At 55.9% G+C, this 230,686-nt stretch carries 191 protein-coding genes, 3 tRNA genes, 4 pseudogenes and 1 CRISPR repeat array (2 of these 199 cut by a window edge); of the genes and pseudogenes, 109 read left to right on the top strand and 89 right to left on the bottom strand.

What is annotated here, in order from left to right:
* Positions 1 to 10: the final stretch of a hypothetical protein gene (locus METAL_RS11830; RefSeq protein WP_005372620.1), read on the top strand. The gene continues 578 nt to the left of window position 1, outside the view; the window shows 10 of its 588 coding nt (coding positions 579-588); its start codon lies off the left edge, out of view; it ends in the stop codon at positions 8 to 10.
* A 938-nt stretch (positions 11 to 948) separates the two neighbouring features.
* Here METAL_RS11830 and METAL_RS11825 read toward each other — a convergent pair.
* The 6 genes from METAL_RS11825 to fae all read right to left on the bottom strand — a co-directional run bounded on the left by METAL_RS11825 (position 949) and on the right by fae (position 5,780).
* The gene (locus METAL_RS11825; protein ID WP_005372619.1) at positions 949 to 1,416 is read right to left on the bottom strand and encodes a hypothetical protein; all 468 of its coding nucleotides are present in this window, start codon (positions 1,414 to 1,416) and stop codon (positions 949 to 951) included.
* 364 nt (positions 1,417 to 1,780) lie between these two features.
* The gene (locus METAL_RS11820) at positions 1,781 to 2,392 is read right to left on the bottom strand and encodes a PqiC family protein (protein WP_157203501.1); all 612 of its coding nucleotides are present in this window, start codon (positions 2,390 to 2,392) and stop codon (positions 1,781 to 1,783) included.
* 1 nt (position 2,393) lies between these two features.
* Entirely contained in the window at positions 2,394 to 3,977 is a 1,584-nt protein-coding gene (locus METAL_RS11815) for a PqiB family protein (RefSeq protein WP_005372616.1), read from the bottom strand.
* Positions 3,928 to 4,587, bottom strand: coding sequence for a paraquat-inducible protein A (locus METAL_RS11810; protein WP_005372615.1), 660 nt, complete (start codon positions 4,585 to 4,587; stop codon positions 3,928 to 3,930). Before METAL_RS11810 ends, METAL_RS11815 begins: the two co-directional genes overlap by 50 nt.
* Positions 4,584 to 5,213: a paraquat-inducible protein A gene (locus METAL_RS11805; protein ID WP_005372614.1), complete on the bottom strand. Its 630-nt coding sequence runs from the start codon at positions 5,211 to 5,213 to the stop codon at positions 4,584 to 4,586. Before METAL_RS11805 ends, METAL_RS11810 begins: the two co-directional genes overlap by 4 nt.
* 15 nt (positions 5,214 to 5,228) lie before the next feature.
* The gene (gene fae / locus METAL_RS11800) at positions 5,229 to 5,780 is read right to left on the bottom strand and encodes a formaldehyde-activating enzyme (protein ID WP_005372613.1); all 552 of its coding nucleotides are present in this window, start codon (positions 5,778 to 5,780) and stop codon (positions 5,229 to 5,231) included.
* Positions 5,781 to 5,975: 195 nt separating this feature from the next.
* Between fae and METAL_RS11795 the strand changes: the two genes are divergently transcribed.
* The 10 genes from METAL_RS11795 (at position 5,976) to METAL_RS20905 (ending at position 20,728) form a co-directional block, all read left to right on the top strand.
* Complete coding sequence (locus tag METAL_RS11795; RefSeq protein ID WP_005372611.1) at positions 5,976 to 7,811, top strand: LTA synthase family protein; 1,836 nt, start codon at positions 5,976 to 5,978, stop codon at positions 7,809 to 7,811.
* Between the two features lie 369 nt (positions 7,812 to 8,180).
* Positions 8,181 to 10,859 (top strand): pyruvate dehydrogenase (acetyl-transferring), homodimeric type, encoded by a 2,679-nt coding sequence (aceE, locus tag METAL_RS11790; protein WP_005372609.1) that lies wholly within the window; start codon positions 8,181 to 8,183, stop codon positions 10,857 to 10,859.
* 14 nt (positions 10,860 to 10,873) lie between these two features.
* Positions 10,874 to 12,178 (top strand): dihydrolipoyllysine-residue acetyltransferase, encoded by a 1,305-nt coding sequence (gene aceF, locus METAL_RS11785; protein ID WP_005372608.1) that lies wholly within the window; start codon positions 10,874 to 10,876, stop codon positions 12,176 to 12,178.
* Between the two features lie 18 nt (positions 12,179 to 12,196).
* Positions 12,197 to 13,615 carry a dihydrolipoyl dehydrogenase gene (gene lpdA / locus METAL_RS11780; protein WP_005372607.1) on the top strand — a complete coding sequence of 473 codons (1,419 nt, stop codon included), beginning with the start codon at positions 12,197 to 12,199 and terminating at the stop codon, positions 13,613 to 13,615.
* 249 nt (positions 13,616 to 13,864) lie between these two features.
* A complete protein-coding gene (locus METAL_RS11775; protein WP_005372606.1) occupies positions 13,865 to 16,498 on the top strand; it encodes a glycosyltransferase in 2,634 nt (877 codons plus the stop codon).
* 157 nt (positions 16,499 to 16,655) lie between these two features.
* On the top strand, positions 16,656 to 18,167 hold the full coding sequence (locus METAL_RS11770) for a fumarate hydratase (RefSeq protein ID WP_005372605.1): 1,512 nt from the start codon (positions 16,656 to 16,658) through the stop codon (positions 18,165 to 18,167).
* Positions 18,168 to 18,710: 543 nt separating this feature from the next.
* Positions 18,711 to 19,577, top strand: a complete 867-nt coding sequence (locus METAL_RS11765; RefSeq protein ID WP_005372598.1) for a hypothetical protein — start codon at positions 18,711 to 18,713, stop codon at positions 19,575 to 19,577.
* Positions 19,578 to 19,585: 8 nt separating this feature from the next.
* A complete protein-coding gene (locus METAL_RS20910) occupies positions 19,586 to 19,810 on the top strand; it encodes a hypothetical protein (RefSeq protein ID WP_213069379.1) in 225 nt (74 codons plus the stop codon).
* Between the two features lie 133 nt (positions 19,811 to 19,943).
* Complete coding sequence (locus tag METAL_RS11760; RefSeq protein WP_040578344.1) at positions 19,944 to 20,126, top strand: hypothetical protein; 183 nt, start codon at positions 19,944 to 19,946, stop codon at positions 20,124 to 20,126.
* Positions 20,127 to 20,287: 161 nt separating this feature from the next.
* The gene (locus tag METAL_RS20905; protein ID WP_213069378.1) at positions 20,288 to 20,728 is read left to right on the top strand and encodes a hypothetical protein; all 441 of its coding nucleotides are present in this window, start codon (positions 20,288 to 20,290) and stop codon (positions 20,726 to 20,728) included.
* 768 nt (positions 20,729 to 21,496) lie between these two features.
* Here the strand turns inward: METAL_RS20905 and METAL_RS11755 are convergent.
* The 3 genes and pseudogenes from METAL_RS11755 to METAL_RS20900 form a co-directional block, all read right to left on the bottom strand.
* The gene (locus METAL_RS11755) at positions 21,497 to 22,225 is read right to left on the bottom strand and encodes a hypothetical protein (protein WP_005372595.1); all 729 of its coding nucleotides are present in this window, start codon (positions 22,223 to 22,225) and stop codon (positions 21,497 to 21,499) included.
* A 12-nt stretch (positions 22,226 to 22,237) separates the two neighbouring features.
* Entirely contained in the window at positions 22,238 to 27,838 is a 5,601-nt protein-coding gene (locus tag METAL_RS11750; protein WP_005372594.1) for an RHS repeat-associated core domain-containing protein, read from the bottom strand.
* A 79-nt stretch (positions 27,839 to 27,917) separates the two neighbouring features.
* Positions 27,918 to 28,145: pseudogene (locus tag METAL_RS20900) on the bottom strand (transposase); the annotation flags it as partial.
* Positions 28,146 to 28,410: 265 nt separating this feature from the next.
* On the opposite strand from METAL_RS20900, the gene METAL_RS11745 reads away from it, so the two are divergent.
* From METAL_RS11745 to METAL_RS11735, 3 genes are all read left to right on the top strand, one after another.
* Positions 28,411 to 28,827 carry a DUF6567 family protein gene (locus tag METAL_RS11745; protein WP_005372592.1) on the top strand — a complete coding sequence of 139 codons (417 nt, stop codon included), beginning with the start codon at positions 28,411 to 28,413 and terminating at the stop codon, positions 28,825 to 28,827.
* Between the two features lie 90 nt (positions 28,828 to 28,917).
* Positions 28,918 to 30,132, top strand: coding sequence for an argininosuccinate synthase (locus METAL_RS11740; protein ID WP_005372591.1), 1,215 nt, complete (start codon positions 28,918 to 28,920; stop codon positions 30,130 to 30,132).
* Positions 30,133 to 30,276: 144 nt separating this feature from the next.
* The gene (locus tag METAL_RS11735) at positions 30,277 to 30,876 is read left to right on the top strand and encodes a hypothetical protein (protein ID WP_005372584.1); all 600 of its coding nucleotides are present in this window, start codon (positions 30,277 to 30,279) and stop codon (positions 30,874 to 30,876) included.
* 161 nt (positions 30,877 to 31,037) lie between these two features.
* Here the strand turns inward: METAL_RS11735 and METAL_RS11730 are convergent, their stop codons facing one another.
* Positions 31,038 to 31,376, bottom strand: coding sequence for a c-type cytochrome (locus tag METAL_RS11730; RefSeq protein WP_005372583.1), 339 nt, complete (start codon positions 31,374 to 31,376; stop codon positions 31,038 to 31,040).
* A gap of 258 nt (positions 31,377 to 31,634) precedes the next feature.
* Positions 31,635 to 33,020 (bottom strand): siroheme synthase CysG, encoded by a 1,386-nt coding sequence (cysG, locus tag METAL_RS11725; protein WP_040578343.1) that lies wholly within the window; start codon positions 33,018 to 33,020, stop codon positions 31,635 to 31,637.
* A gap of 83 nt (positions 33,021 to 33,103) precedes the next feature.
* Here cysG and METAL_RS11720 point away from each other — a divergent pair, with 83 nt between their 5' ends.
* Positions 33,104 to 33,334 (top strand): sulfurtransferase TusA family protein, encoded by a 231-nt coding sequence (locus METAL_RS11720; RefSeq protein ID WP_005372581.1) that lies wholly within the window; start codon positions 33,104 to 33,106, stop codon positions 33,332 to 33,334.
* Between the two features lie 53 nt (positions 33,335 to 33,387).
* Positions 33,388 to 35,559, top strand: a complete 2,172-nt coding sequence (locus tag METAL_RS11715) for a zeta toxin family protein (protein WP_005372580.1) — start codon at positions 33,388 to 33,390, stop codon at positions 35,557 to 35,559.
* A 69-nt stretch (positions 35,560 to 35,628) separates the two neighbouring features.
* On the opposite strand, the gene METAL_RS11710 is transcribed toward METAL_RS11715, so the two are convergent.
* Positions 35,629 to 36,120 carry a peroxiredoxin gene (locus tag METAL_RS11710; RefSeq protein WP_005372579.1) on the bottom strand — a complete coding sequence of 164 codons (492 nt, stop codon included), beginning with the start codon at positions 36,118 to 36,120 and terminating at the stop codon, positions 35,629 to 35,631.
* Between the two features lie 270 nt (positions 36,121 to 36,390).
* Here METAL_RS11710 and METAL_RS11705 point away from each other — a divergent pair, with 270 nt between their 5' ends.
* The 4 genes from METAL_RS11705 (at position 36,391) to METAL_RS11690 (ending at position 41,308) form a co-directional block, all read left to right on the top strand.
* Positions 36,391 to 36,732, top strand: a complete 342-nt coding sequence (locus tag METAL_RS11705; protein WP_005372578.1) for an STAS domain-containing protein — start codon at positions 36,391 to 36,393, stop codon at positions 36,730 to 36,732.
* A 9-nt stretch (positions 36,733 to 36,741) separates the two neighbouring features.
* Entirely contained in the window at positions 36,742 to 37,167 is a 426-nt protein-coding gene (locus METAL_RS11700; protein ID WP_005372577.1) for an ATP-binding protein, read from the top strand.
* On the top strand, positions 37,164 to 40,541 hold the full coding sequence (locus tag METAL_RS11695) for an NAD-glutamate dehydrogenase domain-containing protein (RefSeq protein WP_005372576.1): 3,378 nt from the start codon (positions 37,164 to 37,166) through the stop codon (positions 40,539 to 40,541). The genes METAL_RS11700 and METAL_RS11695 overlap by 4 nt, the downstream gene beginning before the upstream one ends.
* 371 nt (positions 40,542 to 40,912) lie before the next feature.
* Positions 40,913 to 41,308: a PilZ domain-containing protein gene (locus METAL_RS11690; RefSeq protein WP_005372575.1), complete on the top strand. Its 396-nt coding sequence runs from the start codon at positions 40,913 to 40,915 to the stop codon at positions 41,306 to 41,308.
* 37 nt (positions 41,309 to 41,345) lie between these two features.
* Here the strand turns inward: METAL_RS11690 and glnD are convergent, their stop codons facing one another.
* Positions 41,346 to 43,976: a [protein-PII] uridylyltransferase gene (gene glnD / locus METAL_RS11685; RefSeq protein ID WP_005372574.1), complete on the bottom strand. Its 2,631-nt coding sequence runs from the start codon at positions 43,974 to 43,976 to the stop codon at positions 41,346 to 41,348.
* A gap of 5 nt (positions 43,977 to 43,981) precedes the next feature.
* On the bottom strand, positions 43,982 to 44,746 hold the full coding sequence (map, locus tag METAL_RS11680; protein ID WP_005372572.1) for a type I methionyl aminopeptidase: 765 nt from the start codon (positions 44,744 to 44,746) through the stop codon (positions 43,982 to 43,984).
* Positions 44,747 to 45,087: 341 nt separating this feature from the next.
* Between map and METAL_RS21605 the strand changes: the two genes are divergently transcribed.
* From METAL_RS21605 to METAL_RS11630, 11 genes are all read left to right on the top strand, one after another.
* A complete protein-coding gene (locus METAL_RS21605) occupies positions 45,088 to 45,309 on the top strand; it encodes a DUF4172 domain-containing protein (protein WP_245549356.1) in 222 nt (73 codons plus the stop codon).
* Between the two features lie 842 nt (positions 45,310 to 46,151).
* On the top strand, positions 46,152 to 46,895 hold the full coding sequence (gene rpsB / locus METAL_RS11675; RefSeq protein ID WP_005372570.1) for a 30S ribosomal protein S2: 744 nt from the start codon (positions 46,152 to 46,154) through the stop codon (positions 46,893 to 46,895).
* An 87-nt stretch (positions 46,896 to 46,982) separates the two neighbouring features.
* Complete coding sequence (gene tsf / locus METAL_RS11670) at positions 46,983 to 47,864, top strand: translation elongation factor Ts (protein WP_005372568.1); 882 nt, start codon at positions 46,983 to 46,985, stop codon at positions 47,862 to 47,864.
* A gap of 57 nt (positions 47,865 to 47,921) precedes the next feature.
* A complete protein-coding gene (pyrH, locus tag METAL_RS11665) occupies positions 47,922 to 48,650 on the top strand; it encodes a UMP kinase (RefSeq protein WP_005372567.1) in 729 nt (242 codons plus the stop codon).
* Positions 48,647 to 49,204, top strand: a complete 558-nt coding sequence (gene frr, locus METAL_RS11660; protein WP_005372565.1) for a ribosome recycling factor — start codon at positions 48,647 to 48,649, stop codon at positions 49,202 to 49,204. The genes pyrH and frr overlap by 4 nt, the downstream gene beginning before the upstream one ends.
* A 14-nt stretch (positions 49,205 to 49,218) precedes the next feature.
* Positions 49,219 to 49,986 carry an undecaprenyl pyrophosphate synthase gene (locus METAL_RS11655; protein WP_005372556.1) on the top strand — a complete coding sequence of 256 codons (768 nt, stop codon included), beginning with the start codon at positions 49,219 to 49,221 and terminating at the stop codon, positions 49,984 to 49,986.
* Between the two features lie 20 nt (positions 49,987 to 50,006).
* Positions 50,007 to 50,876, top strand: a complete 870-nt coding sequence (locus tag METAL_RS11650) for a phosphatidate cytidylyltransferase (protein ID WP_005372549.1) — start codon at positions 50,007 to 50,009, stop codon at positions 50,874 to 50,876.
* A complete protein-coding gene (gene ispC, locus METAL_RS11645; RefSeq protein ID WP_005372547.1) occupies positions 50,876 to 52,060 on the top strand; it encodes a 1-deoxy-D-xylulose-5-phosphate reductoisomerase in 1,185 nt (394 codons plus the stop codon). The genes METAL_RS11650 and ispC overlap by 1 nt, the downstream gene beginning before the upstream one ends.
* Positions 52,061 to 52,067: 7 nt before the next feature.
* Entirely contained in the window at positions 52,068 to 53,441 is a 1,374-nt protein-coding gene (gene rseP / locus METAL_RS11640) for an RIP metalloprotease RseP (protein ID WP_005372545.1), read from the top strand.
* Between the two features lie 73 nt (positions 53,442 to 53,514).
* A complete protein-coding gene (locus tag METAL_RS11635; protein ID WP_005372543.1) occupies positions 53,515 to 54,237 on the top strand; it encodes a DsbC family protein in 723 nt (240 codons plus the stop codon).
* Between the two features lie 175 nt (positions 54,238 to 54,412).
* A complete protein-coding gene (locus METAL_RS11630) occupies positions 54,413 to 55,357 on the top strand; it encodes a quinoprotein relay system zinc metallohydrolase 2 (protein WP_005372541.1) in 945 nt (314 codons plus the stop codon).
* A gap of 90 nt (positions 55,358 to 55,447) precedes the next feature.
* Here the strand turns inward: METAL_RS11630 and holA are convergent, their stop codons facing one another.
* Genes holA through leuS form a run of 3 tightly spaced genes read right to left on the bottom strand, consistent with a single transcriptional unit; the run spans position 55,448 to position 59,447 of the window.
* Positions 55,448 to 56,470 carry a DNA polymerase III subunit delta gene (holA, locus tag METAL_RS11625; RefSeq protein ID WP_005372539.1) on the bottom strand — a complete coding sequence of 341 codons (1,023 nt, stop codon included), beginning with the start codon at positions 56,468 to 56,470 and terminating at the stop codon, positions 55,448 to 55,450.
* A 2-nt stretch (positions 56,471 to 56,472) separates the two neighbouring features.
* Entirely contained in the window at positions 56,473 to 56,964 is a 492-nt protein-coding gene (locus METAL_RS11620) for an LPS-assembly lipoprotein LptE (RefSeq protein ID WP_005372537.1), read from the bottom strand.
* A complete protein-coding gene (leuS, locus tag METAL_RS11615) occupies positions 56,964 to 59,447 on the bottom strand; it encodes a leucine--tRNA ligase (protein WP_005372535.1) in 2,484 nt (827 codons plus the stop codon). Before leuS ends, METAL_RS11620 begins: the two co-directional genes overlap by 1 nt.
* An 82-nt stretch (positions 59,448 to 59,529) precedes the next feature.
* Between leuS and METAL_RS11610 the strand changes: the two genes are divergently transcribed.
* On the top strand, positions 59,530 to 60,015 hold the full coding sequence (locus tag METAL_RS11610; protein ID WP_005372534.1) for a zinc ribbon-containing protein: 486 nt from the start codon (positions 59,530 to 59,532) through the stop codon (positions 60,013 to 60,015).
* Between the two features lie 71 nt (positions 60,016 to 60,086).
* A complete protein-coding gene (locus METAL_RS11605) occupies positions 60,087 to 60,869 on the top strand; it encodes a ParA family protein (RefSeq protein ID WP_005372533.1) in 783 nt (260 codons plus the stop codon).
* Between the two features lie 28 nt (positions 60,870 to 60,897).
* Here METAL_RS11605 and METAL_RS11600 read toward each other — a convergent pair whose 3' ends face one another.
* Positions 60,898 to 61,731, bottom strand: a complete 834-nt coding sequence (locus METAL_RS11600; protein ID WP_005372532.1) for a DUF2927 domain-containing protein — start codon at positions 61,729 to 61,731, stop codon at positions 60,898 to 60,900.
* 126 nt (positions 61,732 to 61,857) lie between these two features.
* On the opposite strand from METAL_RS11600, the gene lnt reads away from it, so the two are divergent.
* On the top strand, positions 61,858 to 63,432 hold the full coding sequence (gene lnt, locus METAL_RS11595) for an apolipoprotein N-acyltransferase (RefSeq protein ID WP_005372531.1): 1,575 nt from the start codon (positions 61,858 to 61,860) through the stop codon (positions 63,430 to 63,432).
* Between the two features lie 104 nt (positions 63,433 to 63,536).
* Here lnt and METAL_RS11590 read toward each other — a convergent pair whose 3' ends face one another.
* From METAL_RS11590 to bamJ, 3 genes are all read right to left on the bottom strand, one after another.
* Positions 63,537 to 63,806 carry an acylphosphatase gene (locus METAL_RS11590; protein ID WP_005372530.1) on the bottom strand — a complete coding sequence of 90 codons (270 nt, stop codon included), beginning with the start codon at positions 63,804 to 63,806 and terminating at the stop codon, positions 63,537 to 63,539.
* Positions 63,794 to 66,004 (bottom strand): bifunctional 23S rRNA (guanine(2069)-N(7))-methyltransferase RlmK/23S rRNA (guanine(2445)-N(2))-methyltransferase RlmL, encoded by a 2,211-nt coding sequence (rlmKL, locus tag METAL_RS11585; RefSeq protein ID WP_005372528.1) that lies wholly within the window; start codon positions 66,002 to 66,004, stop codon positions 63,794 to 63,796. Before rlmKL ends, METAL_RS11590 begins: the two co-directional genes overlap by 13 nt.
* A gap of 153 nt (positions 66,005 to 66,157) precedes the next feature.
* Positions 66,158 to 66,637 (bottom strand): BamJ family beta-barrel-assembly machinery protein, encoded by a 480-nt coding sequence (gene bamJ, locus METAL_RS11580; RefSeq protein WP_005372527.1) that lies wholly within the window; start codon positions 66,635 to 66,637, stop codon positions 66,158 to 66,160.
* 231 nt (positions 66,638 to 66,868) lie between these two features.
* On the opposite strand from bamJ, the gene METAL_RS11575 reads away from it, so the two are divergent.
* On the top strand, positions 66,869 to 67,168 hold the full coding sequence (locus METAL_RS11575; protein ID WP_425357655.1) for a DMT family protein: 300 nt from the start codon (positions 66,869 to 66,871) through the stop codon (positions 67,166 to 67,168).
* Between the two features lie 94 nt (positions 67,169 to 67,262).
* On the opposite strand, the gene METAL_RS11570 is transcribed toward METAL_RS11575, so the two are convergent.
* On the bottom strand, positions 67,263 to 69,092 hold the full coding sequence (locus METAL_RS11570; RefSeq protein WP_005372525.1) for a multicopper oxidase family protein: 1,830 nt from the start codon (positions 69,090 to 69,092) through the stop codon (positions 67,263 to 67,265).
* 259 nt (positions 69,093 to 69,351) lie between these two features.
* On the opposite strand from METAL_RS11570, the gene ald reads away from it, so the two are divergent.
* Together ald and METAL_RS11560 are read left to right on the top strand one after the other, a co-directional pair.
* Positions 69,352 to 70,482: an alanine dehydrogenase gene (ald, locus tag METAL_RS11565; RefSeq protein WP_005372524.1), complete on the top strand. Its 1,131-nt coding sequence runs from the start codon at positions 69,352 to 69,354 to the stop codon at positions 70,480 to 70,482.
* A 116-nt stretch (positions 70,483 to 70,598) separates the two neighbouring features.
* Positions 70,599 to 70,674: transfer RNA gene (locus tag METAL_RS11560), tRNA-Lys, on the top strand.
* Positions 70,675 to 70,724: 50 nt separating this feature from the next.
* Here METAL_RS11560 and METAL_RS11555 read toward each other — a convergent pair.
* From METAL_RS11555 to METAL_RS11505, 15 genes are all read right to left on the bottom strand, one after another.
* Entirely contained in the window at positions 70,725 to 71,705 is a 981-nt protein-coding gene (locus tag METAL_RS11555) for a phage integrase (protein WP_005372523.1), read from the bottom strand.
* Positions 71,702 to 73,003, bottom strand: a complete 1,302-nt coding sequence (locus tag METAL_RS11550; protein ID WP_005372522.1) for a hypothetical protein — start codon at positions 73,001 to 73,003, stop codon at positions 71,702 to 71,704. Before METAL_RS11550 ends, METAL_RS11555 begins: the two co-directional genes overlap by 4 nt.
* 53 nt (positions 73,004 to 73,056) lie before the next feature.
* Positions 73,057 to 73,665, bottom strand: coding sequence for a DUF4417 domain-containing protein (locus METAL_RS20890; protein WP_005372521.1), 609 nt, complete (start codon positions 73,663 to 73,665; stop codon positions 73,057 to 73,059).
* Positions 73,666 to 73,687: 22 nt separating this feature from the next.
* Positions 73,688 to 74,797, bottom strand: a complete 1,110-nt coding sequence (locus METAL_RS20885; protein ID WP_005372520.1) for a zonular occludens toxin domain-containing protein — start codon at positions 74,795 to 74,797, stop codon at positions 73,688 to 73,690.
* Complete coding sequence (locus tag METAL_RS11530) at positions 74,794 to 75,066, bottom strand: DUF2523 domain-containing protein (RefSeq protein ID WP_005372519.1); 273 nt, start codon at positions 75,064 to 75,066, stop codon at positions 74,794 to 74,796. Before METAL_RS11530 ends, METAL_RS20885 begins: the two co-directional genes overlap by 4 nt.
* A gap of 2 nt (positions 75,067 to 75,068) precedes the next feature.
* Positions 75,069 to 75,590, bottom strand: coding sequence for a virulence factor TspB C-terminal domain-related protein (locus tag METAL_RS11525; protein WP_040578340.1), 522 nt, complete (start codon positions 75,588 to 75,590; stop codon positions 75,069 to 75,071).
* A gap of 214 nt (positions 75,591 to 75,804) precedes the next feature.
* Positions 75,805 to 77,058, bottom strand: coding sequence for an IS256 family transposase (locus tag METAL_RS11520; RefSeq protein WP_005372517.1), 1,254 nt, complete (start codon positions 77,056 to 77,058; stop codon positions 75,805 to 75,807).
* Between the two features lie 46 nt (positions 77,059 to 77,104).
* Positions 77,105 to 77,938, bottom strand: a complete 834-nt coding sequence (locus METAL_RS20880) for a hypothetical protein (RefSeq protein WP_005372516.1) — start codon at positions 77,936 to 77,938, stop codon at positions 77,105 to 77,107.
* 49 nt (positions 77,939 to 77,987) lie between these two features.
* Complete coding sequence (locus METAL_RS20875) at positions 77,988 to 78,371, bottom strand: hypothetical protein (protein WP_213069376.1); 384 nt, start codon at positions 78,369 to 78,371, stop codon at positions 77,988 to 77,990.
* Positions 78,372 to 78,394: 23 nt separating this feature from the next.
* Positions 78,395 to 78,586, bottom strand: a complete 192-nt coding sequence (locus METAL_RS20870; protein WP_084675394.1) for a major capsid protein — start codon at positions 78,584 to 78,586, stop codon at positions 78,395 to 78,397.
* A gap of 78 nt (positions 78,587 to 78,664) precedes the next feature.
* Positions 78,665 to 78,901 (bottom strand): hypothetical protein, encoded by a 237-nt coding sequence (locus METAL_RS11515; protein ID WP_005372515.1) that lies wholly within the window; start codon positions 78,899 to 78,901, stop codon positions 78,665 to 78,667.
* Positions 78,902 to 78,972: 71 nt separating this feature from the next.
* On the bottom strand, positions 78,973 to 79,314 hold the full coding sequence (locus METAL_RS11510; RefSeq protein WP_005372510.1) for a hypothetical protein: 342 nt from the start codon (positions 79,312 to 79,314) through the stop codon (positions 78,973 to 78,975).
* A gap of 539 nt (positions 79,315 to 79,853) precedes the next feature.
* A complete protein-coding gene (locus METAL_RS20865) occupies positions 79,854 to 80,120 on the bottom strand; it encodes a hypothetical protein (protein ID WP_005372507.1) in 267 nt (88 codons plus the stop codon).
* A gap of 5 nt (positions 80,121 to 80,125) precedes the next feature.
* Positions 80,126 to 80,614, bottom strand: coding sequence for a hypothetical protein (locus METAL_RS20860; RefSeq protein WP_157203479.1), 489 nt, complete (start codon positions 80,612 to 80,614; stop codon positions 80,126 to 80,128).
* An 11-nt stretch (positions 80,615 to 80,625) separates the two neighbouring features.
* The gene (locus METAL_RS11505) at positions 80,626 to 80,841 is read right to left on the bottom strand and encodes a hypothetical protein (protein ID WP_005372503.1); all 216 of its coding nucleotides are present in this window, start codon (positions 80,839 to 80,841) and stop codon (positions 80,626 to 80,628) included.
* Positions 80,842 to 80,945: 104 nt separating this feature from the next.
* On the opposite strand from METAL_RS11505, the gene METAL_RS20855 reads away from it, so the two are divergent.
* From METAL_RS20855 to METAL_RS11490, 4 genes are all read left to right on the top strand, one after another.
* Positions 80,946 to 81,215, top strand: coding sequence for a hypothetical protein (locus METAL_RS20855; RefSeq protein WP_005372501.1), 270 nt, complete (start codon positions 80,946 to 80,948; stop codon positions 81,213 to 81,215).
* 95 nt (positions 81,216 to 81,310) lie between these two features.
* Positions 81,311 to 81,967: a nuclease-related domain-containing protein gene (locus tag METAL_RS11500; RefSeq protein WP_005372499.1), complete on the top strand. Its 657-nt coding sequence runs from the start codon at positions 81,311 to 81,313 to the stop codon at positions 81,965 to 81,967.
* A gap of 133 nt (positions 81,968 to 82,100) precedes the next feature.
* Complete coding sequence (locus tag METAL_RS11495) at positions 82,101 to 82,358, top strand: type II toxin-antitoxin system HicA family toxin (RefSeq protein ID WP_005372497.1); 258 nt, start codon at positions 82,101 to 82,103, stop codon at positions 82,356 to 82,358.
* A complete protein-coding gene (locus METAL_RS11490) occupies positions 82,345 to 82,683 on the top strand; it encodes a type II toxin-antitoxin system HicB family antitoxin (RefSeq protein ID WP_005372495.1) in 339 nt (112 codons plus the stop codon). Before METAL_RS11495 ends, METAL_RS11490 begins: the two co-directional genes overlap by 14 nt.
* Before the next feature lie 250 nt (positions 82,684 to 82,933).
* Here the strand turns inward: METAL_RS11490 and METAL_RS21600 are convergent, their stop codons facing one another.
* The 3 genes from METAL_RS21600 to METAL_RS11475 form a co-directional block, all read right to left on the bottom strand.
* The gene (locus tag METAL_RS21600) at positions 82,934 to 83,374 is read right to left on the bottom strand and encodes a tyrosine-type recombinase/integrase (RefSeq protein WP_051040373.1); all 441 of its coding nucleotides are present in this window, start codon (positions 83,372 to 83,374) and stop codon (positions 82,934 to 82,936) included.
* A gap of 168 nt (positions 83,375 to 83,542) precedes the next feature.
* Positions 83,543 to 83,767, bottom strand: coding sequence for a hypothetical protein (locus tag METAL_RS21595; RefSeq protein ID WP_245549354.1), 225 nt, complete (start codon positions 83,765 to 83,767; stop codon positions 83,543 to 83,545).
* A gap of 703 nt (positions 83,768 to 84,470) precedes the next feature.
* The gene (locus METAL_RS11475) at positions 84,471 to 84,851 is read right to left on the bottom strand and encodes a flagellar transcriptional regulator FlhD (protein WP_245549353.1); all 381 of its coding nucleotides are present in this window, start codon (positions 84,849 to 84,851) and stop codon (positions 84,471 to 84,473) included.
* 88 nt (positions 84,852 to 84,939) lie between these two features.
* Here METAL_RS11475 and METAL_RS11470 point away from each other — a divergent pair, with 88 nt between their 5' ends.
* Together METAL_RS11470 and METAL_RS11465 are read left to right on the top strand one after the other, a co-directional pair.
* Positions 84,940 to 85,986 (top strand): IS701 family transposase, encoded by a 1,047-nt coding sequence (locus METAL_RS11470; RefSeq protein ID WP_005372482.1) that lies wholly within the window; start codon positions 84,940 to 84,942, stop codon positions 85,984 to 85,986.
* 36 nt (positions 85,987 to 86,022) lie between these two features.
* Positions 86,023 to 86,406 carry a pyridoxamine 5'-phosphate oxidase family protein gene (locus tag METAL_RS11465; protein ID WP_005372480.1) on the top strand — a complete coding sequence of 128 codons (384 nt, stop codon included), beginning with the start codon at positions 86,023 to 86,025 and terminating at the stop codon, positions 86,404 to 86,406.
* On the opposite strand, the gene METAL_RS11460 is transcribed toward METAL_RS11465, so the two are convergent.
* The 4 genes and pseudogenes from METAL_RS11460 to METAL_RS11450 all read right to left on the bottom strand — a co-directional run bounded on the left by METAL_RS11460 (position 86,403) and on the right by METAL_RS11450 (position 89,504).
* A complete protein-coding gene (locus METAL_RS11460) occupies positions 86,403 to 87,122 on the bottom strand; it encodes a hypothetical protein (protein ID WP_031431806.1) in 720 nt (239 codons plus the stop codon). The two genes, METAL_RS11465 and METAL_RS11460, sit on opposite strands and share 4 nt — an antisense overlap.
* Before the next feature lie 91 nt (positions 87,123 to 87,213).
* A pseudogene (locus METAL_RS22145) lies at positions 87,214 to 87,357 on the bottom strand (IS701 family transposase); the annotation flags it as partial.
* A gap of 204 nt (positions 87,358 to 87,561) precedes the next feature.
* Complete coding sequence (locus tag METAL_RS11455; protein WP_005372477.1) at positions 87,562 to 88,485, bottom strand: diacylglycerol kinase catalytic domain-containing protein; 924 nt, start codon at positions 88,483 to 88,485, stop codon at positions 87,562 to 87,564.
* Entirely contained in the window at positions 88,482 to 89,504 is a 1,023-nt protein-coding gene (locus tag METAL_RS11450) for an SPFH domain-containing protein (protein WP_005372475.1), read from the bottom strand. The genes METAL_RS11455 and METAL_RS11450 overlap by 4 nt, the downstream gene beginning before the upstream one ends.
* A 159-nt stretch (positions 89,505 to 89,663) precedes the next feature.
* On the opposite strand from METAL_RS11450, the gene METAL_RS11445 reads away from it, so the two are divergent.
* From METAL_RS11445 to METAL_RS11400, 9 genes are all read left to right on the top strand, one after another.
* The gene (locus tag METAL_RS11445; RefSeq protein ID WP_005372468.1) at positions 89,664 to 90,377 is read left to right on the top strand and encodes an NUDIX hydrolase; all 714 of its coding nucleotides are present in this window, start codon (positions 89,664 to 89,666) and stop codon (positions 90,375 to 90,377) included.
* Positions 90,378 to 90,927: 550 nt separating this feature from the next.
* On the top strand, positions 90,928 to 91,215 hold the full coding sequence (gene tnpA / locus METAL_RS11440; RefSeq protein WP_005368392.1) for an IS66 family insertion sequence element accessory protein TnpA: 288 nt from the start codon (positions 90,928 to 90,930) through the stop codon (positions 91,213 to 91,215).
* A complete protein-coding gene (tnpB, locus tag METAL_RS11435; RefSeq protein ID WP_005368390.1) occupies positions 91,203 to 91,553 on the top strand; it encodes an IS66 family insertion sequence element accessory protein TnpB in 351 nt (116 codons plus the stop codon). Before tnpA ends, tnpB begins: the two co-directional genes overlap by 13 nt.
* A 74-nt stretch (positions 91,554 to 91,627) precedes the next feature.
* A complete protein-coding gene (gene tnpC, locus METAL_RS11430) occupies positions 91,628 to 93,262 on the top strand; it encodes an IS66 family transposase (RefSeq protein ID WP_005368386.1) in 1,635 nt (544 codons plus the stop codon).
* A 312-nt stretch (positions 93,263 to 93,574) separates the two neighbouring features.
* Positions 93,575 to 93,799: a hypothetical protein gene (locus METAL_RS11420; protein WP_031431804.1), complete on the top strand. Its 225-nt coding sequence runs from the start codon at positions 93,575 to 93,577 to the stop codon at positions 93,797 to 93,799.
* 553 nt (positions 93,800 to 94,352) lie between these two features.
* Positions 94,353 to 94,793, top strand: coding sequence for a glutathione binding-like protein (locus tag METAL_RS11410; RefSeq protein ID WP_245549352.1), 441 nt, complete (start codon positions 94,353 to 94,355; stop codon positions 94,791 to 94,793).
* A 276-nt stretch (positions 94,794 to 95,069) separates the two neighbouring features.
* Entirely contained in the window at positions 95,070 to 96,470 is a 1,401-nt protein-coding gene (gene zwf, locus METAL_RS11405) for a glucose-6-phosphate dehydrogenase (protein ID WP_005372462.1), read from the top strand.
* Positions 96,470 to 96,856, top strand: coding sequence for a trehalase-like domain-containing protein (locus METAL_RS20845; protein WP_213069374.1), 387 nt, complete (start codon positions 96,470 to 96,472; stop codon positions 96,854 to 96,856). The genes zwf and METAL_RS20845 overlap by 1 nt, the downstream gene beginning before the upstream one ends.
* A 121-nt stretch (positions 96,857 to 96,977) precedes the next feature.
* Positions 96,978 to 98,348, top strand: a complete 1,371-nt coding sequence (locus METAL_RS11400; RefSeq protein WP_213069373.1) for a glycoside hydrolase family 15 protein — start codon at positions 96,978 to 96,980, stop codon at positions 98,346 to 98,348.
* Positions 98,349 to 98,602: 254 nt separating this feature from the next.
* On the opposite strand, the gene METAL_RS11395 is transcribed toward METAL_RS11400, so the two are convergent.
* From METAL_RS11395 to METAL_RS11380, 4 genes are all read right to left on the bottom strand, one after another.
* Positions 98,603 to 100,105, bottom strand: coding sequence for an argonaute/piwi family protein (locus tag METAL_RS11395; protein ID WP_031431803.1), 1,503 nt, complete (start codon positions 100,103 to 100,105; stop codon positions 98,603 to 98,605).
* Complete coding sequence (locus tag METAL_RS11390) at positions 100,095 to 102,851, bottom strand: SIR2 family protein (RefSeq protein WP_005372458.1); 2,757 nt, start codon at positions 102,849 to 102,851, stop codon at positions 100,095 to 100,097. The genes METAL_RS11395 and METAL_RS11390 overlap by 11 nt, the downstream gene beginning before the upstream one ends.
* Before the next feature lie 390 nt (positions 102,852 to 103,241).
* Entirely contained in the window at positions 103,242 to 103,529 is a 288-nt protein-coding gene (locus METAL_RS11385; RefSeq protein ID WP_040578337.1) for a type II toxin-antitoxin system RelE/ParE family toxin, read from the bottom strand.
* Entirely contained in the window at positions 103,516 to 103,767 is a 252-nt protein-coding gene (locus METAL_RS11380) for a ribbon-helix-helix domain-containing protein (protein WP_005372456.1), read from the bottom strand. The genes METAL_RS11385 and METAL_RS11380 overlap by 14 nt, the downstream gene beginning before the upstream one ends.
* A 284-nt stretch (positions 103,768 to 104,051) precedes the next feature.
* On the opposite strand from METAL_RS11380, the gene METAL_RS21590 reads away from it, so the two are divergent.
* Positions 104,052 to 104,561, top strand: a complete 510-nt coding sequence (locus METAL_RS21590) for a recombinase family protein (protein WP_245549528.1) — start codon at positions 104,052 to 104,054, stop codon at positions 104,559 to 104,561.
* Positions 104,562 to 104,771: 210 nt separating this feature from the next.
* Here the strand turns inward: METAL_RS21590 and METAL_RS21580 are convergent.
* From METAL_RS21580 to METAL_RS11360, 4 genes and pseudogenes are all read right to left on the bottom strand, one after another.
* Positions 104,772 to 105,047 (bottom strand): annotated as a pseudogene (locus tag METAL_RS21580) (GNAT family N-acetyltransferase); the annotation flags it as partial.
* A gap of 94 nt (positions 105,048 to 105,141) precedes the next feature.
* On the bottom strand, positions 105,142 to 105,432 hold the full coding sequence (locus METAL_RS11370; protein ID WP_005372452.1) for a type II toxin-antitoxin system TacA family antitoxin: 291 nt from the start codon (positions 105,430 to 105,432) through the stop codon (positions 105,142 to 105,144).
* Positions 105,433 to 105,626: 194 nt separating this feature from the next.
* Complete coding sequence (locus METAL_RS20830; protein WP_005372451.1) at positions 105,627 to 105,929, bottom strand: type II toxin-antitoxin system RelE/ParE family toxin; 303 nt, start codon at positions 105,927 to 105,929, stop codon at positions 105,627 to 105,629.
* Entirely contained in the window at positions 105,916 to 106,197 is a 282-nt protein-coding gene (locus tag METAL_RS11360; protein WP_005372450.1) for a type II toxin-antitoxin system ParD family antitoxin, read from the bottom strand. Before METAL_RS11360 ends, METAL_RS20830 begins: the two co-directional genes overlap by 14 nt.
* A gap of 142 nt (positions 106,198 to 106,339) precedes the next feature.
* Between METAL_RS11360 and METAL_RS20825 the strand changes: the two genes are divergently transcribed.
* Entirely contained in the window at positions 106,340 to 106,738 is a 399-nt protein-coding gene (locus tag METAL_RS20825) for a WGR domain-containing protein (protein WP_084675427.1), read from the top strand.
* 95 nt (positions 106,739 to 106,833) lie between these two features.
* On the opposite strand, the gene istB is transcribed toward METAL_RS20825, so the two are convergent.
* From istB to METAL_RS19975, 4 genes are all read right to left on the bottom strand, one after another.
* The gene (gene istB, locus METAL_RS11350) at positions 106,834 to 107,583 is read right to left on the bottom strand and encodes an IS21-like element helper ATPase IstB (RefSeq protein ID WP_005372449.1); all 750 of its coding nucleotides are present in this window, start codon (positions 107,581 to 107,583) and stop codon (positions 106,834 to 106,836) included.
* Positions 107,573 to 107,767 (bottom strand): hypothetical protein, encoded by a 195-nt coding sequence (locus tag METAL_RS11345; RefSeq protein WP_031431799.1) that lies wholly within the window; start codon positions 107,765 to 107,767, stop codon positions 107,573 to 107,575. Before METAL_RS11345 ends, istB begins: the two co-directional genes overlap by 11 nt.
* Positions 107,768 to 108,181: 414 nt before the next feature.
* Positions 108,182 to 108,445, bottom strand: coding sequence for a tyrosine-type recombinase/integrase (locus tag METAL_RS19980; protein ID WP_031431798.1), 264 nt, complete (start codon positions 108,443 to 108,445; stop codon positions 108,182 to 108,184).
* Positions 108,446 to 108,640: 195 nt separating this feature from the next.
* Complete coding sequence (locus METAL_RS19975) at positions 108,641 to 109,198, bottom strand: helix-turn-helix domain-containing protein (protein ID WP_051040372.1); 558 nt, start codon at positions 109,196 to 109,198, stop codon at positions 108,641 to 108,643.
* Positions 109,199 to 109,433: 235 nt separating this feature from the next.
* On the opposite strand from METAL_RS19975, the gene METAL_RS11330 reads away from it, so the two are divergent.
* Together METAL_RS11330 and METAL_RS11325 are read left to right on the top strand one after the other, a co-directional pair.
* Positions 109,434 to 111,725, top strand: coding sequence for a TonB-dependent siderophore receptor (locus tag METAL_RS11330; protein WP_245549351.1), 2,292 nt, complete (start codon positions 109,434 to 109,436; stop codon positions 111,723 to 111,725).
* Positions 111,726 to 111,740: 15 nt separating this feature from the next.
* Entirely contained in the window at positions 111,741 to 112,940 is a 1,200-nt protein-coding gene (locus METAL_RS11325; RefSeq protein WP_005372446.1) for a PepSY-associated TM helix domain-containing protein, read from the top strand.
* A gap of 4 nt (positions 112,941 to 112,944) precedes the next feature.
* Here the strand turns inward: METAL_RS11325 and METAL_RS11320 are convergent, their stop codons facing one another.
* Positions 112,945 to 113,232, bottom strand: coding sequence for an encapsulin-associated ferritin-like protein (locus METAL_RS11320; protein ID WP_005372444.1), 288 nt, complete (start codon positions 113,230 to 113,232; stop codon positions 112,945 to 112,947).
* Between the two features lie 117 nt (positions 113,233 to 113,349).
* Between METAL_RS11320 and METAL_RS20820 the strand changes: the two genes are divergently transcribed.
* Positions 113,350 to 113,955, top strand: coding sequence for an HMA2 domain-containing protein (locus METAL_RS20820; protein WP_213069372.1), 606 nt, complete (start codon positions 113,350 to 113,352; stop codon positions 113,953 to 113,955).
* Here METAL_RS20820 and METAL_RS11315 read toward each other — a convergent pair.
* The 15 genes from METAL_RS11315 to METAL_RS11250 all read right to left on the bottom strand — a co-directional run bounded on the left by METAL_RS11315 (position 113,845) and on the right by METAL_RS11250 (position 126,040).
* Positions 113,845 to 114,513, bottom strand: coding sequence for a hypothetical protein (locus METAL_RS11315; protein WP_005372439.1), 669 nt, complete (start codon positions 114,511 to 114,513; stop codon positions 113,845 to 113,847). The two genes, METAL_RS20820 and METAL_RS11315, sit on opposite strands and share 111 nt — an antisense overlap.
* 11 nt (positions 114,514 to 114,524) lie before the next feature.
* Positions 114,525 to 116,852 (bottom strand): Fe(2+) transporter permease subunit FeoB, encoded by a 2,328-nt coding sequence (gene feoB, locus METAL_RS11310; RefSeq protein WP_005372438.1) that lies wholly within the window; start codon positions 116,850 to 116,852, stop codon positions 114,525 to 114,527.
* Complete coding sequence (locus METAL_RS11305; RefSeq protein WP_005372436.1) at positions 116,852 to 117,079, bottom strand: FeoA family protein; 228 nt, start codon at positions 117,077 to 117,079, stop codon at positions 116,852 to 116,854. The genes feoB and METAL_RS11305 overlap by 1 nt, the downstream gene beginning before the upstream one ends.
* Before the next feature lie 16 nt (positions 117,080 to 117,095).
* Positions 117,096 to 119,246: a heavy metal translocating P-type ATPase gene (locus tag METAL_RS11300; protein WP_005372434.1), complete on the bottom strand. Its 2,151-nt coding sequence runs from the start codon at positions 119,244 to 119,246 to the stop codon at positions 117,096 to 117,098.
* Positions 119,246 to 119,815 (bottom strand): hypothetical protein, encoded by a 570-nt coding sequence (locus METAL_RS11295; protein WP_005372433.1) that lies wholly within the window; start codon positions 119,813 to 119,815, stop codon positions 119,246 to 119,248. Before METAL_RS11295 ends, METAL_RS11300 begins: the two co-directional genes overlap by 1 nt.
* Complete coding sequence (locus METAL_RS11290) at positions 119,808 to 120,134, bottom strand: hypothetical protein (protein WP_005372431.1); 327 nt, start codon at positions 120,132 to 120,134, stop codon at positions 119,808 to 119,810. Before METAL_RS11290 ends, METAL_RS11295 begins: the two co-directional genes overlap by 8 nt.
* Positions 120,135 to 120,139: 5 nt before the next feature.
* The gene (locus tag METAL_RS11285) at positions 120,140 to 120,424 is read right to left on the bottom strand and encodes a hypothetical protein (RefSeq protein ID WP_005372429.1); all 285 of its coding nucleotides are present in this window, start codon (positions 120,422 to 120,424) and stop codon (positions 120,140 to 120,142) included.
* Between the two features lies 1 nt (position 120,425).
* A complete protein-coding gene (locus tag METAL_RS11280; RefSeq protein ID WP_005372425.1) occupies positions 120,426 to 121,121 on the bottom strand; it encodes a ferritin-like domain-containing protein in 696 nt (231 codons plus the stop codon).
* Positions 121,108 to 121,449 carry an HMA2 domain-containing protein gene (locus METAL_RS11275; RefSeq protein WP_005372424.1) on the bottom strand — a complete coding sequence of 114 codons (342 nt, stop codon included), beginning with the start codon at positions 121,447 to 121,449 and terminating at the stop codon, positions 121,108 to 121,110. Before METAL_RS11275 ends, METAL_RS11280 begins: the two co-directional genes overlap by 14 nt.
* Positions 121,436 to 121,714: a hypothetical protein gene (locus tag METAL_RS20815; RefSeq protein ID WP_213069371.1), complete on the bottom strand. Its 279-nt coding sequence runs from the start codon at positions 121,712 to 121,714 to the stop codon at positions 121,436 to 121,438. Before METAL_RS20815 ends, METAL_RS11275 begins: the two co-directional genes overlap by 14 nt.
* Before the next feature lie 154 nt (positions 121,715 to 121,868).
* Entirely contained in the window at positions 121,869 to 122,387 is a 519-nt protein-coding gene (locus METAL_RS11270; RefSeq protein WP_051040371.1) for a c-type cytochrome, read from the bottom strand.
* Between the two features lie 73 nt (positions 122,388 to 122,460).
* Positions 122,461 to 123,795 carry a carbohydrate porin gene (locus METAL_RS11265; RefSeq protein WP_005372421.1) on the bottom strand — a complete coding sequence of 445 codons (1,335 nt, stop codon included), beginning with the start codon at positions 123,793 to 123,795 and terminating at the stop codon, positions 122,461 to 122,463.
* An 83-nt stretch (positions 123,796 to 123,878) separates the two neighbouring features.
* A complete protein-coding gene (locus METAL_RS11260; protein WP_005372420.1) occupies positions 123,879 to 125,540 on the bottom strand; it encodes a multidrug ABC transporter permease/ATP-binding protein in 1,662 nt (553 codons plus the stop codon).
* A gap of 22 nt (positions 125,541 to 125,562) precedes the next feature.
* The gene (locus tag METAL_RS11255) at positions 125,563 to 125,778 is read right to left on the bottom strand and encodes a hypothetical protein (protein WP_005372419.1); all 216 of its coding nucleotides are present in this window, start codon (positions 125,776 to 125,778) and stop codon (positions 125,563 to 125,565) included.
* Positions 125,779 to 125,797: 19 nt separating this feature from the next.
* Positions 125,798 to 126,040 (bottom strand): hypothetical protein, encoded by a 243-nt coding sequence (locus METAL_RS11250; protein WP_005372417.1) that lies wholly within the window; start codon positions 126,038 to 126,040, stop codon positions 125,798 to 125,800.
* Positions 126,041 to 126,489: 449 nt separating this feature from the next.
* Here METAL_RS11250 and METAL_RS11245 point away from each other — a divergent pair, with 449 nt between their 5' ends.
* The 5 genes from METAL_RS11245 to METAL_RS11225 all read left to right on the top strand — a co-directional run bounded on the left by METAL_RS11245 (position 126,490) and on the right by METAL_RS11225 (position 132,698).
* Entirely contained in the window at positions 126,490 to 127,488 is a 999-nt protein-coding gene (locus METAL_RS11245; RefSeq protein ID WP_005372414.1) for a hypothetical protein, read from the top strand.
* An 82-nt stretch (positions 127,489 to 127,570) separates the two neighbouring features.
* Positions 127,571 to 129,991, top strand: coding sequence for a penicillin acylase family protein (locus tag METAL_RS11240; protein WP_005372412.1), 2,421 nt, complete (start codon positions 127,571 to 127,573; stop codon positions 129,989 to 129,991).
* 39 nt (positions 129,992 to 130,030) lie between these two features.
* Complete coding sequence (locus METAL_RS11235; RefSeq protein ID WP_005372410.1) at positions 130,031 to 131,374, top strand: lysine N(6)-hydroxylase/L-ornithine N(5)-oxygenase family protein; 1,344 nt, start codon at positions 130,031 to 130,033, stop codon at positions 131,372 to 131,374.
* A 224-nt stretch (positions 131,375 to 131,598) separates the two neighbouring features.
* Positions 131,599 to 132,045: a plastocyanin/azurin family copper-binding protein gene (locus METAL_RS11230; RefSeq protein WP_005372409.1), complete on the top strand. Its 447-nt coding sequence runs from the start codon at positions 131,599 to 131,601 to the stop codon at positions 132,043 to 132,045.
* A gap of 212 nt (positions 132,046 to 132,257) precedes the next feature.
* The gene (locus METAL_RS11225) at positions 132,258 to 132,698 is read left to right on the top strand and encodes a hypothetical protein (protein ID WP_157203476.1); all 441 of its coding nucleotides are present in this window, start codon (positions 132,258 to 132,260) and stop codon (positions 132,696 to 132,698) included.
* Positions 132,699 to 132,851: 153 nt separating this feature from the next.
* On the opposite strand, the gene METAL_RS20810 is transcribed toward METAL_RS11225, so the two are convergent.
* Entirely contained in the window at positions 132,852 to 133,196 is a 345-nt protein-coding gene (locus tag METAL_RS20810) for a hypothetical protein (RefSeq protein WP_169740976.1), read from the bottom strand.
* 176 nt (positions 133,197 to 133,372) lie between these two features.
* On the opposite strand from METAL_RS20810, the gene METAL_RS11215 reads away from it, so the two are divergent.
* The 26 genes from METAL_RS11215 (at position 133,373) to METAL_RS11085 (ending at position 192,232) form a co-directional block, all read left to right on the top strand.
* Positions 133,373 to 134,182, top strand: coding sequence for a formyltransferase family protein (locus tag METAL_RS11215; protein WP_005372404.1), 810 nt, complete (start codon positions 133,373 to 133,375; stop codon positions 134,180 to 134,182).
* Positions 134,183 to 134,190: 8 nt separating this feature from the next.
* Positions 134,191 to 135,288, top strand: coding sequence for a histone deacetylase family protein (locus METAL_RS11210; RefSeq protein WP_005372402.1), 1,098 nt, complete (start codon positions 134,191 to 134,193; stop codon positions 135,286 to 135,288).
* A gap of 181 nt (positions 135,289 to 135,469) precedes the next feature.
* Complete coding sequence (locus tag METAL_RS11205; RefSeq protein WP_005372399.1) at positions 135,470 to 135,682, top strand: MbtH family protein; 213 nt, start codon at positions 135,470 to 135,472, stop codon at positions 135,680 to 135,682.
* A 9-nt stretch (positions 135,683 to 135,691) separates the two neighbouring features.
* On the top strand, positions 135,692 to 136,381 hold the full coding sequence (locus tag METAL_RS11200) for a thioesterase II family protein (protein WP_005372397.1): 690 nt from the start codon (positions 135,692 to 135,694) through the stop codon (positions 136,379 to 136,381).
* Positions 136,382 to 136,556: 175 nt separating this feature from the next.
* On the top strand, positions 136,557 to 137,525 hold the full coding sequence (locus METAL_RS11195) for a TauD/TfdA family dioxygenase (protein ID WP_245549349.1): 969 nt from the start codon (positions 136,557 to 136,559) through the stop codon (positions 137,523 to 137,525).
* An 8-nt stretch (positions 137,526 to 137,533) separates the two neighbouring features.
* Positions 137,534 to 147,256 carry a non-ribosomal peptide synthetase gene (locus METAL_RS11190; RefSeq protein WP_005372394.1) on the top strand — a complete coding sequence of 3,241 codons (9,723 nt, stop codon included), beginning with the start codon at positions 137,534 to 137,536 and terminating at the stop codon, positions 147,254 to 147,256.
* Positions 147,257 to 147,332: 76 nt separating this feature from the next.
* Entirely contained in the window at positions 147,333 to 160,625 is a 13,293-nt protein-coding gene (locus METAL_RS11185) for a non-ribosomal peptide synthetase (RefSeq protein ID WP_005372392.1), read from the top strand.
* Positions 160,612 to 162,042 carry an efflux transporter outer membrane subunit gene (locus METAL_RS11180; protein ID WP_005372390.1) on the top strand — a complete coding sequence of 477 codons (1,431 nt, stop codon included), beginning with the start codon at positions 160,612 to 160,614 and terminating at the stop codon, positions 162,040 to 162,042. Before METAL_RS11185 ends, METAL_RS11180 begins: the two co-directional genes overlap by 14 nt.
* Complete coding sequence (locus METAL_RS11175; RefSeq protein WP_005372389.1) at positions 162,039 to 163,178, top strand: efflux RND transporter periplasmic adaptor subunit; 1,140 nt, start codon at positions 162,039 to 162,041, stop codon at positions 163,176 to 163,178. Before METAL_RS11180 ends, METAL_RS11175 begins: the two co-directional genes overlap by 4 nt.
* Before the next feature lie 10 nt (positions 163,179 to 163,188).
* Positions 163,189 to 166,284: an efflux RND transporter permease subunit gene (locus METAL_RS11170; RefSeq protein WP_005372387.1), complete on the top strand. Its 3,096-nt coding sequence runs from the start codon at positions 163,189 to 163,191 to the stop codon at positions 166,282 to 166,284.
* On the top strand, positions 166,274 to 166,966 hold the full coding sequence (locus tag METAL_RS11165; protein WP_005372385.1) for a 4'-phosphopantetheinyl transferase family protein: 693 nt from the start codon (positions 166,274 to 166,276) through the stop codon (positions 166,964 to 166,966). The genes METAL_RS11170 and METAL_RS11165 overlap by 11 nt, the downstream gene beginning before the upstream one ends.
* 611 nt (positions 166,967 to 167,577) lie before the next feature.
* Positions 167,578 to 168,534, top strand: a complete 957-nt coding sequence (cas6, locus tag METAL_RS11160) for a CRISPR system precrRNA processing endoribonuclease RAMP protein Cas6 (protein WP_005372383.1) — start codon at positions 167,578 to 167,580, stop codon at positions 168,532 to 168,534.
* A 26-nt stretch (positions 168,535 to 168,560) separates the two neighbouring features.
* Positions 168,561 to 169,667 carry a CRISPR-associated ring nuclease Csm6 gene (gene csm6, locus METAL_RS11155; RefSeq protein WP_005372376.1) on the top strand — a complete coding sequence of 369 codons (1,107 nt, stop codon included), beginning with the start codon at positions 168,561 to 168,563 and terminating at the stop codon, positions 169,665 to 169,667.
* The gene (locus METAL_RS11150; RefSeq protein WP_005372373.1) at positions 169,661 to 170,788 is read left to right on the top strand and encodes a hypothetical protein; all 1,128 of its coding nucleotides are present in this window, start codon (positions 169,661 to 169,663) and stop codon (positions 170,786 to 170,788) included. Before csm6 ends, METAL_RS11150 begins: the two co-directional genes overlap by 7 nt.
* Positions 170,785 to 173,688: a type III-B CRISPR-associated protein Cas10/Cmr2 gene (gene cas10, locus METAL_RS11145; protein ID WP_005372372.1), complete on the top strand. Its 2,904-nt coding sequence runs from the start codon at positions 170,785 to 170,787 to the stop codon at positions 173,686 to 173,688. Before METAL_RS11150 ends, cas10 begins: the two co-directional genes overlap by 4 nt.
* Positions 173,685 to 174,845 (top strand): type III-B CRISPR module-associated protein Cmr3, encoded by a 1,161-nt coding sequence (gene cmr3 / locus METAL_RS11140; protein ID WP_005372369.1) that lies wholly within the window; start codon positions 173,685 to 173,687, stop codon positions 174,843 to 174,845. The genes cas10 and cmr3 overlap by 4 nt, the downstream gene beginning before the upstream one ends.
* 145 nt (positions 174,846 to 174,990) lie before the next feature.
* The gene (gene cmr4 / locus METAL_RS11135) at positions 174,991 to 175,923 is read left to right on the top strand and encodes a type III-B CRISPR module RAMP protein Cmr4 (protein ID WP_005372367.1); all 933 of its coding nucleotides are present in this window, start codon (positions 174,991 to 174,993) and stop codon (positions 175,921 to 175,923) included.
* Entirely contained in the window at positions 175,916 to 176,275 is a 360-nt protein-coding gene (gene cmr5, locus METAL_RS11130; RefSeq protein WP_005372365.1) for a type III-B CRISPR module-associated protein Cmr5, read from the top strand. The genes cmr4 and cmr5 overlap by 8 nt, the downstream gene beginning before the upstream one ends.
* Before the next feature lie 14 nt (positions 176,276 to 176,289).
* Positions 176,290 to 177,645, top strand: coding sequence for a type III-B CRISPR module RAMP protein Cmr6 (cmr6, locus tag METAL_RS11125; protein ID WP_005372359.1), 1,356 nt, complete (start codon positions 176,290 to 176,292; stop codon positions 177,643 to 177,645).
* Positions 177,646 to 177,808: 163 nt separating this feature from the next.
* Complete coding sequence (gene csx16, locus METAL_RS11120) at positions 177,809 to 178,114, top strand: CRISPR-associated protein Csx16 (protein WP_005372356.1); 306 nt, start codon at positions 177,809 to 177,811, stop codon at positions 178,112 to 178,114.
* A 9-nt stretch (positions 178,115 to 178,123) separates the two neighbouring features.
* Entirely contained in the window at positions 178,124 to 180,211 is a 2,088-nt protein-coding gene (locus tag METAL_RS11115; protein WP_005372354.1) for a CRISPR-associated ring nuclease, read from the top strand.
* Positions 180,208 to 181,347, top strand: coding sequence for a Card1-like endonuclease domain-containing protein (locus METAL_RS11110; RefSeq protein ID WP_005372352.1), 1,140 nt, complete (start codon positions 180,208 to 180,210; stop codon positions 181,345 to 181,347). The genes METAL_RS11115 and METAL_RS11110 overlap by 4 nt, the downstream gene beginning before the upstream one ends.
* A gap of 73 nt (positions 181,348 to 181,420) precedes the next feature.
* A CRISPR array of direct repeats spans positions 181,421 to 188,863; the repeat unit is 37 nt; unit sequence ATTTGAATAACAGACCTTATAAAGAAGGGATTAAGAC.
* Positions 188,864 to 189,149: 286 nt separating this feature from the next.
* On the top strand, positions 189,150 to 190,556 hold the full coding sequence (gltX, locus tag METAL_RS11105) for a glutamate--tRNA ligase (RefSeq protein WP_005372348.1): 1,407 nt from the start codon (positions 189,150 to 189,152) through the stop codon (positions 190,554 to 190,556).
* Between the two features lie 48 nt (positions 190,557 to 190,604).
* Positions 190,605 to 190,680 (top strand) — tRNA-Ala (locus METAL_RS11100).
* Between the two features lie 28 nt (positions 190,681 to 190,708).
* Positions 190,709 to 190,784: transfer RNA gene (locus METAL_RS11095), tRNA-Glu, on the top strand.
* Between the two features lie 353 nt (positions 190,785 to 191,137).
* Entirely contained in the window at positions 191,138 to 192,232 is a 1,095-nt protein-coding gene (locus METAL_RS11085) for an alkene reductase (protein ID WP_005372346.1), read from the top strand.
* Between the two features lie 200 nt (positions 192,233 to 192,432).
* Here METAL_RS11085 and ntrC read toward each other — a convergent pair whose 3' ends face one another.
* From ntrC to glnA, 3 genes are all read right to left on the bottom strand, one after another.
* Positions 192,433 to 193,842 carry a nitrogen regulation protein NR(I) gene (gene ntrC, locus METAL_RS11080; RefSeq protein ID WP_005372344.1) on the bottom strand — a complete coding sequence of 470 codons (1,410 nt, stop codon included), beginning with the start codon at positions 193,840 to 193,842 and terminating at the stop codon, positions 192,433 to 192,435.
* Positions 193,835 to 194,884: a nitrogen regulation protein NR(II) gene (glnL, locus tag METAL_RS11075; protein ID WP_005372342.1), complete on the bottom strand. Its 1,050-nt coding sequence runs from the start codon at positions 194,882 to 194,884 to the stop codon at positions 193,835 to 193,837. Before glnL ends, ntrC begins: the two co-directional genes overlap by 8 nt.
* 194 nt (positions 194,885 to 195,078) lie before the next feature.
* A complete protein-coding gene (gene glnA / locus METAL_RS11070; RefSeq protein ID WP_005372340.1) occupies positions 195,079 to 196,488 on the bottom strand; it encodes a glutamate--ammonia ligase in 1,410 nt (469 codons plus the stop codon).
* Between the two features lie 433 nt (positions 196,489 to 196,921).
* On the opposite strand from glnA, the gene METAL_RS11065 reads away from it, so the two are divergent.
* From METAL_RS11065 to METAL_RS11040, 6 genes are all read left to right on the top strand, one after another.
* Positions 196,922 to 198,277, top strand: coding sequence for a porin (locus METAL_RS11065; RefSeq protein WP_005372337.1), 1,356 nt, complete (start codon positions 196,922 to 196,924; stop codon positions 198,275 to 198,277).
* A 551-nt stretch (positions 198,278 to 198,828) separates the two neighbouring features.
* Entirely contained in the window at positions 198,829 to 199,167 is a 339-nt protein-coding gene (locus METAL_RS11060; protein ID WP_005372334.1) for a P-II family nitrogen regulator, read from the top strand.
* Between the two features lie 22 nt (positions 199,168 to 199,189).
* A complete protein-coding gene (locus METAL_RS11055) occupies positions 199,190 to 200,557 on the top strand; it encodes an ammonium transporter (RefSeq protein WP_031431769.1) in 1,368 nt (455 codons plus the stop codon).
* A 275-nt stretch (positions 200,558 to 200,832) separates the two neighbouring features.
* Positions 200,833 to 201,171, top strand: coding sequence for a P-II family nitrogen regulator (glnK, locus tag METAL_RS11050; protein WP_005372330.1), 339 nt, complete (start codon positions 200,833 to 200,835; stop codon positions 201,169 to 201,171).
* Between the two features lie 12 nt (positions 201,172 to 201,183).
* Positions 201,184 to 202,467, top strand: a complete 1,284-nt coding sequence (locus METAL_RS11045; protein WP_005372329.1) for an ammonium transporter — start codon at positions 201,184 to 201,186, stop codon at positions 202,465 to 202,467.
* 95 nt (positions 202,468 to 202,562) lie between these two features.
* The gene (locus METAL_RS11040) at positions 202,563 to 205,775 is read left to right on the top strand and encodes a DUF748 domain-containing protein (RefSeq protein WP_005372327.1); all 3,213 of its coding nucleotides are present in this window, start codon (positions 202,563 to 202,565) and stop codon (positions 205,773 to 205,775) included.
* Positions 205,776 to 206,205: 430 nt separating this feature from the next.
* Here the strand turns inward: METAL_RS11040 and nirJ are convergent, their stop codons facing one another.
* The 11 genes from nirJ to mepA all read right to left on the bottom strand — a co-directional run bounded on the left by nirJ (position 206,206) and on the right by mepA (position 215,019).
* Positions 206,206 to 207,348: a heme d1 biosynthesis radical SAM protein NirJ gene (gene nirJ, locus METAL_RS11035; protein ID WP_213069369.1), complete on the bottom strand. Its 1,143-nt coding sequence runs from the start codon at positions 207,346 to 207,348 to the stop codon at positions 206,206 to 206,208.
* Positions 207,349 to 207,477: 129 nt separating this feature from the next.
* A complete protein-coding gene (gene ahbB / locus METAL_RS11030) occupies positions 207,478 to 207,957 on the bottom strand; it encodes a siroheme decarboxylase subunit beta (protein ID WP_005372325.1) in 480 nt (159 codons plus the stop codon).
* Complete coding sequence (locus METAL_RS11025) at positions 207,957 to 208,400, bottom strand: AsnC family transcriptional regulator (protein ID WP_005372323.1); 444 nt, start codon at positions 208,398 to 208,400, stop codon at positions 207,957 to 207,959. The genes ahbB (METAL_RS11030) and METAL_RS11025 overlap by 1 nt, the downstream gene beginning before the upstream one ends.
* Positions 208,393 to 208,902, bottom strand: coding sequence for a siroheme decarboxylase subunit beta (gene ahbB / locus METAL_RS11020; protein WP_005372322.1), 510 nt, complete (start codon positions 208,900 to 208,902; stop codon positions 208,393 to 208,395). The genes METAL_RS11025 and ahbB (METAL_RS11020) overlap by 8 nt, the downstream gene beginning before the upstream one ends.
* Positions 208,895 to 209,353: an Lrp/AsnC family transcriptional regulator gene (locus tag METAL_RS11015; RefSeq protein WP_005372321.1), complete on the bottom strand. Its 459-nt coding sequence runs from the start codon at positions 209,351 to 209,353 to the stop codon at positions 208,895 to 208,897. Before METAL_RS11015 ends, ahbB (METAL_RS11020) begins: the two co-directional genes overlap by 8 nt.
* A gap of 2 nt (positions 209,354 to 209,355) precedes the next feature.
* Entirely contained in the window at positions 209,356 to 210,486 is a 1,131-nt protein-coding gene (locus tag METAL_RS11010; protein ID WP_157203474.1) for a cytochrome D1 domain-containing protein, read from the bottom strand.
* A gap of 258 nt (positions 210,487 to 210,744) precedes the next feature.
* Positions 210,745 to 211,056 (bottom strand): c-type cytochrome, encoded by a 312-nt coding sequence (locus METAL_RS11005; RefSeq protein WP_005372316.1) that lies wholly within the window; start codon positions 211,054 to 211,056, stop codon positions 210,745 to 210,747.
* Complete coding sequence (locus METAL_RS11000; protein ID WP_005372315.1) at positions 211,053 to 211,370, bottom strand: c-type cytochrome; 318 nt, start codon at positions 211,368 to 211,370, stop codon at positions 211,053 to 211,055. The genes METAL_RS11005 and METAL_RS11000 overlap by 4 nt, the downstream gene beginning before the upstream one ends.
* Complete coding sequence (locus METAL_RS10995; RefSeq protein WP_005372314.1) at positions 211,367 to 212,950, bottom strand: nitrite reductase; 1,584 nt, start codon at positions 212,948 to 212,950, stop codon at positions 211,367 to 211,369. The genes METAL_RS11000 and METAL_RS10995 overlap by 4 nt, the downstream gene beginning before the upstream one ends.
* Before the next feature lie 247 nt (positions 212,951 to 213,197).
* The gene (locus tag METAL_RS10990; protein ID WP_005372313.1) at positions 213,198 to 214,151 is read right to left on the bottom strand and encodes a 5'-nucleotidase; all 954 of its coding nucleotides are present in this window, start codon (positions 214,149 to 214,151) and stop codon (positions 213,198 to 213,200) included.
* Positions 214,152 to 214,176: 25 nt separating this feature from the next.
* The gene (gene mepA / locus METAL_RS10985; protein ID WP_005372312.1) at positions 214,177 to 215,019 is read right to left on the bottom strand and encodes a penicillin-insensitive murein endopeptidase; all 843 of its coding nucleotides are present in this window, start codon (positions 215,017 to 215,019) and stop codon (positions 214,177 to 214,179) included.
* A gap of 300 nt (positions 215,020 to 215,319) precedes the next feature.
* Here mepA and METAL_RS10980 point away from each other — a divergent pair, with 300 nt between their 5' ends.
* From METAL_RS10980 to METAL_RS10935, 10 genes are all read left to right on the top strand, one after another.
* Positions 215,320 to 216,483, top strand: a complete 1,164-nt coding sequence (locus tag METAL_RS10980; protein WP_005372311.1) for a hypothetical protein — start codon at positions 215,320 to 215,322, stop codon at positions 216,481 to 216,483.
* 221 nt (positions 216,484 to 216,704) lie between these two features.
* A complete protein-coding gene (locus tag METAL_RS10975; protein ID WP_005372310.1) occupies positions 216,705 to 217,280 on the top strand; it encodes a TerD family protein in 576 nt (191 codons plus the stop codon).
* Positions 217,281 to 217,324: 44 nt separating this feature from the next.
* Positions 217,325 to 217,900 (top strand): TerD family protein, encoded by a 576-nt coding sequence (locus METAL_RS10970; protein ID WP_005372309.1) that lies wholly within the window; start codon positions 217,325 to 217,327, stop codon positions 217,898 to 217,900.
* Positions 217,901 to 217,919: 19 nt separating this feature from the next.
* A complete protein-coding gene (locus METAL_RS10965) occupies positions 217,920 to 219,173 on the top strand; it encodes a VWA domain-containing protein (protein ID WP_005372308.1) in 1,254 nt (417 codons plus the stop codon).
* A 56-nt stretch (positions 219,174 to 219,229) separates the two neighbouring features.
* On the top strand, positions 219,230 to 219,823 hold the full coding sequence (locus METAL_RS10960; protein WP_005372307.1) for a TerD family protein: 594 nt from the start codon (positions 219,230 to 219,232) through the stop codon (positions 219,821 to 219,823).
* 6 nt (positions 219,824 to 219,829) lie between these two features.
* Positions 219,830 to 220,861: an ATP-grasp domain-containing protein gene (locus METAL_RS10955; protein WP_005372302.1), complete on the top strand. Its 1,032-nt coding sequence runs from the start codon at positions 219,830 to 219,832 to the stop codon at positions 220,859 to 220,861.
* Positions 220,862 to 220,986: 125 nt separating this feature from the next.
* Positions 220,987 to 222,180 (top strand): phosphoribosyltransferase domain-containing protein, encoded by a 1,194-nt coding sequence (locus tag METAL_RS10950; RefSeq protein ID WP_005372301.1) that lies wholly within the window; start codon positions 220,987 to 220,989, stop codon positions 222,178 to 222,180.
* Positions 222,149 to 222,907, top strand: a complete 759-nt coding sequence (locus METAL_RS10945; protein WP_005372300.1) for an HAD family hydrolase — start codon at positions 222,149 to 222,151, stop codon at positions 222,905 to 222,907. The genes METAL_RS10950 and METAL_RS10945 overlap by 32 nt, the downstream gene beginning before the upstream one ends.
* A gap of 1 nt (position 222,908) precedes the next feature.
* Entirely contained in the window at positions 222,909 to 224,000 is a 1,092-nt protein-coding gene (locus tag METAL_RS10940; RefSeq protein ID WP_005372299.1) for a cysteine protease StiP family protein, read from the top strand.
* Positions 223,997 to 224,950 carry an HpcH/HpaI aldolase/citrate lyase family protein gene (locus METAL_RS10935; protein ID WP_005372297.1) on the top strand — a complete coding sequence of 318 codons (954 nt, stop codon included), beginning with the start codon at positions 223,997 to 223,999 and terminating at the stop codon, positions 224,948 to 224,950. Before METAL_RS10940 ends, METAL_RS10935 begins: the two co-directional genes overlap by 4 nt.
* A gap of 26 nt (positions 224,951 to 224,976) precedes the next feature.
* On the opposite strand, the gene METAL_RS10930 is transcribed toward METAL_RS10935, so the two are convergent.
* Together METAL_RS10930 and METAL_RS20805 are read right to left on the bottom strand one after the other, a co-directional pair.
* On the bottom strand, positions 224,977 to 225,435 hold the full coding sequence (locus METAL_RS10930; RefSeq protein ID WP_040578334.1) for a hypothetical protein: 459 nt from the start codon (positions 225,433 to 225,435) through the stop codon (positions 224,977 to 224,979).
* Positions 225,408 to 226,245, bottom strand: a protein-coding gene (locus METAL_RS20805; protein WP_005372295.1) for an IS5 family transposase whose coding sequence is annotated in 2 segments (ribosomal slippage) — positions 225,408 to 225,878 and positions 225,880 to 226,245 — 837 coding nt in all. Because the reading frame shifts where the segments join, the coding sequence is not laid out codon by codon here. Before METAL_RS20805 ends, METAL_RS10930 begins: the two co-directional genes overlap by 28 nt.
* 86 nt (positions 226,246 to 226,331) lie before the next feature.
* Between METAL_RS20805 and METAL_RS22140 the strand changes: the two are divergent.
* From METAL_RS22140 to METAL_RS10895, 5 genes and pseudogenes are all read left to right on the top strand, one after another.
* Positions 226,332 to 226,451, top strand: a pseudogene (locus tag METAL_RS22140) (IS5/IS1182 family transposase); the annotation flags it as partial.
* A 247-nt stretch (positions 226,452 to 226,698) separates the two neighbouring features.
* Positions 226,699 to 226,935: a hypothetical protein gene (locus METAL_RS10910; RefSeq protein ID WP_040578331.1), complete on the top strand. Its 237-nt coding sequence runs from the start codon at positions 226,699 to 226,701 to the stop codon at positions 226,933 to 226,935.
* A 131-nt stretch (positions 226,936 to 227,066) separates the two neighbouring features.
* Positions 227,067 to 227,396: a Spy/CpxP family protein refolding chaperone gene (locus METAL_RS20800; protein ID WP_005372293.1), complete on the top strand. Its 330-nt coding sequence runs from the start codon at positions 227,067 to 227,069 to the stop codon at positions 227,394 to 227,396.
* Between the two features lie 648 nt (positions 227,397 to 228,044).
* Positions 228,045 to 229,265 (top strand): MdtA/MuxA family multidrug efflux RND transporter periplasmic adaptor subunit, encoded by a 1,221-nt coding sequence (locus METAL_RS10900; protein WP_005372292.1) that lies wholly within the window; start codon positions 228,045 to 228,047, stop codon positions 229,263 to 229,265.
* A 3-nt stretch (positions 229,266 to 229,268) separates the two neighbouring features.
* A protein-coding gene (locus METAL_RS10895; RefSeq protein ID WP_005372290.1) for an MdtB/MuxB family multidrug efflux RND transporter permease subunit crosses the window boundary here: on the top strand, positions 229,269 to 230,686 show its 5' portion. The gene runs 1,696 nt beyond the window's last position; the window shows 1,418 of its 3,114 coding nt (coding positions 1-1,418); the start codon lies at positions 229,269 to 229,271; the stop codon falls past the right edge of the window.

Genomic DNA, 230,686 nt, shown 5'->3' with positions numbered 1-230,686 from the left:
GTCCGATTAAGGCCATAGGGCCGTAGGTCCGATTAGTGAAACGTAAGGCGGAACCGGCTTTGCCGGGTTCCGCCACTCGGAACGACCACGATGCCGAACGAGCCCTGCAACTTTGATGCGATGCTCCAAACTTTATTTTATCTGTCGGCCTAGGGTTGGCGGATCGCCTGCCGGCATATCAAGCGACCCGGCATTCCAAGCTCATTCGGCGGAACCCGGCAAAACCGGTTCCGCCTTTAATAAAATGGAGACTTGACATGTCTATAACAGGTCGGGCAACCGCTTTAGCGTTGCCCGATGTCCATATGGTGATCCTACTTCGGAATATTGCGAGGGTCTGAAACCCTGTCACCTTTCAAGGTCTTGGAAATGTCGGGCACAAAAAGCGCGTGCCCGACCTACACGACTGTTAAATTTCACGTTATCAGAAATGGTGAAACATGGCTTGAAAATAACCTTGAAAAATACGATGAGGCAGTTTTATTTTCAGATTCAACATATGATGTATAACTAATAAACCCGTAACCCGTAACCCGTAACCCGTAACCCGTAACCCGTAACCCGTAACCCGTAACCCGTAACCCGTAACCCGTAAGGCGGAACCGGCTTTGCCGGGTTCCGCCATTCGGAACGACCACGATGCCGAACGAGCCCTGTAGCCCGCGTAGGTCCGAATAGCGGAGCGTATTCGGACGCACGTGGCTAATGTCGCCTGACCGTTACCACGGCGGGCGGCAAACCCGGTAAGGCGGATTCGCCGATAGGCAATCCGCCATGGCTTTGAAGCATGTTGTGGCGTTTTGCTATCGCGAAAACGCCCTACGGGCTTTATCATTGCCCGACATCCATGTGCCGATCATGCTTCGGACTATGGTGCGGGTCTGAAACCCTGTCACCTTTCAAAGCCTTGGAAATGTTGGGCACAAAAAGCGCGTGCCCGACCTACTGTCAAGCCAATCCGGATAATATTTTCTGCCAGAGGGTCAAACGGATCAAACAATCGGCGCGGTTGATTTCGAACATCACGTCGTTATAGGCAATATCGCGAAGCGACTCGATTTCAGGTGCGTCGCCCATTTGCGCTTCATGGATCGCAATCACCAGCGCATCCATGTCGAGCGCCGGCGCTTTGGCCATGAGCGTCTGGTAGCGGCGATGATCGTTTTCGTTGGCGGCGGCTTTGTCTGCCGGGCGAATGGCGATGAGCGCGGCGCCGGCAACGGCCAATAAGGCGCCGCCCGCTAACGATATCCAGTGCGGCAGGCTGTTCGACAAGGTGGCGAGCGTTGCGCTGCCGCCGAGAATGGCTAAAAAAGTGCCCAGGCTTTGGATGTGTCGATAAAACCGGGCCGTTCTTTGGGTTAAACGAATGGCATACCGGATTTCGGCAATCAATTGATCTTTAGATTTTTCCATACGCTCCTCACTTTGGCGGGGGTACCGGATTCGGCGGCGGAATGGGCCGAGGCGGAACATGGGATTTGGCGATTTGCAATTTTGACATTCGCATAGGCTATTCTCTCCTATGAGGGTTTTTTTCACAATCCGATCTTACCAAGCGCACAGGATGCGGTAAACAACGTGCACCCCATCGTTCGCGATGGGTGCGGCTCGTAAACTCGCCACACCTTACGCCTGCTTGCGGCCGGACAGTTGCCGTCGGCAATTTCTTTTCGTCTGCCGACTTTTTTGGCTACTGCCGGGAACCGGTCCGTTTTAGTAAAAGGCAGGCGTCCGGTAGTGCGACGTCGAATTGCCGGGGAGGCAAAGGCAGTCAGTCTTACTTCATTTTTTCCAGGTCGTTATTTTTTAGCAAGGCATCGGCCAATTGCCGGCCGAATTCCTGCAAGGTTTCGCTTAGTGCCTTGACCGCTTCGGTGTGGCCGGAGCCTGCCTGGGGGCGGGCGATTCTGGCTTGGCCATGTTTGACGAGACGTAGCGTTTTGTCGTCCATGAGCGACCAGTTTGCCGCCAGCTCGGCGGTCTGTGCGGCGGTCGATTCGAAGCGGACGATGTCGATGACGATATGGGCATCCATCTCGCCGTAGGCGCTCCACGGATAGGCCTTCACGATGTCGTTCGGCAGCAGGGCGGACAGGTTTTGCGCCAGCGTTTCGGTAATCGCTTCCTTCAGGGGCGCGGCCCATTGGTGAAATTCGCTGGATGCGATGCTGTTGTCGCCGGTGCGGGTCACGATCTGTCGGCGTTCGAGCAGCGCGGAGACTGTCACCGGGCCGACGCCGATCAGCCGTTCAGGGGCCTCGGCCTTCGCGGCTTGCGGCGGAGCACTCAGCGGGTTCAACACATAAAAATGTGTTTCCGGCGTCGTTGCGCAGGCAGCCAGCAGGCAGGCGGCGAAGATGTTTAAACGGTATAGGTATCGTAACCTCATCTTATTCATCGTCTTTACCTCGCAGCAACGCTTCGGGATGCTGTTCCAGATAGTCGGTCAGTTGCCTGATCGACGCGGCCGACTGATTCAATTCCAGCAGCAGCATGTCGAATTCGTGGCGCGTCGTCGAACCGGGCTCCAGGAGGCGCAGCAGATGGTCGGCCGATTGCAACGTCTTGTCGGCATTGCGCATCGTTCGCTCCGTACCCGAGAGCATGCCGTTCGCCGCTTTGGCGGTGGCCTGGAGCGATTTCAGCGTGTCGTTCGTTTCGGCGGTCAATTCCTCCAGCGGAAGTTTTGAGATCTTGTCCATAATCGTCTGCGCCGAATTCGTAAACTGGTCGAGCGAGCTGGGAATGGTCGGGAATTCCTGGTAGGGCCCGCGGTGGGCGTGCAGGGTGATTTTGTTGTTCGGATGGAAATCGAGATCGACCAGCAGCTGGCCGGTCAACAGGCTGCCGGTCCGCAGCTGCGCGCGCAGGCCCTTGTTGATCAGGCGGGCGATCATGTCCTCATTGCTGACGTTCGGCTGCTTGTTGATTTCCTTGATCCGTTCGGGTTCCAGGTCTACCGTGACCGGAATCCGGATGTCCGCGGTTTTGGCGTCCAGCTCCAGGCTGATGCTGGTCACCGTGCCGATCGGTATGCCGCGCAGCTGCACCGGCGCGCCCTCGGTCAGGCCGCGCACCGAGCCGTTGAAATACATCACGTACTTGAGCGTGTTGTGGTATTCGATCCGGGTGGACTGCTCGTAGTTGTCGTAGAGGTGGAACATCGCATATTCCGGCTGGATGTCCTCGACCTTGTCTTCCGGCGGCGTCCGGAAGGCGATGCCGCCGCTCAGCATCGAAACCAGCGGGCCGGTCCGGACCTTGAAGCCGTCCGCGCCGGCGGACAGGTCGATGCCGCTGTCCTTCCAGAAGCGGGTGTCTTTGCGGACGAATCGATCGTACGGCGATTTGATGAAGACGACCAGCCGGATCGAGTCGGCGTTGACCGAAAGTTCCTGGCTCAGCACTTCGCCGACCGGAATGCCGTGGAAATTGATCTGGGTGCGCGGGCCCAGCGATCCCAGATTGGCCGTTTCGAGCACGAACTGCCTGCCTTTGGCTTCGGTCTTCAGCACGGGCGCCGTCGGAAGGCCGACGAAGTGATGTTCGTGCGGTCCGTCGCCGGGTTTGACTTCGATATACGCCCCGGAAAGCAGCGTATTCAATCCCGAGATGCCGGCCAGGCCGACCTGAGGGCGTACGGCCCAGAAGCTGGTGTTTTTTTTCAGGTAGTTCTCGGCATCGCGCTGCATCTGCGCGGTGACCTTGATCGTCTTCGAATCGTCGTTGATGCTGATGTCGGTCACCTTGCCGATTTCGACGTCCAGGTAACGGATTTTGGTCTTGTCGACTTCGAGGCCTTCGGCGGTCGGAAAATCGATCGTGATCACCGGGCCTTTCTCGGAAGCCGAGCGGTAGATCAGCCAGCCGCTGACCAGGAAGGCGCAGATCGGCAGCAGCCAGACGAGAGGAAATTCCGGTTTTTTATTCAGCGAGGCGTCGTGGGTTTCGTAGGCGAATTCGTCGTTCATCATGCGTTTGGTGGTCCCAGATCAGGCGGGGATCGAAACTCTTGGCCGCAAAGAGCGTGATCACCACGACCGAGGCGAACGCGGTCGCGGCCGGGCCGGCCAGAACCTGGGCGACGCCGCCGAGATCGACCAGCGAGATTAAAATCGAGATCATGAAAATGTCCAGCATCGACCAGCGGCCGACGAAGGCGATCATCCGGTATATCAGCGTCCAGCGCCGCGCATTGACCTGCCAGCGGTAAAACACGCACAGCCACAACAGCGTCAGGCCGAGCAGTTTCAACAGCGGCACCAGAATGCTGGCGATGAAAACCAGGATGGCGATCGGCAGCATTCCGCCGTCGACCAGGGCCAGGATGCCGCCGAGGATCGTATGCGGTTCGCCGGCGCCGAAGCGGGTCACGGTCATGATCGGAAACAGATTCGCCGGCACGTACAGCGCGTAGCCCGCGAGCAAAAACGCCATCGTGCGCTGCAAGCTGTTCGGGATCCGGGCATGCAGCGGGCTGCCGCAGACCGGGCAGGGACGGGATGCCGCTTCCCGCTTGGCGAGGGCGCCGCAGTCGTGGCAGCGGACCAGCCCTTGCCGCAGCGCGCCGGCCAAGCGCTTCATGCCGGTTTCCCCCCCAGGGCCTCGATGCGCTGCCAGAACAGCGCGCGGTCGAGGTTGGCCGCCAGCGCGACCGTGACCAGCAGCAGGCCGACAAACGCATACAATCCCAGGCCGAAGCGCAGGTCGGCCATCGAAGACAGCTTGACGCAGGCGACGATGATGCCGAGCGTGTAAACCTCAAGCATCGCCCATTCGTCCAGATGCTGCAGCCAGCGCATCCAGTACTTCAGGAATCGGTTCGGGCGGTTCAGGTAGAGATGCAGGCTGATAGCAAGACTCAAGAGGATATTCACGAACGGAAACAGGATGCTGGACAGGAACACCAGCGTGGCGACCGCCCACATGCCTTCACCATACAAAGCCGCGACGCCGGACAGCAGGATGCCGTCTTTCGCGTTGCCCAGGAATTTGATCCCGAGCAGCGGCAGGCCATTGGCCGGGACGAACAGCACGAGACCGGCGAGCGACAGCGCCAGGCTGCGTTCGATGCTGTTCTTTTGCGCACGCTGCAGCAGAAAACCGCAGCGCGGACAATGCGCTTTGTCGCCGGCGACGAGCGCCGCCGGTTTCAGCAGCGCATCGCACTCGGGGCAGGCCTCCAGTTGCAGTCTAGACCGGGCGCGCATGGCCGGGAGGGACGTTTACCACTGCGATTCGCCGGTTTCCGGATCGTACATTTCGTGGAAGATTTTGTGCCGGTTCGCGATCAGTTCGTCGATCGTCGGGGAATTGCTCATCGCACGGGAAATCGCCAGCTTCATCGCTTCATAGTTGGTCCGGTACAGGTCTTTCCGGTCCAGGTCGGGATTGGTCGCGCATTCGGGAGCGATCCAAATCATCGCGATGATGCATAGGTCGTTGACCTGGTCGCGCGGCAGCACGCCGTCGATCACGCTGTCCAGCACCGCATCGGCCACCGCCGACTGCACCGGGCCGCCGAGCAGGTTCACGTAGGCGGAGGACTTGATCGTGACTTTCGGCACCATCAGGGTGGCCGGGCGCACCTGTTGATTGCAGGCGCGGATCGCGAACATCCGGGTATGGCCTTCGGTCTGTCCCATCAGGTTCGCAAACGCATGGCCGGCCGGCCCTTCCACATGGCCGATCAGAATTTCGGGCATCGCGTCGGTGCCTTGGCCTTCGCTGGAAAAAACGGTCGCTTCGCCGGTTCTGAACCAAATTTTATCTGACATAAAAAAATCCGCAGGTCTAGGTGAATTGATAAAGCCGGCATTCTATGACGGATGGGCGAGGGGGGCAACTGTTATCGCCCTGATCAAGTGCCGACAGAACAGCGGAGGATTGGAACGGGTATGGTAAGATGCTTCGTTCATTTTCCGTTCAGTTCTCCGGTTCGATACTTCCGTATCCGCCCTTTTTGCCCGATCATGCCGTACAAATATTTAGCGCCGCTTTTTTCGACCGCTCTGCTCTATCTGGTGTTTTACCTGATCAGCACGTTCAAGTTCGACGTACAGATCAAGGCGGTAGCGATTCCTTACGACTTTCTCCTGCAGCTGGTCGTCGCTTACATGCTGTTCGCCTGGTCGCGGCGTATCTGGATATTTCTGGTCCTGCAGACCCTGCTGGCCGGCGTCCTGTATATCGGCAACGCGGTCAAGATATCGTTTTTCGGCGGACCGATCATGCCGGACGACGTCTATGCGCTGCGCTCGCTGCTTCTGATTCTGGAGGGCTGGCGCTTCTTCGCGGCGGCGATCCCGCTGGCCGCGATCGCCAGCCTGTTCCTGTTCAATTTCACGATGCGGCACTGGAGCGCCTACCTGGCCAGCGTGGTCGCGATTCTGCTCGGGATGACGATCGTTTACCAGCCGGATATGATCGTGGGGCCGCTCGACAAACATTTCGGCAATTCGGTCTGGGATCAGCGCTCGAATTATCTTTGGCACGGCGCGACGATGTACAGCCTGCAGGAAGGCTCGCGTTATTTCCTGATGGCCGACGTGGCGCCCGATGTCGACGATGCGCAAGAGGCGGCCCATAACCTTTTGTCCGCCCAGCCGCCGTCGGACCGTCCCGGCAAAACTTTTACCCCGCGCAACGTGCATCTGGTGCTGCTCGAATCGTTCTGGGACCCGAACGGGCTGAAAAAGGCCCGCTACAAACAGAATCCTCTGGCGCCCGAGTTCCGGAAGCTCTGGAAGAGCGCCGATCAAGCGCATGCGATGGCGCCGGTGTTCGGCGGATACACCGCCAATTCGGAGTTCGAAGTGTTGTGCGGGTTTCCGGTGGTGAAGGACAACGTCAAATTCGAACGCCAGCTGTTGAATCATGTCCCGTGCCTGCCGCGCATTCTGGCGGACAAAGGCTACCGCGCCACCGCGTCGCATCCGAACGTACCGGTGTTCTGGAACCGGGTCAATGCGTACGAAAGGATGGGCTTCCAGACTTACTGGTCGCTCGAGGATTTCGTGCAGGACGATATGAACCGGGAGTTTCTGTCCGACGTTTCGCTGTACCGGCAGGTGCTGGACAAGATCAAGCCTGCTCTCGAAGCCAGGCAGCCGATCTTCGATTACATCGTGACTTATTTCGGCCATTGGAACTATCCGCTCAGCGAAAGCCGGCCGCCCAAAATCTCGTCGCCGTCGCCGGTCGAGGAAGTCACGACCTATGCGAACACCGTGTATTACAAATCGCGCGAATTGATGGGCTTCATCGCCGAGATGCAGAAACGCGACCCGGACGGCATCATCATCCTGTTCGGCGACCATCTGCCGTTTTTGGGCGAAAATTTCGCGGGCTACGTCGACTCCGGCGTATTGGCGCCGAACCGCAGCGAATTTACGCCGGAGATGTTCAAGTTTTATGTCAGTACGCCGATACTGGTCCTGAACGGCCGCCAGGGGCCGGTCAAGGTCGGCAGCCTGCCGCTGTATCAGGTGCCGGCGCTGATCCTGAAATTGTTGAATTACGATGAGCAGTCCATCATGGATTATACGCAGCCGGTTCAAGGGATGCGTATCAGGCCGCTGCCGGGCCTGCATTTCGATCTGCTCGACGACGGCAGGATCGAAGTTTGCAAGGAACCGCCTTATAATGAGGTCTGTCAAAAATCTGCAGAATGGCTGCGCAATGTAAATATCGTCAGCAATGACTTGTTCATCGGCCGGCAGGAGACTCGCCCTCAGTATTCGTCTCCCCTGCTTGTTCAGGATCAGGCTTTCGTCGGCCCGCCCGAGAAACCTAATGCTTCTCATTGAATTTCCGAATCCTGCAGTTCCGGGATTTTTCGCCGCCGGTTCCATCCGGGGCTTTAAGTTCTCGGTTTCCGTTCCGGTTGTCCCTAATAGGCTGTGTTTTAGGCGATAACCGGCATTAAGCGAGAGTGTGATTTTTTCCTTGGACTTCTTCCCGATCGTCCCCGCCGTTGCGTCGAGATTGCTAAAACAGGTTCTATGCGTCCCCGCATTTGATTTATACTATGTGCCCTTTAAAGACGAGGTCTGCCGGCTCCGCTATCTGTTAAGGCGATTTTGCAAATAGGACGGAACCTTGGGGAATCCTCCCCCAAATGCATCAATTTCACTCGCAAAGAATTCGAATACTACTCGCTAGAACAGGAACATAGAATGGCCAACAATTTGATTTCAGAAATTACCGGACAGAACGACATCGATCCGGCCGAAACGCGGGAATGGGTTGAAGCCTTGCAGGCCGTTCTGGAAAAGGACGGCAACGAGCGGGCGCATTTCTTGATCGAGCAGTTGGTCGCGGTGGCGCGCCATTCCGGATTCGACGTGCCTTTTAGCGCCAATACCGCCTATCTGAATACGATTCCGGTTTCGCGGCAGGCCAAATACCCCGGCGACCAGGACATCGAGCAAAAAATCCGCGCCTATGTGCGCTGGAATGCCATGATGATGGTGCTCCGGGCGAACAAACATACCAATGTCGGTGGTCATATCGCGAGTTTTTCGTCGGCGGCGACCTTATATGAGGTCGGTTACAACCATTTCTGGCGCGCCCCGTCCGATCAGCACGACGGCGATCTGATGTTTACCCAGGGCCATTTGGCGCCGGGCGATTATGCGCGCGCGTTTCTGCTTGGCCGCCTGACCGAAGCGCAACTGGACAGTTTTCGCCAGGAAGTCGGCGGCAAAGGACTTTCTTCCTATCCGCATCCGTGGCTGATGCCGGAATTCTGGCAATTTCCGACCGTATCGATGGGCCTCGGCCCGATCATGGCGATCTATCAGGCGCGCTTCATGCGCTACCTGCAGGATCGCGGCCTGGCCGATACGGCGAGCCGCAAGGTCTGGAGTTTCCTGGGCGACGGCGAGACCGACGAACCGGAATCGCTCGGCGCGATCGGCCTGGCCGGGCGCGAAAAACTCGACAACCTGATCTTCGTGGTCAACTGCAACCTGCAGCGGCTGGACGGTCCTGTGCGCGGCAACGGCAAGATCATTCAGGAGCTCGAAAGCGAATTCCGCGGCGCCGGCTGGAACGTGATCAAGGTCGTCTGGGGGCAGCGCTGGGATACGCTGCTGGCGCGCGATGCCGAAGGCCTGCTCGCCAAACGGATGATGGAATGCGTCGACGGCGATTATCAGACTTTTAAGGCGAAGGATGGCGCCTATGTGCGCGAGTATTTCTTCAACACCCCCGAATTGAAGGCGATGGTCGCCGACTGGTCCGACCGCGACATCTGGGAATTGAATCGCGGCGGCCATGATTCGGTCAAGGTGTTTGCGGCGTTCCAGGCGGCGGTCAGCCATCAGGGCCAGCCGACCGTGATTCTGGCGAAGACGATCAAGGGCTACGGCATGGGCGAGTCGGGCCAGGCGCAAAATATCACTCACCAGCAAAAGAAGATGAGCGAGAGCTCATTGAGCAAGTTCCGCGACCGCTACGGCCTGCCGGTCACCGACGAGCAACTGCACGACCTGCCGTACATCAAATTCCCCGAAGGCTCGAAAGAGCTTGAATATATGCAGCAGCGCCGTGCCGAGTTGGGCGGGCATTTGCCGGCCCGAAGGACCAAGTCCTATGCGCTGGACGTGCCGGTACTGAGCGACTTCAAGGCGCTGCTGGAAGCGACCGGCGAAGGCCGCGAGATTTCGACCACGATGGCGTTCGTCAGGCTGCTGAATATTCTGACCAAAGACAAGAACATCGGCAAACGGGTCGTACCGATCGTTCCGGACGAATCCCGGACTTTCGGGATGGAGGGCATGTTCCGGCAGCTGGGTATCTGGTCGCAGGTCGGCCAGCTCTACACGCCGCAGGATGCCGACCAACTGATGTTCTACAAGGAAGACAAGCACGGCCAGGTGTTGCAGGAAGGCATCAACGAAGCGGGCGGCATCTGCGACTGGATCGCGGCGGGCACCTCGTACTCGACGCACAACGTGCCGATGATCCCGTTCTTCATCTATTATTCGATGTTCGGTTTCCAGCGCGTCGGCGACCTGATCTGGGCGGCCGCGGACCAGCGCACTCGCGGCTTCCTGATGGGCGGCACCGCCGGCCGGACCACGCTGAACGGCGAAGGCCTCCAGCACGAAGACGGCCACAGCCATCTGCTCGCCGCGACGGTGCCGAACTGTATCAGCTACGATCCGACCTATGCTTACGAACTGGCGGTAATCATCCAGGACGGCCTGCGCCGGATGTACGTGAATCAGGAAGACATCTTCTACTACATCACCGTGATGAACGAGAATTACGAGCATCCGGCGATGCCGAAAGGGATCGAGCTGGATATCCTGAAGGGGATGTATCTGTTCCGCCAGGGCGCGAAGAAGAAAGGCCCGCGCGTGCAATTGCTCGGTTCCGGGTCGATCTTCCGGGAAGTCGAGGCGGCCGCCGAACTGTTGCGCAGCGACTGGGGCGTCGAGTCCGATCTGTGGAGCTGCCCGAGCTTTACCGAGCTGGCGCGCGACGGCCGCGACGCCGAGCGCTGGAGCCGGCTGCATCCGACCGAACCGGCCCGAGTGCCGCACGTGGCCAATTGCCTGGCGAATCAGCAAGGACCGGTCATCGCGGCCTCCGATTATATCCGCGCTTTTGCCGATCAGATTCGGCCTTATGTCAGTGCGCCGTATACCGTACTGGGCACCGATGGCTTCGGACGTTCGGATACCCGTGAAAAACTGCGCCGATTCTTCGAGGTCGACCGTTATCATGTGACGGTCGCGGCATTGAAAAGCCTGGCCGATAGGGGACAGTTCGATGCAGGCAAGGTTGAAGTCGCGATCGCCAAATACGGCATCGACCCCGAGGTCAAAGCGCCCTGGTTAGTTTAAGCGGAAGGAACAAAATGACGAATTTGGTTGAAATTAGAGTGCCGGACGTCGGCAATGTGACCGATATCGACGTGGTCGAGGTGCTGATCAAGCCGGGCGACGTGGTCGAGCTGGAGCAGACGGTCGCCTCGCTCGAAACCGACAAGGCGGGCATGGATTTGCCGTCCAGCGCAGCGGGCACGGTCAAGGAAGTTTTCATCAAGCGCGGCGACAAGGTATCCCAAGGTACGCTGATTGCAACTGTCGCTGCGGAAGAGGGAAAAGCGGAAGCCAAGCCGAAGGAAGCGAAAGCGCAGCCGGCTCCCGCGCCGGCGGAAGCGCCGAAGGCGGAAAAAGCCCCGGAACCGGTATCGGCCCAGGCCCCGGCGCCTGCCCCCGTGAGAGAAGCTGCCGCTCCCGTAGCCGCAGATGCTCCCGGCGTGATCGCGCATGCCTCTCCGTCGGTGCGTCTGTTCGCGCGCGAACTGGGCGTCGATATCGCCAAAGTCGCCGCCGGTTCGGGCCGCAAAGGCAGGATCCTGAAAGAGGACGTAAAGGCTTATGTGAAGAAAGCGCTGACCGAACAGACGGTCGCGGCCGGCGGCGGCATTCCACTGATTCCGGCGGTCGATTTCTCGGTGTTCGGCGAAACCGAGACGGTCAAACTCAGCAAGATCAAACGCCTGACCGGGCAGAACCTGAGCCGCGTCTGGCTGAATCTGCCGATGGTCACCTACCATGACGAGGCCGATATCACCGAACTGGAAGCGTTCCGCAATCGGATCAATGCCGAAAAGAAGAACGGCGAGGTCAAGATCACCGGCCTGATGTTCATCATCAAGGCTGTGGTGGCGGCGATGCGGCAGTTCCCGAGTTTCAACGCTTCCTTGTCGAGCGACGGCGAAAGCCTGATCCTGAAAAAATATTACAATATCGGCATTGCGGTCGATACGCCGAACGGTTTGGTCGTGCCGGTCTTGCGCGACGCCGATGCCAAAAGCATCAACCAGTTGGCGGCCGAACTCGCCGAAAAAAGCGAAAAGGCGCGCCAAGGCAAGCTGATGCCGGGCGACATGCAGGGCGGCTGCTTCAGTATTTCGAGCCTTGGCGGGATCGGCGGCACCGCCTTTACCCCGATCGTGAACGCGCCCGAGGTCGCGATTCTCGGCGTGACCCGTGCCAAGATGCAGCCGGTCTGGAATGGTAAGGAATTCGAACCGCGGCTGATGCTGCCGCTGGATCTGACTTACGACCACCGCGTGATCGACGGCGCCGAAGGCGCCCGTTTCATGGCCGCGATCAAAACCTATCTGGGCGATCTTCGCCGTCTGTTACTTTAATCCCCGGAGACATCGGATATGAGCGACGCAACGTTACATACGGAAGTTTTGGTGTTGGGCGGCGGTCCCGGCGGTTATACGGCAGCGTTTCGCGCGGCCGATCTAGGCAAACGGGTCACCTTGATCGAACGCTATCCGGTGTTGGGCGGAGTCTGCCTGAACGTCGGCTGCATTCCGTCGAAGGCGCTTTTGCACATGGCGCAGCTGATCCACGAAGCGGAGGAAGTGCAGGATCATGGTTTGAAGTTCGGCAAGCCCGAGATCGACATCGGCAAGATCCGGGCCTGGAAAGAGAGCGTCAGCAAATCGCTGAATACCGGTCTGGCAGGACTGGCCAAACAGCGTAAAGTCACCGTCGTGCAAGGCGCCGGCCGATTTACCGCACCGAATGCGGTCGAGGTGGAAACTCCCGAAGGCGTCAAAACGATCACGTTCGAGCAGGCGATCATCGCGGCGGGTTCGTCTCCGACCCAAATTCCAAGCTTTCCGAATGACGATCGGCGTTTGTGGAATTCGACCGATGCGCTGGAACTGAAACAGATTCCGAAAAAGCTGCTGATCGTCGGCGGAGGGATCATCGGCCTCGAAATGGCGACCGTCTATCATGCGTTCGGCTCCGAAATTCATGTGGTCGAATTGATGGACCAGATCATTCCGGGTTGCGACAAGGATCTGGTGACGCCGCTGCTCAGACGAATCAAGAAGCAATACAAGAATATCTGGCTCGAAACCCGGGTAACCGCGATCGAGCCGCAAAACGACGGCCTGAAGGTGTCGTTCGAAGGCAAGGGCGCGCCTGAATCGGAGTTGTTCGATGCGGTGCTGGTCGCGGTCGGCCGTCGGCCGAACGGCAAGCTGATCGGTGCGGAAGCGGTCGGTATTGCGGTCGACGAGCAAGGTTTCATCCCGGTCGACAAACAGCAGCGGACGAATGTGCCGCATATTTTCGCGATCGGCGACATCGTCGGCAACCCGATGCTGGCCCATAAAGCGACCCACGAAGGGAAGGTGGCGGCCGAAGTCGCGGCCGGCCACAAAGCCGGGTTCGACGCGCTGACGATTCCGTCGGTCGCCTACACCGATCCCGAGATCGCCTGGATGGGGCTGAGCGAGAATCAGGCCAAACAGCAGGGCATCGATTATGACAAAGCGGTATTCCCTTGGGCCGCGAGCGGCCGCTCGCTGAGCCTCGGCCGCAAGGAAGGCGCGACCAAGATCCTTTGCGACAAGGCGACAGGGCGGATTCTCGGCGCGGGCATGGTCGGCCCGAATGCAGGCGAGCTGATTGCGGAAGCGGTATTGGCGCTCGAAATGGGTGCCGATGCGGACGACATCGGTCTGACCATTCATCCGCATCCGACGCTCTCCGAAACTTTCGGATTTGCCGCCGAAATGATCAACGGAACGATTACCGATCTTTACGTCAAAAAAGGTTGATTTCCCCGGCACGAGCCGCATTCCGGCAATGGCCGGGATGCGGCTGTCGAAGCATCCCCCGAGCGCGATGCTTGAAGCATTCCCGATACGAATGATTTAAAATTATCATTTGCCGCAGGCGATTTGCACTATAATTTTGCCGATCGAAGCGGCCTGTCGGCGCCGGTATCCTCTTATCGGCGTACCGTTCGGATTCTTTCAGTGTTTTCAAAAAAGCCGCACTCCAATTAAATCCTTTCAAGTATCTTAATGAAAAGAACACTAACGATTTTGTTAACGTTGACCGTGCTTGTCCTGGTCAATTTCAGCATTTGGAGTTACATCAACAACCCGCTGCAATTGAGATCCTGGACCAAAACGACCATGGGGGTGACTTTCGATCCGCGCCGGAAAGAATATACCCAGAAAAACGGTCAATTCCCTACCGAAGCGGAAATCGATGCCGATCTGACCGTGCTCGAAAACAAGGTCCATGCGGTCCGTACTTACAGTGTTTTGAAAGGTTTGCACAAGGTGCCGGAACTGGCTGCCAAGCATGGCTTGAATACCACGATCGGTGCCTGGATCGACGGCGATCTGGAAAAGAACCGCCAGGAAATCGAAACCCTATTGCAGGTCAGCAACCAGAATAATAATAAAATCGTCCGGGTGATGGTCGGCAACGAAGTGCTGTTCCGGAACGATATTCCGGTGCAGCAGCTGATCGATTATATTCGCGAAGTCAAGAAGCGTACTTGGCGTCCGGTCAGTACCTCGGAAACCTTCGATATCTGGCTCAAGCATCCCGAATTGGTCGCCGAAGTCGATTTCATCGGCGCGCATATCCTGCCTTACTGGAACGGGATTGCGGTCGAGGATGCGGTCGATTTCGTGTTCGAGAAATACGAGGAATTGAAGAAAGCTTATCCCGACAAACCGATCGTGATTACCGAAGTCGGCTGGCCTTCGGATGGGCAGCCGTCCCGCCATGCGACCGCCTCGCGCACGAATCAGGCGTTTTTTCTGCGGGAGTTTCTGAACCGGGCCGCCGAGCAGAAAATTCCTTATTACATCGTGGAAGCATTCGACCAACCCTGGAAGATGGAAATCGAAGGTTCGGCCGGCGCTTACTGGGGCATTTTCAATGCCGACCGGCAGCCGAAGTATCCGATGGACGGCGCGGTATTGGCGCTGCCGAGCTGGCGGGATTGGGCGACCGGCGCGGCCGCGGCCAGCGCGGTGCTGATGGGGCTTTTCCTGTTTACGCGCCGGACGATGGCCTTGCCGGGCATCGTCTTTTTCGGCGTGATTACCAACTTGGCCGCCTCGTTCATTTTCTGGACCGTATCGATCGGCGCGCAGCAGTACCAGACCGAATTGACGATCGTGTTCTGGGTGCTGCTGATTGTGATGCAATTACTGGCGTTGACCATTCTGCTGATAGAAACGATGGAAATCGTCGAAGTGGTCTGGCACCGGCGCACCACGCGGACTTTCCAGCCGCTGGCGCCGTCGCCGGATTTCCGCTATCCGAAGGTATCGATTCATCTGCCGATTCATAACGAGCCGCCGATGATGGTGCGGAAGACGCTCGAAGCGCTGGCCAAGCTCGATTATCCGCACTACGAAGTGATGGTGATGGACAACAACACCAAGGACCCTGCGGTTTGGGAACCGGTACGCGACGACTGCGAACGCCTGGGCGAGAAGTTCCGTTTTTTCCATCTCGAAAATTGGCCCGGCTTCAAGGCTGGGGCGATCAACCATGCGCTCGAACAGACCGCGCCCGATGCCGAAATCATCGCAGTGATCGACAGCGACTATATTCTGTCGCCGGACTGGCTGAAGCGCATGGTGCCTTATTTCGATAACGAGAACATCGGTTTCGTGCAGTCGCCGCAGGATTACCGCGACGGCCACGTGAACCTGTTCAAGCGCTTCTGCTATTGGGAATACGCCGGCTTTTTCAATATCGGCATGGTGCAGCGGAACGAATACAATGCGATCATCCAGCACGGCACGATGACGATGATCCGCAAGTCGGCGCTGTTCGAAGTCGGCAAATGGTCCGAGTGGTGCATTTGCGAGGATAGCGAATTGGGTCTGCGCCTCTACGAAGCCGGCTACGATTCTGTCTATGTCAAGGATTCGTTCGGTCGGGGGCTGATGCCGGACACGATGTCCGGTTACATGACGCAGCGTTTCCGCTGGGTGTACGGCGCGATGCAGATCATCAAGGCGCACTGGAAGAGTTTCAAGCCGACTAAGAAATCTCCGCTGACCTCGGCCCAGCGCTACTATTTCGTGGCCGGCTGGCTGCCCTGGTTTTCGGATGCGCTGGCGCTGGTGTTCACGGTCGCGAGTCTGGTGTTGACCGGTGTGATTTTCCTGGATCCGATCCATACCGAATTGCCGGTCAATGCGTTCCTGCTGCCGACGATCGGTCTGTTTACGTTCAAAATTCTGCGCAGTTTATGGCTATATCAAGCCAAAGTGCCGTGCAGGTTGTGGGAATCGGTCGGCGCCTCGCTGTCCGGCTTGGCGTTGACGCATACGGTGGCGCGCGGCGTCTGGCAGGGGCTGTTCGTTCCGGGCAAACCGTTCATGCGCACGCCGAAGTACGAAAAACAGGGGCCGCTGTTTGCCGGCCTGATGGTGATCCGGCAGGAATTATTCTTGCTCATTTTGCTGATGGCGGGCGTGTTCGGCGTGAACTCGCTGGAACATTTCGACAATCTGAGCGGCAAGCTCTGGATGGGGGTGCTGTCGGTACAGGCAGTGCCGTATCTGGCAACGACGATCACTTTGTTGATGAGCATATTGCCGTATTACCGGAAAGGCTCGGCGTTGACGATCGACGAGATTGACGACGAAATTGTCGCGTCGTCAGGGAAATCCGAGTAAGAGTTAAATCCCGGCAAAGCGGATCAGTCGATTCCGGGTCCGCTTTGCCGATTCCTGCGTTAGTTTTCGATGAGTCAACGTTGTGCGTTCGGCTCTCCAAGACCGTTAGAGCATCCAGATCCTGCCCACCTACCGCAGCTTCACCCGTTATCCCTTTATGACGCCGATCAGACAAGAAGATTTTATCCGAAGCATCGCCGATGCCTTGCAGTACATTTCCTATTATCATCCACTGGACTTCATCCGGGCACTCGATGCGGCTTACCGGAAGGAGCAAAACCCGGCCGCGAAGGACGCTATGGCGCAAATCCTGATCAATTCCAGGATGTGCGCGGAAGGCCGGCGGCCGATTTGCCAGGATACCGGCATCGTGACGGTATTTTTGAAAATCGGGATGCAGGTCCAATGGGATGCGATGCTCAGCGTCGCCGACATGGTCAACGAAGGCGTCCGCCGTGCCTATCTGCACCCGGATAACATCCTGCGCGCCTCGGTGCTGCGCGACCCGGCCGGCAAACGGATCAATACGAAGGACAACACGCCGGCCGTGATTCATATGGAAGTCGTGCCGGGCGACAAAGTCGAGGTAAACGTCGCGGCGAAAGGCGGCGGTTCCGAAGCGAAGGCCAAGTTCGCGATGCTGAATCCGTCCGACAGCATCGCCGACTGGGTGCTGAAAACGGTTCCGACGATGGGCGCGGGCTGGTGCCCTCCGGGCATTCTCGGTATCGGCATCGGCGGTACGGCCGAAAAGGCGATGCTTCTGGCTAAACAGGCCTGCATGGAGCCGATCGACATCCAGGAACTGATCGCGTGCGGTCCTTGCAATGCGCTGGAAGAACTGCGGCTCGACTTGTATCAAAAAGTCAACGCACTGGGAATCGGCGCGCAGGGCTTGGGCGGACTGACCACCGTGCTCGACGTCAAAATTCTCGATTATCCGACCCATGCGGCGAACCTGCCGGTCGCGATCATCCCGAATTGTGCCGCAACCCGGCACGCGCATTTCGTGCTGGACGGCACCGGATCGGCCGAATTGATTCCACCTCGCCTGGACGACTGGCCGGAAATCAGCCGGGAAGGACAGGGGGCGAAGCGCGTCAATCTCGACACGGTTACACGCGAGGAAGCCGCCGCCTGGCAGCCCGGCGAGACATTATTGATCAGCGGAACCCTGCTGACCGGCCGCGATGCGGCACACAAGCGCCTGGAAGATATGATTCGGCGCGGCGAACCTCTGCCGGCCGGCGTCGATTTCAAGGACAAATTCATTTATTACGTCGGCCCCGTCGATCCGGTGCGCGATGAAGTGGTGGGTCCCGCCGGCCCCACGACCGCCACGCGGATGGACAAATTCACCGAAACGATGCTGGCTAATACCGGCCTGCTGGGGATGATCGGCAAGGCCGAGCGTGGACCCGAGGCGGCCGCGGCCATCAAGCGGCATCGGGCAGTCTATTTGATGGCGGTCGGCGGCGCGGCCTACCTGGTCTCGAAGGCGATCCGGAAATCCCGCGTGATCGCGTTCGAAAATTTGGGCATGGAGGCGATCCATGAGTTCGTCGTCGAAGACATGCCGGTTACCGTCGCGGTCGACAGCCGGGGCGTTTCTGTGCACGAAACCGCGCCGGTCGTCTGGAGGGATAAGATTGCCCGGGCGGAAGTTTAATATATTTTCGAACGGCTCTCGCTTCCGCTGAGTTTTTTGCAGGCATATTCCGGCTTTTAATTTGACTGCGAAAATAATAGAAAGCCAAGCAGGGTCGGTATGCAAATGGCGTCAGAGATAAAAACGGCAAATAAACTGGCTGACTTGACTGTCTGAGATCGACCCGTTGTTGCCGGTCGAGAGCTAATGTCTATTGGCTGGTACTAAACTGAAAGCCGTCATAGAAGATGTAGGGGCGATTAACGAAGTAATCGCCCAATTTGAAGTCAAAATCACTCCGATTACGCTATCGCTAATCGGAGCTACGCGGGCTCCGGCTTTCTTCAGACAATCCCTCGCGGGCTTGCCTTTGCCTTCGGCTAGTCGTTATGATAGCTAACATGGTTAACGTTGAATTCTCCGACAGGGGACTTGCACCCCATAAGTTCATGCCCATGCTGGGCGTACACAAGGCGCTCAAGCCGACCCGCTTCCGCTACGCTCCAGCGGTCGGATTAGCTTTACGTTAGGTTTCAAAATGAATAATATAGGACTAGAGTAAAAATGATTGAACAATTAGTAGAAATTGCCAATGGTTATCATGGCTCAGATTATCATGTTTATGGAGAAATCCCCCAAAGAAAACTTGTTGCGTCAACTTCTTTTCATGGGGTTGACCCTCGTGATACTGTCATAGTTTTATTAGATTCAACAGTAATGGGGTCTGCTGAAAATGGAATGTCAATTACTCTCAAAGGTGTCTATTGGAAAAACATGTGGGCAGTTAAAACAAGAAAGAATAGTTATACATGGGAAGAGCTTCGACATATATATAAAGGCATCGAAATTCAATCAGGTCACTTAGTGTTTGAGCCTGGAGTTGAGTTTTCCTTCCCTGCAAATTATAACGGAATTAGTCTTCTAAATTTGATTAAAACACTAACTCAGTTTTTTATTGAAACTACACAAATGACAAATTTGGAGGCTACGGGAACAACATATCAGCATCAGGCTGAAAATATGCCTTCTACAGAGCAAAATGTTGTTTTAATTGGAGATAACTCTGCAAAAATTTATATAGAAATTGTTCCAGAGTTAATAGCTCTTTGTGTAGCAGCCGATGGAGAGGTAGAGGACTCTGAAATTGAGTTAGCAACTGCAATAATTGAAAATGATGACCTAATACAAGATAAACAATTAGCATTAGAATCGCTTTCAACAAATCTTGATAAACTGATTTCAGATAAAAAAAAGTCCAACGCGATTTTTAAACTTAAGTCAACAACAATAATTTCCAAGGTTTCAAAAATTAGTGACTCTCTTCAAAAAGAGAGATTGGAAGTAATATTGGACGGAATGCTGGAATCTGTTTGTGATGAAGGAAGTTCAGATACTAAATCAATAGTAGATGCAATTAAGAAAAAATTATAGGTATAACAATGAATAACTCAGAAATAATTGTAGCTCAAAGTTTGATTGACAGCCTCTCAGTTGGTGATAAGAAGTGCCTAAAAGAGATATATGGTGATAAATGGAATGATATTCTTGAGCCAAATGTTTTTGGTAAAAAATTTAAAGAAGCTGTTTTAAATAACAAACTAAAAGGAGTGAAGCATATTGGTATCAGAAGTACTGGACGTTGTGATGAATATGAAAAAATATAATGCGCTAAATTCTGTCATTCATCATCGTCAGCCAAGTAGGTCGGGCAACAGCTTCATCGTTGCCCGACGTCAGCTGGCAATCTTGCTTCGCTATTGCGACAATCTGAAGCCGCTACCAAATTGAAACCCTGCAATGTCGGGCACAAAAAGCGTGCCCGACCTACTCGGCTGGGACAAGCAGGGTGTTGTTGTTGAGAAAAATGGTAAATTACTTTCAAATATTCTTTGCAAAGATGTTTCAATTGAAAATATCGGCTCTGAGTTTTTCGAAAAAAATGCTATCCCAGAAGATAAAATTGGGTTTGAAATACCCTAACCCAGGGCTGTAGAATGTAAGCTTGCATGCCTCCGAATATGCTACGCTATTCGGAGCTAAAAGCTTGGAATTTATTTTGTTGGCAAATTTAGGCCTAATTTGGAACAATGTGTTGAAATGATAGTTTTTAAATATAAATTTATTTTATTTAATGGTGAAATATGAGCTCTAAGGATCCAATATATGATAGTCAATCTTTTTGGGAATATATCGATTCGTTAGTAGAATCTAATATTATTCCAGAAGTCCAAGAAATTGGTGATGGTATTGGTCAGGCAATAACATCAGGAGATTTTCCAATGCTTGTTAAAATTGCGGATGATGATGACTATTTAAAGCTTGAGTCAATAGTTCAATACAAAGGTGCTTCTGTGGAAAAATTATTGTCAATAGCAAATAATATGAATTGTTATTCTATGTCTGGCTATATTTTTTTTTGTATTGAAGAAGAATATGCGATAGGAATGAAAGCGTCATTACCTGTTAGTATGGGGGTAACACTAAATACCGTTACTTTATTTATTAGATCATTTTTTGATGATGTTGCGATATTTGCGGAGAATATAGATAGGGCGTTCACAAGCCCGCGTAGGTCCGATTAGCGCAGGAGACTGTGAAAGAATCCCAAAACCATTGAGCCCTCTTGTGCAAAATCGTCTCTCATTGACAGATTTTCAAACCCGTAACCCGTAAGGCGGAACCGGCTTTGCCGGGTTCCGCCGAATGAGGTGTGGAATGCCGGATCGCTTGACATGCCGACAGGCGATCCGTCAACCCTAGGCCGACAGATAAAATAAAGTTTGGCGCATCGTATCAAAGGTGCAGGGCTCGTTCGGCATCGTGATTGTTCCGAATGGCGGAACCCGGCAAAGCCGGTTCCGCCTTACGGGTTGAAAATCTTGTCGTTATTGGTTGCCGCCAGATCGATCAGGCTCACGGTCGATACGGCACCGACACCGGTTGTCTGCTGCACGGCGGTCGACTCGAAAATACTGAGATGCATCGCGCCGCTAAACCCGTAAGGCGGAACCGGCTTTGCCGGGTTCCGCCGAATGAGGTGTGGAATGCCGGATCGCTTGACATGCCGACAGGCGATCCGTCAACCCTAGGCCGACAGATAAAATAAAGTTTGGCGCATCGCATCAAAGGTGCAGGACTCGTTCGGCATCGTGATTGTTCCGAATGGCGGAACCCGGCAAAGCCGGTTCCGCCTTACGGGTTCAGCCTCGCGCAACATTCCGAAGCAGGATCGCCACATGATTGTCGGGCAACGATAAAGCGGTTACCCGACCTACCAGGCTACGCGGGTTCGCTCGGCATCGTGATGTTCCAAATGGCGGAACCCGGCAAAGCCGGTTCCGCCTTACGGGTTATCTTGGAAACAAAAGCCCTCTTAGCATAAGTTGGATAGCATCTGACCCCACGCTAGCTGTAGAAAATAAGGTATTTCCAACTTGAATACGCAACAAACCATTCGGTATTTCTCTCGACTTTAGCCAACTTTGCTTTAGAAGATTGTTTTTATTGGCGCCAGTTAAGCTCCAGAAATCATCTCCTAACCACATTACAGCCCCAATTGCCTCAAGGTAGCCCATACAAAATTGTCGGCGTCCCGGATTATTTAACGTATCAATAATTTGTTTCTCAAGGGGAGGGGGCAATCCATTTGATCTTTTGGGCAAATGTTCCCACGGACGACCATGAGATATGTATTGAAGAGGATCTTCGGCATTCTGCCAATAGTCATAATCGGCATCAACTAGCCAAGCTTGAACAACTTTTACTTGTTCACTGATAGAAGTAATCCAATCATCCCAAAACATATTTTTTCCATATTCGGCACTAATACTCAATATATCAACCTGATACCGTAACACCGAAGCCAAGTGTATTTCAAAGCCATTCCCATTTAATAGAAAAGTATGGCGTGATTTTTTTTTAAGGATAGAAGTAACTTCTTCTAAATGAACCTCATCTCCATAGAGTGTATAACCAGAGGTAGATATGTCTCGCTTTTTAAAAAAATCTAATATTAAGCTCAATATCAAATCGGCATTTAACATACCTAGTCTACTTATTACATATATTTTTTCAACCATTAAGGAAACTCTTTAATCATTACTGAAACCCCCTTGGGACTGTCCATATCCAATTAAAGACTGAGCGGCATTAGATCCTCCTGGTTGAACTCGTAAATCCAAAATCATATTAGCAGGAACACCATCTACTGCTGCTCCTCTGGCCGCTAAATCGTCTATATGAGACTGCATATTTCCCAGCCAACTGGAACCATTAGTATTCACTGTCTTCAAACTAACCAAATTGTTTTCAAGTTGAAAGTCAACCAAAGGAAATTTACCGTTGTTCAATTGACCAATTCTAAACCAATCTTTGTATTCTGTACTAGCGAGCGAGTTTTCAATTGCTTGTCCACGAGCCAGTGGTTTTAATCCCCAAACACCACCAACCGGTATATCCCCCGAAGCCCAACTACCCAACTCAAACGATGCCACTGTTACCGCTGTGGCAACCGGATAAGTCGTAGCCAGCCCTAAACCCGCACCGAGGGTAGAACCGGCGGCAAAGGATTGCAACGCGGGCCTGCTGGCGATAGCACTGCCAAACGCGCTCGCCGTCGCCCCAAACTCGTTGCTGAAGTTGCCGGCCAGTAGCTTCATATCGGCCGCAATCAACCCGTTGGGATCGTTCCGGTTGAAGGGATTATTGCCCACATACACATAGCGGTTCAAGCCGTCCTGATAGCCCACCGGATCGGTCTGCAGAAAGCGGCCGAGGGCGGGCGAGTAGAACCGGGCCTTGTAGTAATACAAGTTCAAGGGGCCGAGCAACTGCTGGCCGGTGTAGCGGAAGCGGAGGCCGGTGGTTTGATCGGGTTCGCCGTAGGGGCCGTAGCGGTAGAGCGCGGTGCCGGTACCGGCCGCGTTGGCGGTGGCCACCAAGCTGCCCTGGTGGTCGGCGTACAGCCAGCTTTTGTTGGCGGTGCCGCTGCCTTCGTAGCCGACCAACGGCTGGTCGACGCCGGGGCCGTGTACGTAGCGGCGCAGCAAGGTGCCGGCGCTGTCGTATTCGGCCACCAGGTCGACGCCGTCGTAGGCCAGGTTGGTGACGGTGCCGGCCAGGGTGGTCTGCCGCAAGCGTCCGGCCCCGTCGTAGGCCAGGCTGTGGCTGGCACCGGCTTGGCTGGCGCTCGTCAGTTGGTTGTCGAGGTTGTAGGCGTAGGTCCAGACGCCGTCGCCGGTCAGGTTGCCGTTGGCGTCGTAGCTCAGGGTCGCGCCCTGGGCGGTGGCGTATTGGTTCAGGCCGTTGGCGGTGTAGTTGCGGGTGCCGTTGCTATAGCCGGTCCAGGCGTAGCTGTCGTTGCTCCAACTTTGGGTTTTGAGGTCCTGGATTTGGTTGCGGGTGTAGCTCCAGGTGATGTCCTGGGCGGTGCCGGCCAGATTGTGGGTCAGGCTGGCTAGGCTGCCTTGGGCGTCATAACCGTAAGTGGTGGTGGTGCCGTTGCCCAGGGTGACGGTGGTGCGCCGGGACAGGTCGTCGTAGGCGTAGCCGGCCAGGCTGACGCTGCCGTTCTCCAGCAAGGCGGTGGGCCGGTTGAGGGCGTCGTAGGTGGTGGTGACATAGAAGGCGGCGGCTTCCGGCCAGGTCAGGCGGGTGCGGTTGCCGGCCGGGTCGTACTGGTAGTTCAGGGTTTTACCGCCCGCTGTAGTACTGGTCAGCCGGCCGGCGTTGTCGTAGCTGTAGCTGATCGCATAGCCGGATTGGTTGGCGGCGGTCCGGCGGCCCAGCAGGTCGTAGCTGAAGCCGATGTTGTCGGCGGCAACCGGGTAGGTCCGGCTGACGAGGCGGTTGAGGTTGTCGTAGGCCTGGGTAATGCTTTGGCCGTTGCGCTGGCGCAGGCTGGTGACATTGCCGTTGGCGTCGTAGGCGGCCTGTTCGTAGTCGCCGGCCGAGGAGACGCCGGCGGTGGTTTTGTCGGGGTAGAAGGTTTTCAGTTGGCGGTCGTGGCCGTCGTATTGGTAGGTGGTCAGGTTGTTTTTGGCATCCTGGACGGTCCGCAGCAGGCCGTTGTCGCTGTAGGTGTAGGTCGCCTCGCTCTGCGCCAAGCCGGTACCCACCGCTTTGTTGACGCGCTGGACGCTGTCGTCGGCGTTGTAGACGGTCTGGGTGATACGGTTGCCGCCGTCGGCCGCGGGCAGGTTTTCGGTCCGGGTGCTGAGCCGGTCCAGGTCGTCGTAGGCATAGTCGGTGACGGGGACCGGGGCGGCGGCCGCGGGGCAGACGGTGCCGGCCGTGGTTTGGCCGGGGCCCCAGGCTTTGAGCACTTTGCCGCCCGGGGTGTAGGTGTTACAGGTGACCAACCATTGCGTGCCGAGCTGCGCGGCGGTGCGGATCAGCCGGCCGTCGGCGTCGTAGGCCTGTTGGGTGAGTTTGCCCAGGGCATGGGTGATCTGGGTCGGCCGCCGTGCTTTATCGTAGACGGTGGTGACGGTGTCGGTCACGTCGGTGCGGGGGCCGTTGACCTGGGTCAGGTTGCCCACCGCATCGTAAGTATAAGTGGTGGTCAGGTTGAGTTTGCCGGTGCCGGCGTCGGCGATGACGGTTTGCGGCACGTATTTGTTGGCGGTGTTGTAGGCGGTGGTCCGGGTGGTGCTGGCGGCGGCGGTGATTTTTTCGGTGACCGCGGTGGGCAGGTAGAAGGTGGGGAAGCCGCTCGGGGTATAGCCGGTGTAGGCATAGGTGGTCACCGGGGACACGCCGCCGGCATCGGCCGGCCGGGTCACGGTCGCCGGCAGGCCTTGGGCGGTGTAGGTGGTGCGGGTCACCTGGCCTTTGGGATCGGTGACGCTGGCCAACTGATTGAACGCGCTCTCGTAGGTGTAGCCGGTCACAAGGTTGGCCAATCCGGAGCCGCTCTTGGCGAGGCGGGTTTCGGTCTTGACCTGGTGGGTGCAACGTTTTTGTGCCGCACAGGGGGCATCGTCGTAGGTGTAGACGATGGCGTTGCCTTCCGGCCAGAGGGTTTTGACGAGCCGTTCCTGGCCATCGTAGGTGTGGGTCGTCACTTTGCCCAGCGGGTTAATGGACCGGAGCTCTTTGCCGAAACCGTCATAGTAGGAAATTTTGCGGCCGCCCGCCGGGTCGACTTCTTCCGACCGGCTGCCGGCAAAGTAGTAGGCGTAGACGGCGCCGTGGCTATTGGCCTGGGTCTGCACGCGGCCCAGGCTGTCATAGGTGGTGTTCATGTACGCCACGGTCGGATAGTTCGGATAGAACAGTTTCGTCATCCGGTTCGCGGCGTCGTATTCGAATTTGGTGATTTCGTCGGTGGCGTCGGTGTATTTGATCAGGTTGCCGCCGGTATAGGCATAGTTGACGTTGCGGTTGCCGTCGCCCACGGCGGTGAGCCGGCCGGCGGCATTGTAGGTCAGATTCAAGAGGCGGCCCAGGCTGTTTTGCACTTTGGTCAAATTGCCGCTGTTATAGGTAAATTTGACCTGTACGCCGCTGGCATGGTTGAAGGCGATGATGTTGCCTTTCGCGTTAAAGTCCAGCGTGTCTTTGTGCAGGGTTTCGTAGCGGTAGGTGCCGTCGGCGTTTTTGATCAACCGCGCCGGGCTGCCGGGCGGGGCGTTATAGGTACCGTCCGGCAGTTTGACGAAGACTTCCCGATTCAGTCCCTGTTTGACGACCACGGCGTTGTCGAGCAGTTGTTCGCCAAACCAGTGGGTACCGAGGGTGGCCACGACGATTCTGTCCAACGGCTTGTCGAACGGCGTGGTGGCGCCGGACAAGACATCCAGGGAGGCCAGTGTCTCGACCAGAATATTGACCGCATCCAGCGCCGAGTCTTCGCCCAAGCCTTGAAAACCGTCCGGATAGACTTGGACGCTCGACGCAAGATTGTGGGTCCAGCCGCGGCCTAAGGGGCCGATTTCCGTGTTGTCGCTGGAACTGTAGAGCTTTTGGAAGCTTAACGCATGGGGAAATTCGCCAACGCCGGTGCGGATGTCGTCATGCGCATAAAGATAGTTGCCTTTGAAGCTATCGATCGGGTCGTTGTAGGTTTTCTCAAGCCAAGCGGCAAAGCTGTTCCAGTTCCAGTTGTTATCTTCGGCTGTCTGGTTGAAGGTGGGTGGAGAGAGCAGCACAATCGGAGCCCCCCCCGATAAACCGCCGCTGATGAGGGACTGGATCTCGGTACCCGCCGGTGAAATACCGAAATACCCCACGCCACTCCATGAGCCCGACGTCAGCTTGCAGGTGGCGGGTAAAATCAGCCGGTAGCCTTTCTGTAAGGCCTTGTCAAAGGTCGTTAAAGAGGAGGCGCAGCCCGTCAGGTTGGGTTTAACGGCCGCGGTATAGTTGGCGGAAGTCGCGCTGTAAATTTTTTGATTCTTGGTGACGGCCGTGTCGATCAACTTGACGGTGGACACCGCATCGACGCCGGCCGTTTGCTGTACCGCCGCGGACTCCAAGACGCTGGAATGTATGGCGCTGCTGAAGAACACGGCATATTCCTTGGCGACATCGACAAACTGGCTGGCGACAGAGAGGGCGTTGCCGGGCAAGTCTACATAAGGCGTTTGACTGTAACCGGCAATACCGACCCGGTGATGAACGAGGGTATGGGTTTGGGCAATGTGATCGGCAATGTAGCCGGCCACATTCGCTTGGCTAATCCAGTTCCAGGCCAATATGGCCAGGCTGGAGCCCAATACGGGTTCCGAGCTATCGCCCGCGCCCGAGGCCTTGGCTTCCTTTAAACGCTGATGATGGAGTTCAACGACGCCGCGCCCGGTGGGCCCCCAGCCGTTGGCAATGAAGAAGAGGCCGCCGGCTTTGATGGTCTGTGTAAGCGTTTGATTGACGCGGGTATCCGCGTAAGCGCCGTGCGTGACGATAAAGGTAATGTCCCCGTCCGCGCCCAGCGTCACGACATTGCCGGTGGCCTGAAGGACGCCATCCAGTTTCAGGACGGGGCGGTTGGCGCTGTTATAATCGATGGTCAGGCGTTTGCCGTAGATCACATCCGAGGTATAGGTTCTGTCAATCCCTTTATATTGAATTTGCAAGGTAGGCTTGTAGTTTGCCGGGACATCGTCCACCCATTCAGTCAGCGCGACCGAGGTGTCCTGGTAAGGTAATGTGGTTTGGCGGAGGGGGCCGCCGCTGTGCGGGATGATGGTCATGCCGCCCACGACATCGTCCAGCGTGCCGGTGGGCTGATAGGTACGCAGGTAATTGGCCAGGTTGCCGGCGTAGGCGGAGAGATTGTTGCGGATGTTGGTCCGGTTGACCCCTTGAACATAATCCGCGGTTACCGTCACGCCGGCGGTGGCCTGGGTCAGATACGTCGCGGCATTATAACCGCTGGCCGAGGCCAGGTTGATGCCGGTCTTGAAGGTGTGGGGTTTATAGCTGGGATCGAAATAGTAATGGGTTCCGCCGATATTGACTTTAACCCACACATGATCGAGCTGCATGCCGAGCAAGGCTCCGGTTGGACCGGAACATGGCTGTGTTGGGATCTCCAATGCAACCGGTATCTGACCTTGACTCAGCAAGTTTGATACCGCACAGGCGTTCGCCGTATTGACGCCGAGCCAGGCAGCGATTTGAGCCGCAGTCAGGTTGATGCGGCCTTTGACATAGCTGGCGGTATAACCGGCCTGCCGCAATAGCGATACCATCAGGGCCGCTTGGTCGAAGGCCGTACCCTGATTGTCGAGGATGGCGCCGACGCTTCCCTTCTGAATCCCCCAGACCGGTCACCCGTTGTTCCAGCAACCCTTCCCAGACGCCGTGATCTCGCCAACGGCAAAACCGGCGATGGGTGTTCTTCCAATCGCCCTAGTCGGGTGGCAGCTTGCGCCACGGCGTGCCGGTGCGTAAAATCCAGAAGACCGCATTGATGAACATATCACGAGCCTTGCCACCCCAGGCCCCGGCACGGCCAGGCAGATGGGGCTCCAGCAGATTCCAAACCGGATCGGCAATGTCGTGGTGGCGGTGGGCAGGTTGGGATAGGGTTCTTTCATCTCATCAGCAACTATAATCTCTGCATTACACCTGACAAGGACTTATCTTGTGACGACAGTATCTAAACGGTTTGCAACGAATTTATGATGAGAGTTCGCGTAAGTCGGAATACGACGGTGTTTCGCCGGATGATGACTGCTATCATGCTCCGATGGCGTTTTATCGGGTCCCCTGTGTCCCCGTAAAGTCATCGCTTTCTAATCTTGTTGGGAGACCGAATATCATGACGAAATGGTTGAAAATGACGCCGATCTTGGGGTTGCTTAGCGGTTGCGCCGCAATACCGGCCCTTCCTGCATTATCCGGACTGGTTCCTGCGCCTGGCGGTACTCCGCTTTTAACGACGACTACAGTCCGTTTATCCAGACAGAATTACAAAATTGTAAAAGCCAATGCAATTGGCAGTAGTGTCGGTTTTAGTTTCCTGGGCCTCTTTACTTTTATATCCCCTCACTACGATGAGGCGATGACCAAGCTTTACCATAATGCGGCGGTTACCGAAGGTAAACCCCAGGCCATCGTGAATGTGGTATATGAAAATAGCTCTTCCTATTTCATTTTGTTCGCTCTGCCCAGGATTACCGTGCGCGCAGACCTCATCGAATTTACAGGCGACCGGGATAATCCGCCGGCAGACTGAGGCGGCGGCCGGTCGGGATATCCGCTTTTTACGTCAAGTTGATTTCCGGTATAATCATCACCATTTTTTAACCAATAAAATTAAGGCGCTATGTCGGAAATCAAAAAAGTGGTATTGGCTTATTCCGGGGGCTTGGACACCTCCGTGATTCTCAAGTGGCTGCAGGAAGTTTACAACTGTGAGGTCGTCACCTTCACGGCCGATTTGGGGCAGGGCGAGGAGGTCGAGCCCGCGCGCGCGAAGGCGCAGTCTTTGGGTATCAAGGAAATTTACATCGATGATTTGCGGGAAGAGTTCGCCCGCGATTTCGTATTCCCGATGTTCCGCGCCAATGCGGTTTACGAAGGCGAATACCTGCTAGGGACTTCGATCGCGCGGCCGTTGATCGCGAAGCGGCTGATCGAAATCGCGAACGAAACCGGCGCGGATGCGATTTCGCACGGCGCGACCGGCAAAGGCAACGACCAAGTGCGTTTTGAGCTGGGGGCCTATGCGTTGCGTCCCGGTATTCACATCATCGCGCCGTGGCGCGAATGGGAGCTGACTTCGCGCCAAACCCTGCTCGACTATGCCGAAAAGCACGGTATTCCGGTCGAAATGAAAAAAGGCAAGGCGTCGCCTTATTCGATGGATGCCAACCTACTGCACATTTCTTACGAAGGCCGTGTTCTGGAAGATCCGTGGTCGGAACCCGAAGAAGACATGTGGCGCTGGACCGTCTCCCCGGAAGCCGCGCCCGACCAACCGACCTATATCGAGCTGACCTATCGGCAGGGCGATATCGTGGCGATCGACGACGTGCCGCATTCGCCGGCGCAAGTGATGGAAAAGCTGAACAAGATTGCGGGCGAGAACGGCATCGGCCGCCTGGATATCGTCGAAAACCGCTATGTTGGGATGAAGTCGAGAGGCTGCTACGAAACGCCGGCCGGCACCGTGATGCTGAAGGCGCACCGGGCGATCGAATCGTTGACGCTGGACCGGGAAGTGGCGCATCTGAAGGACGAATTGATGCCGCGTTATGCCTCGCTGATCTACAACGGCTACTGGTGGAGCCCGGAGCGCCGGATGCTGCAAACGATGATCGACGCTTCGCAGGTCAACGTCAACGGCAAGGTCAGGGTCAAGCTGTATAAAGGCAATGTGATCGTGGTCGGCCGCCGCTCCGATTCGGATAGCTTGTTCGACGAAAGCATCGCGACTTTCGAAGACGACGGCGGTGCTTACAATCAAAAGGATGCCGAAGGCTTCATCAAGCTGAATGCGCTCAGAATGCGGATTGCGGCGGCAAAACATTCGCGCTGATTCGCAAAAATAAAATGCGGCGATGACCGATTAGCTTGTATAATTCGTCCCGATCATAGCAGGCGATCTTGTGATAACTATAAAAATGATTGGGCCGGACGTTCAGGGGGAAGCTGTATTGTCGGGTCCGAGAGGCGTTAATTGATGAACGAGAATCAAGAGTTTCATTCCCAGATTATCGAGGTCCGGGGCAGGCTGCAAAGTATTCCTTCTACTCAGGCGTTGATCAAGGCTAATCGGTTTTTGTTGCTGACAGTTTGTTTGTTGACGGTACTGGTCGCTGTGCTCGGTTATTTTGTCGTTCCTCCGTATCAAGCCGGAGCCTATCTGAAAAAACAGCCGGGTGCGGGTAATCTCGGCGAGGGCAATTCGGTGCTGAGTTCCGAAGTGAATGCGCTCAAAGGGCAGGTGATCGGGCTGGTCAGCGGTTCGATCGAGAGCAAGCTCAGGATGCTCGAGGACAGTATCAGGATGGGCGCCGCAGCCGCCTCGCTCGGTACGATCGAAGATCTGAAAAACGATGTCAAAGTGCTGCGTTCCTATTCGGATCCAAAGCCGAAAGTCGAACAGTCCGCCGGTACGAGCGAGCAGGTGTTGAGAGAAGTGTCCCAATTGAAAAAACTGATCTATGTCAGTTTGGGAGCCTGTGGGCTGTTGCTGGCGGCAGTGGCCGGTATCTGGTTTAAAAACCTGAATATTTTGACGTACAAGCAAACGATCAGGAATTATTTGCATAAGCAATAATTGTTTTTCCTGAACAAAAAAACCGCGCCTACCGAAGGGTGGGCGCGGTTTTTTTGTTTATTATTCTGTTTTTAGAGTCGGTTTTCGTAAAAATGGATATTTACGAAAACTGACTGCTGCGATCGGCAGGGTGTCGCTAACACCCTGCCATGCATTAATGATTATTTTGTTTTCAGATATTCGTACAAATCATCAATGGCCAGTTCTTCGGTCAGACCGGCTTTTTTGACGGCTGCGTTTTTCATGATTTCATCAAGCGCTTTCGGCATGCCGCCTTTGCCATCACGCAGAACCTGTTCGAATTTCGCTCTGTCCAGGGTGCCTGCTTTGATCAGTTCGGGCAATTGCGGGTTTGAAGCGATGTCGTGGCAAGTGCCGCAACCGCGGCCGAAGGCGCGATCATAGATTTTTTTGCCGATATCGGTAGCTTCGCTGGAAAAAGCTTGTCCGCTCAGCGCGACCAAAGCAATACCCGCGAACGCGGCTAATGATTTTTTCATGTTAACCTCTCTTGATGTTGAAAAAGAACTGCAAAACAGTCCGATTAAAAAGTTAAACTCGCTGAGAACTAAGGAGTTTAACGGGAAATTTCAATTTTTATTGTTTTAGATTGGGCCGACAATCCGTTGCGGTTCATTATTGATGCCAACGATGAACGCAGACTGAATTATTCCCGTAATATTATCGCAAGGATTAGCGGTTAGAGCCAGTGTTCAAGCGAAAGAAAGCACGCCGGACGCCGTTTCGGCCGGGCTTTCCTAAGTCGTTTTGAACCATTCCAGCTTACTGTGCAGGTTGACCACGGTGCCGATGATGATCAGCGTCGGGGCCTTGATCCGTTCGTGGGCAACCTGCGCAGGGAGCGTTTCGAGCGTGCCGGTAATCACCTTTTGATGGTCCGTGGTGCCTTGCTGAATGAGCGCGACCGGCAAATCCTTCGGACTGCCGTGCGCGATCAGCGCCGAACAGATCTGTTCCAGGCCGACCAATCCCATGTAAATCACGACGGTCTGGTTCGGGGCGGCCAGTTGCGTCCAGTTCAAATTGACCGTGCCGTCTTTCAGGTGGCCGGTCACGAAGGTACAGGACTGCGCATGGTCGCGGTGCGTCAGCGGAATGCCAGCGTAGGTCGCGCAGCCGGAAGCGGCGGTAATGCCGGGTACGACCTGAAACGGGATGCCTTGCTGCATCAGGGTTTCGATTTCTTCGCCGCCGCGGCCGAAGATGAACGGGTCGCCGCCTTTCAGGCGTGCGACGCGCTTGCCGGCTTTCGCCAGATCGGCCAACAACTCATTGATCGATTCCTGCGGCAGCACATGGTCGTCGCGTTGTTTGCCGACATAAATCCTTTCCGCATCGCGCCGTGCGAGATCGAGAATTTCCGGCGTGACCAGCCGGTCGTAGACGATCACCTCGGCCTGCTGCATCAGCCGCAACGCGCGGAAGGTCAGCAAATCGGGGGCGCCGGGACCGGCCCCGATTAGATAGACTTCGCCGACCGTTCGATCCGAATCGATTCGTTCCATACTTTCCACCAGATGCCGCTCGGCTTCTTCATCCTTGCCCGTATAGACCAGTTCGGCCGTTCGCCCCTGAAATTGGTTTTCCCAGAAGATTCGTCGCTGTGCGGGCTGCCGGATGACTTGTTTGACTTGGTTCCGGTATTTTTCGGCAAGCTGCGCGAGGCGCCCGTAACTCGGCGGCACGACGCTTTCGATTTTGGCTCTGAGCAGACGCGCCAGCACCGGCGAGGCTCCGCCCGAGGAGATCGCCGCCACGACCGGCGACCGATCGATGATGGCGGGAAAGATGAAACTGCACAGGGCGGGATTGTCGACCACGTTCACCGGAATGTTCCGTTCCTGCGCCAGGCCGGAAACCCAGCGATTGGTTTCACCGTCGTCGGTCGCCGAGACCACGAGCCGAAAATCGCCCAGATCCTCGGCCTCGAATCGTTTTTTCAGCACGTTCAACGGAGATTTGGCGGCGAGCGCCGCGAGGCTGTCGCCGATCTCTTCGGCAATTACGGTAATGCGGGCGCCGGCCCGGGACAACAGTTCGATCTTTCTGGCGGCCACCTCGCCGCCGCCGACAACCAGGCAAGGCTGGTCCTTGAGGTTTATGAAAAGGGGGAAATAATCCATTTCGGTGCGAGCGTTCTCGGAGAGTTGGGAGAGTGGTATTATAGGGGGTCTTTTCCGCGTCATTGCAATTTTAAAAACAAACGATGGTTGAATTTGATATCGAAGTCGATGCCAGCGGCCTGCATTGTCCGCTGCCGCTTTTGCGCCTGAAAAAAGCCCTGATGGAGATGGACAGCGGCAGCATAGTCAAAATTATCGCCACCGATCCGGCGGCGCATCTGGATATCGGCGTTTATTCGGACCAGTCCGGGCACAAGATCATCGATTTCGTCCGCCACGCGGGACAGCAAATCTTTTATATCCGCAAAAAATAAACGGCCGCCGGCCGTTTAGAGAGCGATCCTGCCGTTTTTCGCCTTTCCCGATCATGACTGATACCCTTATTCCCCGCATCGCCGGATACAAGGCATTGAAGAAATTGCGCACGGTATTGGCGATCGCGCGCGGCTGCGTGCTGCTGTCGGTGCTGCGCCAGGAAAACGAGGCGACGATTTCGCACGACCAGACCAAGCGCGTGACCTACCTGACCGAGCTGTTTTCGCACATTCACCGCGAAATGTACCACGACTGGAAGGAGCAACTGACGGTCAAGCACCGCCCGGGGTCGATGGTCGATCCGGACAAGCGCCAGAAATTCCGCAAGGCTGTGGCAGGGCTCGTGCTTGATGATGAAAAAAGCCGCGATACGGCCATATTCGATAATAACGGCTTCGTGATCCGTACGGACGACATTGCGGAACGTCTCGCCGGTTTTTATCTGAAGATGCGCCGGATACGGCCGTTCTCGTACGGCAACCGGATCACGCTCGATTTTTTCATGACCGTGCTCGGCAAGCTGCCGGCCTTTAAAAGCGTTTATGAGGCGGGCATCGATTTTCGGCGCTTGACCGCCGATGATGCGAAGGCTTTGCACGACCCGCAAAGTTCGCTCGAGGAGCTGACGCTCGCGTTCGTGCACGCGCTCGATCCTTCGCGTACGCAAAGCCTGCAGAATCAGCCGAATGCTTTCGGCAAATGGCCGGAGCACAAGGCCTTCGTCGGCGGCATTCCGTTTTTGTCGCATCGGGCCGAAAACGGCGTGGATTGCCTGGTCCGGATCGATGGCGGTCTGGTGCCGCTCGCCAGCGTGAATGAAGGCGATTTCGTCGCGGGCAAGCATTTCGCGGATTTTCCCGGCCGGGTTTCCGAGCAGGTAATCGGCTATTTGCCCGGCACGGAGGCGCTCCGCGAGCCGGGAAAAAGCGAGATCGACGGGGTCAGGTCGAGCGCGGGCGAGGCGGCGCCACTGTTCTGCCTGGACATCAACATGCTGACCGGTTTGCGCCTGCCGAGTCATACCGAATTGCTGGAGCTGCTCAGGCAGTGCGAAGGCGTCAAGACGCCGATCTTCAAGCTCGCCAATAACGAAGCATTGAAGAACCGCTTGTTGATCGCGGCCGACGGCGATCTCAGGCTTAGGCGCGGCGTCGAAATCGCTTACGAACGGCTCGGACGGATTGCGGGTAAACTGGAACACGCCCAAGCGGCCATTTTCGAAGGGAAAGCCCCGGATCCGAACCCGAAGCTGTTTATGTGCATGGGCGGGGCCGGTGCCGGCAAGACCGCGGTCGAGGAAATTGCCAGGGCCGAGTGCGGGGATAATTTCGTGATCGCATCGCTGGACGAATTCCGCAAGGTCAGCGATTCCTACCTGGTGCTGACCGCGGCCAGCCATCACAGCGATGATTATGTCTACGTCGAACCGTTCGCGAACCGGCTGCGCGACATGGTCGCCGAGCATGCGCGCACGTTTGGCTACAATCTGCTCTATGACGGCACCAGCATTCCCTATCATCCGCGCTACGCGAATCTGGTCAGGCAATTCAAGGAATCCGGTTTCCATACCCAGATTGCGGCGGTCGACGCGTTTATCGTGAAGCCGTCCGGACGCGAGGAAGAGCTGTTCCGTTCCGGCGTGATCGACAGCGTGAAGGCGCGCTTCGACGAAGCCGGGCGCGCCCTGCCGTGGGTGATTACCGTTTACAAGCACATCCGTTCGCCCGAGTCATTCCTGAACGCGCTGGAAGACCCGGCGCTGGACAAACTGGCGCTGTTTGCGAACGACGGCGAACGCGGCCGGCATTACCTGGTCGCCGAAAGCTTCCTGCTCTCCGACCGGCAGGTGGAAGTTTTGCGGGAGAAGCAGCGGGACGGCGGTCTGGCCGACCATTTGCGCCTGATCATCGCCTGGCGCTACGATTCGCTGCTGAACAGATTGTCGCTGGGCGACCAGGACCGGCTGGCCGGGCTCTTGGCCCGCAATCCGGCGTTCGAAGAGAGCAATGTCGCCTATCAGATTTATCCGGTGCAGAACGGCAACCGGGTGCTGTTGATCTACAATACTCGGCGCATGATCGATTTCGTCGAAAAACGCCAGCTCAATCCGCATGCCTCCGGCGAGGAAGGGCTTTTGCACAAGCCCGAGGCGCTGGCCTTCCATGTCGACCCGCATACGAAAGAGCCCTGGATTACCCGCTTGCAAGGTTCCCAGAGCGGATAGACTCGTTAAACGCGACAAGGGCGGAAGAAGAGCGTTCCGCCCGTGTACACAGCCCTGGCTTGGCAGCGCTTATTCGGCTGCCGCTTCCTCTTCCTCGGGCTGGGGATTCAGCTTGTCCAGGATTTCCTGGGCATGCCCTTCCGGGGTGACGCCGTAGGCGACGTCTTGCAGAATGCCTTCCTTGTCGATGATGAAGGTCGAGCGCAGAATGTGCATGCCTTTCACGCCGTTCTTCTCGCGTTCGCGCCAGACGCCGTAGTTTACGCACATTTCGCCTTGGGTATCGGCGAGCAGTTCCACTTTCAGTCCGTACTTCTTGACGAAATCGGCATGGCATTGGCAGGTATCCTTACTGACGCCGATCACGACCGTATCGAGTTTTGCGAATTCGTCGGCCAACTGGGTAAATTCATTGGCCTCGATCGTGCAGCCGGGGGTATCGTCTTTCGGATAGAAATATAAGACAATGTTTTTCTCGCCGGCAAAATCGTGCAGGCTGACCAGTTGGTTGTTCTGGTTCATTGCTCTGAACATCGGAGCGGGTTGGAGTTTTTCTAGCATCGAACACCTCGAATCTCGTTATTGTTATTATGGTACACTCAGCACAAAGCCGGGCTTCGGTGCGAACGGCCAATGAGCAAGACCGGGTATTTGTTTGTCTGAGTGGGTAGGATCGGAACACCGTTTACGGACGATGTCCTCCGCATGATAATCAGCCTGTAAACGAAAGTCTAGCCATTGTCTTGACCCGGTTGATAAATAATTCTCCGTCCGGCCGGAAGCAAGGTATGCGATGGGATAAAGTTAAAGGTAAAAATTTTGGAATAAGTGATGAATGCGAGTCTGGAGAAAATCAACGGCTACAGTGTAGTGAATGTGCTCGACGAACGGATCGATGCGCATAATTCGGCCGGGTTGAAAGAAATGTTTCTGCGTTTGATCGAACAGGGAGAGGCCAAGATCGTCGTGCAGTTGGACAAGGTGCGCTTTATCGACAGTTCGGGGCTCGGTGCGCTCTTGTCCGGACACAAGAATCTGACGTCGAAGAAGTCTGGCCGGTTCATCCTGGCCGGCTGCAAACAGCAGGTGCTGTCGATGTTTGAATTAACGCGTTTGAACCGGATTTTCGAAATCTATACCGATCTAACTGAAGCTTTGGAAAATGAAAAATAAACGTTAGCTATGTGCGATCCCATTATGCAGGTCGAAGTGATCATTCCCACCCAGACCAAATATCTGAATCTGATCGGGAGTATCGGCGAACATATTGCGAAGGAGTTGGAAGACTACTCCGGCGATCGTGAAATGCTGGCATATCATCTGAATCTGGTGTTGACCGAGGCGACCGCCAATGCGATCAAGCACGCTAACTGTAACGACCCGAAGGATTCGGTCCGCATCACCATTCATATCGACGACCATGAATTGAAAATCAAGGTCTACGATCACGGCCAGGGTTTCGACCTGGAAAAAGTGGACATCCCGGATTTCGACCATCCCAAGGAAGGCGGCATGGGCGTTTATTTTATCCGCACGCTAATGGATTCGGTCACTTACAATAGAATGAGCGACTGCAATGTGTTGGAAATCGTTAAGCATCTCAAATGAATTCGGCGGATAAAAAGAACAGCCCCGAAACCTGGCAGCAAGCCTTGCGCCGGCTGGCCGAACGGGCGCTCGGCAAAAAGCAGGGCCATGCTTTGTGCGTCAAATACCGTTCCCTGGCAACCGAAAATTATCAGGCGCTGGTGCCGCCGCGCTTTGCGCTGAAAGACATGCTGCATCTGGAGCGGCTGGATGAGGCTTGTCCGTCGGTGAGTCTGCTGAATCCGTCCCGGCACGTCGAGCATTACCGGCTGCATTTTTACAGCCGGCAGGAACGGTTTCTCGACGAATATATTCCGCTGCTCGAAAATCTGCATCTCAGGGTAATGGATCAGGTGCAGTTTACCGGTGACGTAAAAGATGTCCGTTATTTCATCAAGAGTTTCACGATCAAGCCCGCGCAAGCTCCCTGCAAGCAGATCGTAAGGCTGAGGCCGCGCCTGCTCGATGCAATCCGGGCGATTTTAGCCGCGCGCGTCGAAAACGACGGTCTGAACAAGCTGATCATCCTGACCGGTATGGACTGGCAGGAAGTCGACGTGTTGCGCGCCTACCGGAATTATTATCTGCAATTGGGCCACCGGACCTCCCGCGCCAGTATCCATCATGCGCTGCTCTGCAATCCCGACGTGGCGCTGTGCCTGTACCATTATTTCGATGCGCGCTTCAGGCCTTACAGGGAAGATGAAAATGCTTCTCTCAGAGAAGAGCGGAACCTGTTGCCGATGCATCTGAATTTGCTGAAGAGCATGGAAAATGTTGCCGATTTGAACGACGACAGAATCTTGCGCAACCTGTTCAACCTGATCGATGCGACGATGCGCTGCAATTTTCATCTGCGGCGGCAGTCGCTCGACGCTTACTTCATCGCTTTCAAGATCGACAGCCTGGGCGTGATCGAGATGCCGCCGCCGAAGCCTCAGTACGAGATTTATGTGCATGCGGCGACGATGCAGGGCATTCATCTGCGCGCCGGCAAGGTGTCGCGGGGCGGCATCCGCTGGTCCGACCGGCCCGATGATTTCCGCAGCGAAATTCTCGGACTGATGCAGACGCAGATCGCCAAAAATGCGCTGATCGTGCCGACCGGCGCCAAAGGCGGATTCGTACTGACCGGCGACGGCTTGCGGGGCGGCATGAAGGAAGCCGGCAAACGGGCTTATCTGATACTGATCGAGGGCCTGCTCGACCTGACCGATAATTACGACGACGCGCAGATCGTATCGACTCGGCCGGATCTGGTCGTGTACGACGATCCCGACCCTTACCTGGTCGTCGCGGCCGATAAAGGTACCGCGCAGTTTTCGGATATCGCGAACGCGGTTTCGGCAGATTACCGATTCTGGCTCGGCGATGCATTCGCCAGCGGCGGTTCGCGCGGATACAATCACAAGGCCTTGGGCATTACCGCGCGCGGCGCCTGGGAATGCGTGAAGCGGCATTTCCGCGAACTCGGCAAGGACATTCAGAATGAAACGTTTACCGTTATCGGCGTCGGCAGCATGGACGGCGACGTGTTCGGCAACGGGATGCTGCTGTCGCCCTGTATCCGTTTGCGGGCCGCATTTAGCGGCCAGCATATCTTTCTCGATCCGAGCCCGCCGGAAGACGAGCGCGCGTTCCTGGAGCGCAAGCGCCTGTTCGAACTGCCGGGCTCCAGTTGGGACGATTATGACCGTTCGTTGTTGTCGAAAGGCGGTGGCGTGTATTTACGCTCCGCGAAAGATATTCCGCTCTCTTCCGAGGTGAAAGGATGGCTCGGCGTACATTACCGCGCACTCGACGGCGAATCGCTGATACGCTATTTGCTGACCGCGGAAACCGATTTGCTGTGGCTGGGCGGTATCGGTACCTATGTGAAGTCCAGCACCGAAAAGCACGAAGACGTTTCCGACCGGGCGAACGACAATGTCCGTGTCGATGCGTCCGCGTTGCGCGCGAAGGTGGTCGGGGAAGGGGCGAATCTCGGCTTTACCCAAAAAGCGCGGATCGAATACAACCTGAAAGGGGGCAGGATCAATACCGATGCGGTCGATAATTCCGCCGGCGTCGATACGTCCGATCATGAAGTCAATTTAAAAATTCTGCTGACGCTGCTCGGCAAGAGAAATTTACTGGCCGACGGCCAAACCTTGTTCGCCGAGATGACCGAAGATGTTTGCCGGCTGGTGCTGGCGGACAATTATGCGCAGAGCCAATGCCTGTCTCTGGAGCAATTGCGGGTCGCGGAAAGCACCGCGGCGTTTTTTAAGGCCGCCGAGCGACTGGAGGCCGCCGGGTTTCTCGATGGCGCCAGGAACGTGTTTCCGGGCGAAAAAGAAGTGCAGGGCCGGCCGGACAAGAATCTGGCGCGGCCGGAGCTTGCGGTGCTGATGGCTGGCGCCAAAATGTTTCTGACTGAACAGATTCAGGCGCATACGGCATTATTGGAAGATCCGTGCTGCGACCGTTATCTGCGCGATTATTTTCCCGAGCGGATTGTCGAAGATTACCGGGACGATTTGCTCCTGCATCCTCTGGCCGACAAGATCAAGGCGACCTTCATCAGCAACAAGATCATCAATCAGGCCGGTAGCGGTTTTGTTGTTGCTCATAACGGGGAAAAAATCGACCTGCTGGAACAAATCAACTGTTATCTGGCTTTTGAGCGTATTCTGGAGGCGGATGCGTTGCGGCGCCGTATCGAGCGCCTCGATAATCGAGTGCCGGCGTCGCTGCAATACCGGCTTCTGCTGGATATCGAACTGCTGCTTGAGCATTTTTGCCGCTGGGCTTTAGCCCGCGCGCTCCGGATCCGGCCCGATGCGGCGACAATGGCTTTGTACCGGGGGTACTTGAGCGACTATTGGGAGTATTTCCATGCGCGGATACTGGCGCAGGACGAAGCGGTAAATAGACGGCTGGCCCATTACGAGTCCCAGGGAATCGCCGACGATCTCGCTTTAAAAATGGCTTTCTTCGGCGAACTGCACGATTTCTTATGGCTTGTCGATCTGGCGCTGCAGTCGCAGCGGGATCTGGCGTCCGTTTCGCGGCGGTATCGGGAAATCAGAGCGCTTTTGGGGCTGGATGGGGTCTTTGACCGTCTCTCCGGCTTGCCCAGCCAGGACCGCTGGCAAGACAGAGTCGGCAGGGATTTGCAGGAACAGTTGATGACGCTGACCGGCAGACTGTTGATTGTGATCCTCTCCAGCCCGGCGCCTACGTGTGCGGCGTATTTCGAAGCGCTCGGAAATCGGGACGAAGTCGCCCGTTATTTCGATCTTGCCCGGGAAGTCGGCCGTCTGACGCCCACCCATTTGTATCCCTATCTGGTGCTCTGCGGGCAGTTGGAAAGACTGGCCGACAGTCTTTCCGTCGAAGCGGGCGGTGTTTAGAAGCATATCCTTATACACAAGTCCGTCATTCCGGCAGAGCCTGCGCCGGCCGGGGATTGCCGGAATTCAGGCTACAGGGACGTTTTGAGCTTGCCGTCCCTGGCGCTGGATGCGGCAACTGCTCCTGCGTTGCTCTAGCTCCTGCATCCATGCAGTCGACCCGCTTCCCGGCGGGTATGACGGCATTTATGTATAAGGGCATGGCTTAGAAGGGGATGCCGATACCGGTTCGCAAGAGTCTGTGCTGCTTGCAATCGACCGCCGATACTTTAGGATTGACTTTTAAAAAAACTAGTAACAAACTGTACTGTATATAAAAACTAGATTTCTGGTCTGTGTCGACAATCAACAAACCGCGAGGATCGGGCACCATGGACAAGAAGATATATGGTAGAGTTTCGGAGAGCCTTCCAGCGACGGTCGTCAATGAAAACGGCGTCGAGCTGCACGTCATTGCCGTGGATACGGCGGGGGACGGCGTCAATGTGTTGTGTGATCTTTACCAGCGGGATGCGATCGTGCCGGGCGGCAACTTTTTGGTCGGCGGACGTCCGGTGCAATTGTCGATTTCTTTGACTTTGCCCGATGGTGAAGGGTTGGATGCGCCTTTTCGGGCAAAATGCCATATCGCGTTTTTGCGGCGCCTGTCGAAAGAACGCTGCATGATCGGCATGCGCTATGTCGATGTCGAGAGCCAGAGCCTGAACCGGCTGGTCCGGTATCTGAAAAAATCGGCCGGCCTGAACGAAGCGCATTGGCCGATTTAGCGGGAAATTCCCTCTTTTTTCGAGAGTTCCCGGCAGTTTATCCTCCCAGCGCGCTGACGATTTCTTCCCGCAGTTTTTTCTGGGTTTCGGCATCGGTGATTGGCCGGAGCGCGCTGTCCGTCACGTAAAACATGTCTTCGGCGCGGCTGCCGATCGTGGTAATCTTCGCATTATGCAGATTGATGTGCTGCTTCAAGAAGGCGCGGCCGATCTTCGAGAGCAGGCCGGCCCGGTCGGTGGTGATCAGCTCGATGATCGTGCAGTGGCTCAGCGGGTCGTCCTGAAAACGGATGCTGGTCGGGATCGGAAAGTGTTTGGCCTGCCGGGACTGGCGGTGAATATTTTTACGCTCGTGCACCGCTTTGTTCAACAGGTTATTGCGCAGCACGGAACAAATATGCACTTCCCGGAGCAAGTCGGTGATCGGTTCGCCGTTTTGTTCGAGCACCTGAAAGCTGTTCAGCACATAATTGTCCAGGGTCGTCATGATGCGGGCGTCGAGTACGGTCAGGCCCAGCTGATCCAGTGTGGCGGTGCTGATCGAGAAAATGTTGCCTTCATTGGTCGTGTAGACGAAAACTTCCGCGCTGCCGTGCTGGGTTTGCGGGCGCAGGAGCACCAGCGGCAGTTCGGCTTCGCTGGAAGAGGCGATCGCAATGGTATGCCAGACGATTTCGTCGGCCGAATAGCGCAGAAAATAATCGTCGTTCACATGCCGCCAGGAAGCGTCGATGTCCGCCTTGGACAGGCCCAGCTTCAGGAGTTCGTCGTACGCCTCTTTTTTGGTTTCGAGAATCCGGTCGGTCTGACCGGCCGGGTTCGGCAGGCCGCGGCGCAGCATCAGGTGCGTCGCCGAATAGAGTTCCCGCAGCAGCGAATCTTTCCAGGAATTCCAGAGCTCGGGATTGGTCGCGCGAATGTCGGCGACGGTCAGCAGATAGAGGTGATTCAAATACTCGACGCTGGCGGCCTGCTGGGCGAATTTGTAGATCACGTCCGGATCGCTGATGTCCTTGCGCTGGGCGGTCATCGACATGATCAGATGGTTGCGGACCAGCCAGGCGACCAGCTTGGTGTCGTGCGCGGAAAAATCGTGCTGCCGGCAGAATTCCCGGGCGATGTTTTCCCCGATCGTCGAATGGTCGCCGTTCATGCCTTTGGCGATGTCGTGGAAAAGCGCGGCAAAGTACAACAGTTCGGGTTTGCCGATCAACAGAAATATCTGATTGCACAGCGGCAGCTCGTCCTTGTGTTTTTCGAGCGAAAAACGGCGTAGATTGCGGATCACGAACAGCGTATGTTCGTCGACCGTGTAGATATGGAACAGATCGTACTGCATGCGGGCGACGATGTTCGCGAAGCCGGGCAGGTAGGCGGCCAGGATGCCGTAGCGGTTCATTCGCCGCAATTGGTGCGTCAGCCCCCGGGGTTGCTGGAAGATTTTGACGAACAGCCGGTTGGCGGTTTTGTCGCGGCGGAAATCGTCATCGATCAGGTGCAGGCTTTTGCGGACCAAACGGATCGTGGTGGCCCGCACCCCTTTCAGCTCCGGATGCTGCTGCAAAATCAGGATCATCTCGAGCAGGGACGCTGGATTCCGGATAAAGACCTGTTCGTCGACCGCTTCCAGATAGCCGTTGATCGAAACGAACTGCGCATTATCGGGAATCGGCTTGATGTCGGTATGACCGTTGATGAAGCGTTCGTGGAACAGCTGCAGCAGCATTTCGTTCAGGCGTTCGAGGCCCTGTACGGTTTTGAAATAGAACTGCATGAATAGTTCGACGTCCTGGTTGTATTGCTGGTCCTCGCGGCTGAAGCCGAATTGCGCGGCCAGTTCGCGCTGATAGTCGAAAATCAGCCGGTCTTCGCAGCGGTTGGTCTGCAAATGCAGGGCGTAACGGATGCGCCAGAGCACCTCGACCGCATCGACCAGTTCATTATATTCCGAGACCGGAAGAAAGCCGTATTTGATCAGTTCTTTGAGGGTCGAAGAATTGTAATGGCGTTTGAATACCCAGGCGATCACTTGGCGGTCGCGCAGTCCGCCGGGGCCTTCTTTGATGTTCGGCTCCAGGTTGTAGGCGGTGTCGTGGAATTTGGCGTAGCGCTGCCGCTGCTCTTTCATTTTGGCGGCGAAAAACTGGTCCGAAGGCCAGATCTTGTCGGGCGCAATCGCCTCCCTGAGCGTTTCATACAACGCCTGATCGCCGCAGATCAGCCGCATCTCCATCAGACTGGTGATGACGGTCTGATCGTCGATCGCCTCGCGCACGCATTCTTCGACCGTTCTGACGCTGTATCCGGGTTTCAGACCGATGTCCCAAAGAAACGTGAAAAACTGTACCAGTGCGTCCTGACGCGGTGCAGCGCCTTCCGAATCGAGCAGGACCATGATGTCGATATCGGAATACGGGAACAGCTCGCGCCGGCCGTAACCGCCGACCGCGATCAGGCTCAGGCGGGGAGCATGATCGCCGAGGAAAAGGCGCCAGCAGCGGCCCAGGATCGCATCGATGAAATCCGATTTGGCATGCAGCAGCGGCAGCACCGACCGGTGCGGATCGAATTGGCGGTGCAGTTCGGCATTTTTCTCTTTCAGCAGCTGTTTGAAGAACGGCAGGCTGTCGGAGCCGGAGAAGGGGAGTTTGTCGATCGGATCGTGCAACGGGATTACCTTTCTTCTTGCCGTAATGTCAGAATCTCGTACCCGTCGGCAGTGACCAGCAAGGTATGTTCCCACTGCGCGGAAAGGCTGCGGTCTTTGGTCACCACGGTCCAGCCGTCCGACAATATTTTGACATGGCGTTTGCCGAGGTTGACCATCGGTTCGATCGTGAAAATCATGCCCGGCTGCAGTACTTCGCCGGTGCCGGCCTTGCCGTAATGCAGGACCTGCGGTTCCTCGTGGAAGACTTTGCCGATGCCGTGCCCGCAAAACTCCCGGACGATCGAATAACGGTTGCTCTCCGCATGCTTCTGGATCGCCTGGCCGATATCCCCCAGCGTCGCGCCGGGTTTGACCTGTTGAATGCCCAGATACATCGATTCCTGGGTGATCTTGACCAGTCGTTTCGCGTGCGGGCTGACTTCGCCGACGCAGAACATCTTGCTGGTGTCGCCGTGATAGTCATCCTTGATCACGGTAATATCGATATTGACGATGTCTCCGGATTTCAGCTTTTTTTCGCCGGGAATGCCATGGCAGACCTGCTGATTCACCGAAGTACAGATCGATTTTGGAAAGCCTCGATAATTCAGCGGCGCCGGAATGGCCTTTTGCACGTTCACGATGTAATCGTGGCAGATGTTATTCAGCTCATTGGTCGTAATGCCCGGTACGACATGGGGTTCGATCATTTCCAGGACTTCGGCGGCCAGACGGCCGGCGATGCGCATTTTTTCGATTTCGGTTTCGGTTTTGATGGTAATGCTCATTGATCAGGCAAGGCCTCGGAACAATTGAAAGAATTCGCAGGATATAAATTGATTTACGGAGCAACGAAAATGCCGAGATTCGCCGTAAAATTCTTACAATATATCATATATCCCGGTCGGATACGCCGGCCGGCATAAAACGCCAGCGTATTTCGCTCTGGAAAAGCCACAAAAACGATCGAAATAAGCAAACTCAAAGCCGTCAAAGCCATGCTCTTAATACATCCGGAAATCTTGAGTTTCATCAAAACTTTCTTCAACGAGACGAGTGAGTTAAAAAAATACTTTCTATAACTCATAATTTTTCTTGTGATGAGGTATAAGAAGAGGGAGTATCACTCATGATCTGGAACTGGCAACAACCTGACTGGCCTGATTTCAGCTACGACCCATCCCGGATTGAGGAAAGCGAAAAGCGTTTGCTGCTGGGCGCAGGCCTAAGGTTCGGTGCTTTTAAACATCTTGGTGTTGCATGCCATCCATGGCATGTTGATAACGAATCAGGAATTCGACGGCTCCCGTTTTTATTCGATGCCTGTCGAAGCATCCAGCTAAAGGATTAAATTTTTTGCAAAAGGACTTGTGTATTTAAGAGAGTATCTACGCGCTATGTCTGGTTTTCCGAAGATCCGCGTTGCGAGGCAGCGGTCCAAACGCCGCACGGGAATTTATCCCGTCCGTACCGTTCGGAGATGTCCCCAAAGGTCGGCTTGCAAGTGATTTCGAACAGTTCAAACCGAATTCCGGCAGGGATTGTCGGCATCCGGAAACCCAGAAGGGTGGGCTCTGTCTCTGGACCTCGGCAATCCCCCTGAGTGAGACGAGGTTGGCAACCTCGTTCCCCACGTTTGAAGGCCTACCGTCAGCATAAAATCCTCGTCTGTGTTCGCGCGATGCTAAACGTTACGGGCGGGATAAATATCCCGTCCGGCATGCAGCCCCGTAGGGTACGCACAGCGTACCCTACGGGGCTGGCTGGACTTAACGGCATGGCGCGCCCTTCAGAAGGCGAGGGCTTCCCTACACGCGATATGAAAATGCTCTAGTAGTCGGTCGACAGTCCTTTCAGATATACAGCCAGGGCAACATCGCTCAACGGTCTTAGCCCGCCACAAGTACGGCGGTGGCAGCGACGAGGTAAATCGTAGGGGGTCTTCGCGGTCGCGGATGCCGCCTGATTTCAGGTCGGACCGGTCTCGGCGATAGACCGACATCGCAATTTGTTCTGAGAAGCGAAATATGGTATAAAGTTAGGTTCAGTTTTTCTGAAATAAATACTCACTTTTACCGTCACGCTTGCCAGGGTGACTGTGCCGTACGTATTGCGGCGGGTTGGCAGGCGGGGTAAAGGGAGGCGTAACCCACCGGAACTTCGTTCCGAACTTTATACTTAGGAGAGAATTTAATGGCGGCAGTTTCAATGCGTCAAATGTTGGAAGCGGGTGTTCATTTCGGACACCAAACCCGTTACTGGAATCCGAAAATGTCTTCATACCTGTTCGGTGCCCGTAACAAGATCCATATCATCAATCTGGAAAAAACGCTTCCGTTGTTCAACGACGCGATGAATTACCTGGGTCAAATGTCCGCAAACAAAGGCAATATTCTGTTTGTCGGCACCAAGAAAGCGGCGCGCAAAGTGATTGCGGAAGAAGCGATCCGCTGCGGCATGCCTTATGTCAACCATCGTTGGCTGGGCGGCATGCTGACCAATTTCAAGACCATCAAGAAATCGATCAATCGCTTAAAGGAACTGGAAGCGATGAAGACCGACGGGACTTTGTATCAACGCTTCGGCAAGAAAGAAGCGCTGATGATGGAACGCGAGCTCGAAAAGCTCGAGCGCAGCCTGGGCGGCATCAAAGACATGAGAGGCATTCCGGACGTGATTTTTGTGCTGGATGTCGGTTACGAAAAAAATGCGATCATGGAAGCCAAGAAACTCGGCATTCCGGTGGTCGGCGTTGTCGATTCGAACAACTCGCCGGAAGGCATCGATTACGTGATTCCCGGCAACGACGATTCGATCCGCGCAGTCAAACTGTACTGCGAATGCGCTTCCGTGGCGATTCTGGAAGCGAAGGCCGCCGCGCAAGGGTTGTCGGCCAAAGCGGACGACTTCGTCGAAGAGACTCCCGTAGCCGAATAAGCCGAAACGGGCTATTCGATGAGACCGGAAAACGCCTCCTTTTGGGGGCGTTTTCATAGTGAATGACAAGTTGAGGAAAATTAAAGAATGAGTATTACCGCGGGTATGGTTAAGGAACTGCGTGAAAGAACCGGTTCCGGCATGATGGAATGTAAAAAGGCCCTGCAAGAAGCCAACGGCGACATGGAGTTGGCGATCGAAAACATGCGCAAGGCCGGTCTGGCGAAAGCCGACAAAAAATCCGGCCGGATCGCGGCCGAAGGCAGCATCGGCGTCAGGATCAGTGGCGACGAGAAAACGGCGGCAATCGTCGAAATCAACTGCGAAACCGATTTCGTCGCCAAATCGCCGGATTTCGTCGCGTTCGTGAACGACGTGACGACCGCACTGTTGAGCGCCGATGTCGCGACCAACGAGCAATTGCTCGAAATGAAGCTGGCCGGCGGCGAAACGGTCGATGAAACCCGCCGTGCGCTGATTGCAAAGCTGGGCGAGAACATCACCGTCAGACGCTTCGAAAAACTTCACACTGCGGAAGGCGGCACCGCCTGCTATCTGCACGGCAGCAAGATCGGCGTGATCGTCGAACTGGCCAAGGCCGACAAGGAACTGGGTAAGGACATCGCGATGCACATCGCCGCCAGCAAGCCGATTTGTGTGTCCGAAGACCAGGTTTCCCAGGAAACGATCGAAAAGGAAAAGGAAATCTTCAAGGCGCAAGCTGCAGAAAGCGGCAAGCCGGCCGACATTATCGAAAAGATGGTCGCCGGACGGATCAGCAAATTCTTCGCCGAAGTAACCCTGCTGGGCCAGCCGTTCATCAAGGACGACAAGCTGTCGGTGGGCAAACTGGTTGCGTCGAAGGGCAATAATGTCGTGCGTTTCGCCCGTCTCGAAGTCGGCGAAGGGATCGAAAAGAAGGAAGAAAACTTCGCCGAGGAAGTCATGGCGCAGGTACGGGGCAGCTAAACCGGCTGGTGTCAGACCTTGTACACAAGCTTTTAATAAACCATCCGACAAACATTTATGACAAAACCGATTTGCCAGAGAATTTTATTAAAGCTGAGCGGCGAGGCGCTGATGAGCGAAGCGGGCGGTAGCATCGACTCCGACATCCTGAACCGTCTGGCTGCCGAAATCAGGGAATTGTCCGATTTCGGCGTCCAGGTCGGCCTGGTGATCGGCGGCGGCAATATCCTGCGCGGCGCCGATAAGGCTTCGCAGGGATTGGACCGGGTGACCAGCGATCAGATGGGCATGCTGGCGACCGTGATCAATGCGCTGGCGATGCAGGATGCGCTCGAGCATCAGGGCTTGCAGGCACGCGTGATGTCGGCGCTGAAAATCAATCAGGTCTGCGAGGACTACATTCGCCGCCGCGCGGTTCGCCATCTGGAAAAAGGGCGGGTCGTGATTTTTGCGGCGGGCACCGGCAATCCGTTTTTCACCACCGATTCGGCGGCCAGCCTCAGGGCGATCGAAATCAACGCCGGGCTGATGATCAAGGCGACCAAGGTCAAGGGCGTTTATTCGGACGATCCGGCCAAAAACAAGGAGGCGGTTTTTTATCCGCATCTGACTTACGACGAAGCACTCGATCAGCGGCTGAACGTGATGGATACCACTGCGCTGGTACTGTGCAGGGACAATGATATCCCGATGCGGATAATGAACATCTTCGAACAAGGCGCGGTGATGCGGTTGATGAAGGGCGAAGAAATCGGTTCGCTGATTGAACGAGGAAACAAGAAATGATAAGTGACATTCAACAGGATGCCGCGTCCCGCATGGGCAAAAGCATCGAAGCCTTAAAGCACGAGTTTTCGAAAATCCGGACCGGCCGCGCACATCCGAGCCTGCTCGACCAGATCAGCGTGTCTTATTACGGCACCGATTCCTCGCTGTCCCAGGTCGCGAACATCGCGGTCGAGGATGCGCGGACGTTGACGATCACGCCCTGGGAAAAGAACATGGTGCCGGTGATCGAGAAAGCGATCCTCAAATCGGATCTCGGCCTGAATCCCGCCACCAACGGCATGACGATCCGTATTCCGTTGCCGCCGTTGACCGAACAGCGCCGCCGCGAACTGGTCAAGGTCGTCAAACAGGAGGCCGAAAACGGCCGCGTAGCGATCCGCAATATCCGCCGCGATGCGAACAACGCGATCAAGGAAGCGCTGAAGGAAAAGCTGATTTCCGAAGACGATGCGCGAGGCGCGGAAGAAAAGATCCAGAAAATCACTGACCAATATGTCAAGGAAGTCGAAAAGCTGTTGGAGGCAAAAGAAGCCGATCTGCTGTCGCTTTGATTCGGAAGCCTCTCATGCCGTCAGACAACGCCTGTATTAATCCAACCGATAACGGGATTCCTCGCCATATCGCGATCATTATGGACGGTAACGGGCGTTGGGCGCAGAAGCGCTTCATGCCGAGGGCCGTGGGCCATCAAGCAGGCGTCAAGGCGGTCCGTAAAATCGTCGAACACTGTGTCCGCGAGCGCGTCGAGGTGTTGACGCTGTTCGCGTTCAGCAGCGAGAACTGGCGGCGGCCGCCGGAAGAAGTCTCTTTACTGATGGAGCTGTTCATGGCGACCTTACACGCCGAAATCGACAAGCTGCACCGGAACAATATTCGCCTGCGTTTTATCGGCGACAGAAGCCGTTTTTCCGAAGCTTTACAGAAGAAAATGTCCGAAGGGGAAACGCAAACCCGCAATAACACCGCCTTGACCGTGGTAATTGCGGTCAATTACGGCGGACGCTGGGATCTGTGCCAGGCGTTCCGCGCCGTCAATCAGAAAGTACTGGCCGGCGAGCTGAATCCGCAGGATATCGACGAAAGCCTGGTCAGTCGCCATTTATCCACCGCGGATTTGCCGGAACCGGATCTGTTCATCAGAACCGGCGGCGAGCAGCGCGTCAGTAATTTTTTATTGTGGCAGTTGGCCTACACCGAATTGTACTTTACCGACACGCTATGGCCCGATTTCGACCAAAAATCGCTCGAACAGGCCATCCTGAGCTTCAAAGGCCGGCAAAGGCGCTTCGGGCATACCGGCGAACAGGTACTCGGCAAAGCGGTCACTCTCTAACCTTAACGATAACTATAACAATGTTGCTCAAGCGAATTATCACTGCATCGATTTTGGCCGCCCTCGTCGCTACGGCGGTATTTACGCTTCCTCCCGAATATTTCTCCCTGGTGCTCGCCGTCCTGACGCTGGTCGCGGCATGGGAATGGCTGTATCTGATCGATGTGCAATCGATCGCCAAGCGGTTGTTGTTCCTGCTGGCGCTGATTCTGCCGATGATCGGGGCCCATCTCTGGACCCAGTTTCTGGAACTGCTGGCGCAATGGACCAAATGGCCGGAGATCCGTTTTTACTCGGGGGTGATCGAATGGCTGGTAGTGCCGGCGGTTCTGTTCTGGATTATCGTGATGCTTTCGATCCGGAATCTGCCGCAGACGGTGCTGAATCTGAATCCGAGGCTGCGCTACAAGATGCTGATCGGCTGGTTCATCCTCTTCACCTGCTGGCTGTTCCTGACCCGGCTGCGGGTGTTCTACGAGCCGCCGATGACCATGTATTTCCTGGTGTTGATCTGGGTGGCCGACATTAGCGCGTATTTCGTCGGCAAAAAATACGGTAAAACCAAATTGGCGCCGGACATCAGCCCCGGCAAGACGGTGGCCGGCTTTTACGGGGCGATTGTGTCGGGTCTGGTCTGCGCAGTCGTTCTGAGTCTGTTCTACGGCTTCAATTACGTCTTTGCGGCCGACTTTGCGCTGTTGTCGATGCTGACCGTGCTAATTTCAGTTTATGGCGACCTGTTCTTCAGCGTGGTCAAACGCCAGCGCGGCGTCAAGGACAGCGGTGCGATCCTGCCGGGGCACGGCGGCATCCTGGATCGGGTCGATAGCATCGTTGCGGCGATCCCACTGTTCTATGCGGGCATTTACCTGATTTACGGGCTGATCTGATGAAAGGGATATGCATACTCGGCGCGACCGGTTCGATCGGCGTCAGCACGCTGGATGTGGTTGCCAGGCATCCCGATCTGTATAAAGTCGTTGCGCTGACCGCGAACAACAATATCGATCTTTTGCTTGACCAATGCCTGCGGCACCGGCCCGAACTGGTCGTCGTCGCCGACGAAGCGAAAGCCGCCGCATTCAGAGACAAGATTGCCGGCACTGCCGTGGCGGGAACCCGGGTACTGGCAGGAGCCGAAGCCTTGGCGGAGGCCGCCACGCTGGACAATGTCGATTCGGTGATGGCCGCAATCGTCGGCGCGGCCGGCCTGCTGCCGACATTGGCGGCCGCGAAGGCGGGCAAAACCGTCCTGCTGGCCAACAAGGAAGCGCTCGTAATGTCCGGCAATCTCTTCATGCAGGCGATCGCCGATTCCGGCGCCGAGCTGCTACCGATCGACAGCGAGCACAACGCGATCTTTCAGTGCATGCCGTCCGCTTATAAAACCGGCGTGACCGCGCAGGCGGCCCGGCGTATCCTGCTGACCGCGTCGGGCGGCCCATTCCGGCAGACCCCGATCGAAGACCTGGTGCATGTCACGCCGGAGCAGGCGGTTGCGCATCCGAACTGGGATATGGGCAAGAAAATCTCGGTCGATTCGGCGACCATGATGAACAAGGGGCTCGAAATGATCGAGGCCTGCCTGCTGTTCAACATGAAGCCCGAGCAGATTCAGGTCGTGATCCATCCGCAAAGCGTGATTCATTCGATGGTCGATTACATCGACGGCACCGTGCTTGCCCAGATGGGCAATCCGGACATGCGGATTCCGATCGCGCATGCATTGGCCTGGTCCGGCCGCTTCGAATCCGGCGCGGAGCCTTTGAATATTTTCAACGTGCGCCGGATGGATTTCGAAGAGCCCAACCTGGAGCGTTTTCCCTGTCTGCGCCTGGCCTACAAGGCGATCGAAGCCGGCGGCACGATGCCGGCGGTGTTGAACGCGGCGAACGAAATCGCGGTCGATGCCTTCCTGAACCGCCGGGTACGCTTTACCGACATTCCAGCCATCATCGAACGCAGCATGGATGCGATCGAGGTCAAGGCGGCCGATTCGCTCGAAATTGTTTTGGATCAGGATAAATTAGCCAGAACGGTGTCTAACCGGATAATCGATCAACTGGCCGGCTAAATTTATTATGAGCACTCTCTTTTACTTCATCGTCACCATCGGCGTCCTGGTTTCGTTCCATGAGTTCGGACACTTTTGGGTTGCCCGCAAGGTCGGCGTGAAGGTGCTGCGCTTTTCGGTGGGGTTCGGCAGGGTCCTGTGGTCTTACCGGAAAGCCCCGGAAACGACCGAATATGTGATCTCGGCGATTCCGCTGGGCGGCTATGTGAAGATGGTCGATGAGCGCGAAGGTGAAGTCAAAAGCGAAGATCTGCCTTATGCTTTCAACCGGCAAAAGCTTTCCGCGCGTTCCGCGATCGTGGCGGCTGGACCGATTTTCAATCTGATCCTGGCCGTTGTCCTGTTTTGGGTCGTGCTGGTCGTCGGCGAAGAAGGGACGCGGCCAATTCTCGGCAAGATCGAGGCAGGTACGCTCGCGGCCGAAGCCGGCTTGCTGGAAGGTGACGAATTCGTTGCGGTCAATGACAAGCGGACCCCGACCTGGGCCGAAACCTTGAACGTGCTGATCGGTACGGCGCTCGGCGGAGACCGGAAAATCAAACTGCTCGTAAAGGACAGGCAGGGACGGGAAGAGGTGCGGTGGATCAAGTTTTCCGAGGCCGATGTCGACGATCCCGAAAAGCTTTACAAGCGGCTCGGGTTTACTCCCTGGATGCCGAGATTGCGTCCCGTGATCGATAAGGTGTTGCCGGAAGGCGCGGCGCTGGCGGCAGGCGTGAAACCCGGCGATATCGTGATCAGTGCGGACGGCACGCCGATCGCCGATTGGCAGCAGTGGGTCGAATATGTCAAAAACCGCCCCGGCCGGCCGATAACGGCCGAAGTCGAGCGCGACGGCGCGCGCCGGACGCTGACGATCACGCCGAAGGTTGTAGAGATGCCGCCAACGGTGAAAGGCGAAGCGCCGAAGGCCGAAGGAAAAATCGGCGCATCGGTCGTGATTCCCGAAGAGGTCAGGAGCGCGTTGCAGGTTAAATACGCGTTGGGACCTCTCGCAGCGGTTCCTGCCGCCTTCACCAGAACCTACGATTATTCGTTTTCGACGCTGAAAATGATGGGCAAGATGGTGCTGGGCCAGGCCTCGGTCAAAAACTTGAGCGGACCGATCAGCATCGCGCAATATGCCGGCGAGTCCGCCGAAATCGGTTTCATGCCTTTCCTGAAGTTCATCGCGCTGGTCAGCGTGAGTCTCGGCATATTGAATCTGCTGCCGATCCCGGTGCTCGACGGTGGGCATTTGCTGTTTTTCGGGATCGAGGCGATCAAAGGCGAACCCCTGTCCGAAAAAAGCCAGCTCTTTTTTCAACAGATCGGCATTGCGATACTGGTAACCCTGATGGCGCTGGGGATGGTGATGGATATTCAGCGCCTGTTCCAATAAGCCGGCCTTTCGGTTGATTCCGGTCTTTTGCGAACGTCCGGATTTTTTTCAATAACTCAAAAACGAGCAGATCATGAAGAGAATTATTGCTGTTGTTGCTTTCGCTGCCTCGGCGATGTCCGCGGGTTTACTGCGGGCGGATGAAGCCGATGTCAAGTCGGCGCTTGCGAAGGCGATGCCTTCGGTCAAGGTCGACTCGATCAAGCCTTCGGAGATCAAGGGCTTGTTCGAGGTGATGGTCGGCGCCGATCTGTTTTACGTCAGTGAAGAGGGCAAATATCTGCTGCAGGGCCATCTGATCGATCTGGCTTCGCGTACCGATTTGACCGAAGAAAAGTTGAGCGGCGCCCGCCTGGCCGCGCTCGACAAGGTCGGCGAAAAGAACATGATCATCTTCAAACCGAAGATCGGCAAATACCAGGTTTCGGTGTTCACCGATATCGACTGCGGCTATTGCCGCAAACTGCATTCCGAAATCGACCAATATCTCGCCGAAGGCATCACGGTGCGCTATCTGTTCTATCCGCGTGCGGGCAAGGGATCGGATTCCTATAAAAAAGCCGTTTCGGTGTGGTGCGCGGACGACCGGAACAAGGCGCTGACCGAAGCGAAGAAAGGCGCCGCCCCGAAAGAAAAAACCTGCGATAATCCGGTTGATCAACACATGCAGCTGGCGCAGGATTTCGATGCGCGGGGCACGCCGTTGATCGTGACCGAAAAAGGCAATCTGCTGCCGGGCTATGTGCCAGCCAAGCAACTGGCCGAAGTCCTGCGAGACGAACAGGCGGCAAAGTAAACTTGCGGTCGGATTTTCCGGGCCGAAGGGACGGTCCGGCAGCCGATTTGTCATGCTCGAAAAGATTCAGAATACAGAGAGTAGAAGCGAAGCGCATGCCTTAAGCCGGACTCCCTGTATCGGGATTATTCAACCCCTTCTTACGAATTATCATACCCCTCAAGGTGGTCTGCCTATGAGAAGCTGCGGTCTAACTCCGCTTCGAGCCTTGCTGCTTTCGGCATTGTTCCTGCTTGCGGTGATTCGTCCGGCCGCGGCGGCTGCCGTGCTTTCGGTAACCCAGGTAGCGCCTGGAATTTACGTGCATTTAGGGCCTCATGAAATTCCGGATACCCGGAATCACGGCGCGATCGCGAACATCGGCTTCATCGTCGGCGAGCGCTGTGTCGCGGTGATCGATACAGGCGGAAATCCCGATCAGGGCAGGGCGCTTTTGAATGCGGTCCGCCATCACACGGACAAGCCGATCTGCTATGTGATCAATACCCATGTACATCCCGACCATATCTACGGTAATAGCGTGTTCAAGGCGAACGGCGTCAAGTTCGTCGGGCACTCCCTGCTCGGCCGCGCGATGGCGGCGCGCGGGCCTTTTTATCTTGCCAAGGCAAAAGAACTGCTGGGAATCGATTTAACGTCCGGGAACCTCATTCCCCCCGATATCGCGGTCGAAAAAGAACTCGACGTCGATCTCGGCGGACGCATCCTGAAGCTGACCGCCCATCAGCCTGCGCATACCGACAGCGACCTGTCGATTTACGATCCTTTGACCGATACCCTCTGGTTGGCCGATTTGCTGTTTCTCGAACATTTGCCGGTGATCGACGGCAGCTTGAAAGGATGGCTCGCGGAGATAGACCGGCTGGAGCGCCGGAATTACAAAGTCGTGATTCCCGGGCATGGCTCCATCGTGACGGACTGGCCGCAAAGCCTGCAGCCTGAAAAACGCTATTTGCAGACACTGTTGACCGACCTGAGAGCCTGGATCAAAAATGGCGGGTTTCTCGAACAGGCAGTGGAGGCGGTCGGCTATGAAGCGAAAGCCGAATGGAAACTTTTCGAGGATTTTCACCGCAAAAACGTGTCGACCGCGTTCGCGGAGCTGGAGTGGGAAGACTGAAAACTAACCGATAACGCGCCTCGTGAGTCTAGCGGTCGATTCGGGAAGTCGCGCGCTTCGAGTCCCGGCGTTGAAGCAGAAAGTACGAAATTACCGTTGGAGTCCGCCGATCGCGGTAAACAGCAGGCAGATCTGCAATAAGCTCTGCCAGGGATCGCCTGGTTGCTGGCCTTTGATCTCGCGGTCGGCTTTGGCGCTGAGTACCAGGATCCGGTGTAAAGCGGTTTCGCCCAAACGTTCCAGCGCATGGCCGACCAGTGCTTTGCGCTTGTCCCAGATTTGCTGCGCCTGCATCGCGGCGTCCCGGTTTTTGCCAGCGGCGATCTCGCGCTTGAGCTTGCAAAGCAAGCGAGCTTCCCGGGTGATCGACCAGAGTACGACCGGAGGGGCGACATCCTCCTCTTTCAATCCCGCCAGAATTTTGGTAATTCTTCCCGGATGGCCGGCCAGCAGACTGTCGGCCAGTTTGAATACATCGTAGCGCGAACTGTCCGCGACCGCGTCGGCGATCTTTACGGCATCCAGAAATCCCGCGCCGTAGAGGATGTAGAGCTTTTCGATTTCCTGTGCGGCGGCCAGCAGGTTGCCTTCGATTCTGGCCGTGAGCAACTTCAAGCCTTCGTTATCGGTATTGAGCCCGCGCAGTTGGAGCCGCTGCTGCAGCCAGCGCTGCAAATCCTCGCCTTCGAGCGGCCGGACCTGAATGAACACGCCGACACGTTCCAGGGCCTGAAACCAGCGGGTTTTCAGAGCAGCGGTGGCCAGTTTGCCGGAGGTGATCAATAACAGGGTATCTTCGGGCAAGCGTTCGCAATAGGCGGCCAGAACCTTTGCGCCCTCGGTGCCGGGAGAGCCGGAGGGCAGCCTGAGATCGATCACTTTCCGGTCCGCGAATAGCGAAGTCGCGTACGCGGCTGCCGGCAGGTCGTTCCAGGAAAAGCCGCTGTCCTGCGAAAAGATCTCGCGCTCCAGATAGCCGGCCTCCTGTGCCGCCTTGCGGATCGCATCGGTGATTTCGGCGATTTGCTGAGGCTCATCGCCGCTGACCAGATAAACCGGCGCGAGCTTGTTGCCGCGTAAATGCTGCGTCGTCTGTTCCGGCTTCAGGCGCATGGTTATTTGGCTTTAGCCTGAATTTGCGCCTTCGCGCGGTCGAGGATGGAACGCACCGCCTGCCGGTACATTTCCCGCCGGATCACGCCTTCTTCGTTATTTTTCGCCAGAATGTCCTGTTGGTCGTTGAAAAACTCGCGCGTGATCAGGAGCGGGTCGTTCGAAGGCAGCGGGGCATTATCGGCGCCTGCCAGCTGAAATTTCAGGCGATAACTCAGCTCCAGCTGGTTGGAGCGGCCGCTGAAATTCAGCGAAACGACGCGGCGGTTGTATTTTTCATCGTCCACCTTGATGTGCAGATCCGCCTCTTTTGCGTTTTTAGCCACGCGGGTGGACGATAATTTCAATATTTCGTCGAATTGCTCCCGCAAGGCTTCCGATGCGCCTTCAATATAGACTTTCTTGAATTTGACCGACGCCTGTTCGGTTCCACGCAAGTGATAGCCGCAGGCGCTCAACCAACATGCCAGTAAAACAATGAAAAGCTTCTTCATCAAATAACGATATTCACCAATTTTTTGGGGACTACGATGATTTTTTTGGCCGCCTGATTTTCCAATAAGCACGCGATGTGTTTGTTGTTCAGCGCCAAGGCTTCGATTTCCTGATTCGAAGCGGCGGCGGGCACCGAGATTTTGCCGCGCAGTTTGCCGTTGATTTGTACGACCATTTCGAGCGTATCCTGCGCCAGTGCCGACGGGTCCGCCGCCGGCCAAGCGGCGCCGATCAGCGCATCGGTGCGTCCCAGATCCTGCCAGAGCTGATGGCAGACATGCGGCACGATGGGGGACAGCATCAGTACGATCGCCTCTAAGGCTTCCTGCAGCAGGGCGCGCCCGTTGTCGGAGGCATCGCTGAATTTGTACAGGCTGTTGACTAGTTCCATATTGGCTGCGATCGCGGTATTGAAGGTGAAGCGGCGGCCGAAGTCGTCGCTGACTTTCGCGATCGTTTGATGCAACTGGCGGCGTAAATCGACCTGTTCCTTGGTCAAGGCCGCCTTGTCGAGCGCTTTGGCCGGCTGGCCCGGTTCGACGTGCTGGTAGACCAGCTTCCAGAGCCGTTTCAAAAAGCGGAAGGCGCCTTCGACGCCGCTGTCGGACCATTCGAGCGACTGCTCGGGCGGCGCCGCGAACATGATGAACAGGCGAACCGTGTCGGCGCCGTATTGGTCGATCAGCGCCTGCGGATCGACCGTATTGCCTTTCGACTTCGACATCTTGCTGCCGTCCTTCAGCACCATGCCCTGGGTCAACAGGTTTTTGAACGGTTCGTCGGGAGCCAGTAGGCCTTCGTCGCGCAACAGCTTGTTATAGAAGCGCGCGTAGAGCAGGTGCAGGATTGCGTGTTCGATCCCACCGATGTAATGGTCGACCGGCAACCAGTAGTTCGCGCGGGCATCGAGCATCGTCTCCGCATCCTTACAGGTGAATTTTGCGAAGTACCAGGACGACTCCATGAACGTATCGAACGTATCGGTCTCGCGCCGGGCCGGCTTGCCGCAACTTGGGCAGGTTGTTTTGGAGAAAGTCGGATGTGCGACCAATGGCGATTGCGATCCGTCCAGCACCACATCGCGCGGCAGTTCGACCGGCAGGTCTTTTTCGGGTACCGGCACGGTGCCGCAGTCGTCGCAATAGATCACCGGAATCGGCGCACCCCAGTAGCGCTGGCGCGAAACGCCCCAGTCGCGGAGGCGGAAGCGCACATGCTTGTCGCCAAGTCCTTTGGCTTTCAGGTCGCCCGCGATCGTGTCGATCGCCTGTTTGTGGGTCAGACCGTCGTATTTGCCGCTGTTGATCAGTACCATCGAATCGTCTTTCGCTGCATACCAATCCTGCCAGGTGATCGTATCGAACGGCTTGTCGTCCTTGCCGGGCCTTTTATTTTCCAATACCTGGAGGGTCGGCAGATGGTACCTTTGCGCGAAATGGAAATCGCGTTCGTCGTGCGCCGGTACTGCCATCACCGCGCCTTCGCCGTAACTCATCAGCACATAGTTGCCGACCCAGACCGGCACCTGCGTGCCGGTCAAAGGATGGGTGACCCTGATTCCGGTTGGCATGCCTTTCTTTTCGAGTGTCGCGATATCCGCTTCGGCGGTGCCGGTCTGTTCGCATTCATGAATGAACGCGGCCAGTTCCGGATTATTGCGGGCGGCACGCGCCGCCAAAGGATGTTCGGGGGCGACCGCGCAGAAGGTTACACCCATGATCGTGTCGGCGCGGGTGGTGAACACCCATAACAACTCCCGCTTGCCGTCCAGTTCGTAAGGGAACGCGAAACGGACCCCGTAGCTCTTGCCGATCCAGTTCGCCTGCATCGTCTTGACCTGCTCCGGCCAGCCGTCGAGCGACTCGAGCGCGGACAGAAGTTCGTCCGCATAATCGGTGATCTTCAGGAACCATTGCGCGATTTCCTTGCGTTCGACTTGGGTATCGCAGCGCCAGCAGCAGCCGTCGATCACCTGCTCGTTCGCGAGCACGGTCATGTCGTTCGGGCACCAGTTGACCGGTGCGGTCTTCTTGTAGACCAGGCCTTTTTCGAGCAGTTTCAGGAAGAACCATTGCTCCCAGCGGTAGTATGAGGGATCGCAGGTCGCGATCTCGCGGTTCCAGTCATAGCCGAAACCGAGCCGCTGCAGTTGGCCCTTCATGTAGGCGATATTTTCGTAGGTCCAATCGGCGGGATGCACGCCGTGCTGCATCGCCGCATTCTCGGCCGGCAGGCCGAACGCGTCCCAGCCCATCGGCTGCAGCACGTTCTTGCCGAGCATGCGCTGGTAGCGGCTGATCACGTCGCCGATGGTATAGTTGCGGACGTGCCCCATGTGTAATTTACCGCTGGGATAGGGGAACATCGACAGGCAATAATACTTTTCGCCCTGGGAAGTCTCGGAGGCGCCGAATACGCCAGTTTCTTCCCAGATTCGCTGCACTTCTTGCTCTACAACCAACGGCTTGTAATTTTCTTGCATCCTTCTCGTCTTTTGTCGGCCAAAAGCGTTAGAATACCACAGTTGCTCGAATCAAAGAGTGTCATTTTCAGGAGATGTAACGATGAGTAAAAACAAATGGGTCGCTGCGTACAACGACATTGTCAAGCACCTTTACGAGACGATGGACGATGCCCTACACACGCTCGGCGAAGCGCTCGAGATCTCGACCGAAAAAGCCGGTAAAACCAGCGATTTGAGTAAGGAAGAGCTGGACAAGGTATCGGGCTATGTGAAGCGGGACGTCGAAAGTGCGGCCCGCGATTTGTCTGCCGAGCAGAATGACAAGGAGCTGGGCGAATGGTTCAAATTCGACATCGAGTTGATCGAGAACTTTGCGCTCGACGCCTTTTTGAGCGTTGCGGACAAAACCCGCATCCAACTGGCCGAGATCGAAGAACGTGCCAGGATGCACAAGTACCAGAGCGGGGAAATCACGATCCCGGGCACCTTCATCTGCGACAGCTGCGGCAAGGAAATCGCGTTCAAGACCACCAGCGAAATCCCGGTTTGCCCGGTTTGCCATGCAACCACATTCGTGCGCATGTAAGCAACAAAAAGCTTGACTAATGTATTATAATGGCGCTTTCAGCCAGCGGATTTCGAGGTACGAGTAAAATAATGCGCAGAGTCATTTTCAATCAAAAGGGCGGGGTCGGCAAATCCACGATTACCTGCAATCTGGCCGCGATCAGTGCTGTCGAAGGCAAGCGGACTCTGGTGATCGATCTGGACGTTCAGGGCAACTCCACGCAATACCTGATGGGTCAAAAGGTCACCGAAAGCGGAAAGACGCTCGCGCAGTTTTTCAAGGACACGCTGAGTCTGTCGCTGTTCGGAGGGAGCACGGGTTCCGGTCTGGAAAATTTCATTCATGAAACGCCGTTTCCGAATCTGTACATCGTGCCATCGCATCCGGAGCTGGAGGCCTTACAAAGCAAGCTCGAATCGCGCTTCAAGATTTTCAAACTGAAGGAGGCGCTGGAAAGTTTGCAAGGCTTCGACCAGGTGTACATGGACACGCCGCCGGTGCTGAACTTCTACAGTCAGTCGGCGCTGATCGCGGCAGACAAATGCCTGATACCGTTCGATTGCGATACTTTTTCGCGCGATTCGCTGCTGACTTTGATGAATACGATTCGCGAAGTGAAGACCGACCACAATCAAAACCTCGAGATCGAGGGAATCGTGGTCAACCAGTTCCAGAAACAGGCGAACCTGCCGCGCCAGCTGGTCGATCAGTTGATTGCCGAAGGACTGCCGGTGCTTGCCGCGATGATTTCGCCTTCGGTCAAGGTACGCGAATCGCACAGCCAGGCGCAGCCGCTGGTCCATTACGTGCCGGGCCATAAACTGACCGAGGAGTTCAAGGCGCTGCACTCCGAGATTCACGGCGAATCGTAATGCCGGGGTCATCGGCCGCGGGCGGCGCTTAAAGTCCGCCTGCGCCGCCGTACAGCAATCCGTAGAGCCCGCCCGTTCTTACGTTGGCGTCGGCGTTCCTGATCCACCCGTTCCGCTCGAATTCGTTGGCAATCGTCTTCAGGATCGGCGCCGCTTCCTGAATATTCATGCCGGGCTTGATGCGCGGATCGTAAAGCATTTTCAGCAGCAGATAATCCAGTCCAGACAGCAAGGTATTGACCGATTTGTCGTTGAAGATCGAAGGGAATACCTTGTCCGAATCGTTCGGCAATCCCAAAACCTGGGTGATTTCTTCGACGATGCAGTCGACCAGCTTGGCGTGGGCATAGGCGCGGTCGACCGGAATGAGTACGACTCCCCGGACGATAGCGCCGTTTTTTGCCGGAGCGAAATGGCCGAGACAGACGCTGTCGCGGAACAGCGCCTCTCTTTGCGGTTTGGAACGGATGCCGAAATCCTGCAGCAGGTCGTTCCGCAACTGCATCTCGGTCGAAAAGATGATCAGCAGATTGGCCGCTGCCGGCGTTTTGGCCGGCTCCATCGTCAGGCCGGTAATTTCGGCGAGCTGCTCGATGTGCATCCGGGCCAATCTCTCGTGCAGATCCCGATCGCCGACCCGGTGCACAAAATAATAACCGATCGGCCCCGTCCACTTGCGGATGCCCATCGGTTGGGCCGAATATTCGTTGAACATCGCGATTTTGATAAAGCTGTTCAGCAGATAGCCCGGCGATTTCCAGGCTTCGAGCGGGTCGGCGGGTGCCGCCGCGGCGGCGGTGGGGCCGAGCAGGCATAAACTTAGCAGCAGCGAGGTGATGATCCGGTAAATTTTATTCTGCATCTGTCGTCCTAAAAGTTGTTGCCGTAAGGGCTCCCGGCACAAATCAAGAAATCATCCCGCCACGCATGGGAAATATCCGGTAAAATACCGGCGCCCGAAGCCGGTCCGAAATATTCCGCCACTCCTATGAAAAACCTTAGCGCCGTGCGCCATGCGCCTTGGCTGTTGCCTGTATTATCCGGCATTTTGATCGGTACCAGCTACATTCCGTTTCCTCCCTGGGCCGCTTTATTTTGTTTCGTGCCGTTATGGCGCTTCTGGAGCGGCCAGACTTCCCTCAAGCCGGTGCTTTTTGGCGGCCTGTTAACCGCCTTCGTCTTCACGCTGATCGGTTTCAACTGGGTCACCTATCTATTGCATGAGTTCGCGCATTTGCCCTGGCCTTTGGCGGTTGCCGGGATGCTATTGTACGCCTTGCTCGCGCATTTGTTCGTGCCGTTGGCGGGAGGCCTCTGGTTTTGGGGCAGGAACCGTTTCGGCTGGAGCGAACAGCTTTCGCTCGCGCTGATGGCACTCATCACGACGCTTTGCGAAGCTTATTCACTGACCCTGTTCGACTGGAATTTCGGGTATTCGTGGTACGGTGCGGGCGTGCCGGTTTTTCAATGGGCCGAGATCGTCGGTTTCAAGGGGCTCAGCGCGCTGACGCTGCTCGCGAATCTGCCTTTGTATTGGGCTTGGGTTCAGCGCCATGCCACTCGGGGCAAAATTCTGCTGGCGTTAGTCAGCGTGGTGTTCGTGCTGCTCAATTTCGGCGGCCTGTGGTTGAAAAATCGCCTGCCTGAACCCGACGCGTCGATCAACGCCCTGCTGGTTCAGGCCAGCATCGAAAACTCGGAAAAGCTGGCTGCCGAACTTGGCAAGGGGTTTCGCCAAGAAATTTTCGGGCGCTACATGCGGCTGACCGATCAGGCGCTGGAAAAGTATCGGGATAAAAAAGTCGATGTCGCTTTGTGGCCGGAAACCGCGTTTCCGGCGATTCTCGGCCCGGAATTCATTACCCAGGAATATCCTTCCGCATTGCGCGAATACCTGCGCGAGAGGCAATTGCCGCTGATTACCGGCGCTTACGGTTATGACCTGGAGCAGCGGCTGCCGACCAATTCGTTGTTCGTACTGGACAAGGACGGCGAACTCCAGGCCGCGCATTACAGCAAGACGATCCTGCTCGCGTTCGGCGAATACGTGCCGGGCGAACGGCTCTTTCCCCAAATCCGACAGTGGCTGCCCGAAACCGGTCAATTTGCCCGCGGCAAGGGGCCCAGCGAATTGCTGGCATGGAACGGTTTCAAGATCGGCGCGCAAATCTGTTACGAAAGCCTGTTTCCCGAATTCTCGCGCGAACTGGCCGCCCGGGGCGCCGAATTCATCGTGAACGCGACGAATGATTCCTGGTACGGCGCCTGGCAGGAGCCTTACCAGCATATGTACATGACGCTGGCGCGCGGCGTCGAATTCCGGATTCCGGTGCTGCGGGTCACCAATACCGGCATTTCGACCGTTGCGCTGGCGTCTGGCGAAATTTTGGAGCGTTCTCCGCTCTACCGGCCCTGGAGCGGCTTGTACGAAGTCCGCTACCGGAAAAATCCCGAGCCGACTTTTTATCAACGGTGGTTCTATCTGGTGCCTGCGCTGCTCTGGTCGGTACTCTTGATATTGCCGATGTTCGGCAGGTATCTTCGGCCTCGGCAGCCTAGCTGAACCGGCAGGTGGGTTGGATGCGCGGAAGGGCTTGTTGAAGCGGAAAGGACACGGGCATTGCGCATCCAATCCACCCTACGAAACTCGTAGCAAATCCTCGGACTTTAGATGATATCGAAGGACTTGTAGCTGAATTCCGGTTCGAGTTCGGTCACTTCGATAGTGTCGACGCGGGCGGTGATCGGGCCTTTGCGGCACCATTTGATGAATTTCTCGATCATCAACGGATCGGCTTCGGCATAAATCTCGACCCGGCCGTCCGGCAGGTTTTGCACCGTGCCGTTGATCGCCAGATGTTTGGCCTTGTTCTGGGTAAACAGTCGGAAATAAACGCCCTGAACGCGGCCGGACACCACGATTTTCACTCTGTGCATGTTTTTTGTATTCTCCAGCAGTAATGGATTTTCGGATTGCGGGCGAAATCTTCCGGGACGGTTGCCGCGCTAATGTCTTGAATATGCAAACCGGGCAGCGCTTCATGATCCATTTTGAAACGCCGGAAATTGGTCGAAAAATATAATACGCCCTTTGCATCCAGAAGCGTTGCAGCCTGAGCGATTAATTGCACGTGATCTTTCTGGATGTCGAATACGGTTTCCATCCGCTTCGAATTGGAAAAGGTCGGCGGGTCGAGAAAGATCAGATCGTATTGGCGGCAATAGGGCTGCGCGGCTTCTTGAGCCAGCCATTCCAGGCAGTCGGCCTGAATGAATTCATGTGCGCCTTCGAGTCGGTTCAGCGCCATATTCCGTTTTGCCCAACCGATATAGGTATTCGACATGTCGACCGTCGTCGTTGCGATCGCGCCGCCTTTCGCTGCGTGCACGGTTGCGCTGCCGGTATAGGCGAACAGGTTCAAAAAGCGCTTGCCCTTGGCCTCCTGTTGAATCCGGAGCCGGATCGGCCGGTGATCGAGAAACAGCCCGGTATCCAGATAGTCTTCGAAATTGACCCAAAACTTGCAGCCGTCTTCCTCGACGACATGAAACCGGCCGGCTTCGCCGTGTTTCTCGTACTGATCGGTATTTTTCTGTTTGCGGCGGATTTTCAGGAACACGTTTTCCCGGTTCATGTCCAGCACTTTCGGAATTTCGGCCAGCACGCCGGCCAGGCGGCGGTCGGCCTTGAACGGATCGACGCTTTTCGGCGGTTCGTATTCCTGCACGTTGACCCAGGTTTCTTCGGCCTGGTAAAGATCGACCGCGACCGCAAATTCGGGCAGGTCCGCATCGTAGACGCGGTAGCAGGTAACCTGATTCTGCCTGGCCCATCTGGCGAGTTTTTTCAGATTCTTTTGTAGACGGTTCGCGAACATCTCGGCGCCGGCCCTATCGTCGGTCGGCTGTTGACTGCCTTCGACAGCACGGCTGATACGTTCCTCAGCCGTTTTTGCCTTAGGGATGAAGAACGCCTCGGGTTCGATATTCATCCGCAGCAGCTTGCATTCGAGTGCGCCGTTATAAAGCGTGACCGGCTTTTGCGAGCGGATGCCGAGGCGGAAGCCCAGTTCCGGGTCGCTGATGATCAATGCCGCCTTCCAGCCGTTGAAACGGGCTTTCAAAATCTCGCCGAAACGTTGATACAGATCGGCGGTTTCCTGCGTATCGCCGAGGCGTTCGCCGTAAGGCGGATTGCAGATCACCAGGCCCGGCGGCCAGCCCGCGGCCGGTTCGGCATCGCCGATATCGCGGCGTTCGACATGGATTTTGTGCTGCAGGCCGGCATTCGCGATATGCGTCAGTGCCGCATTTATCGAAGAGCGGTCACGGTCGAAGCCGACGATCGCCGGAAGTTTGTCGATGCCTGCCAGTTTACGCTGCCGGGCTTCCTCGCGAATTGCCTGCCAACAGGCAGAATCGTGTTGTTTCCAGCCGAGAAACCCGTAGTAATCCCTGAGCAGGCCCGGCGCGAAATCGCCCGCGATCATCGCAGCTTCAATCAATAGGGTGCCGGATCCGCACATCGGATCGACCAGCGTGCCGCCGGCTTTCGCAATCTCCGGCCAGCCGCTTTTCAGCAGCATCGCGGCCGCCAGGTTTTCCTTGATCGGCGCCTGAATCGTGATGTCGCGGTAGCCGCGGCGATGCAGGCTCTCGCCGGACAGGTCGAGGCTCAGCTGGGCGCTTTGGCCCTGCAGATGCACATTGACCCGGATGTCCGGCCGGTCGGTCGCGATATTCGGCCGCTTGTGGAATTTCGCGCGCATCTGGTCGACGATCGCATCCTTGACCTTCAGGGCTCCGAAGTGCGAATGGGTAATCACCTCGGAGTTTTTTGCGCTGAACGAGACCGCGAAGCTGTCTTCCGGCCGCATGTGCTCGAACCAGTTGATTTTTTTGACGCCGTAATAAAGGTCGTCCTGGCTCTTGACCTCGAAAGTACCGAGCAGCAGCAGAATGCGGTTGGCGGTTCTGGACCACAGGCAGGCGCGGTAAGCGGTCGCGAGATTGCCTTCGAAAGCGGCGCCGGCTATTGCCGGTTTGATATTGGCCGCGCCTAACTGTTTCAGTTCTTCGCAGAGAACGGCTTCCATCGCCTTCGGTGTCGTGGCGAAAAACGGGTAGTGCGGCATGTTGAATAGGGTAGGGTAAGAAGGAAAGGCGAAAACGCCTATTTTATCCGGATTTGGCCGGGCCAGCCTAGCGAAACTCGGCCGGGAGAGGAGAATGCAGGGATACGGCTTGGTTTGATAATGCCGTATCCCGAGTCTATTCTGCTTAAGGAATTATTGGATTTTGATCAGCTCGACGTCGAAGATCAGCGCTTCGTTCGGACCGATCGGGCCGGCGCCGCGTTCGCCGTAAGCCAATTCGGAGGGGATATAAAGGCGGAATTTGTCGCCTTCTTTCATCAATTGGACGCCTTCGGTCCAGCCTGCGATCACGCCGTTCAAAGGAAAGGTGATCGGCTCGCCGCGGCTGTAGGAACTGTCAAACTCTTTGCCGTCGATGGTGGTACCCTTGTAATGTACGGTTACGTTATCGGTGGCGGAAGGCGAAACCGTGCCGGTGCCCTTTTTTAAAACTTCATACTGTAAACCACTTTGGGTGGTTATGATATTGGGCTTTTTACCGTTCTGAGTCAGAAAAGCGACGCTTTCCGCTTTCTTCTCTTCCGGATCCGTTGCATTTGCCAAGGATACAATCGTTAAACCCACAAGCACCAATGTCACGAGTGAAATGATTTGAGTTTGAAGTTTACCCACGGTATCTCCTTATTAATTATTATCGAAAGCAATAGTGTAACAAAAAAAGGTCCGATTGGTCGCGGTAGGGCTTCTCCTGCGGCAATTTGTCCCACCCTGGCGCTCTTCGGGCGGTTATTTTGCCTTTTGCCGCTTCTGGTAAAATAGACTGATTTTTAATCTCGTCATTTTTCTCCCATGTCGTTCCCCCTTGTAGTCACCGTCGGCCTGCTTCTGTGCAGTAATGTTTTCATGACCTTCGCCTGGTATGCGCACTTGAAGCATCTCGGCAACAAACCCTGGATCGTCGCGGCGTTGCTCAGTTGGGGCGTTGCGCTGTTCGAATACTTGTTGCAGGTTCCTGCCAACCGGATCGGGTATACGCAACTCTCGGTGGGCCAGTTGAAGATCATTCAGGAAGTCGTGACCTTGTCCATCTTTGTGCCTTTTTCGCTACTTTACATGAAAGAGCCGCTCAAACTGGATTATCTATGGGCCGGGTTGTGCCTGGTCGGTGCGGTGTATTTCATGTTCCGAGGAAATACGCCTTGAAAGCCGATGCGTGCATCGTGTGGGGATATAGAAGTCTGGATAATTTGAGATGCCGTCCGGGCCGTATGAAATCGCGGCCCGGACGGCAATCGGCTTATTCGACCAGAAAATCGCGCATCATGCCCATATCTTCGTGTTCGAGATTGTGGCAGTGGTACATGAACAATCCCTTGAAATCCTGGAACGGCTTGATAATCCGGACCGTCTCTCCCGGCATCACCAACACGGTATCTTTCCAGCCGCTTTCGATGAAGCCGTGACGCACGGTTTCATAGTCATCTTCGCTGCCCGCGGCGAGGCTCCGGCTGACGATCTGGAACGACTGCCCGTGCAGATGGATCGGATGGGCCATGCTCATCATCATCCCCATGCCGCCGCCCATGCCCATCATTCCGCCCTGGCCGCCGCCATGCATGCCTCCCATTCGGCCCATTCCCCCGCGATGTCCCATACCCATCATACCGCCTTCCTCGTTTCCGCCATGCATGTTCATACCACCCATCATGCCCATGCCGCCGCGCTGCATGTCTCCCTTTTCCTGCGAGTTGCCGTGCCCGCCTCCCTCTCCATGCGCATGAAAGATTTCCATCAGTTGCACCGTGTTCAGCGGAATCCTCTCATTCGGCTGTACGTCATCGAATGCATAAGGACGGCCATTCAGCAGCATTGCCATATGTCCTTCCGAAATGGCGATCGGCACCGGCTTATTGGCGTTGACGGTATCGTCGACGCTGTAGCGGTTGATTTTCGATAATTGTTTGGGCAGTGCCGGACTCTCGCTGACCTTACGTTTGATCCGCACGGTAAAGATCGGGTAATCACTGCCGACGGGCAGGGCCGATTCGTGCATCATCCCGCCCATCATGCCCATTTGATGGCGGCCATCGCCGCCCATCCGGCTCTGCATCCGCTCCATCATTTTCGGCAATACCCCGGAAAAAGACAGGCTGCGCATCACCAACTGCGAGCCGACCGGACGCCCGCTGAAATCGGCCCAGACATCCAGGCGTTCGCCGGGCGCCAGCATTACGTAAGGCTTGCTCTCCGGCGTTTCCAGCAGTCCTCCGTCGACGCCGAGAACGGTCAGCGGCGTACCGTCGTCCCAGCCGAGTTTGTAAATCCGCGCGGTCGATCCGTTCAAAAACCGTAGGCGATACGCGCGGCTGTCCACGTCGACCGTATAGTCGGGTAAGCCGTTGACCAGAATCCGGTCGCCGTAGTAACCCATCATCCGGTCGTGCATCCCATGCATCCCGCTGACATAGAGCAGTTGATTCCGGTCGTCGAAGCGACGATCCTGGATCACGAGCGGAATTTCGTATTCGCCGGACGGTAGTTCCAGCGCGGCTTCTTCCCCGTCATGCACGAACAGCGCCCCGGCCAGTCCGTGATAGACCTGTTTGGCGGTGATTTCATGCGGGTGCGGATGGTAGATGTTCATGGAGGCCCGATTCAGCACTTCGAATTCGTAAACGAACGTTTCGCCGGGATCGATCGTGTAACGCGGATGGCCGTCCATTTCGGCCGGCACATGCAGGCCGTGCCAGTGCGTGATGGTCGGTTCGGCCAATTTATTGTGCAGATGGATCCGGACCTTCTGGCCTTTCTGCAGATGAACGAGGGGGCCCAGATAGGAGTTCGGAATGCCGACCAGCGTTCCTTCGGGGCCTTTGATCAAATTGCCGGTATATTGCTGAACCAAGGTGGATTTGCCCGGCAGAATCGGCAATGAAGCGGAACGGCAGTAAAGTTCGAATTCGACGTCCGGCTTGAAATTTGCCGAAGCCTTGAGCGGTGGAATTTTCGGCATGGCCTGCATGACTTCCATCGCGCGAAGCATCCGCGGCATGCCGGCAAAGGCCAGCAGGCCCAGGCTCGAGTGCGTCAAGAAACGACGGCGGCTGTAATGAGTGCTCTTCGGCATAATTCCTCCTCAGGATTTGCTTTATTATATTAAGGCCCCAATCAAGGTCGGGGGATAATATCGAGTTTATATTAGGAATTGGTAATATTCAAGCATAAAATCTATGCCGGACGACTTGCGCCATTATGGATGAGTGAGGAAGGTTTATTCAACGGCTCATGCCTAATAAATTCTTTTGTGGTACGTTCTGGAGGCTTCTATTGTTCACCCTGCATAAAAATGCTATTTTTTAAAACCCCATTCGTCACCCATTTCAAATATGCTGATCGGATTACCTAAAGAGATTAAAGACAACGAATACAGAGTGGGTTTGACGCCCGGCTCGGTTAACGCCTTGGTCCACCAAGGCCATCAGGTCAAGGTTCAAAGCGGAGCCGGGATCGGCAGCTCGTTTACCGATACTGAATATCTGTCCGTCGGGGCGGAAATTGTGATGGATGCGGAAGAAGCCTGGAAAGCGGAGCTGGTCGTCAAAGTCAAGGAGCCGATCGAGGAAGAATACCGCTATTTGAAGCCGGGCATGATTCTTTTCACCTACCTTCATTTAGCCTCCAGCAAAGTCCTGACTGAGACGCTTCTGCAAAGCGGCATCACCAGCATTGCTTACGAAACGGTGCAAACGCCGGACGGCAGGCTGCCTTTGTTGATGCCGATGAGCGAAGTGGCGGGCCGCATGGCGGCCCAGGCGGGGGCGACCTATCTGCAAAAAAATCACGGCGGCCGCGGTATCCTGATGTCGGGTATTCCGGGCGTTCCGCCGGCTAACGTCGTGATCCTCGGCGCCGGTATCGCCGGTTCCAACGCGGCCCGTGTCGCGGTGGGTTTCGGAGCCATCACCACCGTACTCGATGTCAATTACGAAAGACTGAGAGCATTGGACGATCTCTATCGCGGCCCATTGCAGACCCGTATCAGCAATAACTATACGATCGAAGAAGCGGTTTACGAGGCTGACTTGGTGATCGGCGCAGTATTGATACCGGGTGCGAAAGCCCCGCGGCTGATTCGGGCCGATATGTTAAAAAAAATGCGCAAAGGCGCGGTGATCGTCGATGTTTCGATCGACCAGGGAGGCTGCGTCGAAACCGCGCGTCCGACTACTCACAGCGACCCGACTTATGAAGTCGACGGCATTGTTCATTATTGTGTCGCCAATATGCCCGGTGCCGTCCCGCGCACCAGTACCCTGGCGCTGAACAATGCTACTTTGCCTTACGTGTTGCGTCTCGCGAACGAAGGACTCGACGCGCTTCGCCACGATCATCCGTTGCAATCGGGTCTGGCGACTTGTCAAGGCTACTTAACAAATGCGGCCGTAGCTCAATCCTTGGGTCTCGACTATACCGAGGCATCATCTTGTCTCATGATGAATTATGGGGCTTCCATTTAAGCTCAGTTATCAATATAATGTTAAGATAACGTGCCTCGGAGCATTATTGTATTTCAATAGAAATAAAAAAGATTTGCAAAGAGGTGAAAATAGTTATAGAATTTGAAATCTTTGTTGGGTCGTTAGCTCAGTCGGTAGAGCATCGCACTTTTAATGCGGTTGTCATTGGTTCGAATCCAATACGACCCACCAACAAAATCAAGGGCTTAGGTTAATACCAAGTCCTTTTTTTATGCCCACTGTCAACGGATTGACAACGCCGGATTAATTTCCAAAATTTCTCTCAGATAGTCGGGAGCAAGATGGGCATACTTCATAGTCACGTTCAATGACGAATGCCCTAGAATCTTTTGTAGGGCCAAAATATTACCGCCGTTCATCATGTAATGACTAGCAAAAGTATGGCGAAGCACATGCGTTCTCTGGCCTTCCGGTAGCTTTATACCAGACTCATAAAGCCGCCTAGTAAACGTCGAATAGGCATCATTGAACGGACCTTGTTGCAAGCGGTCCTGTAACTTTTGATACAAATCATTCGTAACCGGTACTGACCTTGCACGCTTAGACTTCGTACGGCGGTAATGCACCATGCCATTAGCAAGATCCATTAATCGAAGTCCTTGAGCTTCACCCCAACGCGCCCCGGTAGACAAGCAAACCAACGCAATCAAGTAAGCATCAGATTCACTTCTAGCAAGATACGAAAAAAGCTTTTTTATCTGCTCGATCGTCAAAAAAATAGTTTCAGAGTCCTGACACTTTATTAGTCGTATAGCATTGAAATGATTTTTTCCCTGAAATTGCATCGATCGAGATAGGTCATTAAAAACGGCTTTGAACGTCTGAAGCTCACGGTTTAACGTTGCCGCCTTAACACCTTCATTTGCCCGTTTAGAACGATATTCAAGGAAGATACACGGCTGGAATGTAGCCATGATCGGATTACCCATTGCAGAGGATGCTTGAATCATGCGTTGCTTGGTATCGAGACCCGAGGAAAGATGTTGCCCCGTATTTTCCCACCAGAGTTCAACAAATTCGCTAAGCTTGCGTAGGTCTTTTTTCGGCAAGGAAAAAGCCGGATCAAAAGCCGCTTTGGATTCAATCGTTATTTGATAGCGACGTGCTTCAGCTTTTGTATCGAACGTTTTACGGAAACGGCGATGGCCACGGCCGCCAGGCTGTATGTCGACCAGCCATTTATCGCCTTGCTTTTTGATCATGCGGCGATTCCAAAGCCTACCGTTTTGATTTTTAAGCGCTGTTCAACATCCCGCATGATTAAAGCCGATACCATGCTGGAATCATCGAAGATGCCGTATTTTCGCTCGAAGTAGCGGAAGAGATCACGCCATAGGCCGGATTCACGCAGGCAACGCAAGGCGTAACGGACAGGGTAGCGGTTTCTTGCATAGATGCTGATCAAGTTACCGTAGGCTAAGCACACGTTTTTTTGATTGCCTTCCCCAGGCTTTTTTTTAGCGCGTTTGGTAAAGATCGGTGCATGTTCATTGGCCCGAACATGAATTGATTCAGCCATGAATTGCCAAGCCGGATGAATCATATCTTTGGATAAATCCAGGCGATAGCTTTTTAACATGGCGTATTGCCAAAGCCCCCGGATATAGGACATTGCCTGCCTGAAGCTCTTTATTTCAACGTCCTGCTCACGGGCCAATTCATCAATGATGGTATGGTGAAAACGCATTTCAAAACGCCAGACGGCCTCATCAGCACAATACACGGGCTCTAAATCGGAATCGCAAGCATCAGCCCAGACTTGACCCCAGAAGTGCATCTTATCCGCCTCACGAGCTTGTATATCTTTGCGATAAGCCGAAAACTGAAGCTGGTCAGCCCGACCAAAAAGAAAGGATTGTGCACCGCCATACTTAGCGGAATGATCGGAAATATTGAATTCTGTCATGCCGGTACGCGATATTTTACGGCGTGCTTTGGTCGTCAATTGCAAATCAAGATCATTCGGCACATCAAAGCCTTGAATATCGCAGCATAAATGCAGGGCTACGCCGACAGGCTGAACTTGAGTCATAAGCTGCTTTGCAAACGCATCCATCATGATTTGAAGCTCATCAACGGAATGCTTGAAGATCAAGTGAGGGGAGAGCTCAATCTTTAAATGACTGGCATTCAAGTTTTCTTGCGCGTAAACGGAGCCGATCAGGATAATGACACCGAGATCCTGATTCAGCAGGGTATAACGATAACCGCCCTTTTTGCCGCTGGATACCATGAACGGCACGAGTTCACCGCCAGCACCGACCAGGTCGAAGAATTGACCATAGCCAACGGCAAACCGATCTTTGATTTGCTGGTAAACCTCATGGTCAATCAAACCACCGTAAATATGCTTTACGGTATCGACGCCGGCATGAAGAACGCGAACCTGATCGGAATTCCACTGAGTTTTATTTTTCAGAAAGATGTTACCGTTCGGATTGGCTTCCAACTCACCTTTTGGGTTTCGAAAGAAACGATCAAATAATTTGCTAACTGACATCGTGTTACCCTTTGTGTCTTTATGTGATTGTCTATTTATATATTTGAGACGTGCTACATGGCCGTCTTTCGGTTGCGCTGATCAGGATCGAGTCTTAAATGCAAAGCGTTATCCCAAACCGACAACCCATCTTTTTTGCCAAAGTGCAGCACCAGACGCCCCGGTAGCGCGTGATTTATCCTTTCAGCCACCTTGAACCATTCCCGTTCTGAATGGCGCGTAGGGGAGCGTACAGCGACGATTTGACAATGACGCAGGCCGGCTAAGGTCAGGTCAAGGTATTCAGGGTTTCCCCACTGTAAAACCGGTATGACATGGATTAAGTGCTGTTGCCAGTAAGCACCGATCAGCCGAGAGCGGTATATCTGCCAAGCGGTGAAATAGTACGAATGATAGGTTTCGATAGTGAAGTCTGGCGTCATTGCCCATCGAGCCAAGATAACCCGGTCAACCTGATAATATGGTGCGCGCCAGATCGTTTCTAAGCGCCAATCATCGACAAAGGTATGTCTTGGCTTGGTATAGTCCGGATGCGTCCAACGTTGCCATTCACAGCCGGGATATTGCTTTTTGCGGTTGATAATGAGCGGCCAATTATCCAGATGGGGAACGGTTAAATTTTTTGCCGCTTCTACGCGCCTGAGATTCGCTGGATCTTTCACGCTCGGACTCTACACTTGCAACTTACTGATTATTAATTTCGTTTGATTTTGAGGCTGGAAAATAATTAATTCGACCTATGTTAGAAGTTACCATTTGACTTATACGAGAAGAATCCTGAGATTGGTCAGTTTGCACCGGATAAAGATGCTTAGCACGGATGTAGGTAGGAACTTTGCCGGCAAGGTAATCACGACAGAATTGTTCAGTAGCGGGATAGGGATATCCCTTAGTCGCATAACATCGACACCATCCCGGACCAGAAGCACAGCCGATTACGACAGGAGCCGTAACAACTTCGACCATGCCGTCATAGGCCGGAGCGGTTTCAGGCCGTCCAGGGACACGCGGATGAAAATCGAATTGATTAGAATTGCCAGGAGATGGCAAAGGCAGAGGCGCGAGGTGAGCAAGCCCGTTTTGCTGAACTTGTGGAATTGTTTTTTGCACCATAACGGATTCGGGCTCGATAAAACCATGAATACGTTGATAAACTTTATACGTTAAAGGAATCAAAGCCAACAAGGCGATAATAATCACATAGAAAGCTAAAGGCTTGCGACGTTCAGGTTTAGTATGAAGTTCGGCGGATTTATAGAGCTTAAAAGCCGCCTTAGAAAGCTTGTAAGGCCGCTTATCTGTACCGGCATAACTACTGAGATCATGGCATTCCGGCCATTCATATTGATAGCGGCCCAGACTGGTAGCCCGAAGATGAATATGACGACCAACGAGACGGCGGATATTCACGTCAAACAACTGAGGGCCTTGCGAAACAATAAAGAAATCAATCCCTTGATGGCGATGGGTTTCAAGGCGAGCAACGGCAGGCGGGACAGGAGAGAAACCGGAGCGGGGACGAAAAACGTTCTGCACCTCATCCAGGACAATCAAGCTACCATCCGGAGCCCATTGATGCCATTCATCAGCATAAGGATGTTCGCCCTGTACAGCCTCACAGACACGGCATAGCGGGGAACGGCATTTGATGACCTCATGAGGAACCGTGAGCGCGGGGATGCCGTGAACAAATAATGGCCGCTGACCGTATTCTTCAACGCCTTCAATAAACAGGTGATTAACAAGCCAAGCGGTTTTGCCTGCCCCAGGCGTACCAGTGAGTAAGGTAATCATTTGAGCGCCAACTTTTTCCCAGCCATTAATGCGGCCCGACTACCGAGGGCACCCAGGATAATGCCGAAGGCTTGACCGACTCCACCCAAGTTCAATATCTGAAGCACCTCACCCGGTATCGAGTTGTATTGATTTTGAAACTGCATGACGACATTATCAGCCAAAGCAGTGAACGCGGCATAGCTGACAACTGTAAAGCCAAGCGCGAATAGAACACGATACGCTAAGGAGCCAGCTATCGAGATAAGAAAAGCAGCGAGAGTTTGCATGATTATTCCTTAATTGCACCCAACACAATCAGGCCTGCAGAAAGCCAAGCCACTGCAATAATGAGCGGTCGTATCATGTTGGCGAATTGACAGAGTAAATCGAATCGGAAAGTGATCGGTTTGCCCAAATAAGTCGCAGTCAAAGGCGCAGGACAAGAACCTCCACCACCTAGGGAAACAGGACTGATGCCAATACCGGCAGCATTCTGCTCACCTATATCATCCGCCCCCGGTACTTCACCAAAGGAGGAACAGCCGATTGAGTTCGGGTTTTTATCACAATCAGTCTGAGTCGCCGTACCGCCACCGGAGTTTTGCGCTACACCATCACCGACGCCAATCTGTCCGGGCGTCGAAACGGTAGTTACGGTGCCATCCGTACCGATAGTCGTGCTTTTAACCACAGGACTATGGCCGATAATATTGTCGGTTTTGGTTTCCGTTGTGGTAATGGATCCATCAGGATTACGAGTTTGGGTAGTTTGAGAATCAATCTTGACATCCTCATTGACGCAGGCTTTCACGCCGCCATTAACGAGGCACGCCGTGGTAGTCGGCGAATTAGAATTATTTGAAACACAGACGGGCTGACCGTTGACCAGGCCACAGTTCTTGTCGCTAGTTTGGTACGCTTGGCCGTTGACAGTACCGACGCCGTTGGTCTGATCAACGCAAATTTCAGTACCGTTGACGGTACCACACTTGAGAAATGGTCAAATGTTGTGTACGGGACATTGATTAAGCGGCGACTTTCTCCTGATCTTCCCGTACTCCATCCTTGAAGGAAACTCCCTGAATCACTTCGGCCAGGCGTGCAACGCCGCGTAACTTAAGCCAGCGGCGCTCGGCGCTTTTGACCAGCATGAACACCATCGCCAGGATGCTCTCCCGCGAGACACAGCCCCGCGTCTTGGCCGTGCGCAGTCGCACGGTGGCGAAGGTGGATTCGATCGGGTTGGTCGTCCGGATATGAATCCAGTGCTCTGCCGGAAAATCATAAAACGCGAGCAAGGCATCCTGATCCTTTTCCAGGCAGTCCGCTGCCTTCGGGTACTTCGGCCGATAAACGGTCAGAAAACGACTGAACGCGGTCTCGGCTTCCTTCCGGCTCGCTGCCATCCAGATTTCATGCAGACCCGCCTTGGCTTTCGGTTGTTGGCTCTTGGGCAGCTTGTTCAGGATATTGGCCGTCTTATGCACCCAGCAGCGCTGACTGCGCGTCGTACCGAAGACCTGCGGCAGCGCTTTCCAAAAGCCGAGGGCGCCGTCGCCAATCGCCAATTGGGGATCGATCCTCAAGCCCCTCAACTTTAGGTCCAACAACACTTCCCGCCAGGAAGCTTCGCTTTCCCGGTAACCGTCAGAGAGCGCCACCAGTTCCTTCTTGCCTTCCGGTGTCGCCCCAATCACCACCAGGATGCATTGCGCCGCATCTTCCAGTCGCACGCCGAAGTGGATGCCGTCAACCCACAGATAGACATAGCGCTGGTGCGAGAGATCGCGGCGCGACCAGCACTGCTGCTCGTCTTTCCAACTTTCCTTTAAGCGACTGATCGTGCTCGCCGACAAGCCCGGCGCCTCGGGGCCTAACAGGGTGCTGAGCGCTTCCTGAAAGTCTCCGGTCGAAAGTCCTTTCAGATACAGCCAGGGCAACAATTGCTCCACGGTCTTCGTGCGCCGTAAGTACGGCGGCAGTAGCGACGAAGTAAACCGTAGCTGGCCTGCGCGGTCGCGGATGCGCGGTACCGAAACCTCAATGTCGCCGATGCCAGTCTGGATCGTGCGTTTCGGCAAGCGGCCATTGCGCACGACCCGCTGCAAACCGGCTTGAGTCTTTTCCGTTTGAAAACGCTCCAGAAAGGCGCTGACTTCCGCTTCGATCGCCACCGCCAGCATTCGCTGGGCGCCTTCTCGCAAGACATCGGTTAAAGCATCGGCTATAGGGCTCGCACCCGCTAGCGTTTTTAACGGGATGACCTTATCATTGCTCATGGCGTATTCACTCCTCTTTGTTAGGATTTGATGACCTTGAAGACCATCAAGAATACGCCGCTTTCCTCATTCCTTCATCCACAACTTTCAAGCATAACTCACCACACTTTTGGTTGGCCTTAGGCGAGCTACTGCAAATAGTATTGCCCTTGGCATCCGTGACACATTGATTACCCGAAGCACTTTTCGATGCAGGAACAGACGGATTAGATGGCGTTTGAGTTTTCGCCTGTTCGCCGGCATCAGAACAAACGCCAGTGGAGAAAGCGTTGTAATCGCAGTACACCGCATGATTGCCAGTCAATTCAGACCAGCAAGTACCAGCGAAATCATCAGGATACATGAAGGCATATTCCTGACCACCATACGAGACCGTATTGTTATAAGAACGTCCGACATCAGCATCATATACCTCGTCGGACGAGCTTTCATACGTACCCGCCTTGACGGCTAATTTTTGAGAATCACCGGCTTGACCGGCGCAGCCGCCAGAACATTCACCCGTAGTAAGATCACGCGTCATGCCGACAGGACAGGCGGGAGCGCCTGAACAAACATAGGGAGGCGAAAAATTTACAGCCCCCCCATAGGGGCACCGCCAAAGCACAGATCCGGAATAACGGACGCCAATGGAATTTTTACAAAAATAGGCTTTTTGCTGAGAATCCAATCCATCAGGCACATAGGGAGGATTGGCTAAATCCAGAGAGGCACACACAGCAGCTAGCGAAGAAAACTCCACGCTATGGTTGTTAAAATAGGCTGGAACAGCGGGATAAGTATCCGCATAAGCAACAGACACAACACAAGCCAAAGCAAAAAATTTAACCACGGCCCGCATACAAGACAACTTAGTCAATCCCCGAAAAATATAATCCATGCTGCACCCGTCAAGGCCATGTAAACGGCAATCAGATAAAAGTCAGGTGTCATAATGCACGCCTCATTGTTTTAAAACCGAAGGCCACGGCCCAACACAAGACGATACCAAAGGAAACTTCAATGACATCAGAGAGTTCGAGACCGGAATAATTGGTTAGATAACCGACGCTAGAGCAGCTTGGGTAAACGCGAGTCAGGATGTAATCGGATTGCCCGGACGGTAAAAGAAAGCGATAGGTAATGTTGGCGGTATCATCTGCAAGCGCCGAGAATGCCACTGCAACAGCCACACCATCATCCGCAGGCATAGCGGGGAGCGAAATCTCAGCATTGGCGGCATCAGACAAGGAGGGATAGCAATATCCGCGAAAGAGGTTTGGCATACATAAATCGCACAATAAAGGAGCGGGGAAAATGCCGGGGAGCGGCATTAGCCGACCCCCCGGCAGATGGATTAAAGAGCGCGGCGCATGTACTGAAAGGCAACCGCCGCGACGACAGCGACCAAAGCCAGACCGCCGATAGTAGCTGCATCCGCTGCAGCATCACCAAGGGCTGTAGAAACGCCAGCAGGAACTGCAGCCGCAGCCAAGTTTGCTACGCCGGTCAGACCGGCACCTAAGGCAACTTTAGAAGTTGTTTTCATGTTTTCACCTCATAATTTCAAGATTAAAAAAAACCAGTGACCGACTGGTAGCGGAGTTCCCTTAAGAAGGGAAATTCGTTAAGAGAGTTTGTTTTGCCTGTAACGAAGGGCTTTAGCACGTTCCCGGATTACATGACGAAAATAGAAATCAATACGGGTAAACATGCCACTAGCAAGATGTCCGAAAATCACACCAACAGAGAAAGTGGTAAACAAAGCAAAGAAATATAAATCATCAAGCATATGGATAATGTCACCACATTGACCCATCAGATCGGAAACCGCTTGTTGGTATTGATTTAAGGAATCGTTCATGGAAAATAACCCGTATACAGATTAAAGTTTGTTTTTAAATATGGATTTGAGGGTGTTAGAACGGGTATTCGTTAAGCCGGTTTGTTTTGTCCAGGTTGTTCTTTGTTTTGGCTATTGAGCTTTGCAGTTAAGCGCGGGTCTTTTACGGCTAAGCAGGTAAGTTTGGCTTTGCCGCCAGCACCACGGCCTATGACTACGCGAAGTTCGAATTCGCCCGGAAGGAGTCCTTCGTTGGCGTAGGCTTCGAAGGTGATAGCCATTTCATAGGGACCGCCAATAGTGAGAATTTCGTTGCCGATGATGTTTTCGTTTAGGCCTTCGTTTTGTTGTTCAAGGAAGATGGAAATTCCGGAATTGGAGTCCATTGAGTATTTGGTTACTGAACGGATGTTGCCTTGAAGTACGGTTTGCATATTAGTTACCTTGGATTATGGTTTTAATGATATTAAGTGCTGTTTTCTTTCTTTTTATGGATAAGGGAAAGTGACCTTATGTTCTTTTGGGCGTTGCCTTCGGCCCGGGCTTTCCGTTCCAATCACTACTTTGAGCGGCTAAGAGCGAGTAAAGGAAAAATGCTATTCCGCGTTGCTCCATAGATTTTTCCTTAACTCGCTCTAGGCCGCTCAATGTAGTGATTTCCACTCCAATCCCTAACGCATTGAACGGCGAATCGGTCAGGGCCTTTTTTTGATACGTTAAGGCCACGGCCTTTTGATCGCTCCCTCTGCTCGGACTCACGGCCCCACCCTTGGGTCTTGGGTGGGGCCGCCCGTCTTTGCTTCCGGTCCGACGCGGCAAAGTTCCCCATTGAGGCGCGCCTGTCAAGGGCACTCGTCCCTCGGACCCTTGACAGGCGCGCCTCAATGGGGAAAAAGCAGCCGCGACCGAAAGCGACGACGAGCGGCCCCACCCAAGACCCCTTCCAACAGATTGGTAAGACTGATAGAAGGAGTTAGTTTTGCACATGGGCGGTTTCACTGGATGAAGCTGGGCCGTGGCCTTGTGCCGGAATGCCGTTGGGTTTCACTTGTAAGCGGCCATTGGCGTAGAGGGTTAACAGGGACTGAACAAGTTTATAGAATGTCAATCCGCGCTTGGCTGCATCGAGTTCAAGCTGTACGTAAATATCAGTCGGTAAAGCAGATTGAAATTTACGATAGGTTTGTTTTTGGTTTTCGCCTTCACGATAGGGAGGCAATAAGTCGTTTAGTTCGTTCATAAGATTTAACCGGGAATAATATTGTATTGATATGTAATAGGAAAAGGAAAAACACGTTTACTGAATACTACTGACCTTACATATAACCGTTTCCCTAAACCCCTTATTCTTTTTCTTCTATAAGAAATCTCAGAATATAAACCGCCTACAGGATATTTAATTGATTGCCCTGTTTGAGTAACTGAAATAAGAGCGGAAGGCAAAGTAAAAAGATTGGAATACTGCCAGCCAGGAATTACTTTTAATTCAGGTTGAGAATTTTCAAGAGCTTTTTCGCGCTCTTCAATTTCACGAAAAGCCTTAAAAGCCTCATAACGGCGATAAAATCGTCTTGTAACTTTATTAAAAACCCTAACCGACTTTTCATAAGCGGGATGGGAATAATCCATCGACATTCTCAAACGATACAGCCGATCATGAAGGTCATATGCCTGAAGGAATTGCTGAAATAAAACATTACGAGTTTGAGCAAGAAATTCTTTTGATATAGCCATTTTATTTCCCCTTACTTTTGCGCTTGGTCTACGCATTCTTGCGTGAGCAAAACCATGTTGACGACACGATGCTTGCCAATCAGCATCGATGGGATGTAGCCGCGATTAATCCAGCCTTCGACGACTCCGGGAGCAAAGCCGGTCAGTTCGGCAAATCTTTGCTGGCTAAGGACCGGAACGGATACAGCGGTTAGGTAGCTTAGGTTTGGGTTTTCTTGGTCGGTCATTGTGGTACTATAGAAAGCAGCTAAGGAACATTTACCATTTAAGTGTAAATATAGCACTCATTTAGTAATATGTCAAATGTTAAATGCAAATATAGCACTTATTTATGACGCTTAGAGAGAGATTAATAAAGGTCATTGACCATAAAGGAAAAACACCAAAAACAATGGAGGAACTAACAGGCATAGATAGAGCTAAATGGGCCAACATCAAAAGAAAAGACCCAATACGAGCTACAGAAGAACATATAGAAGCAGTGTGTAATCTATGGCCAGAATACGCACTTTGGATAACAACAGGCAAAACGATCCCGGAAGCAGGACAGATCAGCCCAGATATTGAAGAGGTCAGAAAAAATCTAGGGACGGGTACTTGACCGCATCGAAGGCGCTAGAAAATTGGTTCAGAGATACAATGTAAGGAATAGTATCTATACTTAGTTTTTTTGCAAAGAACGTAAAGGTAGAGGACATGCTATTGCTCGTAACATCATCATTGATATGCCTGTACATAGGATTCAGGCTTGGAAAGCATAAAAAGCTAAACAGCAATTCTTACATCCAAAACGAAGCAGAACTAGAAGTAATAAAAGAACTGAAAAAACTTGATAAAAACAAATACTATGTGATGAATGACATCACATTGCCAACAGAGGAAGGAACAACGCAAATCGACCATATTGTTTTTTCAGAAAATGGAATTTTCGTAATAGAAACGAAAGGTCACAAAGGATGGATTTTCGGGAAAGAAAACGATAGAAACTGGACACAGTATTTAAAAGGCGGAAGAAAATTCAGCTTTCATAGCCCTATAATACAAAACAGGAATCATATAAAGAACATAATAAATATAACAAACATTCCTGAACACACACTAAAAACAATAGTTGTATTTACAAATGATAAAATGGAATTTAAAACTTCTCTTCCAAAGCATGTACTAAAAATAAACCAGTTAATACAATACATAGAAGAATGGAATTTAAGCATATTAAATCATAGTAAAATGCTTGAAACAATTGGATTGATCGAATTCAAAAGAAAAGAAAAATCTGATGAAACAAATAAAGAACATATTGAATACATCAATAAAAGACTTTCACCCAAGCGCAAGATGAAAAACAATTAAAATAATGCAGAAAATATGTATTCAAATAAGGAAAACTTGAAATAAAAATCATTCGGCTGCAACTAATTAATAGTTGCAATTGTCAAATGAAGATGATAATATGCAACTATATTCTAGTTGCAAGTATCAAAAAATGAGCAACCAAAAAAAACTTTTTAAAGAGTTCATTAACACACCTTTCCCTACATGGAATGACGTCGAACACCTATTAAAAAAGCTAGGCTACCAAAAAATTGACAAAAAAGGTTCAGCCGTTGAATTTTGGAACGAATCAAAAAAAAGTTCGATATTGTTACACCGGCCACACCCAGGAAACACTATCAAAACCTACACCAAAAAAGATATCATCGAGCAGATTAAAAAAGCGGGGTTTTTTTATGAATCACTTTGAATATAAAGGATATTTAGGAAGCGTGAAAGTAAGCGTAGCAGATAAATGCATGCATGGAAAAATCGAATTTATCAATGATCTAGTAAATTACGAAGCAGAAACAGTAGAAGAATTAAAGAAAGAGTTCGAAGCATCCGTAGAACGATATCTAGAACATTGCAAACTGGTAGGAAAGGAACCGAATAAACCATTTAAAGGCACCTTCAACATCCGAATCGGCCATGAACTGCACGAAAAAGCAGCCAAAAGAGCAGAAGAAATCGGAAAATCGTTAAACGACTATATCAAGGACACCATCAAGAAAGACATCGAATCACACGCTTAACGACTGACAACAAAATGACAACGTTTGTGACGCTTTCAGTCGTTTATAGTGATTTTATGAAATTGTAAAGCTTTGGTTTTCTTACTTTTTTATATCGTTGAGTTACGTTTCAACTAACTTTTAATGCGGTTGTCATTGGTTCGAATCCAATACGACCCACCAACTTTACCAAATTAAATCAAGCAGTTAGCTTACCATAGCAGCTGCTTTTTTTGTGCCTCGAATTTCTTTTGCGTGACCTGGGCTTTAATTAACCAGCCCTTGCCCTTTCCAATACGGTAAGTGAGATACCACTTTCCATATTGGAGATTTTGTTCACCGCATCAATCAATTCTTGCAACTCAGCTGAAGAGTAATGGGTGGTTATATCTCCTGTCGTATGATGCAGAAGCACTTTACGCGTTTCAAACGATACACCCGCTGCTCTTAGACGTCTTCCAAAAGTATGCTTCAAATTGTGAGGTCCCTTTTTAAAAGATCCATCGCAGGGAAGCTTGGCTTTTTTCCAAGCATTCTTCCATGCCGTGGTATACATCCGCACCAGACGTTTACCTTCAAAAGGAAAAACGTACATCGAATGCAGTCCACGTTGTCTTTCGATTACCGACTGAGCAATACGATTTAGAACGACAATTTGGTCTTCCTTGTTTTTCTCCCCAGGCCAAATCCCGTCATCATAACAAACCGCCATTTCCAGGGGTTATGAAAATGGATGTCATCAGCGAAGGGACCTTAACCTCCCAATCCCATCTCAGCCAACAGACTCCTTGTTCGCGTAGCCCTGTATTCACTTTAAAAAGCGCCATCTTATGAAGATAATCGGGCAGAAGCTTAAAAAACCGCTCCTGCTCATCCCATGTCAATGGATACGGTTCAGCCGCATCTTCCCATTGGGCATTTGCAGTAATGGTGCCGTATCAATCCATGGTTGATTATTTTCATCACACCAAACTCGTGCTGAAAGCGTGAGTATTCTGCGAACGACTGCCAGATCCCGCGCAATGGTACCGCTTTTTATACCCTGTTGTTTTCTTGCTTTAATGTAAGGTTGCAGCGAGCCCATATGGACTTTTCTGATTTCCATATCTCCAATAAAGGAGTCCAATTGTTTTAGACAATCTGCTAAAGGAGTCCAATTGTTTTAGACAATCTGCGTTTCTGGATAAACTTCGCTTTGTAGCTTCATTCAGGAATTTCGCCGCTGCCATTCGAAAAGTCCGAACAGGCCTTACTCCATAGACTGAGGCTTGCCGAATTTCTTCGATTTTACGGGCGAGATACTCTTCCGCTTTTTCGAGGCCGCTTTCGCCAGTGCTCTCGCAAAGGCGTCTGCCTCGCACTTTTTTGTCGATATGCCAGAAATCGCCGCGTTTGACGAGTCCTGGGGTTTTCCTGCGTCCCATGATGAACCTCCATTAGGTTGATCAAGACGCCCGTTGCGAGTGATATAGTCATCCACCCAAGCATCCAAGTCAAGCCTATCAAATGCAACTCCTTGCTTACCGATAGGAATTTCTGTAAGCAGTGGGCGAACCAGAGTGTTGAATCGATTTCGATTCATACCCAAATAAAATGGCGCATCCCTGAGTCGTATCAGGCGCGGCAATATTACTGGAAGGTGAACCCTTGGCTTGACTATAGATTTAAAAACTCGAATCGGAATTTTTAAAAAAAGCTACGATAAATTCATTTTTAATAAGTGGTTTTGCAAACACAACATCGATCGGCCATATCTTCGCGAGCCTTTATTTAGAATAGAAGCCTCACAGTGAGAACATTTTACCAACTCAATCCGCCTCGATTTTAGGTCCTTTGCGATGACCCATGCGGCGGAAACCACTAAATCCTAGAAGCACATCAACGATGTCATGCTGCCTACGGGTCATACTACGTATGAAGTGGGATGTAAATCGGGGCGAAAAACATAACCAGCCTGATTGAGCAATATGCTGAATGTCCTTATTGGGCAATTGACTGATCGCCAACCGTACGTCTTCTTCGGCAATACCCATCATTAACTCCGCAAGAATCGCATTTTCCCTCGCCAATTCACGGGCTTTTATCAGCCAGGTGAGATTCAGTTCATAAATTTCTGCATCACATGCTTTATTATGAAGCGTGGCATGGCGCTCAAAATAATCATCCAGATTGTTGAACGCTGACTTCATGACCTCGTCTATCTCAGGCGCCATGTTAGCGAGCTGAAATTTGTTTTTAAGCAGGACTTACGCACGATAAAGGGCACACTGTGTGGAAATGAAGGTCAAAAGGTCTAAACAGTTTTCTCATACCGCTATGACACGCTTGGATTATTGCCAATTTCTGCTGGTCAGCCAGATCAATTACACGTTGACTTATTTTGCCGATCACCACGATACCTTCAGCCACGATGCCATCAACCGTTACTTGCGGCGCGAGCGGATGACGCCGCGGCTGATATGGGATAACGTCCGTGACGACATCGTCCCCACACTCACCGGTTATCTCCTCTTCGACGACACCGTGCTGGACAAAGATTACTCTCGGCAGATCGAGTTAGTGCGCTGCCAATACAGCGGCAATGCCCATGGCCTGATCCGCGGCATTGGCGTCGTCACCTGCGTCTATGTGAATCCGGCGTTGGATCAATTCTGGCTGATCGATTACCGGCTGTACGATCCCGAGGGCGACGGCAAATCCACGCTGGGCCATGTCCACGACATGCTCAGCCATGCAGTCTATCACAAGCACTTGCCATTTCACGCCGTGCTGATGGACACTGGGTATGCGACCAAAGACCTGATGTTGTTCATCGAGTCCCTGCAAAGAGTCTATTATTGTCCGCTCAAGGCTAACCGCCAAGTGGATGATTCCGGGGGTGAATGCGCGTATCAACGGGTCGATGCGCTGACCTGGGCGTCGGCTGAACGGCAACACGGCAAGCGCATCAAGATCAAAGGTTTTCCCAAACACCACAAAGTGCAATTGTTCCGGGTTGCGGTGTCCACTCACCGCACGGACTGGGTCGTGACCAACGATCCCACTCAGCATTCCCTGATGGCCACACAACAGGTGTGCGGCTATCGCTGGAAGATCGAGCAACTGCACCGCGAAGGCAAACAGGTCACCGGAATGGAACGCTGCCAGTGCCGAACCGCCCGGATTCAACGTAATCACATTGCCTGTGCCTTTCTGGTTTGGGTTCGACGGAAGCAATTCGCCTATGCAACAGGGCGCACCGTTTATCAATTGAAACAGGACCTACTTGATGATTACCTTTGCCAACAACTCAGAAATTCATCACTCCGCATGCAGCTTGCGTAAGTCCTGGCATTCAAAGTAAATGATTGAGGTATCCATATGAGTGAGATGCTTTCTATTGATCGCTTGCGCGCAGAAAGCGCGCGCTTCGGTACCAGCCCTTATCTGTTGACGCAGGGTAACGATGGCCGGCCGCATGCGGTGGCTGTATCGATCGAATGGCAAGGAGATCGGATTTTAACGCGCACCGGGACGCGCAGCGTCGCCAACGCCGATGCACGTCCGTTGCTCAGCCTGCTGTGGCCGCCGATCGAGGCCGGAGGCTACAGCCTGATCGTCGACGGCGATGGGTGCGTGATCGGCAGCGGGGCCGATGCGCGAATCAGCGTCACGCCGACGCGAGGCGTACTGCATCGACCCGACACCTCGGCGGCCTCCGCCGCGCGCGGGTGCGGCTCAGACTGTATCCCTTTACTTAGCTAAAGTGAAACTATATCTGGTCGGAATCGTGATGCGAGAGATGGGTTATCACATTCCCATACCACAGAGCCATCCACCACTCCTTGCGCTGACTGCTGCGGCTTGGCATTAATTAATGCCATCAGAGACTCATTCAAAATCGTCAAAGCTTCCTCGGAATCAGGGTTTACGAAATGCTGATGCCGATGTTTGCCGTTTATGCATTGTTCAGGTAGCCATCGCCGCGGAAATGATCTGACTTGAAAACCTCTGGCTGCTAATCTTTCTGCTACAGAGGGTCTGCCGCTTTTGGTGAGCCAATTGACTTTCTTCAAAGTCTGCAAAGCCCCAATCAACACCAGGGCCGGACTGTCACCGACTAAGCCAGCTAACCGCTCAGCCATCCATTCATCCCTATCACGCGGATTATGGGGGCCCGCATCGATCGCGACAACGTTTAGGCAAGCCGATTGTGTTGTTAAAGTTGCTAGATGCTCAATTAAGTTCCACATTGCTGGATGATCGATTGAGGCGGGAATCTGGACAGAAGATACAGCAGCTCCGGAGAGTAGTGCACGATCAAGCGCGGGTTGCTGATTGTCCGCGATCTCAAGTGCCACAATGAGGCATTGTCCTTGCTTGATATGGCCAGAAACCAAGTCTCTAACCAGTTCGGCCGACTCGGCATGCTGATGGGACTCGCCGATGAAGGTAATCGTCCCCGGCAGTAAGCCTTTCATGATGGGATCGGGCACTGCCGATCTCGCAGAGTAAGCGAACAGCAGGAGTATTAAAGCGCAAACGCGAGACATGTGAGTGAGGGGCCCAGCTTATCAGACGCGGCGTCATCCGCTCTCGCCGCAGGTAGCGGTTGATGGCATCGTGGCTGAAAGCGTCATGGTGATCGGCAAAATAGGTCAACGTATAATTGATCTGGCTGACCAGCAGAAATTGCCAATAGTCTAAACGCGTCATGGCACTATAAAAGAATGAGGCCGGTATTTTTGACCTTCACCCCCTCATGGTGTGCCCTTCGCTATCAAGCTTTTTGCGTAAATCCTGTTGGGCAATAAAGGCAAGTTATGCCGCATTGGCAAAACAACCAAGCTAGCAATACGGTAGCAGATGGTTTGTGATTGGTGGTTCTCCCTTTGTTAATTTTTTGTTTTGAATTGATGTTCAAACAATTAATTGGCCTTGGCTTGCCGCTAGGCTGATTGTCGCCACCGTGCCGGAATTGAACGTCAGATAGTCGGATTCGATGCCGTCCGAAAAGATTACGCCGTTTTCAGGCATTTGAGATTCCAATTGGAGAGGCATCTCCGGTGTGATTGCGCCAAATACCAGGCTAGTGCCTGTGGTCCGGCTTGGAAACGGTTCGCGCACGGTAAATTGCAGACGGCATTCATGCCAGGCGAAGCCGCCCTGAAGCGGATGGTGCTCACCGCCAGCTACTCCCAAAGCACCGGCCAGGATCGACTGAAACCAGCCGGTCGAGCCGAAGCCGGTGGAGATGATAATCCCCGACGATGACTGGGTTTCCTGGCTACCGTTCCACGCCAGCAGGTAGCGTGCCGAAGTATGACTCTTCGGCCCGACAAACAGGTCATTAACCGCCAGCAAGCGTTGACCATCATTGGTCTTCGCCTCGGCAAAGGTGATCGTTTTGCAGGCCGAGCGGCCAGCCAAGGTGCGCGTCACGACCCCCTTCAACTCGCCGATTTCGAAAGGCAGTAGTTTGCCGTCCCAGCGGCCCGGGTCGGGGTTGATCGCAATCACCGGCTGGCCGTCAAGATATTTCAACGTATTGGCGACCAAACCATCCTGGCCGATTGTGATCACAATATCGGCCGGGCTGAACTGGTAGTTCGGAAGCAAGCCCCGTTCCAGCCGTTGAAACCGCCCTAACGCTTTCAGCGTCCGCTCCGCTTCCTGAATCCGCCGTTGATAAAGATCATGTTCATCCAGATAATCCTGGGCATCGACCTGATTGTGCTCCAGGTAAAACCGGGCCTGTGGCCAGGTATTGAAGCGCTCGATCAACTCCTGTAAGCGTGTTTTGCGCACCACCAGAATAAAGCGGTATTGATAAGGCTCGCTCATGGTTGTACCGATTTTTTGATGAGATGGCCGAACAGATCCGGCGTGAGAGTCAGCTCGCCGATCTTGGCGGCATTCTGTGCGAGAGATTCGAAGGCCAGAGCCATCAATTGCTCCGGCTCCATTTTAGCCATGGCGATGGCCTTCAGGTTCTCGACCGGCAATTCCCTGAAGGCCCTCATCCGTTCGGTAATTGCATAGGCTTCTGTATCCGCTTGCCGGCGACTGTTTTCGCTGCTCAGGGCGATCAACTCCTTGCGCTGGGTTTCAGCAGCGATCTCGGCCTGTAAGCGTTCACGTTCAGTCTCGGCTTGGCCACGCTGTATCGCGCGCTGATTCAGGAGGCGTGATTCCTCGATTTCCTGTTCCTTTTGCTGCATCGATAGCTCGGTTTGCAGTTCGGCCTCCTTGATTGTTCGCTCCTGTTCGACCGCGGATTTACGACGGTTATAAATTGCATCATCCGCTTCCTTCAGAATCGCTTCTCGGGCTTCTGCCTCTAAGGCGCGCGCCGTTTCCGGCGTGGGTTGCAGGGCACTGATGGAGATGTCCAGCAACGCAATACCCAAGCCCGCTAGCGAAAGATCCTCGGCAAGTTGTTCTCGAATCAGCGTAACCAGCGTTTGCCCCAGCTTTAAAGCCTCCCGAAGCCCGGTGACTTGCACTTTGTTTTGTACGATCGACTGCACGATCCGAATCACCCGATCGGCCAGTTTCAACGGGTCTTCCGACACGTAGGTCTGGCCGTCGTTTTTGAGGCTGTAATTCAGCATCTCGGCCATTTTTTCCGGTGCCACCACCCGATAGGTCACTTGACCTTGTACGGTCATCGACTGGAAATCGGCAGTCAATAGCTTAAAAATGAATGGTGTCTCCTGGGCGTTGACCGGCACCGCCGCGATGGAATCCGTAGCGGCGTTATAGAAAAAGCTCAAGCCTTTGCCTCTTTTCCGGACTGTGCCGTTGACGGTTTTGATGACGAAGGTCGAAGCATCGGCTTTGAAGTATTTGATAACGAGCATGGTTTTTCTCCTATTAGTGTCTTTTAGTCTCTAAATTAAATAGTGACTTATAGTTACTTAATTGTCAAGTCTAAAAGTGACAAAAAGACACAAATTTTTGAGACAATGCTCATTCCTCCTAAACCGATTGCTAAAAGGCCACAAATACAGAACGTTACAATGGACGAAAAACAGTTTTTAGCCGAATATAATAAACACCACTATGACAGCCCTCTAGTGACCGTGGATGCGGTGCTGTTTACCTATCATGAAGAATGCTTGAAAGTGCTGCTGGTCGAGCGCGCAAACCATCCCGATCGGGGCAAATGGGGCTTGCCGGGCGGCTTCGTCGACCTGGAACACGACAAAACCCTGGAAGAGACGGTACGGCGTAAATTGAAAGAGAAGACGGGGATAGAACCGCCTTATCTGGAGCAATTACAAAGTATCGGCAATGCCGAGCGCGATAAGCGCGGCTGGTCGGTAACGGTTGCCTATACGGCCTTGATGGCTTATCAAGCTTGCGCATCTCATATTTCGACCGTGGCCGATGCGCAATGGCTGGCCTTAGATAAAGTCGGTCAAATGGATTTAGCCTTCGATCATCAGGCGATCATCAATCTGGCGAGGGAACGCATGCGGCAAAAGGCATTGTATTCGATCATACCGGCTTATGCGCTGCCGGAAATCTTCACCTTGCCGGAGCTCCAGCACTTGCATGAAGTATTGATCGGTAAAGCCTTGCAGAAAAAATCTTTTCGTCGGCGTATAGAGCAGGCGGAATTGTTGATCGATACTGGGAAGAAACGTTCGGAAGGCGGCCGTCCGGCCGTTCTCTACCGGATGAAACAGAGCTCCGGTGCTTACACCTTTGTGCGCAACCTGGAGGATTGAAGTACTCGATGGGTATTTTTCAAAAGCGATTATCTGCGAAGACGGGGCAACTTGTAACCTCGTTGATGTTTGCCTACCTGCGCTTGATACGCGTGAACGCTGGGAATTATCCCTGACCAGTCAGCAAGTTCACCGTACCAATTGGCGACCTTCTGCAATCGCTGTGCAAATTGGGGTACCGATTTGGCTGTATGGAGCCAAGGCTACCAAAGCCTCAGTGTGCTCAGTTGGTTGGAGCGCCAATGCTTACCTCAAGGAAACCAGGAATCCGCTGGGCCTTATGGGTTAGGTCTTCACGTGGCGCGAGGCCGCCCGAAGCACGGCACGAGATAGCAGTTGGTTCTGGGCGATGCATGTGGTCTCTGGCACCATGATGCAATCTGGGCAAGCACCGCCACTGAAATCGCACAAGCTGCCGGAGTTGCAGCGATGCGAGGTTGGTTCAAGGAGCAGGGCGAGGAATCGGTTGTTCGTAAGCGTCCATCCGAGCCACCTATAAAATAGTTTTCGTCTGCGGCATCCTGTGATTTTTTTGATCAGGAGTTTTAGCATGGCCATCACAGCGAAATGGCGTCAGCATATCGAAGCGTGGCAACGCAGTGGTTTGTCGCAAGCCGCGTATTGCGCAGCACAGCAACTCAATGTCCGTACGTTCACAGCACGGCTGAGCGATTATCGCAAATTACCCAAGCAGGATTCGACGGCCTTGATACCGGTGCAGATTCAACCGGCTGTCACTGAGGTCATTGTCTTTACCCATGCTCAGGGCCATCGCCTGGAACTGCCGGCTTCGATGCCGGCGAGTTGGCTCGCGGAGCTGTTGCGATGCCTGGCCTGATCGCGAGCCCGGCACAGATTTGGCTGGCGGTGGCGCCGGTCGACATGCGGCGCGGCCTGGATGGCTTAACCACGATCGTGCAGCAGAGCCTGGGTCATTCGCCGTGTGCTGGGTCGGCCTTCATCTTCCGCAACCGTGCCGGCAACCGCTTGCGCCTGTTGCTGTGGGACGGCAATGGCGTGTGGCTCTGTCAGCGGCGCTTGCATCGAGGCAGTTTTGTCTGGCCCCAGGCCTCTGATCCGGTGTTTGCGATCAGTCCGGCCCAGTGGCAGTGGTTGGCCGCCGGTGTCGATTGGCAACGGTTATCGGCTCAACCCTCGGCGGAATGGCGAGTCTGATGTTAACGATAAAATCCTCTTGAACATCAGTCATATCAAGGCTTTCAGGGGATGAGTGCGGTATAATATCCCCCATGAATTTGCTCGCTGAACTCGATCAACTCAACCTGGAACCGGCCGCTAAAGCCCAAGTCGCGGCAATGCTTCAGACGCTTGTCGAGCAAGCGGCGCAGGATGCTCAAACCATTGCGAATCAGCAGCAACTCCTGCAAACGAAGGACGCCAGCCTGCAAGCCAAAGAGGTCAAAATCGCCGCGCTGACGCACGAGTTGGCCTATTACAAGCGCATCCGTTTCAGTACCAAGAGCGAAGCCTTGGCTCCGCTGCAGCGGGATGTCTTCGAGGAAACCTGGAACACGGATATTTCGGCGATTGAAGCCGAAGTCGAGCAACTGCAGGATGACAGCCCTTGTGCAACGGTGGCTCGTCCGAAACGCCTGCGTGCCGGTCGTCAGCTGTTGCCCGCTCACTTGCCCCGCGTCGAGCACCGGCATGAACCCGAGTCCTGCACCTGCGGGCACTGCGGCCGGGACTTGGTCAAGATCGGCGAGGATGTGACCGAGCAACTGGACGTCGAGCCGGCCAAGTTCTTCGTGCATCGGCACATCCGCCCGCAATATGCCTGCCGGCGCTGTGAAACCGTGACCGCGGCGCCGATTCCGCCGGCGGTGATCGATGGCGGCATGGCGGCGGTCGGTTTGTTGAGTTGGGTGATGATCAGTAAATTTCTGGATCACCTGCCGCTGTACCGGTTGGAACAGATCGCTGCCCGCGACGGCGTAACCTTGTCCCGCTCCACCCTGGCCGACTGGGTCGGACGCCTCGGCGTCGCCTTAGAGCCTTTGGCAGACCGTCTGGCCTGGCACCTCTTGCAACGCGATTGCCTGCATGCGGATGAGACGCCGGTGCCGCAATTGGATCCCGGCAACGGCAAAACGAAAAAGGCCTATTTGTGGGCGTATCGCAGCAACGACTTGCAGCCGGGACCGAAGATCCTCGTCTTCGACTATCAAGCCGGCCGCAGCGGCCGGCATGCGCAGCAGTTTCTGCAAGACTGGCAAGGCCACCTCGTCGTCGACGACTATGCCGGCTACAAAGCCCTGTTTGCGGCCGCCCGCGCGCATCCCGAGGATCAACGCCTGCTTGAACCGTGCATCGAGCTCGCCTGTTGGGCGCATGCACGGCGGAAATTCTTCGACTTGTTCCAGGCCAGCCAGAGCCCGATCGCGCACGAAGCCTTGAACCGCATCGCGGTGCTGTATGCGATTGAAGCCGAAGGGAGTGACCTAACGCCCGATGGGCGCCAAGCCCTGCGTGTCGAAAAAACGCTGCCGACCTTGGCAGCCTTCCACGACTGGCTTCAGCAAACCCGTTTGCGCACCGCGCCCGGCAGTGCCACCGCCAAAGCGATCGACTACAGTTTGAAGCGATGGGCTGCGCTCACGCGCTACGCCGAGACTGGTGATCTGCCGATCGACAATAACCCGATCGAAAACAGCATTCGTCCGATTGCATTGGGCAAAAAAAACTGGTTGTTCGTAGGCTCCGAACGCGCCGGCCAGCGTGCCGCCATCATTCAAACCTTGCTCGGCACCGCCAAGCTCAACGGGTTCGATCCAGCGGTATGGCTAAAAGAAACCCTGGAAAAGCTCCCAACTTGGCCCAACAGTCGCATCGACGAGCTTCTGCCTCTTCGCTTCGCGGATTAAATCATAACGTTTTAGTCCTGGCTATGTGGTTCCGCTGGCCGCTTACGGTTGTTCTCGTTTCGCCATAGTGACGAGAGATTGCCCAAGTCCATCGTGGTGCCATTACGGTAGACCACGAACGCAAGGTTGGCAGGGAAGAGATACTCGCCGAGGGATCCAACATCCAGACCCGAAAGTTCGGCTACCGCCTTCGTGAATAGATGGGCATAGCTGTGCAGCAGGGTATATACGTAGCGGTAGGTGCTTGCATCCCCTGGATGCAAGGCGGAGAAGTAGCGCCCAAACGGCTCAAGCGTTGACCCGAGTATAGCCATGGGTGAATTTGCAAAGGTCGAACTCTCGAATCAGGCACAGTTCGCACATGCCCAGCATTCCCATCAGCCGGAACGTTTCCTGTTCCTGAACTGTCTTTTCGAGTTCGTTCTTGGGCGCCAGGTCGTTATCCAAATGGTGGAAACGAACAAAGGGCGTACGTTCGCCACGCGCGGCGGTCCGACTGAGCTTGCTGCGCTTCAAAGCTTCGTGCTCGACGGATAGCACGAATGGGTCGTAGCGACTGGAGAATTCGAAACGGCGTGAAGTGGCGCGTCGAGGCGTACATTTGTCTCAAAATTCAAAATTGAATGGCGTGCCGGGAACCGTTTCTTGAATCGTCTGCCAGATTGCCTTCAGCTTGGCCTGCATGGCGGTGGGCATCGTCTGCTCCGTGTCAGGCGCAAGGCCGCCCAGAACGCGTCGGCTTCGGACAGACTCAGGAAGGCCCGCCACGATGTCTTGCCAGCACGGCCTGAATGCCCAGCACCAGCTACACATGGGGTCATGGAAATAATAAAGCATCAGAGGCATCGCTGAACCTAGCATGCGAGGGGTAATCAAAATTTTATCGCTAATGCGCGTTTAAAAGTAATCAGATTATTTTTAACGAAAGGAGACATGTTATGAAACTTTATTTTACACCGGGCGCCTGTTCGATGGCTCCGCATATCGTGTTGTATGAAGCGGCCTACCGCTTTGAGTTGGAAAAGGTGGATCTAGCCAACAAGCAACCGAGCGCGGCGAGAACTACCTGGCGATCAATCCCAAGGGCTATGTGCCTGCCTTGCAGCTCGATGAGGAGGAAATCCTGACCGAAGTGGCGGTCATTCTGCAGTATCTCGCGGATCAAAAACCGGAGTCCGGGTTAGCGCCTAAACTGGGAACGAAGGAGCGCTACCGTTTGATGGAGTGGTTGAACTTTATCTCTTCGGAGCTCCACAAGCTGTTTGGTTCGCTGTTCAACCCTAAAATCCCCGTGGAATGGCGGGAAACTCAGTTGGAACGGCTTGGCCAACGTTTCGATTATTTGACGCATCAGCTCAACGGTAAGCCTTATCTGACGGGTGATTCGTTCACCGTGGCCGATGCCTATCTCTTTACCATCCTTAACTGGAGCGCTTTGCTGAAAGTCGATCTCAAGAAGTGGTCCAGGCTCCAGGATTACCTTACCCAAGTCGCGGCCCGGCCCTCGGTGGGGGAGGCCATGCGGGCATAGGGGCTTCGTCACTAACCCCCTATGGAGGAACCTCTTACAGGATATCCGGCAAACTTTATCTGGAAGAAACCCGTGCCGGTTTCGTTGGATCTCTCTCGAGACCCAATGATGTTTCATGATTTTTTGTTATCGTGGCGGACCGCTTTGACTTGACCGGCGAAAAGCTGCATTGGCGTCTCCACGACGGTGTCAGAAAACGCTCATGCCAAGGCATGGTGAAAACCCGCGAATGGAGTGCGCTTGGTGGGCACAATGAGAAGAAAAAGGAGCGCTGCGATGGGCAATTCACATAGTCGCAAAACGCCAGCCGATGCGCTGGTGATCTTCGGAATAACGGGCGATCTCGCTTACAAGATGATCTTTCCTGCGCTCTACGCAATGGCCAAGCGCGGTGTTCTCAAGGTGCCGGTGGTAGGAGTCGCTGCCCAGCCGTGGAGCCTGGAGCAGCTGCGTATCCATGCGACGGACAGCATCCAGCATGCCGGCGAAATTGATGATCGGGACGCTCTCGACCACCTTCTTTCCCGGCTCCAGTATGTGGGCGGCGATTATAATGACCTGCCTACATTCAAGGCACTTAAACGAGCATTGGGGGATATTCGTCGGCCTGCACATTACCTTGCTATTCCGCCCGCCCTGTTTGCCACGGTTATCAAAAGCCTCGGTGCCGTGGGTTTGGCTGATCAAGCACGTGTCATCGTCGAAAAACCGTTCGGACGCGACCTGGCTTCAGCGCGTGAACTGAATCGCATCGCGCGGTCGGAATTCGCAGAAGACTCGATTTTCCGTATCGATCATTTTCTTGGAAAAGAGGCCATCATGAATATCCTCTATTTCCGTTTCGCCAACTCGTTCCTCGAACCGATCTGGAACCGTAACTGCGTGGCCAGCGTGCAGATCACCCTGGCCGAGGATTTCGGGGTGAGGGGACGCGGTGCATTTTATGAAACTGCCGGTTGCCTGCGTGATGTCATTCAGAATCACTTGTTTCAGATCGTCGCGTTACTCGCCATGGAGCCTCCCGCGTATCAAGGCTTCAATGCTGTCCGCAGCGAGAAAGCCAAGGTATTTTATGCCATGCGGCCGCTAACGTCGGACGACGTGGTGCGCGGCCAGTACGCGGGCTACCGCAAAGAACCGGGCGTGGCGGCGGACTCGGATGTCGAGACCTTCTGCGCCCTGCGTCTCTTCATTGATTCCTGGCGCTGGGCGGGTGTGCCATGGTACCTGCGTTCCGGGAAATGCCTGGCTACCACGGCAGCCGAGGTTTTGGTGGAATTAAAGCCGCCACCGCAACGACTGTTCGACGATTCCGCCCCGGCAGGCGGGCGAGCCAATTACCTGCGCTTCCGGCTTTCCCCCAATTCGGCTGTCGCACTTGCCGCGCGCGTCAAACGCGCGGGCAAGGAATTCGTTGGCGATCAGCACGAGCTATTTTTGTTGGACGAGTACCCGGGAGCGGAACTGCCGTATGAGCGGCTGTTGAGTGATGCGATGGCGGGCGACAGCGCGCTCTTTACGCGTGAAGAGGCGGTCGAGGCCGCTTGGGCGGTGGTCGATCCGGTTCTTGATACGCATCACCGAACGCATCCTTACCCGCCCGGCAGCTGGGGACCGAAACAGGCGGACACACTCATCGCTGCGGACGGCTACTGGTACAACCTCGAGGTTTACTGATGCCCCTTCCGATTGAAGACTACGCACTGATCGGCGATTGTCATACCGCGGCATTGGTCGGCCGCGACGGCTCCATCGATTGGCTTTGCTTTCCCCGCTTTGACTCGGGCGCGTGTTTCGCGGCGTTGCTGGGAGAGCCGGGGCACGGGCGCTGGCTGATCGCGCCCGCCGCAGAGATCCGCAGCATTCGACGCAAGTACCGCGATGGCACCCTGATTCTGGAAACTGAATTCGAGACGGACGACGGTGCCGTGCGAATCATCGACTGCATGCCGCTCTCGGCTGAGCGCTGGGATGTTCTGCGTATCGTCGAAGGGTTAAGTGGGCGAGTGACCCTGCGCATGGAACTTATCATCCGTTTCGATTACGGTTCTATCATACCCTGAGTTCGGAAATTGGGCGATATGCGCTTGGCGACCGCGGGGCCGGACACCCTGGAATTGCGCACAGCAGTCGCCGTCCACGGCGAAGATATGAAAACCATCGCCGAGTTTCAGGTATGCCAGGGTGAACGGACGCCATTCGTGCTCACTTACCGCCCTTCTCACGAAGGCGATTCAGCAGGCCTTCGACCCTGAGCAGGCGCTGACGGCAACCGAAAATGGGTGGCGTCAATGGTCCGGGTGCTGCACCTACCAGGGGCGCTGGCGTAATACCGTCGTGCGCTCATTGATCACGCTGAAGGCCCTGACCTATGCGCCCACTGGAGGGATCGTTGCGGCGCCCACGACTTCACTGCCGGAACGACAGAGCGGTGAGCGCAACTGGGACTATCGTTACTGCTGGCTGCGTGATGCGACATTCACATTGAACGCGCTATTGCTCGCCGGCTATCACGAAGAGGCGATTGCCTGGCGGGAATGGCTGCTCCGCGCGGTGGCGGGTTGCCCCGGCGATCTGCAGATACTCTACAGCGTCACCGGTCAGCGGCGTCTGGATGAATACGAGGTGGGCTGGCTTCCCGGCTATGACGGCGCGGCTCCGGTGCGTGTGGGCAATTCAGCATCGAAGCAGTTCCAGCTCGACGTTTACGGTGAAGTTATGGATACGTTACACCTGGCGCGAGCTGCCGGCCTGAAACCGGAGCCTCATGCCTGGGAAATCCAGCTAGCCCTGCTGAATTTCCTGGAGTCGCACTGGCAGTTGCCGGATGAGGGCATCTGGGAAGTTCGCGGGCCGCGCCGCCATTTCACCCATTCCAAAGTGATGGCCTGGGTCGCCTTCGATCGCGCGATCAAGGACGTGGAGGCCTTCGGGCTGGATGGCCCGGTCGAGCGTTGGCGGCAAGTGCGTGAGGCGATCCACGCGCAAGTCTGCGCGGCGGGTTACGATGCGAAAATCAATGCCTTCGTGCAGTCCTACGGCTCGCCGCATCTCGATGCAAGCCTGCTTTTGATTCCCCAGGTCGGTTTCCTCCCGCTCGACGATCCGCGTGTACGCGGGACGGTCGATGCCATCGCGCGCAACCTCGTCGTCGATGGCTTGGTGCTGCGCTATTTGCCCACCGCCGATGTGGACGCGCTGCCGCCGGGCGAAGGTACATTTTTGCCGTGTTCATTCTGGCTTGCAGACAGCCTGGTGTTGATGGGACGACGCGACGAAGGCGAGGCTGTCTTCGAGCGACTGCTTGCATTAAGCAACGATGTTGGATTGTTGGCGGAAGAATACGATCCCCGCGAAAGGCACCTGCTCGGAAACTTTCCGCAGGCACTGACGCACATGGCGCTGATCAATACGGCCTGCCTGTTGTCCATGCCCGTGAACCAGTCCAAACGCGCTTACGAGAAAGGCGAGCACCCTGTCGCCGCTCATGAAGCACTCCCAAAAAAGCACGGGGCAGGCGCTAAAACTCATGAAAACCCTGCAACTGACAAGTGATGCAAGGGATGACTTCCTAGCTAAGCCAGCAATCCATGCCGGTCTTTTCTGTCCCCCTCAGATAACCACTGTCATTCGGACTGATGTAACAAGTCCGAAAGGGTCGGATCGGTTTTGCCTGTTGCTGTCTCTCAAAAATGGCCGTTTTAAGAGGCAATCGGGTAAAGGCCATCCAGTCTTAGCCTATCGACCAACTTGTCAGGAAGGCTGAAAATAGATAAATAGCGGCCAATGATTAACTATTTGGCCTTTTTTCACACGAAATAGCGAAAAGATGTCTCCATGAGATCCTCATCACCATATTCGTCAAGAATTCCACCAACGCGCCGTGCAAATGACAAGGAAACAGGCCATTTGCCTCGGATATCTGCGGTATTCCAATTCATGCGCGTAAGATTGAGAACATCCTGAGCTGCCGCAACCGCATTCTCAGAGCCTAGGCAACGTACCTCAAAAGGTTGAGGTATGTGTGGACCTGGATAGGTGCCAAGCTCCGGCATAAAACCCGACGTAAAAAGGAAAGATCTATCGTTGTTGACTGTACAGACTGTACCGACTTTTGGGGGATAAGCGCCATAACGCATTAAACGAAACAGGCTGGGGACTAAAGTAACCATTGAGACGATTGGAATGTCTTTCAGCGCCGCTTCAAATCCCGCGCGCTCGGCTGCATCAACATAAGAGGTCTTGTGCAGTACAACACGCAAAGGAGCGCCGCCAGTTCGAAGTTCATACTCAGACAGAACGTTTTGAGCTATCTGGAAGGCTTGCAACTCGGAAAGATGAACATTTCGGCTCTGATTGGGCTCGACAGGTACTCCTTCTCCTCTAATTGCAAAGCCCTCTCCGTTACTTGAAAACGCCTGTGCAAGACTCGACCGAACAATCGCACGCTGTGTTGTACGAAAATGATGAAAACTGATGCCTACGAAACAAGTATCGGGACCGTTCGGCGGTAGCCGCCAAGGCACGCCGCCGGCCTTGTAATAGAGGCCTACGGCAAAATTCCATGCGCGCGTGGCAGGATCTTGATTGCGCGAGGTATCATTGAGCAAAGCATCGGTTACAAGCTGGATCGGCAATCGATTCCTGAGTGCTCTGGCTTTAAGTGCATGCCGCAAATCACGCCTGAGAAAGTCTTCAGACGTCTGCTCAACCTCATCCAATATATCATCGAACAGATCAAGTTGAGTGCTCTCACGAGTGCGTTGGATTGTTTTGGCCCGCTTTCGCTCTTCCTCTGTCGCTTTCCTTTCTACCGATCCAACCTTAGCGAAAACGCTGTCAGGGATGCACATCAAAATAATATCGGGACGATTAAGGTCACGGGATGAAAGACGGGTATGTGCATCGGCATAAAGATCGACGACATTTTGGAAGGCGGTATAAGCGTCGCCCTGCAGAGCACGTGCGAGATTATCATTTGTGTCGAAGTTCAGAGCGATCGATGATGATTCAGGTGCTACCAGTTGTTTGTGAAAAGCGTCAGCAAATCCCGGAAATGGCCTTTTGAGGAGATTTGCATTGCCAAGCACGGGGATTTCAAGACTACACCGATCAAGCCATCTCCTCGCTGCTACCACTTGGTCAGCCGGACCGACAATACCGACATGAATGTGGTCCTTTCTTGCGGATCCGAATCGTAGATCAAATGGGCCTGCGGCAAGCAACCCAACTTTGGGGTCACTATGCGTAATGGCACCGCCGAATTGCAGGCGCGGCGGCGACAATTCAATAATCGAAAGGTCAATCGTCATCGCGCGCCCCGTCGTGCTCGGGCGGCTCGTCGTCAACTTCATCGTCGTCCGGTTCGAGGGCGAGCTGTTCAAGTTCGGCATCAAGTTTTACAAGATCTTCATCGATTTCCTGATTGCGTTGCGAGAGTTCGTTGAAAGCCGAGATATTGAACGAAATTGTTGGCGTGCGGGGCGAGAGCAACACAGTGGGGGCGAAGTGCGCAAAGTCGTTGTCCGGACGATGTTCGAGGGCAAAGAGGCCTTCAGCCTCGCTCGAAAGCACGGCAAGCCAGAAGGAGACGTCCTGCAGGACGCTAGGATTGAAATCGAGAGCGGCCCGACGTGTTGACAGGATGTTTGTGCGTTCTTGGCCGATTGGGCTGCGAAGCCCATCCCGTGTGAAGGCATAGCCCGGCGTGATGACTAGAGCCCAATCCTCTCCAAAGCGCATCACTGAGAAACTGAATGCCTTGTGCTCGTAATAGACGATATCGTCAGAGTCGCGCTTGGTTCGTGCCTTGACGACTGTACGGGTGGCTTTACGAAGTCGCCCCTGATAGCTGACCTTCAATTCGGGCTCATCTCCTCGCCCGAAATAGGCGCGGCGACGATTAAACTCGATCTGGAGACCTTTAGACTTTAAATGCTCGAAGATCAGCTCATGAAGCAGCTTTAAAGCAATCGCCTCGCCTCCCGGAAAGCTGATAAGCTCGGAAAAACCCAGTGTCTCGATGTCCCCCGGCTCAAAGGGGGTAATCAATACATCCGCTATCTCCTCTAAATTGTAGAGCGAATAGAAGCGGCCGTCGCTGACGTGACCTGGCGGAGCGGCCAAACCTTGAGCATTGCGATAGAAGCTAGCGTTCGATTTCGCGGTAGTGGCGGCATGCCAGACTTTCTCTGGCATCAACGCGATCGGGATCAAGTTTGACGAATAGCGGACCGTTTCCTCGGTCAACGGCAAAGCGGTGTTGGTGATTTCATCAACAGCCTCGGGCCGGGCTTCGATAGTGACCGTAAAATTTCGATTGTCAGGCGATGGACCGAACGCGACCGAGCCATTATTGTTCAGTGTCAGTAGCACCATGTCAGGCAGACCGGAGCCACGGCGATCCATCTGCCCTCCACCATAGAAAAGATCGGAAATCGCAGGGTTGCGATAGCCTTTAATGGGATTTGTTCGTCCCGCGATAGCTTCTTGGAAAGGCTGATTGCCAACTTGAGCTGCAATTTCGTCAATTACTCCCCCTGGACTTTTCACAGTAATCGATTTCGGCTGAACCTCAACGTAAACTGGCTCGTCTCGATCATAATCTCGATGGACGATGGCGTTAACAATCATCTCTTTAATGGCGATCGCATTGTAGGCGCTTACGGTCCTTGACACCTCTGCTTTTAGCCGGAATTGGAAATTTACAAGCGCAAGCAGGTCAATTAGTACATCCAACTGATTCCAAAGATTTCCCCCAATTGTTCGGCGAACGCTGTAATCATCTTCCCGCTCAGCTGGCTCTAACTCGATATCATCCCCAAATCGTTCGCGGAGCCAATGGCTGGGCCCTATTGCACGAAATTCAACGCGCGCTTGTTTAAAATCTGCTGATGGATTTTGCGCGAAGAGAAGCCAGCCAGCGAGAGTAGGGGCTTTTGATGCATCAATGGGACGGACGAGATCCAACCTATCAGTCATTTCCTCAATCCACGTCGCGTCGATTTCCTTTGGCCGCCAGAGATCGGTCTTGTCTGCATATTGCGAAAGGCGAGCATGGAGGAGTGGTACTTCGAATCCCGAAACATCGAAACCTATAAGCGGCCGCATATCTGCAGGCATGCCACCGACATTGTGACCTGAGCGTCGTCGGGTTGGTCGTGCGCCGGCCGCTATCATGCTATTAAGTAAATCCTTTTCAAAAAGATCGTCAAAACCTTTGATGGGAACGAGCTGGAAATTTGAACGGATCTGGTTCGCAAGTTCGATGACAAATGGAGAAAACGGGCCGTCAACCTCACCCTCCAGCACACACCAATAAACGCCATGTAAAAAGCCTTCAGAATTAGCATGCGCCAGAAACAGATCCTTCATTACAGATGCTTCGGCTCCGCGATATCCCACGACAATTATCGGATGGTCGCGCAGGAGTGGCTCCAATCGGTCAACGATTTTGGCGTCAAGTGACTGAACCTCGTCCGTTAAGTTCTTATCGCTGTAATGTTTAACGGAACCATGCAAGAAAATCAATTGAGGGTCCTGAGGCGCCGAACTGAACATTATGTAATCGGCTGGGGTGCTAATACTGACCAAGCGATGAGGTCGATTGTGCTGGATGGCCGCACGTTCCAAACAGTGGTCGAAATTGGTTGTGAGGATGGTCGATATCCAGCCTTGGTGGAGAATTTGGGTTAGGGCAACATAGCCCCGAGACGGGTGAACGCCAAGAGGGTTTATTAACTGTTCAAAGAACTCCCGCCGGTCGCTCTTCACACCTAACAGGTGATCAATCGCGTCTGGATAAAGATCTGCATCCGATAAATCAGACTTGTACCAAGATTGCGCAGTGAGCCATGGCCAGTAATCAGATCGCCGAATTGAATTATCTTCGTGATGTCGGCAGTGTTCTTTACACCATGCCCACCGGGCTGCTTTTTCAACAGTTAACGCAGCAGCAGGGATGCCGGATTTAATCGACGCTCCTGCTCCGAGAAGCAAAACAGGCTCATAGCCATCTATTAGCAGAGAGCGCAAGCGCCCTGTCGTGGTTGTTCGCATCAATGTTGTGCCAATCCTAAGCTATCCGAACTCTCAACCCTCTGATTCATTTTCTTAATTAGGACCTATGCTAATACTTGCGCATTTCGTATCAAATTTAAAGCGGTAATCCACACGTTGAGCTAGCCCTTATTTAATTGTATTACATTTAGGCTGCGTGGACCAACAGCTAACAGGCTAGTGAAAACCCAATTTCATACTGTCATTTTCAGAAGTCATTTACACCATTTATGTGTGGGACTAAACAAGTAGTCCTCTGCACAATAATGGGGCTTAGGCATGGAACCTGATACATTTCTATCGTTGAATAGGGGTTACCTTATCATACTGTTGCCGAATGAGGTCGTTTATTGGAGAAGAGGGAAGGTAGACAAAATAAACGAGGGGTGCCTACAGCCAATCTTCTGTGTCCTGCCTCCCTAATATAGCCATAATTTCAACTCTATCGCCATTGATCCGGTAATAGATGCTATCGGTTCCATACACACTCCGCCGATAGCCTTCTCGAATATGCTCAACAGCCTGAAATAAATAGGGCTGATCAGCAATTTGATCTAAGCGTTCAAGGATACCTCTATGATATTGATCAGCTCTTTGACTTCCATGCGTTTTAACACCGTATAGCCAGATTCTCTTCAAATCAGCGCGGGCTTTTCGGGTGAGTTTATAAGAGCCCATCTCGCTGTGCTTCTTCCTTGAAGTTGGCCAATAAATCTTCCGGTTTCTCGTCGGTGAACCCGCTTTGCTCGGCCTTAATCAGTTCAGCGCGAACATGTTCGACCTCAAGCTGCTGCCTCCGCGCCCGCCGGATTAAGTCATTAATCACTTCGCTCTTACTGCTGTATTCTGCGCTTGCGACTTGAGCCTTCAGCCATTCGTCATTGGGCTCTGATACGGATATGCTTTGTCTCACCATGGCGTGATCTCTCAAAAATCTACTATACACCAATATTACACCATATACGCACCCTAGAAAACAAATAACAGAATCCCCAACCCCGTTTTTAAGAGATAGGGATCGATGTTTAATTCTCAAAGTGATCTCCTGACAAACGCTAACTTTCTGTTATCCCTTCAATTCTTATAACTATGTCTTGACACTCCTCTCTGAATAACTCGTACTGCGACTGAATTTTCGGAGGCTTTATGCTCGTCGGTTATGCCCGTGTTTCTACGCAAGACCAAAATCCCGCCCTGTAGCTGGACGCGCTAAAGGCCGCAGGCTGTGAAAAGCTGTTTGTCGAAAAAGCGTCCGGTGCGCAACGCGATCGGCCGGAGCTATTAGCCGCGCTAGACTATCTCAGGGCAGGGGACAGCCTGGTGGTCTGGAAACTGGACCGCTTGGCACGTTCCCTGAAGCAACTGATCAAAACAGTAGAGCTACTGGAAAGCCGGAGTATTGGACTTCGATCACTGACCGAAGCGATCGACACCACGACCGCCGGTGGGAAATTGGTGTTTCATGTGTTCGGCGCCTTGGCGGAGTTCGAACGCTCCATCATCCGCGAGCGCACGAGAGCCGGCCTGGAGGCCGCCCGTGCCCGAGGTAAAAAAGGGGGCCGTCCCCCGGCGTTGAACGCGAAAGACTTGGTGGCCGCTAAAGCGATGCTGTCCGATCCGGAGATCACCATGGAAGAGGTGGCCAAGCGCCTCCGGGTGGCTCCCTCTACGCTGTATCGACACTTGCCGGGGGGGAAGGGGAGCGGTTAGGGAGACCGAACCATGTTGACACCCGTTGCCTATCTTGAAGCGCGAGATCACACTCGAAATATTCACCGGGCTTATTCGCTTTCCTACGGGCAGGATATCTTTGGCAACTGGGTCGTGGAAACCACTTACGGACGGATTGGAGGAAAAGGACGAACGGAAGAAATTAAAATGTTCATAAAAACTTTTCGCCGCGTCGTCCTTGGCATGAACCAATAAGGCCCGAATGCCAACAATATCGGCCGCCTGCGCGGTGCGCTGCATGGCGTCCCGCAAGAGGCCGGCGCCGACCCCTTTGCCTTGCCAGGCAAGATCCACCGCGAAACGGCCTAACAGCATCGTCGGAACAGGCTGATGGGAGAGGCCTTTAGTCAACCGCTCGGGGGCCTCTTCATAGACGACGCTGCCGGCGAGCAACGTGTAGTAGCCGATGATGACATGATCCGCCAGGCCCACGTAAGTCTGCGCCCCGTCCGCGCGTTGGCTCATCAGCGCATAACGCTGCAAATACAGGTTGAGGTGTTCTTGCCCGCAATCGAAAGCCTCAACGTCATGGGTGCGTTGCAGCTTTTCGATACGCGGATTAGTTTTCCGCGGCGTGGACATCGAAGAAACCGGGCTCCTTCATCAAGCGTTCAAGCCGCGGCAGAGCTCGCGGCGGGGCGTCGAGCGCCGCCTGAAACGCTTCCCATTGTTCGGCATTCAGCACAAAATACCGGCGATCCGCCAGCACTTCATTGGCTGCACTGAGCGCATTTTCCAGAATGAATTCACTGACCGTTTTATGCTTGAGCAAGGCGGCCGCTTGCAACGCTTCTTTGGCTTTCGGGTCAATCCGGAGATCAATCCGGTCGCTACGTTTGTTCGTTTTCATATCGGTTACCTCCTGCTTGCTAATCTAGCACAGACGTACACACATTACCAGTACACCATCAGCATATCAACAACACGATTTTTAGAACAATCTGCGCTCTCTTGAAAACAAGGGTTTTTCAGACAGCTAGCTCTAAAAATAGGCTATGCGCGTGTCTCGACTGGCGGTAAGCGTCCGCTTGAGAATCAACTGTTTCAGATGTGTCGCGTTATATCCATTCGTTCATGCAGGATACGGGAGACATAGACGGTATTGTCTTTGACCCGATAAACGATGATATGATGACCCGCTGGAAAGAGGCGGTGCGCGGCCGAAAGCTCGGGCCGGACCTGGCCGATTTGGGGATATTGCTGAATGGCCAAAAGCGCCTTGTCGAGGATAGCCCGATAGGCATAAGTCTGCGCCTCGCTCCAGGTGTTGAGGGTGTATTGCAGGATGTCGGTAAAGTCTTCCTCGGCCTGAGGCGAGAGAATTAGCGCGACATCAGGGAGCGACATCGGGATTTACTTTCTTGCCTTGACGGGCGTTGGCAAAAGCTTTAGCGGTAATGGTTTCCAGCCGCTCTGGTGTGTACGAGATCCCTTCGCCGCGTTCCAGCTGGTCGTCGCCGATTTGCACGGCCGCCCGAAGCGCCGCGAGCTTTTCATCCTCTTCCCGCATCCGGCGGATCGCGTCGCGGACGACCTCGGAAGCGTTGCTGTAAAAGCCTGTGCCGACCTTGCTTTGAAGGTACTGCTCCATTTCGGCAGATAAGTTGATATGCATGGCTAACCTCATAATATACATAGCATGTATATAAAACATACATGATAAGTAGAGTCTTTGACAAGGACTTTCTTGATTCGGCCCTTTGACCAAAACCACGTTTTACCGGCCTATGCCTGGGGCAGGGGCGGGAGTTCAGTCCATGATAACACCCGTCGCCTACCTCAAAGCCCAAGATCCTGTTCGTAACATTTATCGTGCCTATTCTATTGCCTATGGCCAAGATCTCTTCGGCAACTCGATTGTAGAAACCACTTACGGACGGATCGGCGGTAAAGGACGAACTCTTATCTCCGTCGTCAACAATGAAGACGAAGCACTCAAATACGTGCAAAAGTCCCTCAAATGCCGGCAATCCGCTCCGAAACGAATCGGCGTCGCTTATAAAATTCGTACGACCTTGAATTCAGCTCAATGGTCGATATTGGGTAGGCTTCCAGCGATGATAAAGGGAAGTACGGCGCGCCCAACAACAGGCACAACAGATATAGTATCCTATGCGGTTACAGACGAACCCAAAGGACCGGAATTTAGTGAATAAAGCACTCAAAGAAGACCTTGAACACCAAGCATGTCAAACGGCGTTGAAAAGTTTCCAGCAAAGAACGTCGAATAATTTCCAGTTAAGTTTTAGGGTTATTGGTTCTCTGTCGCCTTTTTCCTCTGCTTAAACCGATAGGAATCGTTACCCGTTTCCAAAATATCGCAGTAATGAGTCACACGATCCAACAGCGCTGTGGTCATCTTGGCATCGCCAAAAACCTGTACCCATTCAGCGAAGTTGAGATTGGTGGTAATGATCAGCGAGGTTTTTTCATACAAATGGTTGATGAGGTGGAATAGCAAAGCGCCGCCGGACGCCGGGAACGGCAAGTACCCCAATTCATCCAGGATGACGGCATCCATCAGCGTCAGTTGCTTGGCGAGGTTACCGGCTTTGCCGTGCTGCTTTTCCTTATCCAGTTGATTGACCAGATCGACCGCGTTGTAAAAGCGCACCCGTTTACTTTGATGTATCGCGGCAACTGCCAAGGCGATAACCAGATGGGTTTTACCGGTTCCGGTGCCGCCGACCAGGATTAAGTTGTAGGCTTGATCCATAAAGGCGGCGGCCGCCAGTTGCTCAATTCTGTTACGCAGTAACGGGGTTTCCTGCCAGTCAAAGCTCATCAAATCGCGATGAAGGGGAAAGCGCGCTGCTTTGAGCTGATAGCTTAGGCTGCGGGCTTGACGGTCGATTTGTTCGGCTTTAATCAGGCGATCCAGCCAGACTTCCGGCATCATGGGTTTCTGCTGAACAGAGAACTCTGCTTGCCACTCGCTCCAGGCCGCAGCCATGCCGTAGAGGTGAAGATCCTTTAGGAGCATTGCACGATCAATGGACATGGCGTGAACTCCGCAAAGTATCGTAGCGGCTGCAATCGGCCACGGGTTCCAAGGTCAGCGTGGGTGCCGAGGCGGGAGTATCATCCAGTGTTTTTGGCCTGGCGGCTTCGGTTAGCCGGCGCATTTCATTCAGCACAATCGCCGAACTGATAACGCCGGTTTGCAAGGTCAAATCGCAGGCCATTTAAGACATTCAGACCGCTATCTCTCAACTCCTTCGCTATCAGCAACAGATCGGCAAAGGCTCGATCACCTTGCTCCTGTTTGAGAATGCGATCCCGTACCACCAATAGTAATAAAAAATTAGACACTTGTCTTATAGAAAGATTATTTCCCAATCCACGCGTGATTTTTGCGTGCTTCTATCATGATCCGTAGTGCATCGTAATGCAATGTAGGGCAACGAGTGTCTTTATTTGTTAAATAAAAACAATTATTTAAATTATATATTTAGCACTTTTAATGCGGTTGTCATTGGTTTGAATCCAATACGACCCACCAACTTAATTTATATAAAACAATGACTTAGTTTTGATGGACAGCCCTTTTTATGCCTGTCATTTCTGACTGCCGGAATTCTGCCGGTTTTTCCTGATTCTCAAGCTCGCTTTAACAGCGTCAGTTCAGGACGTTGGTGACCTTCGCAGCAAAGCAGCTCAACACATTCGATCAGGCACGCAATTTCTACTTTGCTGTAATGCGTCGTGATGTTGCCGTTGTGATGCCCGAGCAAATCCTGACGATCTTCCAGATCGACGCCGGCCGCGCGAAGACGCATGCCGAACGTGTGGCGCAAATCGTGAACACGCACTTCCGACAATCCTGCCGCCGTCCTTGCCTTCCGCCACGCCCGGTTATTCATCCGGTCCAACCGGTTGCCCCGTCGCGATGAAAAACGTACTCGCTTTGGCCTCAGTACTTGTTCACGATCGATCGGGCCACGGCGTTGAGCGGCACAATCCGCTCATGCCCATTTTTGGCCATATCCTCAGTAACGATGAACACAGTCACATCTAGTACAACTAGTACAACGCACCGCAAATCCACCGAATAATTTTTACACCCCCAGAGGTCTTCCGGTATAAGTCCAGCGAAAAGGTTTAGCGAAAGTTTCATTGAAGAAATCGATGAACTGAAAAATTCTGTGCTTGAGATCGTCAGTTGAAGTGGAGCTTCCGCGTTTGAGCAAGCGCCGAGACAGAATGCCAACCCAATCTCGAAAATCTTGGCGTGTCCAATGGGTCAAAGGCGAAGGCGGCGTTTTACACGCCAACGCCAGCCGTTGGCAGACCTGTTCGGCGCTGAAGGTCTGTGGCGCACCCGGACGCTCCGCATCCGCCAGAACCGCCTCGATCTGTCGGCGTAAAGGGTCAGGCTCGTCTTCGCAGGCGGCCAGCCCCTCTTGAGCCGACAGCCCACGACGACGCCACAAGCCGACCGTCTCTTCTTTGATGCCAAGGTTCTGCGCGCTAGCCTTGTTGCGACGACCGGCTCCCGCATTTAAAACGATGCGCGCCCGCTGCACTAAACTGTGCGGCAGTTGCCGACTTCGGGCAATGGCTTCCAGCGTCGATTGTTGGGCTGGCGTCAAAATAAGCGGGGTGAGGGGGCGCATCGCTTCCTTGCGGAACGGTTTTCGGGGTGGCTATTATCCCTCATTCTTTAGGTGCGCAGTACTAGTGTAGGCTAAAGATGAGATTTTTAATAAATAAAATCAATATTGAGAATTATTATTATTAACTATATCATAATGGCAATTCCATTCTTTAGGTATAGCTATGAACCCACAATTCGAAAGTACATGCGAGCGAGGTCCGGTTAACGAGATTTTGCGGAAAGCGATTTTTATCGTGTTAACGACGACTTGGTCTGCCGTCGATTTGGCGGCCGAAGAAATTCAGGGTGAATCGGGGGCGGCGGCTGCGGGAATAGTGACGCCAGACGCTAAACAAAGCTCTGATATCAAAAGCGAGGAAGTCTTGCCGACCGTATCAGTTGTCGGGCAGAAAGAAGCTAAAGCTATCGATCCGGTAAAAGGTTACGTAGTGAAAAAATCGCTGTCCGGCTCGAAGACCGACACACCCTTGATCGAGGTGCCGCAATCGATCAGCGTCATCAATAAGGACGAATTTGCCGCGCGCGCCGCGCAAAGCATCACTCAAGCCGTTACGTATACGCCAGGCGTGTTCACCGGTATGTTCGGTCCCAGTACGCGCGACGACTATTTCAATTTGCGCGGATTCGAAGGTACCCAATATCTCGACGGTACCCGCCTGATGAGTTCAAGTACCAGTTATGCCCAGCTGCGGGTCGAGCCTTACGGTCTGGAACGGATCGAGGTATTGCGGGGGCCTTCGTCCGTGCTTTATGGTCAGAATGCCCCCGGCGGCTTGGTCAACATGATGAGCAAGCGGCCGACGGCAATCCCGTTCCACGAAGTCCAGTTCCTCGGCGGCAGCTACGACCGGGTGCAGGGCAGCCTGGATTTGAGCGGTCCGGTCGCCGGCCGCGACGATTTGCTTTATCGGCTGGTGGCCTTGGGCCGAGGCAGCGATACCCAGGTCGATTTCGTCGAGGACAATCGCTATTATGTCGCGCCGAGTTTTACCTGGAAGCCGAGCGATGCCACCACGTTTACCTTCCTGAGCCATTATCAGAAGGATGAAACGGGTAACGCGATGCAGTTTTTTCCTTATCAAGGCAGCGTCTTGGGTAATCCGAACGGCAGGCTGCCGACCAGCCGTTTTCTCGGTGAACCGGGTTTCGATGGTTACGAACGTGAACAATTCTCGGTAGGCTATGCGTTGGAACACCGGTTCAACAAGGTGTTCAGTGCCCGGCAAAACGTGCGCTACGCCCATGTGGAAAGCCAATTGAAAGGCATGTTTCCGTATTACGGCGCCGGCTTTCTGGATTCTGATCAGGGTCTGTCCGGCCAGCGTCTGATAGACCGTGACGCCGGCATTTACCAAGACGATACCGGCACCTTTACCCTGGATAATCAATTACAGGCGGATTTTGCCACGGGAGATGTTCAACACACCTTTTTGGCAGGGCTCGATTATCGCCATTTCACCGGCAAACGGCAGACCGGATATGTCTTTTCGGCATCCAGCCTCGATGCTTACAACCCGACTTACGGACGGCCGCTGATCGATCCCAGTACCGGTTTGTCGTTTTCGACGCCGAATACTTCCGGCCGCGTCAACCAGCAGCTTGACCAGATCGGTTTCTACGGCCAGGATCAACTGAAATGGAACCGTTGGGTTGCCACGATCGGAGTGCGTTACGATTGGGCGTCGGTGGATACCTTGAAAACCGATTATCAGAACGAGGATATTGGCACCAACATCGTCGATTACGCTCACCCGACGTACACACCGAGCCGCCAGGACAGCGAAGCGTTTACCTACCGTACCGGTTTGAGCTATCAGTTCGACACCGGCTTTGCCCCGTATTATAGCTATTCCGAATCGTTCGACCCGGCGGTCGGCACCGACCGTTCTTCCAAACCGTTCAAACCGACGACCGGGCGTCAGCATGAAGTCGGCATCAAGTATCAGCCGACGGGTTACAATGCCTTTATCACCGCGGCATTTTTCCATTTGGTGCAGGAAAACGTGTTGACTCCCGATTTGGCGAAGCCGTTTCCGGGCATGTTTCAAAAACAAACCGGCGAAGTCCGGTCGCAAGGGGTGGAACTGGAAGGCAAGGCCAGCCTCGACTGGGGACTCAATATGACCGCCGCCTATACTTATACCGATGCCAAGGTCATGCAATCCAATAACGAAGCGGAGCTTGGGAAAAACCTGACCTACACACCGGAGCATCAGGCTTCGCTGTGGATGGATTACACGCATCCACAAGGCGAGTTCGCCGGCCTGGGACTGGGCGGCGGTTTGCGTTACATCGGCAGCAACTACGGCGATTTGAGCAACAGCCAGAAAGCCCCGGCTTATATATTGATGGATGCCTCCGTTCATTACGATCTGGGCAGGCTGGACCGTTCGATGCAAGGTTTGCGCCTTGGCGTCAATATGAGCAACCTGCTCGACCACGAATATGTGGTGACCTGCGGCGATGATACCTGCTATTACGGCGACCGCCGCTCGGTACTGGCCAGCCTGCGTTATAACTGGTAAACGACGGGTCGGGTAATGCGAAAAATCTGGGCGCGGCTGCACCGTTATCTGGGGCTGGCGGCCGCTCTGTTTTTGCTGCAGGCCGCCTTGAGCGGCTGCATCATCGCCTACCAGCAGGAACTGGATGCCTGGCTGAATCCCGAATTATTCGACAGCCCTGCGCAGGGGCCGATGTTGGACACAGCCGATTTGCTGGCTCGACTGCAACGCGAGCAGCCGCAATACCGGGTGGTGTCGCTGCCTTTAACGCGCGAGCCGGGTAACGCGTTGCAGGTGACGGTAAGGCCTGCCGACCCGAATCAGGAACCTGCGGCTGACGAATTGTTCGTCGACCCCGTTAGTGCTGAGGTTTTGGGCGGCAGGCTATGGGGTGCTTGCTGTTTCGAAAGACGGCATCTGATTCCCTTCATCTATGCGTTCCATTACAGCCTGCAATTACCGGGCGAAGTCGGGCTATGGGTGATGGGTATGGCGGCGATCATTTGGCTCTTCGAATCGCTGATCGGTTTTTATCTGACCTTTCCCAAGTTCTCCACAAACCGGATGCCTGCGGCTCAGTCTTCGTTAAATTCGGACCCTCAACGTAAAACCTGGCTGCACCGATGGATGTCCGTTTGGCGCATCAAACCGTCGGCGAGCCGTACCCGCTTCAACTTCGATCTGCACCGTGCCGGCGGCTTGTGGCTGTTTTGCTTCATGCTGATGCTTTCCGTCAGCGCGATTTCGCTGAATTTGCGTGATGCCGTATTCGAGCCCGCCGTTTCGCTGTTCTCGGATTTTACCCTTTCGCCGTTCGACGTCCGCGAGCAGCGTGCCGAGGGCCCCCTGACAGAGGCAAAGATTAGCTTTCAACAGGTGTTGCAAACCGCCAAAACCGATGCGGCCGGCCGTGGCTGGCGCCGGCCGCCCGCCACGATGTTTTACAATGCCCAATACGGCATGTTTGGCGTCGGTTTCGGCGAGACGGAGGGCTTGGGTCTTAGTTATCTTTATTACGATGGCGAGACCGGTGTCTACCTGGGTGACTATGTACCCGGAACCGGCACGGCGGCCGACGTGTTCGAGGCTTGGCAACTGCCGTTGCATAGCGGCCGTATCATCGGGCTGCCGGGCCGGATCTTGGTTTCGATAATCGGCATAGGCGTACTATTGATGGCGGTCACCGGCACGCGGATTTGGCTGCATAAGCGGAAGCCGACACGGGCTAGGCATTAAGCGCTTACAAATGGGCTATGGGTTTGTCGGTAAACAAATAGTCTTTCAATTCGTGCTCGAATTTTGGGTCTTGCCGACGAATCCATTCCAACAACATCGCGGCATGCTCTTTTTCCTCGTCGCGATTATGCGCCAGGATGGCTCTAAGTTCCGGATTTTTGCACGCATCCACACGTTGATTGTAAAAATCCACGGCCTCCAACTCTTCGCGCAGCGAAATAATCGCCCGGTGCATATCGCGCGTCGTATCGCTCAATTCGTTTACAGGTTCTTGGTAGCCGTCGTTTGCCATGGATATGCTCCTTTACCGGTAGCTTGAAGGGATAAGTTTTGTCTGCGTTGCCGCGTCAACCGTAGCAGTCGATCTGAAAGATAGGGTCTGTATCTATTGTACACGCTGGCAAATCGAGTGGCAAAACACATACATTATTGCTCTCGTCCTTTGCTCGGAAGGATCTCCGAATCGAAGCCGGAGAAATCGAATGCTGACTTTGTGGCTGCAAATGAGTATAATTTTTATTTAGAATATTGGTTCCCTGCATGGGCGTCATTTGAATTTCTCAGAATGTTGGTAGAGGCTATATCATTGAGCAGAATCGTTTCTTCATTACCGGGACGAATCCGGGTGCGCGACAATCGTTTACGCCATCAGGCACGGCTGGATATACTGGAGGTTGAACTAGGGAAAATTGCCGGCATTACCGAGCTGCAAGCCAATGCCCGTGCCGGCAGTGTGGTGGTAAACTTCGATCCTGGGCAGGTCGATATGGCTTTCTTGGAAAGCCAGGTCGATGCGGTCGTCGACAAAGCCCTGGATGCGCCGCTGGCTAAATCAAAGCGCCCGATGAAGATGCGCGTCAACCGTTATGCCAAGGTGGGCATGCTGGGTAGCCTGGCGACCTCGTTAGCCTTGGCGGCGACCGGGCAGAAACGTGGGCACGCCGTCGCCGGCGGTCTGTTCGTGGCTTGTTTGGGGGTGCATTTGACGACTCACCGCAAGTCGTTGCTGCGTTGAGGTTGGAAAAGGCTTGGCCGCCAAGTCGGCAACCAGCGTTACCAACGACTGCGCCAGATCTCGCCCCGCCGTTTGTCCCGACGCCGTCTCCGGCAAATAGATTTCCATCCCCAGATAGATAAATTCCGGATTATTCCAGATCTGCTTCGGGATCACCGTGTGCGCATGCGGAAATTCGCTTACGGTACCGAGCGGGACGATGCGCAGGTTTTGCGCGGCCAGTGCCGGGCGGGCGGCGATTTCAAACGCCAGCCGATCGCGCCAGGCCGCATCGGCGCAGATCAAGTCGGCGCTGGGGCCGGCTGGATCGCTGCCGGTATGCAGATCGAGAAGCAAGGTATGTCGGCCCTGGATCGAAGGCAATAACTGCCGATATAAGGCTTGATGCAGGGTATTGTATTTGAACTGTTGATCGATCAGCGGGCGCTTGCCGGACAGGCCTTCCGGTATCGTCAAAACCTGTACCTTCCGCGGGTCCAGGCTTTCGGCAACCGTGCGGCCAAAGGCCAATTCATCGCGATGGATGCCAATCACCAGCAGTACGGGAGCCGTATCCATGCCGGGCAGGCTCAGCGCTGGCTTGCCGCGGGATCGCGGTTCAAGCGACTGTTCTCTCGCTGGCCGAAATAACGCAAGATGAGCAATACGGCGGCGAACAAGCTGAGAACGACCGTGATAGAGACCAAAGACTGCCGAGGATGACGGCTCCAGGTCGCCGCCTGGTAATACAGCGTGGCCAGCCCGTAACCCAGGCCGGTGGTCCAGAGGGCGACGAATACGGTCCAGCCTCGGCCCGACTCCTGATAAATCGCCGCGATCGCGGCGGTACAGGGCAGATACAGCAGGATAAACAGCAGGTAAGCGAACGCTCCCGCGGTGCCGTCGAAGCGGCTGGCCATCGCGCCGAAGATACCGGTGGAGATTTCTTCCTTCTCGGCCAATGCCGCCTGATCGCTGACGTCGCCGATGTTCAGCCCCAACGGGTCGAGCCATGACGCAAACGCTTCGGCAAGATTGGCCGGAATCGTGGCGAAGGCGGCGCCGATGCTCGCCGTCAAGTTGAATGCCTCGCTCTCGTCCTTGGCCTCGCCGGTTTCGGCCAGCGCGGCATAAGCGGCATTCAGCGTCCCGACCACGGCTTCCTTGGCGAGTACGCCGGTAAAGATGCCTACCGCGGCCGGCCAGTTGTTTTCATTCAAACCCAACGGCGCGAAGACCGGCGAAATCTGGCGGCCGACCGTGGCCAATATCGATTTGTCGCTGTCTTCGTTACCGTAACTGCCGTCGGTGCCGATGGCGTTGAGCATATTCAGGACCAGCACCATCGGCACGATGACGCGGCCGGCGCGTAAGACGAACCCTTTGAGCTTGTCCCAGGTCAGGATGCCGATGCTCTTGAGAGTCGGCAAGTGGTAGGGCGGCAGTTCCATAATGAAAGGCGTGGCTTCGCCTTGCAGCAGGGTCGCCTTCAGGATCAGGCCGGTCAGCACAGCCACCACGATGCCGATCAAATATAAACCGAAGACGATGTTTTGCGCGCCCTCGGCGAAGAACGCGGCGGCGAACAGCACATAGACCGGCAGCCGCGCGCCGCAGGACATGAACGGCGCCATCGCGATGGTCATCAGCCGGTCGCGGCGGTGTTCCAGCGTACGCGTGGCCATAATCGCCGGTACGTTGCAGCCGAAGCCGACGATCAACGGGACGAACGATTTGCCGGGCAGGCCGATCCAGCGCATGAAGCGGTCCATTACGAACGCGGCGCGCGCCATATAGCCGGAGTCTTCCAGCACCGACAGAAACAGGAACAGAAAACCGATCACCGGAATGAAGGTCGCCACGACCTGCGCGCCGCCGCCGATGCCCTTGGCCAGCAGCAAGGTCAGCCACGCCGGCGTTCCGATATGGGTCAGCCAGATGCCGAAACCGTCCACGAACAGTGCTTGCGCGAACTGATCGAAAAAATCAATGAACGCGCCGCCGATTTTGATCGTGAACATGAACATCAGGTACATCACCAACAGAAAAATGGGAATGCCCAGCGCCCGGTTCAATACGATCCGGTCAATCTGGTTGGTCAGATCGCGGCTGATGCGGCCGCTGACGGTCATGACCTCGGCCGTAATGCGGTGGGCCAGACTGAAACGGGCATCGGCCATCATGATGTCGGTGTCTTCGTCCAACCCTTGGGACAGCGCCCGTATTTCCCCATGCAAGGCAGGATCCACGACGCCGAGCGCCAGATCGTCGCCTTCCAGCAGGCGCACGGCCAGCCAGCGCGACGAGATGCCCATGCTGGCCGCCGTTTCGGTCAGCCGGCCGGTCAACGAGGCGATGACCTGTTCCAGCGCCTGGTCGTAATGGACATCGACCGTGGCGGGGCCGGGCCGGCGAGCCGCGTCGATGATAGAAGACTTGAGCTCCGCGATGCCCCGGTTCTCCGAGGCGACTACCGGCACCACCGGGCAACCCAGATATTTCGCAAGGGCCGTGGCGTCTATTTTCCTGCCTTTGCTTTCGGCGACATCCACCATATTCAGCACCACCAGCATCGGCACTCGCATTTCCGCCAGTTGGCTGCTCAGGTACAGGCTGCGTTCCAGAACCGACGCATCCACGATATTGACGATCAGATCGGCCTCGTTACCATGCACATAGTCGCGCGCCAGCTTTTCATCCAGCGAGACTTCCTTATCGGCCACGTCCAGGGAATAGGTGCCGGGCAGGTCGACGACCTCGAAATGCGCTTCCTTGTACAAATATTCGCCGCTTTTTTTTTCGACGGTCACGCCGGGCCAATTGCCGACCCGTTGCCGTGCCCCGGTCAGGGCGTTGAACACGGTGGTTTTACCGCAATTGGGGTTGCCGACGAGAGCGATGGTGTAACGCGTCTTCATCAGAGTTTGTCGATGGTCAATGCATCGGCTTCGCCTTTGCGTAGCGAAAGCGAATAACCGCGGATCAGAATTTCGACCGGATCGCCCATTGGCGCGACCCGGATCAGGCTGATCTCGGTACCGGGCGTCAGGCCCATGGACAGGAGTTTGCGCCGGTAGGCCTTGCCGGTTTCGTTGAAGCCGAGCACTTTGGCGCGGTCGCCAATGGAGAGATCTTTCAATGTCATGGGGTTTCCTGAGGAGTTATCTGGTTGAACGTTTGAGTTTGGGCGGTGGGCGGCCGGCGCGGGTTTGGGTTTTGGACGGCATGCCGCCGCCCAGCAGCGCGCGCAGCAAGATGGCGATGGTGCTGCCGTTGTGCAGCATCGAGGCCTTGATCGGATTCAGCCAGCCGATGGCGGCCGCCGATAAAATGCCGGTATTGAGGCCCGCCGTCAGCTTGAAATTGCTGTCGATCAGCCTGGCTGTCGCCAGGGCCAAGGCGCGGGCATCGGCGACGCGGGCGATGTCGTCTTCCAGCAAGGTAATGTCGGCGGCTAGGCGGGCGATGTCGGCGCCACGATGCATCGCAATGCCGACGAGGGAGCCGCTCAGGGCCGGCGCATCGTTGACGCCGTCGCCGATAAAGGCGAGGCGGGCGCCTTGTCCGGCCAGCTCTTCCAGAATCTGTGCTTTTTCGTGCGGCAGTAGACCGGCGCGGAATTCGTCCAGGCCCAATTCTTCCGCCAGCAGGCGCGCGCGGTCGTGATGGTCGCCGGTCAGCATCAGAATGCGCTTGACGCCCAAGGTGCGCAAACGCGCTATCATGGCGGCGCTGTTGGGGCGGATGGTGTCGGTCAGGACCAGGACGCCGAGTAATTTGCCGCCGAAACCGATATACAGCAGGGTTTTTCCCTCGGCATGGATTTTATCGAGCACTTCGCGATATTCATCGATGGCAATGCCTTCGTCGTCTTCGATGAAATGCCGTGAGCCGACCACGATGCGTTGGCCGTCGATCACGCTGGCGACGCCGTGGGCGACGACGAACTCCACCTCCTGATGGTGGAAATGCTGGTGGCGGTCCAGGCTGTGCGCCGCTTCGACGACGGCCTGCGCCAGCGGATGGAAATAATGCTCCTCGACCGAAGCGGCCAGATTGATCAGATCTTCCGGCGTGTAGTCCCGGTTGAAGGTGATCGAATCGGTGACCTGCAAGGTTCCGCTGGTCAGGGTGCCGGTCTTGTCGAACACGAAAGTGTCGGCTTTGGCCAAACGTTCCAGGGCATTGGCGCCTTTGACCAGGATATTGCTTTGGCCGGCCCGGTACATCGCCGATTTGAACGCCACGGGGGTAGCCAGTTTCAATGCGCAGGAATAATCGGCCTGCAAGACCGCGGCGACCCGTTCACTGTCGCGTGAAATCAGCCAGGTTGCTGCCGCCAGCGCCAGGACCAGCGGTACGGTTTTGTCGGCCAGGCGCGAGGCTTCCAATTGGGTTTCGCTTTTGACGGTCAAGGATTGTTCGACCAAGTCGGCGATACGCGAAGCGGCGGCCTGGCGGCCGACCTGTTCGGCATAAATCCGGATGCGGCCTTCCTCGACCAAGGTGCCGGACAGCGCTTTATTGCCCCGCCGCCGTACCACCGGGACGCTTTCGCCAGTCATGGTGGCTTCGTTGACCAGTGCTTCGCCGCCCAGCACCGTGCCGTCGACCGGAATCACCGTGCCCGTGGCGGCGATCACGGTGTCGCCGACGATGACGTCTTGCGCTGCAATCAGGGTTTCGGCGCCGTCGCGCTCGACCCAGACTTCCCTGCTGCCGGGTTCCAGCAGGTGTTTCAATAAATCGTCCGAACGCCGGGCGATGGAGTGCTCCAGGTATTCGCCCAAGGCCAGTAAAAACGACGTGGTGTTGGCGGCCAGATAATCGTGGCGGCCGATTGAAATGGCGACGGCCAGGGCTTCGAGCACATGCGAGGTAATGCCTTTTTCCAGAAAATCGTCGATGGCTTCGCCGAGCAGCGGCACCGCCGTGCCGAAGGCGACCGGCATTTGCAAAGCCGGCTGGAGATTGCGGCTGGCCAGTAAGGTCGCGCCGCTCATCGCCACCGCGCCCAGGCGGGCCGCATCGCTGGCCAGCACCTTACCGTTTGGCAAAGGATGGGCCGGCGGCGGCAAGGCGAGAAGGGCGGCGGCCAGCGTATCGGCGTCAGTCATGCCGGCTTCGTATTCGATGACCAGCGCACAAATGGCCGGATTGACCTTGACCGTTAGTACGCCCTTGATCGCTTCGGCCGCGCGGCTGATTTGGCGCGGTTCGAATGACGTGGTTTTGCGGCAGCGATAGCGAAAACGCACCCGGCCGCGGTTGCGATGCACGGTCTCAAGCTTGGCGAACCAGGTCGCGGTCATTACTCGTCCCCGTGGCGTTCGGCGGCGACTTCGGCGCGAATGTCGGCCATTTGCTCCTTCAGTTCTTCGAAACCGCCGGCTACGCCGGCATAGGCCTTCATCACCGATTTGATCAGTTTGCCGCGGATTTCCTCGTCACTCAACACCCAGGCCGCACCGGCACCTAATAGCAGGCCCAACAGAAACTGGTCGGTGTGCTGTGACGAAAACAGGGATGACGTCTCACGCAAAAAATCGCGATTGAAACCGCCCGGGGCATAATTGTCGGAACCGTAGCCGTTCCCGGAATGCCGAAAGCCGCCGCCATACCCATAAGTCGAGCCGTAACCGGGACCGTAAGCGGCTGCGTCATCGTGGTGGTTGTAACCGTGGCCGTGTGCTTCCGGCGGCATGCCCATGTCGGGCGCGTAACCGGGCTGCGGCCCGTAAGCAGAGTGCGCTTGGCCATAGCCGGGGGGGTAGGCGCCCCAGGGCGCTTGGGCCGGGCCGAATCCTTCGTTTGGCCAAGGTTGGCCGTAGCCGTAATCGAAGCCTTCGCGGTTTCGTGTTTTGTGGTGCTTTTTACTCATCGCCGGCCTCCTTGGTTTCCACTTTATCGGTCAGCAGGTTCTCCAGCAACAACACGCCGGCCGCGCCGACGGCGACGGACAGCAGGGCACTGGTGTAATCGCCCTGGTGCAGTGACCGGGCCGCATGCGAACCGGCCGCCAGCGCCGTGCCGCCTTGCAGGCCGTGGCGCAGTACCCGCAAGTAATCGGCTTTAAAATCCGGATGGGCAACATCCTGGAATGCGGAAATGCAGGCCGAGGCGACAAAGCCCCTGGTAAAACTGCCGTCGCCGCGTGCTCCGACTGTGCCGGGGGCGTAGGGATAGTAGAGGTGTTTCATGAAGTTTACTCCTGGTCGGGTTCGATTTTTTCGTGTTTGCGCGAGGAAATCTTTTTCGTCGCCGCTTTTTCTTCGCTGGTTAATTTGGCGCGGGCTTTGACCGATGCGCTTTCGATGGCTTCAAGACTGTTGACGGTTGCGTCGCGCAGTTTGTCCTGAGCTTTTTCCAAAGTTGCCTGGGTGGATTTGCCGGCTTTTTTGAGCGTGTCCTGAGTCGATTTACTTTGAATCAGTTTAATGGCGACAATCCCTGTGACTACGCCGGCTGCAAAACGGATTAAATGGAACATATCAATTCTCCTGGTTTCTACGACTTAAGCGGTTGCGGTACAAATAAACGCCGGCGCCGCCCAGGGCGATACCGGCCAGCATGGCGGGGGTCGTACGGCGAAGCAGCGGGCTGAACAAGCCGAAGGAGCCCGCGTGCGGACTAAGCTGGACGAGGAGTTTTTCCAGGAGATCGGCCAACGGGCCGTGATGTTCGTAGGCCTGTTGCGGCGGAATGCCTTGAGCGGCATGGTAGTGTTCCTGTGCCAGGGCATCGGCGACGGCTTCTTGAAAAGCCGGCAGATGGTCGTTCAGCGAAGCGGCCTGCAAGCTTTGCATGACGCTGATGACGTGCGGATCGCCGACATGCGGCAACAAATCGTGATAAAGTCGAATATTGGCGATTTCACCGACCACGGCGCGCTCGCAGTTGGCCCGCCAGGTCGGTTCGATTTCGGTTTCCTGCGGAAACGGATCCAACGGGCGGGGAATGCCTAAACGTTCGCATTGCCGGGAGAGCGCCTCAACATGGCGTTGTTCGGCGCGCACGATGTTGGCGAACGGCGGCCGCGGGCCGAAGGCTTCGACCACCCGGCCATAGAATGCGCGCGCCGCATACTCGTCGTACAGCGCGATACGTACCGCCTGATGCAGCAGCGGAAACGGTGCGTTGGGGTTTAGCCTGCGGGAACGCAGGATCGCTTCGTCATAATTGGGCATGAATGATCTCCTGATAAGTGTCGCGCAGGATGTGTTCCAGGATCAGCGCAGCGGCCGATGAATCGCCGGCAATGAAATCTTTCCAGGCTTGGTCGGGGATTACCTGGGGGTCGTATTCGATCAGGCAGGAACGCGCCAACGGATTGATGCGTACCGAGCGCACGCCGGGCGTTTGTTCGATCAGGGCTTGGAATTGTCCGGTATCGTCCGGATCGGGTAGCGGCAGTTCCTTGGGATAAGCCTGAAGGCGCAGTCGGATACGGCCCCGGATATGGTGGGCGATATTGACCCGGTCGAGATAGCCGCGCAGTTGTTCAAAGGTAGGCATAAATTCGCTTCCTGGAAAAAATCGGTTGGCTGGCGGCGGCTTGCCAGCGGTATAAGTGTTTTACGAACTCCGGCAGGCGGCTTAAACTACGGCATCCTGCTTGTGTTTTCGAAAGTGAGGCATCGGTGTCCGTACGATTTAAATCGCCAACATCTGTTGTCTTGCGGCATGGGTAACCTTGTTCGGGGGTGACGGCTTGAGTATATGCCCGCCGATAGGCATTGGCAACCCAAGGTTTTGCTAAAGATTTGCCTGTATCCTTCATTACTGTCTCGCCGCAAGAATAATCTTGCGCATGCGTTCGCTATCGAACCGACGGTCGAAAAAGTCGGCGCGGCCGCTCGCTGCCCGAACCTTCGCGGGTACGCACATTTGACAGAACCGTTTCTGGAAAATCCAATCCTTCATTCGGGCGGCGATTATTTCGAGAATGTCCTGATATACAATACCAACTGCCAGATTTGCTTCTCGGTCAACTCATTCTTGTGGCCGCGCATGGCGGTGTAGCGCGGCCGTCGCTCGGGCCGTTTGAGCGTTTCCCGGCTGTGGCCGGGGGTCAATTCATAAAGCCCCGAGCCATTTTCAACGATCCAGAATAACTGGCCGTCGGGCAAAGACTCCATGAGGGCTTTGCAGGTGAAGTCCGTCGGCGGCGGCTGCAAATGTTTGCCGATCGGCCCCTGGCCGTCGCCGTACAGCCCGTGGCAGTTCGCGCACGAGACAGGCACGGCGTCACTTTCATACAGCCGCTTTCCTTTTTCGATATTGCCGGGCGTCCGTGCCAAAGGGTTTGGTTTCAGGTAATAGGACTGGGGCGCCTGGGGCGTTTCACGCGTTGGCGGGCATCTCCAAAGGTTCGGATGATTCTCCGCTGTGCCGGAAGAAGAATGTGCCGATTCCTCCTCCATCATCGTCCTCGTGCAGCCGGCGATCAGCATCAACGCTGTCAAGGCCCAATACGGCCGGAATCTTGTCGAAGTTATGTTTATCATACAGGGCACCCAGACTTCCTCAGAAAGTGACGCCATACCGAAACCCGCCTACGATGTTGTCGTTTAATGCGGGATCGGTACCCGGATTAATGTAATACTGGAGAACCGGCTGAAGGCTGAGCCATGGCGTTATCTGCGCCCGATAGGTCAGTTCCAGGGCTATTTCGGCATCCTTGACGGAGCCGCCGGCGCTTTTCAGCGCACGCTCGTACTTGTCGCCGTTGATTCCCACCGTTACGCCCAGTCCGAGCACGTCATCGTCCCGGCTTGGGAACAGGCCGGTATAGACTAAGCCTGCGCCATAGAAAGTTCCGATCTGGTTAACGTCTTCGTCGGCGCTGCCGATGCGTAAGAAACCGCTGAGTCCCTGATCGACCGTATCCGGTTCATTAAAGATCACGCCTTCGACAAAGCCATAGATCCCGTAAGAGCCCTCTCGGCGCACAGGATCGCCGTTCGGCCGGGTATCGGCCAGGTCGTCGAAATCGGCAGTATACAACCACGAGCCCACGCCGAAGCGCAGGAAGTCGAATGCATGAGGCTGATAATCGAGTTCGCTCATGATCAGCAGACCGTCTCCTTTCTTTAATCCGATCCGTGTGCCGCGGGGATGGTCGGGATCGCCCGGAGCGCCGTCCAGAACCGTCGCCCGCAGGGTGATTTCCTCGGTAATATTGGCGCGGACTCTGACGCCGAGCGAAGTTACCGGAAAGATCGACGGACCATTCAGCCCGGTTTCGGACAGGTCCAGGCCCGTGCCGAACGCCCCGTTGAGAAAAACATCGGCGGTTCCCTTCGCATCGAACTCGGAATCGACGGCGTAGAGTCCCGCCAGAATGCCGATCCGGTCGTTAAAGAACGTTTGTTCGTACCAGGCTTCGAAGAGTTTGAAGGTATCGTTGGCCGCCAGGTTGCTCGGAGCGGCGATGCTGCCGGTCGCCTCGCCCGGGTCTCTTCCGTGGGTGCCGATCGCCATGATATACAGGGAACCGCCGGTCAAACCCGCTAACTTGTCCATGTCCGCCGTAAGCGATGCCTCCAGCAGGTTCGCATAGCGGACATCGGCGCTTACGCCTCGAGAGTTGGCCAATAAGTCGCCGGTATTGGCAATGCCGATGTTGATCCCGTTTTCGAGTAAAGTCGATCGCACACCGCCCCAATCACCTGTCAAGGCGCTTTCACTTTCAAAAGATTCCGGTTGTTCCGAAGTTTCCTTTGCTTTGGGTTCGCTTTCGCCGGGCTCGGTAGGGGAAGCCAGTACCGTTCCTTCAGTGCCGGCAGGAAGATAAGCGATCCACATGATAGCGATCAATATCTTATTGTTCCAACTTGAAATCTTTTGTTTTCGATTCATCGTCGATCCTGCACCCTGGAAAGTCATGGCTTCGGCCGTCCTTGCTGAACGAGCCGGTCCGGCTTTTTTTTAAAGCCATCAAATCACTGAACAAGTTGCGAGACGCAGGTGGATTCAGTTCGCAAGCGATGTGAGTCGATTTCCAGTAAACGCCCTTCGTCCATTTTTACGACCCGATCGGCGACATCGAAATAGTGCTCGTCGTGAGTGACGGCGAGCACGGTTTTGCCCTGCGCTTTCAGTAGCGGCAGCAACTCGGTGTAAAAGCGGCGGCGATAGCCGGGATCCTGGTCGGCGGCCCATTCGTCCAGCACCATGACCGGCCGGTCTTCCAGGATCGCTGCCAATAGCGCCAGGCGCTTGCGCTGGCCTTGCGACAGGCGGCTATCCTGCAGCCGGCCGTCTCCGACCTTGACCTTGTGAGTCAGCTCCAGGCGTTCCAGCCAATAAGCGATCTCTTCCGGGGCGGGATCGCTTCCGTCCGGCCCGAGCAGGCGGTGAAACAAATGGAAGTCGGAAAACACCGTGGAAAACAGCCGGCGATAGGCCGGACGATCCGGCTCGGTCAAGGCGGAGCCGTTCCACAGAATGGTTCCGGCCTGGGCAGGGTACAAGCCGGTCAACAGGCGGGTAAAGGTGGTTTTGCCGCTGCCGTTGCCGCCGATCAGGAACACGATTTCGCCTGCCTTCAGCGTCAAGTCGAGCGGGCCGACCTCGAAACGGTTGCTGCCTTCTGTTTCCGGATAGCGGTAGCGCACGCCCTGGAAAGTCAGGGCTTGCCAGTTCGACGTCAAATTTCGGGGCAGGTCGGAAAAGTCGGGGCGGTATTCCGGCAATTGCAGGCTGTTGAGCTTATCCAGCGCCACGCTGCCGCCGATCAGGCTGGGAATCGCGGCAATCAGCCCGGTCAGCGACGTGCGCAGAAACAGGATCGTCAGCGAGTAGGTCGTCGCTACCGCGTGGTCTGCCCAGCCGGCGCCGTGCGCCAGGAAAAACACCAGGCCGATCGACCCCAGAATCATCATGTTGGCCCAATTTTCGTTAAAGCCGTTGAAGATATCGGCGGCGGTCTCGCGGTCGCGGCTGGCGGCGGCATGCGGTTCGAATTCGTCCCGATAGAACCGTTCCGCACGTTGACGGTTCAGCGCCAATTCCTTGCGGCCCAGCAAGGCGGCCTGGTAGTCCTCGTAGAGTGAATCCTCGATAGTGCGGGCGGCATCGATGCGGGCGTGGGTTTGCCGCATCAGCAGCCAGCCGACCATCACGGTCAGCAGCATCCAGCCGGCGGTGGCGACGAACAGCGGCTGCGACAGCCAGGCGAGATAGGCGAAGCCGCCCAGGTTCAGGACCAGCCCGTAAACCGCCGACGGCAGACTGATAAATGCGGAAGTCAGGTGGCTGGTATCGCTGTTCAGACTGGCCAGCAGGCGCGGCGGGCCGAGCCGTTCCAGCCGCTCCAGATCGGTATCGAGGATGCGTTTCACCAGCGTACGGCGCAATTGGTAAACCAGGCGGTGGCCGAGCGTGGTCATGCAAATCTGCGAGGCGGTGCCGATTACGAATACGGCCGCCAGCAACCCGCCGAACAGCATCAGGGTAGAGCTCAATTCGTTCTGCGGATGCAGCATGCGCTCGTTGGTGAAAGCGATCACCCCTACCGATAACCCGGCACTGGCGATACTCAGAGCGAGCACCGATAGCAGCGCCCAGCGGAAGCGGTTGAACAGTAAGCGGAGCAAGGTCATGGGACGATTTTGTGCGCGATAGTCAATGTCGGGCGTTGGCGGCCGGAAGGATCGTTGGCTTGCCTATTTTTCTGGCCGCTTCTGCGGCCAATGCCGAGAATTCGGCGAATTGTTCGAGGTTCAGGCGCAACGACAGATTGGGCAAGAGCAGGTGGACGACACCGCACTCATGGCACATCAATATTTTTCCGGCGGCGTTGCTGGCGAGGTCTTCATGGCTGCAGGGCTTGTTAGACATGGTCAAATTCTCCGGACAGTTAGGATGGATAAGTCGATTCGGATAGCGTACTGACGGCTTTCGAGCCATGCCTCGCCGTGGCCAGCTTCGATTTGGCAAGCGACAGCAACATCTTCCAGACGATCTGCTTCGAATTCAGATCCAGGCAGCGGAAGTCGGCGACGTGGATATGTCCGCTCGCTAACAAAGAGGCTAGAAAGTTCGGTTCGATTTCCAGTCTTACGGTTGCCGGCGTGCTAAACAAAGAGGGAAAGAATTTCATGGTGAGCTCCGGTTATTCGTTTATACAAATGATAATCATTCTCAATATCTATTTGCAACAAATTTATTATTTTTCTGTGGATAGATGCTCTTGTTGTTAGAGCATTTTCGTTTCGGATACACAGCTCTTTCAGGCAAACACGCCATTCCGGCACTCTCCGCATTCATGTCCTTCATAATGAAAACGCTTTCGGAAAAAGAGAGACGAGATCGTTCGACGAATCGAGTTTTCGCGGTTATGAAACGCTTGGGCAAAGAAAAGACGGTTTTTATTGAACAGACTTTTGGAGTTCACCTAAACATCTGTAAATAAAAAAGGTTGACAAAAATCAGGATTGACAGCAAAATAAGAATCGTTCTCATTTAGAATTGCGTTAGTTATCGCTTTTGGGCCAGACGCCCTCTGAATAGGACTATCTATGAGCCATCAATCTGAATTAAGGTAATTCAATGAATAAGAAAACTTCAAAACACCCTGGTTTTACTTTGGTTAAATCCTTGGTAGCCGTTATTGCGGCGCTGTCGCTGGCGCAAACGGATTTGGCCGTGGCTGGCAAAGTAATAAAAAAAGAGCAAGAGTTCGAATGGGGCAACATGTCCAAATTGAAAAAGGGCTCGAGAACTTTCAGCAATCCGACGCCAATTAAGATCAATGATGAATGCGCCGATCCCGACGAACCGGAATGTGCGGCGTTACTGGATAAGTACAGTGCCGATGATGCGCCGGCAGTGCAGGTGACCCCTGCGACGCCTTATGCGTCGATTATCGAAGTCCCGGAATCGGCTTTTCCGAAAGGCGCTAAGATCACCGATATCAATGTCGTGATTAAAGACATTCATCACGCTTATTTGAATGATGTGGACATGCTGCTGGTGGCTCCCGATGGCCGCTGGGTCATGCTGGCCTCCAACGTCAGTGCGGCCGGCGCGACGGAGGACGGCGGGGTCTTGGGTGTCACGGCAGCGGGTTTGAACTGGAAGTTCGACGACTCCGCCACATTGCCGCTGCCGCGTTCGGTATTGGATAACGGTCGTTTGAGCGGTAGAGAAACGAATCGTGATGGAACCCCGAATCCCCTGTATAACATCATATACAACGAATGGGTCGGCGTCTGGACTGACACGTCTTTGAGAACTTTTAAGCCGACCGATTACGACAATAATCCTGATAGCGATCATTTTCCTAATTTCTCTACTGAGATTTTAGACACCACGACCGCATTCAACACGGCGACCAATTCGGTGTCATTGACGCCAGGCACCGTTTTGAGAACCGTGGTCGCCGATGATCCCACCACCCACAAAAAAGTGCTGAATGGCCCGACTTTGAGCAGTCTGAACGGCATGTCGCCGACCGGACAATGGCGCTTGGTCGTCGTCGACGATTTCTACTGGTTCGACGGCGAAATCAAAGGCGGCTGGAGTCTGGAAATTACGGCTAAAAAATAAACATCCGCAATCCGCGGTGCGTGGCAAGCCCGGGTTTGCCGCGCCCGTTCAACCGGATGCTGTCACCCAATATTCCATCCCAATGAAATCAGTTGAATCGCTCGGCAAGCCCGTCAGTTCGATTAAAAATCGGCCGATCTTCTGGTGGCTGGCCGGCATGCTCGCCATTCTATCGGGTCTATGGCTGAAGTCGAGCGGTGTGCGCGATGAAACGCTTGAGTTGGCCGGGCTGATTCAACCCGTCGAGGTTTACCGGGACCGCTTTGATGTGCCGCACGTGTATGCGCAAAGCGCCGACGATGCCTATTTCGCTTTGGGTTATCTGCATGCTCGGGAAAGATTATGGCAAATGGAGTTGAGCCGTCGCGCCGGATCCGGCCGGCTGGCGGAACTGTTCGGTGCCGATGCCCTGGAGCAGGACCGTTTCATGCGCACCTTGGGATTGCGCCGCGCCGCCGAGGCCAACTGGGCGCGGCTCGATCCCGCCACTCAAGCCAGCTTGCAGGCCTACGCCAAGGGCGTCAACGCCGGCATCGCGCGGAGCCGCTGGCTGCCTATCGAATTTTACCTGACCGGCGCGCCGCGGCCGGAGCCCTGGCGGCCGGTGGATTCTCTGACCTGGTTGAAAATCATGGCCTGGCGCCTGTCCGGCAACTGGTGGGAGGAACTGCTCAATCTGCGCCTGCAAAGTCGGTTGCCGGCTGTGCAATTGGCCGACCTGTTTCCGCCGTATCCCGGCGATGCGCCGCAAACCTTGCCTGATGTTTCGAAATGGTATGCGCCGGTCGCTGCGCAGGCAGACCGCTTGCTGGCGCAGCATCGGGACGAAGCCGACAAAAGCGTCGGTTCCAATAACTGGGCGGTTGACGGCAGCCGCAGCGTCAGCGGTAAACCGCTGCTGGCCAACGATCCGCATCTGCCGTTGACCGCGCCGTCGACCTGGTACTTTGCCCATTTGCATGCGCCGGGTTTGAACGTGATCGGTGCCGGTTTACCCGGCGTGCCCGGCATTTTATTGGGCCGTAACGAACAAGTCGCCTGGGCGTTTACCAATACCAACCCCGATAGCCAGGATGTATTCGTCGAGCGCCTGGTGCCCGGCAATCCTGCGCATTATCGGACGCCGGCCGGCGAGGCGGCGTTTACCGAATTTACCGAAACCTTGCGCGTCAAGGGTGCGCCGGATGAACGCTTGACTGTCCGGGCCAGCCGGCACGGACCGCTCATTTCCGCAGCCGACGCCGACGCCCGGCTGGCGACGCCGCCGGGCACGGTGCTGGCGCTGAGCTGGGTCGGCTTGCGCGCCGACGACATGACCGTCCGTTTCATGCTGAACGCCGGCCGCGCGCAAAACGCGGAGCAACTGAAAGCGGTGGCGCGCGATTTTCACTCCCCGCAGCAGAACATCGTCTATGCGGATGCCGAAGGACGCATCGGTTTTATCGCCGCCGGCAGAGTGCCTCTGCGTGCCCAAGGCAATGAACTCCGCGGCGCGTTGCCTGCGCCGGGCTGGCTGGCTCAATACGACTGGCAGGGGATGATTCCCTTCGAACAACTACCGCAACAAAGCGGCGGCAGCGGCGGCAAAATCGTCACCGCCAACCAAAAAATCACCCCCGAGGATTATCCTCATTTCATTACCTCGGGCTGGGCGTTGCCGTATCGGGCCGAGCGCATTTCGAACTTGCTCGATCGACGGGCGCGTCACGATGTCCGCTCATTTGCGACCTTGCAGAACGATGTGTTTAACCCGGTCGCCGCCGAACTGATGCCGTTACTGTTGAACGTGGATGTTGAGGATGAATCGAGCCGGCAAGTATTGCGCAGTATGCGCGATTGGGACTACCGGATGGCGGCGGATGCCGCGCAGCCTTTGATATTCGCCGCTTGGCTGCGCCATTTGAACGGCATTCTGCTGCAAGACAAATTGGGCCAATTTTACGAGCTGGTCGGCGATTACAACCCGGCGTTTCTCGCCCGCGTGCTCAATAACCGCGACGGCAGCGCCGGGCGCTGGTGCCGGAGCGGTGCTGCGGCGCCGACGCCTTGCGCCGGCGAAATCCGCCAGGCTTTACAGGACGCCGTCGCCGAACTGCGCCAGCATTACGGCGACGAGCCGGCGCAATGGCGCTGGGGCAGGGCGCATGTCAGCGTGTTTGCCAATCAGCCGCTCGGCAGGCTGCCCGGATTGGGGCGGTTTTTCAATGTCGAAGCCGAAAGCGCCGGCGGCATGGATACCGTCAACGTCAGCGGCTACCGTTACGACGAGCAAACGGGCCGTTACCTGGGAGAGTCCGGGCCGGCATTTCGAGCGATTTACGATTTAGCCGAGCCGGACAACTCGGTCTTTATCCTGGGTACCGGCCAATCCGGCCGGCCTTGGTCGCCCCACTACCGCGACATGACTTCGGCGTGGGCGGAAGGCGGTTATCTGCCGTTGACGACCGGGCGTGACACCATCGAACGCAACGCGGTGGCGCATCAACATTGGCTACCCGAATGAGCGCGCCATCTTTTATTAATTTAATCACAGGAAACAGTCATGAACGATCGTCTTGACCTGGCCGGCATCGGCATCGGGCCTTTTAATCTCAGCCTGGCCGCGTTGCTGTCGAAGGTGCCGCACTGCCGGGCGCGTTTCTTCGAGCGTCGGAACAGCTTCAATTGGCATCCTGGGATGATGCTGCCAGGTACGCAGATGCAGACTTCCTATTTGAAGGACCTGGTGACTCCGATCGATCCGAGCAACTCCTATGGTTTTTTGTCCTATTTGGTAAAAAAAGGCCGCTTTTACCGTTTTATCAATGCCGAATATCCACGAGTGCGGCGGATCGAGTTTGCCGACTATCTGCGTTGGGCCGCAGAACAGTTGCCGAGCCTCAGTTTCGGCACGGCGGTCGATTCGGTGGCATTCGATACGCACGGTTTCGGTTTGCGGGGCGATGGGGGGGCTAATGTGCATAGCCGTCACCTGGTTGTCGCCACCGGGATGAAACTGAATATTCCCGCCTGGGTCGAGCGTTATGTCGGCGATAACTGCCTGCATAGCCACCATTATGTCGGGTCGGAGTTTTCGGTGGCCGGGAAGCGCGTCGCGATCATCGGCGGAGGCCAGAGCGGAGCGGAAATCTTTCTGGATTTAATGGCCGGAAACCGGGGCCGGGCCGAAAAAATCGTCTGGCTCAGCAGACGGCAGAATCTGGATCCGCTCGATGAAACCGCCTTTATCAACGAATACTTTACGCCCCATTATGTGCGCAATTTCCACCGCTTGCCGGAAGCCAGAAAACCGCCGATCGTCAGTTCCCATAAATTGACCGGCGACGGAGTTTCGCCGGCTACCTTGCAAGCCTTGTCGCAGTATCTTTACGACAGCGATTTTCTCGACTGCGACACCACGCCTTACGCGATCCTGCCGAATCGTGAGGTGCATCTGATGAGCGGCGGTAAAAATGCGTTCCATTTGTACATGCGCAACGGTTTCAACCATACCGACGAAAGCGTGGTGGTCGACAAAATCATCCTGGCGACCGGTTACCGTTACCAGCTTCCCGAATGCTTGATGCCGCTGCGCGGCCGGCTCGATCTGGACGCTGACGGTCTTCCCCGTTTGACCGAGGATTACCGCGTGCCTTGGGACGGTCCCGCCGAGCACCGCATCTATATGCAGAACGCGGGCCGGAACAGCCACGGCGTGGCCGATGCCCAGCTTAGCCTGGCCGCCTGGCGCTCGGCGATCATCATCAATAGCCTGATGGAGGAGGCGATTTACGATGTCGACCCCTGCCCATCGCCGCTGCAATGGGGCGAAGATTACCCGGCCAAGACTCAGACCGGATCGGAAAACCAGGATACGGCTACCTTATTGCGGGTGGGGCGAGTTTGAAGCATCGGTCGGGCCGAATTTCTGCGCCAGTTCTTTAGGGCGCGCCCGGTGTGGGCCGAGCGCGTACTAGAAAAACCGGTTTCCCGGTTTTAGCTGGCAAGGATGCCGGCTAATATTTGGCGGCCTTTCGGTTCGCCAAGCATTGGGGTCGGCAAGGCGTTCGCGCCGTGCCGGCCGGTTAATTTCAGGGATGCTGTAATTTTAAATATTGAGGAAGAGGAAAAATGATGTCGAAAAATAAAATATTATTCTTGGCCGCCAACGTATTGATGATGGCGGCGTTTGCCTGCCGGGCCGAAACGATCGTGGTCAAAGGGCAGGGGATCAGCTTTGCGCCCAGCGTGATTAAAGCGCAAGTGGGCGACATCATCGCTTTTAAGGAAATGACCGGGCATTTTGTCGATCCGGTGGCCAACCTGTGGCCGGAAGGCGCGGAACCGATGCATTCCCAAATGGGCGCGGACTATAACTATGAAGTCAAGAAAGAAGGCTTGTATGTCTTCAAATGCCCGCCTCACTGGGGTGCGCGGATGGGCGCCGTCATGCTGGTAGGCAATCCCGCCGATTTGTCGTCGACGCTTGACAAATATTTCAGCATTGCCGAGACCGAGGCCGACGCTAAGCCTGCCAAGGGATTGTTGAAAAAATTCAAGGAAACTTTAGCGAAATAATCCGGGATTGGGACCGGGATAATGTCGGAGCACGCGCGAAAGACCGGCATTAGCTTCGGAGAAAGAGATTAGGTCAAGCAGGCAGGGGTCGCCGATGGCACGATCCGGCGCCCTGCCTTACATTCCTCGGGATTCTGGCGCAACTTGACCGGCGCTTCCGTGATGAGGGAGGAACAGATCATTATGATCTCCAACAGACTCCCCATCTTGGCTTGCCGACGCTTGCCAACCGTAAGCGCATGGTGGAAGACCGGGGCGATTTCATCAGCTTGCAGCACATCATGGTCATGATGTTTAAGGAAGACGACGGCAAACCGGCACAACCGATGGCGCTGAAACACTGGCGCCAGGATTGGCAATATCAAATGGAAGGCTATAACAGCCACACCGTCTTGCCGACGGGCTGGGTGCAAGAGGAAGAAAATCGCAAAGTCCATCTTGTCCGGGACGGGCAGGAGAATTTCTCCCGCCGTTATCTGGCAAAAGAACAGGGGCTGAACCGCTATGAACGCATCAAGCGTTTTGATTTTAGCGCCGGTGATGATTACTGGACTAGAGCATTTTCACTTGGGGTATATGGCCTTCGTAAGGAAAACACGTCATTCCGGCAGAGCCTGTCCCGATCGGGGACTACCAGACGACTGCACCCGTAGGGTACGCTGTGCGTACCATCTAATGTCGAAAGGTACGCACTCGGCAACTGCTCCATGCGTTGCCCTAACTCCTGCATCCCTGCAGTCGAGCGCGTACCCTACGGGACTGGCTGGACTTAACGGCAGGGTACCCTTCAGAAGGTGAGGGCCTTCCTACACGCGGCATGAAAATGCTCTAAGACCGGCGCCTATTGGGAAATGGTTCGCAAGGAATGGAAACGGATCATAGCCGATAGCCAGCCGCTGGTTCTGGTGCAGGAAGTCGACGACACGCCGCTGTTCATGTCCTTGTTTGACGGCGCCGAAATTTACATGGCGCATCATGGCGATAGCGACGGGACGTGCGCGGAAATAGCCAGGATAATCGGTAAATATCTGAAGCCGACGGTGCAACGGTGAGCTTGGGATTTGCGCATTAAGGATTTTTACCGGCTCGCTTGAAACCGGGCCCTTGAGCTTAACCAAAGCGGGCCGATAATATTTTTTGCCAAAGAGCATCGTTTTCTATAAAATATAAAATAAGAATGATTCTTATTACTATTTATAATATTTTTAGATTGTTTTGGAGTTTGCCGTAGCATGAACCTAATTGTATTAAATCAGACGCTTCCGAACGGAAGCCACATCACCCGCGTCGCGCTCGAGGGCTATGTATCTACCCGGGATACCCAACGATGAAACAATTGAATCCGTCCCGCAGCATATTGATGTGTCTGGACAACCGTGTCGGCTACGAGTGTCTGAAGTTCCTGTTGAATGATCCGGAAACCAAAGTGTGCGGTGCCGTGGTGCACCCGCGAGCGACCGCGCTCTTTGGTGACGAGATTCTTGCGGCGTGCGAAGCCGCGGGCGTACCGGCCTTCGAATTCCAACGCGCCCGCGAGCACTTCGACGAGATCATTCGGCCGCTCGAGCCCGACTACGTCTCGTGTTTTTACTTCGACTACGTGCTCGACGAGCGCTTCTTGAGCCTCCCTAAGATCGACACGATCAACGTTCATCCCGGTTACCTGCCGTACAACAAGGGCTTCTTTTACTACGTCTGGTCGGTGCTCGACGGAACGCCGGCCGGAGTCAGCGTGCATCGCATGAACTCGGCCGCCGACGCGGGCGATCTGTATGCTCAGGCCCTCGTCGAAGTGACGCCCGAGGACACGGGCGATACCCTCTACCGCAAGCACGAGGACGCGGCGATTCAGCTCTTTCGAGCCACTTGGCCGAGCATTGTCGACGGTACCTATCGCAGCCACCCCCAACGTCACCCCGGCACGCGGCACAAGCTCAACGAGATGTCGGAACTTCTCCGTCTCGATCCGGACGAGCGCCTGCGCACCCGCGATCTGATCGATCGCTTGCGCGTCTGCACCGTGCCCGGGAGGTCCGGGTGCATCGTCGACATCGATGGCGAAAGCTTTCAGGTGGAGTTGCAGCTGAAGCCTGTCCCGTGCGGTTTCGTCCCCTCTCCGCCCGGTAAACGGGACTGAGGGTGAGCATGACGACGACAGAGCCGCGCATCGCGTTCGCGACGGGGGGCGACGCCGGGGTTCATCATCCCCCTCGCGAGCACGATGAGATTCCGTACCGGCTCGCGGCCGCGGTGGAGGGTTTTCAGCGTTCCAGGGCCGCAGCCGTCGCTAGGCAGCTTCCCGCGCGGCGCGCGACGCTTGAGGAAATCGCGCGGGCACATTCCCCCGCGTACATCGAAATGCTGCTCGCGACGCGTACGTCGAGCGGTTGGCTCGACCCGGATACGTACTACACGCCGGGCTCGCTCGACGTAGCGCTCGCGGCGAGCGGGGCTGGGCTCGCGATCACGGACGCCTTGCTGGACGACGCCTGCGATCAGGCCGTGGGACTCTGGCGCCCTCCGGGGCACCACGCCTGCACTGATCAGGCGATGGGCTTTTGCATCCTGAATAACGTTGCCATCGCCGCGCATCACGCCCTCGCACGGGGAGCCAGCCGGGTACTGGTGGTCGATTGGGACGTTCACCACGGCAACGGCACGCAGCAGATCTTCGAGAGCGACCCACGTGTGCTCTTCATATCGATCCATCAAGGGCGCCCGCAGTATCCGGAGACAGGCCTCCCCAATGAAACGGGTGCCGGCGAGGGTCGCGGTTTCACCGTCAATATCCCTCTCTCGGTTGGCGCCGGAAGATCGGCATACCGCGAGGCGTTTCAACGTCTCGTGCTCCCCATTGCCGATCAGTACGCGCCGACCATCACCTTCGTGAGCGCTGGCTACGACGCGCACGAGCGCGATCCACTTGGGGGGATGTGTCTGCGATCGGAGGACTACGGGGAGTTGACGAGACTTCTGATCGGTGCGCTCGGAGGACCGCATGCGGCGCGTATCGGGTTCTTCTTGGAGGGAGGCTACAACCGTCAAGGAATCACCGAATCGGTCTGCAGCACAGCCGATGCGCTCCTCGGCGGGGCCACGGAAAGAGAAATACCTGAAGCCATTGGGTCCGCGCCAAGCGGCCATAGCGGACCAGGAGGAGCGAAATCCATGCTTAGCCCTCGCCACGCCTTCGAATTGGATGCGGCGGTCGAAGCACAGTCCCGCTACTGGCGGATTGGGTAACGGCAGGCGAGGTATCCAGAATTCGGAGTATGTATGGATGCCGAATCAGGGTTACCCTGCCGTCACGTACTTTTGGTGGGGGAAAGTTTGGCAAGGAATTCGATTTTCCGCACAAGCGGGCCGCGATGATGATGCTATCGCGGAAAGCCTTTTTCGATCAATTTTGTATTTAGGAAAACTGATGAGTATCGATAGCGAAGATGCGATTTTTCAAGTAGTCGTCAACGACGAAGAGCAATATTCGATCTGGCCGGATTACAAAGCCGTGCCGGGCGGCTGGCGCACGGTCGGCAAGTCGGGTGTGAAGAAGGACTGTTTGGCCTACATCGAAGAGGTGTGGACCGACATGCGACCGCTCAGCCTGCGCAAATTCATGGAAGATCAGGCCCAGTAGAGGAAAGGCGTGCGCTTGCTCTGTTTTCCCTATGCCGGGGCCAGTGCGATGGTTTACCAGCGCTGGCGGCGCCAGGCCCCGTACTGGCTGGACATCAAGCCGGTCGAATTGCCGGGGCGCGGCGCGCGTTTGCTTGAACCGTTGGCCGAGGATTGGGATGCTCTGATCGGAACCCTGGTCGGTGAGATCGCCGGCGATATCTGCCGGCCTTATGCCTTGTTCGGTCATAGTTTCGGCGCGCTGGTCGCTTTCGAAATCGCCCACGCCGTGCGCGAGCGCGGTTTGGCGATGCCCGGCGCGTTGATCGTTTCCGGCACCCACGCGCCGAGCCGGCGCGACAACCGGCGTTTCGAACGGCTTGAAAGCGACGACGAGTTGAAATCGGAAATGCGGCGTTTGAACGGTACCGACGCCGCGGTATTCGGCAGCGATGAATTGATGGCGTTGACGCTGCCGGTGTTGCGCGCCGATTTTCGCCTGTGCGGCCGCTATCGGCGCAACGAGCGTCCGCCGCTGGCACTGCCGGTGCATGTGCTGGCCGGAGTCGCCGACGAAACCACGCCGGCCACGCTGGAAGCATGGCGGCTTGAAACGACGGGCGACTTCACGCTGGATTATTTCGACGGCGACCACTTTTTCATCCAAAGCGTCGAGGAACCGGTATTGGCAACCCTATGCCGCTACCTGGCACGTGCGTAGGCCGCCGATCCAAACAAGACCATCCCAGCGGATTTTCCGGAGTTTGCCCTGGGGAAACCTTGATACTCGTCTCTCAACGTCTCTTCGTGGATCAAGGTTTTTCTTCAGGGCAAACCCCAGAAATTTCGGTTTTTAAACAGACAACGAACCTCAGCCCATGAATGCCGATAGCCGAATGTTGATGACTGAAAACCTGACCGCCGGCGGCGCTTTGCCGCTGTTGGTCAAGCCGGCCGCGCCCGGTGTCGCCCTGTCGGAAGTAGCCGCCGAATTACGCGCATTGACCGAACGTCATTTGTTGCGCTGCGGCGGCCTGTTGTTTCGCGGTTTTGCGGTGGCCGGTCCTGCCGAATTCAAAACCTTCGCCGCGGGTTTCGGCCATCCGCTGCTGAGTTACGAGTTCGGCTCGACGCCGCGCACCCGGGTGGAAGAGGGCGTTTACACCTCGACCGAATACCCGCCGCACCAGTCCATTCCGTTGCATAACGAACAGGCTTATACCCGCGAATGGCCGATGAAAATCTGGTTTTATAGCGCCTTGGTGGCCGAGCGCGGCGGCGAAACGCCGATCGCCGGCAGCCGGGAAATCTACCGCCGCATCGATCCGGCGATCCGCCGCCGCTTCGAAGCGCAGGGCCTGATGTACGTGCGCAACTTCGGCAACGGCCTGGACGTGCCGTGGGCGCAAGTATTCAACACGGAAGATCCGTCCGTCGTCGAACGCTATTGCCGCGCCCACGATATTGACTGCGAATGGAAGGAAGACGGCGAACTGCGTACTCGGCAAATCTGCCAGGCGACCGCGCGGCATCCGGTGACCGGCGACTGGGTCTGGTTCAATCAGGCGCATCTGTTTCACGTTTCCAATCTGGAGCCGGACGTGCGCGAAGCCTTGCTGGACGTGGTCGAGCCGGAGGATTTGCCGCGCAACGTCTACTACGGCGACGGCAGCCCGATCGAGGACGGCATTCTGAATGAAATTCGCGGCGTGCTCGACGAATTGACTATTAGTTTTCCGTGGCAAACCGGCGACATCATGATGTTGGACAACATGTTGGCCGCCCACGCCCGTTCGCCGTTCAGCGGTCCGCGCAAGGTTGTTGTGGCGATGGCCGAACCCTATTCGCAAACTCTTTCCGCATAAATATTCCGATGGCTTTCAATCCCGCTCATGCCAACCATTTTGTCGACTTGCTGCTGCAACGGGCCGAACGGCATCCGGAGCGGACGGCCCTGCACTGCATCGCCGATGCCGTGGACGGCGCCGGCAGTTACAGTTTTGCCGATCTGGACGGCCGGGCCCGCGCGATAGCGGCGCTTTTGCAGCAAACCGTTGCCCCCGGCGAGCGGGCCTTGATCGTGCTGCATACCGGCATCGACTATGTCAGCGCTTTTTTCGGCTGCCTGTATGCCGGAGTCATCGCGGTGCCGGCTTATCCGCCGGAATCGCAAGCGCCGCACCATCTCAAACGCGTGGCGTCGATACTCGCCGATGCGAAACCCGCGGCTATATTGACGGCCAGCCCGTTGCTGGCCGCGCTGAATCAATCGCTGGAGTCGATAGCCAGCGCCGAACGGCAATTGGTGATCACTGTCGATACGGTAGATGCCGGATTGGCGGCCGCCTGGCGCATGCCGAACATCGCCAAAGATGCGATCGCCTTTCTGCAATACACTTCCGGGTCCACCGCCCATCCCAAAGGCGTGATGGTCGGCCACGACAATCTGCTGGCCAACCAGCGCGCGATCAAACGCGCCTTTGCGATCGGTGACAGCGATGTATTCGTGAGCTGGCTGCCGCTGTTCCACGACATGGGCCTGGTCGGCAGCCTGATGCAGCCTTTATACAGCGGCATTCCGTTGGCGTTGATGTCGCCGCGCCATTTTCTGGAACGGCCGGTGCGCTGGCTGGAAGCAGTGTCGCGTTTCGGCGGCACCATCAGCGGCGGGCCGGATTTTGCATTCCGCCTGTGCAACGAACGCATCAGCGAGGCACAATTAGCCGGCCTCAACCTGGCTAGCTGGCGCCTGGCATTCTGCGGTGCCGAGCCGATTCGCTTCGATACCCTGACCACCTTTGCCGAAAAATTCGCCGTTGCCGGTTTGCCGGCCGGCGCTGTCTATCCTTGTTACGGCCTGGCCGAAGCATCGCTGCTGGTCAGCGGCGGCTTGCCCGGCGAAGGTGCGAAAGCCGTGACCTGCGCCGCCGATGCGTTGGCAGCACATCGCATGCAACTGGCCGACAGCGGCAGCGTGCTGGTCGATTGCGGGCTGGTGCAGGAAGAACATCGGCTGGTCATTGTCGATCCGCTCAGCGGTAAACCTTGCGCCGATGGTCAAATCGGCGAGATCCGTTTCAGCGGCCCCAGCGTTACTCACGGCTATTGGCAAAATCCCGAGGCCACTTCGGAAACCTTCGTCGTCGAAGACGGCAAAACCTGGCTGCGCACCGGCGATTTGGGTTTTCTCGACCGCGGCCGCTTGTTCGTGACCGGTCGCTGCAAGGACATGATTCTGATTCGCGGCCAAAATCTGTATCCGCAAGACATCGAACAGTCGTTGGAAGAACAGATCGAACTGTTGCGCAAGGGCAGAGTTGCGGCGTTCGCGGTCAACGTCGACGGTCGCGAAGGCATCGGCATTGCCGCCGAGATCGGCCGCGGCACACAAAAACTGGTGCCGGCGGAAAATCTGTTCGAAGCGATCAACGAAACCGTGGCGCTGAGCTGCCAGGAACCGGCAGCGCTGATTCTGCTGCTGAATCCGGGGGCATTGCCCAAAACCAGCAGCGGTAAACTGCAGCGTAGCGCCTGCCGCCAGGGTTGGCTGGACGGCACCTTGGATGCCTATGCGATACAGCAGGCCGGTCGTAGCGCATCGGCGGCCGTTGCCGTGGGCGACCTCGGTGAATTCGAACGGCAAATCGCCGCGATCTGGGGCGAAGCGTTGAACATTGACGCCGTGGCGCCGCAGAAAAGCTTTTTTGCGTTGGGCGGCCAATCGATTACCGTGATGCAAGTCATCGCCCGCCTGCGCGAACGGTTGGGTGTAATAATCGAACCGCGCTTGTTTTTCGAAAAACCGGGCTTACGCGAATTTGCCGCTGCTGTTCAGGCATTACTTTCCAATCAAGAACATACTGAGACGCCGATTGCCCGGATCGATCAAAGCGACGATCTATTGTTATCCTACGGCCAGGAAAGCCTGTGGTTTCTATCGCAACTAAACCCGGCGAGCACGGCCTACCACATCGCCGGCGGCGTGCGGCTGGTCGGCGACCTGGACCGCGAGGCGCTGACGCAGGCCTTTCATGCGCTGGCGCTGCGCCACGACGCGCTGCGCACGCTGTTTTACGCGGTCGACGGCCAGCCGCGGCAATGGATTCCGTCGTCGTGCGAAGTGGCCTTGGCCTTCCATGACTTGAGTGAGTTGGCGGCGCAGGCCGCGCCGGCGCAGGCCGGGCAACTGGCCGAGGCCGAGGCCCGCGTACCGTTCGATCTGGAACGCGGCCCCTTGTGGCGGGTACTGCTGGTGCGCTTGCCGGACCGGGACGGCCAATCGTGCCACGAACTGAACCTGACCCTGCACCACCTGATCGCCGACGGCTGGTCGCTGAACCGGCTGTTGGCCGAATTCGGCGAACTCTACGGCGCCCTCCAGGCCGGCCGCGAACCGCAACTGCCAGCCCTGCCGATCCGCCACGCCGACTTCGCCGCCTGGCAGCGCCACTGGCTGGCGGCCGGCGAAGCCGAGCGGCAACTCGCCTACTGGACCGACTGGCTGGGCGGCGAGCCCCCCGTCATCGAACTGCCGTACGACCGGCCGCGCCCGGCCGAACCCAGCCAGCGCGGCGGCCGCGTTCCCTTCGTGCTGCCGGAGGCGGTCAGTCAAGCCGTCTTAACCGGGGCGCACCGGCACGGCGTCACCCCGTTCCAGGTGCTGCTGGCCGCCTTCAACGTCCTGCTCTACCGCTACAGCGGCCAGACCGACCTCCGCATCGGCCTGCCGCTGGCCAACCGCCAGCGCCCGGAAACGCAAGCCCTGATCGGCTACTTCGTCAACACCGTGGTGCTGCGGACCGAAATCAGCGCGCCCACGCGCTTCGACCGCCTGCTGCAGCAGACCCAACAGACCCTGCTGCAAGCCCAGGCCCATCCCGACCTGCCGTTCGAACACCTGGTCGACGCCCTGCAGCCCGAGCGGCGGCTGGGACAAAACCCCCTGTTCCAGATCCTGATCAACCACCAGCCCACCGACGTCGGCCTGCTGCAGGCCCAGGGAACCTGGCAGATCGAAGCCCTGGACCGCGACCACGGCGCCGCCCAATTCGACTTGAGCCTGGATACCTGGCAAGACCGCCAGGGCCGCATCGGCGGTTTTTTCACCTACGCCGCCGATTTATTCGACGCCGGCACCATCGAACGGCTGGCCGGCCATTTCCAAAGCCTGCTGGCGCAACTGCTCGAACGGCCGCAGGCGCCAATTGCCAGCCACCGCTTGCTCAGCCAAGCCGAAACCGAACGATTCGCCGCCTGGAACACCTGGGAAAAGAGCTACGATGCCGGAATGCCGGTACAGGAACTGATCCGGCACAGAGCCGCAGCGCAACCGGAAGCGGTCGCGCTGATCGGCGGCGAAACCCGTTTGACGTATGCCGAACTGGAGATGCAAGCCAACCGGCTGGCGCACCGGCTGATCGGCCTGGGCGTGGAGCGGGAAAGCCGGGTGGCCTTGCTGCTGCCGCGCGGCGTGGAGACGATCGTGGCGATGCTGGCGGTGCTGAAAGCCGGCGGCGCCTACCTGCCGCTCGACCCCGAGCAACCCGAACAACGGCTGGCCGAACTGATCGCCGAGGCCGGCGTGAGCGTCATCCTCGCCGAGCGTTGCGATGCGCTTTCCGACGCGTCCAACGAGGGACTTCACTACCGTTCAGCCCATCCTACCTGGCTTCACCTCGCCAGTCTGGACTTGAGCGCCGAACCGGCCACGCCGCCCGCGGTGGCCATCCACCCCGAGCAACTGGCCTACCTGATCCTGACCTCCGGCTCCACCGGCCAGCCCAAAGGCGTGGCCGTGCCGCACGGAGCCCTGGCCCGGCATTGCCTGGCGATCGGCGAGCGTTATGCGATGCAGCCCGACGACATGGCACTGCATTTCGCCGCGTTTACCTTCGATGCGGCGATGGAACAATGGCTGGTGCCGTTGATCAACGGCTGCCGCTTGCTGGTGCGCGAGGAGATGTGGAGCGCCGACCAGGCCTACGATGCCTTGGTTCGCCACGGCGTGACCTGGTTCGAGATGCCGCCCGCCTATCTGATCGAAATCGCCCGCTGGGCCGAGCCGCGCGGTTTGCGCCTGCCGTTGCGCGCCTGTTCGGTGGGCGGCGAAGCCGTGCCCAAGGAAGGCCTGGCGCAGATCCGCGGTCTGGTCGGCGACGCGCCGATCCTGAACGGCTACGGCCCCACCGAAACCTTGATCACGCCGCTGGTATGGACCGCCTTGCCGGACAGCGTCTGCGACACCGCCTACGCACCGATCGGCACCGGCGTCGGCGAGCGCGCGCTTTATATATTGGACAAAGACCTGAATCCGCTGCCGCCGGGCGTGGTCGGCGAACTGTACATCGGCGGCCCGTGCCTGGCGCGCGGCTACCTCGGCCGTCCGGACCTGACTGCCGAACGTTTCCTGCCCGACCCGTTCTCAGCTGACGGCGGCCGCCTGTACCGCACCGGCGACCGGGTGCGCCTCCGGGCCGACGGCAACGTGGATTATTTCGGCCGTAACGACCATCAAATCAAATTGCGCGGTTTCAGAATCGAATTGGGCGAAATCGAAGCCCGGGCCCTGGCGCATCCGGGCGCCGCGGAAGCAGTCGCCGTCGCGGACGGCGAAGGCAGCGCCAAGCGGTTATTGCTGTACGCGGTAGGCGCAACCGATGCGGAAAGCCTGAAAAACCACCTGCGGCAGTGCCTGCCGGACTATATGGTGCCGGCGCACGTGCAAATATTGGAGCAACTGCCGCGCCTGACCAGCGGCAAGCTGAACCGCCATGCCTTGCCCAAGCCGGATTGCCTGGCCGGCAGCGCCTACCGTGCGCCGCAAACCCGGGCCGAACGCGATTTGGCGGCGATCTGGCAAGCGGTGCTCGGCGTCGAGCGGGTCGGCGCCGACGACAACTTTTTCGAATTGGGCGGCGACTCGATCATGGCGATCCGCCTGGTCAGCCGCGCCCGCCAGGCCGGCTGGTCGCTTACCCCCAAGGATTTGTTCCTGCACCAGACCGTGGCCAAACTGGCGGCCAATGTGCAAGCGATGCCGGCGCAAGCAATGATTGATCGGCCGATCGAAGTCGCCGGCGATGCGCCGTTGACGGCGATCCAGGCACAGTTTTTCGCGCAGGCCATGCGCAATCGCAGCCATTGGAACCTGTCGCTGCTGCTGCATCCGAATTTCGCACTCGACGCCGCCCGGTTGGCGGGCGCGGCTGGCCGTTTGATCGAGCACCACGACGGCTTGCGCCTGCGTTACCGTCCGGAGCAGGGCGCCTGGCGCCAGTTTTACGCCGATGCCGGCGCGGCGCCGGCGTTCGAACAACTGAACGCCGATAACAGCGCCGCCGTAACGGCGCTGGCGAATCGGATTCAACGCAGCCTGGATTTGCAGCACGGCCCGTTGTTCAAGGCCGTGCTGATAAATGTCGCCGACGGTAGCCAGCGCCTGTTGCTGGCCGCGCACCATTTGCTGGTCGACGGCGTGTCCTGGCGCATTTTGCTGGAAGACCTGCAAGCGTTGTACGACGGTGCCGAAGCGTTGCCGGGCAAAACCGCATCGCTGCAACAGTGGGGCCAATGTTTACGCGATTACGCCGCCAGCGAGGGTTTGAAACGGCAACTGCCGTATTGGCAAGGCGTATTGCAAGACGCCGCCGAACCGCCGCGCGACTTCGCGCAATCCAGCGGCCGGTTCGGCGACGCCCGCACCTTGACGCTGGAAATCGACGCCGAACGGACGCATCGCCTGTTGACGCAAGCGCCTTCCGCCTACCGCACCCAAATCAACGATTTATTGCTGGCCGCGCTGGCGCGGGCGCTGACCGTTTGGAGCGGCGACGACGTGGCCGTGGACCTGGAAAGCCACGGCCGCGAGCACGGCTTCGACGGCATCGATCTGAGCCGCAGCGTCGGCTGGTTTACCAGCGTCTACCCGGTCAGGCTGGCCGCCGCCGCGGACATCGGCGCGACGATCAAGGTCGTCAAGCAAAGCCTGCGCGAAGTGCCGGACGCCGGCTTGGGTTTCGGCGTGTTGCAGTATCTGGCCGGCGACGGCAAGCGCGCGGCGCTGAATGCCTTGCCGCAGGCGCGGATAGGCTTCAACTATTTCGGCCGGCTCGACGCCGAGGCCGGCAATTTTGCGCTGGCTCCGGAAACGGCCGGCGACGATCACGATCCCGACGCGCCGCTGCCGTACTGGCTGGAAATCAACGCCCAGGTGGCGGGCGGCGTGCTGCAATTGCGCTGGCGTTACAGTGCAAGTCAATACCGCGACGAAACCGTGCGGGCGCTGCTGGACCGTTACCGCGATGAACTGCTGAACATCGTCGCGCATTGCCTGAGCGGAGCCGCTGGCGCCACGCCGTCGGATTTCCCGCTGGCCGGCTTGACCCAAGCGCAACTCGACGCCTTGCCGCTCCCCATCGCCGAGGTCGAAGATATCTATCCGCTGTCGCCGATGCAGCAGGGCATGCTGTTTCACGATCTGCTGGCGCCGGAAACCGGGGTTTACGTCAACCAGATGAGCCTGGACATCGACGGTCTGAACAGCGAGCGTTTCGCCGCCGCCTGGCGCCGGGCCATCGATCGGCATTCGCTGTTGCGCAGTGCGTTTTTGTGGCGCGGCGAATCCGAACAGCCGCTGCAAGCGGTTTACAAACAGGCGCCGTTGCGGCTGGAGATGATCGATTGGCGCGGCCGGGAGATCGACGAGGCGGATTTGCGCAGCTTGCGCGATCAGGACCGGGCGCGCGGCTTCGAGCACGCCCGGGCACCGTTGATGCGGATGAGTCTGGTCAGGCTGTCGGAACGGCGTTGGCATTGGATTTGGACCAGTCACCACATGCTGCTCGACGGCTGGAGCACTTCGCAGCTCTTGGGCGAGGTGCTGGACGATTATGTCGGCAATGCGCGCACAGCGGGTGCGGCCTCGTACCGCGATTACATCGCCTGGCTGAGCCGCCGCGATCCCGTCGCTGGCGAGACCTTCTGGCGCGGGCGCTTGTCCAGGCTGGACGAACCGACCTTGCTGGCCAATGCGTTGGCCAGGCCAACGGCCGGCCAAGGCCACGGCAGCCGCGTCGACCGGCTGGATGCGGCGGCGACGGCGCGCTTGCAGGCGTTTGCCCAGCAACAGCGCGTCACGCTGAATACGGTGCTGCAAGCAGCCTGGGCCATGTTGCTCGGCCGTTATTGCGGGCGCGATACGGTGGCGATGGGCGCGACGGTCTCCGGCCGACCGGCCGATTTGCACGGCGTGGAAAACATCGTCGGTTTGTTCATCAACACCTTGCCGTTGATCGCGCCTATCAAACCCGAGCAAGCCGTCGGCGACTGGCTGCGCGATTTGCAGCAGGAAAACCTGGCGTTGCGCGACTACGAGCATACACCGCTCTACGACGTGCAGCGCTGGGCCGGGCAGGCCGGTGCGGCGCTGTTCGACAGCTTGCTGGTGTTCGAAAATTTTCCGGTCGACGCGGCGTTGAAAAACAGCGATAGCGGTTTGCGCTTCGGCCTGCCGCGCCATGTCGATACCACGCATTATCCGTTGACCTTGAATATCAGCATCGGCGAGTCGTTGGGGCTTGCCTACGGTTATTGGCTGGACCGTTTCGACGGCGAGGCCGTGGCCGGCATCGCCCGGCATTTTCAGCGGTTGCTGTTCGCGCTGGCCGATGACGCCGGGCGCCGTTTGGGCGAATTGCTGTTGCCGACGGCGCAAGAACTGACTCATCAGTCGTGCTGGAGTGCGACGGCGACCGTGTATCCGCCCGGTTTCGTGCATACGCTGATCGGCCGCACGGCCTTGGCGCAGCCCGAGGCGCCGGCCCTGCTGTGCGGCGAGGCGGTGCTGAGCTATGCCGAACTGGAACATCGGTCCAACCGGTTGGCCTGGTATCTGATCGAGACCGGTGTCGGCCCGGACGTGCCGGTCGGCATCGCGATGGAACGCTCGTTCGAACTGGTAGTGGGCCTGTTGGCCATCGTCAAGGCCGGCGGCGCCTACGTGCCGCTGGACCCGGACTATCCGGCCGAGCGGTTGGCCTACATGATCGACGATTCCGGCATCGGCCTGCTGTTGAGCCATGGCGCCGTGCTCGACAAGTTCACCGCCCTTGCGCCCTGCGCGGTCTGCAACCTGGACACGCTGGACCTGTCCGGCTTGCCGGCGCGCGCGCCCGAAGTCGCCCTGCATCCGGCCCATCCGGCCTACCTCATCTATACCTCCGGCTCGACCGGCCGCCCCAAAGGGGCCAGCAATACCCACGAAGCCTTGGCCAACCGCCTGCACTGGATGCAGCAGGCCTACGCAATCGGCCCGGCCGACACCGTGCTGCAGAAAACCCCGTTCAGCTTCGACGTGTCGGTCTGGGAATTCTTCTGGCCGTTAATGACCGGCGCCCGGCTGGCGATCGCCCCACCGGGTGCCCACCGCGACCCCGTGGCCCTGGCCGAGACGCTGCAGCGCCAGCAAGTCAGCACCGTGCACTTCGTGCCCTCCATGCTGGCCGAATTCGTCAACCAGCCCGCGCTGCCGGCCTTCCCGGCCCTGCAGCGGATCGTCTGCAGCGGCGAAGCCTTGCCGGCCGACCTGCAACAGCGCGTGTTCGACCGCCTGCCCGGCGTCGAGCTCGATAACCTGTACGGCCCGACCGAAGCAGCCATCGACGTGACCCACTGGACCTGCCGGCCCGACGACAGCCCGAGCGTGCCGATCGGCGAGCCGATCGCCAACATCCAGATTCATATCCTGGATAAGGACCTGAACCCGCAACCGGCAGGTGTGGCCGGCGAACTGTACCTCGGCGGCATCGGCCTGGCGCGCGGCTACCACCGCCGGCCCGGCCTGACCGCCGAGCGCTTCCTGCCCGACCCGTTCGGCCGGGGCGGCCGGCTGTACCGCACTGGCGACTTGGCCCGGCGCCGGGCCGACGGCGTCATCGACTACCTGGGCCGGATCGACCACCAGATCAAACTGCGCGGCCTGCGCATCGAACTGGGCGAAATCGAAACCGCGCTGCTGAGCCAGCCCGGCATTCGGGAAGCCGCCGTGCTGCTGAAAGACGCCGCCGGCGGCCCGCGCTTGGTCGCCTACCTGGCCGCGAGCGAACACGCCGAAAACGACGCCGATTTGCAACAGGCCCTGCACCGCCAGTTGCCCGACTACATGGTGCCGTCGGCGTTGATCCGGCTGGACGGCCTGCCGAAGACCGCCAACGGCAAACTGGACCGTAAAGCCCTGCCGGAACCGTATTGGCAAGGCCGAGCCTTCCGCGCCCCGCAGACCGCGACGGAGCAAACGTTAGCTGCGCTCTGGCAGGAGTTGCTCGGGGTCGGGCCGGTCGGGCTGGACGATAATTTCTTCGAGCTCGGCGGCCATTCGCTGCTGGCAATGAAGCTGGCCGGCCGCATCGCGCGGCATTTCCAGGTCGAGCTTGGCGTACGCCGCGTGTTCGAGGCTGCCACATTGGCCGCCCTGGCGGCCGAAATCGACGTTTTGTCGCCGGATTCGCCAGCCCTGGATTTGCAGAGCGAGCTGGCGGATGCGCTGGCGGAGTTGCAGGGGATGTCGGCGGAAGATCTGCAGGCGTTATTGGAAAAATAGGAACTCATCGCCTATCCGTAACCCTGACGATCCGCCGCTGCGGCCATATGAAAATTTGAAAATAGAAAAATCATCGATGCAAAACCCACTCGCCAATTTCCATACCCTCAGTCCGGAACAACGCAAGGCCCTGATCCTGCTCTTGAAAAAACGCGGCATCGACGTCGGCCGATTGCCGATCGCCAGCGTAGGCCGCGATGTGGCGCTGCCGCTGTCTTACGGCCAGCAACGGCTGTGGTTTCTGGCGCAACTGGAACCCGATAGCAGCGCTTACCACATTGCCGATGCGGTGTATCTAAACGGCGAAATCGACGCTGGCGCGCTGCAGCGCAGCATCGATAAACTGCGGGTGCGGCACGAAAGCCTGCGCACGACGTTTCGCAGCGACGGCGGCAAGCCGGTGCAAATCGTCCACGACGGTATGGCGGTCGAGGTGCAGTGGCTGGATTTATCCGTGCAATCCGGCGACATCGATGCGTTGGCGAAAAGCCGGGTCGAAAAGCTGGAGCGCGAGCCGTTCGATCTCGTCAACGGGCCTTTGATGCGGGTCGCGGTGCTTAAATTGGCCGGCGACCGCCACGTTTTGGTCTGGGTGCTGCACCACATCGTCGCCGACGAATGGTCGCTGAATATTTTGCTTAACGAATTTGCCGAGCTGTACCAAGGCTATTGCCAAGGCCGCGAGGCGGAGCTGCCGGGCTTGCCGATCGGTTACGCCGATTTTGCGGTATGGCAGCGGCATTGGCTGGAAGCCGGCGAAATGGATAGGCAGATGGCGTATTGGCGCGAGCGCCTGGGCGAGGAGACGCCGCCGCTGGAATTGCCGCTGGACAGGCCGCGGCCGGCACAGATAAGCGATGCCGGCGCCAAATTCGAAATGGGCCTGCCGGAGGGAACGGCCAAGGCGCTGCACGAAATATGCGGACGCCAGGGCGCGACCTTGTTCATGGGCCTGCTGGCCGTATTCGACCTGCTGCTGTACCGCTACAGCGGGCAGCGCAGGTTGCGGGTCGGCGTGCCGGTCGCCAACCGTAACCGCGCTGAAACCGAACAACTGGTCGGTTTTTTCGTCAACACCCAGGTGCTGCAAACCGAGCTGGACGGCAGCCTGAATTTTTACCAGGTGCTGGAGCGGGTCAAGGAAAGCGCGCTCGGCGCGCAGGCCCATGCCGATCTGCCGTTCGACCAATTGGTCGAAGCGCTCGGCCCGCAACGCAGCCTGGAGCGCAATCCGCTGTTCCAGGTGATGTACAACCATCAATACCAGCAGGCCGATACCGCCAAGGCGCTCGGCGCGCTGCAGATCAAACCGTTTTCGCGCGACGCGCACACGACGCAGTTCGAATTGATTCTGGACACCTTCGAAAGCGTAACGGGCGGCATCGGTGCCATCTGGACCTATGCGACCGATTTGTTCGACCCGGCGACGATCGAGCGGATGGCTGGGCGCTTTTGCCGCCTGGCCGAAGCGGCGGCGAAGCGGCCCGAAACGGTGTTGCGGGATTTGCCGTTGCTCGATCCTGCCGAACTGGATTTTTTGACTGCCAATCGGTCGTTCTCCCGTGAATTCACCGATTTACCGGCGCTGATCCGCCACCAGTCGCAAACCCGGCCCGCTGCGGTGGCGCTGATAGCCGGGGCCGAGCGGGTCAGTTACGCCGGGCTGCAAAGCCAGGCCCACCGCTTGGCGCATTATTTGCGGGACCGGGGCCTGCGACCCGGCGCGGTGGTGGCATTGAGCCTGCCGCGTTCGGCGCAGGCGATCGTGGCCTGCCTGGCGGCGTGGCAATGCGGCGCGGCGTTTCTGGCCCTGGACCCCGCCTATCCGGCCGAGCGTTTGCAGTACATGCTGGACGATGCCGGCGCCGAATGGCTGATCGACAGCCATGCCGGCGAGGCGTTGGCCGAGCGTAGGGGAGGCACGGCCAGTGTCTCCGCGCAAGCCACGCCAACGGGGGGCCATGCCCACCCTACGGCCGATGCGATTAACAGGCTAGACCTGTCCCAACTGGACCTGTCCGGCTATCCCGACACGCCGCCCGCAGTGGACTTGCATCCCGAAACGCCGGCCTACTTGATCTACACCTCCGGTTCCACCGGCCGGCCCAAAGGCGTGGCGGTCGGCCACGGCGCATTGGCCATGCATTGTGGAGCGATGGCGGCCCTGTACGATCTGCAGGCCGGCGAAACCTGCCTGCATTTCGCCTCGTTCAGCTTCGACGCCGCGATCGAACAATGGGCGGTGCCGCTGTTGCGGGGCGCGACGCTGGTGATCGGCGATCCGTCCGGCTGGAGCGTCGACCGGACCCTGCAAGCCCTCCGGGACTATGCGATCACCCGCATCGACGTGCCGCCGGCCTATCTGGCCGAACTGGCCCGCCAACTCGACCGTCCCGAACACGCGCCGCGCTTGACCGGCTGCACGGTCGGCGGCGAAGGCCTGCCACAGGGCAGCCTGGCGCTGATCCAAAGCCGTTTGGGGCCCGAGCGCTTGTTCAACGCCTACGGCCCCACCGAAGCCGTGATTACCCCGCTGGCCTGGCTGGCCGATATGACCTGCGACAGCCGCTATGCCCCGATCGGCCATTGCGTCGGCGACAGGACCGCCTACGTGCTGGACGCCGACCTGAACCCGTTGCCGATGGGCGCCGCGGGCGAGCTGTACATCGGTGGGCTCGGACTCGCGCAAGGCTATTGGCGCCGGCCGGGACAAAGCGCCGAACGCTTCCTGCCCGACCCGTTCGCCCCTAACGGCCAGCGCATGTACCGCACTGGCGACCGGGTCCGGCAACGGGCCGACGGGGTGATCGAGTACCTGGGCCGGGTCGACCAACAAATCAAACTGCGCGGTTTCCGGATCGAGCCCGGCGAAATTGAAAATGTCTTGCTGGAACAGCCCGGGGTCCACGAAGCGGCGGTGAGGATCGGCGAAAGCGGCCGGTTGTTGGGGTATGTCGCGGTGGAGGATGTTGTTGGGTTACGCTTCGCTAACCCAACCTACAGTGATCTGACCGACACAAATCTAATCGACACAAGCGGGAACCGGCACGCCGAATCGCTGCGTACGGCCTTGAGCCGCCGGCTGCCCGACTACCTGGTGCCGGCGCAGATCATCGTGTTGCCGCACTTGCCGAAACTGCCGAGCGGCAAGCTGGACCGCAAGGCGCTGCCGGAACCGGAGCGCGCCGTCCGCACCGCCCTCGCGCCGCGCAACGACACGGAACGGCGCCTGGCGCGGATCTGGCAGGAGGTGCTCGGCCTGGACGCGGTCGGCATCGAGGACAATTTCTTCGAGTTGGGCGGCGACTCCATTGTCTCGTTGCAAGTGGTTAGCCGCGTCCGCCAGGCCGGCTGGCATTTATCGCCCAAAGATATCTTCCGCCACCAGACCGTGGTGGCGTTGGCGCAAGTTATCGCAGCACAGCCGCAGGCGGCCGACGCGGTTAGCGAAACCGGCGATATGGCGGAAGGCGAGGCGCCATTCACGCCGATTCAAGCCGAGTTTTTCGCCACCGATATTCCGCAGCGCGGGCACTGGAACCAGTCGGTGCTGTTGGCGACCGGCCAGGCATTGCATATCCCGGCGCTGGCCGAGGCTTTGCGCCGTTTGACCGAACATCACGATGCTTTCCGTTTGCGTTTCGACGAGCTCGACGGCTGGCGTCAGCATTACACGAGCGAACCAAAGGATCAGGAGTTTCTTTGGCAGCGCGATGCCGCCGGCGCCGAACAAATCAGCGAAATCGCCGAGCAGGCGCAACGCAGCCTGGACTTGCGGCACGGCCCGTTGCTGCGGGCCGCCTATATCCGCGTGGACGACGGCAGTTACCGCTTGCTGTTGGTGATTCACCATTTGATCGTCGACGGCGTATCCTGGCGCATCGTGCTGGAGGATTTGCAGACGCTATACCGCCAGCTCAGCGAGGGGAAAACGGCCGTATTGCCGGCCAGAACCGCGTCTTACCGGGCCTGGGCCGAGGCGCTACGACGCAGGGCGGCGCAAATCGGCGGCCAACTGGATTACTGGCGCGCGCAGCTGGCGGCGACGGACTTGCCGGCCGATTTTTGCGGAGCGCGCGGCATCGCCGCCGATGCCGATACCCTGACCGTCGCGTTAAACGAAACCGCCACCCGGCAACTGCTGAGCGAATGCCCGGCCGCCTACCGCACCCGCATCGACGAGTTGCTGCTGGCCGCGTTGGCGCGGGTGCTGTGCCGCTGGAGCGGTCAGGGCGCCGTCAGCATCGATATGGAAGGCCACGGCCGGGAAAACTTTGCCGGGGCGCCGGACGTCAGCCGCAGCGTCGGCTGGTTCACCAGCCTGTATCCGGTGCTGTTGACGCCGGCGGACGATTGGGCCGGAACGATCAAAGTGGTCAAGGAACAATTGCGCGGCGTGCCGGAGCGCGGTTTGGGTTTCGGTTTGCTGAAATATCTGGCCGGCGCCGAAATACGGGCGCAACTCGGCAGCCTGCCGAGGCCGGCCCTGTGCTTCAACTATCTGGGCCAGTTCGACGCCAGCTTCGCCGCCGACGGTTTGTTCCGTCCGGCCGGCGAGGCGCGTGGCGACGAGCGAGATGCCGCCGCGCCGCTGGATTATGCGCTGGAAGTCAACGGCCAGATCTACGACGGACGTCTGGCGATGAACTGGACTTATAACCGCCGCCGCTACCGTACCGAAACCGTCGCCGCGCTGGCCGAGGAGTTCAATCGCGAACTGGCCGCGCTGGTCGAACATTGCCGGCAGGGGCCGCAAGGCGTCACGCCCAGCGATTTTCCGCTGGCCGGTTTGACGCAAGCGCAACTGGACGCCTTGCCGTTGCCGGTGGCGGAGATAGCGGATATTTACCCGCTGACGCCGATGCAACAGGGCATGCTGTTTCACAGCCTGTACGAAAACGATGCCGCCAGCTATGTCAGCCGCTTCGACGTGTGCCTGGAAGGCCTCGATGCCGGCCGCTTTGCCGAAGCGTGGCGAACGGCGATGCAACGGCACGCGGTGCTGCGCACCGCATTTTATGCGCCGGCCGACTGGCCGCAGGCCATGCAGATCGTGCGCAAGCGTTCGGCCTTGCCGTTGATCGAGCTGGACTGGCGCGGCCGCAGCGACGCCGATGCGGCGTTGCCCGGTTTGCTCCGCGACTTGCAGGCAGAGGGCTTGCCTACCGACCGCGCGCCGCTGTTCAAACTGGTGCTGGTGCGCTTGCAAGACGATGTTTACCATTTCATCTGGCTCAGCCATCATTTGTTGCTGGACGGCTGGAGCAGCGCCCGCTTGCTCGGCGAAGTGTTGAGCAGCTATCGCGGCGATACTCTGCCGCCGTCGGCTGCGGAGTTTAGCGACTATATCGCCTGGCTGGCCGAACGCGATCCCACCGCGGCCGAACGTTATTGGCGGGAACGTTTACCCGTCTTGGAAGAGCCGACCCGTCTGGTCGACGCGCTACCGCGCGGCAGTCAGGGGCAGGGATACGTTTTGCATGTCTTGCATATAGACGGCGACGATTTCGCGGCCTTGCGCCAATCCGCGCAACGCGGCAAATTGACGATCAACACCCTGGTGCAGGCCGCCTGGTGCCTGTTATTGCAGCGGTATTGCGGCGGCGAGGCGGTCGCGTTCGGCGTGACCGTGTCCGGCCGGCCAGCCGATTTGCCCGGCGCGGAAGCGATGGTCGGTTTGTTCATCAATACCTTGCCGATGATTCAGGCGCCGCACGCCGCCGATGCGGTCGGCGACTGGCTGCAAGCCTTGCAGCAGGCCAATCTGGAACTGCGCGAGGTCGAAACCACGCCGTTGGCCGAGGTGCAGCGCTGGTGGGGCAGGCCGGGCGAAGCGTTGTTCGACAGTTTGCTGGTGTTCGAAAATTACCCTTTGTCCGAGGCTTTGCGCTGGCGGCCGGAAGACGGCCTACGGATATACGGCGAAAGCCACCGCGAAACGACCCATTTTCCGTTGACGCTGGCGGTGCAAAGCGGTGACAGCGCCTTGCAAGTGGCGTTCGATTACGATTGCCGCTCTTTCGACGAAGAAACCGTGGCGGATCTGGCCGCGCATTTTCGGGTGCTGTTGACCGGTTTGGTGAGTAATCCGCAGGCGAGAATCGGCGATCTGTCGGTACTGACCGGACGCGAGACGGCCTTGTTTCAGAGCTGGAACCAATGGGTCCAGCCCTACGACGCCTCCACCCCGGTGCACGCCCTGATCCGCCGCCAGGCCGAGGCGCAACCCGAGGCGATCGCGCTGATCGGCAGCGAAACCCGTTTGACGTATGCCGAACTGGAGATGCAAGCCAACCGGCTGGCGCACCGGCTGATCGGCCTGGGCGTGGAGCGGGAAAGCCGGGTGGCCTTGCTGCTGCCGCGCGGCGTGGAGACGATCGTGGCGATGCTGGCGGTGCTGAAAGCCGGCGGCGCCTACCTGCCGCTCGACCCCGAGCAACCCGAACAACGGCTGGCCGAACTGATCGCCGAGGCCGGCGTGAGCGTCATCCTCGCCGAACGTTGCGATGCGTTTTCCGACGCGTCCAACGAGGGACTTCACTACCGTTCAGCCCATCCTACCTGGCTTCACCTCGCCAGTCTGGACTTGAGCGCCGAACCGGCCACGCCGCCCGCGGTGGCCATCCACCCCGAGCAACTGGCCTACCTGATCCTGACCTCCGGCTCCACCGGCCAGCCCAAAGGCGTGGCCGTGCCGCACGGCGCGTTGAGCCGCCACATCCAGGCCATCGGCGACCTCTACCGCTACACCCCGGCCGACCGCGCCCTGCCTATGGCCGCCTTCACCTTCGACGCGGCCATGGAACAATGGCTGGCGCCGCTGTGCCACGGCGCCGGCGTGGTGCTGGGCGACAGCCGCTGGACCGGCGACGACACCCTGGCGACGGTGCGCGCGCACCGGGTGACCGTCGTGTATCCGCCGACCAGCGCCTTGCTGCATCTGGCCGAGGCCGTCCAGGCGCGTGGCCGGCCTTTGGCGCTGCGCATCGTCTGCGTCGGCGGCGAAGCCGTCTCCGCCGCGGCGCTGGCCACCCTCCGCGCCGCGTTGCAGCCGGAACAGATCGTCAACGGCTACGGCCCGACCGAAACGGTGATTACCCCTTTAGCCTGGCTGGCCGATGACCGCGCCCTGACCGGCTACGCCCCGATTGGCGCCGCGGTGGGCGAGCGCACCCTGCATATCCTCGACGCCGACCTCAACCCGGTACCCTGGGGCGCGGCCGGCGAACTCTACATCGGCGGCCCGTGCCTGGCGCGCGGCTACTTCGGCCGGCCCGATCTCAGCGCGGAACGCTTCCTGCCCGACCCGTTCGCGGGGGATGGCGGCCGCCTGTACCGCACCGGCGACCGGGTCCGGCGCGGCCGGGACGGCATCGTCGCCTACCTCGGCCGCACCGACCAGCAGATCAAACTGCGCGGCTACCGGATCGAACCCGGTGAAATCGAAGCCGCCCTGCGCGACTTGCCCGGCGTCGAGGACGCCCACGTGCTGCTGCGCGAGGAACAGGGACGCCGCTACCTGGCGGCTTATCTGGCCGGCGGCACGGCCGCTCCGGATGACGCGCCCCCGCCACGCGCCGCCGCCCCGGCCCCCACCGACGCCCAACTCAAAACCGCCCTGGCCGCGCGCCTGCCCGACTACCTGATCCCGGCCCACTACGTTTGGCTGACGCAACTGCCGCGCACCGCGCACGGCAAAATCGACCGCCGCGCCCTGCCGGCGCCCGCAGGCCCGCCCAGCACCGCGCCGCAAACCCCCACCACCCCGGCCGAAGCGGTGTTGGCGTCCCTCTGGCAAGACCTGCTCGGCCGGGCGCCGATCGGCATCCACGACAACTTCTTCGAACTGGGCGGCGACTCCATCCTCTCCATCCAACTGGTCAGCCGCGCCCGCGCCCAAGGCCTGCGCTTCACCCCCAAAGACCTGTTCCAGCAGCAAACCATCGCCGGCCTGGCCCAAGTCGCACAGAGCTTGGAAGAAGACGCTCAAGCCCCGGCCGCTCAAGCGCCGGCGCTCGGCCGCGCGCCGCTGCTGCCGATCCAACACGCCTTCTTCGAACAAACACCGGTCCCGCCCGCGCACTGGAACCAGTCGCTCTTGCTCAAAGCCCGCCTGCCGCTCGACCGCGCCGCGCTCGCCCAAGCGCTGCAGAACCTGGTCGAACACCACGACAGCCTGCGCCTGCGTTACATTCAAAACCAAGGTGCCTGGCGCCAACGCTATGCCGAGATTCAACAGACGGAACCCCTATTGGAACAACACAGCGCTCAAGACGCCGCCGCCGTCACCGCCATCGCCCAACAGGCGCAGCGCGGCCTGAACCTCGAACACGGCCCGCTGTTCCAGGCCGTATTGATCGACGTCGCCGACGGCAGCCAGCGCCTGCTGCTGGTCGCCCACCACCTGATCGTCGACGCGGTGTCCTGGCGTATTCTGCTGGAAGACCTGCACCGCCTGTACACGCAAATCCGCCACGGCCAGATCCCGCAACTGCCCGCCCGAACCGCCAGCTACCAAGCCTGGGGCCAGGCCCTGCAAACCTATGCGCACAGCCAACGGCTGCACAGCCAGCAGGCCTACTGGCAGGCGCAAGTCTCGGCGGCCCGCGCCCCCTGGCCCTGCGATGAGCCGCACGGCCGCGCCGAAAGCCGCGACCGCGCCAGCCGGACGCTGACCCTGAGCGCCGAGCGCACCCGCCAGCTCCTGCACGAGGCCCATCGGGCCTACCGCACCCGCCTGCCGGACCTGCTGCTGGCGGCGCTGGCGCAGACCCTGGGCGAGTGGACCCAGCAAGCACACCTCACGATTGCCCTGGAAGGCCACGGCCGCGAAGCCGAACGCATCCCGACCGACGCCCAGCATCCGCCTCTCGACCTGAGCCGCACGGTCGGCTGGTTCACCAGCCTGTACCCGGTCCTGCTCAGCCCGCAAGCCCAGCCGGCCGCCACCCTCAAAACCATCAAGGAACAACTGCGGCAGGTGCCCGACCAGGGCCTGGGCTACGGCGTATTACGCTACCTGACGCCGCACCCGCCGTTTGAGGGCGGCACCCCCCAGGTCTTGTTCAACTACCTCGGCCAACTCGACAGCAGCTTCCACGACGACGCCCTGTTGCAACCGGCCGAGGAAGCCGGCGGCGACGAGCGCGACCCGCGCTCCCCCTTGGCCTATGAACTGGAAATCAACGGCGAAATCTACCGGGGCCGGCTGCGCCTCGACTGGAGCTACAGCCGCGAACGCTACCGGGCACGGACGATCGACACCCTGCTCGACCGCTACCGGCAGCATCTGGAGCAGCTGCTCGACCACTGCCTCACCGCCGAACCCGGCCTGACCCCGAGCGACGTGCCGCTGGCCGGCCTGAGCCAGGCTCAGCTCGATGCCTTGCCGGTCGAACACCGCCGCATCGATGACCTTTATCCGCTCTCGCCCATGCAGCAGGGGATTCTGTTTCATGCGCTGCGCGAACCGGAAGCCAATCTCTACGTCACGCAATTGGTGCTGGATTTGACGGGTGCGGATACGGATCGCTTCATTCGGGCCTGGCGCGAGATGTCCCGCCGGCACGAGATCTTCCGCAGCGGTTTTTTCTGGCATGGCGACGCGCCGGTGCAAGCGGTCTGGCGCGAGGCGGAAATACCGGTCACTTGCCTGGATTGGCGGACCACGGCGTTTAACGAAGACGAGCTGACGGCATTGGCGCAAGCCGATTATGCGCGCGGCTTCGACTTGGCCCGGCCGCCGTTGCAGCGTCTGATTTTGGTGAACTTGCCCGGCGATCGGCTGCATTTGATCTGGACCAGCCACCACTTATTGCTGGACGGCTGGAGCAGCTCGCTGTTTTTCGCCGAAGTCATGGCCGCCTACGAAGGCCATGCGCCGGCACGGGCCAAAACGGGCCGTTACCGCGATTACATCGCCTGGCTGGCGACTAGAGACAAGCAAGCCGGCGAAGCCTTTTGGCGCGCGGCTTTGCGCGAGGCGTCCGAGCCGTGCTTATTGGCGAATTGCCTAGCCGCACCGGGACAGACCGGCAACGGTTATGTCGAGTGCGCCCTGTCCGACGCCGAAACCGCGGCCTTGCAGGGCTTTGCGCAGCGGCAGCATTTGACGTTGAATACCCTGGTGCAGGGGGCATGGGCGATGCTGCTGGCGCATTACACCGGTTTGCGCACGGCGGTATTCGGCACCACCGTGGCCGGCCGCCCCGGCGATTTATCGGGAGCGGAAAATCTGCTGGGTTTATTCATCAATACCTTGCCGGTCGCCGCCCGCATCGAGCCGGGCAAGCCGTTGGTGGACTGGCTGCGCGATTTGCAAATCTTAAACTTGCAGATGCGCGAGCACGAATATCCGCCGTTGTACGATATTCAACGCTGGGCCGGAACCGGCGGCGGCGAGTTGTTCGATACCTTGCTGGTGTTCGAGAATTATCCGGTCGATGCGGCCTTGCGCCAGTCGAACGGCGGCGTGCGGATCGGTGGCCTCAGCCAGCGCGATGTGACCAATTATCCGTTGACACTGGACGTGACGGTCGGGCAGCGTTTGGAAATCGGCTTCGATTATGCCCGTGCGTATTTCGCCGGGGACGACATGCGGCGGATGGCGGAAAGCCTGCGCCATTTGTTGCTGGAGATCGCCCGGCAGCCGCAGGCTTGCGTCGGTGCGCTCGGGTTTGGTGAAACTACGCCCGCGAATGTTTCTCGTATTCCAACTTATCGAACCGACGATTTGTTGCCGGCGCTGATCCGCCACCAGTCGCAAACCCGGCCCGATGCGGTGGCGCTGATAGCCGGGGCCGAGCGGGTCAGTTACGCCGGGCTGCAAAGCCAGGCCCACCGCTTGGCGCATTATTTGCGGGACCGGGGCCTGCGCCCCGGCGCGGTGGTGGCATTGAGCCTGCCGCGTTCGGCGCAGGCGATCGTGGCCTGCCTGGCGGCGTGGCAATGCGGCGCGGCGTTTCTGGCCCTGGACCCCGCCTATCCGGCCGAGCGTTTGCAGTACATGCTGGACGATGCCGGCGCCGAATGGCTGATCGACAGCCATGCCGGCGAGGCGTTGGCCGAGCGTAGGGGAGGCACGGCCAGTGTCTCCGCGCAAGCCACGCCAACGGGGGGCCATGCCCACCCTACGGCCGATGCGATTAACAGGCTAGACCTGTCCCAACTGGACCTGTCCGGCTATCCCGACACGCCGCCCGCAGTGGACTTGCATCCCGAAACGCCGGCCTACTTGATCTACACCTCCGGTTCCACCGGCCGGCCCAAAGGCGTGGCGGTCGGCCACGGCGCATTGGCCATGCATTGTGGAGCGATGGCGGCCCTGTACGATCTGCAGGCCGGCGAAACCTGCCTGCATTTCGCCTCGTTCAGCTTCGACGCCGCGATCGAACAATGGGCGGTGCCGCTGTTGCGGGGCGCGACGCTGGTGATCGGCGATCCGTCCGGCTGGAGCGTCGACCGGACCCTGCAAGCCCTCCGGGACTATGCGATCACCCGCATCGACGTGCCGCCGGCCTATCTGGCCGAACTGGCCCGCCAACTCGACCGTCCCGAACACGCGCCGCGCTTGACCGGCTGCACGGTCGGCGGCGAAGGCCTGCCACAGGGCAGCCTGGCGCTGATCCAAAGCCGTTTGGGGCCCGAGCGCTTGTTCAACGCCTACGGCCCCACCGAAGCCGTGATTACCCCGCTGGCCTGGCTGGCCGATATGACCTGCGACAGCCGCTATGCCCCGATCGGCCATTGCGTCGGCGACAGGACCGCCTACGTGCTGGACGCCGACCTGAACCCGTTGCCGATGGGCGCCGCGGGCGAGCTGTACATCGGTGGGCTCGGACTCGCGCAAGGCTATTGGCGCCGGCCGGGACAAAGCGCCGAACGCTTCCTGCCCGACCCGTTCGCCCCTAACGGCCAGCGCATGTACCGCACTGGCGACCGGGTCCGGCAACGGGCCGACGGGGTGATCGAGTACCTGGGCCGGGTCGACCAACAAATCAAACTGCGCGGTTTCCGGATCGAGCCCGGCGAAATTGAAAATGTCTTGCTGGAACAGCCCGGGGTCCACGAAGCGGCGGTGAGGATCGGCGAAAGCGGCCGGTTGTTGGGGTATGTCGCGGTGGAGGATGTTGTTGGGTTACGCTTCGCTAACCCAACCTACAGTGATCTGACCGACACAAATCTAATCGACACAAGCGGGAACCGGCACGCCGAATCGCTGCGTACGGCCTTGAGCCGCCGGCTGCCCGACTACCTGGTGCCGGCGCAGATCATCGTGTTGCCGCACTTGCCGAAACTGCCGAGCGGCAAGCTGGACCGCAAGGCGCTGCCGGAACCGGAGCGCGTCGTCCGCACCGCCCTCGCGCCGCGCAACGACACGGAACGGCGCCTGGCGCGGATCTGGCAGGAGGTGCTCGGCCTGGACGCGGTCGGCATCGAGGACAATTTCTTCGAGTTGGGCGGGCACTCATTGCTCGCTTTGCGTTTGCTCTCGACGATCAACCGTGAGCTGGGCTGGGATTTGCCGCTCAGCCGTTTGTTGCAGCAACCGACCATCGCCGCGCTGGCGGCACAGCGCATCACAACGGCGCTATCGCCGCTGGTGGCGCTGAACGACACCGCCGGCGCGTTGCCGCCGTTGTTTTGCCTGCATCCGGCCGGCGGCACGGTGTTCGGTTATTATCCGCTGGCGCGCGCCTTGGCCGGACAGCGGCCGGTGATCGGCCTGTTGTGCCGGCGTTTTCTGGATGCGAATTGGCGCGATGTTTCGCTGGAAAGCATGGCGCGCGATTACGCCGATGCCATTGCGCAAAGCCAACCGGACGGTCCGATTCATTTGCTGGGCTGGTCGTTGGGCGGCGCATTGGCGTTGAGTATCGCCAGCGTCCTGGAACGGGCCGGGCGCGAGATCGCCTTTCTGGGCCTGGCCGATTGTTTCGTGCCGGGCTTCGAACAGGACGAAGCCGAAGATGACGGCGGCGACAGTCTGCGGGAACTGTTGCGCGACCTTTCGCCGGATCTGGCCGATGCCGACCCCGAGGCGCTGCCGGAGCAGATCGGTGCTGCGCATCCGGCCGCGGATTGGGTAAAATTGCTGGATTTGCAAAATGGCTTGGCGATCATGCGACATCTGACCGAATTGAGCGACAGTTACCGCATCGAGCCGATCGGGGCCGGCATGTATTGCTGGTGGTCGCGCGCAGCCGGCGATGCGGGGGAATTGGCCCAGGACATACTGGAGCAGGCCTGCGGAAACCGTTTATTGGGATCGGAGCGGGTCGACAGCGACCACGCCGGCATTGTCCGCGATCCGGATTTCATCGGCGATGTGATCGCCATATTGCAACGGAAAGCGGATGAGCGGCGCTGAGCCTATTAAGAATCGCACGAAATCCTTCATCACCGATTGTCCGCGTCATTGGCATAAAGTCCGGATTTGCCTGGCGATGCTGCTGTCCGCCTGCGTCGAAGTGCCGGACCGGGAGCCGGTCAAGGAGGCGGTCGGCCTGCCGCCGGCCTGGACGGCGCGCGCTGCCGAGGCGCACAAGTCCGAGGTCTCGGCCTGGCTGGCGAGTTTTAAAAACGACGATCTGAAGGCCCTGATCGCGGCGGCGCTGGACGGCAATAACGATTTGAAGGCAATCGCGACGCGCATCGAACAAGCCCGTGCGCTGGCGCGCATCGAAGGCGCCGCCGCCAAGCCGCAAGTGGATCTGGCCCCCGGATTCCAGCATGCCGACGCCGGCCGCGACGCGCGGGCCTATGCGCCCGACGGCAACGTCTGGAGCGTGCCGTTCAATTTCAGTTGGGAATGGGACGTTTGGGGCCGCATCGCCGATGCCCGCTACGCCGCCGAACTGGACGCCGACGCCGCCGAGGCCGATTTGCGGGGTGCGGCGTTGTCGCTGGCGGCGCGCACCGCGCAGAATTGCTTCGAACTGGCCGAAGCCCGCCAGCGGGTGGCCGTGGTGCAGGCTTCCATCGACGATCGCGGCGCGCTGGTCGAATTGCTGCAGGGCCGCTTCAACCTGGGGCTCGCGCAGGGTTTGGACTTGAGCCTCGCGCTGACCGACCTCAGCGATGCCCGCGCCGAACTGAACGAGGCCGCCAATCAGGTGCAGCTGGCGCAGCGCCGGCTGGAGGTGCTGCTGGGGCAATACCCGGCCGGCGCCGTCGAGCGCTGCCGCCAGTTGCCCGAATTGCCGGCGGCGATGCCGTCCGGCCTGCCGGCCGAACTGTTGACCCGCCGCCCGGACATCGTTGCGGCCTTCGCCCGTTTGCGCGCGCAAGACCACCGATTGAGCAGCGCCCGCAAAGCCTTGTTGCCGCGCGTGACCCTGGCGGCATCAGGCGGCAGTCTGGGCAACACGCTGGCCGACTTGAGCGACCCGCGTTCGGCGGCCTGGAATCTGGCCTTGGGTCTGACCCAGCCGCTGTACGCCGGCGACAGGTTGCAGGCCGATATCGACCTGCGGGCGGCGCAAAGCGGCGAAGTCCTGCACCGTTACCGGGAAACCGTACTGCAGGCCTTGCGCGAGGTCGAGCAAAGCCTGGCCGCCGAAGCTTGGCTGCGCGGCCGCGAACAGGCGCTGAACGCCGCCGTCAAACAAACCGAAACCAGCCGCGCGCTGGCGATTTATTCCTACCGAAACGGCACCGTGGATATTTTGACTTTACTGGATAGCTACCGCAGTACGCTGACCGCGCAAACCGCGCTGCTGGATGCGCGGCTTAAATCGTTGAACAACCGGCTGGATTTGTATTTGGCGTTGGGCGGCGGCGTATGACGGCGGCACGTTTGCGCATCGTCCTGCCGATTATGGTCTTGCTGTCGGCCGGTGTGGCCGCTTGGTTGTTGGCCGAAGGGGCGGCGCCCGAATCCGCCGCGCGGGAAGAGCCCGTGCCTACCGTCAAAGTATTGAGCGTGCAACCGAGGCACCTGCGGTTGCCGGTGCGCAGCCAGGGCGTGTTGCAGCCGGTGCGGGAAATCGACTTGACCGCCGAAGTACAGGGCAGGGTGGAGGCCCTGCACGACGGCTTCGTGGTCGGCGGCCGCTTCAAGGCCGGAGAAGTATTGGTCAAAGTGGCGGCGCACGAATACCGATTGGGCGTGGTTCGCGCCGAAACGCAACTGGCCGAAGCCCGGCGTAAACTGGCCGAAGAACAGGCGGCGGCGCAACAGGCCCAGCGCGAATGGAAAGTGCTTGGGCAAGGCGCGCCGACGCCCTTGTCGCTGCACGAGCCGCAAGTGCAGGAGGCCAGAGCCCGATTGAGCCAGGCGGAAGCCGAACTGGCCGATGCCAGGATGCGCCTGAGCCGCTGCGAGATCCGCGCGCCGTTCAGTGGCCGGGTCAAGGAAAAACTGACCGGCGTCGGGCAAATGGCCGAGGCCGGCAAGGCGTTGGGACGGATCTACGCCGACGATGCTTCCGAGGTGCGCCTGCCGTTGAGCCAGGCGCAAATCGGCTATTTGGCGGAACCCAAACCGGGCAAGGCGGGCCTCAAAGTAGTGTTGACGGCCGAGCGCGGTCCGGAGACGGTGCGGCGCGAAGCGACGATCGTGCGCCGCGAAGGTTTCGTCGACCCGACGACCGGCCTGGAATACTGGGTGGCTCGCCTGAACGGTCCGGAACGCGCGCCGGCCTTATTGCCCGGCACCTTTTTGACGGCGGAAATCGAAAGCAGGGAACTGGACGGCGTGTTCGAATTGCCGCGCGGCGCGCTAAATGCCGCGCAGGAAGCGGTGCTGGTCGATTCCGACAACAAACTGCAAATCCGCCGTTTGCAAGTGCTGCGCAGCGACGCCGACCGGGTTTGGATCGGCGGCGGCTTGCAGGCCGGCGAGCGGGTCGTCGTGTCCGGCCTCGAAACGCCGGTGGCCGACCAAAAGGTCGTCGCCGAAGCGGCCGGCGGCTTCCTGTAACGGAGGGGCCATGAAATTGTCGGCCTTTCGCCCGCGCTCGCCGTTGGCTTGGTTCGCCGCCAATCCGGTCGCGGCCAATTTGTTGATGCTGTTGATCTGGCTCGGCGGCGTGGGCGGCTTGCTGACGTTGGAGCGCGACGTTTATCCGCGTTTCAGCCCCGGCCAGTTCGAGATCGTTGCGGTGTATCCCGGCGCCGGGCCGGCCGATGTCGAAACCGGGCTTTGTATTCCGCTGGAAGAGGCGATTTACGATCTTCCGGGCATCGGGCATCTGGATACTAGCGTATTCGAGGGCGAATGCCAGATCAAGGTCGGCGTGTTGCCCGGCCACGAACGCGATGCGGTGATGAGCGCGGCGCGCGGCCGTATCGACGCCTTGACCCGGCTGCCGGCGGCGGTGGAAAAGATCGACGTGCGCGAAGCGCAGCGCGACGGCGACGACGGCGTGATCTGGGTGGCCTTGTACGGCGACGCCGAGCCGTTGCGCCTGAAAGATCTGGGCGAGCGGATACGCGCCGAATTGTCGGCCTTGCCCGGCGTGACCCAGGCGGTCGATTACGGCCGCATGCAATACGAGATCGGCGTGGAGGTGCGCGCCGAGCGCCTGCAGCAATACGGCCTGACGCTGGAGCAAGTGGCGGCAGCGATCCGGCGCGCCTCGCCGGCATTGGCCGGCGGTCCGGTCAAGACGCCGACCGGCGATTTGTTGTTGCACGTACAGGCCGGTGCCGTCAGCGGCGACGCGGTGGCCGCATTGCCGCTGCTCGGCCTGGCCGACGGCGGCACGATAAAGATCGGCGATGTGGCGACGGTCGGCGACGGCCTGGGTGAAAAGGTATTGCAATGGCGCCACGACGGCCTGCCGGCGCAGGGCTGGGAAATTCACGCCGAAGCGGGAGGCATCGCCGTGGCCCAGGCCGTGCGCGATTACGTGGCGCGCGCGCAAACGACTTTGCCGCCCGGTTTGCACTTGAAAACCTGGTGGGACGATTCGATCGCCTTCGACCAGCGTATCGACACCTTGCTGGAAGACGGCTTGAGCGGCTTCATTCTGGTCTGGCTGGTGCTGACGCTGTTTTTGCGCGCCCGGGTGGCCTGGTGGGCCGGCATGGGCATTTTGACTTCGGTGCTGGGCGCCCTGTGGTGGATGCCGCTGTTGGGGCTGTCGCTGAACATGCTGTCGCTGTTCGGCTTTTTGCTGGCGATGGGCATTCTGGTGGACGACGCCATCATCATCGGCGAAAGCGTGCACAGCGAACAGCAAAAGCCGGGCGCCGATCCATTGCGCGCCGCCGCGGCCGGCGTCCGCAAGGTCGCGCTGCCGGTGTTGCTGTCGATTGCGATTGCCGTGGCGGCATTCTTGCCGGGGCTGTTTCTGCCGGGGTGGAGCGGGGCGATGATGCGGCCCATCGTCTGGGTGATGATTTTGACCCTGGTCTTTTCGTTGGCGGAAGCTTTGCTGATTTTGCCGGCGCATCTGGCGGCGCCGGCGGAGAATAACGCGGATAACGGGGCATTGGCGCGCTGGCGCGAACGCTTGAATCGCCTGCTGGAAGGCTGGGTCGCCAGGCGTTACCGGCCACTGCTGGAAAAGGCCTTGGCCTGGCGCTATCTGGTGTTGTCGCTGTTCGCCGCCTTGCTGTTGCTGACCGGCGGGCTGTATGCCGGCGGGCATGTGCGCCGGGCGATGAATCCCGACATCAGCAAGGACGCGTTCTGGGCCCGTTTAACCGTGCCGCCCGGTACCGCGCCGGAGCAAACCCGGCGTCTGGCCGAACGTGTGGAAAAGGCCTTGCTGGATTACCGCGACGAACTGGAAAAGGCCGAACCGGGTTTCAGTTTATTGGTCGGCCAGGAGACGCTGATCTGGGAGCAGGAAGCCGGTTTATGGCTGGAACTCTCCGACGCGGCACGGCAGCGCATCAAGGTGGACGACTTCGTGCGCGAATGGCGGCGGCGCATCGGCGAGCTGGGTTTTGCGCGGCTGGACTTCATCGTCCGCGAAGGCGACGTGCCGTACGACATCGTGCTGAATCTGTCCGCCGACGATCCGCAAGCGCTGCGCGACGCCGGCACGGACCTGAAAAAGCGTTTGGCGGCCTATCCCGGCGTTTACGATGTGCTGGATTCCAACATCGCCGGCAAGCCGCAGCTGCGCCTGCAATTGACCGCGGCCGGCGAAGCGATGGGGCTGAAAGCGGCCGATCTGGCCGAACAGGTGCGCCACGCTTATTACGGCGTCGAGGCGCAGCGTTTTCAGCGCGGCCGCAACGAGGTCAAGGTCATGGTGCGGTTGCCGCTCGGGCAGCGCCGTTCGCTGGATGATCTCTATACCTTGCCTGTGGCGTTGCCGGACGATAAAAAGACCGTGTTGGCGCAGGTGGCCCAGGTCGAATTCGAGCCGGGCGTGTCGCAAATGATCCGCCGCGACCGTCGGCGGGTCCTGGAAGTGGCGGCACGGATCGATCCGGCGCAAGCCGATTTGAATGCGATATATACCGATCTGGAGCGGCAGGTGCTGCCGGCCTTGCAAACTCGTTTTGCCGGCCTCAGCGCCGATCCGGGCCGCGAACGCCAGGAACAGCGGCAAACCCTGCAGGCCCTGGCGAACAATACCGCGATTGCGTTGTGCGTGATTTACGCGATCATCGCGGTGGCGTTTCGCTCTTATGCGCTGCCTTTGGTGTTTTTGCTGGCGGCGCCGATGGCCTGGTGCGGCGCGGTGCTGGCCCATGCCGCGCTGGGCATGCCGTTGTCGATGGAATCCCTGGTCGGCATGATCGCGGCCAGCGGAGTGGTGGTCAACGACAGCATGGTGTTGCTCGACTACATTCACGAACATGAAGCGCGGGTATCCGACCGTTTGACGCTGGTCGCCGAAGCCTGTTCGGCCCGCTTCCGGCCGATCTTTCTGGCCTTCGTCACCAACTTCGCCGGTTTCCTGCCGACACTGCTGGAAACCAGCGAGCAGGCGCAATTCCTGGTGCCGATGACCTTGTCGCTGGCGGCCGGCCTGCTGTTCGGCATGTTCGCCAGCCTGCTGCTGACCCCGGTTTGCTATGCGGTGTTGCAGGATTTTCAACGGCGGAGCGGCGATGCCGGTTGAACGCAAACCTTTTTCGACATTCGAGGACGTCGACGTTTGGTACGAAACTTTGCAGGCCGGCGAGGCCGAATACCGGCAATATGGGCGCTGGCTGTCGGAACAGGAACGGCAAACCGCGCAACGCTTCGTTCGCGAGCTGCACCGGCGCCGCTATGTCGTTTGCCACGGCAAGGTACGTTTGCTGTTGAGCCGTTATCTGGAAAATTCCCCGGAAGTGATCCGCTTCGGCCGGCAGGCGCTGGGTAAACCGTATTTACTGGATAACAACGGCGAACCGCAAACGTTGCGCTTCAACTTGTCGCATTCCGGCGAACGCATGGTACTGGCGGTCGGCCGCCGCGAGCTGGGCGTGGATGTCGAGGTTTGGGACCCGCGCCACGATCCGGAAAGCCTAGCCGGTGAAATTCTCGCGCCCGAGGAATTGGCGCATTGGCAGCGGTTGCCGCCCGATAGGCGCCGGGAAGCGTTCTACCGGTTCTGGACGCGCAAGGAAAGTCTGGTTAAGGCGGTCGGAGCGGGCATCGGCATGGGCGTGGCCGGAGTTATCACGACGACGGTCGGCGCTGCCGGATTTTTGGCATTGCCCGAGCCTTGCGGGCTTGCCTCCGATTGGCATTTGCTTGATCTGGAACCGGATTCCGAAATGAGCGGAGCATTGACGATCGCTTGCGGGAAACGCTAGAGCATTTTCATATCGCCTATAGGGAGATAATGCCGTTAAGTCAAACCGTCATTTCGGCAGGGATTCATGCCAGGCTTTCCTGCCTGGCCCCCTTCGGGTCAATGCAAATCTGTTCCAGACAGATTTGTGCCGAGATCCAGACTGCAGGGATGCATTAAAGCTTGCCATCCCTGGCTTCTGGATTCGGCAACCGCTCCCTGCGTTGCTCTCGATCGCGTGTTCCCGACGCGATCTACCTCGCCCTTCCTTGGGCTCGTCGATCGCGTGTTCCCGACGCGATCTACCTCGCCCTTCCTTGGGCTCGTATCTCCCGCATCCCTGCAGTCGTCCGGCAATCCCTGCCGGAATGACGCGTTTCCCCTCACTTTGCGGCATGGCTTATGACCGTGCACCCAAAACGAAAATGCTCTAGGATGCGGTTTTTCGTCGTTTCACGCTCGGCATCTCGCCTTTGTTGAGCGCTCCATCTTTTTGTGAAGCGCATCCGGGAAAATGGCGCCCGCTTTTACGTAGGCTTCTCCTTGGGACTCGAAGCTTCGGGTTGTGGCAAGCTTGTCAATAATGACTTCACTGGTTAGAATCTGAAAAGATAGCGAACATGGAGGTCTCTCATGGCAACAACGATTCATCCCGTCATTCCCGTCAGGCAATACCGCTTTTATTTCATGTCAACCGGTCTCCGGCGTTTGCCGGAGTATCCGGGTTCAGCCTGGCGCGGCGCCTTTGGGCATGCCTTAAAGAGGACGGTTTGCGTGGTAAGAAATACGCCTTGCAACCAATGCTTGTTAAAGAACGCTTGCGCCTATAGCTATATCTTTGAAACGCCGCCGCCGGCCGGTGCTGAAAAAATGCGCAAATACACCGCCATCCCCCATCCCTTTGTCCTGCGCTTTCCGGAAAATTTATCCCCTGAGAATGATTACAGCCTGGACGTCATTCTGTTCGGGCATGGCCAACGCTTTTTTCCCTATATCGTTCATGCTTTACAGACGGCGGGGCAGGAAGGCATTGGCGGCCATCGTCAGGTGTTTGCTTTGCGGAAAGTCGACGAGGTCGACCCCCAGGGGCGCGCCCAAACGATCTATCAAGACGGGGAACTCCAGCCACAACGGCAAGCCGCTGTTCCGCCGCTCCCTCCCATGCCGGCACAATTACAGATGACGTTTCATTCGCCGCTGCGCATCAAACAGGACGGAAAAAACCTCTCGCCCGACGGCTTCAATTTCGGCGCGCTGTTCGGCACCCTGCTCAGGCGCATCTCGATGATCAGTTATTTCCATACCGATACGCCGCTCGAAACCGACTTCGCCGGGCTCGCGGCCAAGGCCAAAACCGTGCAATTCGCCAGCCGGCGGCTCGAATGGTACGACTGGACGCGCTATTCCTCCCGTCAGCAAGCCGAGATGAACATGGGCGGCGTAATTGGAAATGTCGTTTTAGACACCCAAGGTCTGGAAGATTTCTGGCCCTATCTCTGGATAGGGCAGTGGACCCATGTCGGCAAAGCCACCAGCATGGGCATGGGCGCCTATGCGATCCGCGCGGCAAGCTTGTCGGATAACCGATAAACCTGGGGAGCGGAGACAATAGCCGGATGAACAGCCAGATTTTACTCGCCGTAACCGGCCTGACTCCGCAAGTCGTCACCGAAACGCTGTATGCCTTGCACCGGCAGGGCGAGCCGCTGCCGACGGCCATTCATATCCTGACCACGGCGGAAGGCTATCAGCGCGCCCGGCTGACCTTGATCAACGACGGCTGGCTGGCGCGTTTTTTCCAGGATTACCGGTTGCCCCGGCCGGATTTTTCCGAACGGTCCATCCATGTTCTGCAATGCGCCGGCGGCCGGGCCCTGAACGACATCCGCAGCCAGGCCGACAACCAGGCCATGGCCGACGGCATTACCGAATGGATCAGAACTTTCACCGCCGACCCGGACACCGCCTTGCATGTCTCGATTGCCGGCGGCCGCAAGACCATGGGTTTTTATGCCGGCTATGCCTTGTCCCTGTATGGGCGGCAACAGGACCGCCTCAGCCATGTGCTGGTTTCGGCGGACTATGAATCGCATCCGCAGTTTTATTATCCGACGCCCTATTCCCAGGTGATCTACGGCAACGACCCCAGCCGTAAACCCCTGGATACCCGGCATGCCGACGTGATCCTGGCCGACATTGCCTTCGTGCGGCTCAGGCACGGGCTGGACCGGACGCTGCTCGACGGCAAAAGCAGCTTCAGCCGGACCGTGGCCAATGCCCAGGCCGCGCTGGGGCCGGCGCATTTGACGATCGATCCGGACAGGCGCCTGCTCATTGCCCAAGGGACGCCAGTTAAATTGATCCCGGCCGACCTGGCCTTCTACCTTTGGCTGCTGCAGCGCCAGGCCGATGGCCTGGCGTCGCCGCCATGCCCCAGTGATGGCGCGCCCGATGAAATCTACGGCGCCGAATATTTACGCCATTACCGCCGAATCACCGGAAAACTGGGCGGAGCGGACCGCACCGAGGCCGCCTTGCGGGGCGGCATGAGCAAAGCGTTTTTCGAACAGCGCAAATCGCGGATCAACAAGGTGCTCGGCCGGGCTTTGCAACAGGCTGCAGGGGCTTACTTGATCCAGGCGGTAGGAAAACGGCCGAGGACGCGGTATCGGATAGCACTTGAAGCGGAACAGATTCAATTTCAACAGGAGCGAACATGCTGAGAGTAGATTACCTTATCCATTTCAACTGCCCGGGCTTTCTGGGCGATGCCGAGCAACAGTCGGCCTGGCGTACACCGCCGTTCAAGGCGTTGTTGCAACACTGGTGGCGCATCGCGGTGGCCAAGCAATATGGCTACCACTGGCAGGAAGTGCGCGAGGCCGAAGGGCGGTTGTTTGGGCATGCCTGGTTGGAAGATAGGGATCATCAAGCGTGGGCGATGCGTAGCCGGGTGCGGATAAAACTCGAACATCAAAAAGCAGGTGAGCTTAAGCGGTGGGTTGATTCACCAGCAAGCAATCGCATTACTCATCCCGAAGTAAAAGACAGGAATACCGGCAAATTGCGCTCTATGGCTCCAGAAACATATCTGGCCTATGGTCCGCTACATTTCAATAATGGCATCGTTCATGCACCTGCAATCAATGCCAATGAACAAAACCGACTGACCCTAATTTACCCCGAAAGCGAACAAACAACCTTCAACCAAACCCTGCAACTCATCCATTGGTTCGGCACTTTAGGCGGACGCTCCCGTAATGCTTGGGGCTCCGTTGAACTAAAAGCCGATGTGGGAGCGACGCCTACGTCGCGACTAGCCGAACTTCAAGACAATACCGTTTTGTTAAATGGTAAAGCCGATCTAACGCAATTTAGCCGACCATTAAAAGACTGCTTGTCCCAGGAATGGCCGCACGCGATTGGCTCGGATGACGAAGGCTTATTGATTTGGCAAACACCGGAGCGAAATAACTGGCAACTCGTTATGAAAGATTTGGCACAAACCAAAATCAAATTTCGAACCGATTTACCTTTTCCTAATGCTCATCCTGGCGGCTTTGAAAAACGTCATCTGCTGGCGTACCCGGTGACTAACCATAAAGTAAACGCCTGGGGCAATAACGGTCGTTTAGCTAATCAACTTCGCTTTAAAATCATTCGTTCAGGACAAAATTTTGCTGGAATCATTTTTCATTTGCCCTGCGCACTGCCGAAGGAAATGACCCAAGGATTGAAAAATGCACCGTCTATTCAACAACAAATCGAAATTTGGCAATCCGTCCATCAGTCGTTGAACGGCTTGAAAGCGCAAGGCTTAGAAATCAAAAGGATCCAATCATGAAAGACAACACCCTCTGGCAAGCCAAACTCGCCGCCCGCGTCCACGATCCTGCCGAAAAAGCGCTGGTCTTGATGCGCGACCCGGCCGGACACGAAGGGGGCACGACGCGCGCGTTGTTCAAGACGTTTTTTCCAAACGGTCTTGATGCTGAAACCAAAGCGTGGATAGAGAAATCCGACCATTGGGCTTCGGCGGCAGACCGGCCGCAATTTCCGCAAGATAAGGACAATCGCTATGCCGCCTGGGCGCAAGTCCGCTTCGATCAAGCGCCGGAAATCAAACATCCGTTGACCGGTGATTCGGCGGAACTGATGGGAAAATTAAATATCGACCCCGCGCATATCAAGGCATTTAGCACCGACTATTTTCTGGAATTGATTGAGCGGGATGCACAAGATGCTATTGATTGGCAAAAAACCTTGCTCGGTTTCTGGCGTTTTGGTCCGGAACTTAACCCGAAAGGCATCGGCCATTTGTGGCGCTTGCTGCCTGCCGATACCCGCGTTCCCGATCATACCATCTGGGCGCACCTGGATTTGACCTCGGCGTTTTGCGGCGCATTTGCGGCAGACCCGAACGAGCAGCCGGCTTTGCTCAATGTCAGTTTCGGGCCGGTGCAATCGTTCATCGCCGCCGGGAGATCAACCTCGGATTTATGGGCCGGTTCGCATCTGTTGTCGCGCATCGCATGGGAAGGTATGAAAATCATATGCGAGCGGCTCGGGCCGGATGCGATTATTTTCCCGCAACTGCGTGGCGTACCGCTGGTGGATTTATGGCTGCAAAAAGACATGGGTTTGCCGGCAAGTCGGTTCGATGAATTTGAATGTGAATGGCGCAAAGCCAAAACCGATGCCAACCCTTTGTTTTCGGCGGCACTGCCCAATAAATTTCTCGCGCTGGTTCCTGCGTCGATGGCAATGGAACTTGCGGAGCAAGTAACAGCAAGAGTACGGCAATGGGTTCTTGCCGAAGCTAACGCCATGCTGGATGAATGCCTGGAAATAGCCCGACTGAAGCAAACCGATCTGTATTGCTATCGTCAACTGAAGGAGCAATTGAACGGTTTCCCTGAAGTGTATTGGGCTGCCGTGCCCTGGTTGTGCCGGCAACAAGAGGGCAAAGTGAATATTGATGCTTTGCAGGAGGCGATGCTGCCATTTTATCCTGAAACGAATTTGCCGGGCTTTTTAGGCAGCGAATTATGGAAAACACTCAATCAAGCCATTCAGCCAGAGCAAGACTGGCAGTTCTATAGGCCTAACCCCGGTGTTTTATATCCAGCAGTTTACGACCTGTTGGATAGAGTCGCAGCCGCTGCCAAGGCCACCCGGACCTTTCAACAAAAACCGCAACAAGGCTACCGCAATACTTTGAGCGGAGAATACGAATGGCTGACGACTAACCAAACACAACTGGCTGTGCCGCCGGGAAAGCGGCAAAACACCCTGTGGCAAAAAGTTGCAGAGCAAAAACCGTCCTGGGTCAAAAACGGCGAGCATCTGAGTGCCCTGGATATGCTGAAGAGGCTGTGGCCAAAGCGTTTTATCGACGAAATCAAAAATTCTGTGGATGGTTTAGGAAGTATCAGTCGCTATGTGGTTTCGACTCACGACATGGCCTTTTCCACGAGTTTTGAACAGTGGCTACAAAACTCAAATCGCGAATCCTTACCGATTGAATTGATGGCGATACTGGAAGGCTGGTCCGAACAATCAGCCCTGCCAAAAAAGGTTCTTAATATGACCGGAGCTGATCAGCAAGCCCGTTTATTGGCCAAGAAACTGCCTTCGTTTTGGGATGCCCATTGTGAAAACGAGACGTTGAAACCCAGCATTAAATTCAAACTTAGCGGCTTTTTTCAGGAAACCTATTATGCCTTGATTCTGATGGACGGCGACAACATGGGCGCATGGCTATCGGGCAGTGAGGATAAATACCGATTGGCCTATCAGGACAGTTGGCATAGCAAGATCAAGAGCGGTATCGATCAACGTTACCGAGAACAGCTCAAGTCTTATCTGGAAAGCAAACGCTATCCGTCTCCGGCCCGCCATATGGCGATTTCCGATGCACTCAACGGCTTTTCGCTGGATTTGGCGCGCTATGTGGTCGAGGATTTATATAAAGGCAAACTGCTTTACGCCGGTGGCGATGATGTAATGGCTATGGTATCCGTAGACGATTTGTTGCCGGCGATGTTGCTGTTGCGTTTGGTGTATAGCGGAATATTTCCTGTAAATGGCGATTCCTCAATTGTATGGAAATCGCTGTTGAAACAGGAAAAAGCCGAGCTGCGATTGAAAAACGGCTACGTACTCAAAGATGAAACCCTTTACCGGGTCATGGGTGTTAAAGCGACCGCTTCTTGCGGAGCCGTAATCGCACACCATGCCGCGCCACTCGGGCAGGTGCTGAAAACCTTAAGGTCCGCCGAACAGCGCGCCAAAAAAACCGGCGGACGCGATGCCTTTGCTATTGATTTGCTCAAGCGTTCCGGCGGCGCAGTCAAATTGACCTGTCCCTGGTTCAACAACCCAGATAATCCAGAGAGTTTGCTGGACAGCCCAATGGGGCAATTAATCCGGATGAGAGATGCACTTGCGGAGCCCAACTTATCGCGTCGCGCGGCTTATATCGCCCAGGACTGGTTAAGGCAATTGCCGCCGCAAACCTTGTTCCTCCAAGATCCCTTTCTTTACAAATCGTTGCTACAGCAATCGCTTGAATACCCGTTATTGCGGCAGAATCAAGGCATCCCTCAATATCATGATTTGGCAGAGCGTATGGTGGAGTTAGGAATGAGTCAGGCAGGACAAGCGTGTGCCGACTTCATCACCCACTTCATCGGCATCGCCGAATTTTTAGCCCGCGACAGCCGCGCTGGAGGTGCGCAATGAGCGAATTCCATTTTTTACAACCCTTGGATGTACTGTATTTGCGCGGCAATCGATTGTTCGGCGACAGCTCCGCCACCGGCGAAGCCGTCATGCCTCCCTGGCCTTCAATGGCCGCCGGTGCTTTGCGCTCGCAATTGCTGACTGGTCATGGTATCGACGTTGGTCAGTTTGCTCAAGGCAAGGCTGCTTTACCCGACGCATTGGCGCAAAGTTTGGGCACGCCGGACCAGCCAGGCGATTTCCGCATCAGCCATTTTCTACTCGGCAAATATGATTCAGATACGGACACATTACAGGATGTCTATCTGCCGTTGCCTGCGGATGTGGTTGTGGTTGCCGAGGGGGACAACAGGAAAATTCACACACTGCAACCGCGCCGATTGCCCGACGCCATCCAGACCGGCTCGTCATGCTCGCAAATACCCGTGTTGCGCACCGATAAACAAGCCAAGCCCGAAGGCGGCTTGTGGTTGAATAAGGAGGGTATTCAAAGCTGGCTTAATGGACAACCGATTCATGCGAAACATCTGGTGGAGAGCAAAGCCCTTTGGAAAATCGACTCGCGGTTGGGTATTGCCTTGGAAACCCAAAGCCGCACCACAGGAGAAGGCCAGCTTTATACCGTGGACGCCGTGGCGCTGGCTGACTGTGTGGGTTTCATTGCCGGAATTAAGGGAGCCAACAACCTGTTACCAAAAAACGGCGTTTTACGTTTGGGCGGCGATGGACGCGGCGCTCGGCACCTGAAGCTCGATTGGCAAGTCTTGCAGCCAGACTGGAACGCTATCGAGAAATCGCGCCGTTTTCGCCTGACGCTGACCACGCCCGGCTTATTCGAACAAGGCTGGCTGTTGCCTGGCATGACACAGCAAAACGGTGCTTGTCTTTGGCAACCCCCTGGCTTTTCCGCAAAGTTGATAACTGCCAGCACCTCGCGCGCCGAAACCATCAGTGGCTGGGACATCGCCAACAATCAACCCAAGCCCGCGCTCAAAGCCGTCAGTACGGGCAGCGTTTACTGGTTCGATCAATTCGAAGGCGAAACCATGGCTCTTCAAAAGCTTGTCGAACACGGTTTATTTCATCTGGATGCGTATCCTGACGACAAGCGGCGGGCGGAAGGTTTCAACAATATCATGATTGGGGTATGGCCATAAGCGCGAATGCCGCCATTTGCGTAGGTCGGGTTAGGCGTTAGCCGTAACCCGACATGAAGGCTTCGTTTGTCGGGTTACGCTCTATCGAGCTAACCCGACCTACTTAATCGTTTTTCATTATCTTAGCGAATCTTTAGGAGACACGATGTTTCAGGAAACCCGAATAGCATTCTTATATTGCGTCAGCCCGGTTCACATGGGCACCGGCACGGCGGTTGGCGGCTTAATCGACAACCCCATTCAGCGCGAACGCCATACCGAATATCCCATGATGGCCGGTTCCGGCATCAAAGGCGCAATTCGCCATGATTATTGGGCGCAGGACAAAAGCAGCAAACTGCTGAATCGTTTGTTTGGGCCGGAGAATGATGCCTCCGAACATGCCGGCGCATTAAGTTTTAGTGATGGGCAACTGGCCGCCTTTCCGGTGCGCTGCCCGAAAGCCGGTTATGTTTATGCCACCTCGCCGTTGTTGCTGGCCCGATTGAAACGGCAATTGGCGCTGGCGAAAACTCAGGTGGACTGGGTAATTCCGAATTTGGAAAGCGGCAAATGCCGGATCATAAACCCTGATCTAATGACGGATAGCAAATTGGCTTTGGAAGCCTACGAACTTGAGCCGCAAATTGACCCTGCGTTAAAACAGGTTGCCGAATGGCTAGCCGCAAATGCATTGCCGGAATCAGACGATTTTGCCTATTTCCGAAAAAAATTAGCGGACGATTTGGTACTGCTATCCGATGACGAACTGCATTATTTTGTAGTTAATTCAACGGTAGTCGAGCCTCATGTCCGGATCGACGACATCAGCGGTACAGCCGATGGCGGTGCCTTGTTCTATACAGAAAACCTGCCACCCGAAAGCATCCTATTTACTGTCATCATGGCGAGTCAGGAACGTTACAGACGCGGAGACAGCGCGGAAAATCGCATGGACGCCACACAGATCATCAATACGCTGGTCAATGACGGCGAAAACTGGCAAGCCTTGCAAGGCCGCATGGTGCAATTTGGCGGCGACGCCAGTACCGGACGTGGGCAAATCGTTTGCTCGATTGTCGGAGGCGGACATGAGTAAGTTACCCAGTCTGGATCAAAAACGCGCGGCTTATGCCTGGCAACAAGTGCAGGGCCAAAGCGACGACTACACAAAATTAGCTAAAGGTGCACCAGCCTTGATTATGAGCAATGGCTTGATGCAGACATTGGCGTTTTACCAAGACAAAAATAAGCCACATCATCATGCTTTGAATAAGCATATTATCGACTGGCTGGCCGCTTATTTCACACATCAAGAAAATGTCTCAGTACCTTTCGACAAAATGATGGGGGTGCTTTTAAAAACCGACAGTCAAAAATACCGCAAAGCCACCGAAGAAACCTTGGCGCTGCTGCGCTGGATACGTCAATTTGCGGCAATCAACCAATAAAGAGGAATATACAAATGACCAAAGCGGCATTACCTCATTACATGGAAAAACATTTGTCCGGTCAAGACATTCCGCCCGGCCACCGTTTCGGTCTGTATTTTCCGGTATGGCGTGACGATTGGACTAAAGCGGATGGTGAAAAGACCGCCGCCCTGAAAAAAGCCACCAGCCTACCCGATGCTTGCCGCAAAATGACCGAAGCCCTGCGTCAACGCCAGCAAACCATTGCCTTGCAAAACGATGCTCTAGATTATTTTCCGGCAATAAGCACGTCGCCGTTCATGACCGGCATCGGCAACGAACACCCGCTGGAAAATGGCTTCGCCTTTTTAAATCCTTACGGCTTGCCGTATTTGCCCGGTTCCAGCGTGAAAGGCGCGTTGCGCACCGCCGCTGAAGAACTGGCTTTAGGTTTATATGGTGAAACTAAAGATTGGGATATGCTGGCGGTGTGGTGGTTGTTTGGTTTTGAGGCCGGGAACGCCGCAATTAACAAAAAGCCTTACAAAGGCGACACGATTTTGGTTGAAGAAGCTCAACGCCGACAAGCGGCCTATCAATCGTGGGTTGCTCAAGGTAAATATGATCTTCAATCCCTGTATAAAATGATTGAGGCCACTGTATCCGGTAAGCCGCAACAGGCAAAATACAAAAGCGACCCAGAAATTTTTCTGACTTCACTATCCGATAACATCAGTTTGCAAGGCGCACTCAGCTTTTGGGATGTTTACCCGCAATGCAAAAATCTGGCAATGGACATCCTGACCCCGCACCACGGCGGTTACTTCCAGGGTAAAAATGCCTCGCACGATTCCGAGCAGCCGATTCCCAACGTCTTTCTAACTGTACCGCCGGGCAGCCGATTTGATTTTTACTGCACCTGTACAACGGCGCGTTTACCGGAAGCGTTACAGCAGAATTGGCAAGCATTATTGCAAACAGTTTTTCACTATGCTTTCGATTGGCTGGGATTCGGTGCGAAAACAGCGGTGGGTTATGGGCAAATGCGCCGAGACGAAAACGGGGAACGGAAATTTCGCGACGAAAAGGAACAGCGCCTGCAAAAAGCAAGGGCTGAGGCCGCGCAACAAGAAGCCGAAAATCGGCTGGCCGACTTGCCCCCGTTTGAGCGTGATATTGCCCAATTATTGAAAGACAAAAAAGACCCCAACAAAAAAGATTATTTGGTGTTGCTGGATGCCGTAAAAACTGGGCAATGGCAAAGCACGGATAAACAATCGATTTTGGAACGGATTCAATCGCTGATGCAACAGGCAGGCGACTGGAGGCCGATGACCCAGAAAAAAGACCCAAGCAAAGACAAAGAATATGTCCGGACACGAGACGTTTTAAAATTGATGGAGCAATAACCATGCAACCCATTCGGCTGATAATTGAACACGTCCCAGAATCCATACCTATTCCTTTAGATATGCGGCATCAGCCAATCGAGGTGATTATATGGTCGCTACTCGATCAACAAGTAGGGGACAAACCTACCGATAACTTGATTTCAGGCAACACATTTGAATCATGACCACTTACTTCATTACCCGCCACTCCGGCGCAATCGACTGGGCACGGCAGCAAGGCATCGTAGTCGACCATCAGCTCGCTCATCTGGACATCGACATGATCGATTCGGGCGATACCGTTATCGGTAGCCTCCCGGTCAATCTGGTCGCGGAGGTTTGCGAGAAAGGCGCTTCCTATATCCATCTGTCCCTCCGGATTCCCGAAGACTGGCGGGGTAGGGAGCTCACCGCCGAACAGATGGTCGCTTTCGGAGCCAAACTGGAACGCTACCGGCTCAAGAAAAGCGATGAACCATTACAATAAGAAAAAACCATGCGTAACATTCTCCTCTGTACCCTCGGCGCCAGTTGGGCCGTCGTTCCGGAAGTCTACGCCTTTCTGGCCCCCGGGAAATTCCCGCTCTACCACCATCATCCCCAACGTGAAAAACTGTTAGGCCTTAGAGCACAATATAGGCTTGCCGAGCCAGACGAGATCTGGGTCTGTACGACCCAGGGCACGCAAAGAAGCCTCGATTCCCTGAAAGCGTGGATTGCCTGCTGGCCGCGCTCGCCCATTCTTAGAGTGTGGCGGGCAGAAAGCACCGACCAGCTTGCCACGCAGCAGGAATGCGCCGCCATTCGCGAATTGATCGTGCGCGCCTGCCTCAAGGCGCATCACCACAGCGGCGGCGGCCAGGTCGTGCTGTCGCTTGCCGGCGGGCGGAAAACGATGAGCGCGGATATGCAATGGGCCGGCAGCTTGCTGGGCTGTCAGGCATTGCTGCATGTGATCAGCGCCGATGGGTTGCCGAAGGAGTTTCGCGAGGCGCTGCCGTCGGTGTTTACCCAGCCGCTGCCCCCGGAGTGGGCCGCGCTGGTGACGCCCTTGGTTGCCGGCCAGACCGTCCGTAGCGACCTGCTGGATATCAAAGTCGATGCGGCTGAGCCCATCAAAACCGAAGACTATCCGCTTCCGTTGCCCGAGGCCGGTCAAATCGCCACTTTTGCCGATAGCGGCGCGAGCCTCGGCCAGGAACTGTCCAAGCGCGAAAAAGCCAGCAGCCGCCTGTTCGGCAACTACCTGCAGGACATCAGCCGCGATGAAACGCACGAAAACTGGCGTAGCCTGTATCGCTTGCCTCCTCGCCGAATCGATCAACTGCGTAATTCCCGTCTGACCGAAAACCATCGGGATTGGTTAACCGCTCTGCCTAAGGCCGATTTACACCGCCACCTCGGCGGCTGCCTGGATCTGAATGCCCAGCGCCATGTCGCTCAGGCGATTTGGCGAAATCTGACCGAGCCGGAACAGCGGCAAGCGCTTCAGGATTGCCAGCCGCTGCTGCAAGCGGAAACATGGGCCTGGGATTGGCCCGTATCCCTGAAAGCCAACGGCACGCGCAGCCATCGGACAGCCGCCTTGTTGCTTCACTCCAGCGATCAGCAATTACAGCACAATCTCTGGTACGTTACCGAGCCGCGCATCGGGCTGAAACAACGGCACGAAAAAGGCTTTGCCGCTTACGAACGTCCCGGCGAATTGACCGGCTCGGCCTTGCTCGGCTATCCCGCCGCGATTGCGCCTTACGCGCAGGCCGTGGTCGATCAGGCCGTTGCCGAAGGACTGGCTTATATCGAGCTGCGCGGCAGCCCGCAAAAATACGGCGACAGCCTGACATTTCTCGAGTCGTTCCATCAGGCCTTGAATGACAGCCTGACAAGCTTGCCGACAGAAAAAAAACCTTGCTTTCGCTTTATCATCATCGCCGATCGCCGCGCCAAGGAAATCGAACTTGCGGATACCATCCGTCAAGCCGTTATCGCCAAGCGGCGACTGCCCGATTTCATCGCCGGGCTGGATTTGGCCGGCGACGAACAACAAACTCAACCGGAGGCTATCGCGCATCTTTTCAACCCCGCTTTTGCGGAATGTTTGCCGATCACCATTCACGCCGGCGAAGGCGAAGCCGCCGAATCCATCTGGCAGGCAACTTATCATCTGCATGCCGATCGCATTGGCCACGGTTTGACTCTGAACGACAACGACAAACTCGCGCAACGTTTCCGGGACCGCAGCATCTGCCTGGAACTGTGCCCCACTTCCAACCGCGAAGTTGTCGGCTTTCATGACCCGCGCTATTCCGAAAGCCGGGATTGCCCGCCGTATCCGTTGATGGAACTCTGGCGCAAAGGGCTGCCGTTGACCCTGTGCACCGACAACCCCGGCATCAGCCGCACCAGCTTGGCGGACGAATATCTCGCCGCGGCGGCCATGTCCGGTTACCGGCTCAGCCAATGGGATGTGCTGGCGATGATCAAGCAAGGTTTCGTCCACAGCTTTCTCAGCGCCCAGCACAAGGAAAAACTGCTCAAGCGCATTGACGCTCAACTCTACATCCAGCTTACTGAGAACCCATGACTATCAGCACTCACCTGATCCTGGTATCGGCGCAGCCGATACCCAACATTACGCCGATCCTGGACGACAGTCTGCGTCCGCAGAAAGTCGTGATGCTGGTCAGCCCCGATATGACCGAGCGCAGCCAGGCGCTTGAAAACATCTTCAAGCCGCGCGGCATCCGTATCGAACGTTGTACGATCGACAACCCCTGGGATGCGGAACACATCAGCGACCGGATACTCGACCTGCTTGCGCAATATCCGGACGGCGGCATCGCCCTCAATGCGACCGGCGGCACCAAACTGATGAGCATTGCCGCTTACGAAGCCTTCCGCAGTTGCGAACTGCCCATTTATTACATTCATCCGGAACAGGACCGGCTGCTTTGGCTGTCGCCCGGCAAACCCGCGCAGGACCTGGCCGACTGCTTGAGACTGAAGGATTATCTGATGGCCTATGGCGCCGAAAAAGTCGATATTCCGGAACCTGCCGGCGTTGCCGAACCCATTCGCCGGCTGACGCGCCAACTGATTGCCGACATCGATCGCTATGCGTCCGAATTGAGTACGCTGAATTATCTGGCGCTGAATGCGGATAACCCTCAATTGACTGTCGAAATCGACTCTGGCCCTCAATCCCGACCTCATCTCTGGGAGATGCTGGATTTATTCGAGCAAGCGGGATTATGCAGGATCAACGGCCATTCCCTAAAATTCGTTGATGCGCAGGCCCGCTTTACCGCCAACGGCGGCTGGCTGGAAATGTTCGCCTATGCGGAATGCTTGGGGCTGAAGAAAGCTTCGGGCATCCAGGATATTGCCTGTAACATTACGATAAGCCGGCACCCTGCCGGAAAAACAGCCGTAAAGAACGAAATCGACATCGGCCTGATCAAAGCTAACCGGCTGCATTTAATCGAATGCAAAACTAAAAGCTATAGGGACTCGGCGCAAGGCGCGGATGTATTGTATAAACTCGACAGCCTGCGAGATTTGATGGGCGGCCTGCAGGGCAAGGCCATGCTGATCAGTTTCAATACGCTGGACAAAAGCAGCCGTGCCCGTGCAAAAGAACTGAACATTACGCTTTGTAGTCTCTCCGAGCTGAAGAATTTACAGCAGCAACTGAAAAAATGGCTCAGTCCCAACGGTTAACTTTTCAAATATGAAAAACCTTGGCAACCCTATCTGTAACCATCTGAAAAATAGAGGAGAGTATGAACGAGCTATTTGAATAACAGACCTTATAAAGAAGGGATTAAGACAATTGCGCTAAATCAAAACAATATGACGCTTGCATTTGAATAACAGACCTTATAAAGAAGGGATTAAGACCATATATGCAGAGTTCAATGTTGAGCATGTCTGCAATTTGAATAACAGACCTTATAAAGAAGGGATTAAGACCGCTATTACTAGCGCACTCTAATTACTTACTTACTATTTGAATAACAGACCTTATAAAGAAGGGATTAAGACCTAGCGCTTTTTGAAGCGCTTCAAATAACGCTTTATTTGAATAACAGACCTTATAAAGAAGGGATTAAGACCTTATTAAGTAAACTCACTTTCGTTTCTTTTGACATTTGAATAACAGACCTTATAAAGAAGGGATTAAGACTAGTCTAATATTGTTGAGTGCTTCTCATCGTTGAGATTTGAATAACAGACCTTATAAAGAAGGGATTAAGACTGTTTTTCGTCATTAAGTAACTGCGCAGCGTCGAATTTGAATAACAGACCTTATAAAGAAGGGATTAAGACAAATTTCATATCTTTATCTCAATATTAATTAGAATTTGAATAACAGACCTTATAAAGAAGGGATTAAGACGCTTATAGCGATCAGATTAGATTGAAGTTCGATTTGAATAACAGACCTTATAAAGAAGGGATTAAGACAATGCGCTCAAAACATAATCGAGAATAGACGACGATTTGAATAACAGACCTTATAAAGAAGGGATTAAGACACATTGTCTGCCGCCAATTGCTCTTGGCCGTCCCATATTTGAATAACAGACCTTATAAAGAAGGGATTAAGACTCATAATTTTAGATGACACGCGACACGTAGCCGTCATTTGAATAACAGACCTTATAAAGAAGGGATTAAGACCGGCCCGTTGTTGTTTGACGAAACCACCCAAGATTATTTGAATAACAGACCTTATAAAGAAGGGATTAAGACAACTTCCTTAAACCCATATTCTTCTATATAAGGTATTTGAATAACAGACCTTATAAAGAAGGGATTAAGACTAGTTTTTAATAGTCTGCCCATTGTATAACTTTGACATTTGAATAACAGACCTTATAAAGAAGGGATTAAGACCAAGCGGCTTAATGATAGGGTTAACGTACTACCTTATTTGAATAACAGACCTTATAAAGAAGGGATTAAGACGCTTTAAAGCGCTCACAACATAATCAAGAATCGACGATTTGAATAACAGACCTTATAAAGAAGGGATTAAGACGCTCATCTTTGTGATGAGCGTGCTTTTTTCGTCAATTTGAATAACAGACCTTATAAAGAAGGGATTAAGACCTCAATTTCAATTTTAACTTCTGCTGCACGAAATGATTTGAATAACAGACCTTATAAAGAAGGGATTAAGACTTTTACTTGCTCTGCTTTCTGAGAGCTGCAATCGATATTTGAATAACAGACCTTATAAAGAAGGGATTAAGACGCGCTATTGTTGTTGAATACTGTGATATCTTTGTATTTGAATAACAGACCTTATAAAGAAGGGATTAAGACGCGCAAGAATCTTTGTCGTCAGAGCGAACTAATATTTGAATAACAGACCTTATAAAGAAGGGATTAAGACGCATGGAGCAGGAACAGCAGTGGAACGATTTGGAAATTTGAATAACAGACCTTATAAAGAAGGGATTAAGACATAACCAGCTACTACATATGTGCCTTTCATTTATTTGAATAACAGACCTTATAAAGAAGGGATTAAGACCTTTGTGTTTTGGTACATATGAGCCAGGAGGAAATATTTGAATAACAGACCTTATAAAGAAGGGATTAAGACGGCAAAAAATATATTGAACCATACCAGCATCAAGAATTTGAATAACAGACCTTATAAAGAAGGGATTAAGACCTTTATGTTTTTTTCAAGAAGTGCAGATTTCTCTGATTTGAATAACAGACCTTATAAAGAAGGGATTAAGACGACGCAGTCTTGTAAGACTTCGCGTTCATTAAAATTTGAATAACAGACCTTATAAAGAAGGGATTAAGACGCTTTTTTGAAAGCGCTATTGTTACTGAAGACTATTTGAATAACAGACCTTATAAAGAAGGGATTAAGACAAAAAAAGCTAACGCTTTTACAGCGTTACTCACATTTGAATAACAGACCTTATAAAGAAGGGATTAAGACGATGCAGTTTTGTAAGACTGCGCATTCATTAGATATTTGAATAACAGACCTTATAAAGAAGGGATTAAGACTGCAGATTTCTCTGCACTTGCATTTATCAAATTTGATTTGAATAACAGACCTTATAAAGAAGGGATTAAGACCTGCGCTCTACAATCATCATCACGATAGAATTTTCATTTGAATAACAGACCTTATAAAGAAGGGATTAAGACGTAACACTGATTGCTGATAGCGCACAATGCGTCTATTTGAATAACAGACCTTATAAAGAAGGGATTAAGACTAGATATTCGAGTGTAGAAACGCTCGAATGCTTATTTGAATAACAGACCTTATAAAGAAGGGATTAAGACCGATGCAGTCTTATAATTGCTGTAATTCATCAGATTTGAATAACAGACCTTATAAAGAAGGGATTAAGACGATTGTTCATGACAATACTCTCTACAAGAAGAAAATTTGAATAACAGACCTTATAAAGAAGGGATTAAGACATAAACTCAGAATGGAGCGATTTCATCTGGTCCATTTGAATAACAGACCTTATAAAGAAGGGATTAAGACAATCCCGTACGGTTTGAACCCTTTCTTGGTGATATATTTGAATAACAGACCTTATAAAGAAGGGATTAAGACCCTCTACACAGAATTGTGTAGTGAGTTGTAAAAAATTTGAATAACAGACCTTATAAAGAAGGGATTAAGACAAGTCTAACAGGTGCATAGTGTCTCCTTATGGGGGTATTTGAATAACAGACCTTATAAAGAAGGGATTAAGACGGTCACGGACCAAGGAATCAAACGCAGTGCCACGATATTTGAATAACAGACCTTATAAAGAAGGGATTAAGACTTCGTCAAAAATGTAGATTTCAGTGCTGAGTATATTTGAATAACAGACCTTATAAAGAAGGGATTAAGACCAATCTTGTTAAACAGGATGACTTGTGACATTTAATTTGAATAACAGACCTTATAAAGAAGGGATTAAGACCCGACGAGCTCTTGGAAGCGTGTTGCGATGCTGCCATTTGAATAACAGACCTTATAAAGAAGGGATTAAGACCTGTGATTCATTAGATATTCGAGCGTTTCTACACATTTGAATAACAGACCTTATAAAGAAGGGATTAAGACTTTCAGAAGCTCTGAAAGATGCAATTTTTTGATTATTTGAATAACAGACCTTATAAAGAAGGGATTAAGACATGTTCTCCAAAAGTAGTGATTTAGGTTAGGTTTATTTGAATAACAGACCTTATAAAGAAGGGATTAAGACGAGGAGAACTGCACTATGTGGTCATCCATATATTTGAATAACAGACCTTATAAAGAAGGGATTAAGACTGAACCATGATTTCTTTTTTCATGTTGCTCATTAATTTGAATAACAGACCTTATAAAGAAGGGATTAAGACACAAATTGCCTTGATAACCAGCTACGACATATATTTGAATAACAGACCTTATAAAGAAGGGATTAAGACTTGATGCGTTATGCCTGGATAAACTGCCTCAATCATTTGAATAACAGACCTTATAAAGAAGGGATTAAGACATATAAACCGTTGTGTCAGTTGGTTTAACGAATCATTTGAATAACAGACCTTATAAAGAAGGGATTAAGACCGGAGTCCCATTGGTTGATTGCCGCCACTGGGTTTATTTGAATAACAGACCTTATAAAGAAGGGATTAAGACGTTGATTGCCGCCACTGGGTTTATTGCGGCTTTCTATTTGAATAACAGACCTTATAAAGAAGGGATTAAGACAACTCTTTACCAACATTATAAAAAGTCACCGCTATTATTTGAATAACAGACCTTATAAAGAAGGGATTAAGACAGTAAATTCAGTAACATCTTTGTCATTCTCGTCAATTTGAATAACAGACCTTATAAAGAAGGGATTAAGACTAGCATTGATTTGTGAGCGCGCAAAGCGTGTCAAATTTGAATAACAGACCTTATAAAGAAGGGATTAAGACGTGCAGTTCTCTGCACTTATGAGATTGAAGAACGCATTTGAATAACAGACCTTATAAAGAAGGGATTAAGACCAACATCTGCTGCACGAAATGCAGCAATTTTTTGATTTGAATAACAGACCTTATAAAGAAGGGATTAAGACTTTTTCGTCATTGAGAAGCTTGGCAGCGTCTAAAATATTTGAATAACAGACCTTATAAAGAAGGGATTAAGACACAGTATTCAGTAACATCTTTGTCATTCTCGTCAAATTTGAATAACAGACCTTATAAAGAAGGGATTAAGACCTCCATGACCCAGCGAAGCTTTGCAACATCTAGAATTTGAATAACAGACCTTATAAAGAAGGGATTAAGACCGATTTTTCTTTGCAAATCAATCGCTTGAATCTGATTTGAATAACAGACCTTATAAAGAAGGGATTAAGACTCATATTTCACCTTAACTACATCCAATAAATTCATTTGAATAACAGACCTTATAAAGAAGGGATTAAGACTCATATTTCACCTTAACTACATCCAATAAATTCATTTGAATAACAGACCTTATAAAGAAGGGATTAAGACCAGCGGCAGCTTTTTTGTTTTGTTTTTCAGTAGTCATTTGAATAACAGACCTTATAAAGAAGGGATTAAGACCGACGTAAGCCATTGCTGGTTTGCCATTTGAGAGGTCATTTGAATAACAGACCTTATAAAGAAGGGATTAAGACGTAAGGGTTAACAACGATGCTTCGCTACCCCAATTTGAATAACAGACCTTATAAAGAAGGGATTAAGACCCTGCCAGCTCCTTCTCGTTTTCCGCCTGCCATTGATTTGAATAACAGACCTTATAAAGAAGGGATTAAGACATGAGGATTCAGCCTCTATGCTGCCAACGAATTTATTTGAATAACAGACCTTATAAAGAAGGGATTAAGACTAATTGTTCTTGACCTTCCCATTCTCCAACAGAGATTTGAATAACAGACCTTATAAAGAAGGGATTAAGACGTGGGCAACCGGGGCGGAGTTGTTACTTCAAATTATTTGAATAACAGACCTTATAAAGAAGGGATTAAGACGTCAATTTTGTTGTATGTATTCGCGGTAATGTTCGATTTGAATAACAGACCTTATAAAGAAGGGATTAAGACTTTTCTGCAGGCTTCTTCATTTCGATATAAAGACCATTTGAATAACAGACCTTATAAAGAAGGGATTAAGACCGGTTGATACGGCGGCAACTTCGACGCGCGATACAGATTTGAATAACAGACCTTATAAAGAAGGGATTAAGACTAATTTGATGTTATTGGTTTTGATGGGCGAGCAATTTGAATAACAGACCTTATAAAGAAGGGATTAAGACAGCTGCTTGCCGCAACTGTTCACCTACCTGACGAATTTGAATAACAGACCTTATAAAGAAGGGATTAAGACCCGGAGGTTTTTTGATGTTGGGCTCGATCAATTTGAATAACAGACCTTATAAAGAAGGGATTAAGACGGCCGGGACAGGTCCACCTTTTTGGTGGTTAAGATTTGAATAACAGACCTTATAAAGAAGGGATTAAGACGTCAGGCCCGCGATTGCCCGGCCTATTTCCATATTTGAATAACAGACCTTATAAAGAAGGGATTAAGACGAAGCGGGGGCAAGTTGATAGAGTGCTACGGGCGCATTTGAATAACAGACCTTATAAAGAAGGGATTAAGACGCATTGCCCAGGTAGCATCAGAGGCCCTTAATCCCATTTGAATAACAGACCTTATAAAGAAGGGATTAAGACGCGAGCCGCATAGGCGGTTTTTTCGTCATCTGTATTTGAATAACAGACCTTATAAAGAAGGGATTAAGACACCGTAATGGCTGAGGCAAAATGATTTTGCGGACTCATTTGAATAACAGACCTTATAAAGAAGGGATTAAGACTATTGTCCGTCGAACAGATGCGGCTCCAGTACGGCCATTTGAATAACAGACCTTATAAAGAAGGGATTAAGACTCGTAGCGCTCGATCATTGAGCGCAGAACGGTGGATTTGAATAACAGACCTTATAAAGAAGGGATTAAGACGCAGACTTCCATTTTGCTCCTGTGTCCGAAATCTATTTGAATAACAGACCTTATAAAGAAGGGATTAAGACTTGCTACCTCGAACCGCACTCGAAACTAGTGAGTGATTTGAATAACAGACCTTATAAAGAAGGGATTAAGACTGTTTGTCCGCAGGGTAATTGCGGAGTGCTTTCTATTTGAATAACAGACCTTATAAAGAAGGGATTAAGACCCAATTGGGCAGCTACAAACAGCCCAAATTTTGCCTCATTTGAATAACAGACCTTATAAAGAAGGGATTAAGACAAGCCCCTCAGAGATTTCCATTTTGCTCCTGTATTTGAATAACAGACCTTATAAAGAAGGGATTAAGACAGGCCGGTCAAAACTCTTTCTCTAAGATTGTTCATATTTGAATAACAGACCTTATAAAGAAGGGATTAAGACAGGCCAGCCTTTGATACGGTCACAGCCAGTATTTTATTTGAATAACAGACCTTATAAAGAAGGGATTAAGACTCGCGGTCCAGAATCCTCTTTCCATCCGCTCGATGATTTGAATAACAGACCTTATAAAGAAGGGATTAAGACGAGTGATCTTAGTCTCTTTACTCATTTTGATAATATTTGAATAACAGACCTTATAAAGAAGGGATTAAGACAGCAGCTCAGCCGTCAATCGATTCTCGGCAATACCATTTGAATAACAGACCTTATAAAGAAGGGATTAAGACGCTTTCAAATCGCTAACAGCGATTAAGTTTAAATTTGAATAACAGACCTTATAAAGAAGGGATTAAGACAGTTTTATAATTACTGCTGTTCATCAAATATTCAATTTGAATAACAGACCTTATAAAGAAGGGATTAAGACGCGCAAAAGCATGTCCTTGTTTTGCGCTTAATCTATTTGAATAACAGACCTTATAAAGAAGGGATTAAGACGCGCTTGGTTCGTGTTGTTTTTACTCATGGTAATATTTGAATAACAGACCTTATAAAGAAGGGATTAAGACATAAGAAGAAATAATAGTTTGAATGTTTGAAATTCATTTGAATAACAGACCTTATAAAGAAGGGATTAAGACTGGAACATCATGGCCTTTCCCCTCAGAAAAAAAATTTGAATAACAGACCTTATAAAGAAGGGATTAAGACGGAGGACTTTATGGGTGACCCAGCGCTTGAAGGGCATTTGAATAACAGACCTTATAAAGAAGGGATTAAGACCTAGTTTTTGAATTGTACCTTTTTATGCGCCGCAGCTTTTCCCTTGTAAACCACAGCTTCTAAATCGGTACGCTCTTCCTCCGTGAGTCGCACTCTGTATTGCTTAGCCATATCGCCACTCTCATCAGGGAAATTCCTCGATAGGGGACTACTGATCCGACATTTCAAGATTGACTGAGTACTAGGCTAAATTGAGGATTGCCGAGATCATTTCCGGGAATTGTCGCTAATGCCCGATAAAGGCTAAAATAGTGGGCTAAATCCCTTCAATTCACAATGGAATTCAATGACAATTACTACACGTTTTGCTCCGAGCCCCACCGGGTACTTGCATATCGGCGGTGCCCGTACCGCGCTTTTTTCCTGGCTTTACGCCCGCAAGCATGGCGGCGACTTTATCTTGCGCATCGAAGATACGGACCTCGAACGTTCCACGCAGGAATCGGTCAATGCGATTCTCGAAGGCATGACTTGGCTCGGCCTTGAATACGACAAAGGACCGTTCTACCAAACGCATCATTTCGATCGTTACAAGGAAATTATTCAGCAATTACTCGCTCAGGGCGATGCTTATTATTGCTGCTGCAGCAAGGAAGAGCTGGAAGCGGTGCGTAACGAGCAAATGGCTCATAAAGAAAAACCCCGTTACAACGGCAAGTGCCGGGATAAAGGCTATAAAGGCGACGACGGACGCGATTATGTGGTCCGTTTCAAAAATCCGCAGGACGGCGCCGTGACGATCAACGATCGGGTCAAAGGCGAGATTGTGGTTGCCAATAAGGAACTGGATGATCTGGTGATTGCACGGACGGACGGTTCGCCCACTTATAATCTGACTGTCGTGGTCGACGACATGGATATGAAAGTGACGCATGTGATCCGCGGCGACGATCATATTAACAATACGCCCCGGCAGATGAACATTCTGAAAGCGTTGGGAGCTCCTCTGCCGTTATACGCGCATTTGCCGATGATTCTCGGTCCGGACGGCGCGCGGCTGTCGAAGCGGCATGGCGCGGTCAGCGTGATGCAATTCCGCGACGACGGTTATTTGCCGGAAGCCCTGCTGAATTATTTGGTGCGCCTCGGCTGGTCGCACGGCGATCAGGAGGTTTTTTCGGTCGACGAGATGGTCGAATATTTCGAACTGGAAAACGTGAATGTTTCCGCCTCGACTTTCAATACCAAAAAGCTGCTGTGGCTGAATCACCAATATATTATGAACAGCGATCCGGCGCATGTCGCGCGTCATTTGAGCTGGCACATCGGCCAGCTGGGCATCGATCCTTCGGAGGGGCCGGCGTTGGTCGAAGTGGTGAAGGCGCAAAGGGAGCGCAGCCAGACTCTGGTCGAGATGGCGCGGGCGAGCGCTTTTTTCTATCGCGATTTTGATGAGTACGATGAAAAAGCGGTTAAAAAGAATTTCAATGCCGAAGCCGGGGAGGTACTGGCCGCGTTGCACGACCGGTTCGCCGAAACCGATGACTGGCAGAAAGAAGCGCTGCATCAGGTAATCGTCGATCTGGCTGAAGCGAAAGCATTGGGCATGGGCAAGGTGGCGCAGCCGCTCCGCGTGGCGGTGACCGGTACGGCCGTTTCGCCGGCGATTGACGTGACCCTGGCGCTGCTCGGCAAGGGTAAGACTTTGTCCAGAATACGAAAAGCGATCGAGATGATAAAAAGTTTAAATTAAAGTTGGACAGAAACCGTAATTACTGTACAATAGTCTTTCTTAACTGATGGGGCCATAGCTCAGCTGGGAGAGCGCTTGCATGGCATGCAAGAGGTCAGCGGTTCGATCCCGCTTGGCTCCACCAAATCAGTCGGATTGAAACTTAATTTGTTGTCCCCATCGTCTAGCGGCCTAGGACACTGCCCTTTCACGGCGGTAACAGGGGTTCGAACCCCCTTGGGGACGCCATCTTCGAAGGGCTATCCGAATGAGGATAGCCCTTTTTTATTGCCTGCGATTTAGGTACCCTTAGCATTTCGCAGCAATCCTACAAAACCTTGTCCATTTTGAGTGAAAGAGCAATTATTCCGGACGACCCAGCTTCAGAGAATGAGGGCCGGCGGGCAAACCGCCACCGGTGAAAAGGGTTGACGCCAATACGTTGGCGCAAGCCATTGCGAACATCGTCTCGGCCCCTGGATATGGCAACCGTGCCCAACGTATCGGCGAACCGATGCAAGCCCGCGATGGCATTGCCGGAGCCGTCGAGTTACTGACGGTAAAATTTCGAGCCGTTATTCAAGACAAGAAAGGAGCATAAAGTGAATACCCTGTTTGATTCGCTCAAGATCGGCGACCTCGAATTGCCCAACCGTATCGTGATGGCGCCGTTGACCCGCTGCCGTGCCGGCGCGGGTAGAGTGCCCAATGCGCTGATGGCGGAGTACTATACGCAGAGAGCCAGTGCCGGATTGATTTTAAGCGAAGCGACCTGTATTTCCCCGCAAGGTGTCGGCTATCCGGATACGCCGGGCATCTGGTCAGAAGATCAGGTCGAGGGGTGGAAACAAGTCATTCGCGCAGTGCACGCTGCGGGTGGGCGGATTTTCTTACAGTTATGGCACGTTGGCAGGGTCTCGCATCCGGATTACCTGAACGGAGAATTGCCGGTGGCGCCGAGCGCGATTGCGCCTGCGGGTCATGTGAGTCTGTTGCGGCCCCAGCGCGAGTTCGTGACGCCAAGGTCGCTGGAGACGGCTGAAATTCCCGGCATCGTCGAGGCCTACCGGAAAGGTGCGGAAAATGCCGAACGGGCCGGGTTCGACGGGGTGGAAATCCATGGTGCCAACGGTTATCTGCTCGACCAGTTCCTGCAGGATAGCACCAATCATCGCGAAGACGAATATGGCGGCTCCATAGAAAATCGGGCCCGACTGCTGCTGGAAGTTACCGATGCGGCGATTTCCGTCTGGGGCAGAGGCCGGGTCGGAGTGCATCTTGCGCCCCGAGGCGATGCGCATTCGATGGGCGATTCGCAGCCTTTGCAGACATTCGGTTACGTCGCAGAACAACTCGGCCAGAGAGGCGTCGCCTTTATTTTTACCCGGGAGTCGCTGGGGGCCAACCGCATCAGCCCGGAATTGAAAAAACGCTTCGGCGGCGTTTTGATTGCGAATGAAGGATTCGACCGCGATACGGCTCAGCAGGCGATCGCTGCAGGCGAAGCGGATGCCGTTTCGTTCGGCAAGGACTTCATCGCCAATCCCGATTTGGTGCGCCGCCTGCAACTGAACGTGGCGTTAAACCCTTATGATGCCGCAACATTCTACGGCTACGGGTTGCCCGATCCGAAAGTCGGCTATACGGATTATCCTTGTTGGGACTCGTCCAAAAGGACAGGAAAGATCAGCCAATAGGGTTGCATCGAAATTTCCTAATGCTACACCCCACCTTTTTCTCTTGGGGTCTCAGATAGGGCTGTCAACAGGGATTATTGGTTTCTGAAAACGTCTGCCGATCCTCAGATCATGCTTGTCGGTGGATTGTTTATAGGCAGGCAGCCGCGGCGTAGCGGCAAAGATCTTTTTTATATCAAAAAACAGGAACACCCGAAAAATCATTCCTCGATACCGAGTTCCTTGATTTTCCGGGTCAGGGTGTTTCGGCCGTAGCCCAGCAAGATGGCCGCTTCGTGGCGTTTGCCGTGGGTATGGTTCAATGCGGCCTTGATCAAAATCGTTTCGACGGCGGGGATCGTCTGTTTGGCGACTTCGTGTTCCTTGGTCATCAGTTGGCGGTCGATCCAGCTTCTGAGCATCGTTTCCCAGTTTCCGCTCTCCGTTTCGCGTTCGTGCGGTTTGTTCAGGAGTTCCGGCGGCAGGTCGTGCAGATGGATTTCACGGCCGGAAGCCATGACGGTCAGCCAACGGCAGCAGTTTTCGAGCTGGCGGACGTTGCCGGGCCAGTCGAGGTCGCTCAGATAACTTTCCGCGTCGGGCCTTAGGGTTTTGACTTCGGTATTCAGTTCCTGCGCGGCCTGGGCCAGAAAGTGGCGGAGCAGGAGCGGAATATCCTGTTTGCGGTCGCGCAGCGGCGGGATGTGGATCCGGATCACGTTCAGGCGATGGAACAGGTCTTCACGGAAGCGGCCTTGTTCGACCAATGCTTCGAGATTTTGATGGGTTGCGGCAATGATGCGCACGTCGACCTTGATCGACAGATGGGCGCCGACCGGATAAAACTCACCGTCGGCAAGCACGCGTAACAGGCGCGTTTGCAGTTCGGCCGGCATGTCGCCGATTTCGTCGAGGAACAGCGTGCCGCCGTTGGCTTGTTCGAAGCGGCCCGCCCGGCGGGCCTGGGCGCCGGTAAAAGCGCCTTTTTCATGGCCGAACAGTTCCGATTCCATCAGGTCTTTCGGAATCGCGGCCATATTCAGCGCGATGAACGGATTCTTCGAGCGCGGGCTGTGTTTGTGCAGGGCTTTGGCGACCAGTTCCTTGCCGGTGCCGGACTCGCCGTTGATCAGCACGGTGATGTTGGAGCGGGCCAGCCGGCCGATCGCGCGGAACACTTCCTGCATGGCCGGTGCGGCGCCGATGATTTCGGGCGGCGATTCGAGCGCGGAGGCTTCTTTCTGACTCTCCTGCTGCCGACGGCTGTGCGTGCAGGCGCGGTGTGCCAGTTCGACCACTTCATTGATGTCGAACGGCTTGGGCAGGTATTCGAAGGCGCCGCCGTGGAAAGCCGAAACCGCGCTTTCGAGATCCGAATGCGCGGTCATGATGATTACCGGCAGTCCCGGATAATTTTTTTGCACGCGGTCCAGCAGCTCGAAGCCGTCCATGCCGGGCATCCGGATGTCGGTCAGGAGCGCGTCGGGGGTATCGTGCTGCAATGCGCTCAGGAGTTCCTTCGTGTTCGCAAAAGTCATCGTCTGCATTTTGGCTTTTTGCAAAGCCTTCTCGACGACCCAGCGGATCGATTTATCGTCGTCTACGATCCAGACGGTTTCAGGTTTAGTCATTGCCAGACTCTATCGGTAGCAGAATGGTGAAAGTGGTATTGCCGGGTTCGCTCTGGCATTCGATCAGGCCGTTGTGCTGGCTGATCAGGGAATGCGCGATCGACAGCCCGAGGCCGGTGCCTTCCGGGCGGCCGGTTATCATCGGGTAAAAAATCTGGTTCATCATCCCCGCGTCGATGCCGGGGCCGTTGTCGGTAATGTCGATTTTGACCGTCAATTTGTGGCATTTGCGCCCAATCGTGACATTCCGCTTGATCCGCGTCTTCAGCCGGATCACGCCGGCGCCGTCGAGGGCCTGGACCGCGTTGCGCACAATGTTTAACACGGCCTGAATCAGCTGGTCCTTGTCCGCCTTCAAGTCGGGAATGCTCGGATCGTAGTCGCACAGGATCGAAATATTGCCGTTGGCCTCGGCTTCGACCAGTTGCCTGACCCTTTCCAGTACCTCATGGATATTCAACGGCTTTTTGTTCGGCAGTTTGTTCGGGCCCAGCATCTTGTCCATCAACCCTTGCAGCCGGTCCGATTCGGCGATGATAATGCCGGTATACTCTTTCAAGTCGGGATCGACCAGTTCCAGGTCCAGCAGTTGCGCCGCCCCGCGCAGGCCGCCCAGCGGGTTCTTGATTTCGTGCGCGAGTCCTCTCACCAGCAGCCTTGCGGTATTTTGCTGCGACAACAGCTGTTCTTCTTTCGATATGCGCAGGTGATTGTCGACCTGCAGCAATTCGACCAGGACTTCGGGCTGGCCTTTTTCATTTGTCAGAGGGGTGGCGCTGAAAGTGATCGTGATGCTCTGGCCGATCCGGTTCAGCGTAAGCGCACGGTCGAGCAGGGGCTCGGCCATTGCCAGCGACAGTTTCAAATTGGCGAGCAGTGCCGGTTCGGAGGTTTTGAACAATTCGGAAGCATTCATGCCGAGCAATTGATTGGCGCTGTCCGCCAGCAACACTTCACCGGAGGTATTGATATAGGCCAGGTTCAAGTCCCGGTCGAACAGTAGAATTGCGGAATTCAGGTGATCCAGTATCCTTTTATGCATGACTGCCTTTGAAATCTAACTCATAGTCTATGAGCGTTATTGTTAGCAATTTACAGACCAATGCACAAAAAAGTGCGAAAAAATGCGGGTTTGGACGAAGCCGAGCGTTCGAAGGGAATTATTATAGGGCAGGGCGAAAAAAAACGCCCCAAGATGGGGCGTTTTTGTGGAGCAAGGAAGCGAGTTAAAAGATTTTACAAGCTGTAGTACATGTCGTATTCGACAGGGTGGGTGCTCATGCGCAGACGGGTGACCTCGGCCATCTTCAGGTCGATGTAGCCGTTGATTACGTCGTCGGTGAAGACGCCGCCGCGGGTCAGGAACTCGCGGTCTTGATCGAGTGCTTCCAGCGCCTGGTCGAATGCATGGCAGACTTGCGGAATGCTTTTTGCTTCTTCTGCCGGCAGGTCGTACAGGTCCTTGTCCATCGCGTCGCCCGGATGGATCTTGTTTTGAATGCCGTCGAGGCCGGCCATCAGCATCGCCGAGAATGCCAAGTAGGGGTTCGCGGTCGAATCCGGGAAACGCACTTCGATGCGGCGGGCCTTCGGGTTGGTAATGAACGGAATGCGGATCGACGCAGAGCGGTTGCGTGCGGAGTAAGCCAGCATGACCGGCGCTTCGAAGCCCGGAACCAGACGCTTGTAGCTGTTGGTGGAAGCGTTGGTGAAAGCGTTCAACGCCTTGGCATGCTTGATGATGCCGCCGATATAGTACAGTGCCAGTTCGGACAGGCCGCCGTATTGGTCGCCAGTGAACAGGTTCACGCCGCCTTTGCCGAGCGATTGGTGCACGTGCATGCCGCTGCCGTTGTCGCCGACCATCGGTTTCGGCATGAAGGTGGCGGTTTTGCCGTAAGCGTGAGCAATGTTCGAAACCACGTATTTCAATGCCAGCACTTCATCGGCTTTTTTAACCAGCGTGTTGAATCTTACGCCGATTTCGCATTGGCCTGCGGTTGCCACTTCGTGATGGTGCACTTCGGTTGTCATGCCCATTTCACCCAGAACCTGGCACATCGCGGAACGCATGTCCTGCAGGGAGTCGACCGGCGGAACCGGGAAGTAGCCACCTTTTACACTTGGGCGATGGCCGATGTTGCCGTCGGGATACACTTTTTCGGAGTTCCAGCCCGCTTCTTCGGAATCGATCTTGAAGAAAGCGCCACTCATGTCCGCGCCCCAGCGTACATCGTCGAAAATGAAGAATTCGTTTTCAGGACCGAACAAGGCGGTATCCGCAATGCCGGTGGACTGCAGATAGGCTTCCGCGCGTTTCGCGATCGAACGCGGATCGCGCTCATAGCCTTGCATGTTTTTCGGTTCGATGATGTCGCAGCGCAGGATCAGCGTGGCGTCGTCATAGAACGGGTCCATGACCGCAGTGGTCGGATCCGGCATCAAAATCATGTCCGATTCGTTGATATGCTTCCAGCCAGCGATCGACGAGCCGTCGAACATGTTGCCTTCTTCGAAGGTGTCTTCGCTGATGGTGTGAGCTGGGAAAGTGACGTGTTGTTCCTTGCCGCGGGTATCGCAAAAACGGAAATCGACGAATTTTACGTCGTTATCCTTAATCATTTTTAATACATTTTCTACAGACATCTATTTAGTCTCCTGAGATCGGTTTGTGTCAAATGGTTTAGCCAAACTGGACTACGATAACATTTTTTTTGTCGAATGAGCTACAAAAAAAATTGAACTTATTTCGCTTGAAAAAATTTAGAACGGTAAATGGGCGAGGTAATGGATTTCCTTAAAAAAAGCCTAGTTATGGTGCGAATAAAAGAAAAATGCACAATCATGGTGCGCAATGTTTTTCCCTATTCAGGGGTGGGTCTGGTTCATACATACCAATTAGCATGAATTTATGTTGTATTTTGGCAAAAAATATTGCCGTAAAGCAACTGGCATTAATATTGCTTGTACATTTTCAGGTACATCACGCGCTAATGATTGGTCCCAATGTTGGGCAATCGGATGGTTTAGCCGTAATGTTCATTGGCAGACCAAGATAATCTAATGCAGGGCTATCACCATGAAAAAATATCAAAGCAATGATCGCGCCAGTTTTAAACCTTTGGCGTTAGGACTGGTACTTTACTCGGCCGCGGGCGCGATCAACGCCGCTACATTGACCGAGGCGGAACGGCTCCTGGAAGCGGCAGGCGATCCGAACGGCAGTTCCTTTATGAAAAAGTACGGGCTTACGGTAGGCGGTTGGGCGAATGCCGGCATTACTTATAACTCGATCAGTCCGGAAAACAATTTCAACGGGCCGGTGACGTTCGGCGACCGCTCGGGGGAATTTCAATTGAATCAGTTGAATTTATTCCTCCAGCGCGCAGTCGCGACGGAAGGTGACAGTTTTGATTTGGGTTTTCGTTTCGACGTGATGTTCGGCACCGACGCGCTTTTTACCCAGGCCTACGGCGTGCCGGCATTCGACGTAAATTCCGGGCTGCCTTTGAACCGAAACCATTGGGATTTGAATTTACTCAACAGCAACGACAACCGTTTCTACGATTTGGCATTTCCACAGGCCTACCTGGAAGCCTATCTGCCGATCGGCAACGGTCTGAATATCAAGGCTGGCCATTTCTACACCCCGATTGGTTATGAAACGGTGCCGGCGCCGGATAACTTTTTCTACACGCACGCCTACACGATGCAGTACGGCGAGCCGTTTACCCATACCGGTATTCTCGGCAGCTATACGATCGATGATCATTGGTCCGTGGTCGGCGGCGCGGTGACCGGCAGCGCGACCGGCGGCTGGGACGGCGGCTGGGACAAACATTTGGGCAACTGGGCGGGCATTGCCGGCGCGACCTGGACCAATGCGGATTCGGGAACCTCTCTGAACGTGACCGGTACCTACGGCGGGACGTCGGAACAAAGCAGCAAGGGCTGGGGCATGTACAGCGTGGTGTTGAAGCAGGACGTCGGCGACAAGACCCACTGGGTGTTGCAGCACGATCACGGATACGCCAACGGCGTCTTGACCGCGAACGGAGTGGAAGATGCGGAATGGTACGGCATCAACACCCATTTGTACTATGACATCAGCGATACCTTGACGGCGGGCGTGCGCGGCGAATGGTTCCGCGATCAGAACGGGTTTCGGGTCTTTTCTCCGGGACGGGTTGGGGCGGCAACCGACGGCAGCGGTAACAGCTTCGCGGCAGCAGGCAATTTCCTGTCGACCGGCGCGCCTTCCAGCTATTATGCAGTAACGGCAGGCATCAACTGGAAACCGCTCAAATGGCTGAATTTGCGTCCGAACGTACGTTACGACTGGGCCGATGGCGCCCGGCCTTTCGGCGATACCGGTGCAACGACCGGCAAACTGGATCAGTTCCTGTTTTCGACGGATTTTACGATCAGCTTCTAAGCTAAGCCGTACGTAATTTAAAAGCTAAAACAAAATGCGCCCTCTATGGGCGCATTTTGTTTTTGGGACGCGCCACTGAATACGCCTTTTCCTGCATTTCCTGTGTGTTGAGCCCGTATATCTCTCTGCGCCAAAATGAAGATTTAGGGACATTTTGCGGGCTCAATAGATACATGATTTATCCATTAAGGTTCTTCGGAAGCACCAATATGGGGCGCTTAGGGGTGAAATGGACAGAAACGGTGCATTAATGCTTGGTATCTACTCTTGCTATCGGAAATGCAAACCGCTTTTTGCCGTAGCCATATTCGCAATAGGAAGAGTCAATTAGAGGATCATAAGCCTTCTGTTGATGGCGATATGGGGCGATATCCATTGTGGAAGACGGGCAAAAGAGGCTGGCTTTTCGAACCTTCACTTATGAGAACTGTGCCTGATCAGTTCACTGTTCGGAGGGACTGCCGGCGTATCGGATTAGGATCATTAAATATTGGCATAATCATTGCTTTGGATTGATGCGGAATCATTTTTTATTCAGCAAGAGGCAATTTATGAAACTGATCACAGCAATCGTTAAACCCTTCAAACTGGATGATGTCCGCGAGGCGCTTTCAGAAATCGGGGTTACCGGCGTTACCGTTACCGAAGTCAAGGGCTTCGGTCGTCAAAAAGGACATACCGAGTTATATCGCGGTGCCGAGTATGTCGTAGACTTTTTGCCGAAAACCAAAGTGGAGGTGGCTGTATCCTCTGCATTGGTCGATCAGGCGGTCGAGGCGATAACCAAGGCGGCGGGAACCGGCAAGATTGGTGACGGCAAAATTTTTGTGACGACCTTGGAACAAGTAATCCGGATTCGTACCGGAGAAACCGGCGATGACGCCCTTTAAGCATAGAGGTAAGGACGGAATTATGAAACGTATTATAACGACTTTGATTTTTTTCACTCTGCTGGGCTTTGCCGGCCTCTCGCTTGCCGAAACTCAGGCTATCGCAGAACCTGCAAAAACCGCAGCGGCCGAGGTTCCGCCGGCATCCGCGGCGGCGGTGACGACCGACAAGGGCGATACGGCCTGGATGATGATTTCGACCATTCTGGTCGTGATGATGGTAGTGCCTGGACTCGGCCTGTTTTACGGTGGCCTGGTGCGCAGCAAGAACATGCTGTCGGTGCTGATGCAGGTCATCGTGGTGTTTTCGATGATCTGCGTGCTTTGGGCGATTTACGGCTACAGCCTCGCGTTTGGCGGCGAAGGGCTGATCATCGCGAATTTCGACAAGGTATTTCTGAAAGGGATTACCACAGAATCGTTGGCCGATACGTTTACCGATAACGTGAAGATTCCCGAATTCATTTTTATTTCATTCCAGTCAACTTTTGCCGGGATTACCTGCGCGCTGATCGTCGGCTCGTTCGCCGAGCGGATCAAATTCAGCGCCGTGCTGATTTTCTGCGCCCTCTGGTTTACCTTCGCTTATCTGCCGATCGCGCACATGGTATGGGGGGCGGGCGGCTATCTGCTGGGCAAAGGGGCGCTGGACTTCGCGGGCGGTACCGTCGTCCATATCAACGCAGCGATGGCCGGCCTGGTCGGCGCTTATCTGGTCGGCAAGCGGATCGGCTACGGCAAGGAACACATGGCGCCGCACAGTCTGACGTTGACGATGGTCGGCGCTTCGCTGCTGTGGGTGGGCTGGTTCGGCTTCAATGCCGGTTCCAATCTCGAATCCAACGGCGGCGCGACCCTCGCTTTTATCAATACGATCCTGGCGACATCCGCTGCGGTATTGTCCTGGTCGGCGGGCGAAGCGGTGGTCAAGGGCAAGGCTTCCATGCTGGGCGCCGCTTCCGGCGCCGTGGCGGGATTGGTGGCCATCACGCCGGCCTGCGGGTCCGTCGGCCCGATGGGCGGTATTGTCATCGGTCTGGTTGCCGGCCTTCTCTGTCTATGGGGCGTTAACGGGCTCAAGCGGATGCTGGGCGCAGACGATTCGCTCGACGTGTTCGGCGTGCATGGCGTCGGCGGGATCACCGGGGCGCTGTTGACCGGCGTATTTACCTCGCCTACGCTCGGAGGCACGGGGGCCGAGGATTTCTCGATCGCCAGCCAGTTTCTGGTTCAGGCCGAAGGTGTCGTGATTACGATCGTCTGGTCGAGCGTGGTGGCGTTCATCGCATACAAGCTCGTCGACATGCTGATTGGACTCAGGGTCAGCGAGGAATACGAGCGGGTCGGTCTGGACGTGTCCAGCCACGGGGAAACGGCATACCATTTATAATGGTGTAAAGCGCATCGATGCAGGCAGGCCATCGGACCGAACCTTTCCGTTCCGTGGCCGGCTTGCGGTTCTGTTGCAAGTGAATACGACTTTGCCGGAAATGCCCGGCTGAACGATCGGTACGGTGTCAGATTCGGGGGCGAAGGAGCCTTTTTTGTTGCAGCCCTCTTGTAGGGCTTTTTGTATTTTATGGCAGAATTGTAAATCAATACGGATTGTGTATGATTGGCGAACTTCCGAAGTCAATTTTTCGTTACTTGTGACAGAGAGACATTATGAAATTAATAACAGCAATAATTAAACCGTTCAAACTCGATGATGTCAGGGAAGCCCTGTCCGAGATCGGCGTCGCGGGCGTCACCGCGACCGAGGTAAAAGGTTTTGGCCGCCAGAAAGGTCACACCGAATTGTATCGGGGTGCGGAATACGTGGTCGATTTTTTACCGAAAGTGAAACTCGAAATCGCGGTGTCGGACGACATACTCGACAAAGCGGTCGAAACCATCGTGAAGGCGGCGAATACGGGCAAGATCGGGGACGGTAAAATTTTTGTGACCAATCTGGAACAAATCATCCGAATAAGAACCGGCGAAACCGGCGAGGATGCCATTTAATCAGTAAAGAGAATGCAACCTAAACAACTTTTTTTTAGCTTACTTTTATTGCCGTTCGCGGCGGAGGCCGATCCGATCAACCAGGCCAATACGGCCTGGGTTTTGACATCGACCGGCTTGGTCTTGTTCATGACGCTGCCGGGCCTGTCGCTGTTCTACGCAGGCCTGGTGCGCAGTAAAAACGTGCTGTCGGTGCTGATGCAGTGTTTTGCGATTACCTGCCTGGTTTCGATCCTGTGGCTGGCCGGCGCGTACAGCCTGATTTTCGCCAATGGCGGCGATTATCAGAAGCTGGTCGGCGGATTTTCGAAAGCTTTCTTGCCCGGAATCAGCACCGCTTCGCAAGTCGACGATCTGCCCGAAACCGTTTATTTCATGTTCCAGATGACTTTCGCGATCATTACCCCGGCACTGATCGTCGGCAGTTTCGCCGAAAGGATGAAATTCTCCGCGATGCTCTGGTTCAGCGGCCTGTGGCTGTGCCTGGTCTATGTCCCGATCTGCCACTGGATCTGGGGCGGCGGCTGGCTCGCGGAGCTGGGGGTTCTGGACTTTGCCGGCGGTATCGTGATTCATGTAAACGCCGGCGTCGCCTCGCTGGTCGCCGCGCTGGTCATCGGCCGCCGGCGCGGCTTTCCGACCACGCCGATGCCGCCGCACAACATGACCATGGCGGTAACCGGCGCGGGCATGCTTTGGGTCGGCTGGTTCGGTTTCAATGCCGGCAGCGCGCTGACCGCGGACGGCCGCGCCGGCATGGCGCTGCTGGTAACTCACATCGGCGCGGCGGCCGGCGCGTTGACCTGGATGGTGATCGAATGGCGGCGTTTCGGCAAGCCGAGCGTATTGGGCATCGTGACCGGGATGGTCGCGGGTCTCGGCACGATCACGCCGGCTTCGGGGTATGTCGGGCCTTTCGGTGCGTTGGCGATCGGCGTGGCGGCCGGCGCGGTCTGTTTCTTTGCGACGCAATATGTCAAGCGCACCTTGAAGATCGACGATTCATTGGACGTATTTCCGGTGCACGGCGTCGGCGGGATCACGGGTTCCTTGCTGACCGGCGTCTTTGCCTCCGGCAGTTTTGGCGGCTTGGGGCTGGCTGAAGGCGTCACGATCGGCAGTCAGGTCGGCGTACAGGCGCTGGCGATTTTGGTAACGATAGCCTGGAGCGCGTTTTTCAGCTTTGTATTGTTGAAATTGATCGACAAATTCGTCGGCTTGCGGGTAACCGCCGATGAAGAAGTACAGGGCCTCGATCAGGTGTTGCACGAAGAAACCGGCTATGTGAATTTATAGCCCGGAAGCGTTTCGGTAAAGTAAAAAGGCGGCTTACGGGTCGCCTTTTTTATTGGCGAGGGCTATGTTAACCTACGAATAGTTGAAGGACTCGTATGAAGGCTCGAACCTTGTTGACCAAGATTTTAAAAGGATTGGCTGTTGCTGTAAGCATCATGCTTTTATATGCGCTGGCGGGCTTTTATGCGGTGCCTTATCTGGTGAAGTCCAAGGCGCCGGCAATGATCAAGGAACTGACCGGCCGGGAGGCATCGATCGCGAAGGTCGAGCTGAATCCTTTTTCATTCCGGATGTCCGTACAGGGTTTTGCCTTGCAGGAAAAGGGCGGCCGGTCGTTCGCAAGCTTCGAACGCTTCGCCGCCAACCTCGAACTCTGGCGCTCTCTAAAGGAAGCTGCGCTCACGATCGACGAGGTGCAACTGCTCAAACCTTTCGTCCGTTTGGCCCGGTTTAAAAACGGCCAATTCAATTTCGCCGATTTATTGGCCGATAAAGAAAAACCCCAGCCCACGAGCGAGCACGCTTTGTTTCCCGTACAGATCGGCCGTTTGGCGCTGGCGGACGGTCAATTGCTCTGGGAAGACGAGCAGTCTGGCAAACCGGTTAAAGAAGAAATCGTGCCGATCGACTTGACTGTGGAAAAGTTTTCGCTGGCGGAGAATCAGCCTTTTTCTTTGCATTTAAAGATGGTGTTGAAGTCGGGCGGAATGCTGGATTGGCAAGGCGAAGCGGGCATCGAGCCGTTATTCTCGAAAGGCCGTCTCAAGCTGGACCGACTCAAGCTGCAGAATCTGACCGGGTTGGCGTTACCGCAGACGCTAAGCTTTACCCTGCAGGGCGATGAAATGCTGGAGGCCGAATACCGTTTCGATTATTCGGCGGCGAAGGGTCTGGCGCTCGATATTCCGAAGAGCCGATTCGAACTGAAGAATTTCGCCTATGCGTCTGCCGGAACACCGAGGTTGACAGTCAAATCCTCCACTTTTTCGCTGGAGGCCGGCTATCAAATCACTTATGCCGGCCAGCAATGGCAGGTTGCGGCCGAAAAAACGGAAGCCAAACTGAATGATGTGGTCTTGACCGGTTTCGGGCCGGCCAAGGCTGCATTGAAAATTCCCGAAATCGTGCTGGCTGCGGCATGCAATATCGGTAATGAGAAAAACGGTTTCAACGTGACCGTTCGGAATGGGCAGGCGGCGTTTCGCGGCGGCGAATTTTCCGAGAATCCCCAAGATCGGCCCTTGGTTAAAATAGGCAGCCTGGCCGGCGAAGGAATCGATTTTAACCTACTCCAGCGCGCGGTTTCGATAAAAACGGTCAAATCGGAAAATGCCGACATTCAAGCCTGGCTGACTAAAGAGGGAAAACTCAATTATCTGGCCCTGCTGCCGGAGAACGGCAAGCCGGCGACGGACGAAAAGGCGGCTTCTCCGCCTGCCGAAAAACGCATTCAACCCTGGAAGATTGCGCTGAAATCGGCCGCATTGACCGGTTTCGGCGTCAATTTCGAAGACAGGACAGGGGCTAAACCGGTCGCGATACAGGTCAAGCCGATCGATTTGACGCTGCGCGATTTCACCAATGCCGAAGGCGCCAAATTGCCCGTGCAGTTGAGCGCCGGCTTTAACCAACACGGACGGATCGAGCTGGACGGCGATGTCGTGATCAAACCACTCACCGCGCGATTGAATGTTTCGATCGCGGACATCATGCTCGATAAATTTCAGAACTATGTTGATCGGTACGCCCGCCTGGATGTGATCGACGGCGGTTTCTTTGCGGAGGGCAAGCTGGATGCTCAGTTCAGGGAACAGCCCGACGTCAGATTTCGGGGACTTGCAGGGATAGAAGAATTGGTGACGCGCGACCAGTTGCAGAACAAGGACTTCATCAAATGGCGGAAGCTGACCCTGAACGGGATTGAGGCGGACCTATCGGCCAACCGTTATACCGCCAGGCGCCTGTTGATCGAAAAGCCCTATGCGCGGGTCGTGATCAAAAAGGACAAGACGGTCAATATGAACGAGGTGCTGTCGACGGGGGACAGCGGAGGCAAAAAACCTGCCGAGCCCGCAACGGTCAATCCGAAGCATGACGGGCGTGAGCCGTATTTCCGGCTCGACCAGGTACGGGTGCATGACGGCTCGTCCGATTTCGCCGATTTCTCGCTGATTTTGCCTTTTGCGGCCGAAATCAAGGAGTTGAACGGCGGCGCGACAGGATTTTCTTCCGAAAAGAAATCCAAGGTCAAAGTGTCGCTGAAAGGCAATGCCTACGATCTGGCGCCGGTCGACATACAAGGCGAGGTGAGCCCCTATCGCGGCGAATACGATGTGGCACTGAGTTTTCACGGCCTGCCGATGCCGCTGATCAGTCCATATATGGTGCAATTTGCCGGTTATAAAGTCGAAAAAGGCAAATTGAACCTGGATCTGAAATACCGGGTCGAGAAGGGGGCCTTGACCGCGTCCAACAATATTTTGATCGATCAGTTCGAGCTTGGCGAAAAAGTCGAAAATCCGAATGCGGTGTCGTTGCCGCTGGACTTGGCGGTCGCCCTGCTGAAGGACAGCGATAACCGGATCAAACTGGACGTGCCGATTACCGGCAGCTTCGAGGATCCGAAATTCAGCATTCGATCTCTCGTCGCCGACGCGCTGATGAACGCGCTGAAAAAGGTGATTGCCTCGCCGTTCAAAGCGGTTGCTTCGCTGTTCAAGGACGGAGAAAATCTGGATCATATCGACTTCAAAGCCGGCAAGGCCGAACTGGATCAAGCCCAACTGGCCAAACTCGACAATCTGGCGAAGGCGCTGAAGGAGCGGCCGGCGCTGAATCTCGAAATCAAGGGCGCGGCCTATGTGGAACAGGACTGGCCGGCCTTGCGGGACGCGGCGCTGTATGACCGGTTAAAAAGCTTGAAAGCGGCCGAGCTCGCTAAAAAAGGCAAGAAAATACGAACGGAATACATCGAACTGTCGGACGGCGAGTACAAGGATTATCTGGCGCAGATGTTCATCGAAAAATTTCCGTTGTTGGCGGAGCGTTCGTTGTTCGGCAAACCGCGCCTGATCGATGAGAAGGCGGGCGATTTTTACGAAGTGGCAAAACAAAAACTGTTCACGATCATCAAGCCGGAAATCGAGCGTTTGAAGGATTTGGCCGCGAAACGCGCCCAGGCTATCGCCAAACATGTCGTTCAACAGGGCGGCATTCCGCCCGAGCGGGTGTTCATTCTCGATACCGCGATCAATCCGGAGCGGGAAGGGCAGGCGATCGTTTCGCGGTTATCGTTGAAAGCGCATTGATCGGTTTAGCGTCGAATAGGGATTTATACTCCAAAGGCATGGCGTCTCCCATATCTGTAAAAATCTGAATTTGGTCTGACAGCTTCCAAAATAAATTTTGACGGAATCTTACAACGAATGTTCGAACTCGACCCATTTCGGTCTTTTAAGCGCTATTTCTTGAAGACTGTTCGCTGTCAATAAGCGGACTCATAATATTCCCCGTCGAACTTGCATTGCCCAGATGAGCCCAACTGCATGTCATGATATCCGGCTCTGTTCGTTTTAGCCTGGTAGGTCGGGCAACCGCTTCACCGTTGCCCGACATTTGGGCGGCGAAGAGGCCGTTCGATGATCCGTAACCATGACCTCATACTGCCGCATCGAAAAAGTCGGGCACAAAAAGCGTGCCCGACCTACAGGGCTGTAACTGATATGTAAATCTGTCAGATCAAATCTGAAGTTTTAAATCGTCTGGCGCCGCGATTTCCGCATCGGTTAAATAGCATCCCGGATCTTCGGCCCAGAAGTTGCCGGTGGTCTGTGCGGCGCGGACGCGGGTATTGCCGTTGCAGATCGCCTGATAGTGGCAGGTTGCGCAGCGGCCTTCGAGCGGGCGCGGCGACCGCTTCAGGCCGTCCATCAACGGATCGCTGCGGTCCGTCCAGATTTCCGAAAACGGGCGCTGCCTGACGTTGCCCAGATCGTAATGCCACCAGAACGTATCCGGATGTACGGTGCCGAGATTGTCGATATTCGCGACGTTCACGCCGGAGGCATTGCCGCCCCATTGTTCGAGCCTGGCGCGGATATGTTCGGCCTGTTCCGGGAAACGCTGCCTGACCCAGTGCAGAAAATACACCCCATCGGCATCGTTGTTGCCGGTCACGAATTCGCGCTCCTTACCCTCCTTCAGCCAGCGATAGCAGGTGTCGAACAAGAGATTCATCGCCTCCCGCGTCATCTGGTAATGCGCGTCGTCCTTGCGGTTGCGGTTGCCGCGGCCGCCGTAGTTCAGGTGCGACAGATAAAATTTGTCGATGCCGTAATCGTCCATCAATTGCAGCAGAGCCGGAAAATCCTGCGCGTTGTCCTGCGTCAAGGTAAACCGGATGCCGACCTTGATGCCTTTGTTCAGGCATAATTCAACGCCATGCAGCGCTTCGTCGAACGAGCCGGACATGCGGCGGAAGCTGTCGTGCGTTTCCTGGATCCCGTCCAGGCTGACGCCGATGTACTGATAATCGATGTCGGCGATTTCGTCGATGTTTCGTTCGGTAATCCGGGTGCCGTTACTGGATAGGGCGACATAAAAGCCCATTGCCTTCGCGCGCCGGGAAATGTCGAAAATATCGGGGCGCAAGAGCGGCTCGCCGCCGGACAGGATCAGTACCGGGACTTTGAACCCTTTCAGGTCGTCCATCACGGTGTAAACTTCCTGCGTGCTCAGCTCTCCCGGAAAATCAATGTCGGCCGAGGTCGTGTAGCAATGTTTGCAGGCCAGGTTGCAGCGGCGGATCAAATTCCAGATGACGACCGGCGCGGCCGGTTTACGGGCGGGTTTCAAAGGCTGGGGATCCAGCAACTCCCGCATAAAATGGCTTAATCTGAACATGGTGGTTGTCAATTAAAATGTAGGGTACGCTGCGCGTACCATTTTGGCGTCATTCTGCTGGGGTGGGCTTAAGGTACGCACAGCGTACCCTACAAGGTGGTGTTGCGCTTACCGGCTGCGAAATCCGGTCTTTTTCAAAATCCGGGTGCTGTAGAGTACCTCCGAGCCCAGATTATCGTCGCCCAGAATCTCCGCGATTCGTTCGATCTGCCGGTCGACCGCTTCCTGGCTCTTGCCGTGCACCATCGCGAACAGGTTGTAGGGCCATAACGGCAAATGCCGGGGACGGCGGTAACAATGGCTGACGAAATCGAGCCGGCCGATTTTTTGACCCAGCGCATCGACTTGCTCGTCCGGCACGTTCCAGACCGTCATGCCGTTGAACCGGTAGCCCAGTTGGTAATGATTCGGCACCGCGCCGATCCGGCGGATCACGCCGAGTTCCTGCATCCGGCGCATCCGTTCGATCACTTCCGCGGCGGATAATTCCAGTTGCTCCGCGACGGTGTGATAGGGCCGCGCCGTCAACGGCAGGCCCGCCTGCGTGGCGCGCATGATTTTCAGGTCGATTTCATCGAGATTTGGCATCAGGCTTCCAGTTTCAGGCCGACGAAATATTCGGTGATTTTCGGCATGTCGTACACGGTCAGGCCGGTCCGGCGTTCGATCTCATCCAGGGTATCCCGCAATTGTTCGGGCGTTTCGGTCGCTAGCACGAACCACATGTTCAGCGTGTGGCGGCGGGCATAATTATGCGCGACTTCCTGGAATCCATTCACGATCCCGGCGACTTCCTCGAAGCGTTCTTCAGGCACCCGCATGGCGGCCAGCGTCAAGGCGCCGCCCATCGCTTCGGCGTCGTACAACGGTCCGAAGCGGGATAAGGTTTGTTCTTGTAACAGTGTTTCGAGGCGTTCAAGCAGTTCCCGTTCGCTGAGCCCCAAAGCCTGCGCAGCTTCCAGGTAAGGTCTTTCCGAGATCGGAAATCCGGTCTGCAGCGCATTGATGATGCGGCGGTCTATCTCATCCATGAGCTAACTCGGCTGGAGCGGCGGGTTCCGGTGTTCGATAGAGGGCGCCGCGCTGTTTGAAGCAGCGCCGGCTGAAAAGAATTTGCCGGTCGAAGCGGTCCAGATTGCAGTCCGCGCCAAGCTGTTCGAGCTGCTGGAGCACGGTATCGCGGTCCTTGCCGTGAATCATGCAATACAGATTGTAAGGCCATTCGAGGGTGCGCGGGCGCTGATAGCAGAGCGTTACGAAAGGTGCCTGGCTGATGCGGCGGCCGATCTCTTTGACGAACGCATCTGGAATATTCCAGACGATCATCGCATTGGCCCGGTAACCCAATTGGCGATGCTTGACGATTACACCGAGCCGCTTGATCAGGCCGATCCGTTTCAGAACGGTCAGCCGCGCGATCACCTCCGTTTCGGTCATGCCGAGTGCAAGGCCGATGTCACGGTAAGGCCGCGGGCTGATCGGCAGGCCCAGCTGGATTGCGGCCAGCAGTTCAAAATCGCGCGCATCAAGCATGGCTCAGGTCCAGGCGGAATCCCAAATCGATGAAAAAATCGTCGACCAATGGCAGGCGCTGGGTCAGGTAACCGGTTTCCCGTTCGATTGCGTCGAGCACTCGGGCCAGATGGTCCGCCGTGGAAGCGACCGCGACGAACCAGAGATTGAAACGGTGCTCGCGTTCGTAGTTGTGATTGACTTCCGGAAAGCGGCTGACGATATCGGCGATTCGCTGCAATTCCGGTTCCGGGACCGCCATCGCGACCAGCATGCTGGCGCCGATCCGGTTCGGCGGAATGATCGGGCCGACGCGGCTGATCAGCTGGTCCTCGCGCAGTTCGGCCAACGCCGACAGCACCTCGTCTTCGCTGACGCCGAGTTTATTGGCGATTTCGAGATAGGGACGCACGCTCAGCGGAAAATCGCGCTGAAAATCGTTCAACAAATGCTTCTGCAGATCGGTCAGCATGGTTATAAACCGATCTTGTGGGCGCGCGAGGTGAAAAAGATGCCGTTCGGTTTTTGTACAGGCAGGCGCGCCGCTTCCTGCAACGTGGCGGTATCGTAAACCACCACCTGATTGTCGTCGCGCAACGCGACCCAGACCTGTTCGCCGCGCGGGGTGAATTCCATGTGCAAGACGCCCTTGCCCGGCGTCAGCAGTTTCGTTAACGACAAGTCTTTGGTGTCGATTACCAGGAGCTGGTTGTTGTCCGGAAATGCGAAATTGACCCAGACTTGCCGCGCATCGGGTCGGGCCATCACGAAGACCGGCTGTCCGGGCACCGGAATCGCCTTGACGAGTTGCCAGGATTTTTTATCGATCACCAGTACTTCATGCCGGCCGATCGCGGGCGCAAGCAGGTAGTCGCCGGTCACGGCCCAGCCTTCCAGGTGCGGCATTTTATAGACCGGCAATTTTTCGTCGTGCTTGCCGTAATCGGGCAGAATGCGTTTGACGCCCTGTTCCGGCTGCCATAAATCGAGCAACGCCAGACCCGGCTCGCCGAACAGGCCCGCAATGTAATAGTGCCCGTCCGGCGCCATCAGCGCATCGTAGGGTTCCTTGCCGATGTTCGGATATTTTTGAATCACCGGTTGTTGCGGATTTCTGACGTCTGCGGTCCAGATTTCACCCGCATCCCACAGGCTGAACACGAAACGCTGGCCAGGCGCATCGGTCAGCCCGACCACCTTCGACAGTTTGCCGTCTGCGTAGCGTGCCGGAATGTCGGCGACCGGTTCCAGCGTGTCGGCCGCGAATATCTTCACGCCGCCCGGCGTGTAGTTCGACACCGCGATCAGCTTGCCGTCCTGGGAAATCGCGCCGCCGATGCTGTTGCCGGCCTGCACGATGCGCTTTTCGACCTTGTCCTGAAGCAGGTCGATCTTGCTCAGGCCGCCGTCGCGCCCGAAAACGTAGGCGTAGCGCTGGTCGCGCGAAAATACCACCGAAGCATGCGACAGGTCGCCGAGTCCTTCGACTTTGGCGAGCGTTTTATGCCGAGTCGTATTGACGATGATGGCGCTGCCGGTTTCGCGTTCGATCACGACGCCGAGGTCGCCGGTGGCGCGGAGTTCCGCAAAGGCGGACGAGGCCATCAGAAAAGGCAGTAAAAAGAAGGGCAGCCGTTTATGGGGGCTTAGGGGGGTGTAAGATGCTTTCAACGGCTGAACGGTTTGCCGTCCCGCGGCGCGAGATACCCAAATAGAGGAGAAGCGGGGGCGTTTCGGCACAAGGCGCATAAACGAAAAAAGCAGTTTTCTTTTATTCATGAAAATCAAAGTAATGAACTGGCAGCCGAGAATTCCTGGTATGCACTCTAACAGGGAATAAATGGGAAGGATTGAAGGCGGGATTTATTTGTCCGAGGGCTGCCGCAAAACTCCGATCAGCCATAAAGCTTCCTCGCGATTCATGAACGGCCGCCAGGGCGGCATCGCGGTGCCCCGGCGTCCGTTCAGAATCGTATCGGCCAGAAAGTCGTCCGATTTGCCGGCCAGCGTTTCCGGCAACAGGGCAGGCCCCATGCCGCCCTTTAAAGTCAGGCCGTGGCACGCCCCGCAATCCTGTTTCAACAGGTCGCGGAGCGCCTGCTGCCGCTCGGCCGAAATCTCGCCGCCGGCTGCCGGCAAGGCGACCAGCAGCAGCGGCAGCAGTTTTCCGATCATGGGTTTATGTTTTGTTGGGCGTAATAAGCCGCGACATCGGCGATATCGTCGTCGGACAGCGATCCTGCGATCGCGTTCATGATGTCCGATTTGCGGGTCTTGTCGCGGTATTCCTTCAACGCTTTCTGCAAGTATTCCACGTCTCGTCCGGCCAGGGGCGGAAACGGCGCGTCCGCCGACGGCGTTCGGACGCCATGGCAATGCGAACAGACCTGGGCCGCTTGCGTCTGGCCCGTGCAAATACTTTCCGCATCCGCCGGTGCCGCGGCAAAAATTCCCGCCATCAACGCGCCGGAGGTGAACAGTGCTTTCATGGATTCGCTCCCTTCGACTCTTCGGGCGACAATCCGCGCGTGATGTATTTGACGCGGCCATGCGAGAAGATGCCGGCCGGGCTTTCCATCGGGACCGCGGCGACTTTTTCGAGCGAAGTCGAGTCGAATACCGCCACCTCGTCGCCATTGTACCCGGCGCTCACGTAAAGATATTTGCCGTCCGCGCTGTATTCCGGAAAGTAGGCATGACCGCCGACATCCAGCGTCTTGACCACTTCCAGCGATTTTTTGTCGATCAACTGCACGGTGCGGGCGCGGCGGTCTTTGGAAATGATGTCCACCGCGACATAAGGCGCGTTTTGATGCGCGGCCGGCGATTCGGTGCCGCCGGCGACAGGCACTTGCTTGACGACTTCCATTTTGTCCAGATCCCAGACGCTGACGACTGTCTTGCTGCAGTCGCCGAAGTTGGTGCCGAAGCCCAGCGTGCGGCCGTCGACTTGAACCGCCGCGCCGCCGCCGACATGCGGCACGCAGCCTGCGTCCAGCTTTTTGATGATCTTGCGCTCTTTCAGGTCGATCGCGGTCACGATGCTGTCGTCATAGGAAGCGACCATCAGCTTGGTGCCGTTGTGGGTCAGGAACGCATCGTGCAAATGGCGGCCGACGTTTTCGATTTTGGTGACCGGGAAATCGTCCTTCAGGTCGACGACCCAGACCTGGCCGGCATTCTCCAGCGCGACGACCAGCACGTCGGCATACGGCGTGCCGATTACCATGCCCGAATCGGAAGAAACCAGATTGCCGTCCGGATCCACGCCTTCCAGTTCGAACGTTTTCAACGGTTCCAGGGTATCGGCGTTCAAGATTACCGCGTTGTGCGGCACGTAAGAGCCGGCCATCAGGTATTTGCCGTCGCGCGAGACGCCGAGGCCCGGTCCGTTGAAGCCGGTCTTGATGCTGCGCACGACCTGCATCGAATACAGGTCGACCTTGAAAATCTCGGCGGTGTCGTTCTTCACGTAAGCCCAGCGCGGATTGGCCGGGTTGTAGTCGATGATGTGCGCGGCCGCGTTGGTGGGGATTTCGCCGACTTTTTGATGGGTTTTGCTGTTGATGAACACCGCTTTCGAACCTTCGCCGCGGCCGTATTTGCCGCGCGCCGCAACGCCGATGATGTCGTCCATATCGTCGATCGCGTAGGCCGGTTTTTCCGGCAGTTTGCTTTCGTCCGAGACATACACCTTCAGCGAGGCTTTCATGTCGTCGATCGTCCAGGCCGGATTGTCTAGCTTCGGCGTCGACTGCAGATGCTTGACCAGGCCGCGAATGTCGTCATCGGACAAGCGGCCATAGAACGGCGGCATCAGCGTATCGAAGCTGCCGGTCATCACGATCGTGCGCAAAGCAGTCGGGCTGCGGCCTTTCAGTGTTTCGTTGTTCAATGCAGGCGCTAGAAATCCGCCGTGGTCCGATCCGTGGCAGCTCGCGCAATTTTCTTCATAGAGCCGGTGGTATTTCCGGGCATCATCCGAGGTGGCCTGTGCGCCGTAGGGAATAAGAAGTGCTGCTATGCCGGCGGCGAATGTGTTGGATAAAAGCGATTTGGCGGTTTTCATTCTTTGTTGGGTCTCCAAAATGGTTTTGAATCGATATTAGCATTAAATGGCAGGCAGCTTCAAGCCGGATACCGTTTGCGAGCGTAGTGAAAACAATGCGGCGTTAACCGCAACGGCCGGGCAGTGCGGTTCCGCCGCAGGTAAAGTTGGTGCCGGTCGATTCGGAGCGTGGCGGCGTATATCAAGGGATCGATCCGATTCAAATCCCCTGCGAGCGAAGGCCGCAAGCCTTGGCACGCGGAATATTTCAATAGGCTGATTCGGCTGATTCCGGCTTGCCGCGATTGGCGATGCCGAAGGGGATGTGTACCATGGGGATGTCCTTGCCGCGTGCCGAAAGATGGCTCTTCTGGTCGTCGAAAAAAATATGCGGCTTGAAAATGGTAAGAATGCGTTCCTTGCTCATTCCGCCCAGGAAGAACGTTTCGTTCGCGCTGACTCCCCAGCTTTCGAGCGTGGTAATCACCCTTTCGTGCGCAGGCGCGTTGCGGGCGGTGATGATCGCGGTGCGCAGGATGCGTTTATAGTTCCGATCCTGTTCGATCGTCCGGTCTTCGAGTTGCTGCATGATGGCCAGTTTTCTGAACAGGTCGGCCAGTGGCCCCGGATTGTGCGGAATGTGTGATCGGTCCAGCTCGTGCTGGTGAAATTGCCGCAATTGGCCGTTGCGGTAAACCGTTTCCGCTTCGTCGTCGGCCAGCACGCCGTCGAAATCGAAGGCGACGCGCAATTCCTCGTCGTCGGGATCGTCGAAAACGGCCGAAGGCAGCACGGCACCTGCCGGATAACAGGCAGCAATCGCTTTCTGCACGTCGTTTTCGTTGGCCGACAGGAACAGGGAGGCATTGAACGCCGGAATGTAGGGGTAGGGCGATTTGCCTTCGGTAAAGGCGGCGCGGCTGATGTCGAGGCCGTGGTGCCTGATCGAGCGGAACACGCGCTGGCCGGTGGCGGCCGAGTTTCGGGACAGCAGCACGACTTCGACGGGCTGTTCGGCGCCGAAGCGTGCGTTGATGTTCAGGAAGCGGCGGATGAATGGGAAGGCGACGCCTTTGCCGAGTATTTCGTCGCGGTTCTGTTCCTGATAGGCCTTATAGGCGACGGGACCTTGATCGCGAAAGACGCGGTCAGATTCGCCGAGGTCGAACAACGCGCTCGACGAGACCGCGATCACGAATTTTTTATCGATCGGGTAGGGCATGATTCATCCGGATGCAATGCGCGTATCAGCGATACAACACCTGATCGCACCGCGCCGGTAAAACCGGGGCTTTCGGCGGCGGCTGCTTTTTGGCGGGCGCCTTGGCTTCGGCCGAAAACCACCAGGCCAGCGAGGCATCGCAGCCGTCGCCTGCGGGCAGGTTTTCCTGGCTTTCGCAGTAGCGGCCGTTCTTCGGGCATTTCAGGCGGACATGAAAGTGATCGTCATGCTTCCACCAGGGGCGGATTTTGCGCAGCCAGCTCCGGCCGGCGTGCGTCCGGCACAGTTCCCGCTTGATGCCGGCATTCACGAAGATTCTTTCGACTTCCGGCATTTCCGCGGCGATCTGGAGTATCCGCTCGTTCGCTTGGGACCATTGGCGGCTGTCGATCAGGTCGGAATGATCGCGCAGCACCGAAGGCGCGCTCCACTGTTCCCGTTCGTGATCGGCCAGCGTCCGGGTTTCGGCCTGTTTCGACAGCAGGAACCAGATGTCGACGTCCAGGCCGTTCTGGTGGCTGCGATGGCCGCTCGGGGCCGGGCCGCCGCGCGGCTGTCCCATGTCGCCGATCAGCAAAACGCCGAGATGCCGGCTCACGGCGCTCTGCCCCAGGGTTTCGATAAAATTTTTCAGGTCGGGGTGGCCGTAATAGCGGTGCCGGGACAGGCGCATCACCTGATAGCCGGTGCCGTTCGGCGGTAGTTGGACCGCCCCGCTCAGGCAGCCGGCCGTGTAGGAACCGATACTTTCGGCGACGGGGCCGAGGACGGCCGGCGCGGTGACGCGCGCCCAAGGATTGGTTCCGGCTTGTACGGAATCGTGGCAGGACAGCGCGACAAGAAATAGCAACGAGGAAATTTTTTTCATAACGGACGGAGGACGAAGTGACGCGCCCGGGGACGACGCGGAGCATGCGGGCATTGTACAGATTTTCCGACGAAGCTGTGTTGAAGTCTTCCGCTTTTTTAAGATTAATCGAATGCTAATCGGCTGACGATAAAATGGAGCCAAGCGGATAGCCGGCCGGATGATCGGCAGTCGTAGTCCACCCATTTATCAAAAATTTACGGTGAACGGTTTTGCCTTTCCGTCCGATGGCTTATTATCATTCATCATTCCCCGCGCTAACGCTGCCTTAGCCCGATTTGTTACGGAACATTCCAACCCATGACTCCTAGATTGCTTTCCTCAGTCGCCATTTTATTCGCTGCGATGACCCGGCCCGGTTGGGCCGAGTCGTTCAGCCTCCCTTTATCTGCGGATTACAGCCTGATCAAAAATACGCTGGTTTCGCAGCTTTTTACCGGCCCCGACGCCAGCGCGAATGTCTGGAAAGACCGCCAGGGCTGCAGTTTCGTGCAACTCTCCAATCCGCAGCTGGACGGGCAGAATGGCCAGGTGCATCTGACGAATAACGTGCATGTCCGTTTTGGCTCGGGGATGAACGGCCAGTGCCTGCCGCTTTTGGAATGGAGCGGCCTGCTCGAAACCTGGCAGCGGCCGACGATCGATCCTCAGCAAACGGTGCTCAGCCTGCCGGTTACCCAGGCACGGGCATACGACCGGTCCGGCGTGCCTTTGAATATCGACCAGCTGCAGGACTTGTTGCGGCGCTATGCCGAGCCGCAACTGGCGAGCCTGAAAATCGACCTGAACCGGTCGCGCGGCGACATTGAGCGCAAACTGGCCGAATACTTGCCGAAGGAAAACGAGGCGGAACTGCATCAGATCATCAGTACGCTGAAATTTACCGGCGCGGCCGCCAAAGACGAGGGAATATCGGTGACTCTCGGTTTCGACGCGCCGGCCAAGCCTTTGACGAACTCGCCGGCCGGTCCCTTGTCGGCTGCCGAACAGCAGCAATGGCAGGAAACCTGGCAGGAATGGGACGCGTTTTTCAGCAAAGCAATCCAGCAGGCGTCCTTCGACTCCAACTCCGAGCAGATGCGCGATACGCTGACTGAAATTCTGCTCGAAGCCCGCAGCGCGTTCCAGGCCGCGATCAAAGGCCAACAGACGGGAGGTAAGGATCCTGTCCGGGTATTTTTTACCGACACCTGGGAACGGCTTGCGCCCGAACTGCATAATTTGGCGAAACAGTTGCCTGAAATTCAGGGGTTGCGCTATATGACTTTCATTGCGGCGACCGATGTGATCTATCAGCTCGAAAGCATTGGAAGCCCGTTGGGTCTGGAAATCTCGTCCGAAGGCCTGCGCAAGCTGGCGCGCATTTTGATCAAAGGCCAGCAGGAACGGGCCTTGTCATCCCCATCGGATACACCGCAGGCGCAGGCCGGCTTTCAGTCCGGCCAAAGCAAGGTGCAGTTCTGAACCCAATTCAGCGGCACGGCATGAATGCCGGAAAATGGCTTTGATGCCGGTCTCTACGTTTATCAGGGAGTTGTTTATAAGTCTTCCATTCTTATGGAAAACCGCTTTCATCGATCAGGAATTTTTGTGAACTTCGCGATATTCTTCTATCCTATACCCGATCAATATCTGAAAATCACGCGAAGATATTCATTCCTACAACGCTTCTTAGGAGGATAATCATGGGAATTTCCCTGAGCAAAGGCAGTAATATCAGCTTGTCCAAGACCGATCCCACGTTAAAGAACGTATTGGTCGGCCTCGGCTGGGACGTGCGGGCGACCGACGGCGCCGACTACGATCTGGATGCGAGCGCGTTCATGGTCAAGGACGACGGCAAGGTCCGCTCCGACAGCGATTTCATCTTCTACAATCAAACCAGGTCGGCTTGCGGTTCGGTCGAGCATACCGGCGACAACCGTACCGGCGCGGGCGACGGCGACGACGAGACGATCGTGGTGGCGCTCGACAAGATACCGGCCGATATCCAGAAGATCGCTGTTACGGTAACCATCCATGACGCGGAGGCGCGCAAGCAGAATTTCGGCCAGGTGGCTCGCGCTTATGTCCGGATCGTGAACAAGGATACCAACAATGAAGTGGCGCGCTACGACCTCAGCGAAGACGCCTCGATCGAGACCGCGATGATCTTCGGCGAAATCTACCGCCACGGCGGCGAATGGAAATTCCGCGCCGTGGGCCAGGGCTATGCCGGCGGCCTGGCCGCTCTGGCCCGGCAGTACGGCATCAACGTATAAGCCGCAATTTTAAAACAACACCCATAAGCAAGAGGAGCATGAGCATGGCGATTTCATTGAGCAAAGGCGGCAACGTCAATTTGAGTAAGGAAGCCCCCGGATTGAACAAAATTCTAGTCGGTCTGGGTTGGGACGCGCGCGCGACCGACGGCGCGGCATTCGACCTCGACGCCAGCGCTTTCCTGGTCAAAATGGACGGCAAAGTCCGTTCGGACAACGACTTTTGCTTCTACAACAATAAAACGGTCGCCGATGGCGCGGTGGCGCATACCGGCGATAATCTGACCGGCGCCGGCGAAGGCGACGATGAGGTCATTAAAGTGGAGCTGAGCCGCATTCCGGCCGATCTGGACAAAGTCGTTTTCTCGGTGACGATTCACGAGGCCGAGTCGCGCAGGCAGAATTTCGGCCAGGTCAGCCGCGCCTATATCCGGATCGTGAACGAAGAAGGCGGCCAGGAAATCGCGCGCTACGATTTGAGCGAAGACGCCTCGATCGAAACCGCGATGATCTTCGGCGAAATCTACCGGGTCGGCTCCGACTGGAAATTCAAGGCGGTCGGCCAGGGTTATGCCGGAGGTCTCGGGCCGTTGGCGTCTTCGTTCGGCGTCAACGTCTGACGCTGCCCGATTAAGCCGCATGGACATCATTTCCAAAGGGCAGCGGTTGCCGCTGTCCTCGCTGTTTGCCGGCGCTTCGCAAGCCGTGCAGGTCGGCCTCGACATCAACGGTTTGGAGACCGCCGTCGATTTCGCCTGTTTCGGTCTGGACGCGCAGCAAAAGTTGTCCGACGACCGCTACATGGTTTTCTACAATCAGCCGAAAACGCCTTGCGGCAGCGTCGAGCTGGCCGTTCCTGCCGGCGATCAGACGGGGTTTTTGTGCCGGCTCGACCGCTTGCCGGCTTCGATCGACCGGTTGGTTTTTACCGCCGCCATCGACGGTAACGGGACGATGAGGCAAATCCGGTCGGGCCATCTGCGCTTTTTGCAGGAAGGGCGGGAATGTGCGCGCTTTGCCTTTGCAGGGCCGGATTTTCAGGATGAAAAAGCCCTGATGCTCGGCGAGCTGTACCGGAAGGACGGGACATGGCGGTTCTGCGCCACCGGCCAAGGCTTCAACGGCGGCCTGGCGGCATTGGTCAGGCATTTTGGCGGCGAGGTTGCCGAGGAGGCGTCGGTGCCGGCCAGCACCAAATTGTCGCTCGAAAAGAAAATGGCGGCCGATGCGCCCAAGCTGGTCGATCTGGCTAAAAAAGCGACCGTCTCCCTGGAAAAACATCGCTTGCAGGAAACGATTGCCCGGGTCGGCCTAGTTCTGGATGCGTCGGGTTCGATGAGCGCGCAATACAGCAAGGGTAGGGTACAGGAAGTGATCGAACGGCTGTTGCCGTTGGCGGTCCATTTCGACGACGACGGCGAACTGGACGTTTGGGCGTTTTCACGCAAGGCACTGGCGCTGCCGCCCGCCACGCTCGCCAATTATGCCGATTATGTCAACAGCGCGGAGCGGGGCTGGCGCAATTGGGGCATGATGAGCATCAATAACGAACCGGCGGTGATCGAAAAGGTGATCGCGCATTACCGAAACACGCGGCTGCCTGTTCTGGTGATTTTCGTCAGCGACGGTGGCGTCAGCCAGAACAAAGAAATCAAACAGTTATTGATCGAGGCGGCAACGCTGCCGATTTTTTGGCAGTTCGTCGGGATCGGCGGCAGAAATTACGGCGTTCTCGAAAAGCTCGACACGATGGCCGGCCGCGTTGTCGACAACTGCGGTTTTTTTGCGCTGGATGATCTTCATGGCATCGATGAGCAGGCATTGTATGACCGTCTGTTGGGCGAATTTCCTCAATGGCTCGAAGCAGCCAGAGTCAAAGGCATCGTTCATTAGCGTCAGAATCCACAACAATCATAAAGAATCTCTAAATAAACTCGGAGAGCAATACGATGGGTATCAGTTTACAGAAAGGCCAGAAAATCTCGCTGAACAAGGAAACGGGCGGTGTGCTGAACAAAGTGATCATGGGGCTGGGTTGGGATGCGAAGAAATCCGGCGGCGGCCTGCTGAAAGGGATGTTCGGCGGCGGGGGCGGCGGTTCGATCGACCTTGACGCTTCGTGCGTCCTGTTCGACGAGCAAAAGAAAATCGTCGATACGGTCTGGTTCCGGCAGTTGAAAAGCAAGGACGGCAGCGTCGTGCATACCGGCGACAACCGGACCGGCGCGGGCGACGGCGACGACGAACAGATCATCGTGGATCTGAGCAAGGTGCCGGCCAACGTCAAATCGCTGGTATTCACGGTCAATTCATTCACCAACCAGACTTTCGATCAGGTCGAGAATGCGTATTGCCGCCTGGTCGACAGCGCGACTAACAAGGAGATCGCCCGTTATACGCTCAGCGCGCAGGGTTCGCATACCGCACAGGTCATGGCGAAGGTGTACCGCCACGAAGGCGAATGGAAAATGCATGCGATCGGCGAAAACGGTCACGGCCGGACGATCGACAGCCTGCTGCCGCAAATCACCGCGAATTTGTAAAGCGGCATGCGGATCTGGTTCAACAAGACCTTTTCGACGATCGGCGCGGTGTTCCGCCAACTGAAGGCCGGCTATCCGGATGATGGGATTACCCTCGTTTGCACGCATACGCACCGGACCGCGACTGCCTTCCTGGCGGCCGACGAAGCCTATCTGGAGCCTTCCGAACTGCATGGGCAGGAATATATCGACTGGTGCCTCGATTTTTGCCGCGAGCACCGGATCGAGCTTTTCTGGCCGGGCAAGGAAGCCGCGCTGGCCTGTAAAAATCGGGCGCCATTCGAGTCCGAAGGCGTCAGGCTGATGGCGGCGGCCGATTACCCCACGCTGACGCTGCTGCATAACAAGGCGGATTTTTACGCCGATTTGCCTAGAGAAGTCGCCTTGGTGATGGATTTCGTGGCGGTCAACGATGCCGAGGCTTTCGACCGGGCGGTAGAAATGCTTGCTTCGAAGCATAAGCGCCTGTGCGTGAAGCCGGCCGTTTCGGTCTACGGCCTCGGTTTCCGGATTCTGGACCGGGAACGCGACAGCATCATCCACCTGCTGAAAGGCGTCGAATACCAGATTCCGCTGCGGGAATTGCGGAACGGGATGCAGCATACGCCGCATTTCGATACGCTGCTGGTGATGGAGCATCTGGGCGGTCCCGAATGGAGCGTCGATTGCGCGGCCCGGCACGGCGAACTCTTGTGCGCGGTGCAGCGCAAAAAATCGCCGCTGGCAGGGCACGGCCAGTCGGTCGATAACCATTCCGCGATCGCCGGCATGACCGAGCGCCTGATCCGGCATTACCGTCTGAACGGCCTGGTGAATATCCAATACAAGGAAGGCGAGTCCGGCCCGCGCCTGCTCGAAATCAATCCGCGTCCGTCCGGCGGCTTCGGCATGGCGTGCCTTGCCGGCGCGAATCTGGCAAAGATTGCGTTCGAAGGCTTCAAAGGCGAAACGCCGAAGATTCCGGCTTTGCGTTACGGGCTGAGGATCAGCGAAATCAATACGCCGGTGGTGTTAATGGATGAGGCGTACATGGCCTGACCGTGTTTGTCCAATCAATCTGTCATGTTGCTTCGATAAGCTTCCGGTTCTATTGCAACTGACTGTAGCGTTTAAGGCTGCTTTTCGCAGGATGGCCGCGCGCATTTTCCGCATACGAAATTTTCATGACAAAACCCCTTTCCATTCCACTCGACAGCGGCGTTCTGCATTTTGACCTCGAACCGGGCCGCGTGCCGATTCGCCGTTTGCTCGGCTTTGCCTCGCGCATCGGCAGCCAGCGCAAATTCCTGTTGGTCAGTAAGGTGCTCGGCAAGCATTATCCGGTCAGCCCTCTGATGATGAGCTGGACCTACCGGGCATTGGCGCGATCGGTGCTGGACAGCGGGACAGGGCAACGCGCGCTCTGGATCGGGATGGCCGAAACTGCGACGGGCCTCGGCTACGGCGTGTTCGAGGCGGCTTGCCGGGAAGGCGCCGGGAACGGGCTGTTCATGCAGACCACGCGCTATCATCTGGAGGGGATGCCGCGCCTCGAATTCGACGAGGCGCACAGTCATGCGACCGATTTTTTCCTGTATTTTCCGGCCGAAGCGCAGGCGCAGGAGCTGTTCCGCCGCGCGGAAATCCTGGTGCTGATCGACGACGAAATCAGCACCGGACGCACGTTTTTGCGGCTGATCCAGGCGTATCAGGCGGTCAATCCCGGTTTGCGCAAAGTGTATATCGTCAGCCTGGTCAATTTCGCGAAGCCGGAAGACCGGGCGAAGCTCGAAGCGCAGGCCGGCGTGCCGGTCGAATGGGTGGCGCTGCGCGAGGGCAACATGCATTTCGAAGAGAACGGAGACGAAGCTTTGCCGCCGGCGGCGGCAGTCAACGTGATCGGCAACGGCCGCTGCAAGAAGCATTTGCTGGCCTGGCCCGGGCGTTTGGGGATCAAGGCTCCGGTTAGACTGGTCGATAATGATATTCTTGCGCTGCAAAGCCTGCTGGCTCCTGCCGATTCAGGTCCCCTGCTGGTGCTGGGCACCGGCGAATGCAATGCGCCGGCCTATCTGCTCGGCCGTGAATTGGAGCGCCGGGGCTACCGGGTCAAGGTGCAGAGCACGACCCGTTCGCCGATCCGTCCGGGCAGCGACATCGCCTCGATTTGCCGTTTCGAGGACAACTACGACGACGGTATCGACAACTTTATTTACAACCTGAATCCCGACGCTTACCGATCGATCGTGCTTTGCCACGAAACCCCGCTGAGCGGGCCTCTGCAGGAACGTCTCGATGCCTGGCGCGCGATCGGCGCCCGCATCGCCATCGATTCATCCACCGGACATGCAAAATTACATTTTTCTCGATCTGGATGACACGCTGTTCCAGACCTTGCGCAAGTGCGAGCACGGGTCGGACGATCCGGCGCTGGCAGTACGCGCGTTTTTGCCCGACGGCACGCCGAACTCGTTTGCGACGCGCAAGCAGCAATGGCTGTGGCAGTGGTTTCAGAAGGATTTCAAGATCGTGCCGGTCACCGCGCGCGACGCAGGGGCTTTCGGGCGCGTGAATCTGCCGTTCCGTGAAGAGGCCGTTCTGAATCACGGCGCGGTGATCCTGGACCGGCAGCGCCGCATCGACAAGCCTTGGATGGAAAGAATGCAGGATCTCTTGCCCGACTATTATGAAAAGCTGCTGGAAGTGTGGGAAGAGGTGCAGGTTTTTGCCGGACGTAGCGAAGGCTACAAGTTGCGCCTGGTCCGCGATTTTGGGATCGACTGGTTCGGAGTCGTGAAGCACCGGTCGGCCCTTGAAGCGCCTTTGCGGGCATTGCTCGAAGAGGCCGTCAAACCGCATCCCGCCTTTCGGGACGGCTGCCTGTACGCGCATTTGAACGGCAACAACCTGGCCATTTTGCCGAAACTCATCAACAAGGAGGACGCGGTGCGGTATTTGCTTGATCGTTACCGCCGCCGGCATCCCGAGATACTGACGTTCGGCGCGGGCGACAGCCGGACCGATGCGCCGTTCCTGGCCCTCTGCGATTATGCCCTGATTCCGAAAAATACGCAGTTGTTCCAAACCCTTGTCGCGGTGCAATGAAATGACGGTTCCGTTTACCGGCAGTTATTCGGCGGACGATGTCGAATTTTTGCTGACCCCGATCGAGATGGAAGATACGCCGGTGGCGGTCAAGGAAGCCCTGATCCAGTCGGGGCGTCGGCATTATTCGGAAATGCTGACGCGAGAAGCGCTGCCAACGGACGCTTATGTGCAATTGTTCCATGATGCCTTAGCATTGAACGGCCGGCGCATGGCCGGGCATCTTTTGGCGCTCGCCGAACGGATTGTCAGGCTGCGCAAGGGACAGATCGCGCTGGTTTCGCTGGCGCGCGCCGGCACGCCGGTCGGGGTGCTTTTGAAGCACGTGCTGCAGCGCCATTTCGCCCGGAAAGCGGCGCATTATTCGCTTTCGATCCTGCGCGACAAGGGCATCGATCGAAACGCGCTGCGTCATATTTTGCAGCGGCATCCTCCGGAATCCCTGGTATTCGTGGATGGCTGGACCGGCAAGGGCGTGATCGCGGGGGAATTGGCGGCGAGTCTGGAGGATTTCGCCGCTTCCGCCGGCATCCGCATAGCGGCCGATTTATTCGTGTTGGCGGACTTGTCCGGTTCAGCGGCGGTCGCGGCCTCGCACGAGGATTATCTGATACCGTCCTGCGTGTTGAATTCGACCGTATCCGGCTTGATCAGCCGTTCCGTTTGGCGGCAAGGCATAGGCGGCCCGGCGGCTTTTCACGGCTGTCTATACTACAAAGAATTCGAGCCGCACGACTTATCGCGCTTCTTTGTCGATGCGATGCTGGACTATGCGGAAGAGGTTTATCGGCAATCCGGTGTGCCGGCATCTGAAGAGCGGTACGATTCGAAGCGGCTGAAGGCCGTTTCACTCGATTTTTTGAAAGCTGTTGCTCAACAATATCGCATAAGCCATTATAATTACATCAAGCCGGGAATCGGCGAAGCGACCCGCGTATTGTTGAGGCGCGAAGCAGGGCGCTTGCTGCTCGGAAATCCGGACTCGGAAGCCACGCGGCATTTGCTTTGGCTGGCCGAGTCGAAATCGATCCCGATCGAAGTGTGCCCGGATATGCCTTACCGCGCGGCTGCCTTAATCAAAGAGGTTAAATGAATCAAATTACCGCTGTTTCCGAACAAGACCGGTCGTTTTCACCGTGGCAACTGGGAGCGCCGCTGTACATGCCCGCTCACCGGCTCGATCTCCGCGACATCGCGAACGGGGACAAGCTGCCCCAGCTGCGTTCGATGATTTTTTGCACCGAAGACGCGGTATTGAAGTACGAGGTGGAAAGCTGCATTCGCCATCTGGGCTTGTGCATGCAGGGCTTTCGGGAAACCCGGCAGCGTTTCCGGTTCATTCGCGCCCGTGATCCCGAGATTCTTTCGCGGCTGCTGGATTTGCCGCACATCGAACGCATCGACGGTTTTGTGCTGCCCAAATTCACGATCGACAATTTTTCCGCCTACCTGGACTTGCTGCGCGGCACTGCTTTCAAAGTGATGCCGACGCTCGAAACCCGGGAAGTGTTCGATCCGCAGGCGATGTACGAACTCCGTCAGGCTCTCCTTCAGGATGTGGAAGCGGAGCGTATCCTGATGCTCAGAATCGGCGGCAATGACTTGATGAATCTGCTGGGGATCCGCCGGCCCCGGCATATGACGCTTTACCAAACGCCTTTGGGCCATGTCGTGGCGCAACTGGTTGCCCTGTTCAAGCCTTACGGGTTCTCGTTGTCGTCGCCCGTTTTCGAATATTTGGACGACTACGATACCCTGCTGCAGGAGATTCGCCAGGACTTGGCGCACGGCCTGACCGGTAAGACTGCTATCCATCCCGATCAGGTGCCGGCGATCGAAAATGCCTATCGCGTCGAACGCTTCGACTACGAAATGGCTCTGTCGATGCATGATAGTGCCGCGCCGGCCGTGTTCAGAATGCACGATGCGATGTGCGAAGTCGCGACGCACAGACAATGGGGCAACGAGATCATCATTCGGCACGCCTGCTACGGAAGCCGGGAGCTGGTGCCGCTGCCGGATTACAAGGAGGTCCACAGTTAACCATCCACATATCACCGTTGGAGGACTTACCGATGTATGATCGGCGTGTGTTCGCCGGCATATCTAATCGTTAGATCTTCATCGGCCGATTTGATCATATCGATCAGGTAGGCGAGATTAACGGTGCAACTGCCAGGCTCGCCGTCGCAAGCAATCTCGGCGCTGATCTCTTCGCCATCTTTATTGCTGGCGATCAGCTGCATGTTGCCGTTTCTCCATTCCAGCGTGACGCGCAAGAGATTTTTTGAATCCTTGAGGATTTTCATTGATTCAAGGGCGGTCGCCAGTGCTGTCTTGCTGCAACGCATATCCCTAAACGGATGCTGAAATACCTTGTTGAAGTCCGGGTATAGGGCGTCAATCGTATTGCAGTGCACTTCGACGTGTTCGCCGATGCCGTAAACGCTGCTGCCAATCAGTATGGTTTTCAGGTCGAGAGCTTCGATAATCTTAGAGCCTATCCCAGTAGGCCTGTAGCGCGCCAAGTAATAATGCCGCAGGCGAGGTGGAGCATAGCCAAATAAGACGAAGCCCGTTTTTCCCAGCGGGTCAGAATCCGGCGGAACCGATTCATCCAGCTATGTGTACGTTCCACCCCCCCCCACCGCCGTGCCTTGAAGCCTGCCTCACGCTTGATGGCCAGCGCTTCCTCACCGCGTGCCCGGATATGGGCCGTAAAACCGAATGCCTCCGCCAGTTCACGCACTTCGTCATAGTCGCAGCCTTTGTCTAGACAGAGGTTTTGCGGCTGCTCGGGCGTCGGTACGGGGCGCGGGATGACAATCCCCGCCAAGGTAGCTTGTGTCAACTTCATGTCATGCCGGTTCGCGCCGTCAATCACCACATTGAGCGGCAGCCCGGAGGCATCGGTTAATAGGCTGCGTTTGACGCCTTGCTTGCCGCGATCGGTAGGATTGCGCCCGACTTTTCTCCGCCCCCGCTAACGGGGCTTTGGTCATCGCCCCATCCAGTGACAGCCACGACCAGTCCAGACCCTTGAGTTCGTCATACGTCAACAGCCCTTCCTGCCAGAAAGCCTGAAAGACGCCCGCCTCGGTCCACTCCAGAAAGCGGCGATGTACCGAGCTGCTGGAGCAAATGCCGGTGGCGTTCAATGCATTCCACTGACAGCCGGTCCGTAGCACGAACAAAATTGCGTTCATGGCATTGCAGTCAGGAACGCGAGGATTGTGGCACCCCAAAGGATGGGGCTTGCGACGCGGCAGTAAAGGCTCTATCCGCGCCCACAGCGCATCCGAAAGTCGCCAGCCATCATCTTTTATCGCTAATCCCATACAAAATACCTTTTCAACAATAGTTCCAATTTTAGAGATCTCTTGCCAGACTGAGGTTCCTACCGGGATAGGCTCTAAGAGACGACCAGTGGGAACGGATTAAAGATCACTTGCCTGGCAAAGCCAGCGATTGCGGCGTGACGGCTGCCGATAATCGATTGTTTGCCGAAGCGGTACGCTGGACTGTCCGAACCGGATCGCCATGACGCGCTCTGACGGCCTGCTTTGGGTATTGGCATCGCGTGTACGTGCGCTATCACCGCGGATGCCATAAAGGTACCTGGACAAAGTTGCGGGAAGCGGTCAGTGGTGATCCGGACCTGGAATATCTGAGGGTGGACGGCAGCATCGTTCGCGGCCATCCGCATAGAGTCGATGTTTTCAGATTTCAAAAGCCGCGGCTTCGAACTGGAGAACTCGTAACTGCGGCAAGCCGACCGCCTGGAACGCCTGGTGCTGATCATGGCGCCGGCCATGCCTGGGCGCGTCCGCATCGGACGAGCCGAGACGGCGAATTGCCAGTACTCCCTCGAAAAAAAACACGGCAGCAAGCCGATTTCGAGGCAGGGTGTTTTAAAAAAACTCTACCGCAGTTTGGTATCCTGGCTCGGACGCGGCCTGCGGACTTTGATGCGCTGCCTTCAGAATGACCTGCCTTTTCTGCCATTCTATGAAATAATGAGCAACTGATGCTGGGTAACAAGCTTCCACATTGTTTTCACAATTGCTGCAAATTGTTTGCACGGTCGCCATTTATCTTAATCACCCAGAACGGTGAAACACGGTTCTAACTACTGATTAATCTGGATGAGAACAAGACTATGAACAGAACTTTACCCATACTCGCAATCGTTTTGACTTTTCCGTTGACTGTTGCCGCATTTCCTGGCGCTCAAGGTCCTGGATCGGAAGAACATCAGACACATCGCATCGAGCGGCTTACCAATGAGCTGAATCTGACCGGTGAGCAAAAAAGCAAGGTCGAAGCGATCTTCAATGAGCAACATGAAAAACTCAAAGTGCTGCATGACGAAACTCATACCAAACTCGGCACCGTATTGAGTCCTGAACAAATGTCCAAGCTTGAAGCGCTCAAAAAGCAGCGCCGTGAGCACTGGAAGCATAAAGAAGGCTACCCGCAATCCAAGTAAGTTCTGTTTCACTGTCGGGGCGAGGTGACGGTTTTGGACCTGTCGCCTTTCTAGAAGCCTACTTTTATTGCTTTGTGCATCAAGCCATTGCAGGTCGATTTTTTAATGAGGCCAATGCCGGCTTTGTTGGATGAACTTATCTAAGAGGCTGTTTGGAAATTATCAACCAAAGCTACGACTGGGGTGGCATGGCCATAAATCTGAGTTCAACGATTAGAGATCCCCAAAACCTTGCCCTATCTAGCTTGGCTTTGGAGTTTCCAAACAGCTTCTAATAACGTTTTAATAAATGCGTAGTAAGAGAATAGAGCCAGTACATAAGAGACCTTAAGCTTAGGTCTTTCGCTTCCCTCGTTCCATAAGGTGTTTTATCGGACATGATAACCCAACGGCTGTTATCACGTAGGGATTACCCTTGAAAGTTAAAGCCACGGCCCTGCAAAAGACGCTCTATCAAGTCAGGGCCGACTTGTTTTCCGACTATTTACGAACTGAGCCGCGTAACCCCAGAATTCAGGCTTATTCTACGGTATATAGCGAAAGCCCTAAAACGATTGAGGAAGGCTCGACGCTCCTCGCTCGCTGTCAAGTTAATCTTTTCCATTTTGCCCATTTTTTAATTTTTTCAATTACATCCCATATATTGATATGAAACGCGATATCGATTCTTCTGGTTCCGTTGCCTATGGTGGCGGTATCGGAGGTCGGGTGATTTTTTTAGCTTTAGTTCTCGCGACGGCGGGTTATTTTTTACATCGAAGCAATTCGGTGGCGAAATCAAAGGCCGACCAGAACAGTGATGAACATCGACCGGTAGCGGTTGCTGTGGCGCCGACCTGGAAAAGTAATATGCCGATTTATTTGAACGGCCTTGGCACAATGACGCCGTTACGTACGGTTACGGTGCATTCTAGAGTGGATGGCGAATTGGTGCGAGTGGCCTTCGATGAAGGCCAAACGGTTAAACGGGGCGATTTGTTGGCCGAGATCGATTCCAGGGCCTTCCAGGTGCAGTTGCAACAGGCGTTGGGCCAGTTGCAGCACGATGAGGCGTTGTTGAAAAATGCCGAGATCGATTTGGCACGGTATAAAACCCTGCTGGCACAGGATTCAATCGCGGCCCAGCAAACGGCGACCCAGGAGGCCCTGGTCAAACAATATCGCGGCACTGTCGAAGTCGACAGGTCGCAGGTGAAAAACGCTCAATTGCAACTCAGCTATTGTCGGATTACCGCGCCGATCAACGGTCGGGTCGGTCTGCGTTTAGTCGACCAAGGCAATTTGGTGCGTGCCAGTGACAGTAACGGCTTGGTAGTGATTACGCAGTTGCAGCCGATCACCGCGGTCTTTTCATTACCTGAAGACAGTGTGCAAAAAGTGCTGAAACGCTGGCATGCGGGAGACATTCTGGCCGTCGAGGCCTACGACAGGGAAGGCCTCGGCAAACTGGCCGACGGCAAACTGTTGGCGTTGGACAATCAGATCGATCCCACTACCGGCACTTACAAGTTGAAAGCCGAGTTCGATAATAAGGATCGGCATCTGTTTCCCAATCAATTCGTCAATATCAAGATGCATTTGGATACTTTGCGCGATGTGGTTTTAGCTCCCGCCGCGGCGATTCAGCAGGGCGTTGACGGGAGTTTCGTCTACGTGGTCAAGGACGACGGCACGGCCGGGGTCGCACCGGTAAAACTCGGGCCCGGCGAAGGCGACACGGTTGCGGTCCTGGAAGGGTTGGGGCCGCAGCAAAAGGTGGTCGTCGACGGGGCCGACAAATTGCGCGAGGGGCAGCCAGTCAAAATCATCGGCAGCGATAAAGCGGAAACCACCCACGAATCTTCTGGAAAAGCCCACGGACCTTCTTGATCCATGACCGACGCCACCGCTTCCACACCGGGATTCAATCCGTCGCGCCTGTTCATCCTGCGCCCGGTCGCCACCTCGCTGTTGATGCTGGCCTTATTGCTGGTCGGCTTCATGGCGTACCGGCTGTTGCCGATTTCGGCGCTGCCTCAGGTCGATTATCCGACTATTCAGGTCGTCACGCTGTATCCGGGCGCCAGTCCGGACGTGACGACTTCGGTCATCACCGCGCCGTTGGAGCGCCAATTCGGCCAGATGCCGGGGCTGAGGCAAATGTCGTCGGCAAGTTCCGGCGGGGCTTCGGTCATCACCCTGCAGTTCAACCTGGAGCTGGCTTTGGATGTGGCCGAACAAACCGTCCAGGCGGCCATCAATGCGGCCGGCAATTTTTTGCCTACCGATTTGCCGATGCCGCCGATCTACAACAAGGTCAATCCGGCCGACGCGCCGATTCTGACGCTGGCGGTCAGCTCGCAGAGCATGAGCCTAACCCAAGTGGAAGACTTGATCGACACGAGGCTGGCGCAAAAAATCGCCCAATTGCCCGGCGTCGGCCTGGTCAACATCAGCGGCGGCCAGCGGCCGGCCGTGCGCGTTCGGGCCAATCCCAAGGCGCTGGCGGCTTATGGCCTCAGCCTGGAGGACTTGCGCGCCGCCATCGTGGCGGCCAACGTCAACCAGCCCAAAGGGGTATTCGACGGGCCGATGCGTTCGGCCATCATCGACAACAACGACCAGCTTCGCAGCGCCAAGGAATACGAAGATCTGGTGATCGCGTACCGCAACGGCGCGCCGGTGCTGTTGTCGGCGGTGGCCAAAGCGGTGGACGCCAACGAGAATGTCCGATTGGCCGCCTGGGCGAACCATGCCGCGGCGGTGATCGTCAACATCCAGCGCCAGCCCGGCGCCAATGTCATCGAAGTCGCCGACCGCATCAAGGCGTTGCTGCCGAAAATCCGGTCCTCGCTGCCCGGCGCGATCGACGTCGCGCCGCTGACCGATCGTACCGTCACGATTCGCGCCTCGGTGGAAGACGTGCAGTTCGAACTGCTGCTGGCCGTGGCGTTGGTGGTGATGGTGATTTTCCTGTTTTTACGCAACCTGCCGGCGACCGCGATTCCTGGCGTCGCCGTCCCCTTGTCGCTGATCGGCACGTTTGCCGTGATGTATCTGGCGGGGTTCAGCATCAACAACCTGACGCTGATGGCCCTGACCATCGCTACCGGCTTCGTGGTGGACGATGCCATCGTGGTAATCGAAAACATCTCTCGCTACATCGAGCAGGGCGATTCGCCGCTGGAAGCCGCGCTGAAAGGCTCGCAGCAAATCGGCTTTACGATTATTTCGCTGACGGTCTCGTTGGTGGCGGTGTTGATCCCGCTGCTGTTCATGAGCGACGTGGTCGGACGTTTGTTCCGGGAGTT

Origin of the sequence: Methylomicrobium album BG8 (genome assembly GCF_000214275.2) — a bacterium.
Classification (GTDB): Bacteria; Pseudomonadota; Gammaproteobacteria; order Methylococcales; family Methylomonadaceae; genus Methylomicrobium; species Methylomicrobium agile.
The sequence above is the reverse complement of the archived record's forward strand: the minus strand, read 5'-3'. Positions and strand labels throughout refer to the sequence as shown.

What these genes read in the sequence shown, in the direction of transcription:
- METAL_RS10995 (WP_005372314.1), bottom strand. Translation starts at nt 212,950, where the DNA reads ATGAAAACCGCCAAATCGCTTTTATCCAACACATTCGCCGCCGGCATA.
- METAL_RS11710 (WP_005372579.1), bottom strand. Translation starts at nt 36,120, where the DNA reads ATGCTAGAAAAACTCCAACCCGCTCCGATGTTCAGAGCAATGAACCAG.
- fae (WP_005372613.1), bottom strand. Translation starts at nt 5,780, where the DNA reads ATGTCAGATAAAATTTGGTTCAGAACCGGCGAAGCGACCGTTTTTTCC.
- aceE (WP_005372609.1), top strand. Translation starts at nt 8,181, where the DNA reads ATGGCCAACAATTTGATTTCAGAAATTACCGGACAGAACGACATCGAT.
- METAL_RS11815 (WP_005372616.1), bottom strand. Translation starts at nt 3,977, where the DNA reads ATGATGAACGACGAATTCGCCTACGAAACCCACGACGCCTCGCTGAAT.
- mepA (WP_005372312.1), bottom strand. Translation starts at nt 215,019, where the DNA reads ATGAAAAAAATTTCCTCGTTGCTATTTCTTGTCGCGCTGTCCTGCCAC.
- METAL_RS20855 (WP_005372501.1), top strand. Translation starts at nt 80,946, where the DNA reads ATGACGCTTAGAGAGAGATTAATAAAGGTCATTGACCATAAAGGAAAA.
- rpsB (WP_005372570.1), top strand. Translation starts at nt 46,152, where the DNA reads ATGGCGGCAGTTTCAATGCGTCAAATGTTGGAAGCGGGTGTTCATTTC.
- METAL_RS11300 (WP_005372434.1), bottom strand. Translation starts at nt 119,246, where the DNA reads ATGACCGCGACCTGGTTCGCCAAGCTTGAGACCGTGCATCGCAACCGC.
- METAL_RS21600 (WP_051040373.1), bottom strand. Translation starts at nt 83,374, where the DNA reads ATGGCGGTTTGTTATGATGACGGGATTTGGCCTGGGGAGAAAAACAAG.
- METAL_RS11345 (WP_031431799.1), bottom strand. Translation starts at nt 107,767, where the DNA reads ATGGCCTGCGATTTGACCTTGCAAACCGGCGTTATCAGTTCGGCGATT.
- tnpC (WP_005368386.1), top strand. Translation starts at nt 91,628, where the DNA reads ATGAATTTGCTCGCTGAACTCGATCAACTCAACCTGGAACCGGCCGCT.
- METAL_RS11295 (WP_005372433.1), bottom strand. Translation starts at nt 119,815, where the DNA reads ATGAGTAAAAAGCACCACAAAACACGAAACCGCGAAGGCTTCGATTAC.
- METAL_RS10980 (WP_005372311.1), top strand. Translation starts at nt 215,320, where the DNA reads ATGACTCCTAGATTGCTTTCCTCAGTCGCCATTTTATTCGCTGCGATG.
- METAL_RS11795 (WP_005372611.1), top strand. Translation starts at nt 5,976, where the DNA reads ATGCCGTACAAATATTTAGCGCCGCTTTTTTCGACCGCTCTGCTCTAT.
- ispC (WP_005372547.1), top strand. Translation starts at nt 50,876, where the DNA reads ATGAAAGGGATATGCATACTCGGCGCGACCGGTTCGATCGGCGTCAGC.
- METAL_RS11240 (WP_005372412.1), top strand. Translation starts at nt 127,571, where the DNA reads ATGAAATCAGTTGAATCGCTCGGCAAGCCCGTCAGTTCGATTAAAAAT.
- METAL_RS11465 (WP_005372480.1), top strand. Translation starts at nt 86,023, where the DNA reads ATGAGTGAGATGCTTTCTATTGATCGCTTGCGCGCAGAAAGCGCGCGC.
- METAL_RS10945 (WP_005372300.1), top strand. Translation starts at nt 222,149, where the DNA reads ATGCAAAATTACATTTTTCTCGATCTGGATGACACGCTGTTCCAGACC.
- holA (WP_005372539.1), bottom strand. Translation starts at nt 56,470, where the DNA reads ATGCGCCTGAAGCCGGAACAGACGACGCAGCATTTACGCGGCAACAAG.
- METAL_RS10955 (WP_005372302.1), top strand. Translation starts at nt 219,830, where the DNA reads ATGCGGATCTGGTTCAACAAGACCTTTTCGACGATCGGCGCGGTGTTC.
- tnpA (WP_005368392.1), top strand. Translation starts at nt 90,928, where the DNA reads ATGGCCATCACAGCGAAATGGCGTCAGCATATCGAAGCGTGGCAACGC.
- METAL_RS11045 (WP_005372329.1), top strand. Translation starts at nt 201,184, where the DNA reads ATGCAACCTAAACAACTTTTTTTTAGCTTACTTTTATTGCCGTTCGCG.
- METAL_RS19975 (WP_051040372.1), bottom strand. Translation starts at nt 109,198, where the DNA reads ATGCGCCCCCTCACCCCGCTTATTTTGACGCCAGCCCAACAATCGACG.
- METAL_RS11235 (WP_005372410.1), top strand. Translation starts at nt 130,031, where the DNA reads ATGAACGATCGTCTTGACCTGGCCGGCATCGGCATCGGGCCTTTTAAT.
- METAL_RS11740 (WP_005372591.1), top strand. Translation starts at nt 28,918, where the DNA reads ATGTCGGAAATCAAAAAAGTGGTATTGGCTTATTCCGGGGGCTTGGAC.
- METAL_RS11210 (WP_005372402.1), top strand. Translation starts at nt 134,191, where the DNA reads ATGACGACGACAGAGCCGCGCATCGCGTTCGCGACGGGGGGCGACGCC.
- ald (WP_005372524.1), top strand. Translation starts at nt 69,352, where the DNA reads ATGCTGATCGGATTACCTAAAGAGATTAAAGACAACGAATACAGAGTG.
- METAL_RS11745 (WP_005372592.1), top strand. Translation starts at nt 28,411, where the DNA reads ATGACGAAATGGTTGAAAATGACGCCGATCTTGGGGTTGCTTAGCGGT.
- glnL (WP_005372342.1), bottom strand. Translation starts at nt 194,884, where the DNA reads ATGCATAAAAGGATACTGGATCACCTGAATTCCGCAATTCTACTGTTC.
- METAL_RS20825 (WP_084675427.1), top strand. Translation starts at nt 106,340, where the DNA reads ATGATAACACCCGTCGCCTACCTCAAAGCCCAAGATCCTGTTCGTAAC.
- METAL_RS20810 (WP_169740976.1), bottom strand. Translation starts at nt 133,196, where the DNA reads ATGCTCTTTGGCAAAAAATATTATCGGCCCGCTTTGGTTAAGCTCAAG.
- METAL_RS11175 (WP_005372389.1), top strand. Translation starts at nt 162,039, where the DNA reads ATGACGGCGGCACGTTTGCGCATCGTCCTGCCGATTATGGTCTTGCTG.
- cmr5 (WP_005372365.1), top strand. Translation starts at nt 175,916, where the DNA reads ATGAGTAAGTTACCCAGTCTGGATCAAAAACGCGCGGCTTATGCCTGG.
- ahbB (WP_005372322.1), bottom strand. Translation starts at nt 208,902, where the DNA reads ATGCTTGATGCGCGCGATTTTGAACTGCTGGCCGCAATCCAGCTGGGC.
- METAL_RS11370 (WP_005372452.1), bottom strand. Translation starts at nt 105,432, where the DNA reads ATGAAAACGAACAAACGTAGCGACCGGATTGATCTCCGGATTGACCCG.
- METAL_RS11630 (WP_005372541.1), top strand. Translation starts at nt 54,413, where the DNA reads ATGAGAAGCTGCGGTCTAACTCCGCTTCGAGCCTTGCTGCTTTCGGCA.
- METAL_RS11470 (WP_005372482.1), top strand. Translation starts at nt 84,940, where the DNA reads ATGAAGGTCAAAAGGTCTAAACAGTTTTCTCATACCGCTATGACACGC.
- METAL_RS11590 (WP_005372530.1), bottom strand. Translation starts at nt 63,806, where the DNA reads ATGCACAGAGTGAAAATCGTGGTGTCCGGCCGCGTTCAGGGCGTTTAT.
- METAL_RS11820 (WP_157203501.1), bottom strand. Translation starts at nt 2,392, where the DNA reads ATGAGGTTACGATACCTATACCGTTTAAACATCTTCGCCGCCTGCCTG.
- lpdA (WP_005372607.1), top strand. Translation starts at nt 12,197, where the DNA reads ATGAGCGACGCAACGTTACATACGGAAGTTTTGGTGTTGGGCGGCGGT.
- METAL_RS11750 (WP_005372594.1), bottom strand. Translation starts at nt 27,838, where the DNA reads ATGGTATCGCTATTGCGGCAGGCCGGTTATACCGCCAGCTATGTCAAA.
- tnpB (WP_005368390.1), top strand. Translation starts at nt 91,203, where the DNA reads ATGCCTGGCCTGATCGCGAGCCCGGCACAGATTTGGCTGGCGGTGGCG.
- METAL_RS11505 (WP_005372503.1), bottom strand. Translation starts at nt 80,841, where the DNA reads ATGACCGACCAAGAAAACCCAAACCTAAGCTACCTAACCGCTGTATCC.
- METAL_RS11395 (WP_031431803.1), bottom strand. Translation starts at nt 100,105, where the DNA reads ATGACGATTGACCTTTCGATTATTGAATTGTCGCCGCCGCGCCTGCAA.
- csx16 (WP_005372356.1), top strand. Translation starts at nt 177,809, where the DNA reads ATGACCACTTACTTCATTACCCGCCACTCCGGCGCAATCGACTGGGCA.
- METAL_RS11110 (WP_005372352.1), top strand. Translation starts at nt 180,208, where the DNA reads ATGACTATCAGCACTCACCTGATCCTGGTATCGGCGCAGCCGATACCC.
- METAL_RS10990 (WP_005372313.1), bottom strand. Translation starts at nt 214,151, where the DNA reads ATGCCCTACCCGATCGATAAAAAATTCGTGATCGCGGTCTCGTCGAGC.
- cas10 (WP_005372372.1), top strand. Translation starts at nt 170,785, where the DNA reads ATGAAAGACAACACCCTCTGGCAAGCCAAACTCGCCGCCCGCGTCCAC.
- METAL_RS20905 (WP_213069378.1), top strand. Translation starts at nt 20,288, where the DNA reads ATGAGCTCTAAGGATCCAATATATGATAGTCAATCTTTTTGGGAATAT.
- METAL_RS20910 (WP_213069379.1), top strand. Translation starts at nt 19,586, where the DNA reads ATGAATAACTCAGAAATAATTGTAGCTCAAAGTTTGATTGACAGCCTC.
- METAL_RS11305 (WP_005372436.1), bottom strand. Translation starts at nt 117,079, where the DNA reads ATGACATTGAAAGATCTCTCCATTGGCGACCGCGCCAAAGTGCTCGGC.
- METAL_RS11010 (WP_157203474.1), bottom strand. Translation starts at nt 210,486, where the DNA reads ATGGCCTCGTCCGCCTTTGCGGAACTCCGCGCCACCGGCGACCTCGGC.
- METAL_RS11530 (WP_005372519.1), bottom strand. Translation starts at nt 75,066, where the DNA reads ATGCAAACTCTCGCTGCTTTTCTTATCTCGATAGCTGGCTCCTTAGCG.
- frr (WP_005372565.1), top strand. Translation starts at nt 48,647, where the DNA reads ATGATAAGTGACATTCAACAGGATGCCGCGTCCCGCATGGGCAAAAGC.
- rseP (WP_005372545.1), top strand. Translation starts at nt 52,068, where the DNA reads ATGAGCACTCTCTTTTACTTCATCGTCACCATCGGCGTCCTGGTTTCG.
- METAL_RS11255 (WP_005372419.1), bottom strand. Translation starts at nt 125,778, where the DNA reads ATGTCTAACAAGCCCTGCAGCCATGAAGACCTCGCCAGCAACGCCGCC.
- lnt (WP_005372531.1), top strand. Translation starts at nt 61,858, where the DNA reads ATGAAAAACCTTAGCGCCGTGCGCCATGCGCCTTGGCTGTTGCCTGTA.
- csm6 (WP_005372376.1), top strand. Translation starts at nt 168,561, where the DNA reads ATGAACAGCCAGATTTTACTCGCCGTAACCGGCCTGACTCCGCAAGTC.
- METAL_RS11360 (WP_005372450.1), bottom strand. Translation starts at nt 106,197, where the DNA reads ATGCATATCAACTTATCTGCCGAAATGGAGCAGTACCTTCAAAGCAAG.
- METAL_RS11150 (WP_005372373.1), top strand. Translation starts at nt 169,661, where the DNA reads ATGCTGAGAGTAGATTACCTTATCCATTTCAACTGCCCGGGCTTTCTG.
- METAL_RS21595 (WP_245549354.1), bottom strand. Translation starts at nt 83,767, where the DNA reads ATGGAAATCAGAAAAGTCCATATGGGCTCGCTGCAACCTTACATTAAA.
- METAL_RS11275 (WP_005372424.1), bottom strand. Translation starts at nt 121,449, where the DNA reads ATGCCTACCTTTGAACAACTGCGCGGCTATCTCGACCGGGTCAATATC.
- METAL_RS11165 (WP_005372385.1), top strand. Translation starts at nt 166,274, where the DNA reads ATGCCGGTTGAACGCAAACCTTTTTCGACATTCGAGGACGTCGACGTT.
- METAL_RS11015 (WP_005372321.1), bottom strand. Translation starts at nt 209,353, where the DNA reads ATGCTGACCGATCTGCAGAAGCATTTGTTGAACGATTTTCAGCGCGAT.
- METAL_RS11420 (WP_031431804.1), top strand. Translation starts at nt 93,575, where the DNA reads ATGGGTGAATTTGCAAAGGTCGAACTCTCGAATCAGGCACAGTTCGCA.
- METAL_RS11695 (WP_005372576.1), top strand. Translation starts at nt 37,164, where the DNA reads ATGAATTCGGCGGATAAAAAGAACAGCCCCGAAACCTGGCAGCAAGCC.
- METAL_RS11730 (WP_005372583.1), bottom strand. Translation starts at nt 31,376, where the DNA reads ATGAAAAAATCATTAGCCGCGTTCGCGGGTATTGCTTTGGTCGCGCTG.
- METAL_RS20875 (WP_213069376.1), bottom strand. Translation starts at nt 78,371, where the DNA reads ATGCCGCTCCCCGGCATTTTCCCCGCTCCTTTATTGTGCGATTTATGT.
- METAL_RS11690 (WP_005372575.1), top strand. Translation starts at nt 40,913, where the DNA reads ATGGACAAGAAGATATATGGTAGAGTTTCGGAGAGCCTTCCAGCGACG.
- ntrC (WP_005372344.1), bottom strand. Translation starts at nt 193,842, where the DNA reads ATGACTAAACCTGAAACCGTCTGGATCGTAGACGACGATAAATCGATC.
- METAL_RS11450 (WP_005372475.1), bottom strand. Translation starts at nt 89,504, where the DNA reads ATGCTCGTTATCAAATACTTCAAAGCCGATGCTTCGACCTTCGTCATC.
- METAL_RS11000 (WP_005372315.1), bottom strand. Translation starts at nt 211,370, where the DNA reads ATGAAAGCACTGTTCACCTCCGGCGCGTTGATGGCGGGAATTTTTGCC.
- METAL_RS11825 (WP_005372619.1), bottom strand. Translation starts at nt 1,416, where the DNA reads ATGGAAAAATCTAAAGATCAATTGATTGCCGAAATCCGGTATGCCATT.
- METAL_RS11005 (WP_005372316.1), bottom strand. Translation starts at nt 211,056, where the DNA reads ATGATCGGAAAACTGCTGCCGCTGCTGCTGGTCGCCTTGCCGGCAGCC.
- cas6 (WP_005372383.1), top strand. Translation starts at nt 167,578, where the DNA reads ATGGCAACAACGATTCATCCCGTCATTCCCGTCAGGCAATACCGCTTT.
- cmr4 (WP_005372367.1), top strand. Translation starts at nt 174,991, where the DNA reads ATGTTTCAGGAAACCCGAATAGCATTCTTATATTGCGTCAGCCCGGTT.
- METAL_RS11065 (WP_005372337.1), top strand. Translation starts at nt 196,922, where the DNA reads ATGAAAAAATATCAAAGCAATGATCGCGCCAGTTTTAAACCTTTGGCG.
- METAL_RS20845 (WP_213069374.1), top strand. Translation starts at nt 96,470, where the DNA reads ATGCCCCTTCCGATTGAAGACTACGCACTGATCGGCGATTGTCATACC.
- feoB (WP_005372438.1), bottom strand. Translation starts at nt 116,852, where the DNA reads ATGAAGACGCGTTACACCATCGCTCTCGTCGGCAACCCCAATTGCGGT.
- METAL_RS11215 (WP_005372404.1), top strand. Translation starts at nt 133,373, where the DNA reads ATGAAACAATTGAATCCGTCCCGCAGCATATTGATGTGTCTGGACAAC.
- METAL_RS11700 (WP_005372577.1), top strand. Translation starts at nt 36,742, where the DNA reads ATGTGCGATCCCATTATGCAGGTCGAAGTGATCATTCCCACCCAGACC.
- aceF (WP_005372608.1), top strand. Translation starts at nt 10,874, where the DNA reads ATGACGAATTTGGTTGAAATTAGAGTGCCGGACGTCGGCAATGTGACC.
- METAL_RS11575 (WP_425357655.1), top strand. Translation starts at nt 66,869, where the DNA reads ATGACCTTCGCCTGGTATGCGCACTTGAAGCATCTCGGCAACAAACCC.
- METAL_RS10960 (WP_005372307.1), top strand. Translation starts at nt 219,230, where the DNA reads ATGGGTATCAGTTTACAGAAAGGCCAGAAAATCTCGCTGAACAAGGAA.
- METAL_RS11720 (WP_005372581.1), top strand. Translation starts at nt 33,104, where the DNA reads ATGGTTGAATTTGATATCGAAGTCGATGCCAGCGGCCTGCATTGTCCG.
- METAL_RS11460 (WP_031431806.1), bottom strand. Translation starts at nt 87,122, where the DNA reads ATGAAAGGCTTACTGCCGGGGACGATTACCTTCATCGGCGAGTCCCAT.
- METAL_RS11570 (WP_005372525.1), bottom strand. Translation starts at nt 69,092, where the DNA reads ATGCCGAAGAGCACTCATTACAGCCGCCGTCGTTTCTTGACGCACTCG.
- METAL_RS11385 (WP_040578337.1), bottom strand. Translation starts at nt 103,529, where the DNA reads ATGGGCTCTTATAAACTCACCCGAAAAGCCCGCGCTGATTTGAAGAGA.
- METAL_RS11250 (WP_005372417.1), bottom strand. Translation starts at nt 126,040, where the DNA reads ATGAAATTCTTTCCCTCTTTGTTTAGCACGCCGGCAACCGTAAGACTG.
- METAL_RS11245 (WP_005372414.1), top strand. Translation starts at nt 126,490, where the DNA reads ATGAATAAGAAAACTTCAAAACACCCTGGTTTTACTTTGGTTAAATCC.
- METAL_RS11550 (WP_005372522.1), bottom strand. Translation starts at nt 73,003, where the DNA reads ATGTCAGTTAGCAAATTATTTGATCGTTTCTTTCGAAACCCAAAAGGT.
- METAL_RS11380 (WP_005372456.1), bottom strand. Translation starts at nt 103,767, where the DNA reads ATGGTGAGACAAAGCATATCCGTATCAGAGCCCAATGACGAATGGCTG.
- METAL_RS20815 (WP_213069371.1), bottom strand. Translation starts at nt 121,714, where the DNA reads ATGAAGGATACAGGCAAATCTTTAGCAAAACCTTGGGTTGCCAATGCC.
- METAL_RS11260 (WP_005372420.1), bottom strand. Translation starts at nt 125,540, where the DNA reads ATGACCTTGCTCCGCTTACTGTTCAACCGCTTCCGCTGGGCGCTGCTA.
- METAL_RS21605 (WP_245549356.1), top strand. Translation starts at nt 45,088, where the DNA reads ATGATCTGGAACTGGCAACAACCTGACTGGCCTGATTTCAGCTACGAC.
- cmr6 (WP_005372359.1), top strand. Translation starts at nt 176,290, where the DNA reads ATGACCAAAGCGGCATTACCTCATTACATGGAAAAACATTTGTCCGGT.
- METAL_RS11520 (WP_005372517.1), bottom strand. Translation starts at nt 77,058, where the DNA reads ATGAGCAATGATAAGGTCATCCCGTTAAAAACGCTAGCGGGTGCGAGC.
- METAL_RS11230 (WP_005372409.1), top strand. Translation starts at nt 131,599, where the DNA reads ATGATGTCGAAAAATAAAATATTATTCTTGGCCGCCAACGTATTGATG.
- METAL_RS11265 (WP_005372421.1), bottom strand. Translation starts at nt 123,795, where the DNA reads ATGAATCGAAAACAAAAGATTTCAAGTTGGAACAATAAGATATTGATC.
- METAL_RS11650 (WP_005372549.1), top strand. Translation starts at nt 50,007, where the DNA reads ATGTTGCTCAAGCGAATTATCACTGCATCGATTTTGGCCGCCCTCGTC.
- METAL_RS11185 (WP_005372392.1), top strand. Translation starts at nt 147,333, where the DNA reads ATGCAAAACCCACTCGCCAATTTCCATACCCTCAGTCCGGAACAACGC.
- rlmKL (WP_005372528.1), bottom strand. Translation starts at nt 66,004, where the DNA reads ATGCCGCACTACCCGTTTTTCGCCACGACACCGAAGGCGATGGAAGCC.
- METAL_RS11610 (WP_005372534.1), top strand. Translation starts at nt 59,530, where the DNA reads ATGAGTAAAAACAAATGGGTCGCTGCGTACAACGACATTGTCAAGCAC.
- METAL_RS11500 (WP_005372499.1), top strand. Translation starts at nt 81,311, where the DNA reads ATGCTATTGCTCGTAACATCATCATTGATATGCCTGTACATAGGATTC.
- METAL_RS11060 (WP_005372334.1), top strand. Translation starts at nt 198,829, where the DNA reads ATGAAACTGATCACAGCAATCGTTAAACCCTTCAAACTGGATGATGTC.
- METAL_RS11025 (WP_005372323.1), bottom strand. Translation starts at nt 208,400, where the DNA reads ATGGATGAGATAGACCGCCGCATCATCAATGCGCTGCAGACCGGATTT.
- METAL_RS11170 (WP_005372387.1), top strand. Translation starts at nt 163,189, where the DNA reads ATGAAATTGTCGGCCTTTCGCCCGCGCTCGCCGTTGGCTTGGTTCGCC.
- METAL_RS11495 (WP_005372497.1), top strand. Translation starts at nt 82,101, where the DNA reads ATGAGCAACCAAAAAAAACTTTTTAAAGAGTTCATTAACACACCTTTC.
- METAL_RS11325 (WP_005372446.1), top strand. Translation starts at nt 111,741, where the DNA reads ATGCGAAAAATCTGGGCGCGGCTGCACCGTTATCTGGGGCTGGCGGCC.
- METAL_RS11190 (WP_005372394.1), top strand. Translation starts at nt 137,534, where the DNA reads ATGGCTTTCAATCCCGCTCATGCCAACCATTTTGTCGACTTGCTGCTG.
- METAL_RS11285 (WP_005372429.1), bottom strand. Translation starts at nt 120,424, where the DNA reads ATGTTCCATTTAATCCGTTTTGCAGCCGGCGTAGTCACAGGGATTGTC.
- METAL_RS11040 (WP_005372327.1), top strand. Translation starts at nt 202,563, where the DNA reads ATGAAGGCTCGAACCTTGTTGACCAAGATTTTAAAAGGATTGGCTGTT.
- METAL_RS11205 (WP_005372399.1), top strand. Translation starts at nt 135,470, where the DNA reads ATGAGTATCGATAGCGAAGATGCGATTTTTCAAGTAGTCGTCAACGAC.
- nirJ (WP_213069369.1), bottom strand. Translation starts at nt 207,348, where the DNA reads ATGCGGGAGTTGCTGGATCCCCAGCCTTTGAAACCCGCCCGTAAACCG.
- map (WP_005372572.1), bottom strand. Translation starts at nt 44,746, where the DNA reads ATGAGCATTACCATCAAAACCGAAACCGAAATCGAAAAAATGCGCATC.
- METAL_RS11810 (WP_005372615.1), bottom strand. Translation starts at nt 4,587, where the DNA reads ATGAAGCGCTTGGCCGGCGCGCTGCGGCAAGGGCTGGTCCGCTGCCAC.
- glnK (WP_005372330.1), top strand. Translation starts at nt 200,833, where the DNA reads ATGAAATTAATAACAGCAATAATTAAACCGTTCAAACTCGATGATGTC.
- METAL_RS11655 (WP_005372556.1), top strand. Translation starts at nt 49,219, where the DNA reads ATGCCGTCAGACAACGCCTGTATTAATCCAACCGATAACGGGATTCCT.
- ahbB (WP_005372325.1), bottom strand. Translation starts at nt 207,957, where the DNA reads ATGCCAAATCTCGATGAAATCGACCTGAAAATCATGCGCGCCACGCAG.
- METAL_RS11705 (WP_005372578.1), top strand. Translation starts at nt 36,391, where the DNA reads ATGAATGCGAGTCTGGAGAAAATCAACGGCTACAGTGTAGTGAATGTG.
- cysG (WP_040578343.1), bottom strand. Translation starts at nt 33,020, where the DNA reads ATGGATTATTTCCCCCTTTTCATAAACCTCAAGGACCAGCCTTGCCTG.
- METAL_RS11280 (WP_005372425.1), bottom strand. Translation starts at nt 121,121, where the DNA reads ATGCCCAATTATGACGAAGCGATCCTGCGTTCCCGCAGGCTAAACCCC.
- cmr3 (WP_005372369.1), top strand. Translation starts at nt 173,685, where the DNA reads ATGAGCGAATTCCATTTTTTACAACCCTTGGATGTACTGTATTTGCGC.
- METAL_RS11605 (WP_005372533.1), top strand. Translation starts at nt 60,087, where the DNA reads ATGCGCAGAGTCATTTTCAATCAAAAGGGCGGGGTCGGCAAATCCACG.
- METAL_RS10940 (WP_005372299.1), top strand. Translation starts at nt 222,909, where the DNA reads ATGACGGTTCCGTTTACCGGCAGTTATTCGGCGGACGATGTCGAATTT.
- METAL_RS11445 (WP_005372468.1), top strand. Translation starts at nt 89,664, where the DNA reads ATGGACGAAAAACAGTTTTTAGCCGAATATAATAAACACCACTATGAC.
- leuS (WP_005372535.1), bottom strand. Translation starts at nt 59,447, where the DNA reads ATGCAAGAAAATTACAAGCCGTTGGTTGTAGAGCAAGAAGTGCAGCGA.
- METAL_RS11195 (WP_245549349.1), top strand. Translation starts at nt 136,557, where the DNA reads ATGTTGATGACTGAAAACCTGACCGCCGGCGGCGCTTTGCCGCTGTTG.
- METAL_RS11555 (WP_005372523.1), bottom strand. Translation starts at nt 71,705, where the DNA reads ATGATCAAAAAGCAAGGCGATAAATGGCTGGTCGACATACAGCCTGGC.
- METAL_RS20800 (WP_005372293.1), top strand. Translation starts at nt 227,067, where the DNA reads ATGAACAGAACTTTACCCATACTCGCAATCGTTTTGACTTTTCCGTTG.
- METAL_RS11760 (WP_040578344.1), top strand. Translation starts at nt 19,944, where the DNA reads ATGTCGGGCACAAAAAGCGTGCCCGACCTACTCGGCTGGGACAAGCAG.
- METAL_RS11475 (WP_245549353.1), bottom strand. Translation starts at nt 84,851, where the DNA reads ATGAAGTCAGCGTTCAACAATCTGGATGATTATTTTGAGCGCCATGCC.
- METAL_RS11320 (WP_005372444.1), bottom strand. Translation starts at nt 113,232, where the DNA reads ATGGCAAACGACGGCTACCAAGAACCTGTAAACGAATTGAGCGATACG.
- tsf (WP_005372568.1), top strand. Translation starts at nt 46,983, where the DNA reads ATGAGTATTACCGCGGGTATGGTTAAGGAACTGCGTGAAAGAACCGGT.
- METAL_RS11715 (WP_005372580.1), top strand. Translation starts at nt 33,388, where the DNA reads ATGACTGATACCCTTATTCCCCGCATCGCCGGATACAAGGCATTGAAG.
- METAL_RS10965 (WP_005372308.1), top strand. Translation starts at nt 217,920, where the DNA reads ATGGACATCATTTCCAAAGGGCAGCGGTTGCCGCTGTCCTCGCTGTTT.
- METAL_RS11455 (WP_005372477.1), bottom strand. Translation starts at nt 88,485, where the DNA reads ATGAGCGAGCCTTATCAATACCGCTTTATTCTGGTGGTGCGCAAAACA.
- METAL_RS10935 (WP_005372297.1), top strand. Translation starts at nt 223,997, where the DNA reads ATGAATCAAATTACCGCTGTTTCCGAACAAGACCGGTCGTTTTCACCG.
- METAL_RS11055 (WP_031431769.1), top strand. Translation starts at nt 199,190, where the DNA reads ATGAAACGTATTATAACGACTTTGATTTTTTTCACTCTGCTGGGCTTT.
- METAL_RS10975 (WP_005372310.1), top strand. Translation starts at nt 216,705, where the DNA reads ATGGGAATTTCCCTGAGCAAAGGCAGTAATATCAGCTTGTCCAAGACC.
- METAL_RS11315 (WP_005372439.1), bottom strand. Translation starts at nt 114,513, where the DNA reads ATGGATACGGCTCCCGTACTGCTGGTGATTGGCATCCATCGCGATGAA.
- pyrH (WP_005372567.1), top strand. Translation starts at nt 47,922, where the DNA reads ATGACAAAACCGATTTGCCAGAGAATTTTATTAAAGCTGAGCGGCGAG.
- METAL_RS10970 (WP_005372309.1), top strand. Translation starts at nt 217,325, where the DNA reads ATGGCGATTTCATTGAGCAAAGGCGGCAACGTCAATTTGAGTAAGGAA.
- METAL_RS11600 (WP_005372532.1), bottom strand. Translation starts at nt 61,731, where the DNA reads ATGCAGAATAAAATTTACCGGATCATCACCTCGCTGCTGCTAAGTTTA.
- METAL_RS11510 (WP_005372510.1), bottom strand. Translation starts at nt 79,314, where the DNA reads ATGCAAACCGTACTTCAAGGCAACATCCGTTCAGTAACCAAATACTCA.
- METAL_RS11775 (WP_005372606.1), top strand. Translation starts at nt 13,865, where the DNA reads ATGAAAAGAACACTAACGATTTTGTTAACGTTGACCGTGCTTGTCCTG.
- METAL_RS11635 (WP_005372543.1), top strand. Translation starts at nt 53,515, where the DNA reads ATGAAGAGAATTATTGCTGTTGTTGCTTTCGCTGCCTCGGCGATGTCC.
- METAL_RS20865 (WP_005372507.1), bottom strand. Translation starts at nt 80,120, where the DNA reads ATGAACGAACTAAACGACTTATTGCCTCCCTATCGTGAAGGCGAAAAC.
- istB (WP_005372449.1), bottom strand. Translation starts at nt 107,583, where the DNA reads ATGTCCATTGATCGTGCAATGCTCCTAAAGGATCTTCACCTCTACGGC.
- METAL_RS11180 (WP_005372390.1), top strand. Translation starts at nt 160,612, where the DNA reads ATGAGCGGCGCTGAGCCTATTAAGAATCGCACGAAATCCTTCATCACC.
- METAL_RS20880 (WP_005372516.1), bottom strand. Translation starts at nt 77,938, where the DNA reads ATGGATTATATTTTTCGGGGATTGACTAAGTTGTCTTGTATGCGGGCC.
- METAL_RS10950 (WP_005372301.1), top strand. Translation starts at nt 220,987, where the DNA reads ATGACAAAACCCCTTTCCATTCCACTCGACAGCGGCGTTCTGCATTTT.
- METAL_RS11390 (WP_005372458.1), bottom strand. Translation starts at nt 102,851, where the DNA reads ATGCGAACAACCACGACAGGGCGCTTGCGCTCTCTGCTAATAGATGGC.
- METAL_RS20860 (WP_157203479.1), bottom strand. Translation starts at nt 80,614, where the DNA reads ATGGCTATATCAAAAGAATTTCTTGCTCAAACTCGTAATGTTTTATTT.
- METAL_RS11620 (WP_005372537.1), bottom strand. Translation starts at nt 56,964, where the DNA reads ATGAAGAAGCTTTTCATTGTTTTACTGGCATGTTGGTTGAGCGCCTGC.
- METAL_RS11515 (WP_005372515.1), bottom strand. Translation starts at nt 78,901, where the DNA reads ATGAACGATTCCTTAAATCAATACCAACAAGCGGTTTCCGATCTGATG.
- METAL_RS20830 (WP_005372451.1), bottom strand. Translation starts at nt 105,929, where the DNA reads ATGTCGCTCCCTGATGTCGCGCTAATTCTCTCGCCTCAGGCCGAGGAA.
- gltX (WP_005372348.1), top strand. Translation starts at nt 189,150, where the DNA reads ATGACAATTACTACACGTTTTGCTCCGAGCCCCACCGGGTACTTGCAT.
- METAL_RS11115 (WP_005372354.1), top strand. Translation starts at nt 178,124, where the DNA reads ATGCGTAACATTCTCCTCTGTACCCTCGGCGCCAGTTGGGCCGTCGTT.
- METAL_RS11765 (WP_005372598.1), top strand. Translation starts at nt 18,711, where the DNA reads ATGATTGAACAATTAGTAGAAATTGCCAATGGTTATCATGGCTCAGAT.
- METAL_RS11490 (WP_005372495.1), top strand. Translation starts at nt 82,345, where the DNA reads ATGAATCACTTTGAATATAAAGGATATTTAGGAAGCGTGAAAGTAAGC.
- METAL_RS11735 (WP_005372584.1), top strand. Translation starts at nt 30,277, where the DNA reads ATGAACGAGAATCAAGAGTTTCATTCCCAGATTATCGAGGTCCGGGGC.
- glnA (WP_005372340.1), bottom strand. Translation starts at nt 196,488, where the DNA reads ATGTCTGTAGAAAATGTATTAAAAATGATTAAGGATAACGACGTAAAA.
- METAL_RS11805 (WP_005372614.1), bottom strand. Translation starts at nt 5,213, where the DNA reads ATGCGCGCCCGGTCTAGACTGCAACTGGAGGCCTGCCCCGAGTGCGAT.
- zwf (WP_005372462.1), top strand. Translation starts at nt 95,070, where the DNA reads ATGGGCAATTCACATAGTCGCAAAACGCCAGCCGATGCGCTGGTGATC.
- METAL_RS11770 (WP_005372605.1), top strand. Translation starts at nt 16,656, where the DNA reads ATGACGCCGATCAGACAAGAAGATTTTATCCGAAGCATCGCCGATGCC.
- METAL_RS20885 (WP_005372520.1), bottom strand. Translation starts at nt 74,797, where the DNA reads ATGATTACCTTACTCACTGGTACGCCTGGGGCAGGCAAAACCGCTTGG.
- METAL_RS10900 (WP_005372292.1), top strand. Translation starts at nt 228,045, where the DNA reads ATGAAACGCGATATCGATTCTTCTGGTTCCGTTGCCTATGGTGGCGGT.
- METAL_RS11270 (WP_051040371.1), bottom strand. Translation starts at nt 122,387, where the DNA reads ATGCTGATCGCCGGCTGCACGAGGACGATGATGGAGGAGGAATCGGCA.
- METAL_RS20870 (WP_084675394.1), bottom strand. Translation starts at nt 78,586, where the DNA reads ATGAAAACAACTTCTAAAGTTGCCTTAGGTGCCGGTCTGACCGGCGTA.
- METAL_RS11755 (WP_005372595.1), bottom strand. Translation starts at nt 22,225, where the DNA reads ATGGTTGAAAAAATATATGTAATAAGTAGACTAGGTATGTTAAATGCC.
- METAL_RS11290 (WP_005372431.1), bottom strand. Translation starts at nt 120,134, where the DNA reads ATGAAACACCTCTACTATCCCTACGCCCCCGGCACAGTCGGAGCACGC.
- METAL_RS19980 (WP_031431798.1), bottom strand. Translation starts at nt 108,445, where the DNA reads ATGAATAACCGGGCGTGGCGGAAGGCAAGGACGGCGGCAGGATTGTCG.